Source organism: Humidesulfovibrio idahonensis (genome assembly GCF_054657715.1).
In genome coordinates this window covers 169,772-393,510 of record NZ_BAAHYE010000002.1, presented here as the reverse complement: position 1 = coordinate 393,510, position 223,739 = coordinate 169,772, and the positions used below count along the sequence as shown (strand labels likewise).

The 223,739-nt window shown below is 66.5% G+C and carries 213 protein-coding genes, 2 tRNA genes and 2 riboswitches (2 of these 217 running past the window's edge); of the genes, 94 read left to right on the top strand and 121 right to left on the bottom strand.

Translation table 11 applies throughout. The features are described 5' to 3' along the window. The 4 genes in view from ACYQ4W_RS02100 to cbiR are tightly spaced (at most 3 nt apart) and all read right to left on the bottom strand, a layout consistent with a single transcriptional unit that may run on beyond the window. Positions 1-2,448: the 5' portion of a DNA polymerase gene (locus ACYQ4W_RS02100; RefSeq protein WP_459852248.1), read on the bottom strand. The gene continues 570 nt to the left of window position 1, outside the view; the window shows 2,448 of its 3,018 coding nt (coding positions 1-2,448); it begins with the start codon at positions 2,446-2,448; its stop codon lies off the left edge, out of view. Between the two features lie 3 nt (positions 2,449-2,451). Further along, positions 2,452-3,447 (bottom strand): DHH family phosphoesterase, encoded by a 996-nt coding sequence (locus ACYQ4W_RS02095; RefSeq protein WP_459852246.1) that lies wholly within the window; start codon positions 3,445-3,447, stop codon positions 2,452-2,454. After that, positions 3,425-3,958: a bifunctional adenosylcobinamide kinase/adenosylcobinamide-phosphate guanylyltransferase gene (locus tag ACYQ4W_RS02090; protein WP_459852244.1), complete on the bottom strand. Its 534-nt coding sequence runs from the start codon at positions 3,956-3,958 to the stop codon at positions 3,425-3,427. The genes ACYQ4W_RS02095 and ACYQ4W_RS02090 overlap by 23 nt, the downstream gene beginning before the upstream one ends. Further along, entirely contained in the window at positions 3,955-4,722 is a 768-nt protein-coding gene (gene cbiR, locus ACYQ4W_RS02085) for a cobamide remodeling phosphodiesterase CbiR (RefSeq protein WP_459852242.1), read from the bottom strand. The genes ACYQ4W_RS02090 and cbiR overlap by 4 nt, the downstream gene beginning before the upstream one ends. 74 nt (positions 4,723-4,796) lie before the next feature. On the opposite strand from cbiR, the gene ACYQ4W_RS02080 reads away from it, so the two are divergent. The 4 genes from ACYQ4W_RS02080 (at position 4,797) to ACYQ4W_RS02065 (ending at position 8,118) form a co-directional block, all read left to right on the top strand. After that, positions 4,797-4,943 (top strand): hypothetical protein, encoded by a 147-nt coding sequence (locus ACYQ4W_RS02080; protein WP_459852240.1) that lies wholly within the window; start codon positions 4,797-4,799, stop codon positions 4,941-4,943. 303 nt (positions 4,944-5,246) lie between these two features. Further along, complete coding sequence (locus ACYQ4W_RS02075; protein ID WP_459852238.1) at positions 5,247-5,825, top strand: cysteine hydrolase family protein; 579 nt, start codon at positions 5,247-5,249, stop codon at positions 5,823-5,825. 60 nt (positions 5,826-5,885) lie between these two features. Further along, positions 5,886-7,817 (top strand): ATP-binding cassette domain-containing protein, encoded by a 1,932-nt coding sequence (locus ACYQ4W_RS02070; protein WP_459852236.1) that lies wholly within the window; start codon positions 5,886-5,888, stop codon positions 7,815-7,817. Positions 7,818-7,896: 79 nt separating this feature from the next. Next, on the top strand, positions 7,897-8,118 hold the full coding sequence (locus tag ACYQ4W_RS02065; RefSeq protein WP_459852234.1) for a TraR/DksA C4-type zinc finger protein: 222 nt from the start codon (positions 7,897-7,899) through the stop codon (positions 8,116-8,118). Between the two features lie 807 nt (positions 8,119-8,925). On the opposite strand, the gene ACYQ4W_RS02060 is transcribed toward ACYQ4W_RS02065, so the two are convergent. Next, positions 8,926-9,001, bottom strand: a tRNA-Ala gene (locus ACYQ4W_RS02060). Positions 9,002-9,048: 47 nt separating this feature from the next. Next, a complete protein-coding gene (locus ACYQ4W_RS02055; RefSeq protein ID WP_459852232.1) occupies positions 9,049-9,753 on the bottom strand; it encodes a hypothetical protein in 705 nt (234 codons plus the stop codon). Positions 9,754-9,903: 150 nt separating this feature from the next. On the opposite strand from ACYQ4W_RS02055, the gene ACYQ4W_RS02050 reads away from it, so the two are divergent. Together ACYQ4W_RS02050 and ACYQ4W_RS02045 are read left to right on the top strand one after the other, a co-directional pair. Further along, positions 9,904-10,218: a hypothetical protein gene (locus ACYQ4W_RS02050; RefSeq protein WP_459852230.1), complete on the top strand. Its 315-nt coding sequence runs from the start codon at positions 9,904-9,906 to the stop codon at positions 10,216-10,218. Between the two features lie 95 nt (positions 10,219-10,313). Next, entirely contained in the window at positions 10,314-13,043 is a 2,730-nt protein-coding gene (locus tag ACYQ4W_RS02045) for a TIGR03960 family B12-binding radical SAM protein (RefSeq protein ID WP_459852228.1), read from the top strand. A 9-nt stretch (positions 13,044-13,052) separates the two neighbouring features. On the opposite strand, the gene ACYQ4W_RS02040 is transcribed toward ACYQ4W_RS02045, so the two are convergent. The 4 genes from ACYQ4W_RS02040 to ACYQ4W_RS02025 form a co-directional block, all read right to left on the bottom strand. After that, entirely contained in the window at positions 13,053-13,742 is a 690-nt protein-coding gene (locus ACYQ4W_RS02040) for a DUF2939 domain-containing protein (RefSeq protein WP_459852226.1), read from the bottom strand. A gap of 33 nt (positions 13,743-13,775) precedes the next feature. Further along, a complete protein-coding gene (locus ACYQ4W_RS02035) occupies positions 13,776-14,981 on the bottom strand; it encodes a M48 family metallopeptidase (protein WP_459852224.1) in 1,206 nt (401 codons plus the stop codon). A 139-nt stretch (positions 14,982-15,120) separates the two neighbouring features. Continuing rightward, positions 15,121-16,200: a DUF362 domain-containing protein gene (locus ACYQ4W_RS02030; RefSeq protein WP_459852222.1), complete on the bottom strand. Its 1,080-nt coding sequence runs from the start codon at positions 16,198-16,200 to the stop codon at positions 15,121-15,123. Positions 16,201-16,227: 27 nt separating this feature from the next. Then, the gene (locus ACYQ4W_RS02025; RefSeq protein ID WP_459852220.1) at positions 16,228-16,998 is read right to left on the bottom strand and encodes a DUF4197 domain-containing protein; all 771 of its coding nucleotides are present in this window, start codon (positions 16,996-16,998) and stop codon (positions 16,228-16,230) included. 125 nt (positions 16,999-17,123) lie between these two features. Between ACYQ4W_RS02025 and ACYQ4W_RS02020 the strand changes: the two genes are divergently transcribed. Next, complete coding sequence (locus ACYQ4W_RS02020; RefSeq protein ID WP_459852218.1) at positions 17,124-17,774, top strand: EF-hand domain-containing protein; 651 nt, start codon at positions 17,124-17,126, stop codon at positions 17,772-17,774. 92 nt (positions 17,775-17,866) lie between these two features. Next, positions 17,867-18,055, top strand: a complete 189-nt coding sequence (gene uxx1 / locus ACYQ4W_RS02015) for a UXX-star selenoprotein family 1 (protein WP_459854428.1) — start codon at positions 17,867-17,869, stop codon at positions 18,053-18,055. A 36-nt stretch (positions 18,056-18,091) separates the two neighbouring features. On the opposite strand, the gene ACYQ4W_RS02010 is transcribed toward uxx1, so the two are convergent. The 4 genes from ACYQ4W_RS02010 to ACYQ4W_RS01995 all read right to left on the bottom strand — a co-directional run bounded on the left by ACYQ4W_RS02010 (position 18,092) and on the right by ACYQ4W_RS01995 (position 21,483). Next, positions 18,092-18,625 carry a DUF4337 domain-containing protein gene (locus ACYQ4W_RS02010; protein ID WP_459852216.1) on the bottom strand — a complete coding sequence of 178 codons (534 nt, stop codon included), beginning with the start codon at positions 18,623-18,625 and terminating at the stop codon, positions 18,092-18,094. Between the two features lie 523 nt (positions 18,626-19,148). Continuing rightward, positions 19,149-19,817 carry a (d)CMP kinase gene (gene cmk, locus ACYQ4W_RS02005; protein ID WP_459852214.1) on the bottom strand — a complete coding sequence of 223 codons (669 nt, stop codon included), beginning with the start codon at positions 19,815-19,817 and terminating at the stop codon, positions 19,149-19,151. After that, a complete protein-coding gene (hisC, locus tag ACYQ4W_RS02000; RefSeq protein ID WP_459852212.1) occupies positions 19,810-20,910 on the bottom strand; it encodes a histidinol-phosphate transaminase in 1,101 nt (366 codons plus the stop codon). Before hisC ends, cmk begins: the two co-directional genes overlap by 8 nt. 129 nt (positions 20,911-21,039) lie before the next feature. Continuing rightward, positions 21,040-21,483, bottom strand: coding sequence for a universal stress protein (locus tag ACYQ4W_RS01995; RefSeq protein WP_459852210.1), 444 nt, complete (start codon positions 21,481-21,483; stop codon positions 21,040-21,042). 347 nt (positions 21,484-21,830) lie between these two features. Here ACYQ4W_RS01995 and ACYQ4W_RS01990 point away from each other — a divergent pair, with 347 nt between their 5' ends. Next, positions 21,831-22,328 carry a hypothetical protein gene (locus ACYQ4W_RS01990; protein WP_459852208.1) on the top strand — a complete coding sequence of 166 codons (498 nt, stop codon included), beginning with the start codon at positions 21,831-21,833 and terminating at the stop codon, positions 22,326-22,328. On the opposite strand, the gene thpR is transcribed toward ACYQ4W_RS01990, so the two are convergent. Further along, entirely contained in the window at positions 22,325-22,969 is a 645-nt protein-coding gene (thpR, locus tag ACYQ4W_RS01985) for an RNA 2',3'-cyclic phosphodiesterase (protein ID WP_459852206.1), read from the bottom strand. The genes ACYQ4W_RS01990 and thpR overlap by 4 nt on opposite strands. Beyond that, on the bottom strand, positions 22,966-23,499 hold the full coding sequence (locus tag ACYQ4W_RS01980) for a CinA family protein (RefSeq protein WP_459852204.1): 534 nt from the start codon (positions 23,497-23,499) through the stop codon (positions 22,966-22,968). The genes thpR and ACYQ4W_RS01980 overlap by 4 nt, the downstream gene beginning before the upstream one ends. Positions 23,500-23,554: 55 nt before the next feature. On the opposite strand from ACYQ4W_RS01980, the gene ACYQ4W_RS01975 reads away from it, so the two are divergent. From ACYQ4W_RS01975 to ACYQ4W_RS01945, 7 genes are all read left to right on the top strand, one after another. After that, entirely contained in the window at positions 23,555-24,013 is a 459-nt protein-coding gene (locus ACYQ4W_RS01975; protein WP_459852202.1) for a hypothetical protein, read from the top strand. 98 nt (positions 24,014-24,111) lie between these two features. Further along, entirely contained in the window at positions 24,112-25,389 is a 1,278-nt protein-coding gene (gene serS, locus ACYQ4W_RS01970; protein WP_459852200.1) for a serine--tRNA ligase, read from the top strand. Between the two features lie 756 nt (positions 25,390-26,145). Continuing rightward, complete coding sequence (locus ACYQ4W_RS01965) at positions 26,146-27,582, top strand: putative sulfate exporter family transporter (protein ID WP_459852198.1); 1,437 nt, start codon at positions 26,146-26,148, stop codon at positions 27,580-27,582. A 37-nt stretch (positions 27,583-27,619) separates the two neighbouring features. Beyond that, positions 27,620-27,790: a hypothetical protein gene (locus tag ACYQ4W_RS01960; RefSeq protein ID WP_459852197.1), complete on the top strand. Its 171-nt coding sequence runs from the start codon at positions 27,620-27,622 to the stop codon at positions 27,788-27,790. Between the two features lie 99 nt (positions 27,791-27,889). Further along, positions 27,890-30,397 (top strand): c-type heme family protein, encoded by a 2,508-nt coding sequence (locus ACYQ4W_RS01955; protein ID WP_459852195.1) that lies wholly within the window; start codon positions 27,890-27,892, stop codon positions 30,395-30,397. Further along, positions 30,394-31,809, top strand: coding sequence for a sigma-54-dependent transcriptional regulator (locus tag ACYQ4W_RS01950; protein WP_459852193.1), 1,416 nt, complete (start codon positions 30,394-30,396; stop codon positions 31,807-31,809). The genes ACYQ4W_RS01955 and ACYQ4W_RS01950 overlap by 4 nt, the downstream gene beginning before the upstream one ends. Before the next feature lie 14 nt (positions 31,810-31,823). Next, positions 31,824-32,105: a hypothetical protein gene (locus ACYQ4W_RS01945; RefSeq protein ID WP_459852191.1), complete on the top strand. Its 282-nt coding sequence runs from the start codon at positions 31,824-31,826 to the stop codon at positions 32,103-32,105. Between the two features lie 505 nt (positions 32,106-32,610). On the opposite strand, the gene ACYQ4W_RS01940 is transcribed toward ACYQ4W_RS01945, so the two are convergent. From ACYQ4W_RS01940 to rimO, 3 genes are all read right to left on the bottom strand, one after another. Continuing rightward, the gene (locus ACYQ4W_RS01940) at positions 32,611-33,444 is read right to left on the bottom strand and encodes a split-Soret cytochrome c (RefSeq protein WP_459852189.1); all 834 of its coding nucleotides are present in this window, start codon (positions 33,442-33,444) and stop codon (positions 32,611-32,613) included. A 430-nt stretch (positions 33,445-33,874) separates the two neighbouring features. Then, complete coding sequence (locus ACYQ4W_RS01935; RefSeq protein WP_459852187.1) at positions 33,875-34,393, bottom strand: DUF1003 domain-containing protein; 519 nt, start codon at positions 34,391-34,393, stop codon at positions 33,875-33,877. A 121-nt stretch (positions 34,394-34,514) separates the two neighbouring features. Beyond that, a complete protein-coding gene (rimO, locus tag ACYQ4W_RS01930) occupies positions 34,515-35,819 on the bottom strand; it encodes a 30S ribosomal protein S12 methylthiotransferase RimO (RefSeq protein ID WP_459852185.1) in 1,305 nt (434 codons plus the stop codon). A 126-nt stretch (positions 35,820-35,945) separates the two neighbouring features. Between rimO and ACYQ4W_RS01925 the strand changes: the two genes are divergently transcribed. From ACYQ4W_RS01925 to ACYQ4W_RS01910, 4 genes are all read left to right on the top strand, one after another. Beyond that, positions 35,946-37,421 carry a two-component system sensor histidine kinase NtrB gene (locus ACYQ4W_RS01925; RefSeq protein ID WP_459852183.1) on the top strand — a complete coding sequence of 492 codons (1,476 nt, stop codon included), beginning with the start codon at positions 35,946-35,948 and terminating at the stop codon, positions 37,419-37,421. 10 nt (positions 37,422-37,431) lie between these two features. Then, a complete protein-coding gene (locus ACYQ4W_RS01920; protein ID WP_459852181.1) occupies positions 37,432-38,070 on the top strand; it encodes an XTP/dITP diphosphatase in 639 nt (212 codons plus the stop codon). 27 nt (positions 38,071-38,097) lie between these two features. Then, on the top strand, positions 38,098-39,924 hold the full coding sequence (gene glmS, locus ACYQ4W_RS01915; RefSeq protein ID WP_459852179.1) for a glutamine--fructose-6-phosphate transaminase (isomerizing): 1,827 nt from the start codon (positions 38,098-38,100) through the stop codon (positions 39,922-39,924). Between the two features lie 64 nt (positions 39,925-39,988). Further along, entirely contained in the window at positions 39,989-41,440 is a 1,452-nt protein-coding gene (locus tag ACYQ4W_RS01910; RefSeq protein WP_459852177.1) for a sensor domain-containing diguanylate cyclase, read from the top strand. On the opposite strand, the gene ACYQ4W_RS01905 is transcribed toward ACYQ4W_RS01910, so the two are convergent. From ACYQ4W_RS01905 to rpmB, 3 genes are all read right to left on the bottom strand, one after another. After that, positions 41,437-42,069 (bottom strand): LysE family translocator, encoded by a 633-nt coding sequence (locus ACYQ4W_RS01905; RefSeq protein ID WP_459852175.1) that lies wholly within the window; start codon positions 42,067-42,069, stop codon positions 41,437-41,439. The two genes, ACYQ4W_RS01910 and ACYQ4W_RS01905, sit on opposite strands and share 4 nt — an antisense overlap. Next, on the bottom strand, positions 42,066-43,184 hold the full coding sequence (locus tag ACYQ4W_RS01900; protein WP_459852173.1) for a C-GCAxxG-C-C family (seleno)protein: 1,119 nt from the start codon (positions 43,182-43,184) through the stop codon (positions 42,066-42,068). Before ACYQ4W_RS01900 ends, ACYQ4W_RS01905 begins: the two co-directional genes overlap by 4 nt. 216 nt (positions 43,185-43,400) lie before the next feature. Further along, positions 43,401-43,619, bottom strand: a complete 219-nt coding sequence (gene rpmB / locus ACYQ4W_RS01895) for a 50S ribosomal protein L28 (RefSeq protein WP_459852171.1) — start codon at positions 43,617-43,619, stop codon at positions 43,401-43,403. A 177-nt stretch (positions 43,620-43,796) separates the two neighbouring features. Here rpmB and ACYQ4W_RS01890 point away from each other — a divergent pair, with 177 nt between their 5' ends. From ACYQ4W_RS01890 to ACYQ4W_RS01840, 11 genes are all read left to right on the top strand, one after another. Further along, the gene (locus ACYQ4W_RS01890; RefSeq protein WP_459852169.1) at positions 43,797-44,318 is read left to right on the top strand and encodes a YceD family protein; all 522 of its coding nucleotides are present in this window, start codon (positions 43,797-43,799) and stop codon (positions 44,316-44,318) included. A 59-nt stretch (positions 44,319-44,377) separates the two neighbouring features. Then, the gene (gene rpmF / locus ACYQ4W_RS01885) at positions 44,378-44,557 is read left to right on the top strand and encodes a 50S ribosomal protein L32 (RefSeq protein ID WP_459852167.1); all 180 of its coding nucleotides are present in this window, start codon (positions 44,378-44,380) and stop codon (positions 44,555-44,557) included. After that, on the top strand, positions 44,550-45,611 hold the full coding sequence (gene plsX / locus ACYQ4W_RS01880) for a phosphate acyltransferase PlsX (protein WP_459852165.1): 1,062 nt from the start codon (positions 44,550-44,552) through the stop codon (positions 45,609-45,611). Before rpmF ends, plsX begins: the two co-directional genes overlap by 8 nt. 63 nt (positions 45,612-45,674) lie before the next feature. Further along, the gene (locus tag ACYQ4W_RS01875; protein ID WP_459852163.1) at positions 45,675-46,667 is read left to right on the top strand and encodes a beta-ketoacyl-ACP synthase III; all 993 of its coding nucleotides are present in this window, start codon (positions 45,675-45,677) and stop codon (positions 46,665-46,667) included. Positions 46,668-46,757: 90 nt separating this feature from the next. Continuing rightward, positions 46,758-47,501 carry a 3-oxoacyl-[acyl-carrier-protein] reductase gene (gene fabG, locus ACYQ4W_RS01870; protein WP_459852161.1) on the top strand — a complete coding sequence of 248 codons (744 nt, stop codon included), beginning with the start codon at positions 46,758-46,760 and terminating at the stop codon, positions 47,499-47,501. Between the two features lie 37 nt (positions 47,502-47,538). Further along, positions 47,539-47,769 (top strand): acyl carrier protein, encoded by a 231-nt coding sequence (gene acpP / locus ACYQ4W_RS01865; protein WP_459852159.1) that lies wholly within the window; start codon positions 47,539-47,541, stop codon positions 47,767-47,769. Positions 47,770-47,887: 118 nt separating this feature from the next. Then, the gene (gene fabF / locus ACYQ4W_RS01860) at positions 47,888-49,126 is read left to right on the top strand and encodes a beta-ketoacyl-ACP synthase II (protein ID WP_459852157.1); all 1,239 of its coding nucleotides are present in this window, start codon (positions 47,888-47,890) and stop codon (positions 49,124-49,126) included. A 55-nt stretch (positions 49,127-49,181) separates the two neighbouring features. After that, the gene (gene glyA, locus ACYQ4W_RS01855; RefSeq protein ID WP_459852155.1) at positions 49,182-50,420 is read left to right on the top strand and encodes a serine hydroxymethyltransferase; all 1,239 of its coding nucleotides are present in this window, start codon (positions 49,182-49,184) and stop codon (positions 50,418-50,420) included. A gap of 78 nt (positions 50,421-50,498) precedes the next feature. Beyond that, positions 50,499-50,963 (top strand): deoxycytidylate deaminase, encoded by a 465-nt coding sequence (locus ACYQ4W_RS01850; protein ID WP_459852153.1) that lies wholly within the window; start codon positions 50,499-50,501, stop codon positions 50,961-50,963. Further along, positions 50,929-52,092, top strand: a complete 1,164-nt coding sequence (gene ribD / locus ACYQ4W_RS01845; RefSeq protein ID WP_459852151.1) for a bifunctional diaminohydroxyphosphoribosylaminopyrimidine deaminase/5-amino-6-(5-phosphoribosylamino)uracil reductase RibD — start codon at positions 50,929-50,931, stop codon at positions 52,090-52,092. The genes ACYQ4W_RS01850 and ribD overlap by 35 nt, the downstream gene beginning before the upstream one ends. Continuing rightward, on the top strand, positions 52,092-52,757 hold the full coding sequence (locus ACYQ4W_RS01840; RefSeq protein WP_459852149.1) for a riboflavin synthase: 666 nt from the start codon (positions 52,092-52,094) through the stop codon (positions 52,755-52,757). The genes ribD and ACYQ4W_RS01840 overlap by 1 nt, the downstream gene beginning before the upstream one ends. Before the next feature lie 384 nt (positions 52,758-53,141). On the opposite strand, the gene ilvN is transcribed toward ACYQ4W_RS01840, so the two are convergent. The 5 genes from ilvN to ACYQ4W_RS01815 all read right to left on the bottom strand — a co-directional run bounded on the left by ilvN (position 53,142) and on the right by ACYQ4W_RS01815 (position 58,289). Next, a complete protein-coding gene (gene ilvN, locus ACYQ4W_RS01835) occupies positions 53,142-53,471 on the bottom strand; it encodes an acetolactate synthase small subunit (RefSeq protein ID WP_459852147.1) in 330 nt (109 codons plus the stop codon). Continuing rightward, positions 53,461-55,206: an acetolactate synthase large subunit gene (gene ilvB / locus ACYQ4W_RS01830; protein ID WP_459852145.1), complete on the bottom strand. Its 1,746-nt coding sequence runs from the start codon at positions 55,204-55,206 to the stop codon at positions 53,461-53,463. Before ilvB ends, ilvN begins: the two co-directional genes overlap by 11 nt. A gap of 321 nt (positions 55,207-55,527) precedes the next feature. Then, entirely contained in the window at positions 55,528-56,481 is a 954-nt protein-coding gene (locus ACYQ4W_RS01825; protein ID WP_459852143.1) for a chemotaxis protein, read from the bottom strand. 81 nt (positions 56,482-56,562) lie between these two features. Further along, a complete protein-coding gene (locus ACYQ4W_RS01820) occupies positions 56,563-57,672 on the bottom strand; it encodes an N-acetylneuraminate synthase family protein (protein ID WP_459852141.1) in 1,110 nt (369 codons plus the stop codon). A gap of 2 nt (positions 57,673-57,674) precedes the next feature. Next, positions 57,675-58,289, bottom strand: coding sequence for a winged helix-turn-helix transcriptional regulator (locus ACYQ4W_RS01815; protein WP_459852139.1), 615 nt, complete (start codon positions 58,287-58,289; stop codon positions 57,675-57,677). Positions 58,290-58,729: 440 nt separating this feature from the next. Here ACYQ4W_RS01815 and ACYQ4W_RS01810 point away from each other — a divergent pair, with 440 nt between their 5' ends. Together ACYQ4W_RS01810 and ACYQ4W_RS01805 are read left to right on the top strand one after the other, a co-directional pair. Beyond that, the gene (locus ACYQ4W_RS01810; protein WP_459852137.1) at positions 58,730-60,457 is read left to right on the top strand and encodes a long-chain-fatty-acid--CoA ligase; all 1,728 of its coding nucleotides are present in this window, start codon (positions 58,730-58,732) and stop codon (positions 60,455-60,457) included. A 185-nt stretch (positions 60,458-60,642) separates the two neighbouring features. Then, positions 60,643-61,014 (top strand): hypothetical protein, encoded by a 372-nt coding sequence (locus tag ACYQ4W_RS01805; RefSeq protein WP_459852135.1) that lies wholly within the window; start codon positions 60,643-60,645, stop codon positions 61,012-61,014. A 130-nt stretch (positions 61,015-61,144) separates the two neighbouring features. On the opposite strand, the gene ACYQ4W_RS01800 is transcribed toward ACYQ4W_RS01805, so the two are convergent. From ACYQ4W_RS01800 to dsrA, 5 genes are all read right to left on the bottom strand, one after another. Beyond that, a complete protein-coding gene (locus tag ACYQ4W_RS01800) occupies positions 61,145-61,735 on the bottom strand; it encodes a peptidylprolyl isomerase (RefSeq protein ID WP_459852133.1) in 591 nt (196 codons plus the stop codon). Positions 61,736-61,894: 159 nt separating this feature from the next. Then, positions 61,895-63,301, bottom strand: coding sequence for a cobyrinic acid a,c-diamide synthase CobB (locus ACYQ4W_RS01795; protein WP_459852131.1), 1,407 nt, complete (start codon positions 63,299-63,301; stop codon positions 61,895-61,897). A gap of 87 nt (positions 63,302-63,388) precedes the next feature. Next, the gene (locus ACYQ4W_RS01790) at positions 63,389-63,631 is read right to left on the bottom strand and encodes a dissimilatory sulfite reductase D family protein (RefSeq protein WP_459852130.1); all 243 of its coding nucleotides are present in this window, start codon (positions 63,629-63,631) and stop codon (positions 63,389-63,391) included. A 67-nt stretch (positions 63,632-63,698) separates the two neighbouring features. Then, on the bottom strand, positions 63,699-64,844 hold the full coding sequence (dsrB, locus tag ACYQ4W_RS01785; RefSeq protein ID WP_459852128.1) for a dissimilatory-type sulfite reductase subunit beta: 1,146 nt from the start codon (positions 64,842-64,844) through the stop codon (positions 63,699-63,701). A 20-nt stretch (positions 64,845-64,864) separates the two neighbouring features. Next, entirely contained in the window at positions 64,865-66,178 is a 1,314-nt protein-coding gene (dsrA, locus tag ACYQ4W_RS01780; RefSeq protein ID WP_459852126.1) for a dissimilatory-type sulfite reductase subunit alpha, read from the bottom strand. Between the two features lie 373 nt (positions 66,179-66,551). Between dsrA and ACYQ4W_RS01775 the strand changes: the two genes are divergently transcribed. The 5 genes from ACYQ4W_RS01775 (at position 66,552) to ACYQ4W_RS01755 (ending at position 69,951) form a co-directional block, all read left to right on the top strand. After that, entirely contained in the window at positions 66,552-67,247 is a 696-nt protein-coding gene (locus ACYQ4W_RS01775; RefSeq protein ID WP_459852124.1) for a YkgJ family cysteine cluster protein, read from the top strand. 24 nt (positions 67,248-67,271) lie between these two features. Continuing rightward, positions 67,272-67,529 (top strand): hypothetical protein, encoded by a 258-nt coding sequence (locus tag ACYQ4W_RS01770; protein ID WP_459852122.1) that lies wholly within the window; start codon positions 67,272-67,274, stop codon positions 67,527-67,529. 12 nt (positions 67,530-67,541) lie between these two features. After that, entirely contained in the window at positions 67,542-68,774 is a 1,233-nt protein-coding gene (locus ACYQ4W_RS01765) for a sodium:calcium antiporter (protein WP_459852120.1), read from the top strand. Between the two features lie 104 nt (positions 68,775-68,878). Next, positions 68,879-69,238, top strand: coding sequence for a CidA/LrgA family protein (locus ACYQ4W_RS01760; RefSeq protein WP_459852118.1), 360 nt, complete (start codon positions 68,879-68,881; stop codon positions 69,236-69,238). Beyond that, positions 69,238-69,951: an LrgB family protein gene (locus tag ACYQ4W_RS01755; protein WP_459852116.1), complete on the top strand. Its 714-nt coding sequence runs from the start codon at positions 69,238-69,240 to the stop codon at positions 69,949-69,951. Before ACYQ4W_RS01760 ends, ACYQ4W_RS01755 begins: the two co-directional genes overlap by 1 nt. A 5-nt stretch (positions 69,952-69,956) precedes the next feature. On the opposite strand, the gene ACYQ4W_RS01750 is transcribed toward ACYQ4W_RS01755, so the two are convergent. After that, a complete protein-coding gene (locus tag ACYQ4W_RS01750) occupies positions 69,957-70,322 on the bottom strand; it encodes a hypothetical protein (protein ID WP_459852114.1) in 366 nt (121 codons plus the stop codon). A gap of 14 nt (positions 70,323-70,336) precedes the next feature. Further along, entirely contained in the window at positions 70,337-72,319 is a 1,983-nt protein-coding gene (locus ACYQ4W_RS01745; protein WP_459852112.1) for a chloride channel protein, read from the bottom strand. Positions 72,320-72,741: 422 nt separating this feature from the next. Between ACYQ4W_RS01745 and ACYQ4W_RS01740 the strand changes: the two genes are divergently transcribed. After that, positions 72,742-73,737: a TerC family protein gene (locus ACYQ4W_RS01740; protein ID WP_459852110.1), complete on the top strand. Its 996-nt coding sequence runs from the start codon at positions 72,742-72,744 to the stop codon at positions 73,735-73,737. Between the two features lie 196 nt (positions 73,738-73,933). Continuing rightward, positions 73,934-74,776, top strand: coding sequence for a pirin family protein (locus ACYQ4W_RS01735; protein ID WP_459852108.1), 843 nt, complete (start codon positions 73,934-73,936; stop codon positions 74,774-74,776). Between the two features lie 148 nt (positions 74,777-74,924). On the opposite strand, the gene ACYQ4W_RS01730 is transcribed toward ACYQ4W_RS01735, so the two are convergent. From ACYQ4W_RS01730 to chrA, 3 genes are all read right to left on the bottom strand, one after another. After that, positions 74,925-75,392 (bottom strand): MauE/DoxX family redox-associated membrane protein, encoded by a 468-nt coding sequence (locus ACYQ4W_RS01730; RefSeq protein ID WP_459852106.1) that lies wholly within the window; start codon positions 75,390-75,392, stop codon positions 74,925-74,927. Beyond that, complete coding sequence (locus ACYQ4W_RS01725) at positions 75,368-75,898, bottom strand: rhodanese-like domain-containing protein (protein ID WP_459852104.1); 531 nt, start codon at positions 75,896-75,898, stop codon at positions 75,368-75,370. The genes ACYQ4W_RS01730 and ACYQ4W_RS01725 overlap by 25 nt, the downstream gene beginning before the upstream one ends. 112 nt (positions 75,899-76,010) lie before the next feature. After that, a complete protein-coding gene (gene chrA, locus ACYQ4W_RS01720) occupies positions 76,011-77,303 on the bottom strand; it encodes a chromate efflux transporter (protein ID WP_459852102.1) in 1,293 nt (430 codons plus the stop codon). A gap of 325 nt (positions 77,304-77,628) precedes the next feature. Here chrA and ACYQ4W_RS01715 point away from each other — a divergent pair, with 325 nt between their 5' ends. From ACYQ4W_RS01715 to ACYQ4W_RS01705, 3 genes are read left to right on the top strand one after another with little or no spacing between them, the layout of a single operon-like run. Continuing rightward, positions 77,629-78,858 carry an efflux RND transporter periplasmic adaptor subunit gene (locus ACYQ4W_RS01715; RefSeq protein WP_459852100.1) on the top strand — a complete coding sequence of 410 codons (1,230 nt, stop codon included), beginning with the start codon at positions 77,629-77,631 and terminating at the stop codon, positions 78,856-78,858. Between the two features lie 19 nt (positions 78,859-78,877). Continuing rightward, positions 78,878-79,648, top strand: a complete 771-nt coding sequence (locus tag ACYQ4W_RS01710; protein ID WP_459852098.1) for an ABC transporter ATP-binding protein — start codon at positions 78,878-78,880, stop codon at positions 79,646-79,648. Further along, positions 79,649-80,875, top strand: coding sequence for an ABC transporter permease (locus tag ACYQ4W_RS01705; RefSeq protein ID WP_459852096.1), 1,227 nt, complete (start codon positions 79,649-79,651; stop codon positions 80,873-80,875). Positions 80,876-81,023: 148 nt separating this feature from the next. On the opposite strand, the gene ACYQ4W_RS01700 is transcribed toward ACYQ4W_RS01705, so the two are convergent. The 3 genes from ACYQ4W_RS01700 to ACYQ4W_RS01690 form a co-directional block, all read right to left on the bottom strand. Then, the gene (locus ACYQ4W_RS01700; protein WP_459852094.1) at positions 81,024-82,163 is read right to left on the bottom strand and encodes a histidine kinase; all 1,140 of its coding nucleotides are present in this window, start codon (positions 82,161-82,163) and stop codon (positions 81,024-81,026) included. A 232-nt stretch (positions 82,164-82,395) separates the two neighbouring features. Continuing rightward, positions 82,396-84,000, bottom strand: coding sequence for a methyl-accepting chemotaxis protein (locus ACYQ4W_RS01695; RefSeq protein ID WP_459852092.1), 1,605 nt, complete (start codon positions 83,998-84,000; stop codon positions 82,396-82,398). A gap of 161 nt (positions 84,001-84,161) precedes the next feature. Next, complete coding sequence (locus ACYQ4W_RS01690; RefSeq protein WP_459852090.1) at positions 84,162-85,085, bottom strand: LysR substrate-binding domain-containing protein; 924 nt, start codon at positions 85,083-85,085, stop codon at positions 84,162-84,164. 196 nt (positions 85,086-85,281) lie between these two features. Between ACYQ4W_RS01690 and ACYQ4W_RS01685 the strand changes: the two genes are divergently transcribed. Beyond that, a complete protein-coding gene (locus tag ACYQ4W_RS01685; protein WP_459852088.1) occupies positions 85,282-86,058 on the top strand; it encodes a carboxymuconolactone decarboxylase family protein in 777 nt (258 codons plus the stop codon). Between the two features lie 319 nt (positions 86,059-86,377). On the opposite strand, the gene ACYQ4W_RS01680 is transcribed toward ACYQ4W_RS01685, so the two are convergent. The 5 genes from ACYQ4W_RS01680 to ACYQ4W_RS01660 all read right to left on the bottom strand — a co-directional run bounded on the left by ACYQ4W_RS01680 (position 86,378) and on the right by ACYQ4W_RS01660 (position 91,180). Further along, positions 86,378-87,112 carry an ABC transporter ATP-binding protein gene (locus ACYQ4W_RS01680; RefSeq protein ID WP_459852086.1) on the bottom strand — a complete coding sequence of 245 codons (735 nt, stop codon included), beginning with the start codon at positions 87,110-87,112 and terminating at the stop codon, positions 86,378-86,380. After that, the gene (locus tag ACYQ4W_RS01675; protein WP_459852084.1) at positions 87,109-87,876 is read right to left on the bottom strand and encodes an ABC transporter ATP-binding protein; all 768 of its coding nucleotides are present in this window, start codon (positions 87,874-87,876) and stop codon (positions 87,109-87,111) included. The genes ACYQ4W_RS01680 and ACYQ4W_RS01675 overlap by 4 nt, the downstream gene beginning before the upstream one ends. Positions 87,877-87,891: 15 nt before the next feature. Then, a complete protein-coding gene (locus tag ACYQ4W_RS01670; protein ID WP_459852082.1) occupies positions 87,892-88,905 on the bottom strand; it encodes a branched-chain amino acid ABC transporter permease in 1,014 nt (337 codons plus the stop codon). A gap of 13 nt (positions 88,906-88,918) precedes the next feature. Beyond that, positions 88,919-89,845 (bottom strand): branched-chain amino acid ABC transporter permease, encoded by a 927-nt coding sequence (locus ACYQ4W_RS01665; protein ID WP_459852080.1) that lies wholly within the window; start codon positions 89,843-89,845, stop codon positions 88,919-88,921. 150 nt (positions 89,846-89,995) lie between these two features. Further along, complete coding sequence (locus tag ACYQ4W_RS01660; RefSeq protein WP_459852078.1) at positions 89,996-91,180, bottom strand: ABC transporter substrate-binding protein; 1,185 nt, start codon at positions 91,178-91,180, stop codon at positions 89,996-89,998. Positions 91,181-91,409: 229 nt separating this feature from the next. Here ACYQ4W_RS01660 and ACYQ4W_RS01655 point away from each other — a divergent pair, with 229 nt between their 5' ends. The 3 genes from ACYQ4W_RS01655 to ACYQ4W_RS01645 are packed head-to-tail and all read left to right on the top strand — an operon-like array spanning position 91,410 to position 92,927. Then, complete coding sequence (locus tag ACYQ4W_RS01655; protein WP_459852076.1) at positions 91,410-92,015, top strand: D-sedoheptulose 7-phosphate isomerase; 606 nt, start codon at positions 91,410-91,412, stop codon at positions 92,013-92,015. A 4-nt stretch (positions 92,016-92,019) separates the two neighbouring features. Beyond that, positions 92,020-92,424: a response regulator gene (locus ACYQ4W_RS01650; RefSeq protein WP_459852074.1), complete on the top strand. Its 405-nt coding sequence runs from the start codon at positions 92,020-92,022 to the stop codon at positions 92,422-92,424. A gap of 8 nt (positions 92,425-92,432) precedes the next feature. Next, positions 92,433-92,927 (top strand): phosphatidylglycerophosphatase A family protein, encoded by a 495-nt coding sequence (locus ACYQ4W_RS01645; protein WP_459852072.1) that lies wholly within the window; start codon positions 92,433-92,435, stop codon positions 92,925-92,927. 704 nt (positions 92,928-93,631) lie between these two features. Here the strand turns inward: ACYQ4W_RS01645 and pal are convergent. The 14 genes from pal to ACYQ4W_RS01575 form a co-directional block, all read right to left on the bottom strand. After that, on the bottom strand, positions 93,632-94,174 hold the full coding sequence (pal, locus tag ACYQ4W_RS01640) for a peptidoglycan-associated lipoprotein Pal (protein ID WP_459852070.1): 543 nt from the start codon (positions 94,172-94,174) through the stop codon (positions 93,632-93,634). 141 nt (positions 94,175-94,315) lie between these two features. After that, complete coding sequence (locus tag ACYQ4W_RS01635; RefSeq protein WP_459852068.1) at positions 94,316-95,620, bottom strand: protein tolB; 1,305 nt, start codon at positions 95,618-95,620, stop codon at positions 94,316-94,318. Between the two features lie 21 nt (positions 95,621-95,641). Next, positions 95,642-96,562 (bottom strand): cell envelope integrity protein TolA, encoded by a 921-nt coding sequence (gene tolA, locus ACYQ4W_RS01630; RefSeq protein WP_459852067.1) that lies wholly within the window; start codon positions 96,560-96,562, stop codon positions 95,642-95,644. A gap of 23 nt (positions 96,563-96,585) precedes the next feature. Then, the gene (gene tolR / locus ACYQ4W_RS01625; protein WP_459852066.1) at positions 96,586-97,017 is read right to left on the bottom strand and encodes a protein TolR; all 432 of its coding nucleotides are present in this window, start codon (positions 97,015-97,017) and stop codon (positions 96,586-96,588) included. 18 nt (positions 97,018-97,035) lie between these two features. Then, the gene (locus tag ACYQ4W_RS01620; RefSeq protein WP_459852065.1) at positions 97,036-97,737 is read right to left on the bottom strand and encodes a MotA/TolQ/ExbB proton channel family protein; all 702 of its coding nucleotides are present in this window, start codon (positions 97,735-97,737) and stop codon (positions 97,036-97,038) included. A 132-nt stretch (positions 97,738-97,869) separates the two neighbouring features. Then, positions 97,870-98,529 (bottom strand): histidinol phosphate phosphatase domain-containing protein, encoded by a 660-nt coding sequence (locus ACYQ4W_RS01615; RefSeq protein WP_459852064.1) that lies wholly within the window; start codon positions 98,527-98,529, stop codon positions 97,870-97,872. A gap of 7 nt (positions 98,530-98,536) precedes the next feature. Beyond that, positions 98,537-99,034 carry a bifunctional nuclease family protein gene (locus ACYQ4W_RS01610; protein WP_459854426.1) on the bottom strand — a complete coding sequence of 166 codons (498 nt, stop codon included), beginning with the start codon at positions 99,032-99,034 and terminating at the stop codon, positions 98,537-98,539. Between the two features lie 2 nt (positions 99,035-99,036). Then, entirely contained in the window at positions 99,037-100,500 is a 1,464-nt protein-coding gene (gene miaB / locus ACYQ4W_RS01605) for a tRNA (N6-isopentenyl adenosine(37)-C2)-methylthiotransferase MiaB (protein WP_459852063.1), read from the bottom strand. Between the two features lie 131 nt (positions 100,501-100,631). Further along, on the bottom strand, positions 100,632-101,285 hold the full coding sequence (locus tag ACYQ4W_RS01600; protein WP_459852062.1) for a methyltransferase family protein: 654 nt from the start codon (positions 101,283-101,285) through the stop codon (positions 100,632-100,634). Continuing rightward, positions 101,282-101,938, bottom strand: coding sequence for an adenylyl-sulfate kinase (locus tag ACYQ4W_RS01595; RefSeq protein ID WP_459852061.1), 657 nt, complete (start codon positions 101,936-101,938; stop codon positions 101,282-101,284). The genes ACYQ4W_RS01600 and ACYQ4W_RS01595 overlap by 4 nt, the downstream gene beginning before the upstream one ends. Before the next feature lie 3 nt (positions 101,939-101,941). Continuing rightward, complete coding sequence (locus ACYQ4W_RS01590) at positions 101,942-103,048, bottom strand: phosphotransferase family protein (protein ID WP_459852060.1); 1,107 nt, start codon at positions 103,046-103,048, stop codon at positions 101,942-101,944. Between the two features lie 64 nt (positions 103,049-103,112). Continuing rightward, positions 103,113-104,048, bottom strand: a complete 936-nt coding sequence (locus ACYQ4W_RS01585) for a carbohydrate kinase family protein (protein WP_459852059.1) — start codon at positions 104,046-104,048, stop codon at positions 103,113-103,115. A gap of 45 nt (positions 104,049-104,093) precedes the next feature. Continuing rightward, the gene (gene cutA, locus ACYQ4W_RS01580; protein WP_459852058.1) at positions 104,094-104,405 is read right to left on the bottom strand and encodes a divalent-cation tolerance protein CutA; all 312 of its coding nucleotides are present in this window, start codon (positions 104,403-104,405) and stop codon (positions 104,094-104,096) included. 20 nt (positions 104,406-104,425) lie between these two features. After that, the gene (locus ACYQ4W_RS01575) at positions 104,426-104,734 is read right to left on the bottom strand and encodes a hypothetical protein (RefSeq protein WP_459852057.1); all 309 of its coding nucleotides are present in this window, start codon (positions 104,732-104,734) and stop codon (positions 104,426-104,428) included. A 250-nt stretch (positions 104,735-104,984) separates the two neighbouring features. Here ACYQ4W_RS01575 and nth point away from each other — a divergent pair, with 250 nt between their 5' ends. Together nth and tgt are read left to right on the top strand one after the other, a co-directional pair. Continuing rightward, a complete protein-coding gene (gene nth, locus ACYQ4W_RS01570) occupies positions 104,985-105,662 on the top strand; it encodes an endonuclease III (RefSeq protein ID WP_459852056.1) in 678 nt (225 codons plus the stop codon). Further along, the gene (tgt, locus tag ACYQ4W_RS01565) at positions 105,659-106,804 is read left to right on the top strand and encodes a tRNA guanosine(34) transglycosylase Tgt (protein WP_459852054.1); all 1,146 of its coding nucleotides are present in this window, start codon (positions 105,659-105,661) and stop codon (positions 106,802-106,804) included. The genes nth and tgt overlap by 4 nt, the downstream gene beginning before the upstream one ends. 205 nt (positions 106,805-107,009) lie before the next feature. On the opposite strand, the gene ACYQ4W_RS01560 is transcribed toward tgt, so the two are convergent. Beyond that, a complete protein-coding gene (locus tag ACYQ4W_RS01560) occupies positions 107,010-107,471 on the bottom strand; it encodes a Fur family transcriptional regulator (RefSeq protein WP_459852051.1) in 462 nt (153 codons plus the stop codon). Between the two features lie 145 nt (positions 107,472-107,616). Here ACYQ4W_RS01560 and ACYQ4W_RS01555 point away from each other — a divergent pair, with 145 nt between their 5' ends. After that, entirely contained in the window at positions 107,617-107,787 is a 171-nt protein-coding gene (locus ACYQ4W_RS01555) for a hypothetical protein (RefSeq protein WP_459852049.1), read from the top strand. A gap of 9 nt (positions 107,788-107,796) precedes the next feature. Here the strand turns inward: ACYQ4W_RS01555 and ACYQ4W_RS01550 are convergent, their stop codons facing one another. The 11 genes from ACYQ4W_RS01550 to lysS all read right to left on the bottom strand — a co-directional run bounded on the left by ACYQ4W_RS01550 (position 107,797) and on the right by lysS (position 122,656). Beyond that, positions 107,797-109,197: a YhjD/YihY/BrkB family envelope integrity protein gene (locus ACYQ4W_RS01550; RefSeq protein WP_459852047.1), complete on the bottom strand. Its 1,401-nt coding sequence runs from the start codon at positions 109,195-109,197 to the stop codon at positions 107,797-107,799. A gap of 103 nt (positions 109,198-109,300) precedes the next feature. Then, positions 109,301-112,528, bottom strand: a complete 3,228-nt coding sequence (locus ACYQ4W_RS01545) for an AsmA family protein (protein ID WP_459852045.1) — start codon at positions 112,526-112,528, stop codon at positions 109,301-109,303. 136 nt (positions 112,529-112,664) lie between these two features. Further along, complete coding sequence (locus ACYQ4W_RS01540) at positions 112,665-113,510, bottom strand: LpxI family protein (protein ID WP_459852043.1); 846 nt, start codon at positions 113,508-113,510, stop codon at positions 112,665-112,667. Positions 113,511-113,549: 39 nt separating this feature from the next. Continuing rightward, positions 113,550-114,362, bottom strand: a complete 813-nt coding sequence (lpxA, locus tag ACYQ4W_RS01535; protein WP_459852041.1) for an acyl-ACP--UDP-N-acetylglucosamine O-acyltransferase — start codon at positions 114,360-114,362, stop codon at positions 113,550-113,552. Beyond that, the gene (gene fabZ, locus ACYQ4W_RS01530; protein ID WP_459854423.1) at positions 114,362-114,808 is read right to left on the bottom strand and encodes a 3-hydroxyacyl-ACP dehydratase FabZ; all 447 of its coding nucleotides are present in this window, start codon (positions 114,806-114,808) and stop codon (positions 114,362-114,364) included. The genes lpxA and fabZ overlap by 1 nt, the downstream gene beginning before the upstream one ends. A 4-nt stretch (positions 114,809-114,812) precedes the next feature. Next, positions 114,813-115,835 (bottom strand): UDP-3-O-(3-hydroxymyristoyl)glucosamine N-acyltransferase, encoded by a 1,023-nt coding sequence (gene lpxD / locus ACYQ4W_RS01525; RefSeq protein WP_459852039.1) that lies wholly within the window; start codon positions 115,833-115,835, stop codon positions 114,813-114,815. A 14-nt stretch (positions 115,836-115,849) separates the two neighbouring features. Beyond that, entirely contained in the window at positions 115,850-116,380 is a 531-nt protein-coding gene (locus ACYQ4W_RS01520) for an OmpH/Skp family outer membrane protein (protein ID WP_459852037.1), read from the bottom strand. Between the two features lie 92 nt (positions 116,381-116,472). Continuing rightward, positions 116,473-119,208: an outer membrane protein assembly factor BamA gene (bamA, locus tag ACYQ4W_RS01515; protein ID WP_459852035.1), complete on the bottom strand. Its 2,736-nt coding sequence runs from the start codon at positions 119,206-119,208 to the stop codon at positions 116,473-116,475. Further along, positions 119,195-119,881 (bottom strand): ABC transporter ATP-binding protein, encoded by a 687-nt coding sequence (locus ACYQ4W_RS01510; protein ID WP_459852033.1) that lies wholly within the window; start codon positions 119,879-119,881, stop codon positions 119,195-119,197. Before ACYQ4W_RS01510 ends, bamA begins: the two co-directional genes overlap by 14 nt. Next, positions 119,874-121,103 carry a lipoprotein-releasing ABC transporter permease subunit gene (locus tag ACYQ4W_RS01505; protein WP_459852031.1) on the bottom strand — a complete coding sequence of 410 codons (1,230 nt, stop codon included), beginning with the start codon at positions 121,101-121,103 and terminating at the stop codon, positions 119,874-119,876. Before ACYQ4W_RS01505 ends, ACYQ4W_RS01510 begins: the two co-directional genes overlap by 8 nt. After that, positions 121,100-122,656 carry a lysine--tRNA ligase gene (gene lysS / locus ACYQ4W_RS01500; RefSeq protein ID WP_459854421.1) on the bottom strand — a complete coding sequence of 519 codons (1,557 nt, stop codon included), beginning with the start codon at positions 122,654-122,656 and terminating at the stop codon, positions 121,100-121,102. Before lysS ends, ACYQ4W_RS01505 begins: the two co-directional genes overlap by 4 nt. A gap of 317 nt (positions 122,657-122,973) precedes the next feature. Here lysS and ACYQ4W_RS01495 point away from each other — a divergent pair. The 7 genes from ACYQ4W_RS01495 (at position 122,974) to ACYQ4W_RS01465 (ending at position 131,348) form a co-directional block, all read left to right on the top strand. Next, positions 122,974-123,049: transfer RNA gene (locus ACYQ4W_RS01495), tRNA-Asn, on the top strand. 130 nt (positions 123,050-123,179) lie between these two features. Continuing rightward, positions 123,180-123,851: a site-2 protease family protein gene (locus ACYQ4W_RS01490; protein ID WP_459852029.1), complete on the top strand. Its 672-nt coding sequence runs from the start codon at positions 123,180-123,182 to the stop codon at positions 123,849-123,851. Positions 123,852-123,875: 24 nt separating this feature from the next. Then, positions 123,876-124,886: a tryptophan--tRNA ligase gene (gene trpS, locus ACYQ4W_RS01485; RefSeq protein ID WP_459852027.1), complete on the top strand. Its 1,011-nt coding sequence runs from the start codon at positions 123,876-123,878 to the stop codon at positions 124,884-124,886. A 136-nt stretch (positions 124,887-125,022) separates the two neighbouring features. After that, on the top strand, positions 125,023-126,144 hold the full coding sequence (locus tag ACYQ4W_RS01480; RefSeq protein ID WP_459854418.1) for a pyridoxal phosphate-dependent aminotransferase: 1,122 nt from the start codon (positions 125,023-125,025) through the stop codon (positions 126,142-126,144). 40 nt (positions 126,145-126,184) lie between these two features. Then, positions 126,185-126,745 carry a hypothetical protein gene (locus ACYQ4W_RS01475; protein WP_459852025.1) on the top strand — a complete coding sequence of 187 codons (561 nt, stop codon included), beginning with the start codon at positions 126,185-126,187 and terminating at the stop codon, positions 126,743-126,745. A gap of 24 nt (positions 126,746-126,769) precedes the next feature. After that, positions 126,770-128,032 (top strand): HD-GYP domain-containing protein, encoded by a 1,263-nt coding sequence (locus tag ACYQ4W_RS01470; RefSeq protein WP_459852023.1) that lies wholly within the window; start codon positions 126,770-126,772, stop codon positions 128,030-128,032. Positions 128,033-128,114: 82 nt separating this feature from the next. After that, positions 128,115-131,348: a UvrD-helicase domain-containing protein gene (locus tag ACYQ4W_RS01465; RefSeq protein ID WP_459852021.1), complete on the top strand. Its 3,234-nt coding sequence runs from the start codon at positions 128,115-128,117 to the stop codon at positions 131,346-131,348. A 69-nt stretch (positions 131,349-131,417) separates the two neighbouring features. On the opposite strand, the gene ACYQ4W_RS01460 is transcribed toward ACYQ4W_RS01465, so the two are convergent. Beyond that, positions 131,418-132,281, bottom strand: a complete 864-nt coding sequence (locus ACYQ4W_RS01460; RefSeq protein ID WP_459852019.1) for a M15 family metallopeptidase — start codon at positions 132,279-132,281, stop codon at positions 131,418-131,420. Between the two features lie 235 nt (positions 132,282-132,516). On the opposite strand from ACYQ4W_RS01460, the gene ACYQ4W_RS01455 reads away from it, so the two are divergent. The 3 genes from ACYQ4W_RS01455 (at position 132,517) to ACYQ4W_RS01445 (ending at position 137,370) form a co-directional block, all read left to right on the top strand. Then, on the top strand, positions 132,517-135,258 hold the full coding sequence (locus ACYQ4W_RS01455; protein ID WP_459852017.1) for a M16 family metallopeptidase: 2,742 nt from the start codon (positions 132,517-132,519) through the stop codon (positions 135,256-135,258). Between the two features lie 186 nt (positions 135,259-135,444). Next, positions 135,445-135,777, top strand: coding sequence for a hypothetical protein (locus ACYQ4W_RS01450; RefSeq protein WP_459852015.1), 333 nt, complete (start codon positions 135,445-135,447; stop codon positions 135,775-135,777). Between the two features lie 30 nt (positions 135,778-135,807). Continuing rightward, entirely contained in the window at positions 135,808-137,370 is a 1,563-nt protein-coding gene (locus tag ACYQ4W_RS01445) for a fused MFS/spermidine synthase (RefSeq protein WP_459852013.1), read from the top strand. 95 nt (positions 137,371-137,465) lie between these two features. Here ACYQ4W_RS01445 and cobT read toward each other — a convergent pair whose 3' ends face one another. Then, positions 137,466-138,533 carry a nicotinate-nucleotide--dimethylbenzimidazole phosphoribosyltransferase gene (gene cobT / locus ACYQ4W_RS01440; RefSeq protein ID WP_459852011.1) on the bottom strand — a complete coding sequence of 356 codons (1,068 nt, stop codon included), beginning with the start codon at positions 138,531-138,533 and terminating at the stop codon, positions 137,466-137,468. Positions 138,534-138,675: 142 nt separating this feature from the next. After that, positions 138,676-138,816, bottom strand: a riboswitch (cobalamin riboswitch). Positions 138,817-139,099: 283 nt separating this feature from the next. Between cobT and ACYQ4W_RS01435 the strand changes: the two genes are divergently transcribed. From ACYQ4W_RS01435 to ACYQ4W_RS01425, 3 genes are all read left to right on the top strand, one after another. Then, positions 139,100-139,921, top strand: coding sequence for a WcbI family polysaccharide biosynthesis putative acetyltransferase (locus ACYQ4W_RS01435; RefSeq protein ID WP_459852009.1), 822 nt, complete (start codon positions 139,100-139,102; stop codon positions 139,919-139,921). 3 nt (positions 139,922-139,924) lie between these two features. Further along, on the top strand, positions 139,925-140,923 hold the full coding sequence (locus tag ACYQ4W_RS01430; protein WP_459852007.1) for a glycosyltransferase family protein: 999 nt from the start codon (positions 139,925-139,927) through the stop codon (positions 140,921-140,923). Between the two features lie 123 nt (positions 140,924-141,046). Continuing rightward, a complete protein-coding gene (locus ACYQ4W_RS01425) occupies positions 141,047-142,273 on the top strand; it encodes a murein transglycosylase domain-containing protein (protein ID WP_459852004.1) in 1,227 nt (408 codons plus the stop codon). Positions 142,274-142,394: 121 nt separating this feature from the next. Here the strand turns inward: ACYQ4W_RS01425 and ACYQ4W_RS01420 are convergent, their stop codons facing one another. The 22 genes from ACYQ4W_RS01420 to ACYQ4W_RS01315 all read right to left on the bottom strand — a co-directional run bounded on the left by ACYQ4W_RS01420 (position 142,395) and on the right by ACYQ4W_RS01315 (position 166,517). After that, a complete protein-coding gene (locus ACYQ4W_RS01420; protein ID WP_459852002.1) occupies positions 142,395-143,459 on the bottom strand; it encodes an amidohydrolase family protein in 1,065 nt (354 codons plus the stop codon). A gap of 195 nt (positions 143,460-143,654) precedes the next feature. Then, entirely contained in the window at positions 143,655-144,134 is a 480-nt protein-coding gene (locus ACYQ4W_RS01415; RefSeq protein ID WP_459852000.1) for a metallophosphoesterase family protein, read from the bottom strand. 30 nt (positions 144,135-144,164) lie between these two features. Next, positions 144,165-145,028 carry an MlaA family lipoprotein gene (locus ACYQ4W_RS01410; protein WP_459851998.1) on the bottom strand — a complete coding sequence of 288 codons (864 nt, stop codon included), beginning with the start codon at positions 145,026-145,028 and terminating at the stop codon, positions 144,165-144,167. 10 nt (positions 145,029-145,038) lie between these two features. Next, positions 145,039-145,665: an MlaC/ttg2D family ABC transporter substrate-binding protein gene (locus tag ACYQ4W_RS01405; RefSeq protein ID WP_459851996.1), complete on the bottom strand. Its 627-nt coding sequence runs from the start codon at positions 145,663-145,665 to the stop codon at positions 145,039-145,041. Positions 145,666-145,703: 38 nt separating this feature from the next. Then, positions 145,704-146,147, bottom strand: coding sequence for an outer membrane lipid asymmetry maintenance protein MlaD (gene mlaD / locus ACYQ4W_RS01400; protein WP_459851994.1), 444 nt, complete (start codon positions 146,145-146,147; stop codon positions 145,704-145,706). A 60-nt stretch (positions 146,148-146,207) separates the two neighbouring features. Beyond that, entirely contained in the window at positions 146,208-147,044 is an 837-nt protein-coding gene (locus tag ACYQ4W_RS01395; protein WP_459851992.1) for an ABC transporter ATP-binding protein, read from the bottom strand. Positions 147,045-147,054: 10 nt separating this feature from the next. Next, positions 147,055-147,864 carry an MlaE family ABC transporter permease gene (locus ACYQ4W_RS01390; protein WP_459851990.1) on the bottom strand — a complete coding sequence of 270 codons (810 nt, stop codon included), beginning with the start codon at positions 147,862-147,864 and terminating at the stop codon, positions 147,055-147,057. A 194-nt stretch (positions 147,865-148,058) separates the two neighbouring features. After that, positions 148,059-148,730: an HD domain-containing protein gene (locus ACYQ4W_RS01385; protein WP_459851988.1), complete on the bottom strand. Its 672-nt coding sequence runs from the start codon at positions 148,728-148,730 to the stop codon at positions 148,059-148,061. Positions 148,731-148,933: 203 nt separating this feature from the next. Next, positions 148,934-150,118: a bifunctional glutamate N-acetyltransferase/amino-acid acetyltransferase ArgJ gene (argJ, locus tag ACYQ4W_RS01380; protein ID WP_459851986.1), complete on the bottom strand. Its 1,185-nt coding sequence runs from the start codon at positions 150,116-150,118 to the stop codon at positions 148,934-148,936. A 433-nt stretch (positions 150,119-150,551) separates the two neighbouring features. Further along, a complete protein-coding gene (locus tag ACYQ4W_RS01375; RefSeq protein ID WP_459851984.1) occupies positions 150,552-151,826 on the bottom strand; it encodes a diguanylate cyclase in 1,275 nt (424 codons plus the stop codon). A 144-nt stretch (positions 151,827-151,970) separates the two neighbouring features. Continuing rightward, entirely contained in the window at positions 151,971-154,520 is a 2,550-nt protein-coding gene (secA, locus tag ACYQ4W_RS01370) for a preprotein translocase subunit SecA (protein ID WP_459851982.1), read from the bottom strand. 250 nt (positions 154,521-154,770) lie between these two features. Next, a complete protein-coding gene (locus tag ACYQ4W_RS01365) occupies positions 154,771-155,964 on the bottom strand; it encodes a (Fe-S)-binding protein (RefSeq protein ID WP_459851980.1) in 1,194 nt (397 codons plus the stop codon). Then, positions 155,964-157,367 carry an FAD-binding oxidoreductase gene (locus ACYQ4W_RS01360; RefSeq protein WP_459851978.1) on the bottom strand — a complete coding sequence of 468 codons (1,404 nt, stop codon included), beginning with the start codon at positions 157,365-157,367 and terminating at the stop codon, positions 155,964-155,966. Before ACYQ4W_RS01360 ends, ACYQ4W_RS01365 begins: the two co-directional genes overlap by 1 nt. A 43-nt stretch (positions 157,368-157,410) precedes the next feature. Continuing rightward, positions 157,411-157,899, bottom strand: coding sequence for an SsrA-binding protein SmpB (gene smpB, locus ACYQ4W_RS01355; RefSeq protein ID WP_459851976.1), 489 nt, complete (start codon positions 157,897-157,899; stop codon positions 157,411-157,413). Positions 157,900-157,902: 3 nt separating this feature from the next. Next, on the bottom strand, positions 157,903-159,687 hold the full coding sequence (gene ptsP / locus ACYQ4W_RS01350; RefSeq protein ID WP_459851974.1) for a phosphoenolpyruvate--protein phosphotransferase: 1,785 nt from the start codon (positions 159,685-159,687) through the stop codon (positions 157,903-157,905). Further along, positions 159,687-159,992, bottom strand: coding sequence for an HPr family phosphocarrier protein (locus ACYQ4W_RS01345; RefSeq protein ID WP_459851972.1), 306 nt, complete (start codon positions 159,990-159,992; stop codon positions 159,687-159,689). The genes ptsP and ACYQ4W_RS01345 overlap by 1 nt, the downstream gene beginning before the upstream one ends. Positions 159,993-160,043: 51 nt before the next feature. Next, positions 160,044-160,832, bottom strand: a complete 789-nt coding sequence (locus ACYQ4W_RS01340; protein ID WP_459851970.1) for a PTS system mannose/fructose/sorbose family transporter subunit IID — start codon at positions 160,830-160,832, stop codon at positions 160,044-160,046. Positions 160,833-160,836: 4 nt separating this feature from the next. Further along, positions 160,837-162,000: a biotin synthase BioB gene (gene bioB, locus ACYQ4W_RS01335; RefSeq protein WP_459851968.1), complete on the bottom strand. Its 1,164-nt coding sequence runs from the start codon at positions 161,998-162,000 to the stop codon at positions 160,837-160,839. Next, a complete protein-coding gene (gene rsmI, locus ACYQ4W_RS01330) occupies positions 161,981-162,898 on the bottom strand; it encodes a 16S rRNA (cytidine(1402)-2'-O)-methyltransferase (protein WP_459851966.1) in 918 nt (305 codons plus the stop codon). The genes bioB and rsmI overlap by 20 nt, the downstream gene beginning before the upstream one ends. A 17-nt stretch (positions 162,899-162,915) precedes the next feature. Next, a complete protein-coding gene (locus ACYQ4W_RS01325) occupies positions 162,916-164,160 on the bottom strand; it encodes an HD domain-containing protein (RefSeq protein WP_459851964.1) in 1,245 nt (414 codons plus the stop codon). A 90-nt stretch (positions 164,161-164,250) separates the two neighbouring features. Further along, positions 164,251-165,756, bottom strand: a complete 1,506-nt coding sequence (gene rlmD, locus ACYQ4W_RS01320) for a 23S rRNA (uracil(1939)-C(5))-methyltransferase RlmD (RefSeq protein ID WP_459851962.1) — start codon at positions 165,754-165,756, stop codon at positions 164,251-164,253. Further along, entirely contained in the window at positions 165,753-166,517 is a 765-nt protein-coding gene (locus ACYQ4W_RS01315) for a DUF3108 domain-containing protein (protein WP_459851960.1), read from the bottom strand. The genes rlmD and ACYQ4W_RS01315 overlap by 4 nt, the downstream gene beginning before the upstream one ends. A 159-nt stretch (positions 166,518-166,676) precedes the next feature. Here ACYQ4W_RS01315 and ACYQ4W_RS01310 point away from each other — a divergent pair, with 159 nt between their 5' ends. After that, positions 166,677-167,174 carry a CBS domain-containing protein gene (locus ACYQ4W_RS01310; RefSeq protein WP_459851957.1) on the top strand — a complete coding sequence of 166 codons (498 nt, stop codon included), beginning with the start codon at positions 166,677-166,679 and terminating at the stop codon, positions 167,172-167,174. Between the two features lie 93 nt (positions 167,175-167,267). Here ACYQ4W_RS01310 and ACYQ4W_RS01305 read toward each other — a convergent pair whose 3' ends face one another. The 4 genes from ACYQ4W_RS01305 to ACYQ4W_RS01290 all read right to left on the bottom strand — a co-directional run bounded on the left by ACYQ4W_RS01305 (position 167,268) and on the right by ACYQ4W_RS01290 (position 170,734). Continuing rightward, positions 167,268-167,939 (bottom strand): energy-coupling factor ABC transporter ATP-binding protein, encoded by a 672-nt coding sequence (locus ACYQ4W_RS01305; protein ID WP_459851954.1) that lies wholly within the window; start codon positions 167,937-167,939, stop codon positions 167,268-167,270. Further along, the gene (locus ACYQ4W_RS01300; protein WP_459851952.1) at positions 167,936-168,631 is read right to left on the bottom strand and encodes an ABC transporter permease; all 696 of its coding nucleotides are present in this window, start codon (positions 168,629-168,631) and stop codon (positions 167,936-167,938) included. Before ACYQ4W_RS01300 ends, ACYQ4W_RS01305 begins: the two co-directional genes overlap by 4 nt. A 21-nt stretch (positions 168,632-168,652) precedes the next feature. Further along, positions 168,653-169,474: an ABC transporter substrate-binding protein gene (locus ACYQ4W_RS01295; RefSeq protein ID WP_459851950.1), complete on the bottom strand. Its 822-nt coding sequence runs from the start codon at positions 169,472-169,474 to the stop codon at positions 168,653-168,655. 285 nt (positions 169,475-169,759) lie between these two features. After that, complete coding sequence (locus ACYQ4W_RS01290) at positions 169,760-170,734, bottom strand: D-2-hydroxyacid dehydrogenase (protein ID WP_459851948.1); 975 nt, start codon at positions 170,732-170,734, stop codon at positions 169,760-169,762. 176 nt (positions 170,735-170,910) lie between these two features. On the opposite strand from ACYQ4W_RS01290, the gene ACYQ4W_RS01285 reads away from it, so the two are divergent. Next, entirely contained in the window at positions 170,911-171,054 is a 144-nt protein-coding gene (locus ACYQ4W_RS01285) for a hypothetical protein (RefSeq protein ID WP_459851945.1), read from the top strand. 664 nt (positions 171,055-171,718) lie between these two features. Here ACYQ4W_RS01285 and ACYQ4W_RS01280 read toward each other — a convergent pair. Continuing rightward, positions 171,719-172,309, bottom strand: coding sequence for a TrmH family RNA methyltransferase (locus tag ACYQ4W_RS01280; protein WP_459851943.1), 591 nt, complete (start codon positions 172,307-172,309; stop codon positions 171,719-171,721). Positions 172,310-172,448: 139 nt separating this feature from the next. Between ACYQ4W_RS01280 and ACYQ4W_RS01275 the strand changes: the two genes are divergently transcribed. From ACYQ4W_RS01275 to cobI, 8 genes are all read left to right on the top strand, one after another. Further along, positions 172,449-172,844 carry a response regulator gene (locus ACYQ4W_RS01275; RefSeq protein WP_459851941.1) on the top strand — a complete coding sequence of 132 codons (396 nt, stop codon included), beginning with the start codon at positions 172,449-172,451 and terminating at the stop codon, positions 172,842-172,844. A gap of 22 nt (positions 172,845-172,866) precedes the next feature. Then, on the top strand, positions 172,867-173,613 hold the full coding sequence (locus tag ACYQ4W_RS01270; RefSeq protein ID WP_459851938.1) for an Hpt domain-containing protein: 747 nt from the start codon (positions 172,867-172,869) through the stop codon (positions 173,611-173,613). Further along, positions 173,610-175,250, top strand: coding sequence for a chemotaxis protein CheA (locus ACYQ4W_RS01265; protein ID WP_459851936.1), 1,641 nt, complete (start codon positions 173,610-173,612; stop codon positions 175,248-175,250). Before ACYQ4W_RS01270 ends, ACYQ4W_RS01265 begins: the two co-directional genes overlap by 4 nt. A 231-nt stretch (positions 175,251-175,481) precedes the next feature. Next, a riboswitch (cobalamin riboswitch) is annotated at positions 175,482-175,670 on the top strand. Between the two features lie 133 nt (positions 175,671-175,803). Then, positions 175,804-176,700, top strand: a complete 897-nt coding sequence (locus tag ACYQ4W_RS01260; RefSeq protein WP_459851933.1) for a sirohydrochlorin cobaltochelatase — start codon at positions 175,804-175,806, stop codon at positions 176,698-176,700. Positions 176,701-176,791: 91 nt separating this feature from the next. Next, positions 176,792-177,847 carry a FecCD family ABC transporter permease gene (locus tag ACYQ4W_RS01255; protein ID WP_459851931.1) on the top strand — a complete coding sequence of 352 codons (1,056 nt, stop codon included), beginning with the start codon at positions 176,792-176,794 and terminating at the stop codon, positions 177,845-177,847. Further along, positions 177,844-178,713: an ABC transporter ATP-binding protein gene (locus ACYQ4W_RS01250; RefSeq protein WP_459851929.1), complete on the top strand. Its 870-nt coding sequence runs from the start codon at positions 177,844-177,846 to the stop codon at positions 178,711-178,713. The genes ACYQ4W_RS01255 and ACYQ4W_RS01250 overlap by 4 nt, the downstream gene beginning before the upstream one ends. Beyond that, a complete protein-coding gene (locus tag ACYQ4W_RS01245) occupies positions 178,604-179,590 on the top strand; it encodes an ABC transporter substrate-binding protein (RefSeq protein WP_459851927.1) in 987 nt (328 codons plus the stop codon). The genes ACYQ4W_RS01250 and ACYQ4W_RS01245 overlap by 110 nt, the downstream gene beginning before the upstream one ends. Next, positions 179,587-180,297 carry a precorrin-2 C(20)-methyltransferase gene (gene cobI, locus ACYQ4W_RS01240; RefSeq protein ID WP_459851925.1) on the top strand — a complete coding sequence of 237 codons (711 nt, stop codon included), beginning with the start codon at positions 179,587-179,589 and terminating at the stop codon, positions 180,295-180,297. Before ACYQ4W_RS01245 ends, cobI begins: the two co-directional genes overlap by 4 nt. A 121-nt stretch (positions 180,298-180,418) precedes the next feature. On the opposite strand, the gene ACYQ4W_RS01235 is transcribed toward cobI, so the two are convergent. Continuing rightward, entirely contained in the window at positions 180,419-181,795 is a 1,377-nt protein-coding gene (locus ACYQ4W_RS01235; RefSeq protein ID WP_459851923.1) for a glycerate kinase type-2 family protein, read from the bottom strand. 223 nt (positions 181,796-182,018) lie between these two features. Between ACYQ4W_RS01235 and ACYQ4W_RS01230 the strand changes: the two genes are divergently transcribed. Continuing rightward, complete coding sequence (locus tag ACYQ4W_RS01230; protein WP_459851921.1) at positions 182,019-183,239, top strand: iron-containing alcohol dehydrogenase; 1,221 nt, start codon at positions 182,019-182,021, stop codon at positions 183,237-183,239. Between the two features lie 89 nt (positions 183,240-183,328). On the opposite strand, the gene ACYQ4W_RS01225 is transcribed toward ACYQ4W_RS01230, so the two are convergent. Further along, a complete protein-coding gene (locus tag ACYQ4W_RS01225) occupies positions 183,329-184,390 on the bottom strand; it encodes a glycosyltransferase (RefSeq protein ID WP_459851919.1) in 1,062 nt (353 codons plus the stop codon). 135 nt (positions 184,391-184,525) lie between these two features. On the opposite strand from ACYQ4W_RS01225, the gene ACYQ4W_RS01220 reads away from it, so the two are divergent. After that, positions 184,526-185,002 carry a DUF134 domain-containing protein gene (locus ACYQ4W_RS01220; RefSeq protein WP_459851917.1) on the top strand — a complete coding sequence of 159 codons (477 nt, stop codon included), beginning with the start codon at positions 184,526-184,528 and terminating at the stop codon, positions 185,000-185,002. 18 nt (positions 185,003-185,020) lie between these two features. Continuing rightward, a complete protein-coding gene (locus tag ACYQ4W_RS01215; RefSeq protein WP_459851915.1) occupies positions 185,021-185,395 on the top strand; it encodes a NifB/NifX family molybdenum-iron cluster-binding protein in 375 nt (124 codons plus the stop codon). Between the two features lie 167 nt (positions 185,396-185,562). On the opposite strand, the gene ACYQ4W_RS01210 is transcribed toward ACYQ4W_RS01215, so the two are convergent. Beyond that, positions 185,563-186,429 (bottom strand): ABC transporter substrate-binding protein, encoded by an 867-nt coding sequence (locus tag ACYQ4W_RS01210; RefSeq protein WP_459851913.1) that lies wholly within the window; start codon positions 186,427-186,429, stop codon positions 185,563-185,565. Positions 186,430-186,601: 172 nt separating this feature from the next. On the opposite strand from ACYQ4W_RS01210, the gene ACYQ4W_RS01205 reads away from it, so the two are divergent. From ACYQ4W_RS01205 to ACYQ4W_RS01190, 4 genes are all read left to right on the top strand, one after another. Next, entirely contained in the window at positions 186,602-186,823 is a 222-nt protein-coding gene (locus tag ACYQ4W_RS01205; protein WP_459851911.1) for a NifU family protein, read from the top strand. A gap of 3 nt (positions 186,824-186,826) precedes the next feature. Then, positions 186,827-188,221, top strand: a complete 1,395-nt coding sequence (gene gltX, locus ACYQ4W_RS01200) for a glutamate--tRNA ligase (protein ID WP_459851908.1) — start codon at positions 186,827-186,829, stop codon at positions 188,219-188,221. A 13-nt stretch (positions 188,222-188,234) separates the two neighbouring features. Beyond that, positions 188,235-189,272 carry a threonine aldolase family protein gene (locus ACYQ4W_RS01195; RefSeq protein WP_459851906.1) on the top strand — a complete coding sequence of 346 codons (1,038 nt, stop codon included), beginning with the start codon at positions 188,235-188,237 and terminating at the stop codon, positions 189,270-189,272. A 617-nt stretch (positions 189,273-189,889) separates the two neighbouring features. Further along, entirely contained in the window at positions 189,890-190,798 is a 909-nt protein-coding gene (locus tag ACYQ4W_RS01190; protein WP_459851904.1) for an Lcl C-terminal domain-containing protein, read from the top strand. A gap of 31 nt (positions 190,799-190,829) precedes the next feature. On the opposite strand, the gene ACYQ4W_RS01185 is transcribed toward ACYQ4W_RS01190, so the two are convergent. The 3 genes from ACYQ4W_RS01185 to ACYQ4W_RS01175 form a co-directional block, all read right to left on the bottom strand. Then, the gene (locus ACYQ4W_RS01185; protein ID WP_459851902.1) at positions 190,830-191,819 is read right to left on the bottom strand and encodes a hypothetical protein; all 990 of its coding nucleotides are present in this window, start codon (positions 191,817-191,819) and stop codon (positions 190,830-190,832) included. 315 nt (positions 191,820-192,134) lie between these two features. Beyond that, positions 192,135-193,979: a methyl-accepting chemotaxis protein gene (locus ACYQ4W_RS01180; RefSeq protein WP_459851900.1), complete on the bottom strand. Its 1,845-nt coding sequence runs from the start codon at positions 193,977-193,979 to the stop codon at positions 192,135-192,137. A gap of 198 nt (positions 193,980-194,177) precedes the next feature. Then, positions 194,178-194,699 carry a helix-turn-helix domain-containing protein gene (locus tag ACYQ4W_RS01175; RefSeq protein ID WP_459851898.1) on the bottom strand — a complete coding sequence of 174 codons (522 nt, stop codon included), beginning with the start codon at positions 194,697-194,699 and terminating at the stop codon, positions 194,178-194,180. A 657-nt stretch (positions 194,700-195,356) separates the two neighbouring features. Here ACYQ4W_RS01175 and ACYQ4W_RS01170 point away from each other — a divergent pair. After that, complete coding sequence (locus ACYQ4W_RS01170) at positions 195,357-196,379, top strand: PAS domain-containing protein (RefSeq protein ID WP_459851895.1); 1,023 nt, start codon at positions 195,357-195,359, stop codon at positions 196,377-196,379. Here the strand turns inward: ACYQ4W_RS01170 and hemL are convergent. Then, positions 196,376-197,647 carry a glutamate-1-semialdehyde 2,1-aminomutase gene (gene hemL, locus ACYQ4W_RS01165; RefSeq protein WP_459851893.1) on the bottom strand — a complete coding sequence of 424 codons (1,272 nt, stop codon included), beginning with the start codon at positions 197,645-197,647 and terminating at the stop codon, positions 196,376-196,378. The genes ACYQ4W_RS01170 and hemL overlap by 4 nt on opposite strands. A 21-nt stretch (positions 197,648-197,668) precedes the next feature. Further along, positions 197,669-198,160, bottom strand: coding sequence for a siroheme decarboxylase subunit beta (gene ahbB / locus ACYQ4W_RS01160; RefSeq protein WP_459851890.1), 492 nt, complete (start codon positions 198,158-198,160; stop codon positions 197,669-197,671). 229 nt (positions 198,161-198,389) lie between these two features. On the opposite strand from ahbB, the gene ACYQ4W_RS01155 reads away from it, so the two are divergent. The 4 genes from ACYQ4W_RS01155 to ACYQ4W_RS01140 all read left to right on the top strand — a co-directional run bounded on the left by ACYQ4W_RS01155 (position 198,390) and on the right by ACYQ4W_RS01140 (position 204,000). Continuing rightward, positions 198,390-199,382 carry an NAD(P)H-dependent glycerol-3-phosphate dehydrogenase gene (locus ACYQ4W_RS01155; RefSeq protein WP_459851887.1) on the top strand — a complete coding sequence of 331 codons (993 nt, stop codon included), beginning with the start codon at positions 198,390-198,392 and terminating at the stop codon, positions 199,380-199,382. Between the two features lie 260 nt (positions 199,383-199,642). Continuing rightward, a complete protein-coding gene (locus tag ACYQ4W_RS01150) occupies positions 199,643-200,611 on the top strand; it encodes a phosphate/phosphite/phosphonate ABC transporter substrate-binding protein (RefSeq protein ID WP_459851885.1) in 969 nt (322 codons plus the stop codon). Then, positions 200,604-203,318, top strand: a complete 2,715-nt coding sequence (locus tag ACYQ4W_RS01145; RefSeq protein WP_459851882.1) for a response regulator — start codon at positions 200,604-200,606, stop codon at positions 203,316-203,318. Before ACYQ4W_RS01150 ends, ACYQ4W_RS01145 begins: the two co-directional genes overlap by 8 nt. A 235-nt stretch (positions 203,319-203,553) precedes the next feature. After that, a complete protein-coding gene (locus tag ACYQ4W_RS01140; RefSeq protein WP_459851879.1) occupies positions 203,554-204,000 on the top strand; it encodes a YXWGXW repeat-containing protein in 447 nt (148 codons plus the stop codon). Between the two features lie 55 nt (positions 204,001-204,055). Here the strand turns inward: ACYQ4W_RS01140 and mnmE are convergent, their stop codons facing one another. The 6 genes from mnmE to rpmH form a co-directional block, all read right to left on the bottom strand. Then, complete coding sequence (gene mnmE / locus ACYQ4W_RS01135; RefSeq protein WP_459851876.1) at positions 204,056-205,456, bottom strand: tRNA uridine-5-carboxymethylaminomethyl(34) synthesis GTPase MnmE; 1,401 nt, start codon at positions 205,454-205,456, stop codon at positions 204,056-204,058. Positions 205,457-205,539: 83 nt separating this feature from the next. Further along, positions 205,540-206,760 carry a Jag family protein gene (locus tag ACYQ4W_RS01130; RefSeq protein ID WP_459851873.1) on the bottom strand — a complete coding sequence of 407 codons (1,221 nt, stop codon included), beginning with the start codon at positions 206,758-206,760 and terminating at the stop codon, positions 205,540-205,542. Between the two features lie 39 nt (positions 206,761-206,799). Next, positions 206,800-208,416, bottom strand: a complete 1,617-nt coding sequence (yidC, locus tag ACYQ4W_RS01125) for a membrane protein insertase YidC (protein ID WP_459851871.1) — start codon at positions 208,414-208,416, stop codon at positions 206,800-206,802. 3 nt (positions 208,417-208,419) lie between these two features. Continuing rightward, the gene (yidD, locus tag ACYQ4W_RS01120) at positions 208,420-208,704 is read right to left on the bottom strand and encodes a membrane protein insertion efficiency factor YidD (RefSeq protein ID WP_459851869.1); all 285 of its coding nucleotides are present in this window, start codon (positions 208,702-208,704) and stop codon (positions 208,420-208,422) included. Then, positions 208,698-209,093, bottom strand: a complete 396-nt coding sequence (gene rnpA / locus ACYQ4W_RS01115) for a ribonuclease P protein component (RefSeq protein ID WP_459854416.1) — start codon at positions 209,091-209,093, stop codon at positions 208,698-208,700. The genes yidD and rnpA overlap by 7 nt, the downstream gene beginning before the upstream one ends. Next, entirely contained in the window at positions 209,081-209,218 is a 138-nt protein-coding gene (rpmH, locus tag ACYQ4W_RS01110; RefSeq protein WP_459851866.1) for a 50S ribosomal protein L34, read from the bottom strand. Before rpmH ends, rnpA begins: the two co-directional genes overlap by 13 nt. Positions 209,219-209,367: 149 nt before the next feature. Between rpmH and ACYQ4W_RS01105 the strand changes: the two genes are divergently transcribed. Then, the gene (locus ACYQ4W_RS01105; protein WP_459851864.1) at positions 209,368-210,123 is read left to right on the top strand and encodes a UPF0280 family protein; all 756 of its coding nucleotides are present in this window, start codon (positions 209,368-209,370) and stop codon (positions 210,121-210,123) included. Between the two features lie 75 nt (positions 210,124-210,198). Here the strand turns inward: ACYQ4W_RS01105 and ACYQ4W_RS01100 are convergent, their stop codons facing one another. The 6 genes from ACYQ4W_RS01100 to ACYQ4W_RS01075 form a co-directional block, all read right to left on the bottom strand. Continuing rightward, positions 210,199-210,678, bottom strand: a complete 480-nt coding sequence (locus tag ACYQ4W_RS01100) for a tetratricopeptide repeat protein (RefSeq protein WP_459851862.1) — start codon at positions 210,676-210,678, stop codon at positions 210,199-210,201. Continuing rightward, positions 210,675-211,313 carry a C39 family peptidase gene (locus ACYQ4W_RS01095; RefSeq protein ID WP_459851860.1) on the bottom strand — a complete coding sequence of 213 codons (639 nt, stop codon included), beginning with the start codon at positions 211,311-211,313 and terminating at the stop codon, positions 210,675-210,677. Before ACYQ4W_RS01095 ends, ACYQ4W_RS01100 begins: the two co-directional genes overlap by 4 nt. 29 nt (positions 211,314-211,342) lie before the next feature. Continuing rightward, the gene (locus ACYQ4W_RS01090) at positions 211,343-211,744 is read right to left on the bottom strand and encodes a PA2779 family protein (protein ID WP_459851858.1); all 402 of its coding nucleotides are present in this window, start codon (positions 211,742-211,744) and stop codon (positions 211,343-211,345) included. Between the two features lie 472 nt (positions 211,745-212,216). Then, positions 212,217-212,909: a cyclic nucleotide-binding domain-containing protein gene (locus ACYQ4W_RS01085; protein ID WP_459851856.1), complete on the bottom strand. Its 693-nt coding sequence runs from the start codon at positions 212,907-212,909 to the stop codon at positions 212,217-212,219. Positions 212,910-212,912: 3 nt separating this feature from the next. Beyond that, positions 212,913-213,422 carry a hypothetical protein gene (locus tag ACYQ4W_RS01080; protein WP_459851854.1) on the bottom strand — a complete coding sequence of 170 codons (510 nt, stop codon included), beginning with the start codon at positions 213,420-213,422 and terminating at the stop codon, positions 212,913-212,915. Positions 213,423-213,471: 49 nt separating this feature from the next. Then, the gene (locus ACYQ4W_RS01075; protein WP_459851852.1) at positions 213,472-215,145 is read right to left on the bottom strand and encodes a glycosyltransferase family 2 protein; all 1,674 of its coding nucleotides are present in this window, start codon (positions 215,143-215,145) and stop codon (positions 213,472-213,474) included. A 104-nt stretch (positions 215,146-215,249) separates the two neighbouring features. Between ACYQ4W_RS01075 and ACYQ4W_RS01070 the strand changes: the two genes are divergently transcribed. The 4 genes from ACYQ4W_RS01070 (at position 215,250) to ACYQ4W_RS01055 (ending at position 218,944) form a co-directional block, all read left to right on the top strand. Then, entirely contained in the window at positions 215,250-215,864 is a 615-nt protein-coding gene (locus tag ACYQ4W_RS01070; protein ID WP_459851850.1) for an L-threonylcarbamoyladenylate synthase, read from the top strand. Between the two features lie 768 nt (positions 215,865-216,632). Further along, positions 216,633-217,058, top strand: a complete 426-nt coding sequence (locus tag ACYQ4W_RS01065; RefSeq protein WP_459851848.1) for an NUDIX domain-containing protein — start codon at positions 216,633-216,635, stop codon at positions 217,056-217,058. 71 nt (positions 217,059-217,129) lie between these two features. Next, positions 217,130-218,584, top strand: coding sequence for a glycogen synthase GlgA (glgA, locus tag ACYQ4W_RS01060; RefSeq protein WP_459854413.1), 1,455 nt, complete (start codon positions 217,130-217,132; stop codon positions 218,582-218,584). 60 nt (positions 218,585-218,644) lie between these two features. Then, complete coding sequence (locus ACYQ4W_RS01055; RefSeq protein ID WP_459851846.1) at positions 218,645-218,944, top strand: isoamylase early set domain-containing protein; 300 nt, start codon at positions 218,645-218,647, stop codon at positions 218,942-218,944. A gap of 3 nt (positions 218,945-218,947) precedes the next feature. On the opposite strand, the gene ACYQ4W_RS01050 is transcribed toward ACYQ4W_RS01055, so the two are convergent. After that, positions 218,948-219,325 (bottom strand): hypothetical protein, encoded by a 378-nt coding sequence (locus ACYQ4W_RS01050; protein WP_459851844.1) that lies wholly within the window; start codon positions 219,323-219,325, stop codon positions 218,948-218,950. A gap of 251 nt (positions 219,326-219,576) precedes the next feature. Here ACYQ4W_RS01050 and malQ point away from each other — a divergent pair, with 251 nt between their 5' ends. The 4 genes from malQ to ACYQ4W_RS01030 all read left to right on the top strand — a co-directional run. Continuing rightward, positions 219,577-221,217, top strand: coding sequence for a 4-alpha-glucanotransferase (malQ, locus tag ACYQ4W_RS01045; protein WP_459851842.1), 1,641 nt, complete (start codon positions 219,577-219,579; stop codon positions 221,215-221,217). A 200-nt stretch (positions 221,218-221,417) separates the two neighbouring features. Beyond that, positions 221,418-221,708, top strand: coding sequence for a co-chaperone GroES (groES, locus tag ACYQ4W_RS01040; protein WP_459851840.1), 291 nt, complete (start codon positions 221,418-221,420; stop codon positions 221,706-221,708). Between the two features lie 149 nt (positions 221,709-221,857). Beyond that, positions 221,858-223,516 (top strand): chaperonin GroEL, encoded by a 1,659-nt coding sequence (gene groL, locus ACYQ4W_RS01035; protein WP_459854411.1) that lies wholly within the window; start codon positions 221,858-221,860, stop codon positions 223,514-223,516. A 168-nt stretch (positions 223,517-223,684) separates the two neighbouring features. Then, positions 223,685-223,739 carry the 5' end (the start) of a hybrid sensor histidine kinase/response regulator gene (locus ACYQ4W_RS01030; RefSeq protein ID WP_459851838.1) on the top strand. 1,877 nt of this gene lie beyond the right edge of the window, so the window shows 55 of its 1,932 coding nt (coding positions 1-55); its start codon is at positions 223,685-223,687; its stop codon lies beyond the right edge, outside the window.

Below are 223,739 nucleotides of genomic sequence, written 5' to 3'. Positions count from 1 at the left end.
CGCGGCCGTGCGGCTGTGGATGTCCTCGTCCTTCTGAAAGGCGTCGATGAGCGCGGGATCTTTGGAAAAGTGCGCCAGCACGCGCAGCTCCACCTGGGAGTAGTCCGCGCCGACGAAGAGCATGCCGGGCGAGGCCACGAAACAGGCCCGCATGCGCGCGCCCTGCGGCCCCCGGATGGGGATGTTCTGCAAATTCGGGCCGGAGCTGGAAAGCCGCCCGGTGGCCGTGGCCAGCTGGTTGAAGCGCGTGTGCAGGCGGCCGGAGGCATCGGCCAGGCGCGGCATGGGCTCCAGATACGTGGAGCGCAGCTTCTCTTGCACGCGGAAGGCCAGAATCTCCTCCACGATGGGATGCTGGCCCGCCAGCTTCTCCAGGGCCTCGCTGCCGGTGGAGAGCGCGCCGCCCGGCGTCTTGCCCGCGGGCTTGAGGCCGAGCTTCTTGAACAGCACCTCGGAGAGCTGCTGGCTGGAGCGCACGTTCACCGGTCCGCCCGCCAACTCCTGAATGCGCTTGGTGTGCGCCTCCACCTCGGTGGTCACCTCGGAAAGAAAGCTCTTGAAGGCCGCGAAGTCGATGCGCACGCCCCGGCGTTCCATGGCCGCCAGCACGGGGATGAGCGGGATCTCCAGGTCGCGCATGAGCGCGTCGAGCCCGGCGTCGTGCAAGCGGCGGGAGAGCATGCGGCGGCAGGCCAGGGCGGCCTGGGCCTGGGCGTCCGGGTGCGGCGCGGGTTCGGCGTTTGGCCCGGCGCCAGCGTCTGCATCCACGTCTTCCGGGTCGGCGAAGGGATCGGGCGCGATGAACAGCGCCAGGCGCAGGCGTTCAAAGGAATAATTGCGGTCTTCCGGATTCAGCAGATACGCGGCCAGCCCGAGGTCGAACCAGCGGTCCAGGGGCACGGCGTCCCAGGCGCGGCCGCGGCGCAGCAAATCCTGCAAACTCGGCGCGGCGATGGCCTCGGCCTGGGCCAAACGTCCGGCCAGGGCTTCGTCCGTGCCGGTGAACAGCATCTCGCCCGCAAGGACGTCGTCGCCCTCCAGGGCCAGACGGAAACCGCTCGGCTGTACTCCTGTCTGCGCTCCGGCAGGACCGGCATCGCCAAGGGGAACCAGGCCCACCACGCGGCCGGTGAAGTCCGGCAGCACCGAGGCGTCGGCGATGTGGCGCAGGGGCAGGGCCTCGGGCGCGGGCACCAGGGAAAGCAGGCTTGCGGCTGCCACGGGCGCCTTGGCGCCGGGCGCGGCCAATGCATCCGGCGCGGCTGACGCGGCTGGCGCGCCGAAAAGGGAAAGCTGTCCGACCGCCGCGGCCTTGGACTTGGCCTTCGACGAAGGCGCGCCAGGGCCAGACCCCGAAGCGCCGGCCCCAGCCGGGCCAAAGGCGGCAAAGGACGAAGTGGACGGCGCAATGGCGGGCGCAGACGGCTGCGCGGAAAACGGCTCGACATACGGCGCGGCCAGCGGACCGCCCTGCCCTTCCCAGGGCGCGGGGCCATTGTACCCGGCGGAGGTGGGCTGCGTCTCCAGCGCCTCTTCCTCCGGCGACTTCCGCGGCAGGGGAATCTCGCGCAGCAGGCTTTTGAACTCGTACGTGCGCAAAAACTCCGCCAGCTTGTCCACGTCCGGCGGCTGCACGGCCAGCCTGTCCAGGGTCAGGTCCGGGCAGCAGCCCAGGCGCAGCCGCGTGAGCTCGCGGTACAGGAACACGTCGTCCATGCGGCCCGCGAGCTTCTTGCGGAAGCTCTCCGGCAGGCGCTTGTCGCCGCGCTCTTCCGCCGCGCGCAGGTCCTCAAGGGTGGGAAAGTCGTGGATGACCTTGAGCGCGGTCTTGGGCCCCACGCCGGGCAGGCCGGGAATGTTGTCCGAGCTGTCGCCCATGAGGGCTTGCAAATCCGGCCACTGTGCGGGCGTTATGCCCAGCTCGGCCGTGAAGTCCGCCTCGCTCGTCACCTTTTCGGCCTTGCCCGCCGGGTCCCACAAGTACACGTTGGGCGAAAGGCACTGCTTCAGGTCCTTGTCCGAGGCCACGATGACCACGGGGCGCTCCTCGTGGTTGGCCGCGGCCAGGCTGGCGATGCAGTCGTCGGCCTCGATGCCGTCGGAAACCGTGAGGTTGAGGCCAAGGAGCTGCACGGCCTCGCGCAGGGGCTCTATCTGCACGGCCAGGTCCTCGGGCATTTTGGGCCGCTGGGCCTTGTAGGGCTCGAACATGCCGTGCCGGAAGGTCGGCCCCTTGCCGTCCATGAAGAAGCCGAGGTACTTGGGGCGGTCTTCCTTCAAGATGCGCAGCAAAATGCGCAGCACGATGAAGATGGCGTTGGTGGGCAGGCCGTCGGAGCGCTTGAGGTCCGGGTAGCCGTAAAAGCCGCGGTACAGAAAGCTCGTGCCGTCCACCAGAAACAGCGGATCGGCCTGGCCGGAAAGGTTGAGGCGGGCTTTGAGCGACATGCGTCAGATCCGCTGGAAGCCGGTGGTCTTGCCGCGCGAAAGCTTCTTCAGCACGTACATCTCCGGGTCCTTGCCATCCAGCGCCGCCAGAGGGATTTCGGCGCGGGCCGCGCCCTTGTGGCCGCCAGCGGAGCCTATCTCGCCGAAGAGCGAGGCCGCGAACTTGCCCATGTCCTTGCGGATGCCGTCGCCGCGGAAGATGACCACCAGATTGTCGCCGGAGATGCCGGAAACGGCGTCCCAGGAAATGGAGTGCACGCGCATGAAGAAATCGGCCACGACCACCAGGATGTCCGGGCTGCCCACCTTGCCCAGGTGCGCCGTGAGCCCGGTGCCTATGCGCCGCAGGTTGTAGAACGCGCGGGAGAAGTAGCGCATCCACTCCAGGTGGTACTCGCTGCGCACGATGCGCGTGATGAGCGTGTGGTCCGCGTACTTGGAAAGATACTTGAAGGCGTCGATGTCCGCGTCGATGAACTTGCGCTGGAAGTTCAGGGTGTCGGCCTTGATGCCGTACAACAGGGCCGAGGCCAGCAGCTTGGGCGGGCGAATCTTGAGGCGTTGCAGGTATTCCGTCATGAGCGAGCAGGTGGCGCCGAACTTGGGGCGTATGTCCACCAGGGGGGCGACGACGGGCTTGTCGGGCAAGATGGGGTGGTGGTCGATGACCACGGTGTACTCCAGCTTGCCCAGCTCCGGGTGGTGATGCGGCTGGCTGTCCACCAGGGCGAAGCGGTCGTACTGGGCGATGAGGTTCGGGATGAGCTTGCGCGTGGGCACGCGCAGGTAGCGGATCATGGCCAGGTTGTCCGGCCGGTTGATCTCGTTGATGTGCCCGATGCCGATATCGCGCACGCGGCGCGAAAGAATGGCCTTGAGCCCAAGGGCGGCGCCCATGGAGTCCGGGTCGGCGTTGATGACGATGAGCCAGCGTTCGTCCTTGTTGAGCAAGGGCAAAAGCGCCTGGATCTTTTCGTCAGTCAGCTTCGATACGCCCATGTTCCGCCTTTTTGAGCGCCAGCGGCAGCCCGGCGACAACGAGGTACGCCTCGTCGGCCAGGGCCGCCACGGCTTGATTGAGCCGCCCGAGTTTTTTCAGAAACGTCCTGGCCTCGCTCGATGCCGGCAACGGCGCGAAGCCAATCTCGCAGGAAACCAGGATGACGTTGCCTTCCCGGCAATGTCCGAGCGCGTCGAGGAAGGCCTCGACCACCTCATGGTCGCGGCACTCCTGTGAGCAAACGTACAGCCAGAAGTCCAGACTGTCCACCAGCACGGTCTGATATGCCGTCTTAGCCTCCAGCAGGGCGCGTGGCAAGTCCCAGCCCACCTCGACAACGGGCAGGGCCGGGTCGCGCCGCTCGCGGTGCGCGGCTATCTGGTTGCGGAACGACAAGTCCTTGGCCTTGCCCGTGGCCAAAAATAGCGCCGGGCCGGGCGCGGCTTCCAGCAGCCCCATGGCGTAGTCGGACTTGCCGGACTTGTTGCCGCCGATGACGAAGGTGATCACGCGTGCGCCTCCAGTTGCCCCTTGCGGCCGGCGAGGATCTCGTCCAGCACGGTCAGAGAATTGAACAATGCGTTCTCGTTGAACAATTCCAGCACCACCACGCCGCCCGGGGCAATCTGGTCGAGCAAACGCCCGCACAGCGCCCGTCCTGCGGCGTCCAGCGCCGAAAGGGCCGCGTGGTGCGAGGGCCGGGCCGGGTCCGGGGCGTTCAGGTGCAGCATGCGCGTGCGCGCGGCCAACCCCGGCAAGGCGAGAAATTCCTGCTGCCCATGCACCAGCATGTGCCCCAAATCCAGGCACACGCCAAGCCCAAAGGCCTCTATGACCGGCCAATGCAGGGCCAGGTCGCGGCCATTGATGTTCTCCACCAGCACTTGTCCGGGCGCGATGCCGCCGGCCTCCAGACGTTGCGCCAGCTCGGCCAGGGCTTGCGGCTCCCGCGGGGGGTGCAGCACAAAATGCCCGGGCGCAACATGGGCCGCCCGGTCCCGCAGACCGAGCACGGCCGCGGCCACGCCGCCCACGCCGGCGGCCCAGGGCAGGTCGAGGGGCAGGTGCATGTGCCAGCTCACGGGCAGTTGCGCAAGCTCGGCGGGAAATTCCTGCTCGGTGTAGGCCAGGCAGGCCTCGGTCTCGAAGAACGCCAAGGCGATTTCGTCAAATTCTTGAGCAAGAAACGCGCAGTTTTCGGCAATTCCGGCAGGCAGCACGCAGGAGGGCGCAGCCAGTGTCCAGGGGCGCTTTATGGCCGTATTCGGATTCATTCGCGATTTCACGACAGGCACGGCCTTTGCTTGAAAATGGCAAACACCCGTCCCCCGCCAAGGAGGGGGGCACCATGCACACTCTGCGCCGCCATCTGCAACATCTTCTGAATCCCCTGCACCTGTACTGCCGCCTGAAGGAAGCCGGAGTGACCGAGGCCATGGCCCGGCGTCTGAGCCAAGCCTACGAGCGCGCGCTGTACCGGCATCTGCTGGCCTAAACCAAGGCGGAAGCGGCGGCTGGCGAAAGTGCCCCGCCCCCTTTGCGGCACCACGCGCAATCTGCAACACTGCGCGCCCAAGCCGTCCGCGGGGCATGCACGGACCCTCCGCAGCAAAATCCCGGGCATCGGCGTCATGGCGCACCCCGCGCCATGTCCTTTCATACAGGACCCGCGCGCCGGGCGCAATCGTCCGCCAGCCCCTTTGCCGCGCCGCCGCAGTCAGCCCCCGCCCCTTGCCCACCATGCGCCCTCTGGGCTACACAGACGCCACCACACGACGCCGCCAGAAAGGAACACGCCATGCCCAGCCGCACCGCCCTCGTCATCATCGACATGCAGAACGACTTTGTGCTGCCAGGAGCCCCGGCCTGCGTGGCCGGCGCCCAGGCCACCCTGCCCGCCCTGCGCCAGCTGCGCGAGGCCGCGCGCAACCAGGGCTGGCGCATCATCCATGTGCTGCGCGAGCACCGGGCCGACGGCAGCGACGTGGAGCTCTTCCGGCGCGAATCCTTCGCCAAGGGCCGGGGCATCTGCGTCGCCGGCACCAAGGGTGCGGAGATCGTGGCCGAGCTGACGCCCCTGCCGGGCGAATACATCTTGAAGAAGCTGCGCTTCAGCGCCTTTTTGTTCACGGAGTTCGACGCGCTCCTGCGCCGCCTGGGCGTCTCCACCCTGCTCATCTGCGGCACGCAGTACCCAAATTGCGTGCGCGGCACCGCGGTGGACGCCATGTCGCGCGACTACCGCACCATCGTCGTCACCGACGCCTGCTCGGCCCAGAGCCCGGAGGTGGCGGCCGCCAACATCCGCGACCTGGCCAACATGGGCGTGGAATGCGTTGCCCTGAGCGGCCTGCCGGGAATTCTGCCCACGTTGTGAGCCCCAGGCGCAAAGCGCCGCAGCTTGACCAGAACCGCGCGCCAGCATACGAACTCCGGCATGGCACTTATCAGCGTAAACAACCTGTGTATGAGTTTCGGCGGCCCCAAGCTGCTCGACGGCATTTCCTTCCAGATCGAACCCGGGCAGCGCGTCTGCCTTGTGGGCCGCAACGGCGAGGGCAAGAGCACGCTCTTGCGCCTGCTCTCCGGCGACCTGACCCCGGACAGCGGCGAAATATCGCGCTCCGTGGGCCTGCGCGTGGCCCGGCTTTCGCAAAAGGTGCCCGAGGTGCTGACCGGCACCATCTATGAGGTGGTGACCCAGGGCCTGGGCGAGGTGGGCCGCGCCGTGGCCGAGCACCACCACGCCCAGACCATCGGCGACGACGCCCTGCTGGAGAAGGCCCAGTCGGACCTGACCGAGCTGAACGGCTGGGGCGCGCTTTCCGACGTGGACACGGCCGTGTCGCGTCTGGCGCTCAACCCGGACCAGCGCTTCGAGGACCTTTCCGGCGGGCTCAAGCGCCGGGCCCTGCTCGCCCGCGCCCTGGTGGGCGAGCCCGACGTGCTGCTCCTGGACGAGCCCACCAACCATCTGGACATCGATTCCATCGCCTGGCTGGAGGATTTTCTGCTCCGCCACGTGAAGACGCTCATCTTCATCACCCACGACCGCATGTTCCTCCGGCGCATCGCCACGCGCATCATCGAACTGGACCGCGGGCATTTGGCCGACTGGACCTGCGACTACGACACCTTTTTGGAGCGCAAGGAGGCCATGCTGGCCTCTGAGGAAAAGACCTGGGCCGAGTTCGACAAGAAGCTGGCGCGCGAGGAAGTCTGGGTGCGCCAAGGCATCAAGGCCCGCCGCACCAGGAACGAAGGCCGCGTGCGCGAGCTCAAGAAGCTGCGCGACGAGCGCGCAAAGCGGCGCGAGCGCTCGGGCAACGCCAAGATCATCGTGCAGGAGGCCGAGCGCTCCGGCCGGCTGGTCATCGAGGCCCAGGACATCAGCTTCCGCTGGAGCCCCGCGGCCGAGCCCGTGTTCAAGGACCTGGACCTGACCATCATGCGCGGCGACAAGCTGGGCTTCATCGGTCCCAACGGCGCGGGCAAAACCACGCTCATCCAGGTGCTGCTGGGCAAGCTCAAGCCCACCAGCGGCACCGTGCGCCTGGGCACCAACCTTGAGGTGGCCTACTTCGACCAGCACCGCGAGGAGCTGGACCCGAACCAGACCGTGCGCCAAAGCGTGGCCGAGGGCTCGGACCAGGTGACCATCGGCGGCCACACCCGGCACGTCATGGGCTATTTGAAGGATTTCCTCTTCTCCAGCGAACGCGCCAACAGCCCGGTGCGCATCCTCTCCGGCGGGGAGCGCAACAGGCTGCTCTTGGCGCGGCTGTTCACCCGGCCCTGCAACGTGCTGGTCATGGACGAACCCACCAACGACCTGGACGCAGAAACCCTGGAGCTGCTGGAGGACCGCCTGCTGGAGTACCCCGGCACGCTCATCCTGGTGAGCCACGACCGCGCGTTCTTGAACAACGTGGTCACCAGCACCCTGGCCTTTGAGGGCGACGGCGTGGTGCGCGAGTACGTGGGCGGCTTTGACGACTGGCTGCGCCAGCGGCCGGAGCCTGCGGAGCCGGCCACGGGCAAGGTCTCGGCCAAGCCCACGCTGGTGAAGCTGCCGGAGACGCCCGCGCCCGCGGAGGGCAAGCCGCGCAAGCTCTCCTTCAAGGAGCAGCGCGAGCTGAACGAGCTGCGCGAGGAACTGGCCGCGTTCCCCGCGCGCATAGAGGCCCTGGAACAGAGCATCGCCCAGACCACGGAGAGTCTGGCCAACCCGGAGCTGTACAAGAAGGCGCCCAAGGTTCTTGTCTCCGTGCGCAACGAGCTTTCGGCCATGGAAGCCGAGCTGGAGGCCGCCTTTGCCCGCTGGGAAGCGGCCGAGGCGCGTCAAAAGGAGCTCGCGGGCGAAGCCTAGGGCTTGCCGTCTTGGCGAAACTGCTTATCTATGACGAGAGTCCCGCGACGCACGCGGAACAAAGCCAGGAGGAAAGCCCATGAGTGATGCGGCAGACGAAGCCCAAGATTTTGAATCCAGCCGCCGGGCGGTGGCCCTTGCTGGCGCGGCTTCCGTCGATCGCGGCCCCGTGGCGCTGATGATCGACGGTGTGGCCCATTGCGCGGACTGCGAAGCCGTGATCCCCGAGGCCCGGCTCAAAGCCGTGCCCGGCTGCGGCCAATGCGTGGTCTGCGCCGAGGAACGGGAGGCGGAGCGCTAGCCCCGCCCGCGACCAGCCAAAGCAATACGAACAGCCCTTGCGACGACAAATCGCAGGGGCTTTTTGTTTGCGGCAAAAGCAAAGCGCAGTCCTGCGTGCGGTGGCGATTCCGAGGCGGAACCAGAGTTAACACTCTGAAAGGATAGCCTCTCGTTGCTGCAATCCCGACAACGCGGCGCGTCGGCCATGTCGGCGCATGCATGTAAATGATTTTCCTCATCCCTTGCCGGGATTATACAACTCCGACGGAACATACACGCAGCACTTCGCTAGCCGTCACGATACCGGCGAATTATGCGCACCCCTGGCCGCTGCAACAGAGAGCGACTCCCCTCCGCCAATGCCGAAGAAAATGCTCCCGCACGCCCCCGGGCGAGGCAAAAGGGCTCCTGCCGGAGGCGTTACAATTATGCGAGGGAAGCGTTAGCGAGGTGTGCCGAATTGCGCGCCGATCAGTGCCGAATTGCGCGCCGGCTTATGCGGGCCGGAAACTGAAAGCCCCGGGCGGGGCTGTACAAAAGGAAGCGTCGCCAGGGGCAAAAATAAAGGTCGCGCTACAGCTTCCTTGATCACTTCGCTTGGAGGTCCTCCACCGCTTAATGAACGTGGGGCAAAGTGGGACTCCATCTCTCTACAACGGAAAAGGCCTTACGAGGATTCTCGTAAGGCCCTGATCTTTCTGGTGCCGAGGGAGAGGACTGAACTCCCACACAAAAATTTTAGTCTCCTTTGCCCTCGACTGGTAGCAATAGGCGAGTAAAACGAAAAAGGGCTTGCGGCATTTCTGCTGCAAGCCCTTGATCTTCTTGGTGGAGATGAGGAGGATTGAACTCCTGGCCTATGCGTTGCGAACGCATCGCTCTCCCAGCTGAGCTACATCCCCAAGGAGTGTCCGGTTCGCCGGAACGGTTTGGTTCTTTAGCCCGTTTCTCAGTGGTGGGCAAGCTTTTTTTGCGCTTGCGAGCTTTGCGGCTCGGGAGCCCCGCTGGGAAAACGCAGCCGCATGAACGGGACCTGCGCCGTGTGGCCGTCGATGTGCCAGCGGTACGCGCCGTTGGGCGTCTTGGGCGCCGTTTGGGCGTTGTGCTCCAGCACCACTATGCCCTCGGCCAAGATGATGGAGAGGTCGCCGTCAAGATGCAGCCCAAGCGACGCGGTTTCGTGCACGGGCGCGGCGTCCTTCACCCGCACGCGCACGGTCCCGTCCTGGGCAATGGCATAGGTCAGCGGCTCGCCGAGCTCGCTGGATATCAAACGGTCGCGGTTCATGCGCCACTTGCCCAAGAGGCTGAAGCGCACCCGGCCGTCGCCGATGGAGTTGGCGGTCTCCACCTTGCCCTCGGCCTTGAGCTTGGCGATGTCCTTCAGCATGGGCTCCAGGGCCTCGGCCTGGCGTTTCTTCACATCTTCGGGCTTGAGCTTGCCGCTTTTGGACTCCGCGGCCACGCCGCGCATGGCGTGCATGGCGTCCGGATCGGCGGCGGTGCCCTCCAGGTACAGCTTATAGGAGCCGTCGCGCTCGATCTTGATGCGCCCGATGTAGGTCTCCGGCACCCAACACCCGGCCAGCGAGAACGCGGACAGCAGCAAAATCAGCGCGGGGGCGAAAATGCGGAAGGAAGAGGGACGCGTCATTTATTCTCCTGTGCGGCAAAGATACAGGGCATGTACCGCCGGCAGGGCCGGCTGGCAAGGCGCGGCCACGCGCACGTGGGGGAGCCGTCCCTTGACAGGCGCGGGTTGAGCCCCTACCTTCCGCCTCACCAAAACCAAGGAGTAACCCACATGTCTTACGATATCCGCCTGGTCAAGCTCATCAACGGCGAAACCGTCATCGGCAAGTGGAGCGAAGACGGCCAGAGCATCAACGATCCCGCCGTCATTCAGACCGTGCCCATGCAGCAGGGCGTGCAGATGATGCTTCTGCCCTTCGGCTACCCCTTCGAGCAGGAGATCACGGGCTCCATCTCCACCAAGCACGTGCTCTACGAATACACCAAAGCGCCCGAGGAGCTGAAGACCAAGTACCTGGAGGCCTCCAGCAACCTCACCCTTTCCGCTCCCGGCGCGGGCAACCTCTCCCAGCTCATCACAAAATAACCCAACATCCGCCTGTATCCACATGGGGGGCGGCGGGACGACCGGTCCTGCCGCCCCTGTTTTATTTCCGCGCACAAGCGTGAAGGAGCCCCCGCGTGAAGGAACTTCTGCCTCTGCTGCCCCGCCCCAGCCGCTACCTCGGCAACGAATGGGGCGTGACGCTCAAGGACCCGTCCCTGGTGCGGGGGCGCATCGCCCTGGCCTTCCCCGACATGTACGAGGTCGGCATGAGCTACCTGGGGCAAAAGATCCTCACCCAGGCCATAAACGACCGGCCGGACCTGCTGGCCGAGCGCGTGTACTCCCCCTGCCAGGACGCCGCGGCCATACTGCGCGCGCACAACACCCCGCTGGCCACCCTAGAGACCGACACCGAGCTGCGGCGCATGGACGCCGTGGGCTTCAGCCTCACGCACGAGCTGTGCTACACCAACGTGCTGTACATGCTCGACCTGGCGCAGATCCCCCTGCACGCCAAGGACCGCATGACCGGCGGGCCTGATTCGGAAAAGGGCGCCGAAAAAGGCGGTGGACAAAACGACGGCGCGGGCGCTCCCTGGCCCATCATCATGGCGGGCGGTGGCGCCTGCTACGACGCCGAGCCCCTGGCCGACTTCCTCGACCTCATGGTCCTGGGCGACGGCGAGGAAGTGATGCCCGAGCTGCTGAGCCGCATCGCCGACGCGCGCAAGGCGGGCACCCCGAGGCAGGAGCTGCTGCGCGACCTGGCGGGCCTGCCGGGCGTCTACGTGCCCGCGTTCTTCGCCTGGGACGGCCCTGGCAAGCCCGTGCGGCCCCTTGTGCCCGGCTACGAGCGCGTGGAAAAGGCCATCGTCACCGACCTTGCCGCCGCGCCCTTCCCGCTGTCCCCGTCCGTGCCCTTCGGCCAGGCCGTGCACGACCGCTACACCCTTGAGCTGGCGCGCGGCTGCACCCGCGGCTGCCGCTTCTGCCACGCGGGCATGGTCTACCGCCCCGTGCGCGAGAAAACGCCGGAGCAGCTGGGCGACATGCTCTCCAAGGCCGTGGCCGCCACGGGCTTCGAGGAAGTCTCGCTCTTGTCCCTCTCCACCGGCGACTATTCCGGGCTGGAGACGCTTTTCGACACGGTTTTCGACCGCTGCGCCGCGGAGCAGGTCTGCATCTCGCTGCCGTCCTTGCGCGTGGGCTCGCTCTCCGCGCACATCATGGAGCGCATGGCCACCATCCGCCGCACCGGGGCCACCATCGCACCGGAGGCGGGCAGCCAGCGCCTGCGCGACGTCATCAACAAGGGCGTCACCGAGGAAGGCCTGGTGGAGCACGTGCGCACGCTATTCGAAAACGGCTGGCAGCAGGTGAAGCTCTATTTCATGATCGGCCTGCCCACCGAGACCGACGCCGACCTGGACGCCATTGCCGACCTGTGCGTGAAGGTGCGCGACGCCGCGGGCCGCCACGTGAAGCGTTTGCAGGTGACGGCGGCCGTTTCGCCCTTTGTGCCCAAGACCCACACCCCGTTCCAGTGGGAGGCGCAGATCGGCATGGAGGAGATCCGCCGCCGCATCTATTACATCAAGGACGCGCTCAAGCCCTTCAAGCGCATCACCCTCAAGTACCACCAGCCGGAAATGAGCTTTCTTGAGGGCGTGTTCTCGCGCGGGGACCGCCGCCTGGGCCCGGTGCTGGAAACGGCCTACCGCAAGGGCGCGCTGTTCTCCAGCTGGCGCGACCACCTGCGCCTGGAGCCCTATCTGGAGGCCCTGGCCGAGCACGGCCTGAACGCCGAGGAGTTCCAGGGCGCTCGCGACGTGGACGCCCCCCTGCCCTGGGACCACCTGAGCTGCGGCGTGTCCAAAAAGTATTTGCTGACAGAGCGCAAGCGCGCCCTGGAGGAAAAGGGCACCGAGGACTGCCGCTACGGGGCCTGCCGCAATTGCGGCGTGTGCAACATGGAGGGCCGCGCCTCCGAGCTTTCCGCCCAGGCGGCCGTCAAGGACATCCGCCCCCGCGTGGTGTTCGCCCACCGCGACCAGGAGCCGGCCAACGCGGCAGAAACCGCCGCGGGCCGCGCCGAGGCGGGCCAGGCTCCGCCCGCCGATGCCGCGCCCACGCAGGAGATGTCCGCAGCGCCGGCCGCCTTCCTGAACCAGGGGGCCGAGAAGCGCACCAAGGCCGACGGCCCGCCGGTGCTGGGACTTTCCGACAAGCAGGCCCAGTACCGCATCTGGTACGAGAAGCGCGGCGAGGCCGCCTATTTGAGCCAGCTGGAATTGCAGAGCATTCTCGAACGGGCGCTCAGGCGCACGCGTTTTCCGCTGTCCTTCAGCGCGGGCTATCACCCCATGCCGCGCATCTCCTTTGGCCGGGCCCTGCCCGTTGGCGTGGAGAGCGTGAGCGAATGGTTCACCCTGACCCTGCGCGAGGCCCTGGGACCGGAGTACGTGCTCGACACCCTGGCTGCGCAGATGCCCGGGGGCTTGAACCCCATACGCATCGAAAGCCTGCCGGTGATGAAGCGCCCCGTGCAGGCCGTGCGCGAGCATTTCCTGGTGCGCTATTCCGGCAGCCCGGAGGACGTGGCGCGCTGGCAAAACGGCTGGGCCGCGTTCATGGAGCGCGATGTGGTGATGTTCGACCGCAAGAGCAAGAACGGGCCGAAGGCCACCAACCTGCGCGCCCTGGTGGCGAGCGCCACGCTCCAGCCGGACGGCGGCGTGGCCTTGAGCCTCGACTGGTCCAAGGACTACATGAGCCCGCAGGCGCTGGTGCTGGCCGTGGGCGCGCCCATCACGCCGCTGGCGGCGCATGTGCTCAAGGTGGGGCAGGAGTTTCCGGAAGAATAGTCGACAAGGCTAGTTGGGCAATTGCACGGCGCAGAGCTTCCAGCTGAAGACGCCGTCGCGCCGCAGCTCCAACACCAGCGGACCGGCGCCGGGCTTCTTGTCGCGCACGCGCACCACAAACCTGTTCATGCCCTCATACCCCATGCTGATGGCGGGCGCGCCGACGTTTGCGGACATCGCGTTCTGCTCCGCCTGCGGAGCAGGTTGCGAGGCTGGCTGCGGGCTCGGCTGCGGGCCTGGCTGTGGCGTGGACTGGGGCATGGACGGGGACGCGGACTGGTCGGCGGACTGGTTTGCCGGCTGGGCTGCCGCTTCGGACGCGGACGGCCCCTGGAAGGGGAACACTGCCGCAGGCCCCTGAGGAATGCGGCCCTGCATCAGCCGCACAAGGTTCTCCGGGGTGGTGAAGGCGTCGACCAGCTGGCTGACGATGCTTGCCCCGAACATGAGCCCGATGGCGGCAAGGGGATTTTTCGGGTCCTTGCGCAGCTCTTCGGTCAAGCGGCCGCTGAAGTCATCCTTGAGGCTTTGGCGCAGGGCCGGAAAATCCACATACTCCGAAAGCTTGGCCGCGTCCTGGGCCTGCGCCGCCTGGCGCATGCCGCGCACCGCGAGGTAGGGCGAGGCGAAGGCCAGCCCGCCAAGAGCCAGCAGCGCAAGCACCACTCCCGCAACTATGAACTTCGTCTTCCGCCGCATGGGCGCGCCTTCCTGTGCCGGGCGTGAGCCCGTCTAGTTCATTTCGGTCTGGGGCAGCGGATCCGGCTCCACAGGCTGGTCGCCGGGCTTGGCCGCTTCGGCCTTCTTCTCGTCGCCCTTCTTGTCATCGCCCTTCATGTCGGGCCGCAAATCCTTGCCCTCGGCGCGCTTCTTGTCAATCTCCGCCGCATCGGCCGCAAGGCCAACGTAGCGCTGGCTATGGCTCGGGTGGGTGGTGACGATGGAGATGCCCTTGGGATTCTCGATGGACATGCGCCGCCAAAGGTCCGCCACGTTGTGGATGTCGTACCCGGCGCGGGCGGTGTAATAGAGCCCCACATAGTCCGCCTCGGCCTCGTATTCCGGGCTGAAGGCGCTTGCGCCGATGCTCTGCCCCAGGCGGAGATTGTAGCCGGTGAGCAGGAGCACGGGCAGATCCACGAACATCTTGCCCAGCGCGGCGTTCACTTCCTTGCTGCGGCGGTGCTTCTGCGTGTTGTGGGCCATCTCGTGTCCGACAATGGCCGCAAGCTCGTCATCGGACTTCACGAACTTCATCATGCCCTGGCACACGATGATCTGGTCGCCGTCGGCAAAGGCGTTGAGCTCCGTGCTCGGGCTCAAAACCACAGGGTAGGCGCAGAGCCTGTCCGGCGTCAGGGTGAACTCCATCAGCACGCCGTCGCGCTCCACGTCCACCATGACCGGCTTGCCCGTTCTGACGATTTTCGCCAGGCTTTCGCGCGCCTGCTTCTTGTTCGCCACCTTTTCCTCGGCCACGGCCACGATGATGTCGCCGCGCCTGATCCCCGCCCGCTCGGCCGGGCCGTTCGGAACGGCCTGAAAAACAGTTGGCCGCCAGTGAATGCCCAGAACGCTCTTGACGGTCTCGCGCTTCTCCTTGGCGTAGTCGTCCAGCTCCAGGAGGTTGAGCCCCACGGAATAGCCCACGCGCTCGCCGCACAGGTCCGCGCTCTTGGCGCGGATGTTCCAGGCCACGCGGGTCAGGCGGTCCAGCGTTTCGACGGAGCTGCGCAAAACCAGCTCCTGCTGGATTTTGGCCTCGGCATCCACCTGCCCGGCCTCCAGCTGCGGCACCTTGGCCTGGGGCGCGCACGCGGCGAGAGCGCACAGGGCCGCAAGCGCGCACACGCGCGGCAGGGCGCGCAGACCCTGTGCCGAGCCGGATTTTGTGCTGAGCCGCCGTGCGGCGGGGGGTATGTTTCGCATGCTGACCATGTGTGGACTCCCTGCCTACGGCGGCGTTGGGGCGGCGTTGCGGCGACGTTACGGCGGCGGCCCTGCGCCAGGCCCGGGCTGCGCACCGAATTATGCGCGCCCTGATATCACGTCACCGCACCCCGGCACAAGCCTTGTTTCAAGCGGCGGAAAGGGAGATGGCCTTCTCCGGGCACATTTCCTGGCAGCAGAAACAGCCGATGCACAAGGCCTTGTCCACCACGGCGAGTCCGTCCGTTATGCTGAGCGCCTGGGCCGGGCACTGGGCCACGCAGGTGCCGCAGGCCGTGCAGCGTGCGGGGTCGGCCTTGGGCCGCATGGCGATGCGGTTCTCGAGGATGCCGAGCGTGGCCGCCTGGTGCGTGGCGCCGTCCTGCGGCGGCAGCCGGAAGCCCTCGATGGGCGTCAGGGTTCCCAGCAGCTCAATGCTCTCCGCCGCGAAGTCGCCCAGTCCCAGGGCCTTGGCCTTGCCCAGCAGCCGCAGCCGCGCCGGGTCCATGCCCATCATGCGGCAGATGACGCCGTCTACGGCCACGGCGTTTTCGCCCGCGAGGATGCGGCCCACCCAGCGCAGGTCCGTTGAGGCCGGGCCGTTGCCCTGCATGCCCAATATCGCGTCCACCAGGATGAAATCCGGCGGGCGCAGTCGGAACACGTCCACCACCACTTCCTGAAAGCGCTCCGGGCTGCCGGAAAGCTTGTGCAGATGCGCCTTTTGCGCGCCGGGCAGAATGCCGTAGCTGTTCTTTACCGCGCCGGTCATGACCGTGAGGCCGTGGGTTTTGAACTTGGGCAGGGAGATGAAGCAGTCCGCCTCCAGCACCGCGCGCGAGACGCTGACCTTGGACAGCACCGAGGTGTCGCCCAGCACCGAGAAGGGCACCTCCTCCGCGTCCAGGCCGATGTTCTCATAATGCCCAAGGCAGGCCTCGCGCAGGCCCGTGTGCTCGAAGCAGGCCTCGTTGGCTCCGTAGCCCATGACGCCGGGGTTGTCGCCCACGATGATCCGCCCCGCGCCCAGGTCGAGCAGGCACTCCACCACGGCCCGCAGCACGGCGGGATGTGTGGTCACGGCCTCCTCCGGCCGGGCCGCGCGCAGCACGTTGGGCTTCACCAGCACCTTTTTGCCGTGCACGGCGGGGGCGAAGGTCTTGAAGGCCTTCTCCACCGCCTGACGGCACGACTGATAGTCCGCGGGTTCGATGAGCACTTTCGACATGGGGGGGCTCCTTTGCGTTTGCCGGATCTACTTGCCGCCGAAGACCTTCTTGAGGATGGAGGTGGTGCGCTCCGCCGGATTGTTGCGGATGTCCTTCTCCTCCTTGGCGATCATGAGGAACAGGCCGTCCTGGGCCTTGGCATTCACGTAGGAGTCCAGGTCGAGGCCGTAGGCCTGTGCGGCGCTGGCGGCCAGAGGGTTCGCCGTAAGGCGCTTGTAGGCCTTGGCCACGCCCACGGACTCCATGCTCTTGCTGATGATTGGCTTCATCATCTCGCCGATCTTTTCGCCGCTGCTCTTGCGGAAGTACTGCGTGACCGAGTCCTCCCCGCCGGTGAGGATGCCCTTGGCGTCGGAGACGCTCATGCTCTTCACCGCGTCGCCCAGAATGTTCGCGGCCTGGGGCACGGCCTTTTCCGCCGCGCGGTTCATGGCCAGCACGAGGTCATCCACCAGCTGGCCCTGCCCGGCCATGCGCAGCGGGGCCTCCAGCTTCTTGAGCGAGTCGGGCAGCAGAATCTTCACGGCCTGGTTGGCGTAGTAGCCGTCGCTCTGGCCCAGGCTGTTCACGGCCGAGGTGGTTCCCTTGGCCAGGGCCTCCTTCAGGCCCTTGGTGATGTCGGTGTCGGAGAGGCCGGCGCCCAGGTTGGCGGCGCTATACGAGCCGGAGGAGGAACCGGAGGAGGCGGGCACCTGCTGCTGCACCTTGTCCAAAACATCGGCCCAGCCGGCCAAGGCCGGGGTGGCGAGCAGACAAAGCGCAAGGGCGGCGGGTGCGGTGGCAAAGGCGCGTTTCATGGCGGACTCCTGGCTGTGGTTGTTTGCGGATGTTTTCATGTACCCAAAGCTGGGGGCGGCGGCAAGAATGTCCTGTTCCGGCGGGTGGTCTGGATTATGCACATCCAGGCCAGGAGGAAAAAACGATGCGCATCAACCCCGCCCTCGCCAATCAGATGTACCTGAACTACATGGACAGCAGCGACTCCGACTCCAGCTCCAGCTCCAGCTCCAGCACCAGCTCGTCCATACTGCCCACCGGCACCTATACGAAGCTCGCTGCCGCCAAATATATCAAGGACAACGACAAGGACAACGACGGCAAGCTCACCAGCGACGAGGTGACGCTTTCGGCCGCGGCCTTTGCCGCCCTGGACAAGGACTCCGACGGCAGCATAACCAAGGCGGAGATGCAGAAGTCCCTTTCCGGCAAGGACAATGAAATTTTCTCGTATTATAAAAACGGTGGCGCAAAGTCCGGCAACGTGGACATCGTGGACTCCCTGCTGGATGGCAAGACCGCCAGCAACGCAACCATCAACACCTACGTGAAGATGGCCGCCAAGAGCTATATTTCCGCCTTCGACAAGAACGGCGACGGCGAACTGAGCAGCGCCGAGGTCTCCCTGGCCTCCAACGCCTTCAAGCAGATCGACACCAACTCTAACGGCTCGCTGACCCTTTCCGAGCTGCAGAACGCCCTGCGCGACGAGGGCGACAGCATCTACAAGTACTACAAGAACGGCGGCACCACCAAACTCAGCACGTTGACATCCAACCTGTTGGCGACCATTTAGAGGGCATGAGCCCTGCGGAAAAAGACTGCTGCACCCTGCCCGAGCGGCAGGCGGAAGAAACCCCGGCGCCCGACCAGGGCGAAGGCGCGCGCATCTACGGCAAAGAAACCTGCCCCCACACCAAGCGGGCGCGGGCCGCGTTGCCGCGGGCGCGGTTCATAGACGTGCTGGACGATCCGGCCGCCCTGGAGGAGATGCTCCGGCTCTCCGGCGGGGTGCGCCGCATTCCGGTCATCGTCCGGGGCGGCGAGGTCGCCATAGGCTACAAGCGCGGGGCCTGACACCTCTGAACCGCGGGGCCGTGCGCCCTGCCCCGACTAGAAAAACAGAAAGAATCCGTTGGCGAAGAACACCAGCCCGACGACGCCCACGGCCATGCCGCCCATCCACACGGGCTTGAGCTTCATGAGGGCGGACACCGAGCACAGCAAGATGGCTATCTGCAAAAAGATGATGGCCATGCCGAACGCGCCGGAATGGGCCTGGGCCTCGGCGATGGCCGCGTCATAGGCTTCGGCCTGCTTCTTGATCTCCTCCTTCTGCGTCTCGTACTTGGCGATCTTGGCCGCGTAGGCCTCCTCCTTGCTCCGCGCTGCCTTGGCGTAGTCGCCCTCGGCCTTGCCCGCGTTCAAAAGCGCCAGGTCCAGGCTGTCCTTCTGCAGCTCGTGCAGATACTGCTTCATGTCCTTGGCCTGGTAGTAGGCCCACTGGTTGGTGGCCTTGGACTGGGAAAGCACCGCGCGCGTGGAGTGCTGTCCTCCTTTGAAGGTGGACAAGGTGGCGCACACGGCGAACACGATGGTCGTCACCGCCACATAGCCGAGCCAGCTCTCTTTTTTCTCTTCCGCCATGCAAAAACCTCAGGTTCCGGCAAAATGTTCAGCACCGCAGATCGCCGCGCAGACGCCGCCGTCTGTGCGTATGGCTTGAATAACAGCCTTGCCCGCCGCCCCGCAAGCCCCTGCGGAGCCCTTTTGCCAGAACATTCCCATGATATCGGACGCGACGCTACATGCGGCCGCCTGGGCACGGCGTCCTGGGATGCGCTTGCGCACGGGCAGGACTACGCGGAGGCGAAGGATGTAGGGCGAAGGCTGTGGGGCGAAGGCTGTGGTCGCGCGATGTGAATGCGGGGGCGCGGGCTTCGCAGCGAGGAGGGCCCGGACAACGCGGAGCAAGGGCGCAAAAAAAGCCGGCAGGCTGTTCTGTCGGCTCTTCCTGTCGGCTCTTCCTGTCGGCTCTTTTTGTCCGCGACTCTGGCCCGCGACTCCTGTCGGCGACTCTGGTCGTCTGTCCTTTCGGCTTTCTTTTGGCGCTCTTCCACACGGGCGCATGCGGCCCGGGCCACGCGCGCTTGTTTGGCGGTGCCTCGCCTCAGCCCTTCACGTAGCCCAGCACCTTGGCCAGCACCTCGTCCTCGCCCAGGCTCGTGGTGTCGACCACGATGGCGTCGGGCGCGGGCTTGAGCGGCGCGATGCTGCGGTTGCGGTCCTGGTCGTCGCGCTGGCGGATGCTCTCGGCGATGGCCTTGAGGTCGGCGGGCTTGCCCTGGGCCTCCAGCTGGCGGCAACGCCTGCGGGCGCGCTCCTCCGGGTCGGCGTCGAGGAAGAACTTGTGCCGCGCGCCGGGGAACACCACCGTGCCCATGTCGCGGCCCTCCGCCACCAGCGCCGTGGTCTGGCCCAAAAAGATCTGCGCCATCTTCATGTAGGCCCGCACCGAGGGCACGATGGCGAGCTGCGAGGCCCAACGGCCGGTCTCCTCGCTGCGGATGGCCTGGGGCAGGGGCTGGCCGTTCAACAAAAGCCGCGTGTCCGTGCCGCTGCCGGCAAGGGAGAACTCGAAGTCGCCCAGCTTCTGCTGCAAAATGCCCTGGGGCCAGTCCCAGGCGCCCTCGCCCAGGGTATAGGCCGCGGCGCGGAACATGGCCCCGGTGTCCAGAAAGGCCACGCCGAGCGCACCGGCCAGGCGTGCGGCCAGGGTGCTCTTGCCCACTCCGGCGGGTCCGTCCAGGGTGACGATGAGCGGATCGGCGTTAGCCATTGAGAATCTCCTCAAGGGCCTTCAGGAAAGCCTCTGTTTCATCCTTTGTGCCCACGTTGACGCGGATGTTGTCCGGCAGGCCGAAGCTCTTGAGATGCCGCACGATGATGCCGCGCTTGAGCAGCTCCTCGCACACGTCGCCGGCCGGATACGGCGGCCGGAACATGACGAAGTTGGCCTGCGAGGGCCAGACCTCGCAGCCCAGCTGCGGCAGGCGGGCCAGCAGCCGCTCCCGTCCTTTGAACATCACCTCGAGGGTGGTGCTGTAATAATCGTCGTCGCCCAGGGCGGCCAGGGCCGCGGCCTCGGCAAGCAGATTCACGGTGAAGGGCGGGCGCGCGCGGCGGACATGATCGGCCAGCCAAAGGGGCATGGCCCCGTAGCCCAGGCGCAGCCCGGCAAGGCCGTACACCTTGGAGAAGGTGCGCAGCACCACCAGGTTTTCCAGCTCGCCCACCATGTGCATGACGGAATATTCTTCCGGCGGCCAGGTGAAGTCCATGTAGGCTTCGTCCACCACCAAAAGCGTTCCGGCCGGCAGCACGCCGGAGAGCACCATGATCTCCTCGGCCCGGGCGGCCTGGCCAGTGGGGTTGTCCGGGTTGGTGACGAAGACCATGGCCGTGTTCTTGTCCACGGCCTCGGCCAGAGACTCCAGCGGCAGGCGGTAGCCGTCGCCCCTGGGAACCTCGCGGTACTCCACGCCGCACAGCCGCGCGGTGAGGCCGTACATGCTGAAGCAGTGCTCGTAGCAGATGACGTTGTCCTTGCCGGGGCGGGCCACCACGCGCATGAGCAGGTCGATGACTTCATCGGAGCCGTTGCCGGCCACGATGCACTGCGCGGGCACGCCCATGGCCTTGCCCAGGGCCTCGGCCAGACGCGGGCTGTGGTTCTGGGGGTAGCGGTGCGCCTCGGTCGCCGCCTTGGCGATGGCCTCGGTCACCAGAGGCGAGACGCCCAGGGGATTCTCGTTGCTGGCGAGCTTGATGATGTGCTCAAGGCCGTACTTGGCCTTGATCTCCTCCACGGAAAGCCCGGGTACGTAGGGCTTGAAGTCGAGGATCTCGGGCCGGACGCGCTGGCTGGACATGGGTGCTCCTGTACGTTGGCGCAATCTGCGCGCAAGAGAAAAACGGCGCAGAGGCGACCCGGCGGGCCGCCCCTTCAAGCGCCTTCATATACGTAAACCCGCCCGGCCGTCCAGGCGTACGAATGGGCTCTAGTGCTCGGGCCGGATGGTCATGACCGGGCACTTGGCGCCCTTGACCACCTTCTCGGCCACGGAGCCGAACAGGATGCGGTCGATGCCCTTGCGGCCGTGGGTGCCCATGATGATGAGGTCGGCGTTTTCCTTGGCCGAAATGCCGAAGATCTCCTCGGCCGCGTAACCGGTGACCACATGGCCCTCGGCCTCGACGCCCTGGAAGTTCTCGCTCAAGAAGGCGCTCATGGTGGCCTCGGCGCCGGTGACGATCTCGCCCACGAAATTCTCGATGGAGCTGGGCGGAACATGGAAGCCCACGTACTGGGAAAGAGACGGGGCGACATACAGGCAGATGATCTTGGCCCCCAGGCCCTGTGCCAGAATCCGGGCGTACTCCGCAACGGCGGGGCTGTGCTCGGAAAAGTCCACTGCGCAAAGAATCGTCTTGATTTGGGCCATGACGCTCTCCCTTGGTAAGTCGTTTTGCCTCCCTTCTTAGAGGGAAGGAGACGGGAACAATGTGAAAATAATCACCAGACTCCGGTAATGCAAGCACAAAAAGCGCCGATAAGGATTGCGCGCGGCCGAAGCGGCCGGTGAAGCCCCGCGTCCGCAAGCGTGCAGAATGGACAAGGGCGGCGGCATTCTGTATCTTGAAACAGCGCTGGAGCAAGGGCCACGGGCTCCGGGGGCAAGATTTTCCGCCCCTGCGAAAACAAAAAGTTGCGCAATTTCAAGCCAATCGAAACACTACGCCTTGGCATGGTCTCTGCACATCAAAAGCAAACCATAGGTGAGGAGTTGCCATGAAGATCCTTCCTGACCAGTTGGAGAGCGTCCGCCTGGACCAGACCAGCCAGACGGCCCGCGGCACACAATCCAGCACCGCCTTTGGCGACATCTTGAGCGGCGAGGTCGCCAAGACGAGCACGCAGAGCACCAGCAGCACAGCATCCCTGCCTCCTCCGGGCGGGCTCGGCACGCTTTCGGCCCTTGTCGGGGTCCAGGACGTCGAGGCCACGAGCGAGGTAACCCAGTCGGGGAGTGCGATTATGGACAAGGTGGACAGCGTGCTCGACAAGTGGGACCAGTACGCCCAGAACCTGCAGACCACCTCCAGCGGCTCCAGCCTGAAGGCGGCCTACGGCGTGCTCGACGACATCGACAGCGCCGTGCAGGACATCAAGAGCGCCAATCCCAATCTCGCCCAGAGCCACCCCGCCCTTCAGGGCGTGGTCTCCGAGCTTGAAGCCATGACGGTGACGGAGCGTATCAAGTTCAACCGGGGGGACTACACCGCCTAGGCGGTGCCCTCCGCCGGACCCGCACCCTGCCCGCGGGCCGGAAAACATTCCAGGGCGACGTACTTGGGCTCCCCCGGCCCAAGTATGCTCCGCCAAAGCACAATATCCTCCACCCGCGCCGGCGCGAACACCTCTGCGCCAAGCTCGCGGTCCACAAGCCCCCAGTCCTCGTCCGCGGCGGCGGCCTTCACCCGGCCAAGGGTCACGTGCGGACGAAAGCCGCGCCCGCCCGAGGCAAAGCCGCAGGGGGCCAAAGCCGCCTCCACCCGCGCCGCAAGCGCGGTCACGGCCTCGTCGCCCTGGGCCAGCGCGGCCCACAGGGTTCTGGGCGCGCGCAAGGGACCAGAGGCGGAGAACGCCCCGGCCCCGCCAAGACGCAGTTCCAGAGGCGAAAAAACGATGGCCCGCAGCGCCGCGGAAATCTCCGGCAGACGCGCGCACTCCACCTCGCCCAGAAATTTCAGCGTGATGTGCCAGTTGTCCGGCGCGGTCCAGGCGATGCGCGAGGAAAAACGGGCGGCCAGGCGGCCGGCCACGCGGGAGAGCGCCGCGCGCCAGTCTTCCGGCAGGGGCAGGCCCGCAAAGCAGCGAACGGTCGTTGCCTTGGGCGCGGCCTTGGCGCTCACGGCCTTGGCGCTCATTTGATGAAGGTCATCATGCCGAACAGCGCCCCGGCCACGCTTTGGGCCTTGACCGCCGTGCGCGCCCCCCGGAACAAAAAGGCCTCGGCCCTGCTGCCGCCCGGCCAGGCCCAGGCCACCCACACCGTGCCCACGGGCTTTTCCCGGGTGCCGCCGGTGGGGCCGGCAATGCCCGAAACCGCCACGGAGCAGCCCCTATCCGCGGGCATGCCCGGCAAGAGCAGCGCGCCCTTGGCCATGGCCAGCACCACGGCCTCGCTCACTGCGCCGTGCGCCTCTATGAGTTCCGGCGGCACGCCGAGCAGGCCGCTCTTGAGCGCGTTGGAATAGGCCACCACCCCGCCGTGGAACCAGGCCGAGCTGCCGGGAAGGTTGGTCAGCGTGCTGGCCAGAAGCCCGCCCGTGCAGGACTCCGCCGTGGCCATGAGCCAGCCGTTCTGCGAAACCAGCCGCCCGGCCTCCGAGGCCAGACGCGACAGCCGGTACTGGCCCTCTTGCGCCAAAAGGTCATATTGCTCCGTCTTTTTCATCTCGGCCCCCTGGCCCTTGTTTACAGAAGCGGGCCGCGCGTGGCAATTGGAAGCCATGGAAAGCGGCACCCTGATTCCCCTGCTCTTGCAGCGCGTGCACAACGTGGCGCAAAAGCTGCGCCTGCGCCGCCGCGAGCCCTGGAACTGGCTGGTGCAGACCGCGAGCCTCGCGCTGCTGCCGCCGGGCCTGGTCTTCCACAGCTGGGCCGTTGTCGCGCTTTCGCTGCTGGGAATCGGCGCGGGGTGCTTGGCCCTGCCGCTGCCGCCCATGGAGCACACGGAGCTGCGCCGCCTGCTGCCCTCCATAGAGCGGCTCATCGGCATGGAGAGCGCCTGGCTGGCCAAGCCGCTGGACCGCCGCAAAAAGTGGCAGCTCTGGCTCTTGTGCGCGGGCGGGCCCGCCGCCCTGCTGCTGCTCTGGCTGCAGGACCTGGGGCCCATCGGCCTGACCATCGCCGTGCTGTACCTGCTGCACGTGCGGCGCAAGAACATCGAGCAAGGCATCGACCCGTAGACGCCCGCCCCCAATTTCCCCCTTTATTCCCGGCCCGGCTTTGGGTACACGGCGGGGAGCGGAAAAACGCCCGCGCCTTTATTTCAAGGAGAACGACCATGCTTGACCTCAAATTCGTGCAAAGGAACCTGGACGCAGTGAGCCAGAGCCTGAAAAAACGCTGCAAGACCGAACCCGACGTGGCCGAGTTCGCCCGCCTGGACGAGAAGCGCAAGGCGCTCATCGGCGAAAGCGAAGGCCTGAAGGCCGAGCGCAACCAGGGCTCCGCCGAGGTGGCGAAGCTCATGCGCGCGGGACAGGACGCCGCCGAGCTCATGGCCGCGCTGGCCAAGATGGGCGAGCGCATCAAGGAGCTGGACGTCGAGCTGACCGACATCGAGGCCAAGGAGTCCGACTGGCTGCTCAAGGTTCCGAACATCCCGCACGAATCCACGCCCGAGGGCGCGGGCGAGGAGGACAACCCGGTGCTGCGCCACTGGGGCGTCAAGCCCTCCTTCGGCTTCGCGCCCAAGGAGCACTGGGAACTGGGCCAGGCCCTGGGCGGGCTCGACTTCGAGCGCGCGGGCAAGCTCACCGGCTCGCGCTTCTGCGTCAGCTTCGGCTGGGCCGCCAAGCTGGAGCGCGCCCTGGGCGCCTTCATGCTCGATTGCGCGGCGGAAAACGGCTACACCGAAGTGCTGCCGCCCTTCATGGTCAACAAGCAGACCATGACCGGAACCGGCCAGCTGCCCAAGTTCGAGGAGGATCTCTTCAAGATCCAGGGGCAGGAGTACTATCTCATCCCCACGGCCGAGGTGCCGGTGACGAACCTGCACGCGGGCGAGGTGCTGGAGGAAGACCAGCTGCCCACGGCCTACTGCGCCCTCACGCCGTGCTTCCGCAGCGAGGCAGGCAGCTACGGCAAGGACACCAAGGGCCTCATCCGCCAGCACCAGTTCCACAAGGTGGAGCTCGTGCGCTTCGCCCGGCCGGACAAGTCCTTTGAGGACCTGGAGCTGTTGACCGGCCACGCCGAGATGGTGCTGCAGCGCCTGGGGCTGCACTACCGCGTCATCGCGCTGTGCGGCGGCGACCTGGGCTTCTCCTCCTGCAAGACCTACGACATCGAAGTCTGGCTGCCCGGCCAGGACAAGTACCGCGAGATATCGAGCTGCTCGAATTTCCAGGACTTCCAGGCCCGGCGCGCGAATATCCGCTTCAAGGCCAAGGGCGCGAAGAAGAGCGAGTTCCTGCACACGCTGAACGGCTCCGGCCTGGCCGTGGGCCGCACCCTGGTGGCCGTGCTCGAAAACGGGCAGCAGGCCGACGGCACCATCATCCTGCCCGAGGCCCTGCGGCCCTACATGGGCGGACTGGAAAGAATCACGGGAAGATAGCGCGAACCGGGCACGGCCTCCGATCCTCGCCACGGGAACACTTCCGCTCCCCATTGTGCCGGGTCCGGGGGCGGCCAGCCCCCGGCCGCCGGAGGCATCCCACGACGTCCCCCCTCGGCGTCGCCTCCTCGCCATCGCCAGGGAGAGCCAAGGGGCGCCTCCCCGCTCCCCGCCGGGTGGTAGGATTTCTCCCTGCCCCCCTTGAGAAAAACACCAAAGGCCTGGACCGCACGAAACGCGGCTCGGGCCTTTGCCTTTTCGACAAACCGCAGCGGGCCGAGATGACGCAACGCCGGCCCGGGCGGAGAAGCGGACTCTTTTCGACTAATTCTAAAATTATTCTGGAAAATATTGCCGGGTGTGCGCTTTCCCGCTCCGGCAACATGTTCCGCCGCGCATCCATTCCTCCTCCTGCGTTCGCCACGGCAAAATTCTTTCACCGCCCGTGCCGCGCCGCACTCGTCCGCACCCTGCCTCCCGCCGGACGCAGCATGTAAACGCAAGTTGGCGGCAACCCCCCCCAAGCGAAAATAAATAGTCCTTACAAAACAGGTAATTATCCATCCAATAAAAATGGCCCCGGACTTGCTTAGTCTGAAATCCAGATGAGGAAGGGGGGCCGCCCGTGCCGGAGCACACGCTTTGGGCTGGGCTGGGAGTGGGTCCCGAACCCCTGGTCCACAAGCGTCCGGTTCGGCGCGCCAGCTGCGGCCGCCGCGAATAACGACATCGAACATGCGTGCTAAGGAGGTTCACATGGCGGAAAAGAGATGGCTAACCGAGGATAAGCTCGCCCTGATTATGGGGCTTTTCCTCTTTGCCCTGGGAATGCTCAACTTCGCGGGGATTGACGCCCTGGGATGGAGCGTGAAGACAAGCGTTTGGACCAGCGCGGACAAGGTGTTCTCCGCTGCGACCGGCGGCTACAAGGGGGTTCCCGGCTATGCGGCCCTGATCTTCACCTACGTTTTCATCACCGCGTTCTTGAGCGTAGGCGTGAAGTTCCTGGGCGGCAGCGTGCCCCGGTTCGTCAAGTCCTTCTCCATCGTCTTCGTCATCAGCATGGCCTGCTGGGCCGCCGGGCACTTCGCCCAGATTGCCGCCACGCCTGACCAGCTGGCCAAGTACCACCTGGAGTGGTCCCTGGGCCTCACCGGCGAGGCGGGCTTCATCCTGGCCCTTCTGGCCGGCATCTTCATCGGCAACTTCATTCCCGGCCTGGCCGAGGAGCTGAAGGAAGCCCTGCGCCCTGAAATGTACATCAAGATCGCCATCGTCATTCTGGGCGCGGAACTCGGCGTCAAGGCCGTCGACGCCCTGGGCCTGGCCTCCTCGGTCATTTTCCGAGGCCTGTGCGCCATCGTCGAAGCCTACCTCATCTACTGGGCGCTCGTGTACTTCGTCGCCCGCAAGTACTTCAAGTTCAGCAAGGAGTGGTCCGCGCCCCTGGCCTCCGGCATCTCCATCTGCGGCGTCTCCGCCGCAATCGCCACCGGCGGCGCCATCCGCGCGCGGCCCATCGTGCCCATCATGGTCTCCTCCCTGGTGGTCGTGTTCACCTGCATCGAAATGCTCATTCTGCCCTTTGCCGCCCAGTGGGGCCTGTGGAACGAGCCCATGGTCGCCGGCGCCTGGATGGGCCTGGCGGTGAAGAGCGACGGCGGCGCCATCGCCTCCGGCGCCATCGCCGACGCGCTGATCCGCGCCAAGGTCCTGGCCGAAACCGGCGTCCAGTATCAGGAAGGCTGGGTCACCATGGCCGCCACCACCATCAAGATCTTCATCGACGTGTTCATCGGCATCTGGTCCTTCGTTCTGGCCATGGTGTGGTGCACGTTCATCGACTGCAAGCCCGGCGAGCGCATGAAGTTCAGCGCCGTGCTGGACCGCTTCCCCCGCTTCGTCATGGGCTACGTCATCACCTTCCTGGTCATGCTGGCCATTTGCGCCATGGGCCCGGACATGGTGAAGCTCGGCAAGGGCGCCATCGCCGGCACCGGCATCTTCCGCGGCATCTTCTTCGTGCTCACCTTCTTCACCATCGGCGTCGTGTCGAACTTCAAGAAGCTCTGGGCCGAGGGCATCGGCAAGCTGGCGGCGGTGTATGTCGTCTGCCTGTTCGGATTCATCATCTGGATCGGCCTGTTCATCTCCTGGCTGTTCTTCCACGGCGTGAAGCCGCCCATCGCCTAACAGCGCCCCGCCGCGCATCTACATAAGGAGCACAACCATGCAGCTCGAAGAAGACAAGATCGCAGAAGAAATGCAAAAGATGGAGTATGAGCCCCTCGAGCCCATCGAGATCAAGCTCATCACCTGGAGCATCACCATCGGGGTCGTCTCCCTGGTCGTCCTCTACTGGGTCAGCTCCACCTTCTTCCCCGCCGCCCACGGCGTGTAGACCGTCGCCACGCCCGGACCGGGCGCCCATTGCTCCCGGTCCGGGCCATGCCCGCCGCGCCCCGGCCCCGGCGCGGCGGGCTCAAACAGGACCTTCAGCATGATGCATCCCCTCCTCGGCAAGATTCAAAGCAAATTTCTGCTGGGCCTGGCGGGCATCTTCCTCCTGCTCGGAGGCATCTTTCTCTTCTCCCTCAACATGCACCTGCGCGAGATGCTGCACATCGAGGCCGAGGCCAAGGCCGAGCTCGTGTTCTCGCACCTGGCCTCCGTGCAGGACTACGTGCGCAACACCCTGCGCCCCACCGTGCGCCAGGCCCTGCCGCCGGACCAGTTCCTCATGGAGGCCATGAGCACCTCGTTCGTCACGCGCAAGGTGCTGGTGGACCTGAACACCCAACGCGACCAGTATCTGTACCGGCGCGTGGCCCTTTCGCCCCGCAACCCGGCCTCCGAGGCCAACGAGATGGAACGCGGGCTCATCCGCCATTTCCAGGCCGAGCCCGAGGCCACCAGCTACCGGGGCTACAGGGTCATCGACGGCATCGAGCACTTCGTCATGGCGCGGCCCGTGCATTTCGAGCACGAGTGCCTGACCTGCCACGGCGACCCCAAGGACGCGCCCCGCGTGCTCGTAGAGCGCTACGGCGACAAGCGGGGCTTCGGCCGCAAGGACGGCGAACTGGCCGGGCTGGACTTCGTGGGCATGCCCGTGGACAAGAGCGTCAAGCACATCCGGCAGTCCATCACGCTTTTCGGCGGCTCGTTCTTCGCCGTGGCCGCGGGGGTGTTCCTGCTCATCGTCCTCTTCTTCAACCGCCTGGTGGTGACGAACCTGCGGCGGCTTTCGGCCATCTTCCGCGAGAACTTCCAAAGCCCCAAGGACCAGAGCATTCTGGATCGGCTGGACGAGGGCGATGAGATCCACTCGCTCATGGAGGCCTTCGGGGCCTTCGCCTCGCACCTGCGCGCGGCCAGAAGCCAGCTGGAGGACTACGCCGCCAACCTGGAGGACAAGGTCCGCCGCCGCACGGCCGACCTGAGCATGGAAGCGGCCGAGCACAAGACAGACGTGCGGCTGTTCGTGGAGCTTTTGGGCGACCTGAACCGCAGCCAGGACCACGCGGAGCTGCTGCAGACCGCGCTGCCGCGCATAGCCGAGCGCTTCGGCGCCACGCGGGCGGCCTACCTGTGCGCGCCCCTGGGCCGCCCGCAGTACGCCTGGCCCGGCCCGGACTGCGAAGCGCTGATGCCCAAGGACTGGGTGACGGTGGTGAGCGCCGGGCAGGTGCGCATGGAGGCCGACCGCGTCTTCGTGCCCGTGAGCACCTCCGACTTCAACCGGGGCCTCATGGGCCTGTTCTGGGAGCACGGCCCCCGGCCCGAGGTGGCGCCAGAGGTGCTTTTGGCCCTGGGCCAGCAGCTCGGCATCGCCATCGAGAACCTGGAGGCCATTGACGCGCTGCTGCGCCAAAACCGCTTGCTAGAACTCATCTTCGAGGGCATTTCCGATCCCCTGCTGCTGGTGGACGAAAGCGGCTCCGTGGTGCTGGCCAATTCCTCGGCCCGCGCCCTGGCCCAGGGCATCCGCCCCGGCTCGCGCATCCAGACCTGGTTCGCCAGCATCTCCGCCCCGGCGGTGAAGGACGGCACCCTTGCCGCGGCCATCGCCGGAGCCGCGCCCTCCAGCCTGGAGTTCGAGCTGGCCGGGCCGCGCACCCTGGCCGTCAGCGTGTACCCCCTGCGCGACGGCGGCGGCGTGGGCCGGGCCGTGGTGTACATCCGCGAGACCACCGCGGAAAAGCGCCTGCGCGCCCAGATGCAGCAGAGCGAGAAGCTGGCCGCCCTGGGCAGGCTGGCCGCCGGCCTCGCGCATGAGATCAACAACCCCCTCGGCGTCATCAGCTGCTACGCCCAGCTGTTGCAAAAGAGCCAGCAGGGCAGCCAGGCCCAGGAGGATCTCGAGGTCATTGTGCGCCACACCAAGAAGGCGCAAAAGGTGCTGCAGGACCTGCTCGGCCTGGCGCGGGGCAACAAGGCCGCCACCGGCCCCACAGATTTGAACGCCGTGGTGCGCGCCCTGGCGCAGATATTCCGCGTGCAGGTGGACAAGACCGGCGTGGAGCTGACCCTCGACCTGGCCGAGGGCCTGCCCTTCGTCCAGGCAGACGCCTCCACCCTGGAGCAGATTTTGACCAACTTGCTGGTGAACGCCTTTGACGCCGTGCCCCCGGACACGGGCTGCATCGTCGTGGGCACGGAGCCCGGCGCGGGCGGCAAAACCGTGCGCCTGCGCGTGGCCGACAACGGCCCGGGCATTCTGCCCGAAAACCTGCGGCAGATCTTCGACCCCTTCTTCACCACCAAGGAGATCGGCAAAGGCACGGGGCTTGGGCTCACCGTGGTGCACGAGCTGATGCGCGAGCTGGGCGGCGAGGTGGAGGTCGAGGGAGCGGGCGGCGCCACATTCTACTTGACCTTGCCGGCCGCGCCCCAGGAAGATGCGGGGAATGAAAGCCATGCAAGCAGGGACGCCGCGGACGACGGCTGCAACAATGGGTCTGCCGGGCCGCAGGGGAGCGATGACATGAGCGGAGGCCAGGCATGAACAGCCAAACGCCCGCGCCCAGCGGAGCCGCCCTGCTGGTCGACGACCAGCGCGACTTCGCCGTGGGGCTCTCGCGCCTGCTTGGCGGGCAGTTTCCCGGCTGGACCTTCGCGGTGCGCACCTCCGGCGATGAGGCCCTGGCCGAGCTGGAGCGCGGCGACTACAGCCTGCTCATAACCGACCTGCGCATGCCCGGAATCTCCGGCCAGAGCCTGCTCACCGCGGCCCTGGCGCGCGACCCCGCGCTCACGGTCATCATGCTCACGGCGTACGGATCGGTGGAGACCGCCGTGGCCGCCCTCAAGGAAGGGGCCTACGACTTCCTCACCAAGCCCATCGACCAGGAGAATCTGTTCCGCGTGGTGGGCAAGGCCATGGAGCGCGGCCTGCTCCTGCGCGAGAACATGCGCCTGCGCGAAAAGGCCGCCGACAGCGAGCTCGGCCCCATGCTCATCGGCGAAAGCCCGGCCATGCGGCGGCTGCGCAAGTCCATTCTGGCCGTGGCCGCCTCGGACTACACGGTGCTCATCCGGGGCGAGTCCGGCACGGGCAAGGAGCTGGTGGCGCGGTCCATACAGGCGCTGGGGCACCGCTCCGGCGCGCCCTTCATCACCGTGAACTGCCCGGCCATTCCCGACTCCCTGCTGGAAAGCGAACTCTTCGGCCACGCCAAGGGCGCCTTCACCGGGGCGGACAAGAGCCGCAAGGGGCTCTTCATGGCGGCCAACCTGGGCACCATCTTGCTGGACGAAATAGGCGACATCCCCTCGGCCGTGCAGACCAAGCTCCTGCGCGTCATCCAGGAGGGCGAGGTGCGGCCCGTGGGCACCAACGAGGCCCTCACGGTCAACGTGCGCATCCTGGCCTCCACCAACCAGAACCTGGAGGCCAAGATCGCCGACCAGAGCTTCCGCGAGGACCTCTACTTCCGCCTCAACGTGCTGGCCATCCACGTGCCGCCCCTGCGCGAGCGCACGGAGGACATCCCCAGCATCGCCAGCCATTTTCTGCTCACGGTCTGCCGCGAGCTCGGCGTGCCGCAAAAAGAGCTCTCCAATGAGGCCGTCTCGTACCTCACCTGCCGGGCCTGGCCGGGCAACGTGCGCGAGCTTCTGAACCTGGTGCGGCGGCTGGCCGTGTTCTGCCCCGGCGAGCGCATAGAGGTGGCGCACGTGCGCCAGGTGGAGTGCGGCGCGGGGCTGGGCAAAGAGGCGCCCGGCGCGTTTTCGCCCTACAAGGAGACCAAGCAGATGGTGCTGGACGAGTTCACCCGCACCTATGTGCACCGCCTGCTGGAGCACACCCAGGGCAATATTTCAGAGGCGGCCAGGTTGAGCGGCGTGGAGCGCTTTTCTTTGCAGAAGATACTCAAGCGCCTGCGCATGAACACCGGCGACTACCGGAAAAGCTAGCAACAGGGAGAATTATGGAACGCGAAACGCTTCTTGCGAAGCTGTTGGACATGTTGCGCGAGGACGAGCGTCCCGCGATGGAGACGAAGATTGCCCAGGCCCTGGCCGAGCACACCAAGGGCGCGGCGAACGCGGACGAGGCCGAGGCGCTCTCCCTGCGCTTCCTCAAGGACCTGGACATCTTCGTCAACTGGCGCGGGGCCGATTTCATGTATTCGCGCGGCATCGCCGAAACCTTGCGCGTGGGCGAGGACATCTGGGAGCTGGCCTACCAGTTCAAGAAGGCCATGTGCTGAGCCACGCGCAGGACTGAGCGTATCAGCCGGATCGGGCTGGCCGAAACGGGCCGGTCTGAAAGCGCCGTCGAAACGTCCGGATTTAAGGTACTCATCAGCGGTGTGGAGCAAGCGCGCGGATCGTAACGTTTCCGGTCCCGCCCGCCGCTGCGCACGTGCCGGTCTATCGGGGCTCAAGACCTTTGAGTGGGCGGCATGTGCGGATTTTGTGGCGATGAAGCGCTGCGCCAGAAAATGCGGGGAGGGCGTGCGGACCCTCCCCCATTCTTGCCCGCGGAGGCGACGCGCAGGAATGCTGTGAAATTCCAGGCTGATCCGATCGTCCGGCCCAGCTGGCCCCTTTGGAGCACGGCCCCGGCCTGCGCCCAGAGCCGGACGCGGCAATCCTGCGGAAGAGCGGGAAGGGCGTCCTCCCAAACGTCCTTCCCTTTCCAAACGGTGGCTGTGGCTCGTGTGGCTTGAAAATCCATCCTGCCGCCTTGACGCCGCCGGTTGCGGACGCCCGCTACGGGTGGTTGCGGAACTTGTCCTGCACATGCGCGCTGCCGCCATGGCAGGGCGTGCAGTCCATGCGGCCCTTCAAAATGGGCGAAACCTTGCCCTTGCCGTGGCACTCGCCGCAGGCGGCCTCGGCCTTGGATTTGAAGACCGACGCAAAGCTTCCGTTCAGCTTGGCGTTCATGATCTCGATGGCCTTGGTGGCCACATCGGCGGTGACGCGGGCGCAACGCTCGCCGCGCTTGGGGCTTGAGGCGTCGATGCCAGTGGCGAAGCACCAGGTGCTCACCGACTGGTGGCACAGCACGGAGCCGGACACATGGGTGGGCAGCGGCCCCACCGCGCCCTGCCCGGCCGGACCCGGATCGTAGATGGGCAGGGCGGTCTTCTCGTACCAGCGGAACAGCTCGGTCACCATGGGGTCGCGCTCCTTGCGGCCCCAGAACAGGGCGTAGGCGCTGGCCGCGCCAAGCAGCGCGCCGCAGATGGTGCCCCACTCGGAAATACCGCTCTTGCCCACCTCCATCATGTGGAAGGGAAACTGGTCGTAGGGCGCGCCGTACTTCTTGGCCATGGCGCCGATCATGGCGTGGAACACCCCGTAGCAGCAGCCCAGGCCGTCCTCCCAATACCCGGCGTGGGCCACGGGCGCGCACTGGGCCGCATCCAACGGGTGCGCCACCCAGGCCGGAGCCTTGGGCGCTTCCTTGAGGCCCGGCTTGCCCTTGGCCGCGAAGCCGTCCCGCGCCGTCGCCACCACGCCGCCCACGCCCGCCAGCACGCCGCCAAGGGTCGCGCCGCCAAGCCAACCAAGAACGTCCCGTCTGCTCACATCCGTCATATCTCCACCCCTCTCTTGAATATTGTATTGTGCTGGCGCACGCCGCACGCAGGGGGCAAAGCAAGGCCCATGCCGCTCAGACACTCAAATAATATCTTTTGTTTTTAGCATATTACCAATCCAAGCCGGCGCGATATCGCCAACCGGAAGAGGCAGTGCGTCTGCCTGGGGTGGCAGGCAAAGGCCGCAAGGAACGCCCCAAGCGGTCCGAGAAGGCCCGCGGCGGCCAAGGGTGACGAGGAGCGGCGCAAGAAAAAGGCCGGACCAGGAATCGCCCGGCCCGGCCTCAGGCCGCGTGAATGAGGAAATGCGCGGAAGGGAAAACAATCCCGTTGAATGCGAAGGCCAACACGAAAAGATCAAAAAGGAGCGGATGCTTGATCTTGTCATTATCGAAAGCGCGGGCCTGCTTGCCGCGCAGGTCTCCCGCCTAGCCCGCGCGCCCCGCGCCGTCCGCACGGCCGTGCGCCTGGTCCGCCTTGTCCAGCCGGGCCAGAATCTCCAGCATGAGCTCGTCCTGGTGCGCCAGATGCTCCATGATGACCTTGATCTCTTCCTCGGCGGTGACGTTGATGCGGTAGTCGTGCTCGGCCCGGAGCCGGTCGTTCTCCGACTGCCTGTTCTGGCTCATCATGATGATCGGTCCGGCGTAGGCGGATTCAAAGCTCAGCACCAGATTGAGCAGGATGTACGGATACGGATCCCAGGCGTCGAAATAGCCCGGGGTGTTCTTGTACTGGTAGGCCAGGTAGGCGTTGACGCCTATCCAGACCAGGATGATGGCGCTCTGGATGAAGATGAACGGCCAGCCGCCCACCACGCGCGCCACGGCGTCGGCCACGCGCTGGCCCAGGGTCAGCGATTCCTGCGCGACGACATTGACGTTGGGCACGACATGCGTGCTGTGGCAATATGTCGCCGCCGGTCCGGGCTCCCTGCGCTGCTGCATGGCCAACCATCCTTCACGGCGCGCGCCGCGTGCTTCAATCCGCCGCTGTCAGGCGGAGCTTGGGAAATCCCGGCGCCTCGTGGGCAAGGCCCGCCGCGACATCCCCACAGCCAGGGCCGGCTTAGGCCAGCGCCACCAGGTCGTAGCTCTTGGCCTGCTCTATGTCGGCCATGACCATGCGGCCGGGCTTGACCTTGGGACCGCTGACATAGGTCACGCCGTCCACCTCCGGGGCCTGGAACCACACGCGGCCCACGTGCAGGCCCGGCCATTCCGGGCTCTCCTCCTCCACCAACACCTCCTGCCGGGTGCCGATGAGCGCCTCCAGGCGTTCGCGGCTGATCTCCTCCTGCAGCTTCATAAGGGCGTTGCGGCGGCGGGTCTTGGTGCCCTGCGGCACCTGGCCCGGCAGGTCCGCGGCCTTGGTGCCCTCCTCCTGATGATACGGGAACACGCCCATGTTGGCGAACTTCGAGCGCGCGACGAACTCCTTGAGCGCCTTGAAGTGCTTGTCCGTCTCGCCGGGGAAGCCCACGATGAGGCTGGTGCGCAGGGCGGCCTCCGGGAAGTGCGCGCGCACGCGGTCGATGACCAGCGAGGGGTCCTGGGCAAAGGGGCGGCCCATGGCGGAGAGGATCTCCGGGTGGGCGTGCTGCAGGGGAATGTCGAAATACGGCAGCAGCGGCTTGCCCAGCCCGGCCAGGTGCTTGAGCAGCCCGTCGGTGAGTCCGGCCGGATACAGATACATGAGCCGCAGCCATTGGAGGCCCTTGATGGGCATGAGGCGGTCGAGCAGACGCTTGAGCCCGTCCTTCATGTCCAGGTCGCGGCCATAGCTGGTCACGTCCTGCCCCACCAGCACCAGCTCCGGCACTCCGCCCTGCTCCACCAGCAGCCGCGCCTCGCGCTCCAGGTCGTCCAGCGAGCGGCTCACGTGCTTGCCGCGGATGCTGGGGATGGTGCAGAAGGCGCACTTGTGCGAGCAGCCCTCGCTGATCTTGAGATAGGCGTAGCCCGGCGCGGTGCTCAAGCGGCGCGGGCCCATGGCGTCCAGATTCTTTTTGCCCAGCGCCGCGCCCACCAGGGCGGGCCAGTGGTCCAGCTCCCGCGTGGAGAGCCACAGGTCCACCTCGGGCAGGTCGGCGGCCAGGTCCGCCTCGCCGTAGCGGCTCACCATGCAGCCGGTGACGGCGATGACGGGCTTTTTCGCCGCGGCCTCGGCCTCGCGGATCACGGCGAGTATGGTGTCCACGCTCTCCTCCACGGCCGGGCGGATGAAGCCGCAGGTGTTCACCAGCACGAGATCGGACTCGGCCACGGTCTCGGCCGGAACAAGCCCCCGGCCAAGAACGCCGAGCATGCGCTCCGTGTCCACGCGGTTCTTCGGGCAGCCCAGGCTGATGGTATGGACATGAATCGGCGGCATTATAGTCTCCTCAACAGGTGTGGGAATATTTGGTGCAGAATGTTGCGCTTTAATCAGAGTCGTGTAGGATGATTCCTCAGCGTATCCTCATGGCGCGTCACCCCTCGGCGCGGAAGGAGGCCCTGCATGGTGGAATCCCTGCGGGCGATGAAGCAATACCGCATTGGGCTCATAGGCGACAAGTCATCACTTGTGCCTTTCTGGGAGCTTTTCGCCTCGCTCGGCAACGAGCGGGTTCTGGGTCAGCTGGGTTTGCAGGCCCTGGCCCTGCACGACGGCGTGACCGGCGACGGCGACGCGCCCGGCGGCGATCTGCCCGTGTACCCCGGCTGGCGCGAAATGCTCGCAGCCCATCCGGACATCACCCTGGTCATTGAAACCACCGGCCACGCGGGCATATTGGCCGACCTGCGCCAGAACCTTTCCGTGAACATCGCCCTGGTGGAGCGCGCCGCGGCCAGCTTTTTCGTGCGCCTGCTCTCCACCGACCAGATGTGGGTGGCCTGCAAGCTCGACCTGTTGCAAAGCCAAAGCCTGGTCAAGGGCATCATCGACCAGCTGCGCGAGGAAATAGCCCTGATGGACGGCCAGGGCCTGGTGCTCGACTGCAACAAGGCCGTGCTCACCGCCCAGAACCTGGCCAAGCACGAAATCATGGGCCGCCCCCTGCGCCAGTTCTTCCGCCTGCCCGAGGGCCTGAACGGCAACGCCGAGGCCCTGCATCCCATAGAACACGCGCTGGCCACGGGCCAGGGCTCCGAGTCCACACTGGCCCACGTGGACGCCGAAGGCCGGCTGCACTACACGCGCGAGTACGTCTACCCCATCCAGGACGACACAGGCTCGCCCGCCAGCTTTCTGTGCATACGCCGCGACATAACCAGCCGCACCCAGATGGAGCACCGCCTCCAGCAGTCCGAGCGCCTGGCCTCCATCGGCGAGATGAGCACCTACATCGCGCACGAGATAAGAAACCCGCTCTTCGCCATCGGCGGCTTCGCCAACCAGCTTTTGCGCACCGTGAGCGAGCCCGCCGCGCGCGAAAAGATCGAAATCATCATCGAGGAGTCCAAGCGCCTCGACAGCATCCTGAAAAGCATCCTCACCTTCGCCCGGCCGGTTGAGCCCGGCAACGGCCTGACGGACCTGAACAAGATCGTGCGCGACACCATGGAGCTCATGGGCCTGGCGTGCGAAAGCCAGAACATCCAGTCCGTGCTGGGCCTGACCGAGGACCTGCCGCTCATCAAGGCCGACCCGGAGCTCATCAAGCAGTGTCTCATCAATCTGGTCAAAAACGCCCTGGAGGCCATGCCCGAGGGCGGCATTCTGGCCGTGCGCACCGGCATGAACCAGACCCAGGTCATCCTCGAGGTGGAGGACACCGGCCAGGGCATCGCCCCGGAAATACGCGACAAGGTCTTCAGCCCCTTCTTCAGCACCAAGGGCAAGGGCTCCGGCCTGGGTCTGGCCATGATCAAGAAAATCATGGACGACCTGGGCGGCGCCGTGGACCTGGCCAGCGTGCCGGGCGAGGGCACCCGCGTGACGCTGCGCCTGTCCCCGCAACTGGCGGTTGCGAAACCGGCCCCGGACAGGTAGACTGCCCCGCATGAGTGAAGCCGCAGCCCCCCTGGAAAAACGCATCGTCCTGGCCACCCGCAACGCGGGCAAGATCAAGGAACTCAACGACCTTCTGGCCGGATACGGCCTCACCGTGCTGGGTCTGACGGACTTCCCCGAGATCGGGGAAATCGAGGAGACCGGCGCGACCTTTGCCGAGAACGCGGCGCTCAAGGCGCGCACCGTGGCCCAGGCCACCGGCCTTGTGGCCCTGGCCGACGACTCCGGCCTGGTGGTCGACGCCCTTGGCGGCGCGCCCGGCGTCTACTCCGCCCGCTATTCCGACCCCGGCGCCACGGACGCGCGCAACAACGAAAAGCTTTTGGACGTCATGAAGGACGTGCCCGAGGCCAAGCGCGGCTGCCGCTTCGTCAGCCTTGTTGCGGCCATTGCCCCCAATGGCGAAGAAATTTTGGCCGAGGGCCGCTGGGAAGGCCGCGTGCTTTCCGCCCCGCGCGGCAACGGCGGCTTCGGCTACGACCCCCTGTTCCTCGACCCGGAGCTGAACCAGAGCGCGGCCGAGCTCTCCCGCGAGGACAAGAACGCGCGCTCCCACCGGGGCCGCGCCCTGCGGGCGCTTTTGCAGGGCTGGTCCGAGTTCTGGGCCCGCGCCTCCCAAAATGCATAACCCCCCTTTCCCCTGCGGAGGAATTCCATGTGCGGAATCATAGGCTACTGCGGTCACCGGCCGGCCGTCCCCCTTGTGGTGGAGGGCCTGCGCCGTCTTGAATATCGCGGCTACGACTCGGCCGGCGTGAGCTACGTCCAGGGCGGCGCGCTCTCGGTCATCCGGGCCGAGGGCAAGCTGGGAAACCTGGAAAAGAAGCTGGAGAGCCAGAACGTGTTCTCCGCCACCGCGGGCATGGGCCACACCCGCTGGGCCACCCACGGCCCCCCGGTGGAAAAGAACGCCCACCCGCACACCGACCACACCGGGCGGCTGGCCATCATCCATAACGGCATCATCGAGAACTACCAGGAGATCAAGGCCGAGCTCTCGGCCAAGGGCATCGTCTTCCGGTCCGACACGGACTCCGAGGTGCTGATCAACCTCATCGCCGAATGCCTGAAGGACACCGCCGGCGACGTGACCAAGGCCATTTCCAAGGCCCTTTCCCGCGTGGACGGCGCGTACGCCATCGTGGTCATGAGCGCGGACCACCCCGGCACCCTGTGGGCCACCCGCGTGGCCAGCCCGCTGGTCATGGGCGTGGGCACGGGCGAAAACTTCTTCGGCTCCGACATCCCGGCCTTTCTTCCCTACACCCGCGACGTGGTGTTTCTGGAGGACGGCGAACTGGTCAAGATCACGGCCGGCACCTGGGAGGTCATGGAGACCGCGACCCTCACGCCCATTGAGAAAAAGGTCGCGCACATCAACTGGGACGTGCAGGCCGCCGAGAAGGGCGGGTTCAAGCACTTCATGCTCAAGGAGATCTTCGAGCAGCCCAAGGTCATCCGCGACTGCCTGCTGGGGCGCATAGACGCCGCCACCAGCCAGGTGCGCCTGCCCGAGCTGGACAAGCTGCCCACGCCGGAGCGCCTGCACATAGTGGCCTGCGGCACCAGCTACCACGCCGGGCTGTGGGGCATGTACCTGCTGGAGAAATACGCCAAGATTCCGGTGCAGGTGGAGATCGCCTCCGAGTTCCGCTACCGCGACCCCATCCTGCCCAAGAACAGCGTTGTGCTGGCCATCAGCCAAAGCGGCGAGACCATGGACACCATGGCCGGCATCAAGCTGGCCAAAAGCCGCGGCCTGCCGGTCATCGGCCTGTGCAACGTGGTCGGCTCCAGCATCTCGCGCGAGGCCGACTACGTGATGTACAGCCAGGCCGGGCCGGAAATCAGCGTGGCCTCCACCAAGGCCATGTGCAGCCAGCTCACCGCGCTTTTGCTGCTCACCCTCTACTGGGGGCGCCGCACCGGCGCCATGACCGAGGCCGACTGCGCCGCCATGGTGCGCGAGCTGACCCACCTGCCCCAGGTGCTGGAAGGCGCCCTGCCGGGGCTGCGCACCACGGCCCAGCAACTGGCTCGCCATTACTCCGAGGCCACGAGCTTCCTGTACCTGGGCCGCGGCCCAAGCTTCCCCCTGGCCCTGGAAGGCGCGCTCAAGCTCAAGGAAATTAGCTACATTCACGCCGAGGGCTATGCCGCCGGCGAAATGAAGCACGGCCCCATCGCCCTCATCGACCCGCACTTCCCCACCTTCGCCATCGCCCTTGATGACGAATTCTTCCCCAAGGTGAAGTCCAATCTGGTGGAGGTGCAGGCGCGCGCGGGCGAAATCATCGCCCTGACCAACGAGGGCCTGGACCTGACCGTGGAGCGCCCCTGGGTGCTGCCGCGGGCCACGGGGCCGCTTTCGGCCTTTGTCATTCTGCCCGCGCTGCAGCTCTTCGCCTACGAAATGGCCGACTACCTCGGCAAGGACGTGGACCAGCCGCGCAATTTGGCCAAAAGCGTGACCGTTGAATAATGCCGTCTCCGGTCCGGCCGCCCCGCAGCGGCCGGACCGAAACAGACGGGAAGGCGGATTCGCCATGTCCCGCATCGCCCTGCCGCAAAAACGCCCGGTCCTCCTCTTGGTGACGCTGTTCCTCGTGCTCGGTTTTCTGAGCACCACCATCGTCAGCTACCAGGTCTCGCGCAACGCCATCCGCGACTCCATCCTGACCCAGGAGCTGCCGCTGACCTCGGACACGGTCTATTCCGAGATTCTGAAGGATCTGGTGCGGCCGGTGTACGTGGCCTCCATGATGGCCAGCGACACCTTCCTGCGCGACTGGACCCTGAACGGCGAGCGCGACCAGGCCCAGATGACCCGCTTCCTGCGCGAAATCATGGCGCGCTATGGCGCCTTCACCAGCTTTTTCGTCTCCGACACAACACGCAACTACTACCACCCCTCGGGCCTGCTCAAGAAGGTCAACGAGCTGGAAAGCCGCGACGCGTGGTACTTCCGCGTGCGCGACATGCGCGACCCCTACGAGATCAACGTCGACCCCGACATGGCCAACCGCGATCTCTTGACCATCTTCATCAACTACCGCGTGAACGACTACAAGGGCCGCTACCTCGGCGTGGCCGGGGTTGGCCTCACGGTCGAGGCCGTGCGCAAGGCCATCGCCCAGTACCAGCAGCGCTTCGACCGGCGCATCGCCTTTGTCGACGCCCAGGGGCGCATCCTGCTCTCCGCCGACCATGGACGGACCGAGACCAACATCCACTTCATCGAGGGCCTGCGCGACCAGGCCGACGCCATACTGGCGCTCCGCACCGGCTCCTTCGAGTATGTGGGCGGCGGCAAAACGCATCTGCTGAACGTGCGCTACATTCCGGAACTCAAGTGGTATCTGTTTGTCGAAAAGACGGAGGAAGGCGCGCTGGCGGGCATTCGGCGCACGCTGTACGTGAATTTGGCCGTGTGCCTGGCCGTGACCCTGCTGGTGGTGTTCATCACCGGCGTGGCCCTCACGCGCTATCAGAACCGCGTGGAGGAAATGGCCACCACGGACAAGCTCACCGGGCTTTTGAACAGGCAGACCCTCGACGCGCTCTTCCAGCAGGCCATCAGCCTGGTGCGCCGCGGCGACAAGCCCCTGGCCGTGGTCCTGGCGGACATCGACCATTTCAAGGCCATCAACGACCGCCACGGGCACCTGGTGGGCGACGAGGTGCTCAAGCGCCTGGCCGTCTGCCTGCGCCAAAGCCTGCGCACCTCCGACACGGTGTGCCGCTGGGGCGGAGAGGAATTTCTGATGATTCTGAAGGGCTGCGACGCGCAAGCCGGCGTGACCCTGGCGGAGAAGCTGCGCTTAGCCGTGGAGGCCGACCCGGAGCTGCGCACCCTGGTGCCCAGCGGCGTCACGGCGAGCTTCGGCGTGGCCCAGCTGACCCTGGACGAAAGCGTGGAGAGCCTTGTGGGCCGGGCGGACAAGGCCCTCTACGAGGCCAAGCTCACCGGCCGCAACTGCGTGCGCGTGGCGGCCTAGCGGTCCTCGCAGGCCAGGGCCAGGCCCAGGCTCACCAGCACCCCGCCCAAAACGCGGTTGGCCGCCCGCTCGAACGAGGAATTGCCGCGCAGCCGCCGCATGATGCGCCCGGCGCAAAAGGCCAGCCCCACATCCCACAGCAGTCCCATGACCAGCACGATGGCCCCGAGGCCAAGGAACGCGCCGACCTTGTCCTGGGCCTGCGGCGAAATGAACTGCGGCAAAAAGGCCAGGAAGAACAGCGCCACCTTGGGATTCAGCACGTCCGTGAGCACGCCTTGCAGAAAGAGCGTGCGGTCCTGGCGCTTCACCACAGTACGGGCCGCCGTGGCCGCAAGGCTGCCCGTGTTGCGAAAGCTCTGCACGCCGAGATAGATCAGGTACGCCGCGCCGATGTACTTGAGCACCAGGAAGGCCTCGGCCGAGGCCGCCAGAAAGGCCGAGAGTCCAAGGGCCGCGGCCAGCACATGCACGCTCGCCCCAGCGGTTATGCCCAGGGCGCTGACCACGCCCGCGCGGCGCCCCTGGGCCATGGTGCGGCCGATGACATACATGCAGTCCGGGCCGGGCATGGCGCACAAGGCCAGGGCGGCCAGCAAAAACGCCGGGAAGTTGAGAATCGCGCTCACCGCTGCTGCTCCTTCAAAATCCGTATGACCTGCGCCGCTGTTTCTTCCAGCAAGGGCGCGCAGAAGGTCGTTTTGAGCCCGGCCTCGCGGTAGGCCATGTGGCCTTCGTGCGTGCCCAGGTCATGTCCGATGAGCGTGCGGCACTCCAGCGCGCCGTACCGCTCCAAAAAGAACTCGCGGAACTCCTGCACCGGGCTGTAGGTCTCGTCGAGATCGTCCCGGCCGGAGTCGCGCCCCAGGGCCATCCCGAGGGCCATGACTCCGGCGGAGAAGGCGCCGCAGGGCCCGCAGCAGCGCGAAAGCCCGCTGCAAAAGCCCGTGGCCATGCGCGGGATGAGCGGCGAACGCACGCCAAGGCCCCGCGCCACGGCCGAAAGCACGGACTCCGCGCAGAGCAGCGGCCTGGCGTTGCTCCAAAACTCCCGCGCATACCCGGCCACGGCGTCGGGGTCCGCGTCGGCCAGGCGCACACCCAGCACGGGCCGCCTGGCGCTGGCCGCAAAGATGGAGATGCGCGCCGAATCCGAACCGTCGCACGCATCCGCGCAGCAATTCTCGCCGCAGCAGTCCACGGCCGCATCCGCAAGCCCGGCGCGCTGCAGCCAGGCCGAGACATCGGCGCGGGCAAAGCCAGGCCAGCGGTCGTGGTGCTCGGTAAGCAGAAAGCCATGGCTGTGGCTGTCCAGGTCGGTGATGACCAGACGGCCGCCGGGACGCAGGATGCGCGCCATCTCGGCGATGGCCCCTTGCGGGTCGTCCACATGGTGCAGGAACATGTTGGCGAAGACGAAATCCACGGATGCGTCCGGCAGGGGCAGACGCCCGGCCTCGCCCTCAAGGACGGTGAGACGCCCGGCAGCGCCGAAGCGTTTGCGCAGTTCGGCCAGCATCTCCGGCGACTGGTCCACGGCGAAGACGGCGAGCCCGGCCCCAAGCAGGGCCTGGGTGACGAAGCCAGCGCCGGCGCCCAGATCGGCGGCGGTCAGCCCGGGGCCGTTGCCCGCGCCGATTCCGGCCAGGGCCAGGGCCTTCTCGCGCACGGACTCGGGAAAAAAGCCGGAACGCAACGCGTCCCATTGCTCCGCAACCTTGGCGAAATACTCGCGGCTGGACATGGACAAACTCCTGAAAGAGGTCTTGGGCCGGGAGTTCCCGGCCGCGCAACACCGGTTTGCCAGAACTCGCGGCCGCGGTCCAATGGCAATGGCTGAAGCGGTCCTTCAGGAATGCTGATGGCTGAGGGCTTCCTTGACAGGAGCCCCAAAAAAAGCGCACGAAAAAAGCCCCGGCAAGCCGGGGCTTTCTCGTTTCGTCAATGGCTGTGGGCGGTGTTAGGCCGCGACAACCGCAGGGCGGACGGCGGGCTTCACCACGGAGCCGCTGCGGATGCAACGGGTGCAGGCGTGGATGTAGCGCACTTCGCCAGAGGCCAGAACGGTCTTGACGCGCTGCAGGTTGGGCAGAAAACGACGCCGGGTGCGGTTGTTGGCGTGGCTCACGTTGTTACCGGAGCTGGGGTGCTTGCCGCAGATATCGCACGTCTTGGACATGGGAAACCTCCTGAAACATTATCTTTATGCGGACACGGCCAACGCCGCGCTTCGACTCGATGCCGGGCTCCCGGCGTCAAGGAAGAGGACTTGTAGCTCCGGGGACAGAAAAAGGCAAGAGCTTTTTTCTTGACAAACAAAAAGCCGCCCGTATAGAGATGCGGCCTGCGAGGCAGCATGACCGAACTCTGGATTTCTCTACAGGACATCCCGGCTGAAGGCCGGGAATTTTCATTCACGGACCAGTCCATATGGACAGGGCCCATGAAGGAGTTTGGCGTGCCCGGCAAAGTGGGCACTCCATTTGCGGCCTCCATGCGCATAACCCCGCAGGATGACGGATTTCTCGTGACCGGCAGCTTTGCCGGTTCGGTCATTCAGCCCTGCGGACGCTGCGCCGAGGAATTCGAGCTTGCCCTCAAGGGCGACTTCGACAGCTTCGAGGAGCCCGGCGTTGCGGAGGATGAGCTGGAGGACGCCAGCCGCGTCCGCGTGGTCAAGGGCGTTGCGGAATTCGACGCCGCGGGTTTTCTGTGGGAGCAGTTTCTGCTGGCCCTGCCGGAAAAGCCGCTCTGCGCCGAGGATTGCAAGGGCCTGTGCCCCACGTGCGGCAGCAACAGGAACCAAGGCTCCTGCGCCTGCGTCGAGGATAAAGGCGATCCAAGGCTTGCGGTCCTGCGCAACTTGAAGTTACAATAACCTGAGCAGGCCGGGTTTTCGCGCCCGGCGTGTTTACTAGAACCTTAAGGAGAGCCATCATGGCCTTACCGAAGAAGAAGACCTCCAAGTCCCGCAAGAACATGCGCCGTTCCCACGACCACGTCGCCACCCCCAATGTCGTGCTGTGCAAGTGCGGCGAGCCCGTGCTTTCGCACTGCGCCTGCTCCGCCTGCGGCAACTACAAAGACCGTCAGGCCCTGACCCCCGCGAATGCCTGATAAGCCGACCCGCATCGCCGTTGACGCCATGGGCGGCGACATCGGCCCCCGGGTCAACGTTCCTGCAGCCGTGCAGGTCGCCCGCGAAGGCGTCCACATCACTCTCGTGGGTGATGCGGATGTCTTGCGCGCGGAGCTTGCCCGGCACGAGGGAGCGGACGCCCTGCCCATCGCCATCCACCACGCCTCCCAGGTGGTGGACATGGACGAAAAGCCCTCCGAGGCCCTGCGCCGCAAGAAGGACTCGTCCATCCAGGTGGCCTGCCAGCTGGTGAAGGACGGCCAGGCCGACGGCGTGGTCAGCGCGGGCAACTCCGGAGCCTCCGTGGCCTGCGGCATGTTCGTGCTGGGCCGCATCAAGGGCGTGGAGCGCCCGGCCCTGGCCAGCATTCTGCCCACGGAAAAAGACCCCGTGGTGCTCATAGACGTGGGCGCCAACGTGGACTCCAAGCCCTTCCACCTTGCCCAGTTCGGCATCATGGGCGACGTGCTCGCCCGCGACGTGCTGGGCGTGGAGCGTCCGCGCGTGGGCCTTTTGTCCATCGGCGAGGAAGAGGGCAAGGGCAACGTCATGGTGAAGGAGGCCTTCGACCTCCTGAAGCAGACCTCGCTCAACTTCGTGGGCAACGTGGAAGGACGCGACATCTTCACCGGCGACCTCGACGTGGCCGTGTGCGACGGCTTTGTGGGCAACATCTGCCTCAAGCTGTCCGAGGGCCTCGCCAGATCCTTCGGCCGGGTGCTGAAGCGCGAACTCAAGCGCCACATGCTCTCGCGCATGGGCGCGGCCCTTTCCATGGGGTCGCTCAAGAACTTCGCCCGCATGATGGACTACGCCGAATACGGCGGAGCGCCGCTTCTGGGCCTCAAGAGCATCCTCATCGTGTGCCACGGCGCCAGCAACCAAAAGGCCGTTACCAACGCCATCCGCATGGCCGCGACCTATGTGGACAAGAAGGCCCACGAGCACCTGGCCGTTGAGCTGACCGCCCACAAGGAGCTGGGACAGTTCAGCCGCCACAAGGCTCCAGAAGAGATGAGCGCGCCGGCTTAAGCCCGGGCGCACAACCAACCCGTCGGCTTCCGCCGGCACTAGCCCACATTTATGAGCGTGCCAATGAACACATCCTGCATCATCCGCGGAATGGGCCACTGCGTGCCGGACACCAAGCTCACCAACGCCGACTTCGAGCGCATGGTCGAGACCAACGACGAGTGGATCGTCTCGCGCACGGGCATCCGCGAGCGCCACGTGGCCCTGAACGGCGAGACCTGCGTGGACCTGTGCCACGGCGCATCGCTGAAGGCCCTTGAAAGCGCGGGCATGGAAGCGGCCGAGCTGACCCACGTGCTGGTGGCCACCTTCTCCGCCGATGCGATCATCCCCTCGGCCGCGTGCATGCTTTCGCACCGGCTGGGCATTGCCGGACGCATGTCCCTTGATATCTCGGCCGCGTGCTCCGGCTTTCTGTACGCCCTGGAGACCGCCCGCGCCCTGGTGACCCTGCACCCGCAGGCCAAGATCCTGGTGGCCGCGTGCGACATCGTCTCCTCCCGCGTGGATTACACGGACCGCAGCACCTGCATACTCTTCGGCGACGGCGCCGGCGCCATCGTGGTCACGGCCGACTCCCCGGAGTTCAAGGGCGGCCGCGTGCAGGACGTGCTGGTGGCCTCCGACGGCGCCATGGGCGACCTTTTGACCATCAAGGGCGGCGGCTCGGGCACCCCGTACAAGCTGGGCGACGTTGTGCGCCGCGACTTCTTTGTGGAGATGAACGGCCGCGAGGTCTACAAGCACGCCGTGCGCGCCATGAGCGGCGTGTGCGAGGAACTGATGACCCGCCACGGCTACACCTGCGCCGACGTGGACGTGTTCATCCCGCACCAGGCCAATCTGCGCATTGTGGAGGCCGTGGGCAAGCGCCTGGGCATGCCCGAGGAAAAGGTCTTCACCAATCTGCAGAATTACGGCAACACCTCCGCCGCCTCCGTGCCCCTGGCCCTTTCCGAGGCCCACGCCGAGGGCGTCATCAAGCCGGGGAACCTCGTTCTTTTGGGAACCTTCGGCGGCGGCTTCACCTGGGGCTCGGCCCTGGTCAGGTTCTAAAAGCCCAAGTGCGGGTTTGCAGTCCGGCGGATTTTCGGATAACAGGCGCGTAGCACACCGGCGGCAAACCCGCCGGAAGAGAGGGACCACATGAGCGATTTGCCCAAGGTTGCACTGGTGACCGGCGGTTCGCGCGGCATCGGCAGAGCCTGCGCGGAAAAGCTGGCCAAGGACGGCTTCGAGGTCTACGTGACCTACGTGAGCAAGCCCGAGGAGGCCCAGAAGACCGTCAGCGCCATCACCGACGCCGGCGGCGAGGCCAAGGCCTTCTGCCTCGACGCGAGCAACCGCCAAGCCGTCTCCGCATTTTTCACCGACGAGATCAAGGACAAGGTGAGCCTTGAGGTGCTGGTCAACAACGCCGGCATCACCAAAGACGGCCTCATCATCCGCATGAAGGACGAGGACTGGGACCGGGTCATCCAGGTCAACCTGACGGGCGCCTTCGCCTGCCTGCGCGAGGCCTCCAAGATCATGGTCAAGCAGCGCTCGGGCCGCATCATCAACATCGCCTCGGTCGTGGGGCAGATGGGCAACGCGGGCCAGGCCAACTACGTCGCCGCCAAGGCCGGGCTCATCGGGCTCACCAAGAGCGCCGCGCGCGAGCTGGCGGGCAGAGGCATCACCGTGAACGCAGTCACCCCCGGCTTCATTCAGACCGACATGACCGCGGTTCTGCCGGAAGCCATTGTGTCAAAAATGCTTGAGAGCATTCCCCTTGGCCGCCTGGGCGCGCCCGAGGACATCGCCAACGCCGTCTCGTTTCTCGCGGGACCCGGCGCAGGCTATGTCACCGGACAGGTTCTGGCCGTCAACGGCGGAATGTACATGTAACTGAAACGTCACGTCAAAAACACCTTTTGGAGGGAATATGTCCGTAGCCGAGAAAGTTAAAGGCATCGTCGTGGAGCAGTTGGGCGTTTCCGCCGATGAAGTGAAGCCCGAGGCCTCTTTTGTCGAGGATCTGGGCGCCGATTCGCTGGACCTGACCGAGCTGATCATGGCCATGGAAGAAGCCTTTGACATCGAGATCGACGACGAGGACGCGCAGAAGATCCTCAAGGTCAAGGACGCCATTGAGTACATCGAGAAGCACAAATAGCATCGGCCAAAAGGCCCTGCTTTAGTTGGATATTCGGAGCGCCCTGCCTGCATCGGGCTGCGGGGCGCTCCGCCTTTTCCTCCGCACGGGCTGCCCCCGCAAAAACGGATAGTGCTGCATGAACAGGGTTGTCGTTACGGCTTTGGCCGCCATCACCCCCCTTGGAAACGATCTCGAGTCGAGCTGGGACAATCTGCTCGCCGGCAAGTCCGGCATCGCGCCCGTCACCACCTTCGACGCCACCGGCTTCGACACCACCATCGCCGGCGAGGTCAAGGGATTTGATCCGACCAAGTACATCAACGCCAAGGCAGCGCGGCGTATGGAAAAGTTTGCCCAGTACGCTGTCGCCGCCTCCAAAATGCTCATGGAGCAGGCCAACTACGCCATTCCGCCCGAGGAAGCCCACCGCGCAGGCGTCATCATCGGCGTCGGCCTGGGCGGGCTCGACGGCATCGAGCACCAGCACCAGAAGCTCATGGACTCCGGCCCCGGCCGCATCAGCCCATTTTTCATCCCCACCATCATCGCCAACATGGCGGCGGGCATGGTCTCCATCGAGCACGGCGCGCGCGGAGCCAACATCTGCACCACCACGGCCTGCGCCTCCGGTACGCACGGCATCGGCGCGGCCTTCTCCGAGATCAAGCTCGGCCGCAACGACGTCATGATCTGCGGCGGCACGGAATCGACCATCACGCCCCTGGCCTTCTCCGGCTTCAACGCCATGAAGGCCATGAGCACCCGCAACGACGACCCCGAGCACGCCATGCGCCCCTTCGACAAGGACCGCGACGGCTTTGTCATGGGCGAGGGCTGCGGCCTTTTGCTGCTGGAGAGCCTGGACCACGCGAAAAAGCGCGGCGCCAAGATCCTGGCCGAGGTCGTGGGCTTCGGCGCCTCCGGCGACGCCTACCACATGACCGCCCCGCCCGAGGACGGCTCCGGTGCGGCCATCGCCATGCAGAAAGCCGTCGAGGAAGCGGGCATCGCCCCGTCCGCGGTGGACCACATCAACGCCCACGGCACCTCCACCTACCTGAACGACCTGTGCGAGACCCGGGCCATCAGGACGGTGTTCGGCGCGCATGCGAAAAACATCGCCATTTGCAGCAACAAGGGCCAAATCGGCCACCTGCTGGGCGCGGCCGGCGGCGTCGAGGCCTGCTTCAGCGTCATGGCGCTCACCACCGGCATCGTCCCCGGCACCGTGAACCAGATCACCCCGGACCCGGAGTGCGACCTGGACTACGTGGCCGACGGCCCGCGCAAAAAGCAGGTCGAGTACGCCCTGTCGAACTCCTTCGGCTTCGGCGGCACCAACGGCTGCATGCTCTTCAAGCGTTTCACGGACTAGCGGACGGCACAGCCGCCGTACCCCACGGCATCAATACAGCACACGAGGACGCATCATGGAAGAACTCTTCATCCAGGACCCGGAGATCGCCGCCTCCATCGCGAACGAGATCGACCGGCAAGTCAGCAAACTTGAACTCATCGCCTCGGAGAACTTCACCTCCACCGCGGTGCGCCAGGCCATGGGCAGCGTCCTCACCCACAAATACGCCGAAGGCTACCCCGGCAAGCGCTACTACGGCGGCTGCGAATTCGTCGACCAGGTCGAAGAGCTCGCCCGCGACCGCGCCAAACAGCTCTTCGGCGCGGGCTACGCCAACGTGCAGCCCCACTCCGGCTCGCAGGCCAACATGGCCGTGTACTTCGCCGCGTGCAAGCCCGGCGACACCGTGCTCGGCATGAACCTGGCCCACGGCGGCCACCTGACCCACGGCAGCCCGGTGAACTTCTCCGGCAAGCTGTTCAACATCGTCTCCTACGGCGTCTCCCCGGACACCCAGACCATCGACTACGAGGCCCTGGAGAAGACCGCCAAGGAATGCAAGCCCAAGATGATCGTGGCGGGCGCCAGCGCCTATCCGCGCGTCATCGACTTCGCGCGCTTCCGCAAGATCGCCGACGAAGTGGGCGCGGTGCTCATGGTCGACATGGCGCACATCGCCGGCCTCATCGCCGCCGAGCTGCACCCCAGCTGCATCGAGCACGCGCACTTCACCACCACCACCACGCACAAGACCCTGCGCGGCCCCCGCGGCGGCATGATCCTCTCCTCCGAGGACCAGACCAAGCTGCTCAATTCGCAGATCTTCCCCGGCATCCAGGGCGGACCGCTCATGCACGTCATCGCGGCCAAGGCCGTGGCCTTCGGCGAAGCGCTGCAGCCGGGCTTCAAGCAGTACCAGGAGCAGGTTGTGCAGAACGCCGGTGCGCTGGCCGGCTACCTCAAGGACGCCGGGTTCGACCTGGTTTCTGGCGGCACGGACAACCACCTCATGCTGGTTGACCTGACCAAGAAGAACATCACCGGCAAGGACGCGGAGATCGCACTCGACAAGGCGGGCATCACCGTGAACAAGAACGGCATCCCGTTCGACACCAAGCCGCCCACCGTCACCTCCGGCATCCGCATCGGCACCCCGGCCCTCACCACCCGCGGCATGATCGAAGAAGACATGCTGGCCGTGGCCGAGGCCATCACCGCCGCGCTGGAGAACATGGACAACGAGTCCGTGCTCGACGAAATCCGCCTCGAGGTGGAGGACTTCGCCCGCGAGTTCCCGCTCTACGCCTGGTAAATCGTTTCCAAGGCCGCCCGGACCAGCAATGAAGCCAGGTCCGGGCGGCCCTATCCAAAGGCTTCGGGAGGCCTCAACATGAGCGACCGCGTCCCCTGGCCCACCTATTTCATGCGCATCGCCCATCTCGTGGCCGAACGCTCCACCTGCATACGCCGCCGTGTCGGGGCCGTGGCCGTGCGCGACAAGCGCATGATCGCCACCGGCTACAACGGCACCCCGACCAACGTTCCCCACTGCGGCGAGGTGGGCTGCATCCGCGAGCGCCTGGGCATCCCCTCCGGCCAGCGGCACGAGCTGTGCCGGGGTCTGCACGCCGAGCAGAACGTCATCATCCAGTGCGCGCTGCACGGCCTTTCCCTCGCCGGGGCAGAAATTTACTGCACCACGGAACCCTGTCTCATCTGCACCAAAATGCTCATCAACTGCCAGGTGCGCGCCATTTATTTCGCGGAGCAATACCCGGATGAACTGGCGAACGCCATGCTCAAGGAAGCGGGGGTGGACTATGCCCATATGCCTGGAGACTACCGGTCCTCTTGATCTTTTCATGCGCCGCGCGGCCGAGCTGGCCCTGCGCGGCCGCGGGGCCACGGCCCCGAACCCCTGCGTGGGCGCTGTGCTCGTCAAGGAGGGCCGCGTGGTGGCCGAGGGCTGGCACAAGGTCTGCGGCGGCCCACATGCGGAGGTCGAATGCCTGGCCGACGCCAAGGCCAAGGGCGTGAACCCGGCCGAATGCACTCTTTTCGTCACCCTTGAGCCCTGCAACCACCAGGGCAAGACCCCGCCCTGCACCAAGGCCATCCTCGCGGCAAAGGTGCCGCGAGTCGTTGTGGGCTGCGGCGACCCCAACCAGGACGTGACCGGCGGCGGCGTGGAAGCCCTGCGCGCGGCCGGTGTCGAGGTCACCGTCGGCGTCGAGGAAGCCCTCTGCCGCGACCTCATCGACGAGTTCATCACCTGGAAGACCACCGGGCGCACCTTCAACGTGCTCAAAATGGCCAGCACCCTGGACGGCAAGATCGCCGCGCGCGGCGGCCGCCCCCAGGCCGTCAGCGGGCCCAAGTCCCAGCAGGACGTGCACCGCCTGCGCTCGCAGTCCCAGGCCGTCATCGTGGGCGGCAACACCTTCTACGGCGACAACCCGCAGCTCACCTGCCGCCTGGAGGACGCCCCGCTGCCCCCGGACTTCCGCCAGCCGTACGCGGTCATCGTCACCGGCAAACTGCCCAAGGCCTACTCCACATTCAATATTTTGCGCCAGCGGCCGCAGCAGGCCGTGTTCTGGACCACGGAATATTCCGCCAAAACGCCCCTGGCCGACGAACTGCGCGAGCGCGGCACGCACATTTGGGGCCTGCCGGAACTGGCCGGTCCCACGGGCGACGGGCTCAACTTCGCGCCGGCCTTTGCGCGCCTGCGCGAGGAGCTGGGCTGCCACCTGACCCTGTGCGAGGGCGGCGGCCACCTGGCCTTGAGCCTGTGCCGCCAGGATCTGGTGGACGAGTTCGTGCTCTATCTTGCGCCGCGCGTGCTGGGCGACGACGAAGGCAAAAGCCTGTTCGCGGGCGAGGCCGTGCAGAGCATGGACCAGGCCCTGCCCTTCCGCCTGGCGCACACCACCTCCTGCGGGGAGGATTTGAAACTCACCTACAAGCCAAGGAGAGCTTGATGTTCACGGGACTTGTCCAGGGCATGGGTCGCATAGAGGCCGTGGAGGCCAAGGGCGGCGAGTCGCGGTTCAAGATCCGCGCCCTGTTCGACTTGCAGAATATCGTCGAGGGCGAATCCATCGCCGTCAACGGGGCATGCCTCACGGTGGAGACCTTCGGCGCGGGCTGGTACACGGCCTACGCCAGCGGCGAAACATTGCGCCTCACCAACCTGGGCGCGCTCAAGACCGGCAGCGTGGTGAACCTGGAGCGGGCCCTGGCCCTGGGCGACCGCCTGGGCGGGCATCTGGTGAGCGGCCACGTGGACTGCCTGGCCACGGTGGCGGACGTGAAGCCCGCGGGCGAAAGCCGCGTCTACACCCTCACCTTCCCGGCCGAACACGGCCCCTTCGTCATCTGGAAGGGCTCCGTCACCCTGGACGGCATCAGCCTGACGGTGAACGACTGCGGCGCGGACCACCTCTCCGTGAACATCATCCCCTCCACCCAGCGGGAAACGACCATCGCCAGTTGGAAGCCCGGCGTGAAGGTGAACATGGAGACGGACCTGATCGGCAAATACGTGCGCAACATGCTCAGGCCCTGGAAGGGCGAAGGCCCGGCCGAGGACGCGCAGCCCGCGTCCAAGCTGAGCATGGACTTCTTGAAGGAGCACGGTTTCTAGTCGGCCTGTTCCGCTCCTGCGGCCAAGTGCCTTAGCATGGGAAGCGGGGGAAAGGCGCTTTCCGTCCCCCCCTCGGCCAGCCCTCTCAGTCAGAGCCGTAACGGCTGCCGAGCCCAAAGCCAGCAGCTCCAGCCAAGCCCCTGCCCTGGTTTGCGACGCAATGTCATTGTTGCCGAAATGGTCTGGGGAGCTTGCCGCGACCAACCGAGCCGCAGCGCAATCATCCGACACCTGCCACGGCGAAACCGCAGGCGGCTTGCCGCGCAATGAGCGCGCCAGCCAATCGTCACGCAAAAGCGGACGGGGGAGAACGCCTCCCCCGTCCGTTTTTTTACGCCCAGCGGCGGGCATGCAACCGGACGGCTGGCTGAATCGACGATTCGGCTACGCCACCTCGGCGCAGGGGCCCGCGGCCTCCCACCCGGCCATGCAGGCGTCCATGCGCGCCAGAGCGGTGCCGTCCGCCTCGTAGGCCAGCACCTCCAGCACGTCGTTCAGCTTGCGCACCTGGCGGATCATCTGCCCCAGGCGGTCGTCGGCCTGCACCACGAGCCAGATGCGGCTGGTGCCGCCCCCCTCCTGCGGGGTCACCATGATGCCCTCCACGTTGAAGGCGCGCCGGGCGAAAAGCCCGCACACATGGGTCATGACGCCGGGATGATTGTTCACAGTGAGCCGCAGGGCCATGAGCGGCGTTTCGTTGTTATGCGGCATGAGATTTTCCTCCCTTCAAGGACTGGGCCTCTGGCGCGTCCTCGCAGATCATGGTCGTATTGGCCGCGCCCGGGGGCACCATGGGGTACACGTTGTCCTGGGCCTGCACCTGCACGCGCACCAGGCAGGGGCCTTCGCGCTTAAGGGCCCGCTCCAGGTCCGCCATGGGCGTCCTGCTCTCGGAGATGTCGATGGCGCGCACGCCGAAGCCTTCGGCGATCTTGATGAAATCCACGCGGTGCCGATAGTCGGAGGCGAAGATGCGGCGACTATAAAACAGGTCCTGCTGCTGCTGCACCAGGCCCAGCCCGCCGTTGTCCGCCAGGACGATGGTGACGTTGGCCCCGGTTTCCGCGGCCGTGGCCAGCTCCTGAATGTTCATCTGCAACGAGCCGTCGCCCGTGAAGCAGACCACGGGCCGCGCCGGGTTGGCCAGGGCCGCGCCGATGGCCGTGGGCAGGCCGAAGCCCATGGTGCCCAAGCCGCCGGAAGTCAGCCAGGCCCGGGGCTCCAGGTCCGGGTAGGCCTGGGCGGCGCGCATCTGGTGCTGGCCCACGTCCGTGGCCACGATGGCGTCGGCGCCAAGCAGGTTGCCGGTGCAGCGCACCAGGCCGTAAGGCGTCAGCGGATCATCCAGGCCGGGCAGGTCCTGCGGGTTCTCGGCCTTGCAGGCGGCCACGCGGTCAAGCCACGCAACGCGTTCGCCCCCGGTGGCGGCCCCTTCCGTCCCCGCCGCAAGCATGGGCAGCAGCGCGGCCAGGGTCTCGCCCACATCGCCGGTGATGGCCAGATGCGTTTGCTTGAGCTTGTCCAGCTCGCTCTGGTCGATGTCCACGTGGATGAGCTTGGCCTCGGGGCAGAACTCCTCCAGACGGCCCGTGGCGCGGTCGTCCAGGCGCGCGCCCGCAACCAGAAGCAGGTCGCACTCGCTCATGAGGATGTTGGCCGCGCGGGTGCCGTGCATGCCGAGCAGCCCCAGGTTCAGCGGGTGGGCATCGGGCACGATGCCAAGGCCCAGGAGCGTCATGGTCACGGGCATCTGCGCGGCTTCGGCCAATGTGCGGGCCACGGCCCCCGCGCCGGAGGCGGCCACGCCGCCGCCCGCCATGAGGATGGGGCGTTTGGCCTGGGCCAGCATGCGCGCCGCCTGGGAGAGGGCCTCGTGGTCCGGAGCCTCCACCGGGTCGACAGCGCCGGGCTCCGGCCATTCGGCGATGTCGATGCGCCCGGTCTGCACGTCCTTGGGGATGTCGATGAGCACCGGGCCGGGCCGGCCCGAGGCGGCGATGCGGAAGGCCTCCGGGATGACGCGCAGAAGCTCCTCCACGCTGTGCACCAGGAAGTTGTGCTTGGTCACGGGAATGGACATGCCGTAGATGTCCACCTCCTGGAAGGCGTCGGTGCCGATCATGGCGCGGGGCACCTGCCCGGTGATGCAGATGACCGGCACGGAGTCGAGCTTGGCGTCGGCTATGGCGGTGAGGGTGTTGGTGGCGCCGGGACCGGAGGTGGCGAAGAACACGGCGGGCTTGCCCGTGGTGCGGGCCATGCCCTGGGCCATGAAGCCCGCGCCCTGCTCGTGGCGGGCCAGCACGTGCCGGATGACGGTGCTGTGGGAGAGGGCGTCGTACAGGGGCAGGTTGGCCCCGCCGGGTATGCCGGGGATGATGGTGATACCCTGCCGCTCCAACAGGCGGATGGTGAGTTCCGCGCCCGTCATGGTCGTTCTCTGCATGAGACACCTCCAAGTGGGTGCCCCGGGACGCTGTCGGCTTGGCTTGGTTCCCGCCTGGTGTGGCCGGAAAGAAAAACCCCCGCCGACTTGCGCCGACGGGGGTTTGGGTTCGCTACGAAAAAACCTGCCCGCTACGACGCGTTGTCGCCTACGACACCTACTACGACCAATACGTTGAAACGCAGGGCGGCGCGGGCGTCCAGGGCGGCTAGAGCCAGGGCGGAGCAGGCGGCGGTGCGGTTCATGTCGGTTCAGCTCGAAGGTTGCGGGTTTGTTGACTGTTGAAAGGCTTACGCCGAAGTCCGGGAAAAGGTCAAGCCCCTAACCGGCCCGGCGGCTCAAAATCATTTCGCGCACCTGGGTGGTCAGGCCGCCGAAGGCCGGCTTGGTGATCTGCGCGTCCGCGCCGACGCTTTGGCCCTTGTGCAGCAGATTGGGCGAGATGAGCGACGAGAACAGAACCACGGGCAGCACGCCCAGCTCCTTGTCGCTCTTCACGTGCTTGGTCAGGGTGTAGCCGTCCATGCGCGGCATCTCCACATCGGAAATCACGGCGTCCAGCAGGCTCGACACCGGCACCCGGCGCTCCGCGGCCTCGGCCTTGAGGGTCACCAGATAGTTCCAGGCATCCTCGCCGTTGTTCTTGGCCTCGACCGTGAACCCGGCGTTCTCAAAATTGCGTTTGAGCAGAAAGCGCACCGAGGTGGAGTCGTCGACCAGCAGCACGTGCAGAGGCGTTTCGGCCTCGGGCACGTCCACGTGTTCGGACTCCTTCACGTCCAGGGCGTTCAACTCCACCAGGGCGCGCTCCAGGTCGAGCAGCAGCGCGAAGTGGTCGTCCAGGCGGACCGTGCCGGTGATGCAGTTGCCCGGCAGGTCGGAAAGATAGCGGCTGGGCGGTTCCACCTCGCTCCAGCTCACGCGGTGGATCATGGTCACGCCGGACACGAGGAAGCCCGTGCGCACGCCGTTGAACTCCGTCACCAGGATGGGCTCGTGGCTGTTGGGCACGCGCGCAACGTTCAGCCACACGGCCAAATCGACCACGGGCAGGACCATGTCGCGCAGGGGAATGACCCCGAGATAGCTGGGATGCTCCGCCGAGGGAGAGGGCTCAAGGGTCGGCGGCGACTCGATGATCTCGAGCACCTTGGCCACGTTGACGCCGAAATAGGAATTCACGCTCTGGCCATCTGCGCCGGCCTCCGTGAGGTACAGCTCGATGATCTCCAGCTCGTTGGTGCCGCTCTCCAGGAGGATGTTCGTCTGGTTCATGCCCGACCGTCCTTTCCTGGTCCATACGCGAGCGCGGGCCGCATGGCTAGCCCCCTTTCGGGAGCGGCAAAGCCTATGGCCCTACCCGCGCGTGGAAAGCGAGGCCGCCGAGGCAGCACGGGCCTGCGGCTCGGAAAGGGCGAAAAACTCCCACTGCAAGGGTTCCTCGTGCTTCACGGAGCGCAAAAGCGCCGCGCCCAGCACCTCGTCCCAGTGCACGGGCGAAATGCCGTCCAAGGGGCTTCTGGTGGTCAGGTCGGCGGAGGTCAGCACGTGCCCGGCGGGCAAATCGCGCGAGAAGACCATGCACTTGCGCAGCTTCTTGGCCGCGGCCTGCTCCTCGGGGAAGACCTTCTTGCCCTTCAGGATCATGCAGGACTCCACCTCGCGGATCATGCGCACCAGCAGCGCCAGCTCAGCAGGTTCGAGGCTGGCCTTGTGGTCCGTGCCCACCTGGCTCTTGTCCAGGGTGAAGTGGCGCTCCACGACGCAGGCGCCCAGGGCCACAGAGGCCACGCTGGGGGCCAGGCCGCGCTCGTGCCCGGAATAGCCCACGGGAAGATTGTAGCGCTCGCGCAGGGCGTCCATCACCGGCAGGCCGATCTGTTCCTCGGCGCAGGGGTAGGAGCTGTTGCAGTGCAGCAGCACGAGCTTGTCGTGGCGGGCGCGGATGACGGCCACGGCCGCGTCCACTTCCTCCAGGCTGCTCATGCCCGTGCTCATGATGACGGGCAGGCCGCTTTCGGCCACCTTGCGCACCAGGGGCAGGTTGGTCACGTCGGCGGAGCAGATCTTGATGACCGGCATGTCGAGGCCAAGCATCTCGTCAAGGCTCACCTCGTCCCAGGCGGAGGCGAAGAACACCAGCCCCAGGGATTCGGAAAGCTCCTTCAGCTCGGCCATCTGCGCGGCGGAAAGCTCCAGCGCCATGCGGTGCGCGCCGTAGGTGGGTCCAAAGCTGTTGGCCCCGGTATAGGGGGCCTCGCGTCCGGCGCGGGTCAGCAAAGACTCCATGTGCCGCTTTTGAAACTTGACGGCCTGAACTCCGGCCTTGGCCGCTTCCTCGACCATGCGTCGGGCCTGGTCCATGTCGCCCTGGTGGTTGTTGCCCACCTCGGCCACGATGAAACAGGGGCACCCTTGGCCAATTCTCTGGCCGGTGGGAAGCGTAATGGAGGTGACGTGCGCCATGCTCACAACCTCACGGTCTCGAGCCCTCTCCTGACGGAGACGGGCTGCAGTTGCTGGAAAATTTCGTCCTGGCGGCCAAACGAAGTTATGACCACGGCCTGGCAATCCACGTGTTCCAGCACCACGGGCGACGAAATGACATAGCCGTGGAACAAAGCGCCGTGCTTCTCCACGTCGTTATCCACAACGACGACCACCTGGAAGGCGGTGTCGCGCAGGGCGGAAAGCACGACCTCGCACGTTTCGGAGGCGCCGAAAAGCGCGATCTTCTTGCTCCCGCGAAGCTCCAGGCTGCGCAGCTTGGAGAGAATGAAATCCTTGATGTTGGTATAAAGCCGGATGGTCTCGCTCGAGTAGTCGCTGAACATCTGGCGGCGGCTTTTTTCGCCGCCGCTGGTGAGCACGTAGCGGTAGCTCTTGCCGTTCACCGGGCGGAACTCGATGAGGTCTTTCTCCTGCAACAGCTTGAGGTATTGGTTGACCATGGCGCCGCTGAGCTTGAGCCGGCGGCCCAATTCGAACTGCGACAGCGCCGAGTCCTGCGACAGGGAGTCCAGAATGGCGAGCACTCTGGTTTCCTTGCTGGGCTTGATGTATTTTCCGTCTGCGAGCAGCATGTTCATTCACCCGGTGGTTGGTGCCTGGTCCAAAAATCTTTCGTGGCCGCGCATCCGCAAGGCGGAAGCGTCTGCCGCCTCAAGATCCTGCGTGACTTTATGCAAATTACGGGCAAACCATCCCCGAATCGTTCACTTGGTCAATGATATTTTTTCACACCTTGTGTGCAATCAAGTCTCATATAATCCCAGAAAACATGGACTGTCAACGTTTCTACCGTATTTTCGGCATAAACGAAAAAGTTCTTTAGCCTGTAATTAAAACGCCAAATCATTCATAGATGCAATAAATCATCACCGCCACAAATATGACGTTCCGTCGTGCCGCGCCATTTTTCCGCGCGGATTCCCCCAAGCGTTTTCCCCTTGCCACCTTTCGTGCGCCAAACTATAGTCCCCCGGCCTTTCATGCCCCACGACTGCCCCCGCGAGGATGGACCATGCCCGAGATTGACCGCCCCTGGCTCAAGCATTACGACCAAAATGTTCCGCATTCACCGCAGCTTGCTCTGAAGCCTGTGCACGAGCTGCTTTTCGAGGCAGCCGACCGCTGGCCGGAGCGGCCCGCCGTCGTGTTCCAGAACACCAGCATCACCTACTCCAAGCTGCGCAAACTTGCGGGTCTTGTGGCCGCCAACCTCCGCAAGCACGGGCTCAAGCGCGGCGACCGCGTGGCCGTCATGCTGCCCAACACCCCGCAGACCATCATCGCTTACTGGGGCGTGCTGCGCGCGGGCGGCACGGTCGTCTTCACCAATCCGCTGTACATGGAGACGGAGATCGTCCACCAGTTTTCCGACTCGGGCGCGCGCTTCCTCATCACCCTCGATTTGCTGTGGAACAAGATCGAGCCCCTGCGCGCACAGCTGCCCATCGAGAAATATTTCGTCACCAGCATCGCCGACAGCCTGCGCTTTCCCATGAACATGCTCTACAAGCTGCGCGCCTGGCGCGAGGGCCACAACCGCAAGGTGCCCTTTGACAGCCACACCGTGTTCACCTGGGGCGCGCTCATGGGCGGCATGTCCACCTACACGGCCGAGGGGCTCATTCCGCAAAAGGACCTGGCGCTTCTGCAATACACCGGCGGCACCACGGGCCTGGCCAAGGGCTGCATGATCACCCACGCCAACCTCTGCGCCAACGTGCAGCAGTGCACGGCCATGCTGCCCGGCATGGGCGCCGACCGCGAGACCTTCCTCGGCGTGCTGCCCTACTTCCACATCTACGGCCTCACGGTTTCGCTCAACCTGTGCACCGCCGTGGGAGCCACGCAGATTCCCTTCCCGCGCTATGTTCCCGGCGATGTGCTGAAGACCATCCACAAGGACAAGCCCACGGTGTTCCCGGGCGCGCCCTCGGTGTACATTTCGCTTTTGCAGCAAAAGAACGTCGGCTCCTACGACCTCTCGTCCATCCGCTACTGCGTGTCCGGCTCAGCCCCCATGCCGGTGGAATGGTTCGACCAGTTCCGCAAGGCGACCGGCGCGCGCATCTGCGAAGGCTACGGCCTTTCCGAAGCCTCGCCCGTGACGCACATCAACCCCCTGCACGGCGAAGCCAAGCACGGGGCCATCGGTCTGCCCGTACCCGGCACCGAGGCCAAGATCGTGGACATGGACCTGGGCGGTCCGCCCCTGCCTCCGGGCAAACTGGGCGAGCTGGCCGTGCGCGGTCCGCAGGTCATGGCCGGATATTACGGCCGCCCGGACGAGACCGCCGACGTGCTCAGAAACGGCTGGCTCTACACCGGCGACATCGCCTACATGGACGAGGAAGGCTACTTCTTCATCGTCGACCGCAAGAAGGACCTCATCATCAGCGCGGGCTACAACATCTACCCGCGCGAGATCGACGAGATTCTGCACCAGCACCCCAAGGTGCAGGAGGCCGTGGCCGTGGGCATTCCATGCGACGCGCGCGGCGAGGTGGTGAAAGTCTTTGTGGTGCCCAAGGCGGGTGAAAAGCCCACCAAGTCCGAAATCATCGCCTTTTGCCGGCAAAAGCTGGCCGGCTACAAGGTGCCGCGGCACGTGGAGTTCCGCGAGAGCCTGCCCAAGACCATGGTGGGCAAGGTGCTGCGCCGGGCCTTGCGCGCCGAGGAAGCCGAACGCGCCCGCGCCTGCGGGGTGCCGCCCGTGCAGGACAACGCCAGCGGCGGCGCCTGAGCCCTCCGCCCTTTGCAGCAAAAAGCCCCGCCGCGAGACGGGGCTTTTTTTATTGCCCCACGCAACGGTAACAGCCTCGTCTTTCTCACGTCACCACGGCCTGGCAGTGTCTCATCCGGTGCGGGCGACGGACCCCTGCCCCCCACCTGTTCGCCCCTGCACACATCACACAGGAGGACACGGCCATGCTCCGACTGCTGCCCCAACCCAATGCCGCCACGCAACAGAGAAAGCTCTCCCTCGTCTCCCGGTGCGTGGCCGCGCCCGCACCGGAAACCGTCACAACCGCGATTCCGGCGGCTGGCCCGGCGGCCCTGCTCTACACCCTGCTGCGCCACGGCCGCGCGCTGCCCCGGCAGGAAGCCGAAAGTCGTCTGCGCGAATCATTAAGCGACATTCTGGAGAGGCCTCTTGACGGCGCCGCAGGGAAGGCGTCCGGCAATCGGATCACCGAATCTTCCGGCAATACGGCCGCCCAACGATCCGACACGCTTTCCCGCGCGCTGCTCCGCGAGGATGTCGCCGAACCCTTCGGCGGACCGTTCCAGGCGGCCTGAACCACCCGCCCCGGACGAGACAGTCCGAACCGGACAGCCTGAGCCGCTGCCCCCCCCGGGCGCAGGGCGCAAAAAAGGCGGCCCTCCGCCACTGCGAAAGGCCGCCCCAAGGGTGCGTAAAACGCTTGCGCTACTGCGAAACGATGCTGGCCTTCTTGATGACCACGGGCTGCAGGGGCACGTCGTCGAACATGCCGCGGCGTCCGGTCTGCACGCCCTTGATGGCGTCCACCACGCGCTTGCCGTCCACCACCTCGCCGAACACGGCGTAGCCCCAGCCTTCCTCGGTGCGGGAGCGGAAGTCCAGGGAGCGGTTGTTCTTCACGTTGATGAAGAACTGGGCCGAGGCGGACTGCGGGTCGGAGGTGCGGGCCATGGCGATGGTGTAAAGCTCGTTCTTGAGCCCGTTGTCGGCCTCGTTCTTGATGGTCTTGCCCGTGGGCTTCTCCTTCATGCTCAGGTCGAAGCCGCCGCCCTGGATCATGAAGCCGTTGATGACGCGGTGGAAGATGGTGCCGTCGTAGTGGCCACTCTTCACGTAGCGCAGAAAGTTGGCAACGGTCACCGGGGCTTTGTCCTTGTTGAGTTCGAGCACGATGTCGCCCTGGGTGGTTTCAAGCTTCACCAGGACCTTGCCGGGCGTGGCGCTCTGGGCCAGGCAGGGCGCGGCCAGGGCGAACACAAGGGCGGTCGCCAGGATCAAGCGAAAAAAGCGCTGCATCTTCGAATCTCCTTGGTTGCGTGTGGTTGCGTGAGTTGCGTGATTCATTGCGGGGGTTGCTTTCGTGATGGAGAAAAATGGCGTGCCGTGCGCCAACGCATCCGGCTTTAGCAGACGCGCCCGCCCAGGGCAATGCGCCTGCAAGCGGACGCGACGCGCTTAGCGTCCCTGGCGGAAGGCCTGCGCCGCGCGCACGAACGCGGGCGCCCAGTGCGGCGTGCCCAAGGCGTGGATGTGCGAATACGCGGCAAAGGTGCACCCCGCGAGCAGGCCGTCCTGTCCATCCATCATGCCGTGGCCGCGCAGCATCTTGAGGGCGAAGGCGGGCATGGACGCGGGGTGGCTGGGCTCGGTGCAGGCCGAGTAGTGGAATTCGTGCCCGGTGATGTGCGCGCCGAGGGGATGGAAGGGATTTTCCGCCAGCACCTCCGCCTCGATGTACCCCAGCCCCTGGGGCCGGGCGCACAGCCGCGTGGACACCGGGAACACCCCGGCCAGCGGATGCCACTGGTCAACGCCCTTAACGGTCAGGTGCAGGCCCTCGCACAGGTACATGAACCCGCCGCACTCCGCGTAGATGGGCGTGCCCTCGGCCGCGAGGCTGCGCACGCGCGCGCGCGCGGCCACATTGGCGGAAAGCTGCGCCGCCTGCGTTTCCGGGAAGCCGCCGCCCAGGTACAGGGCGTCGAGCTTGGGCCAGGGTTCATCGCTCAGCAGCGACAGCCGTTCGAGCCGCGCTCCGGCGCGCTCCAGGGCTTCCAGATTCTCCGGGTAGTAGAACCAGAGGGCGGCGTCGAAAACATAGCCGATGACCGGCCCCTCGCCTTCGACCGCGCGCGGCGGCCAGGGCACTGCGCCGGCGGGCGAAAGCTCCGGCGCGTCCTTGGCCACGGCGGCGATGCGCTCCACGTCCAGCCAGCGCTCCACCACCTCGGCAATGGCGTCCAGGGCGGCCTCGCGCCCGGCGTGCTCCTGGTCGGAAACCAGGCCCATGTGCCGCTCGGGGATGGGATTGTCGGTCATTTTGGGCAGGCAGCCCAGCACGGGCACGCCGGCCAGGCCTTCGATGCAGTCCTTGAGGATGTGGCGGTGGCGCTCGCCCGCGGTGCGATTCAGAATCACTCCGGCCAGGTTCATGCCCGGCTCGAAGGAGCGGCACCCGGCCACGATGGCGGCAGCGGTGCGCGTCATCTTGGTGGCGTCGAGCACGAGAATGACCGGGGCGTCCAGCTGGCGCGCCAATTCCGCCGTGGAGCAGGTGCCTTCGCGGTCCTTGCCGTCAAACAGGCCGCGGTTGCCTTCGATGATGGAAATATCGGCCTCGAGGGCCTTTTCCTGAAACAGCGCGGCGATGGTCTCGCGCGGGAGGAGGAAGGGGTCGAGGTTGCAGGCCGTGTGGCGGGCGGCGTGGCAGAGCCAGGACGCGTCGATGTAGTCCGGGCCCTTCTTGAAGGGGGCAACGGCGAGGCCCCGGCGGGACATGGCCCTGCAAAGGCCGACGGAGACGAAGGTCTTGCCGGAGCCGCCGGAGAGTCCGGCCAGGATGATGCGGGGGAAATGGGTCATGGGTACGGCGTCACTTTCCACCCGAAACGAGAAAAGCCCTGCCCATGCTGGGCAAGGCCCTCTCGAAACAATCGGGAAACGAAGGGTTTAGTCTTCGCCCTCGGCGTGCTTGCCGGCGCCGGTCAGGCCGTACATGGAGGTACTGCCGCTGGACCAGAAAACCAGCACTTCTTCATTGATCATCTGGGTCAAGATCTTCTTCACGTCGCGGCCCTTCTCGTCCGGGAACAGGGCGGTGAAGTCGTTGAAGTAGAACTTGCTCTTGCTCTTGGCCTTGGAGTTGATGAACTCAACAATTTTGGCTTTGGCTTCTTCGTAAACGAGCGCCATGTTGATGCCCCTTTTTGTTGTGAGGGGCGCGAAGGTTGCCCTCCGCGCCCCGTTGTAAGCCTAATGCTTAGAACTTGAACTGGGTGGTCTGGCGCCAGGTGTAGTACGCCGGATCACGGAAGTCGTCGATCAAGTGGTGCGAGAACTCAAGGTCGCACTTCTCGAAGAAACGCTCCCAGCCGATGCGGTTGGCCCAGTCGCCAAGGCGCTCGTACTTGTGGGCGTCGCCGGCGTAGGCATCAAGAATTTTCTTGATGACCTTGGTCATGGTCGGCCAGCGGGGCGGCTCGTTGGGGATGAAGGGCACCACGACCTTCGAGAACGAAGGCTTGGTGACGCGGTTGCTGATCTTGCCGCCGACCATGAGGGCGATGCCGTCACCGTCCTTGTCGGACAGGGGCATGGCCGGGCACATGGTGTAGCAGTTGCCGCAGAACATGCAGCGCTCGTTTTTCACGGCAACGGTGTTAACCTGCTTGCCCTGGAACTCGATTTTGGTCGGACGGATGGCGCCCGTGGGGCAAGCGGCGACGGCCAGGGGCACTTCGCACACGTTGTCCAGGGTCTCGTGGTCGATGATCGGGGGCTTGCGGTGAATGCCCAGGATGGCGATGTCGGAGCAGTGCACCGCGCCGCACATGTTCAGGCAGCAAGCCATGGAGATGCGCACGGGGGCGGGCAGACGCATGTTGGTGAACTCTTCGAACACCACGTCCATGGTCGCCTTCACGGTGCCGGAGGCGTCCGTGGCGGGCGTGTGGCAGTGGACCCAGCCCTGGGTGTGCACGATGTTGGTGACGCCGGCGCCGGTGCCGCCAACGGGGAACTTGTGGGAGCCGCCGGCGAACTTGCGGCCGTTCAGGTCGGCCTTAAGGGCTTTGGCTTCCTCAAGGGTGCCGACCATGAACTCGATGTTGTTGCGGGTGGTGAAGCGCAGGTGACCGCCGCAGTACTTGTCGGCGATGTCGCAGATCTCGCGGATGTTGGTCACGGACATGAGGCGCGCGCCGCCGCAGCGAACGGTGAAGACCTTGTCGCCGGAGAGGCCGACGTGCATCAGCATGCCGGGTTCGATGATCTCGTGGTAGTCCCAGGCGCCTTTGTTTTTGGCGATGACCGGGGGCAGGAACTCGGAGAAGTGCTGGGGACCGATATCAGTGATACGGTCCTGCATCGGTTTAGCAGGATTATATCCGGAAGAAATGAAGGCCATTTTTTGCGTCCTCCTTCAGGTTAGCGCTGGTGCTTGGAGCGGTAATCGGAGATCTCACGCTGCCAGCCGCCCTTCACGTCTTCTTCCTTCCAGAAGATGTACGGATTGTGGCGGGGTTCCTGCACGTGGCGAGGATCGGCGGTGGTGCCGGTCACTTCGAGCAGGCGCGCGAAGCCAAGGCGCTTCAGGGTCTCACCGATGCGCTCACGGTTCTTGCCTTCTTCCATCCACCAGTCCCAAACGGACTCGATGAACTCTTTGATCTCATCATAGGGCTCTTCGACCTTGATGAAGGGGATGGTCAGCGAACCCATCTGCGGGCCGTCGAGAATCGGGGCCTTGGCGCCGATCAGGATGGAGCAGCCGCGGTCGTTGCCGATCTTGAGGGCGCGGGGCATGACGCAGATGCAGTGCATGCAGCGCACGCACTCTTTGTTGTTGATCTCGAGCTTGCCGCCCTCGTAGCGGATGCAGCCGGACGGGCACAGGTCGACGACTTCTTTCTGGATGTCGAACTTGCCCCAGTCGCGGCCGGCGTGGGCGCCGGCGTTGGGGGCGATTTCGCCACCGACGTAAGCGGCCACAACTTTCTGGTCGACGCGGATGTCGTCACGCCAGGTGCCGATGAAGCTCATGTCGGAACGGGCGATGGACGCCACGCAGCCGAGAGAGCAGCCGTCGAACTTGAACTTGAACTTGTAGGGGAAGGCGGGGCGGTGCAGTTCGTCCTGGTACTCCTGGGTCAGCTGATAGCACAGCTCCTGGGAATCGTAGCAGGCGTACTCGCAGCGGCTCTCGCCGAGGCAGCAGGCCGGGGTGCGCAGGTTGGAACCGGAGCCGCCCAGGTCGTTGTTCAGCTTGTGGGTCAGTTCGAAGAAGATTTCCTCGAGCTGCGGGGTGCTGGTGCCGATGAGCACGATGTCGCCGGTGGCGCCGTGCATGTTGGTCAGACCGGAGCCGCGCAGTTCCCAAAGGTCGCAGATGGAGCGCAGGAAGTCGGTCTTGTAGAACATGCCGGAGGGCTGGGCCACGCGCACGGTGTGGAAGTGGGCCACGCCGGGGTATTTCTGGGGCTGGTCGCAGTAACGGCCGATGACGCCGCCGCCGTAACCGAACACGCCCACGATGCCGCCGTGCTTCCAGTGGGTTTCGCCGTCCACATAGGAGAGCTCAAGCAGACCGAGCAGGTCGTCCGGGCACTCGGCGGGAACCTGGAAGTCGATCCCCTTGGGGTTCGCGTACCGATGCTCGATCTCCTGCTTAATGTCGGACACAAAGCTGGGCCATGGGCCGCTTTCCAGCTGGTCCAACAAGGGGGTTTTGTGTTTCGCCATTCCCTTAACCTCCGTTGTTTGAAGTAAGATGTTGCCACACTCGATAAACTATCCGGCATGCGCCCGCTGGCGCGCGGGCCGTCGCCGGATGTCTTTCCTCCATCTGGCGAGGCGCTTGTGAACCGATGAACGCGGGACCACCCGATTCCTCTAATTCCAGCGCATGATTCCTCATCTGTTACGGAAATTCCACCGTCTCTGTCAACATAAATCCGGTTCCACGCACTACTACGCGGAACAAAGCCATACCTTGCGCACGCCGTTTTGCCAAGGTTGCTTTCCGGGCCGGGCCAGGGTATTTGCCTGTGCCTGTAACGGCATCTTTAAACGTACCTAAGGTAGCGCAAACCGACCACCACAGGCAATCACTATCTTGAAAACCGACACCGACAAATCCCCCGAATGCCGCCGCTGCGGCGAGTGCTGCCGCCGAGGAGGCCCGGCCCTGCACGCGCAGGACAAGGCCCTTTTCGAAGGCGCCGACGCCCTCGACCTCTCCCTTGTCGTCACCCTGCGCGCGGGCGAACCGGCCTTCGACCAGGTGCGTGGCCATGTGCTTCCCCTCACAAGCGAACTCTTGAAGCTCAAGGGGACGGAAGGAAGCTGGACCTGCGCCCTCTACGACCCGGCACAGCGCGCCTGCGGCCTGTATGGCCGCCGCCCGGCAGAGTGCCGCGCCCTCTTCTGCCAGGACACGGCCGAGCTGGCCGCCATGTACGAAAAGGACCGCCTGACCCGGCGCGACCTGTTGCCCAAGGGGCATGGGGTGCTGGCCGTCATGGCCGAGCACGAGGCCCTGGTGCCTCCGGCGCGCATCGGCGAGCTTTCCGTGCTGTTGCGCGCGGGCGGCCAAGAAGCGCTGGACGCCGAGCAGGAGCTTGCGCACATGGCCCTGGCCGACCGGGCCTTCCGCAAAAGCCTTTCGGAGCGCGCGGGCATTACACCGGAATACCACGAATTCTTCTTCGGACGCGGCATCGACGCCCTGTTCGCCGCCGTGGGCCTTTGCCTGCGAGCGGACGTGCGCCAGGGCGTGCGCGTGCAGCCCGACCCCCTCTGGCGCGAATAGCGCCGCACCATACTGGAGTCATTCATGAAAGATCAGCTTGGCGTGTATTACTTCCCCGCTCCGCAGCACCCGGAGGCGCGCATGTACGTGCGCCGCTACGCGGGCCGCGTGGAGTTCCGCATGTGGCACCAGAGCGACCCAAGCGTGTGGGAAAAGCACAAGTGGCTGCCCTACGACGTCATCGAGCAGGCCGCGGCCATGTTCAAGGCCCGCGGCAAGGAAACCGACCCCACCAGCCTGTACGACCTCGCCGTGGCCGAGCGCCTGCTCACAGACGAGTAGCCGGGGCCGGCCATGAGAAAAGCCCTGCCGCTCATTCTTGCGGCGCTCATCACCGTGCCGGGCCTGTGGCTCAAGCTTTCCGGCGTGCATTTGCCCCCGCCGCCGGCCGCGCTGCTTTCCGGCCTGGCCATCCTGGGCGCCTCGTTCCTTTTGCTGTGGGCCTGCGACGTGGCCCAGATGGACATTCCGCAGACCCTGGCCCTGGCGGTGGTGGCGCTCATAGCCGTGCTGCCGGAATACGCCGTGGACATGTACTTCACCTGGCAGGCGGGCAAGCACCCGGAATCGGACTACGCCCACTACGCCATCGCCAACATGACCGGCGCCAACAGGCTGCTCATCGGCGTGGCCTGGAGCTCGCTTGCGGCCATCCACTGGTTCAAGACCCGGCGGCGCATCAGCCTCGACGTGGAGCAGCGCACCGAGATCCTGTTCTTGGGCATGGCCACGGCCTACGCCTTCTTCATTCCCATCAAGGGCAGCCTGGCCTGGTACGACGGCATCGTGTTCCTGGCCATCTACGCCTGGTACATCCGCCTGGCCAGCCAGCGGCCCTGCCAGGACTGCGAGCTGGAAGGCCCGGCCGAGCTCATCGGCGCGCTGTCCAAGGCCCGCCGCCGCGCGGCCACGATCGGTCTGTTCGTCTTCGCCGCCGGGGTCATTCTAGCCAACGCCGAGCTGTTCAGCGAAAACCTGGTCGCCTCGGGCAAGGTCTACGGCATCAACGAATTCGTGCTGGTGCAGTGGCTTGCGCCCATCGCCAGCGAGGCCCCGGAATTCATCGTGGCCATCATGTTCGTGCTGCGCGGGCAGGCCGCCACGGCCATGGGCAGCCTGCTGTCCAGCAAGCTCAACCAGTGGACGCTGCTCGTGGGCATGATTCCCGGCGTGTACGGCATGTCCAGCGGCACCTTCGAGCACCCCCTGCCCCTGGGACCCTACCAGCTGCACGAGATCTTCCTCACCGCGGCGCAGTCGCTGCTGGCCGTGGCGCTCCTGGCCTCGCTGACCCTTGGCCCGGGCGCGGCGCTGCTGCTCTTCCTCATGTTCACGGGCCAGCTCGTCAGCCCGTATGTGGTCCAGGGCCTGAACCTGCCCGCCCTGCCCTGGGGCAACGGCACCGATGGCCTGCACCAGCTCTTCAGCGCGGGCTATGTGGCCTTGTTCCTGGCCGTGGCCTGGATGAAGCGGAGCGATGTGTGGGCGCTGCGCACCGGCACCAGCGTGGAGCAGCGGATCTTTTAGCAAACGCGCCCGGACGGCCGTTCCAGCCGCCGCCGTCCGCCAGCCCCCCGGCCCGCCGCACCGCCGTCTCTGGCGGCAAGCGGGTCCCACAACAGGAGGCCCGCATGACGCAGACGATAAAGGCCCTTGGCCAACTGGCCCTGCTCTGGCTCATCTACTGGGCCTGCGACTGGTTCGTCACCACCACCGGCCTGCCCGTGCCGGCCACGGTTCTGGGCGTGGTGGTGCTCTTTCTGCTGCTGCTCGCGGGGGTGGTGAAGCTGCGCCACGTGCAGGACGCGGCCGACCTTCTGCTCAAGCATCTCGTGTTCTTCTTCATCCCCGTGGCCGTGGGGCTCATGGAATGGGGCGGCGTGTTCTACGAGCACGGCCTCGTCTTGCTTGCGGCCATCCTCGTCAGCACCATAGTGCCCATCGTCGCCGTGGGCCTGGCGTCCCAGCGCATGCAGCAAAGGCGCGGCTGATGCAGGCCCTGGGACCAACCGCCACGACCCTGCTGTGCATCGGCATCACCGTGCCGACCTATGTTCTGGTGCGCGCGCTGTACCTGCGCTACAAGCATCCGCTGCTGAACGTCGTCGCCCTGGGCGCCGCGCTCATCATCACGGTCCTTGTGCTCTGCGGCCTGACCTACAAGGACTACACCCCGGCCAAGAACATCATGACCGCGCTGCTTGGCCCGGCCACTGTGGGCCTGGCCGTGCCCCTGTACCGCTACCGCCTGCTTTTGGCCCGCAACGGCGCGGCCATCTTGGGCAGCGTGGCCCTGGGCTCGTTTCTGGCCATGCTGCTGGCGGCGGTTCTCACGCGCCTGGGCGGCCTGCCGGACGAGGTGGTCATGTCCATTCTGCCCAAGAGCGTGTCCATCCCCTTTGCCGTGGAGATAGCCAAAATCTACAACGGCGTGCCCCCGCTGGCCGCGGCCTTCGTGGTGGCCACGGGCACGTCGGGCTCGCTTTTGGGGGGCTGGCTGCTCAACCTCGCGCGCGTGGGCGACCCCACGGCCCGGGGTCTGGCCTTCGGCACCGTGTCCCACGGGCAGGGCACGGCCACGGCGCTCATGGAGGGCGAGCAGCAAGGCGCCATGGCCGGGCTGGCCATGATTCTGTCGGGCATCCTCACCGCGGGCTTTGCGCCCGTGGTGGTGTGGCTGCTGGGATTTGTGCCGGCGCTTTAGCGGGGCTACAGGTTCTTGTCGCCCAGATCCAGGTGGAACCGGTGCAGAAACCGGTGGTAGAAGGGCGTGAACAACACGCCGCAAAAGGTGAGGAAGCTGACGCCGCTAAACACGGCGTAGAACGAGGCGAAGATCTTCGCCGCATCGCTCTCCAGCCGGTCCACCGGGCCCATGCCGGTCAGGATCATGGAGGCGTTCAAAAAGGCGTCCACCCAGCCAAGCCCGGCCAGCGCGTGGTATCCCACAACGCCGATGCCCAGGCTCACGGCCAAAAACAGCAGGTCGAACAGCGCGTACCAGGCCACGCGGCCCCAGAACGCCCGGTGCGGCAACAGCTCCGAATTCTTGTGCTCCAGACGCAGCCGACGCATCGTGCCCTCCCCTCTTACGGTTTGCATGCGCCGGAAGCCCCGGCGGACGTTTGCGCCACAGACTCGTCCTGGTCCTGCAGCGCGCGCACGTGGCGCATGCCCTCGGCGTAGGCCTCGAACACGGCCCGGCGGTCCAGCATGCCCAGCAGCTCCGCCGCTCCAGCCGCCATGCCTTCACCCGGCAGCGAGGCCTTTGGCGCTCCGGCCGTCGCCCCGCCGTCCTCAGCCAGGGTGGCCGTCTGCCCCAGCTTCCGGTCCAGCGCCGTTGCCGGAGCAAAGACCGGCAGCTGGGCGTAGCCGCTCTCCACAAACTTGAGCAGCGCGGAATACAAATCCTCGTCCGGCGTGACAAAGGCCAGCGGCCCCATGATCTCGCCCGCCACCACAAGGTCGAAGAGCGGCTCCTCGAACACCAGCCCGCGCACGCGGTGGATGTCCACCAGACCGCAGATGCGCCCGCAGGCGTCGCGCACGGGGAAGCTTCTGCCCTCGCTGTGGCGCATCAAGTCGGCAATGACGCCCAGGGTCGAATAGGCCTCCAGCACGGGCGGCGTGCCCGGGGTGTAGCGCCCGGCCACGGTGTGGTCCTCCAGCACGTTCAGGGTGGCGTCGGCCGCGTGGGCCGGGGAGTCGAACTTGGTCTCCACCTGGTTGTCGTACAGCGAGATTTTGCGGCACAGGGCGATGCACAGGGCCGAGGCCAGCATGAGCGGGGCCAGCAGGCCGTACCCGCGCGAAAGCTCGCACACCATGACCAGCGGGCCTATGGGCGCCTTGGCGATGCCGGAGAAGAAGGCCGCCATGCCCACCAGCACGTAGCTGCCGGGCTGCGGCGCGATGGAAGGCCACAGGTCGTGGGCCACGTTGCCCACCACGCCGCCGGAAAGCCCGCCCACGAACAGCGCCGGAGCGAACATGCCGCCGCTCATGCCGGAGCCGATGGTCATGCTCGTGGAAAGGGTTTTGCCCAGCACCATGGCGATGAGCATGAGCGTGGGCACCTGGCCCAAAATGGCCATTTCGAGCCAGCCGTACCCGCCGGAGAGCGTTTGGGGGAACAGCGCGCCGATGCCGCCCGCCAGCAGCCCGCCCAGGCCCAGGGTCCACATGATGCCCAGCCGCGCGCGCACCGGAGCGAAGAGCCGCGTCTTGCAGGCGCGGAAGGTGCCGATGAACAGATACGCCGCGGCCGAGCAGACCAGGGCCAGCACGGCGTAGAAGATCAGCTCGCGCGGGTCCGTGAACTGGAAGGCCGGGGCGGCCAGGATGTGCTCCGTGCCGAAGAAGAAGGTGAACACGCTGTAGGCCGTCACCGAACTCATGACCGCGGGCAGGATGGCCTCGGCCTCGAAGTCCTCGCGGTAGATGACCTCCACCGCCGTGAGCGCGCCGCCCAGGGGGGCGCGGAAGATGGCGCCCATGCCGCCCGCCGCGCCGGCGAGCAGAAGCAGCCGCCGCTCCCTGGCGCTGAGCTTGAGCCGTTGCGCCAGCCAGGAGCCGATGCCGCCGCCGACCTGGGCGATGGGCCCCTCGCGTCCGGCGCTGCCGCCGCTGGCGATGGTGAGGATGGAGGCCAGCCCCCGGATGATGGGCACGCGCGGCGGCACCAGCCCCCCGGCGCGGTGGAAGGCCCGGGTGGTGGCGTCGGTGCCGTCGGTGCCGCCGGTGACCGTCTCCGGCACATAGCGCTGGATGAAGAACCCGGTAAGGAGCCCGGCGAGGGAGGTGAACACCGGCACAAGCCAGGGCCGGTACGCGCCGGGGTCCATGTCGAAGAGATGCTCGCCCGCCGGGTTCGGCAGGCTGAAGCCCGCCACGTGGCGCAGCAGAAAGGTTTGCAGCCACTCCACGCTGACGAAATACGCGCTGGCGGCCAGGCCCGCGGCCGCGCCCACGATGATGCCGTAACTGAGCCAGCGCCAGGAATGGGCGCGGCGCAGGGCGGCAAGGGCTTGGGCCAGGCCTTTGGCCATTCTTTTCGCGGCGGCGAGGGGCATGGCCCTGGCTACGCTCCGGGGCGGGCCGCGTCAATGCCGTGGAACTTGCGCGGCGGAAGCTTGGCCTGCTTCCGGCCATGCCGCTGGCAACGGTTGCGGCGCGACGGACGGCGGGACGCTTGCGCGGTTGCAAGGTTGGACCGCCTGACCGTTGGACTGCCGCCTCGGCGGACCAGGCCAGCGGACCGGGCCAGCGGGCCGGGCAGGAGAACCAGACAGAGGGATACGGCCAAGGGACCAGACATGCGGACCGGGCCGCCCCTCTCCGCATGCCCAAGAGCACGGACAGCCCCCGGCCGGGAACAAGGTCCAAGGGCGGCAGCGCCCCCATGACCGAGGCCGGGAATAGTGCTTGTGGCCGTGCCCGCCTCCCGGTATAGCGTTGCAAGCTGGGACTGCCGACCAGCACAAAGGAGCGCTTCATGACAACCTGGTGGCATTGGCTGGGCTTCAACCTGTTCGTTCTGCTCCTGCTGGCCTTCGACCTCGGCGTGCTGCACAAAAACCACCGCGAGGTGGGCGTCAAGGAATCCCTGTGGCTGAGCTTCGGCTACTTCATCCTGGCCCTGTGCTTTTCCGGGGTCATCTTCTTCTTTGAGGGCAAGCAGGCCGGGGTCGAGTTCCTCACCGGCTATCTCATCGAAAAGAGCCTGAGCATCGACAACATCTTCGTGTTCGTGCTCATCTTCACCCATTTCCAGGTGGCGAAGAAATCGCAGCACACGGTGCTCTTCTGGGGCATTCTGGGGGCGCTGGTCATGCGCGCCGGGCTCATCCTGGCGGGCGCGGCGGTCATCTCGACCTTCCACTGGATCATCTACGTGTTCGGGGCCTTCCTCATCGTCACGGGCATCAAGATGCTCCTGACCGTCAACGACGTGCCGGACCTCTCCGGCAACCGCCTCACGCTCTTCATGCGCCGGCACTTCCGCGTTACGGACGACTACGTGGGCGAGCGCTTCATGGTGCGCCAGAACGGCGTGCGCTTCATCACCCCGCTGCTCATCGTGCTGGCCCTGGTGGAGTTCTCCGACGTGGTCTTCGCCCTGGACTCCATCCCGGCCATCTTCGCCATCACCAAGGACCCGTTCTTGGTCTACACCTCCAACGTCTTCGCCATCATGGGCCTGCGCGCGCTGTTCTTCGCCCTGTCCGGCATCATCCACCGCTTCCACTACCTCAAGTACGGCCTGTCCATAGTGCTCGTGGTTGTTGGCGGCAAAATGGTCGTCAACGCCGCGCTCGGCCCGGTCATCCCCACGGAATGGGCGCTTTTGGCCACCCTGGGCATCATCGGCGGCAGCGTGGGGCTTTCCATGTACCGCACGCGGAGCCTGCCCGAGCAGGCCGCGGCCACGGAGCTTCCGCGCGGCTGGGTGCCCGGCAGCCCGGTAAAGGAAAACACGCCGGACAAATAGCCGGCGCCACAGCGGCAATGAAAGGCCCCGGACATCCTGCGATCTTCGGGGCTTTTCATTGCCGGTTTGCCTTCGCGGCGCTGCGCTCCGCCTCCCGGTTCCCGGCCGCCAGCCGTGTTGACTTCCCGCTCCGGCAATCCTACTTCGATCATGACGGCATTTCCGCCGCCCGGCACACCCTTTCAAGGAGATCGCCATGCGCCGCGCAACCAAAGCCATCCTCACGGGCGAACCGGTCACCGAGGGCGCGGGCGTGCGCCTGCGCAGGGTCTTCGGCTTCGACGAAGTCCCGGCCCTCGACCCCTTCCTGCTGCTCGACGACTTCCGCTCCGACACGCCCGCGCATTTTCTCAAAGGCTTTCCCTGGCATCCGCACCGGGGCATAGAGACCATAACCTATGTGTTGCGCGGCGATGTGGAGCATGGCGACAGCATGGGCAACCGGGGCGTCATCTCCTCCGGCGACGTGCAGTGGATGACCGCCGGCAGCGGCATCATCCACCAGGAGATGCCCAAGGGCGACTCCCAGGGCTCCATGCACGGCTTTCAGCTTTGGGCCAACCTGCCCGCCCGGCAAAAAATGATGCCCCCGCGCTACCGTGGCATCACCGCCGCGCAGATTCCAGAGGTGGAACTGCCCGGCGGCGTGCGCGTCAAGATCATCGCCGGGGAGCTGAACGGCGTGCGCGGGCCCATGGAGGAGATAGTCATCGACCCGGAGTACCTGGACTGCGCGGTGCCGCCGGGGGTGGAGTTCGTCCACCCCACGCGCCCGGGCTACACGGCCTTCATCTATGTCATCGACGGCGCGGGCGTGGTGAACGGCGACGCGGTGCAGAACCGCACCCTCGTGCTGTTCGGCGAGGGCGACGAGCTTGCGGCCCGGGCGGGCGGCCAGGGCCTGCGTTTTCTGCTGCTCACGGGCAAGCCCCTGGGCGAACCCGTGGCCTGGCGCGGCCCCATCGTCATGAACACCGACGAGGAGCTCAGGCAGGCCTTCCTCGAATTCCAGCAAGGCACCTTTGTGAAAAACGGCTAAGACGCGGTCCAAAGCACAGGCGGCTCCCAACAGCCGGCCCACGCCCTGACATCAAGGCCACGCGGCCAGAGGCGAGCGCGAAAAAGGCCCCGGATATCCTGCGACGTCCGGGGCCTTTCATTGCCTGTCGATGCGGGATTCAGCCCCGCTATGCCGCCTCGCCCGCGCGGCGGCGGGCCTCGACGGTGAAGAGCGCCAGGGCCAGCAGCAGCGCGTCGCGGCCCATGTACCAGATCATGGGCGCGCTTTCCTCCGGGCTGGAGGAGAAGCAGCCGCAGGCCACGTTGATGCCCCGGAAGTAGTCCACCACAAGGGTGATCCAAAAGGCCGCGAGCAGCCCCGTGGCCAGGGTCAGCGCGCCGTCGCGCAAAAAGCCCGTGAACAGGCACACGCCCAGCACCAGTTCAAGCCACGGCAGCCACAGGGCGGTGAGGTACACCAGCGGATCGGGCAGGACGTGGTAGCTCTTGACGATGGAGGCGAAGTCCTGGGGATGCAGGATCTTGTCCGCGCAGGCGTAAAGGAAGATTCCGGCCAGCGCCAGACGCAGGGTCCACTCCACCGCGTCCCAGGGAACCAGGGCCGCGAGACCTACTTGTTCTCGCAGTCTCTGCATATGCCCCCCTGTGCGGCCTTGGGCAACGGGGCGGAGCCCTTGGCGATGGGCAGCTTCTCGGCCTGCCACAGGGTCCAGCCGTTCACCATCACATAGACGTTCTTCATGCCCGCGTCGCGCAGGTGCTTGGCCAGGGCGTGGCTCAAGGGGCAGCGGTCGCCGTCGCAATAGGCGATGACGGCCTCTTTGCCCGCCAGCAGCGGCTTGATGTCCTGGTACTGGGAGGCGAACTCGCGCGGGGGCAGGGAGATGGCGCCCTGCACGTGGCCCTGCTGAAATTCATACTGGGAGCGCGCGTCCAAGAACACGGCGCGGCCGGTGATGAACAACAAAGCGGCGTCCTTGACGCCTATCTCGCCGCCGGACTTGTCCAGCTGCACCGCGCTCTGGGCGGCCAGCACAGGGGCCGGGCCGTCCGGGCGCACGGCATTGACGCCCAGGGCCAGCACGGCGGAAATGGCGAGGATCGAGAAAGACTGGACGAGAAGTCTTGGTACAAGGCGCATTGCTTTCTCCGCTGGTTGAACCCACCCACCCCGCGCGCGGCGGGGCCGTTGCCGAACAGGGCGCACCCTAGTCCAAGCGCGGGCGGAAAGCAATTTGCGTCAGCGCCGGACCCTACCCCAGCAGGGTCCAGACCGCGCCCACGGCGGCGCTGGCCAGCACCAAAAGGTGCACCCCGGTGTTGAAGCGCCACAGGGCCAGGCCAGCGCCCACTGCAACGGCGAGGGCAAAGGGGTCCAGCCCGGCGCCGAGGCCCTGCCCCAGGCCGCGCGGCCAGAAGGTGGCCGTGGCGAACACAACGCCCAGCTTCAAAATCACCCCCACCACAGCGGCGGTGATGCCCGTGAGGGCCGAGCGCAGGCGCGGGTTGGCCGTCAGCGACTCGATGTACGGCGCCCCGGCGAAGACCAGGAAAAAGCTTGGCAGAAACATGCCGAAGGTCGTCAAAAGCCCGCCGAGAACGCCCGCCGTCAGCGGTTCCAGCGCGCCGGGGTGGTTCCAGGCCGTCAGAAACCCCACGAACTGCGTGACCATGATGAGCGGCCCCGGCGTGGTCTCGGCCAGGCCCAGGCCCAGCACCAGCTGGTCCTGCCCCACCCAGCCCAGGCGCATGGCCATGTCCGACACATAGGACAGCACCGCGTAGGCTCCGCCAAAGGTCACAAAGCTGGCCTTGGAGTAGAAGCTCAGAATCTTCGGCAGCATGGAGCCCGGCTCCGCCAGCAGATACACCGGCAGGCCCACCACGAGCCAAAGGCCCGCAAAGGCGGCGGCCACGCGGCCCACGTGCCGCCAGGCCGAACCGGCGGGCGGCGGCGTCTCTTCCTCGTCCGGGGCGCACACGCCGCCGGGGCAAAAGAGATCCGGCCGCACCTGGCCCAGCCACAGGGCCATGAGGCCCGCGGCCACCACGATGCCCGGGAACTTGAGTTTGAGGGCGTAGCCCATGAGAAAGCTTGCGGCGGCAAAGCCGTAGAACACGGGGTGCACGAGGGCCTTTTTGGCAATGCGCCACACGGCCTGGGCCACAATGGCCACCACCGCCCCGGCGATGCCCCGGAACACCCCCGCGACCACGGGCACCGTGCCGTGGGCCGCGGCCAGCCAGCTCAGGGCCAGCATGAGCAGCACGGACGGCAGCAAAAAGAAGAGCCCGGCCACCGCGCCGCCCCGCATGCCGAAAAGCCGCCAGCCAAGGTACACGGCCAGTTGGTGCGCCTCCGGCCCGGGCAACAGCATGCAGAAGTTCAGCGCGCGCAAGAACAGCTTGTCCGTGACCCAGCCGCGCGCGGCCACCAAATCCTTGTGCATCATGGCGATCTGCCCGGCCGGGCCGCCAAAGTTGACGAAGCCCAGGCGCAGCCAGTAGCGGAAAAACTCGCGGAATGTCGGCGTTTCGGTGTTCATAGGAATAATTATCGCAACTTCCGCCCCGCTTGTCGACCCCTGGCGTTGTTCTTTTGGGGAGGGGAGCGCTTGTCGGACCGCCATCCCTGCGCTGAGTGCCAAATTTTGCACACAAAATATGCATTGAATTGCACTTGCCTGTCCCGCGCCTGTAACCAACCCTTGCAGGGGGCCGTCTTTCACGCTGGCATGATACTGGCAAACATGCGTTTGACCCGCACGGAGCGTTGGGGCAACGTGCCCCGCGTCCACGGAACCACCAGGCTCATGCTCTCGCCAGGGCCGGACCATCCCCCTGACATATCCCCGCAGGCAGGAGACACGCTTGAAACTCTCGACCATTCTCACCGGCAAAACCCGTCTGGCGCTCATTGCGGCCGTGCTGCTGCTTGCGGCCGGCGGCGCATACCTCGCCCTTCGCGGCTCAAGGACCGAAACCGCCTACCGCACGGAAAAGGCCGTGCGCGGCGACATCACCTCCACCGTCACTTCTTCGGGCAGCATCGCCCCGCTGGTCACCGTCACCGTGGGCACGCCCGTCTCCGGCATCATCAAGTCCCTCTCCGCGGACTACAACTCCCAGGTGAAGAAGGGCCAGGTCATTGCGCAGATAGACCCCGCCACCTACAGCGCCCTGGTGGAGCAGAGCCGCGGCAGCTATTTGAACGCCGTGGCCAACCTGGCCAAGGCCAAGGTGACCCTGGTGGACGCCAACCGCACCCTCAAGCGCTATCAGGATCTGGTCAAGGACGGCTCCGTGGCGGTGAGCGACTACGACACCTACGCCACGGCCGCAGCTGCGGCCAAGGCCGCCCTGGACGCTGCCGCGGGCAGCGTGGCCCAGGCCAAGGGCTCGTACGACCAGGCCAAGACCAACCTCAACTACACCACCATCGTCTCGCCGGTGGACGGCATCGTCATCTCCCGCGCGGTGGAGGTGGGCCAGACCGTCACCGCCAGCATGTCCACCCCGACCTTGTTCACCATCGCCCAGGACCTGACCAAGATGCAGATCAACGCCACGGTGGACGAGTCGGACATCGCCAAGGTGCACGAGGGCGGCAACGCCAGCTTCAGCGTCGACGCCTACCCGGAGGAGCCCTTCAAGGGCGTGGTGACCCAGGTGCGCAACGCCGCCACCACCACCTCCAACGTCGTCACCTACAGCGTCATTTTGTCCGTGGACAACTCCGATTTGAAGCTGCGCCCCGGCATGACCGCCAACGTGACCTTCACCACGGCCACCAGGGCCAACACCCTCAAGATTCCCACCTCGGCCCTGCGCTACCGCCCCAAGGCGGCCACCGGGCAAAAGCAGGAGGTCCAGCCCAAGCTCGAGCCCGGGCAGAAGCGCATTTACGTGCTGCAAAACGGCCGGCCCACGCCCGTGGTCATCACCGTCGGCATCGGCAACGACAAGGAGACCGAGGTGCTGCAGGGCAACCTGCCCGAGGGCGCGGATGTGATTCTGGAGGAGCAGGCCGGGGTCAAGTCGGCCTCCGGCTCCAACCCCTTCAGCTCGCGCAGCGGTCCCGGCATGGGGCCCCCGCGGTAGGGTTGCGGAGAGGCACGCCATGAACAAGACCATCCGCGACCAAGGCACCCACGACCAAGGCACCCGCAGCGAAGTCGTCCGCATTGAGGACCTGACCAAGGTCTACCAGATGGGAGAGGAGCGCGTGCACGCCCTGCGCGGCGTGTCGCTCACGGTCGGCCAGGGGGAGTTCGTGGCCATCATGGGCTCCAGCGGCTCGGGCAAATCCACGTGCATGCACATTCTGGGCTGCCTGGACCGCCCCACCAGCGGCAGATACATGCTGGACGGGGTCGCCGTGGAGAACATGGGCAAGAACCAGCTGGCCGAGATACGCAACAAGAAGCTGGGCTTCGTGTTCCAGGGCTTCAACCTGCTGGCGCGCACCACGGCCATCGAGAACGTCGAGCTGCCGCTGGTGTATGGCCGCATGGAGACCAAAGAGCGGCACCAGCGCGCCCTGGCGGCCCTGGCCATGGTGGGCCTGGGCGAACGCGGCGGGCACCTCTCCAATCAGCTCTCCGGCGGGCAGCAGCAGCGCGTGGCCATTGCCCGCGCCCTGGCGGGCGACCCGGCGCTCATATTGGCCGACGAACCGACAGGCAACCTGGACTCGCTCATGAGCGAGGAGATCATGGATATCTTCAAGCGCTTGAACGCCCAGGGCAAGACCATCATCATGGTCACCCACGAACCGGACATAGCCGCGCACGCGGGCCGGCGCATCACCTTCAAGGACGGCGTCATCGTCGACGACACGGGCCCGGCGCCGCTCTCGGCGCGCCCCGACCCGGCGCGGGCGGAGGCCTAAGTGGACATCCTGCTGCCGCTCAAAATCGCGGCGCGCGCCCTGCGCGTCAATCTCATGCGCTCGTTCCTCACCATGCTGGGCATCATGATCGGCATCGGCGCGGTCATCATCATGGTGGCCGTGGGCACCGGCGCAACCAAGCAGATCTCCGACCAGATCGCCACCATGGGCTCCAACCTCCTGCTCATTCTGCCGGGCAGCACCACCAGCGGCGGCATACGGGGCGGCATGGGCTCCCAGCCCACCCTCACCATAGAGGACATCAAGGCCATACGCGCCGAATGCCCGGCCGTGCTGCGCGTGGCGCCGGAGCTGCGCGGCACCGCGCAGATGGTGGCCGGCAACATGAACTGGTCCACGGAGCTCATGGGCACCACGCCGGACCTTTTGGAAATCCGCGAATGGAAGCTCGCCAGCGGACGCGACATGACCGCGGCCGACGTGGACACGGGGCAGAAGGTCTGCATCGTGGGCCAGACCGTGGCCACGAATCTCTTCGGCGACGAGGACCCCACGGGCAAGCAGGTGCGCATCAAGGGCGTGCCCTTCCAGATCATCGGCCTGTTGACGGCCAAGGGCCGCAGCGCCCAGGGCTCGGACCAGGACGACGTGGTCTTCATGCCCTTCAGCACCGCCCAGCGGAAGATTCTGGGCAACGCCTTCCCGGGCACCGTCGGGCCCACCCTGGTGCAGGCCGCCAGCCAGGACAAGCTGGCCCAGGCCGAGGCGGAGATAAACGCCCTGCTCGACCAGCGCCACCGCATGAGCGCAACCAAGGAGCGCGACTTCAACGTGCGCAACCTCTCGGAGCTGCTCGCCGTCTCGCAGCAATCGGCCAAGACCATGTCCATGCTGCTTGGCGCGGTGGCCTCCATCTCGCTGCTTGTCGGCGGCATCGGCATCATGAACATCATGCTGGTCAGCGTCACGGAGCGCACGCGCGAAATAGGCATCCGCATGGCCATAGGCGCCAAGGAGCGCGACATCCTGCTGCAGTTCCTGGCCGAGGCCGTGCTGTTGACCATGCTCGGCGGACTCATCGGCATTCTGCTCGGCGTGGGCGGCGCGTTCCTCATTTCGCAATTCCTGGGCTGGGCCACGCTCATCTCCAGCCAGTCCATCGTGCTGGCCGTGGTGTTCTCCAGCGCCATCGGCATCTTCTTCGGCTTCTATCCCGCGCGCAAGGCAGCGGCGCTCAATCCCATCGACGCCCTGCGCTACGAATAGGCGGGACCGGCGGATTGAACGCAGCCCAGGCTGCGGACGCAAAAAAAGGCGGGAACGACCCGCCTTTTTCTTTGGCCAAGGGAAAAGTGACATCCGGCGCCGCGCAGAACCGCGGGTACTCCGCGGGAGGGGCTGCCGTGGGCCGGTGCTAGTCTTCGCCGAGCCCGCAGGTGTTCGGGTCGAGGTCCAGCACTTCCTCGCCGCGGATGTAGTGCATGAGCCGCGGGTTATCCACGGCCGAAAGCAGGTTGGCGATGGCACCGCGCAGGCGCTCCACTCCGCCCAGGGCGCAGCCGATGAGCTCCACCTCGCGCGCCAGGTCGAACACGCCGGCGAGCTTGCGCAGGTCCTGGGGCGAGCCGGACTTCACGGCGAGCTCCATGTCCTCCTTCACCAGCTCCAGACAGTTTTTGATGACCGAAAGGGCGTTGTTGCCCACGTGCGCCATGCCGCCGGCGGCCTTGGCCAGGGCGTCGCGCCCCACCTCCAGGCGCGAGCCCACGGTGAGGGAGACGATGCGCGAGCAGTCGGACAAAAAGCTGTGGTCGTAGTGGCTGAAGTAGTTCTCCACGCGCGAGTAGAGCATGATGAGGCCGAAGGGCTTGGTGTCGTGCCCGCGCAGGATGAAGGCCAGGCGCGAGCGGTAGCCCTCCTGGAAGGCCACGCAGTCGTAGGACTCGCCGCCGCGCTCCGAGCTCATGAGATTGTTCGAGAGCACGTAGCTCCACGGCTTCTCGGCCACGGCCTGCATGACCGGGTGGCCGGGAATGCTCTCCTCCATGGCGCGCACCAGAATGGGCGTGCTGGTGCCGTGCAGGGTGTTGGCGGCCACGTTGATCCACTCGCCGCTGGCGTCGCGCAGGCGGCACACGAAAAGATCGGCTTCCAGAAATTCGATGAGCACCTCGGCGCTCTGCTCCAGCACTTCCTCGGAGGTTTGGAACTCGCCGCCCACGTTGATGAGGGCGTAGAGGATCTGCATGGTCAGGGCCTGTTCCTCATGCGAGCGGCGCAGGGTGGTGAACTGCTGGTCCATCTGGGCCAGGGCTTGCCGGGCCTGGCTGCGGCGGCGCAGGCGCGTGGCGATGAGCTGGTCGAGCTTCAGGCGCACGTCGGAGAGCATGGGCAAAAGCGAGCGCCAGTCGTACACGCGCGCGCCGGCGTCCACAAAGCTCGGCGTCTTGCCCGCGGCCTCCAGCCCGGCCTTGATGGAGCGCATGAGGTCGCACATGGCGTGGCGCGCGGCGGGCGGGGCGGCCGCCAGGATGTCGAGGAGCTCCTGGCGCATGGGCCGGGGTGGGACGGGACAAACCTGAGGCTGTGAACGGCGTGGCATGATGGACGTCTCTCGAATGGTTCTGGGTTGCGCAAACAGCGATGCCGCGGGGGCACCGCCACGGGTTGCAGCCAGTATACCCCCAGCCGCGTGTTTGGCAAGCCTTGTGCGCAAAGGAACAAGGCGGGCCGTGGCTCAGCCCGCCTTAGGCGATACCCCGGACGCTGCCCCGCGTTGCGGCCCGTTACGCTTTTCTGCCCGCGGGCAGCATTTTCACGGCCTTGCGCCGGGGCGCGCCGTCTTGCGCGGCGAAGAAGCTCATGGTTTCCTGCAGGCGCTCCGCCTGGCCGGAAAGCGCGTCCGAGGTGGCGGCCATTTCCTCTGAGGCGGCCGCGTTCTGCTGAATGACGTTGTCCAGCTGCTGGATGGCGGTGTTGATCTGCTCCGCGCCGATGCTCTGCTCGCGGCTCGCGGCCGAGATCTCCTGCACCAGCTCCGCCGTGTTGCGAATGGTCGGCACCAGTCCCTTGAGCATCTGCCCGGCCTGGTCGGCGATCTTGACGCTGGACACGGCCAGGGCGCTGATCTCCGATGCGGCATGGCCGCTGCGCTCGGCCAGCTTGCGCACCTCCGCCGCCACCACGGCGAAGCCCTTGCCGTGCTCGCCCGCGCGCGCCGCCTCGATGGCCGCGTTGAGCGCCAGCAGGTTGGTCTGGCGGGCAATGTCCTCCACGATGCCGATCTTCTCGGAGATCTGGCGCATGGCCGCCACGGTCTGGCCCACGGCCTCGCCGCTTTCGCCCGCCTTGCGCGCGGCCTGCTGGGCCAGCGCGTCGGTTTTGAGCGCGTTTTCCGCGCTGTGCGAGATGTTCGAGGTCATCTCTTCCATGGACGAGGAGATCTCCTCCACGGCCGCGGCCTGCGAAACCGCTCCGGCGGAGATGGAGCGCGAGGTGGACGAAAGCTCCGCGCTGCTGGCCGCAACGCCGCCCGCTCCTTGCATCACCTGGCCGATGATTTCCGAAAGCCGCCCGATCATGGCGCCGAAGGCTCCGGCCATGGCGCCCATTTCGGCCTGAAAACGGCCCTCGATGCGACCCGTAAGGTCGCCGCCGGCCGCCTTTTCGGCAAAGGCGCGTATTTGCGCAAGCGGCGTGACGATGCCACGCTGCAGCAGCACCCAGGCCAGGGCAAACACGCAGGCCAGCACCAGCGCGCTCCAGCCCAGCACATGCATGGCGGCCTTGCGCTGCTCGGCCTTGGCCGCGGCGTGTGAGGTGATGATCTCAAAGGCCCCGTGCACCTCGCCCACCTTCCAGCCCTCCAGCACGCCGCCGGTGGGATCCTTGGCCCCCTTGGGGTCGCCGTGGCAGTACAGGCATTCCTTGGTCAAACGGATGGCCCGGAAGTAGCGGGTCTGGTCCGGCTCCTTGACCACAAGCTCCGTCAGGTTCTTGGACTCCAGCTCCTCCAGCACCTTGCGTTCCTGGGGCGTGGGCTCGTTTTCCGGGTTGCGCGGGGCGATTTTGGGCACGCGGAACTGATATCCCCCGCGTTCGGCGTTTTCACGCGCCATTTTGATGGCCGTGACCACGGGAACGGCGCCCACGACCTTGTCCGGCGGCAGCTCGTTCAAGGGGCGCATGATGCCCGCCTCCAGCTTGGCGCTCATTTCGTTGCGGGCGCTTTCAGCCATGAGCACGATGGCCCGGCTCTTGTCCAAGAGCCCCGCTTCGGAGAATTCGCTGATGGCGCTGACGAGCAGCGCGCCCATGACGCAGGACACGACCACGGGCCCGGCAAGGGCGATGGCCAGAAGCCGCCATTTGATGCTGAGATTCGCCAACATGGGCCACGCTCCAGGGAACAGAATCGCGCCGCGCCGCAGGCGGAGGGCACTATTTATCCACTATAGCATGGCCGGAGGATTCTGCGCAATGGGTTGCAAGGCATGTTGCCCTCCCAGATGACCAGGCCGGAGGGACGATGGCCCAGGAGTGCTGGAAAGACTCAGTCCGCGGCGAGGTCCACCAGGGCCCGGGCGGCCGGGTGCTCCGCGCCCGCGCGCCAGGCCGCGGCCATTTCCACCACGGGCAGCCCGGCCGTGACAGGCCGCAGCACAACGCCCTTGCGCAGCCAGTCGCGCGCGGAGGCGGGCACAAGGCACACGCCGAAACCCGCCGCCACCAGCGCCAGGGAGGCGTGCTTGCCCGGCGCCTCCTGCAGCACATGGGGCTCGGCCCCGGCGGCGCGCAAAGCCCCCAACATGGCCTCGTGCAGCGCGGGCATGGAGGCGCGCGGAAAGAGAATCAGCGGCTCGTTGCCCGCCGCGCCAAGGGGCACCTCGTCCAAGGCGGCCAGCCTGTGCCCTTCCGGCAGGGCCAGCACATAGGGCTCCCGCGCCACCACCCGGGTCTGCAGGCCGGTCAGATCCTGCCCGCGCGGCCCTTTGCCCTGGGGCGCGCGTCCGGCCTGCTCCTGCGCATGCACCAGGCGGATGAAGCCCAGGTCCAAGCGCCCGGCGCGCAGTTCCTCCAATTGCGCGGAGGTCGGCAGCTCGCGCAGGCGCAGGTCCACCTGGGGGCGCGCCACGCGGAAAGCGGCCAAGGCCCGGCACAGCACCGCGTCCATGGCCGGGTTCATGTAGCCCACAACCAGCTCTCCGGCTTCGCCCTGCTGGATGCGCCGGGCCAGACGGCCGGCCTCGTCCACTCTGGCGAGCACCGCGCGGGCCCCGGCCAGATAGGCCTGCCCGGCGGGCGTGAGGCTGACGCTGCGGCTGGTGCGGGCAAAGAGCCGCGCCCCAAGCTCGTCCTCCAGGGCGCGTATTTGCTGGCTCAAGGGCGGCTGGGCCATGTGCAGGCGCACGGCCGCATGGCCGAAGTGCAGTTCTTCGGCCACGGCGATGAAATAACGCAGGTGTCGCAGTTCCATAATCAAGACGTATTGCATCTCAATCAAGCATGCAAGATATATTTCACATACTATTCAACGCGCCGTACTCTCGGGCCAGACAAAAGGAGGGACCATGCGCCACGTTCATTTCATTTGCCTTGCCCTGGCGATGCTGGTGTACTCGCACGCGCCGGTCCTGGCCGCATCGCCCAACCCGCCAACACTTGGAGGAGCTATGGAATCCCAACGCATGACCACGGGCCGCGAACAACTGGCGCGGCTCAACCCCAAGGCCGAGGCCGCCCTGCACGCCGCCTTGGACGACATCGCCCCGGACATGGTGGAGATGGTGGTGGCCTTCGGCTACGGCGACATCCACGCCCGACCCGGCCTGGCCGCGCAGGACCGGCAGGTGGCGACCATCGCCGCCCTTGCGGCCCTGGGCAACGCCGAGCCCCAGCTGTACTTCCACATCGACGGCGGCCTGACCGCGGGCCTTTCGCCCCAGGAGATAGTGGAAACGCTCTACGTCACCACGGTGTTCGCGGGCTTTCCCGCCGGGCTGAACGCCCTGGCCGTGGCCCGGCGCGTGTTCGAGGCGCGGGGCGTGCGCCCGGACATTCCGGCGCCGCGCACCGGTGACCGCAGAGCGCGCGGCCTTGCCGCCGTGGAAATCTCCAGCAAGGGCGTGGGGCAAAAGGTGCTGGACAGCCTGGCCGACATCGCGCCGGACATGGCCGGGTTCATTCTGGACTTCTCTTACGGCGACGTCATTTCCCGGCCCGGGCTTTCGGCCCGGCGCAAGGAGATCGCCATGGTGGCGGCGGCCATGGCGCGCGGCACCATGCGGCCGCAGCTCAAGGTCCATGCCCATGCGGGCCTGCATGTGGGTCTCAGCCGCCAGGAGCTGACGGAAGTGGCCATGCAGATGGCCGGTTACGCGGGCTTTCCCGCCAGCCTGAACGCCCTGGCCGCCCTGCGCGAGGTCTTTGCCGAGGCGGACGCCAAGTAATTGGTGAGCCTGGCACGACACTGTGCCGCCTGATCCAACGCGTTGGCTTCCTGACAGGGAGCGCAGCGTAGCGTTTGAACGGGGACCACTTCCCACGGCCATGCAACGCCCACAGGACCACGCACCCGGGCAAGGTTTCGGCGACCCGACCGGGCGCTTGCGGCCAAGGCTCCCGGCAGGGAGCGCATAGAGGCGGCGACGGGGCCGCCCCCTACCCTCTTTAACAGGCCCCATTGCCGCCAGGGCCACGGCGCACAAAAAAGGGGCGGACCACCTTGCCGATGGTCCGCCCCTGTGGCGTCTTTGCAGGTCTGCCGGGCTAGCCGCCCAGGTAGGCCTTCTTCACTTCCGGATCGGCGAGGAGCTCCTCGCTGGTGCCGTGGGCCACGATCTCGCCCGTGTCCAGCACGTAGCCGCGATGGGCGAAGCGCAACGCCAGGTTGGCGTTCTGCTCGATGAGCAGAATGGTCAGCCCCTCCTGGTTCAGCTGCTTCAGGGTGCGGAACATGTCGTACATGAGCAGCGGGGCCAGGCCCATGCTGGGTTCGTCCAGCATGAGGAAGCCGCACTTGGTCATGATGGCGCGGCCAAGGGCCAGCATCTGCTGCTCGCCGCCGGAAAGCGACTCGCTGCGCTGCTTGCGGCGTTCGGCCAGGCGCGGGAAAAGCTGGTACACGCGCTCGTAGTCGCGGGTGATGACCTCGTGCCCGTCGGTGCGGGCGTAGGTGGCCAGCTTCAGGTTCTCCTCAACCGTCAGGTTGCCGAAGATATGGCGTCCTTCGGGCACCAGGGCCATGTCCAGGTCGCTCACGATCTTGTGCGGCTGCATGTCCAGCAGGCTCTGGCCCTTGAAGAGGATGTCGCCGTCCGTGATGCGCGGGGCCTCCGGTGGTGGCAGGCGGCAAATGGACATGAGCGTGGTGGACTTGCCGGCGCCGTTCGCGCCGATCAAGGTGACGATCTCGCCCTCCTGCACGTTGAAGGAGATGCCGTGCAGGGCCTCGATGTTGCCGTAGCGGACCTTCAGGTTTTTGACTTCCAGGAGCGTGTTCAAATCGTATCGTCTCCGAGGTAGGCTTTGATGACCGTGTGGTTCTTCTGAATCTCTTCAGGGCTGCCGTCGGCGATGGTGGTGCCGAAGTCCACGACCTTGATGCGCGAACACAGGCTCATGACCACCTTCATCTGGTGCTCGATCATCCAGATGGTCACCGGGTAGTTGTCGTAAATCCAGCGCACCAGCTTGATGAGACCCTCGACGTCGGCGGAGTTGAGGCCGGCCGCGGGCTCGTCGAGCAGCAAAAGCGACGGCTTGACGGACATGGCCCGGGCGATCTCCACCCGGCGCTGCACGCCGTAAGGCAGGTTGCGCGGCAGCTCGTAGGCGCAGTCCTTCAGGTCCATGGCCTCCAGCAGCTCCCAGGCGATGTCGTCGATGGCCTTTTCGCGCAGGGTGTAGTTCTTGGTGCGCAGAAAGCAGTCCAAGAGGCTGTAGCCCAGGCGATAGTGCTGGGCGATGCGGATGTTGTCGAGCACGTGCATTTCGCCCCAGAGCCGAATGCCCTGGAAGGTGCGCGCCACGCCGAGCGCCGTGACCTGATGCGGACGCAGCCCCTTGGTGTCCTTGCCCTTCAGGCGGATATACCCCTCGCTCGGCTGATAAAAGCCGGAGATGAGGTTGAACACCGTGGTTTTGCCCGCGCCATTGGGGCCGATAAGCGCCACAAGCTCGTGTTCGCCAAGCTCAATATTGAAGTCGTTCACCGCGATGAGGCCGCCGAAGCGACGGGTGAGTCCGTTGATCTCAAGAAGCGACATGCTGTCTCCGGCTCGCTATTTGAAAGAATAGTACTTGCGCAGTTTGGGGAACAGATCCGACAGCTCCTTGTTGCCCATGAGGCCCTCTGGCCTGAACTGCATGAGCAGGATGAGGAGCAGCGGAATGACCACCCATTTCCACACGTCGAGGAAGCGCAGGGCCTCCATGAGAACCGTGAACAAGATGGCCGCAAGCGCCGCGCCCGAAAGCGAGCCCATGCCGCCCAGGTACACCATGACCATGACCTCGGTGGAGCGCATGATGTCGAAGCTCTGCGGGTTCACGTAGCCCAGCACCTGGGCGTACAGCCCGCCGGCCAGACCGGCCAGGCCGGAGGACAGCATGAAGGCGATGAGCTTCATGCGGTTGGTGTCCACGCTCATGATCTCGGCCGCGATCTCGTCCTGGCAGATGGCGGGAACGCCCTTGCCGAGGGTGGAGGAGACGAAGCGCCGCAGAATCCACACGGTGAACACCGTGCCCAAAAGCACGAAGATGAGCACCCAGGGGATGTTCAGCATGTCCTGCATGGCGCGCTCGGTGGCGCTCATGCCCATGAAGCCGCGCGGGCCGCCGATGATCTCCATGTTGTTGATGGCCGAGATGACGATGTAGTTGGCCGCCAGGGTGATGATGGCCAGGTAGTCGCCGCGTGTCTTGAAGGAGGGCACCGCCACCACGAGCCCGGCGACGGCAGCGGCCGCGGAGCCGGCCATGAGCGCCAGGGGGAAGCCGACGAAGGCGAACTGCGGCGGCAGAAGCGGCGCGCCCAGGATCTGGTTCTTGCTGAACATGAGCACCGTGCACAGGGAGGACACATAGGCCCCCACGCACATGAAGCCGCCGTGCCCGCACGAGAACTCGCCCATGTAGCCGTTCACCAGATTGAGGCTGGAGGCCAGGATGACGTTGACGCCCATGAACATGAGCACGGAGATGTAATAGCGGTCGAGGACGCTGAACTGGGCCAGCACCACGAGCAGGACCATGAAGGCGAAAAGGACGATTGTGGCGGTGTATTTCTGCATTGTGTCCGTCCGCCTAGATCTTCGTGGTTTGGGCCACGCCGTAAATGCCGGTGGGCTTGAGCCAGAGGATGATCAGGAGCACCGAGAAGGCGAACAGGTCGCGCAGGGTGCTGGGGAACACGGCCACGACGCCGATTTCAATGAAGCCCAGCATGAAGCCGCCCACGATGGCGCCGCGGATGTCGCCGATGCCGCCGACAACCGCCGCGATGAAGGCCTTCCAGCCGATGAGCGCGCCCATGTATGGTTCAAGGATGGGGTAGCTCATGGCGAACAGGATGCCGGCCAGTCCGGCCATGCCGGAGCCCAGCACGAAGGTCACCACGATGATGGTGTCGAGCGGGATGCCCATGAGCGGAATGGCAAATTTGTCATAACTGATGCCGCGCATGGCCATGCCGATCTTGGTGCGGGTGACGATGAACTGCAGCAGCATAAACACGGCGATGGCCGCCACGATGACGATGACCTTGAGGTTCGTCACGGAAACGCCGCCGCCCAGGTTCCACACCACCTTGTCGATCATGTCCGGGAAGCGCTTGCGGCTGGCGCCGAGCAGGGCCAGGTTGCCGTTCTCCAGCACAAGGCCGGCCATAAGCGCGGTAATGACCACGTAGAGGCGGTCGGCGCCCTTGCGGCGCAGGGGCCGGTAGGCCGTGCGCTCAAGCGTCACGCCCACAAGGGCGGTCAGGATCATGGTGACGGGAACGGTGATGGCCAGCGCCAGGGCAGGATCTATGTGCATGCCGAGGTTCAACCCGCCAATGCCCAGAAGCGTGACGGCGATGAAGTAGGCCAGGTACGCGCCCACCATGAAGATGTCGCCGTGGGCGAAGTTGATGAGCCGGAGCACGCCGTACACAAGCGTGTAGCCCAGGGCGATGAGGGCGTAGAAACTGCCGAACTGCAACGCGTTCAGGATATGCTGAAAAATTTCCACCAGGGGCACCTTGGCTTTTAAGTGAAGCTTGCGCGCGCCGGTCCGCAGGGTCCGCCTGCCGGCGGGAGCGGGGGCGGCCCGGGCCGCGGCGCAAAACAAAACGGGCGGGGACCTTGTTGGGGCCCCCGCCCGCGATCATGCCAGTCGCGTCTACTCGGGGCAGACGGTTTCCTTGAACTCGAACTTGCCTTCGGGGCTGATCTGGACAACCACGGCGCACTTGTTCGGGTCGCCGGTGCCGGCGAACTTCATGTTGCCGGTGATGCCGGCGAATTCCTTGATGTTGGCCAGGGCGTCGCGGACGAGCTTGCGCTCGGCCTTGATGTCCTTCTCAACCTTGCCGGCGCTCTGAATGGCCTGCAGCACCAGACGGGTGGCGTCCCAGGTCAGGGCGGCAACGTCGTCGGGCACGTACTTGTACTTGGTGTTGAAGCGGTCGATGAACTCCTTGGTGGCGCCCTGCGCGCCGGCCGCGGCGTAGTGGGTGCTGAAGAACTGGCCGATGCAGTCCTTGCCGCAAAGGGTCATGAGCTCAGCAGAGCCCCAGGCGTCGGAACCCATGAAGGGGCCCTTGTAGCCCAGGTCGTGGGCCTGCTTCACAATCAGGGCAACCTGATTGTAGTTGTCGGGCACGAAGATGAAGTCAGGCTTGGCGGCGATGATCTTGGTCAGCTGGGCGGAGAAGTCCTGGTCCTTGGTGCCGTGGGACTCGAAGCCAACCACGGTGCCGGCGCCGCTCTTCTTCTCCCACTCGGCCTTGAAAATCTCGGCCAGGCCCTTGGAGTAGTCGTTGGCGATGTCGAAGATGACCGCGGCGGTTTTGGCGCCGAACTGCTTGGAGGCGAAGTTGGCCGCCACCGGACCCTGGAAGGGGTCGAGGAAGCAGGCGCGGAACACCCAAGGACGGTCCTTGGTGGTGTCGGGGTTGGTGGACCACGGGGTCACCATGGTGACCTGCGCGTCGTTGCAGGTGGCGCCGGCCGGAATGGCCTGCTTGGAGGAGTTCGGGCCGACGATGGCGACCACGTTGTCCTGGTTGATCAGCTTGAGCGCGGCGTTGACGGCGCTTTCAGCCTTGGCCTCGTTGTCCTGGTAGACGAACTCGAGTTTGTACTTCTTGCCGCCCACTTCGAGGCCGCCCTTGGAATTGATGTCTTCCTTGAGCATCTCGGCCGCGAACTTGGAAGCCTCGCCCACCTTCGGAATGTCGCCGGTGAGTTCAAGGTTGAAGCCAACCTTGATGGTGTCGCTGTCCTTGCCGCAGCCCGAAAGCGCAAAAACGCCCAGGGAAAGGGCCAGAACCGCAAACAGAATCTTGACGGTCATCCTTTTCATCCGATCCTCCTACGAAATTTGTAAAAAACCGTGCAACCCAACTCGTATAGCTGCCTTTACCTCAAACCCACCCGGAGTTCAAAGGGTTTTTTGCCTTGTCCGGCTCGTGGCAAAAATCACCGAATAATATTCTGCACGCCTAATACCCCAGGGCGCGTTGCTTCTGCCGGTGCTTTCGTGTATTTTGCACAGCGGCTGACGAAATTTTCTGCCGCACTATGGAGCCCCCATGTCAGAGAAAGCTATACGCAAAGTTCTGGAGCATGCCCGCGAAGGCCTGCGCGTCCGTGAGACGTTTTTTGAAGAAAACGCGCAAAACCTCGTGGACATCGCCCGCATCATGGCCCTCACCCTCACCGAGGGCGGCAAGGTCATGTTCTGCGGCAACGGCGGCAGCGCGGCCGACTCGCAGCACCTGGCCGCGGAGTTCGTGAACCGCTTCCGCCTGGAGCGCCCGCCTCTGCCGGCCATCGCGCTCACCACGGACACCTCCATCCTCACCGCCATCGGCAACGACTACGGCTTCGACCTGGTCTTCGTGAAGCAGGTGCAGGCCCTGGGCCTCGCCGGCGACATTCTGATCGGCATCAGCACCTCCGGCACCAGCCGCAACGTGCTGGCCGCCCTGCGCGAGGCCAAAAGCCGCGGGCTCGTCACCATCGGCATGTGCGGCGCCATGACCGGCGAGATGGAACCCGTGTGCGACCACCTCATCAGCGTGGGCAGCAAGGACACGGCCCTGATCCAGGAAGTGCACATCGCGGCCGGGCACATGCTCTGCCACGTGGTGGACCACTTCCTCTTCGAATCCGTCATGGAGCTTGGCCAAGGGTAAGCGCGTGCTCAACATTCTCATCATCGAAGACGCGCGCGTGAACCAGGAGTTCCTCATCCTGGCGCTGAAGCCCTATGCGCAGTGCAAGGCCGTGCTCACGGGCGAGGCCGGACTGCAGGAGCACAAGCGCTCGCTGGAGCATGGCGTTCCCTTCGACGTGGTGTTTCTCGACATCAACCTGCCCGGCATCGACGGCCTCAAGACCCTGGAGCTCATGCGCGCGGCCGAGGACCAGTACGAGGTGCCCGACTCGCGGCGCGCCCGCGTCATCGTGACCACGGTGCTGGACGACGACCGCACCGCCTCGCGCGCCTTCATCAGCGGCCAGGCCGTGTCGTACATGACCAAGCCGTTCCGTGCGCGGCAGATCGCCGAGGAACTCCGCAAGCTGGGACTGCTCGAGCCCTAGGAGCCGCCGTGTCCGAACCCGTTGTGCCCTTCCTCGACCGCGCGGCCCTGTTCCTGGCCACCCTGGGCCCCATGGGCCGCATGCCCAAGGCCCCCGGCACGTGGGGTTCCGGCGCAGCGCTCGTCATTGCGCCCTGGTGCTTCATGCCGCTGCCGCTGTGTGCCCGCGCCGCGGCGCTCTGCCTCATTTTCGTCGTCGGCGCCTGGGCCGCTGGCCGCGCCGAGAAGCTGCTGGGCCGCAAGGATCCCGGCTGCGTTGTCGTGGACGAGCTGCTGGGCCAGTGGGCGGCCTTCGCGCCGTTTCATCTGGCGGGCTGGGACCAGGCCATGCCCCTTGATCTGCTGGCGCTGTTCGCGCTGTTCCGCTTCTTCGACATCCTGAAGCCCTGGCCCATACGCGCCGTGGACCGCGGCGTTTCCGGCGGTCTGGGCGTCATGCTCGACGACCTGCTGGCCGGGCTCTTCGCCGCCGGCGCCTTCGCCCTCATCCGCCTGTTCTTCTAGTCTCCGGGATCCTGCGACATCCCGCGCTCACCAGCTTTCTTCGGCGTTCTTCGGCGCGCCGCCGCGTGGCCGTGCGCCTGAAAATCTCGCCCGCGGACATCTTTCCAATACGCACCGAGGTCTCCCGCGCCAGCCAATGTCCCGGTCCGCCCCATGCTTCTCTCCCGCCCTCGCGCACGGCCCGCCACGGCCTGCCCCAAACGAGGCCAACACATCCGCGCCCTCAGGCAATGCGCCGCCCCCCGCGCGACAGCCCCGGCAATCGCAGGCAGCCCGCAGCCATCACGCTGGGATCGCCGGCCACAGCAGCCTGGCCAGCGGCATCCACCACTCAGACGCAAACTCGCAGCGGCCAGTTCGCGGCGCAATCAGGCGCGCATCGACACGGCTTGCGACGACCAAACGGGAATGTTCAGACAACCCAGAGCTGCCGGCGCAGAGCAACCGGCATGGGGCAGTCGGCGCAGGGCAACCGGCGCAGAGGCCAGCGCGAGACAAACGGCGTCTAGCAAGCATCACGCGGACATCAGGCGGACGGCTGGCGGCAGCATGAAGGGCGACGCCTCCGCCCGGCTCTCCTCGCTGCGGCAAGGCGCGCCGGGCGGAACGCGCGCGCGTGAACGATTTCCCGCACGCAGGACGAAAAAAACCGCCGCTGCCCAAAGGCAACGGCGGTCGTCATGCAACGGAGTCGGAAGGCGGAATTAGTTCTGGATCTTGAACTCGTCGCGACGGTTCTTGGACCAGGCGGCTTCGCCCTTGCCCTGCTCCAGGGGACGCTCCTTGCCGTAGCTCACGATGGTGATGCGGTTGTCCGCAATGCCGAGCTGGTTCAGGAACTGCTGCGCGGCCTTGGCGCGGCGCTCGCCCAGGGCGAGGTTGTACTCGCTGGTGCCGCGCTCGTCGCAGTGGCCTTCAACAATGATGTTGAACAGGGAGTACTTCTTCAGGGCGTCGGCCTTGGAGGTCAGCACGGTGCGGCTTTCCGGGGTCAACTCAAACGAGTCGAAGGCGAAGAAAATCATGTTGCCCACGGCCTGCTGGGCCTCGGCACGCTGAGCCGCGCGCAGTTCGTCCTCGGAGAGGCTGCGGGGAGCGGGAGTGCTCTGCAGATTGGTGTCCTTGTCGGTGATGGTGACCGGCTGGGCGGCGGGCATGGCATCGGTGGTCTTCTTGGCGCAACCGGCCGCGAAGACAACCATCGAGCACACAACCATGGCGCTCATCATAAGACGTTTGGCGTTCATGAAACCTCCTAAAAATTTCGTTGCGCAAGAAGCGCGAGTTATATGGGCTGCCAGGAAAAAATTCCCCGGTGTGGCCTCACGTTTGATACGCGGGTATTTTCCGCCTGTTTTTTACGAATTGCAAGACCCTTTTTTGACCAATCAGTCGAGAGCCGGAGCCACGCCCCAGGCCGGGGCCATGGCATCGCCGGCGCCCGTTGGAATCTGCTTGGCCGCGTCGCCGTAGCGGGTGGTGACGAAGATCTTTGTGCCGCCGTTTCTGCTGGAGGCGAAGGACACGAAATAGCCGTCCGGGTCGAAGCTGGGATCTTCGTCGTTGCCGGGGCCGAAGGTGATCTGGCGCTCCTGGTTGGCCACAAGGTCGCGGATGAAGATGCGCTGGCCGTCGCCCGTGAGCCGCGCAAAGACCACGAAGCGGCCGTCCGGGCTCAGCGAGGGCCGCGTGTTGTATGTGCCCTCGTAGGTGATGCGCTGCACGCTGCCGCCGTCGCGGTTCAGAAGGAAGATCTGCGGCCCGCCGAGGCGACCGGAGCAGAACACCATCTTGCGGCCGGAGAGGTCGAAACTGGGCGAGACGCTGATGCCCCAGCTGGGCGCCATGGCCGGGCCGGGGTTCATGTTGGCGTCGAGCATGTAGATGTCGGCGTGGCCGTTGAGCGAAAGCGACACGGCGATGCGGCCGTCCGGGGCGAAGGTGGGGCTGATGGCCACGTTGCCGGGGAACTTGCGCAGCTGCGAATTGCGGTGCGCGCGGCTCCAAATGCCCAGTCTGTGGCCTTTGTCGGAGATGTTGGTGTAGGCGATGCGGCTGCCGTCCTTGGACCAGGAGGGGCTGACGTTGAAGCCGCCGTCGCGGGTGATCTGCGTGAGCCCGCGGCCCAGGGCCGAGGACGTGAACAGCTCCTTGCCGCCGTTGACGCGCTTGGAGAAGGCCAGGGTGGAGTCGAAGAAGCCGCTCTTGCCGGTGAGCACGCGCATGAGCTGCGCGCAGAAGCGGTCGGCCACGTGGGGCACGCCGGACTCGTCCACCTGGCTGTAGGCCTTGCCCACAAGCAGCTTGCGCGAATAGGTCTCGTAGACGCGCGCCTCGATCTCCTGGCCGCGCCCGCCGATGGTCACCACGAAGTCGATGCGGCCGAGCTGCAGGGGCTTGAAGTCGATGTCGTCGGCCTTGAGGCCCTTGCTCGGGTCGCCGCCGAGGATCTCGTTCATGTAGGCCAAGTGCATGAAGGGCAGGTAGCCGATGTCGTTCTGCACCTGGTTGCTGAAGCTGGTGGCGAGGGCGCTGGTGCCGGGGCCTCCCGGTCCGCGCGCGGGCAGAACGAGGATGTTCACCTTGTTCTGGGCGGGACCGAAGATGTCGAAGCTCATGATGTCGGCCGCGCCCGCATCGGCGGTGAACAGCAGCAGCAAGAGACAGGTCAGAATCCAAGTTTTGCGTTTCATATCTCTCTCAGGACTGAAAGGTTACTTCAGCATATCCTGCAAGTTGAAATTCAGATGCAGCGTTCCCAGCGTCTTGTTGACCGGTGGCGGCAGGTTCTGCGTCTCCATCGCCGCGCGCACGGTCGAGGCGTCGAAGATCTGGTTGCCAGAGGACTTCACCACATGGGCCCCGGTGATCTTGCCCTGGGGATCGATGTTGATCTCCAGCGTGGCCACGAGATTGCTCTCCCGGCCAAAGGTGCTGTTGCGCCAATGGCTCTTGATGATCTGCGTCACGATGCCGCCGTAGGAGCTCATGAGCCCGGAGCCGTGCCCGCCGGCGCCCGTGCCCTTGCCGCCGCCGGCGCCGCCGGGGCCTGTGCCGCCGGCAGTGAAAATATTGCCCCCGCGCGACTTGCGCAAAGCGGCCAGCTCGCCCGCGACAGCGTCCTTGCCGCCATCCGCGGCCTTGGCCGTGGGCTTGGCGTTCTTGGACTTGTCCTTCACGTCCTTCTGCACGTCCTGTAGGGCCTGCTTCAGCAGCTCCTCTTTCGAGGGCTTCTTCTCCGCGGGCTGCGGCGGCGCGGGCGGGGTCTTCTCTTCCTTCTTCTCCGGCTTCTTCTTCTCCTCAACCTTCTTTTCGCTGATGAGCTTCGAGTCGTCGCGCTTGGGCTCGGGCACGGGCTTGGCGCTGGGCGCGGGCGGCGGCGGAACCGGCGTCGCGGCGGCGGCCTTTTCCTCAGGCTGGCCCTCGGCCAAAGTGGGCGGACCGCCCGCCGCCTCGCCCGTCTCCCCTTCGGCGGGGTCCTCGGACGGGTTCAGCGAAACGAGATCGACGGAGTACATGGGCTTGTCCATGTCCACCGAGCGGGTGAAGCTGAAGTTCAACACCCCAGCCGTCACAAGCAATGCGTGCAGCACCAGGGAGAGAATGAACCCTGTGCCACGCCGTGAGTCCTCCACGAAAATAACCCCTTGAAGCCCGGTTAGTTCTGGGGCTTCTTGGCCTTGTCGGCATCGCTCGACTCGGCCACTATGCCCAGCTTCTCGATGCCGACGCTCTTGATCTCGCCCATGACCTTGACCACGATGCCGTAGGGAACTTCCTTGTCGGCGCGCAGATACAGCTGCTTGTTCTGGTTCACCACCAGGTTCGTCAGGTGCTGCTGCAGGTCCTCAAAGGGCACGTTGTATTCGTCGAGAAAGATGCCGCCGTCCTTGTTGATGGTCAGCACCAGGTGGTCGCTGCCGGTGGGCAGGGTGCGCACGCTGCGGGTCTTCGGCAGGTCCACGTCCACGCCTTGGGTCAGCATGGGCGCGGTGACCATGAAGATGATGAGCAGCACGAGCATCACGTCCACAAAGGGCGTGACGTTGATCTCGGCCATATAGCCGCGAGAGCCTTTCTGCAGGGACATGCCCACGATGAGACCCTCCTACTGGTTCCGCGAGGAACCGGAAGCCCAGGAGACCTCGCGCTCGATGCGGTTCAAAAACGCGCCGGCGAAGTTCACCAGCTCCGTCTCCACCTCGCCCAGCATGGCCAGCAGGTAGTTGTAGGCGATGGTGGCAGGAATGGCGACCACAAGGCCGATGGCCGTGGTGACGAGGGCCTCGGAGATGCCGGGGGCCACGGTGGCCAGCGCGGCGGACTGCGAAAGGCCGATGCTGTGGAAGGCGTGCATGATGCCCCACACCGTGCCGAACAGGCCGATGAACGGGGCGGCGTTGGCGCAGGTGGCCAAGAACGAAAGCGAGCTGGACAGGCGCTTCATTTCCTCGCTCACGCCCTGGCGCAGCACGCGGCGAAGGGTGTCCTTCACCAGCATGCGCTTGCGGTCGCGCTCAATGTCGGCCTTTTCCAGCTTGCGGAACTCGCCCACGGCGAGCAGGCCCACCTTGCTGAGCGGCGAGCCTTCGTCGCGGCTCACGGCCTGCAGGCCCTCGGAAAGGTCCGCGGCGTCGTTGAACAGGGCGTAGCCCCGGCTCACCTGGGCTTTGGTGCGCCTGTAAAGAATGAGCTTGTGGAAGATGATGGTCCAGCTCCACAGGCTCATGCAGGCCAAAAAGAACAGCACGGCCTGCACGCCAAAGGTGGCGCCCAGGATCATGCCCAGAAATCCGCTCTCGGGAATCATGCTTGGTGTCCTCCTCAAAACCAGGCGGGGCAGGTCTTTTCGACCCGGCGCCTCCGCCCAACTGTGCGCCGTGCCCTTCGCGGACGCGGTCGCAGTGGTCCCCGGCCCGGCGGCCAGGGATTGGTTGCATTGCTACGAACGTCTGCCCCGGCAGCGTTCGATGATCTCCCAGGCGTTGGCTCCGGCCTGGGCGATGTCCTCGGAGGTCAGCCCCGCGCCCATGCCCACTTTCTGGCGCAGGTCGCGGCCGACCAAATCGCCGGGGGCGTGGGCGTCGTTGTCGATGACCAGCTTGGCCCCGAAGCGCTTGGCCAGGGTGGCCACATGCCCGTTGGAGTAGCTGTGGCCGCGCCGGGTGGTTATTTCCAGGGCCACGCCGTACTCGGCCGCCAGCTTCACCTCCACCTCGGTGATGAGGCCCGGGTGGGCCAGCACATCGACGCGCGCCTCGATGGCCGCAAGGTTGGTTCCCTGGGCCACGGGCTCCACCACGGTCTCGCCGTGGCACACCACTATCTGCGCGCCCGCGTCGCGCGCCATTTGCACAAAGTCGCCCATGAGGGCCGAGGGCACGTGGGTCAGCTCCACCCCGGCCAGCACCTCCATGTCGAAGTAGTGGGCGTAGGCGTCGGTCAGGCGGCGCACATTGTCGACGATGAGGGAGATGTTGCTGGCGTCGGCGTGGTCGGTGATGGCGATGGCGCGGTACCCCGCCACCTTGGCCCTGCGGATGAGCTCCGCCGGGATGAGTTCGCCGTCGCTGAAGGTGGTGTGGGTATGCAGATCGATCATCGCCGCCTCACATCTTGTATTTGAGTTCGTCGGGCGAAAGATTTTCCAACTCGTCCGTCCACTTGTCGCGCTCGGCATCGGCGAATTCGGCCTTGGCCCCGGCCAGGGTGCGGGTGCCCGCCTCGGCCAGCACGCTCTCGGCCACCAGGATGCGCACGCCCGCGCGCGCGGCGATGGCCACGGCGTCGGAGGGGCGGCAGTCGATGCGCATGAGCTCCTCCTTGCCCTCGGCCCGGCGCATGAGCACCAGCTCGGCGTAGAAGGTTCCCTCGCGCAGGGCCACTATCTCCACCGCGGAAAGGGTGGCGGAAAGGGACGCAGCCACGCGGGTCACAAGGTCGTGGGTCATGGGCCGCGGGGTCTCCACGGCGTTGATGGCGAGCGAGATGGCCATGGCCTCCACCGGACCGACCCATATGGGCAACGCCAAATCCCGGGCTTCATCCTTGAGGATGAGCACCGGCGACTGGGCTTTCTCGTCCACGGCGAGGCCGAAGATCTTCATCTCTACCACGGCTGGCCCACCTTCTCTCCCAGAAGGGAGTGGTTCTTGGCCTCCACAATGCGCGCGCGCACCAGAAGCCCCGCCAACGCAAGCCCGGCGCCTTCAGACGCCGGCGCCTCCGGCCCGGCCGCCGCAATGTCGTCCAGGCGCAGGTTCACCACACGCCCGGCCTCGTCGCGGCCGCGCCAAAAGCACGGGCCGTCGTCCTGCTTGCGGCTCTTGGCCTCCAGCAGCACAATGGCCTCATGGCCCTCAAGGCTTTTTAGACTTTCTTTAGTAATGCTATTTTGTAAAGACTGCAAGCGCAAGAGCCGCGCCTTGGACACGCGCTCCTCCACCTTGGGCGTCATGCGCGCGCTGGCCACGCCGGGCCTGTCGGAATAGCAGAAGGAGAAGCTCGACTCGAAGCGCACGCGCTCCATCATCTCCAGGGTGGCGGCAAAGTCGTCCTCGGTCTCGCCGGGGAAGCCGACGATGAGGTCCGTGGTGAGCGAAAGCTCCGGCCGCGCGGCACGCAGCGCGCGCACGATGTCCAGATAGCGGGCGCGGTCGTACTTGCGGCCCATGCGCCGCAGCACCGCGTCGCTGCCCGCCTGCAAGGGCAGGTGCAGGGACGGGCACAGGTTCGGCAGCTCGCCAAAGGCGCGTATCACCGCCGGATCGATGTCCTTGGGATGCGAGGTGGTGAAGCGCAGGCGCAGCAGGCCGGGAATGGCCGCCACCTGGCGCAGCAGCTCGGCAAAGCCCATGCCCGCGCCGCCGCCCTGGCGCGAGGGGTCCAGGCCGTAGCTGTTGACGTTCTGCCCCAGCAGGGTGATTTCGCGCGCGCCCTGCTCCACGCGCTGACGGCATTCGGCCAGCACGGCCTCCGGCTGGCGCGACTTCTGCCTGCCGCGCGTGTAGGGCACGATGCAGTAGGCGCAGAAGTTGTCGCAGCCCTGCATGATGTTCACAAAGGCCTGGGCCGGACCGGCGTCGGGCTCGCCCTGGTCGGCGTCGAAGGCCGGGACGGCGGCGACGGGCAGCCCGCCTTTCAATACGCCCGTCAAAACATCCTCGCGCTCCGGGTAGACGGAGAGAAAATCAAGCAGGGCGATGCGCGCGGACGGGTCCTCGGCAAGGGTCTCCAGGGCGTCGGGCGCTCCGGCCACGCCGTCGGACCCGAACACCAGGCGCACAAAAGGGAAGCGCTCGAAAAAGCCCCGGCCGATCTGCTGAGCCACGCAGCCGCCCACGGCCGCGGTAAGGCCCGGCTTGCCGCGCTGATGGGTCAAAAGACGCCCCAGCTCGCTGTAGACCTTCTGCTCCGGCTTGTCGCGCACGCTGCAGGTGTTGACAACGAAGAACCAGGCGTCCTGCTCGTCCACCTGCCGCCACCCGCGCGCAATGAGGGCGCGGGCCAGCCAGTCCGAGTCGCCCACGTTCATTTGGCAGCCAAAGGTCACTATATGAAAGGTCTTGTCCAAGCAGAGCTCCGAAAAGGATTTCGCCGCAACGCAGGGTGCATCGCGAAGCGGGCATAGACTCCTTCGCGTTTCAGGTCAACGTTCGGCCCTGGGCCGAATTCCCTGCGGCGGCGAGGCATGGCGAAAAACATTCATTTTTGGCGTTTTGCCAAATTTGGAACAAACATCGGCACGCGCCGGACATAGTCAGCCCACACGCTTCCGAGGTCCTGGGAGAGGCGGCGTTCCTCGATGAGCGTGCCGAGGATCATGTATGCGCAGCCGAACACGGCGAACACCAGCCCGCCCAAAGTCTGCCGGGGGGCGGCCAAAAGAAACAGCATGCCCCCGGAATGCATGGGGTGGCGCACCAAGGAATAGGCCCCGCGCGTGCTGAAATCCTTGCGGATGTCGGCCTCGTCCGGCACGCGGCCGCGCACGGCGCTGAAAAATTGCGGCAGGCCGAGGAGCTTGAGCCCGCTCATGGAGAACCCGGCCCAGGCCAAAAGCGCCAGTCCCGCACCTTGGGCCAGGTACAGAAGAATCTTCGGCGCGCCTTCCAGGGCCCATAAAACTTGCGGCAGGTCCGGTTCCTTCACCAGCACAAGCCAAAAGGTCCACAGGCTGATGACGGTGTAGCCCAGGGGGTACAGGGCGTAACGCGGGCCAAGGACCAGCTCGCAGGCCGCCTTGACCCGGCGCGCGGCCAGCACGCTGTGCAAAAGCCCCCAGCCGGTCCACAACCCCAGGGCGTACGAAGCGTCGGCAATGGCCTCCGGGGTCAGTCCCCCGGAATCCGGGGTCACGCGGCGTCCTCGGTGTCGGGCGGCAGGCCGGGCAGCCAGGCGTCGAGGAAATTCAGCACGCGTCCGGCGTTCTCCTCCACCGGGCGCAGCGCGTCGAGCACGCACTCGGCCTCGGGGTTCTCCTCATAGGCCACGTCCACGCCCACCACCTGGCCCAGGCCCGGCACGGCGATGCCTGTGTGGCGGCGTTCCAGGGCCTTTTGGTACATGCCGGGCATGACGTAGCCCTTGTGGTGCGCCGCCAGGGTCTGCTGGCCCGAGCGCACGGCCTCGCGGCGCATGGCCTCGGCCAGGGGGCAGCGCACCAGCACCTCGGCAAAGCGCGGAATGAGCGCGCGCGCCTCTTGGCGCATGGCCAGCCGGTACGCCGTGGCGTCGAGGATGACGTTATGCCCCGCGGCGGTCATGTCCGCCGCCTCGCGGGCGAAGAGCGTGTAGGACTTTGCGCGTTCCTCGGCGCTGTAGTCCGGGGTGTGGAAGTAGCTCTTGCGGCGTTCGTCCATGCTGAGCAGCGTGGCCGCAACCCCGCGGGCGGAAAGCTCGTCGCGCACGGCGCGGGCGATGGTGCTCTTGCCGCAGCCGGGCAGACCCGTGAACCACAAGGCCCAGCCGGCTTGGCCGTCGGGGGCGGCGGTCGTCGTATCTTGCGGCATGGCTTACTCCAGCAGACGATTGACGTTGACCCAGTCGAAGGCGTCGTCATCCAGCACGCGGAACAGAAAACGCACCAATGCGCGCCGCACGGCGGGCGGATGATTGGGATACCATTCCGGCGACACGATGACCAGCGCCCGGAACACGAAGAACGGCGCCATGACTTCGAGCACTTCGGCGTCGCCGCTCTTGGCCAGGTATTCGCGGAACAGCGTGTTCCAAAGCTCCGCAAAGGGGCCTTCCAGGCGCGGTGCTTCCGGGTTCTGCAGCAGGCCGAAGAGCAGGTAGTTGGCCGCAAGCGAGGCCAGGTCGCTGGCCGGCTCGCCCCACTCGCCCCGGCTGCGGTCCAGCACGGAGAATCCGCCGCGTCCGTCGGCCAGGATGTTCCAGGGGTGCACGTCGCCGTGGACCACGGCCAGCCGGTGGGCATAGCCGCGCAGCTTCCAGCGCCAGTCGATAAGGCGCTTCTCCAGGGCGATGAAGTCCGCGTCGGGCAAAAAATCGCAGGGGTGGGGGAAGGCCTCGTCGATGAGGCCCATGATGCACTCGCTGGCGCCCAGCAGGTTGCGCACGTGGCGGTAGTAAAGGTCCGGGTCGGCCTTCTTGTCCGCGTGGATGTCCGCCAGCCAGTGCGCCAGGCTGCGGGCCAGGGCCGTGTCGCCGGGGCGGAAGTCGCCGCCCTGGCCGGCAGAGCCGGAGATGCGCTCCAGGTCCTGGAAGTAGTCGTAGCCCTCGAGCTTTTCGTTGAGGATGAAGAATTCCTGGGGCTGGGCAACGGGGATGAGGCGGCTCTGGGCGTCCACGTAGCCCAGGCCCATGGGCCGCACGTGGCGCGGCAGGCGGGCGCTGGTCTCGAACTGGAACATGAGGATGGCCGCGCGGTCCCAGTAGAACTGGTGGCCGTACTTGTCGCCGCGCATCACCGAGAGCACGCCCTCGCGCTCGCGGCCGCCCGCGGTGAAGCGCACCAGCAGCGGCTTGCCGTAGCCGAAGCGCTTGATGCCCTGCTTGTCCAGGGTGCCGATGGCCCCAAGGTCCACGAGCCGCGCGTCAGGCCCGTAGGCCTGGCGCAGGTACTCGGCGACGCTCTCCGGCTTCAGGTCGATCACGAGACCCTCCTTGAGAACCGGTTGCCGCCCGGCTGGAGATCAGCGGCGGCCTGTGGCGGCCAGCCTAGATGGTCTGGCCGAAGTTCGCGTTCAGCTTGGCGTTGAAGGCGTCCATGGTGAAGCTGTGCTCCTGGGTGCCCTTCTTCTCCACGCAGAAGGCCGCGCACACGCTGCCCAGGGCCGCGGCGTCGGCCAGGCTCTTGCCCAGGCTCAGGCCCTTCAGCAGCCCGGCGCGGTAGGCGTCGCCCGCGCCCGTGGGGTCAAGGGCCTTGTCCACCTTCACGGCGGCAACCTTGGTCTCCTTGGCGCCCTCCGCAATGAGGCTGCCCTGGTCGCCCAGGGTGGTGACGAGCGCGCCGGTGCGCTTCAAGAGCTCCGCGCGGGAAAGGCCGGTGGCCTTCATCACCATCTCCAGCTCGTAGTCGTTGGTGCACAGGGCGAAGGAGCCCTCGATGGCGCTGGCCATCTGCGCGCCGGAAAGCGCCGTGATCTGCTGGCCCGGATCGAAGATGTATGGAATGCCGGCCTTCTTGAAATACTCCGGCAGCTCGATCATGTCGTTCACGTTGCCCGGAGAGATGATGGCCATGGTCTTGCCGTCGTGCTTTTCCGGGAACTTGTAGCCGCAACGCTCGCGCATGGCGCCGGGGTTGAAGCCGGTGATCTGGTTGTCGGTCTCGTCCGTGGTGATGTACGCCCCGGCGGTGAACTGCTCGGCCACGGTGCGTATGCCCGCCAGCGAAAGGCCGAAGCCCTCCAGGCGTTTGGCATAGGGCGCAAAGTCCTTGCCCGCGGCGGCGAGGATCAGCGGCTTTTCGCCCAGCATGGCCAGATTGTAGGCGATGTTGCCCGCGGTGCCGCCAAAATACTCGTTCATGCCGTCCACCAGGAAGCAGACGTTCAGGATGTGGATTTTGTCCGGCAGGATGTGGTCGGCGAACTTGCCGGGAAAGTTCATGATGCGGTCGAGTGCGACGGAACCGGCGACGTAAAGCTGCATGAATCCTCCAGATATGGCGGAAAAACCGCCGGGTGATGTGTCGTTTCAGCGCGGCGCGGTTTCGTCCTCGATCCAGCGCAAAAAATCCGGGTTGCCGGCGGCGATGGGCAGGGCGACCACGCAGGGGCAGTCGTAGCTGTGCGCGCGGGTCAGGGCCTCGGTGAGGGCCGGGACCAGCGCCTCGGTGGTCTTGAGGATGAGCACGACCTCGTCGGCCTGCTCCAGCCTGCCCTGCCACCAGTACAGCGAGCGCATGCCCGGCAGGATGTTGGCGCAGGCGGCCAGGCGGCCCTCCACGGCCAAGTGCGCAAGGCTTTCGGCCTCGGCCCGGCTGGGCGCGGTGACGTAAACCATCATGTGCGCGCCCACGGGGATGCCTACTTTGCGGGCTTGACGCCGGACTTGGCGCACAGCGGCTTGGCGCCCGCCTTGGCCGTGCCCAGGTATTCCGCAACGGTCTGCGCTTCGTCGTCCGTCAGCTTGGCGCCGTTGCCGCGCATGCGCTCCACGGTCTGCTGCCAGACCTCCGGCGTGCGGCTGCCCAGCCTGTCGCAGATGCGCGCCGTGTCGTGACAGGCGGAGCAACGCTCCGCAGTCAGCTTGCCCGCGCTCACCTGGGCGAACACCAGGGAGACGACCATGAGCAAGGAGTAGGAACCGACCGCAAAAATAACTAGCTTTTTCAACGTGCTGCCCTCGTAGCGAGAAACTGTCCGCGGGTCGAGCCATGCGGCCTCGCTCCACGGTTTCAATCACACTTCAGCACTCCTGGCAACTTGAAATGCGCGCACGGTCAAAATCTATTCATCCATTTGTTTTTGCAGTTCATTTGTCGCACAGCCGTGCTGCGTGCAATCCGGCCCTTGCCTCCCGCCACGGCGGATGCTACCCACGCCGGAATCGCCGCCCCTCGCGGGCGGCAACGGAGGACACGCCATGCCCGCAAAAACCGCCGCGCCAGGGCCCCAGGACAAAGCCCGGGCCCAGGCCATCTTCGCCATTCTGGCCGCGCGCTACCCCGCGCCCGCGCCCATGCTGGACTACACCGACGCCTGGGGCCTGCTTGTGGCCACGGTGCTGGCCGCCCAGTGCACGGACGCCCGCGTGAACAAGGTGACGCCGGAGTTCTTTCGCCGCTGGCCCGGCATCGCGGACCTGGCCAAGGCCGAGGTGGCGGAGATTGAGGAAGTGGTGCGCTCCACCGGGTTTTATCACAACAAGGCCAAGAACCTGAAGGCCGCGGCCCAGCGCGTCATGACCGTGTACGGCGGCGCGGTGCCCCGCACCATGGCCGAGCTCGTCACCCTGGGCGGCGTGGCCCGCAAAACCGCCAACATCGTGCTCGGCAGCGCCTTCGGCATCAACGAGGGCATCGCCGTGGACACGCACGTCACGCGCCTGTCATTCCGTCTCGGGCTCACCCAAAGCGTGGACCCCAAAATCATCGAAAAGGACCTCATGCCGCTCTTTGAGCGCGAACAATGGGCCGACATCAACCACTTCCTCGTGTTCTTCGGCCGCGAGGTCTGCGACGCCCGCAAACCCAAATGCGCCGACGCCGGCAACGGGCCCTGCCCCCTGGCCGCGCTCTGCCCCCGCAAAGGACTCAAATGACCGACACAGCATCCACCCTCGGCCAGTTCACCATCAAGGCCACCGAGGGCCAGGCCCGGCGCGGCAGCCTCGTCACCAGCCACGGCGTCATCGAAACGCCCATCTTCATGCCCGTGGGCACCCAGGGCAGCGTGAAGGCCCTGGCCCCGCAGGACCTGGAGGACGCGGGCTCCCAGATCATCTTGGGCAACACCTACCACCTATACCTGCGCCCCGGCGACGAGCTTTTGGCGCGCATGGGCGGCCTGCACCGCTTCGCTAGCTGGAAAAAGCCCATTTTGACCGACAGCGGCGGCTTCCAGGTCTTCAGCCTCAAGGAGATCCGCAAACTCTCCGAGGAAGGCGTGGAGTTCCGCTCGCACATCGACGGCAGCAAGCATTTCTTCTCGCCCGAGAAAGTCATGAGCATTCAGAACAACATCGGCTCGGACATCATGATGGTGCTGGACGAGTGCGTGGCCTACGGCGCGGACTACGACTACACGGCCAAGTCCCTGGAGCTGACCACGCGCTGGGCAAAGCGCTGCCGCGCCGCGCACCCCAAGCACAAGAACGGGCAGCTCTTGTTCGGCATCGTGCAGGGCGGATTCTTCAAGGACCTGCGCGAGCGCAGCCTGGAGCAGCTGGCCGAGGTCGACTTCGACGGCTTCGCCATCGGCGGGCTTTCCGTGGGCGAAAGCATCCCCGAGATGTACGACATGCTGGGGCACATAGCCCCCATGCTGCCCGCGGCCACCCCGCGCTACCTCATGGGCGTGGGCACCCCGCTGGACATCCTGACCGGCATCGAGTGCGGCGTGGACATGTTCGACTGCGTGCTGCCCACGCGAAACGCCCGCAACGGCACGCTCTACACCAGCCGAGGCAAGGTGAACATCCGCCGGGCCGAGTACCGCGAGGACGCCTCGCCGCTCGATCCCGACTGCCAGTGCTACACCTGCCGCAACTTCAGCAAGGCCTACCTGCGCCACCTGTACGTGGCCCAGGAGATATTGAGCTACCGGCTCAATTCGCTGCACAACATAACCTTCTTCCTCACGCTGGTGCGCCAGGCCAGAAAGGCCATCGAGGAAGGACGCTTCGCCGCGCTCAAGGCGCATTACGTGGAGGTCTTCGCCGGGGGCGACGGGGCGGGCAAATAGCGGGCGCCGCTTTCCGGTCCGGGCGCCAGGGCTCGGAGCGCAGCGTCGTCATCAAGCCGGCGAGGTTTCTGTTCTGCTGCCGGGGCACGCCGTTCCGCTCGGCCCACAAGGCGGCCGGCGCGCCGCATGTGTCGGACGTGTCGGATGCTCCGGGCGCTTCAGGTGCGGACGCGGCAAAAGCGGGAGGGCACGGGGCTGGACGAATCTAGGCCTTGTTCTGGCAGGCCGGGCACACCCCGTACAGATCCATCTTGTGGCGCTCCAGGCGGAAGCCGTACTTGGCGGCAAGCTCTTCCTGGCGGCTTTCGATGACCGGGTCCATGATCTCGATGTTGCGGCCGCAGGTCTCGCAGATGAGATGGTCGTGGTGCTCCGCGCCGAAGTGCGGCTCGTAGCGGGTGATGCCGTCGGCGAAGCTCACGGCCTCGGCCAAACCGCAGCCGGCCAGCAGCTTGAGGGTGCGGTACACGGTTGCCTGGCCGATGGAGCCGTCGCGGCGCTTCACCTTGGCGTAAAGCTCCTCGCTGGAGACATGGCCGGGCTCGAGCAGAAAGATGTCCAGAATCAGCCGGCGTTGCGGGGTTATCTTCAGGCGGTGCTCCTGAAGATAGGCGGTGAACGCCTGGTGCGGTGTCTGCCAGTCCGAGGAATCATTTTTTGCGCGCATGTGGTGCCTCTTATGGAATGCCCGGCATTTCTGTCAATGCGGGAATGCAAAACCCTGTCGGTTTACGAAGCTTGACAGACCACCATGCCTGGGGTGTATTGGGCCAGCGTGCGCGTCTTTACCGTTGCGCGCAAGAAGGATGAACATGCTGGAACTTTCCCTTTGGGTCCTCGGTGGCGTGTTTGTGCTGGGCCTTGTGTCCTTCCGCTTGGCGCGCAAGCCCAGAAAGCAGCACGACATGGAACTGTTGGAATTCGATTTCGACAAGAGCAAATGCTACGAGAAAGACGGACGCAAATTCCCGTTTTCTTATTAATTTACTCCACTATCCCACATTCTTGGCGCGTATGCGCTCCAGTTCCTGCGCCCGGGCCGCCTCGGTGCGCAGGGCTTCGGCTTCGCTTTGCGCATACTCGGCCAGGCTCACGTTGGCCGGGCTTTGGCGCACGGCCTCGGCAAAGGCCGCAAACAGCGGATCAACGCTCGACTCCAGCACCGTGCTGCAGCTCAGGCCGTCGCCGCAGTTCTCGATGACCGCGACGACATCGGCCAGGCGGATGTTCTGCGCCGCCACGGCCAGGCCGTAGCCTCGCTCGTCCTCCTCGCCCAGGGGCACGGTCAGCCCCACCTCGGCCAGGGCCGCCAGGGTCTCCATGACCACATCCTCCGGCAGGTGCAGCGCGCGGGCAAGCTCCGCCCCGGACAGGGGCGAAAGCCCGGCGGCGAACCGCGCCTCGATGTGCGTGAGCGCCGCCACGGCCACCTTCTGGCGCGAGAGCGGGCTCATGTTCTCCGAAAGCCCCCGGCGCACAAAGGCGCCCAGGTGCTGCACCGCGTAGGAGACCTCCGCGCCCACGAGCACGATGATCCAGCTGATGTACAGCCAGACCAGGAACAGGGGCAACTGCGCGAAACTGCCGTAAATGGCGTTGTATTTCGTGAAGCCGATCTGCCAGTGGATGTAGAACCACTGGGCCGACTGCCACATGGTGCCGGCCACGATGCCGCCCGCCACGGCGGACCTGAGCTTGACCTTGGTGTTGGGCACGAAGGCGTACACAAAGGTGAAGCCCACCCACACCAGGGCCAGGGAGATGACCTTGAGGATGAACTTTTCCAGGCCGTCGTAGCCGGGATTGCTGACGAACTCGTGCACGAGATCGAGCTTTTGCACGGCCACGGTGAAGCTGGCCGCCACCAGGACGATGATGGGGCAGATGACGATGATGGAGAAGAAGTCCGTGAACTTGCGCCAGCTCGTGCGGCCTTTTTTCACGCCCCATATGGAGTTGAAGGCGCGCTCCACATTGCCCACGGTGGTGAACACCGTGACGAGCAGCGTGCCCACGCCGATCCAGCCCAGGGTTTTGACGTTGGTGTTGCCGATGTACTGCAGGATCTTGTCCACCACCTCCGCGCGCCCGGCCGAAACGCCCATGAGGAAGTCGCGGAAGAAATCGGCGTTCTGCAGGCCAAAGCCCTTGGAAATGGAGAAGGCCACGGCCAAAAGCGGCACGATGGACAAGATGGTGATGAAGGTGAGCGCCGAGGCCCGGATGATGCAGTGGTCGGCCAGAAAGCCCGTGGAGACCATGTAGATGAGCCGCGACAGGGCGAAGACGCCCCTGTGCGCGCCGCTCGCCTGGTCGGAATCCTTGGCCCAGATGTTCTGCCGGAAGTGGCGCTCCAGCGCCCCCCGCACACCCTTGAAACCTTGCTTCGCCATGTCTGCACCCGCCTGTGATTATGCGCCTGCCCTGCTGTGTCCGACGCGCTGAAACGTCTGCGCCGAGCTCTGCGAAGAGCCCGCTGCGCTGCGACCGCTGCGCTTAGAACAGCAGATCCTTGAAGAACTTTATGGGCTTGAGGGGTATGCCCAAAATCTCCTTGATGGTATTGCCGATGAGCGCGCCCGTGGAGATCTCCATCTCCGGGTCCTTGAGCCGGCCGAACACCCGCATGGGCACGTCCGGCATGCCGGGCATGTTGGCCGTCAGGCTCACGTTGATGGTGTCCTCGGCCGGGCTGAAGCGGCCCTTGCCCGTGACGACCATGTTCGGGCCGTCCATGCGGAAGTCATCGCTGGCGAACACGCCCTGCTTCACCTTGAGCCGCGCCGAGGCCTGGGAGAACTGCGAGCCCGGTCGCTTTTGCGCAACGTGCTGGGGCGCCAGGCTGACGCCGTGCTTGCCTGTGGGCGGCGCGCTGGGCGGGGCGGCGGCTGCGGCGGCCTCTGCGCTGGATGATGTCGTCACATAGGAGCCGTTGAGGACCTTGAAGGAGCCGAGCCCCTCAAGGGTGCGCAGAATGTCCGTGTCCGTGGCGCCCACGCCGGTCAGGTCGAAGAACAGGTCGGCCTTGCCCGTGGCGACCTCCTTGCCCGCCCAGCCCAGCATGAAGGGCCCGAGCTGAAAGTCCTTGGCCGCCAGGGCCAGCCGGGTTTGCATGCCGCCCGCCACCACCTGGGCCGAGAACTCGCCGGAGAGTGTGCCCCCGTAGAAGTTGCCGCCCAGGGGCTTCATCAGCAGCGAGCCGCCATGCGCGCTCATGGTGGTCTTGAAGTCGCGCGTGGTGAGCCCGCGGTACTTGAAGCTGCGCAGGGCGAAGTTGCCGTCCATGTTCAGCTCGCGCAGCGCCTCCACGGGCAGCGCCTCCGGGGCCGGGCGCTCCGGCTTCACGCCGCGCTTGGGCGTTTCCGGCGCGGGCAGGTAGCGGTCCAGGTCGAAGTTGCCGCCCGCAAGCGAAACCGTGTGCCGGGGCGCGTCGAAATTCTGCATGGAGTATGAGCCGCGCAGGGGCATGTCGTCCAGCTGCGCCGCAATGTTCGTCAGGTTGAGCCCCTTGGCCGTCAGGGTCATGTCCGCCTCGCCGCTCACGCGCTGCAGCGCGCGCTTGTCCGAGGACTTGGGCACCTTGACTTCCAGGGCCGTGAGCACGCGCTTGGGGTCGCCGTCCGGGCAGCGTATGCGCCCGGCGAGGGAATAGTTCGCGCCCAGCACCTTTGTGCCCGTCAGCGGTCCGGAAAGGGTGAGGCCGCAGGTCTGCACCGTGGCCGCGCTGAGGTTGAGGCTCTGGGAGGCGAAGTCCATGCTGCCCTTGCCGGAGAAGCTGGCCTCGTTCTCGCGTTTGGGCAAAAACCAGCCCTTGAGGCGGCCGCTGGCCGCGGCGCCGGTCAAGGTCACGCGGCCCTGCTGGCTGCGCGCAAGACCGGAAACCTTGGCGTCCAGATTGAGCAGCGGCTTGGTGCCCACGGCGGAGAACCCGCCGTCCAGCTGCACGGCCCATTCGGCATCGCCCGCTGGGGCCGGGGCAAAGCGCCCCTGGGCCGAGAGCGAGGAGAACAGCATGCGCCGGGGCGCGGTCTTGGGCTGGCCCGCATCGGGAGAGATGTCGAGCTGCGAGGCCCCGAGGGTGGCCGAGACTTCGCCCGCGGCGCGGCGCGCCACGACGCCGAGCTTGGCCGTTGCGGGCGCAGGCGCGGGCTTGGCCTCGGCCCTGGCGCGCAGGTCCATGCGGCCGCTGGTGGCCACCCCGGCCTTGTTGAGCCAGGACACCTGCCGCGCGTCCACGCCGTCCATGCGCAAATTGCCGGACCAGCCGAGCACCGTGGGCCCGGGCAGTTCCGCCGTGGGCCGCAGGGCGGGCTTGCCCGGGGCGAAGCTGGCCGAAATGTCCGCGGCGATGGCGCCGCCCTGGGCCTTCAACTGCTTGAGCTGCGCCTTGTGCGTGCCGCCGCCGGCCTGCCAGGCGATCTCCGCGCCCTGCCCGGTCACCCCGGCGAGCTTCAGCACCTCCGCCTTGATGCGGCCCTCGCCCTTGACGCGGCACAGGTAGGTCAGGGGCAGGTCGCCCACAACAACGGGCGTGCTGGTGGCGTTTGACGTGAAGGCCGCAATGTCCGCGTCCACGTCGAGCTTGTCCGCGCTCAGGTCGAAGCTCAGCCCGGAAACGGCGTCGTCCTCGAACCCCATGCGCACCTTGCCCTTGAAGTGCGCGTTGTCCGCGCTCAGGCCTGGCGTCTCGAACACCAGCTGGTTCACGTCGGCGTTGATGTTCAGCGGCCCCTCCGCCGTGGTCATGGCGCCGACGTGATCGTGGGCGATGGTGCCGGGCCAGTAGGCGTTGATGACCAAACGCGGGCTGAAGCGGCCGATCTTGAGCTTGGCGCCCAGGCGGAACATCTCGGTGACGTCGAAGAAGGTGATATCGCCGCTCACGTCCGCGCCGATGAGCCGCAAACGCACGTCCGAGAGCACAAGATCCTTGCCGCCGCCCTCAAGGGTGAGCACGGTGGAAATGGCGGCCTTGGGCGCGCTCTTGGGCAGCCAGGGCCCGCTGATCTCGCCCTTGACCTGGGTCTCGGTGAACAACGGTTCCGGGTCGGCCTTGCTCCAGTGCAGCTTGCCCGTGCCCTCAAGGTGGGCGGAAAGCTCCGGCCGCGGCCAGAAGAAATCCGTGGAGACGGTGAAGGGCAGCGCCTTGCCGGATTCGATGTGCCCGGTGCGCAGGGTGAGCCCGGTGGTGATGTAGCTGTGGTTGTGCTTCAGGTCGTCGAGCCGGGCCTGGCTGTTGACGAGGCGGATGCCGCGCAGGGTGATCTTGTGGAAGAAGCTGTCGGCGCGCTCGCTGGCGTTTTCCTGGGCGCTCAGGTGTTCCACCAGACCTTCCCAGTTGCCCCGGCCCTCATGGTCCATGGTCAGCACCAGGGCGGCCTCGCCCAACTCCACCGTGTCGAACACGAGATGTTTTTTGAACAGCGGCAGCACCTTGATGTGCGCGCTGAGGGTTTCCGCAGTGAGCAGCGGCGTTTCGCCGAAGGCCGGGTCGTTGCCCAGGCTCACGCCATCGGCCCTGAGGCCGAACCAGGGAAACACGCTGATGGTGAGGTCGCCCGCAAGCCGCACTTCACGGCCGGTGGCCTCGTGGATCATCTGCGCCAGTTCGTGCCGGAACTCCGGCGTGCGCATGTAGCTGGAGGCCCACCAAACGGCGGAGCCGGCGGCCAAGGCGAAAACGCCCAGGCAGCACAGCAGGATGAGGAGAAGTCTCTTGCGCATGGGCCTCATTGCGGTGTGCGTCGGCTGCGGGAAATTCCGGTCCGGCCGCAGGGCCCGTTTTGTTCCGGCGCCCGGGTAAGGCATAGCGACTTTAGCGTGGCCCGGCAAGCGGCACCGGCGCTATGACGCAGGGAGGTTACCCGCCGAGGTCGTCCTTTGTAAGCCCGACGATGGCCACGCCATAGCGGTCGGCAATCTCAAGCGTGGTCTCCATGTCGAAGAAAAGACTCTTGCCGGCCTCCACGCCAAGGCACACGCCCTTGCCCTTGGAAAGCACGCGCACAGTGTCCGGGCCCACGCTCGGCAGATCCACGCGCTCCTCCTGGCCGGGCTTCATGACCTTCACGGCCACGCACCCCGCCCCGCCCAGCTCGCAGCCCCTGCGGATGGCCGCGTCCGTGCCCTCCAGGGCCTCCACCGCGGCCACTATGCCCTCGCGCAGCACAACGCACTGGCCGATGTCCAGCCGGCCCATTTCGCGCGCCAGGCGGGCTCCTGCGCGCAAATCGGCCCACTCGCGCTCGTCCGGGGCGCGGCGCGTCAGCACGCCCGCGGGCGTCAGCAGCCCCTGGGCGTAGCTCTGGGGAGGCACAAGCTCCATGCCTTCCTCCTCCAGCACGCCGGAGACGGCGCGCAGGATGGCGTCGTCGCCCTTGGCCTTGAGGGAGAAGAGGATCTTGACCGCGCGCGCGTCGAAGTGGCGGATGTCCATGACGCCGGGCTTGTGGATGGTGCCGGCCATGACGACCTGCTCCACCTTGTTCTCTTTCAGAAAGTCGAGGAGCTTGGCCAACTGGCCCAGCTTGAGCTCGCGCCAGGCGTCGGCCAGGGGGTAGACTTCGGGATTGGTGTGCCCGGTGAACCCGGCCACGATGAGGCGGTGGCCCTGCGCCTTGACGCCCTGGGCCACGAGCACGGGGAACTGACGCCCCCCGGCGATGAGTCCGATGACCTTGGTGCGGTGCTCCAGTGCTGCGTTCATGGTGTGCGCCGTCCCGCCGCCTTGGGACGCAAGGCGGTGCTAGTCCTCGCCACCGGACGAGCTGCGCCCGGCATCGGTGGTGATGCCGCGCACGGTGCTGCGGATGAACTCCACCAGGCGGATGACCTCGGGCACGTCGGGCAGGTCGGCCAGGGCCTTCTGCAAGGCTTCCTCGCGCATGAGTCCGGAGCGGAAGATGATGCGGTAGGCTTTTTTGATGGCCCCGATGCTGGCGCTGGAAAAGCCCCGGCGCTTGAGCCCGATGAGATTCGGGCCATAGAGCTTGCCGCGGGTGCCCTGGGCCAGCATGTAGGGCGGCACGTCGTTGCTGTAGCCCGAAAGGCCGCCCAGGAAGGCGTATTCGCCGATGCGCGCGAACTGCTGCACCGCCGCCATGCCGGAGACGATGGCGAAGTCGCCGATCTCGACATGTCCGGCCATGCTCACGGCGTTGGCCACGGTGACGTTGTTGCCGATGATGCAGTCGTGCGCCACGTGGGCATAGGCCATGAACAGGCAGTGCGAGCCGATGCGCGTCTCCAGGTGGCCCTGGGGGGTGCCCCGGTGCACGGTGACGAATTCGCGGAAATGGTTCTGCTCGCCGATGCGCACCCAGGTCTCCTCGCCCTTGAAGCCGAGGTGCTGGGGCTCGTCGCCCAGGCAGGCATAGGAATGGATGTGGTTGCCCGCGCCCATGGTGGTGTAGTTCTTGACCTGCGAGAACGCGTCAAGAATCGAGCCGTCGCCGATCTCGACCTTTTCTTCGATGACGCAGTAAGCGCCGACCCGCACGTCCGCGCCGAGCTTGGCGCCCGGATGCACGACGGCGGTAGGATGGATCGTGGTCGTCACTACATTTTCCCCTTGTCCACAACAGCGGCGGAGAACACGCCCTCGGCCGCGACCTGGCCGTCGACCGTGGCGATGCCCTGCATTTTCCAAATGTTCATTTTACGGCGCAGCACTTTGGCTTCAAGCATCAGCTGGTCGCCGGGCACCACGGGACGGCGGAACTTCGCCTCCTGTATTCCGGCGAACAAAAAGAGCTTTTCTCCAGCGTCGATACCGAGGCTCTGCACCACGAAGATGCCGCCGGCCTGGGCCAGGGCCTCCATGATGAGCACGCCGGGCATGATGGGCTGGCCGGGGAAGTGCCCCTGGAAGAAATTCTCGTTGAAGGTGACGTTCTTGTAAGCCTTGATGCTCACGCCGGGCTCGAGTTCGAGCACGCGGTCCACCAAAAGAAAGGGGTAGCGGTGGGGCAGCATGCCCAGAATGCGCTGGATGTCGAGGGGCATCTCATTACTCACGGCCAGTCTCCTCCGAGGCCTCGGCGGCCTTTTCCAGCCGCTTCACGCGGCGCATGAGTTCGGGCAGCTTGGGCAGGGAGAGCGACACCTTGAGGTAGGTGCCCGCGTCCATGCTGGGCGAACCGCCGGCGATGGAGCCCGGCGGCAGGTCGTGGCCCACGCCGCTCTGCGCGGCCACCTGCACGCCATCGCCAAGGGAAATATTGTCGCGCAGGCCAGCCTGACCGGCCAGCACAACGCCGTTGCCCAGCTTGGTGCTGCCCGCTATGCCCACCTGCGAGATGATGAGGCAATGCTTGCCCGTCTCCACATTGTGGGCGATCTGCACGAGGTTGTCGATCTTGGTGCCGTCGCCCACTTTGGTGGACTCCAGCGCCGCGCGGTCTATGGCCGTGTTGGCCCCGATCTCGACATCATCGCCGATGACCACGTTGCCCACCTGCGGCACCTTGACGTGGCCCGCCGGAGACTGGGCGTAGCCGTAGCCGTCGCTGCCGAGCACGGCGCCCGCGTGGATGGTGACGCCCTGCCCCAAAACCGTGCCCGCCATGAGCACGCAGTTCGGATACAGCGTCGCGCCCGGGCCGACTTCGCAGTCCTCGCCCACATACACGCCGGGAAACAGCGTGGACCCGGCGCCGACTTTGGCCCGCGCACCCACAAAGGCGAAGGGATACACGGTGACGCCCTCGGCGAGCTGGGCCTCCGGGTGGATGAAGGCCTGGGGGCTCACGCCCGTCAGGCAACCCTGCGGCTTGGCGAAAAGCGCCACAACCCGCGCCCAGTCGAGCTTGGGATTGGTGGCGATGAGGCAGGAACGGCCTTCCGGCGCGTGGGCGGCCTCGCACAAGACGGCCCCGGCCTGGGTCTCGCCAAGCTGGGGCAGGTACTTGCGGGAAAGCAGCGGGGCGATGTCGCCCGCGCCCGCGCGCACAAGGGTGTTCACCCCGCGCACTTCAATGTCGTGGCCGGAAAAGGTCAAACCGACCTTTCCGGCCACTTCGGACAAACGCATAAAATGAGGCTCCCCTACTTCTTCTTGCGCGACTTCCAGGCCCGGTTCAATTCGGAGGTCACGGCCTTGGTGATGTCGCAGGCGGGGTCGGTGTAGTAGATAATGCCCTGGGTCTTGGCCATGACGATGGTGTAGCCGTTCTTGCCGGAGTAGTCGGAGACGGCCTCGTTCAGGACCTTGAGGATCTCGTTCAGCTTGATGCTCTTCTCGCGGTTGGCGGCGTTCTGGAACATGCGCACGGCCTCGGAGAGTTCGAACTCCTTGCGGCGCAGTTCACGCTCTTTGTCCTGGCGGGCTTCCGGGGCCAGGGCGAAAGCCTGCTTCTGGAAGTCCTCCTGCATTTTGAGGAAGTCCTTCTGCTGCTTTTCGATGCGCTCGCTGTCGGGCTTCATCTTGGCTTCAAACTGCTTGATGGCCTCCTGGCCGGGCTCGGAAGTGCGCAGGACTTCCTCGGGGTCGAAGATGCCGACCTTGGCCGGACCGGCGGCCAGGGCGACGGACTGCAGGAGCAGGAGGAACAGGGCGACTGCCAGGAACTTACGCATGTGAATATCTCCTTTCAACGTGTGTTGAAGCCGTTTTGTGCGTGCGGGGGTCGGCCGCGGAATGCCGGACCGGGATCGCCCGGACCGTGGGACTAGAAGGTCTGCCCCATGTTGAACTCGACCTTGTTGTTGCTGCCGTCATAAAGATTGTCCAGACCATGGCCGTATTCGATCTTGAGCGGTCCCATGGGCGAGTACCACATGAGCCCGACACCGACGCTCTTATACAACCCGATCGAAGGCGCTGCAATGCCGCCGCGCTTCGGATTGCTGAACCACATCTCGCCTTCCTTCCACGTATTACCGGCGTCAAAGAAGGTCGATCCGTAAATGCCCATCTTCTTGCTCAAAGGATAGAGCAGCTCCAGGTTGGTGAAGGCTTCCTTGTCGCCGTAGACCGCAGCCCCCGTGCTATCAAGAGGCGTGATCTTACGCGTGGAGTAGCCGCGGATGGTGCCGTTGCCGCCAAGGGCGAAACGCTCGGCCACGGGGATGGAGTCGCCGCTGCTGTTCTGCCCGACCCAACCGGCCTGTCCGCGCCAGTGGAAGACGAGGTCGCCCACGACGGGATGATACCAGCCGGAGTCGAAAATGGTCTTGATGAAATGGTCGCTGCCGCCGAGGACGCCGCCGCCGTACATGACCGTGAAGGTGTTCACCGTGCCGTCGGTGGGCACCTTGGCGGAGCCGCCGTTGGTGGTGTCGCGCACGATGCTGCCGCCGAGAACGCTCGCCAGGTGGGTGCCCATGGCGTCGATGACCAGCTGCGAAGCGCTCGACGTGTCGACGTCGTAGATCTTGTAGTTTTCCAGGCGGTAGTTCCACAGCAGGCTGGTGTACTCTCCCAACGGGTAGGAGAAGTTCATGATGCCGCCCATGGAGTCGCGGTTGAAGGTGACGTAGTCTTCCTTCTTGTCAAAGAGCTGCATGCCGACGCCGAGGTTGCTGTCGTCCCAGCGGGGGTTCATGGCCGTGAAGGTATAAGCCGTCTTCTTGGCGCCCCACTGCCCGTGCAGGCCGGTGGACCAGCCCTTGCCGAACAGGTTGGATTCGTCGATGGACGCGGCCAGGTACACGGAGTCGTATGTGGAGTAGCCCACGCCGCCGCCGACCTTGCCGGTGTCCTTGTCCTTGACCTTGATCTTCAGGTCCATCTCGTCCGGGCTGCCCGTGGGCACGGGCTCGATGTCCACATTCGAGAAGTACCCGAGCTTGTCCAGACGTTCGCTGGAGCGTTTCAGCTTCTCGCCGTTGAACAGGTCGCCGTCGCCCAGGCGCATTTCGCGCAGGATGACGTTGTCGCGGGTCTTGGTGTTGCCCTCGACCAGCACGCGGCGGATGTGCACGCGCTGCAGTTTGCGCATCACGTAGGTGATGTCCAGGGTCTTTTCCTGCGGATGGTCGTTGATGCGCACGTTGGCTTCCGCGTAGGCGTAGCCGAAGTTGTTGTAGTAGTCGGTGAGGGCCTTGATGTCCTCGCGCACCAGCGAGCGGTCCAGGTAGTCCTTCTTGGCCGCGGCCTCATTCATCTTGGTCAGGGCGAGCAGCTTGGGCGGATCGGCTATGAGGTCGCCCTCGATGTGCACGGACTCGACGCGGAAGCGCTCGCCCTCCTGCACGTTGAAGGTGACGACGATGCCGTCTTCCTGAACGGTGACCTCGGGCGCGCTCACCTTGGCGTCGATGAAGCCGCGGTTGTTGTAATACGCGGCCAGGGCGGAGCTGTCGCGCTCGAGCAGTTCCTCTTTCAGCACGCCGCCCTGGGTGATCCAGGAGAACATGCCGCGCTCCTTGATGGAGAGCTCGTCCTTGAGTTCGCCCTCGGGCAGCTGCTTGGCGCCCTGGATGACGATCTTCTTGATGTAGAGCTTCTTGCCCTCGTCGATGACGAAGTTGAGCCGCGCCTGGCCCTGCCCGGCGCTCTCGATCTCGTGGGTGATCTTGGCGTTGTAGTAGCCGTCCTTGCGGTACATCTCGCGGATGGCGGCGATGTCCTCGGCCAGGACCTTGGGGTTCAGCACCGCGCCCTTCTTGGAGTTGGCCACCTTGAGGATGTCCTCGGACTTGTACTCCTTGGCGCCTTTGACGCCGAGAGCCAGGATGCGCGGCTTCTCCACGACCTTGATGATCATCTTCTTGCCGCCGGAGCCGCTGCGCAGAACGGCCTTCACGTCGTCGAAGTATCCCAGGTCGAAGACGGCCTTCACGTCGGTGTCGATGGCCTTGAGGTCGATGGGATCGCCCTTCTTGGTCGTCAGGCGCATGAGCACCACTTCGCGGTCAAGGGCGACGGTGCCCTCCACGTCGATGTCGGTGATGCGGTCGAGCCCCAGCAGGTCGCCCTTCATCTTGCCCACCAGTTCGTCCACGGCGGGCATGAGGTTGATGAGGCCGTCCTTGCTGACGGACACGGGCACGGGCGGCTTGAGGCCGAAAGGATCGATGACGCGGGTGTCCAGGGACAGGGTTTCGCCCAACTGGCTGAAGCTGCCCGTAATGACGTAGGTGGCGCTCGTCAAAAGCGCTGCTTCCTTGGCGGCGCGGGGATCGGAGGCCTTGAGCCCCTTGGAGGCCAGCGCCTTGTCCAGCGCCTCGCGCGAGACCACGGAGAAACCGGCGTCGCGCAGGCGGTCGGACAGCATGTCCTGCAAGCCCTGGCGCAGATATTTCAGGTCGTCGCCGGCGTTCACCTCGAACGGCAGCACCAAGACCGTCACTTCGCGCGGCGAGGTGACGGCGGCCTGAAAGGACCGGGGCGCGGCGAAAACAGCCAGCGCGACGGCGCATGCCGCCAAAGCGAGAAATTTGATCTTCCTACCCCTGGGCATAGAGTACTCCCGAACGCAACTCCAGCCGCCGTCCCATGACGCCCGCCAGTTCCATGTTATGCGTTACGACCACGAATGTCATCCCCAAGTCCCTGTTCAGAGACACCAGGAGTTCGCCAATCATCTTTCCCGTCTTTTCGTCCAGGTTTCCGGTGGGCTCGTCGGCCAAGAGGGCCTTGGGCCGCAGGAGGATGGCTCTTGCGATGGCCGCCCGCTGGCGTTCGCCGCCGGAAAGGGTCGTCACCGTGAACTCCATCCGTTTGCCAAGCCCCACCATCATCAAGGCCTCGCGGGCCAGCTCCAGGGATTCCTCCCGGGACTTCCCGGCCACAAGGCCGGGCATGGCGACGTTCTCCAGGGTCGTGAACTCCGACAACAGGTGGTGGAACTGGAAGACGAACCCGATGTCCTTGTTGCGGAGCGCGGCCCTGCGCCTGTTGTCGAACTTGCCTATGTCCTGCCCCATGAAGAAGATGTTGCCGCTCGTGGGGGAGTCCAAGGTGCCGAGCAGATGCAGCAGGGTCGTCTTGCCCGAACCCGAAGTGCCGCAAATGGCGATGGATTCGCCGGGCATGACGGTCAGGTCTATCCCTGCCAGCACGGTAAGGCGCTCAGCGGGTCCAGCAAATTCCTTGCCAACCTTGTTCAGGAGATATAGCGGCTCTTTACTCATAACGCAAGGCGTCCGATGGTTTGAGGGACGCGGCTCTTCTGGCCGGGTACAAGGTGGACAGGAAACACAGGGCGAGGGCGGCCACGCCGATGAGCGTCAGGTCCAGGGCCTCCAGCCGCACGGGCAGGTAGTCCACCGGGTACACATCGCTAGGCAGCTTGATGAATTGATATTTTTTGAGCAGCAGGGCCACGGGCACGCCGATGCCGTAGCCCAGGGCCGTGCCCACCACGCCGATGAAGCTGCCCTGGTACATGAAGATGCGGCGGACCATGTTCTCGTCCGCGCCAAGGCTCATGAGCACGGCGATGTCCTTGGTCTTCTGCATCACCAGCATGACGAGCATGGTGACTATGCTGAAGGAGCCCACCAGCACGATCATCGTCAAAATAATGAACAGGGCGGTTTTTTCCAGCTCCAGCGCGGCAAAGAGGTTGGCGTTCATCTCCTGCCAGTTGCGCACGTAGACCGGGTACTCGTGCAGCTTGGAGCGCAGAAGCTCGCTCACCTCGCCCGCCTTGTACACGTCGGCCAGGCGGATCTCCAGCCCGGTGACGATGTCGTCCTTGAAGCCCAGCAGGTTGCGCGCCGCGTCCACGGTCACGTAGCCCAGGGTGGCGTCGTACTCGAACATGCCGGTGCGGAAGATGCCCGCCACGCGGAACACGCGGATCTTGGGCGTGAACCCGACGGAGCTCTGCGTGCCCGTGGGCGAAAGCAGGTTCACCATGCCGCCCACGGTGAGGCCGAGGCGCTTGGCCATCTCCGCGCCGATGACCACGCCGGGCAGGCCGTCCTTCTCGGCCAGGTCGGCCACGCTGCCGGCGACCATGTCCTTGGAGAGGCTCAGCACCTGCTCGGAGGTGCCGGGGTCGATGCCGCGCAGCACCACGCCCTTCACGCCGCCGTTGGTGGAGAGCATGACCTCGGAGTAGACGAAGGGCGTGACGCCCTTGACCCCGGGCACGGTGCGGCAAATGTCGGAGACCTTCTGGTAGTCGCGGATGCCGCCGGTGAAGGCGCTGACGATGACATGGGCGTTGACGCCCAGGATCTTGTCGCGCAGGTCCTTGGTGAAGCCGTTCATGACGCCGATGACCACGATGAGCGCGGCCACGCCGAGGGCCACGCCGCACACGGCGAAGAGCGAGATCACCCCGATGAACGACTGCTTGCGCAGCGCGAAGATATAGCGCAGGGCGACGAAGAATTCGAAGTTCATGCAGGACCGGCGGCCGGTGCGGCCACGGCTGTGTTGCCCGCGTTCTGGGCCGTCTCGGGCCGCAGCAGCGGGAACAGGATGACCTCGCGGATGGAGGCGGAATCGGTCAAAAGCATGACGAGCCGGTCGATGCCGACGCCCTGGCCCGCGGCCGGGGGCATGCCGTATTCAAGGGCGCGCACGTAGTCCTCGTCCATGAAATGCGCCTCGTCGTCGCCGGCGGCCTTCTCCTTCACCTGCTCCTCGAAGCGGCCGCGCTGGTCCACGGGGTCGTTCAATTCGCTGAAGGCGTTGCCAAGCTCGCGGCCGACCATGAAGAGCTCGAAGCGGTCGGTGATGTCCGGGTTCTCTTCGTTGCGGCGCGACAAGGGCGAAATGTCCGTGGGGTAATGATAAATGAAGTGCGGCTGGATGAGCTTGGGCTCCACCAGGATGTCGAACAGCTTGGCCTGAAGCTTGCCCAGCTTCTCGCCCTTGATGACCTTTTCTCCGCTCTTGCGCACGATGGCGGCGCAGCGGTCATAGTCGTTGTAGTCTTCCGGGGAGACGCCGCCGATCTTCTCAATGGAGTCGTGGAAGCTCAGGCGCGTCCACTTGCCCGGCGTCAGGTCGATCTCGTTGCCCTGGTAGGGCACCACTGTCGTGCCGCACACATCGCGGGCGATGGTGGAGATCATGTCCTCGGTCAGGTCCATCAGGTCGCGGAAGTCCGCATAGGCCCAGTAGAACTCAAGCATCGTGAACTCGGGGTTGTGCCGGGTGCTGATGCCCTCGTTGCGGAAGTTGCGGTTGATCTCGTAGACCTTCTCGAAACCGCCCACGAGAAGACGCTTGAGGTACAGCTCCGGGGCGATGCGCATGTACAGCTTCATGTCCAGCGCGTTGTGGTGCGTCTCGAACGGCTTGGCCGTGGCGCCGCCGGGAATGGGCTGCATCATGGGCGTTTCGACTTCCATGAAGCCCTTGGAGTCGAGGTAGTTGCGCAGGCCGCGCACGATCATGGTGCGCTTGCGGAAAATCTCGCTGGTCTTCGGCGTCACGATGAGGTCCACGTAGCGCTGGCGGTAGCGCATCTCCATGTCCTTCAAGCCGTGGTACTTCTCCGGCAGGGGGCGCATGGACTTGGTGACCAGGCTGACGGCCTTGGCGCGCAGGGTAAGCTCGCCGGTCTTGGTGCGGAACAGGTCGCCCTCGACGCCGATGATGTCGCCGATGTCGAGTTTTTTGAAGAGCTGGTAGGCTTCCTGGCCCAGTTCGTCGCGGGCGACGAAAACCTGCATGGATTCCGAGGCGTCCAACATCTTAATGAAGGTCACCTTGCCGAAGGACCGCAGGGAGGTCATGCGGCCAGCCACGAGGAACACCTTGCCGACCTCGGCCAGGGCGGCCTCGTCCAAGTCGGAGTATGCCGAAAGGATGTCGCCGATGTGCGTGTCCTTGCGGAAGGTGTTCGGATACAGTTGCTGGTCCGCGTCGAGCAGGGCGCAAGCCTTGTCGATGCGGTTTCGCAGGACGTCGTTATACTCGTCGCGGGCGGCGAGCGCGTCGGCCAGGGGCTTGAAGCGCCCGGCGTGCTGCGACCCGGCGCCGTACTTCGCCGCGCCGTTGTCGTTTGCGTTATCGGCCAAAACGGATGTCTCCCTGGGCTGTGCGGGCTCTAAAAAATGTCTCGAACTTGACGCATGGATACGCTGACTGCCTATGCCATACGCTCCGGGCAGTCAAGGGCGGGAGATACTCCCGGCGATAAATGAAGTCAAAGCCAAAGATTCGGGCGCAATTTTCACCGCCTTCGCATTTCCTCGCAAAAAATCCTTGACCTCGCGAGTCCGTTCGGCGTAATGAGTCCTCCGCCGCATGAAGCGGCAATTCCCCGGTAGCTCAATCGGCAGAGCGGGTGACTGTTAATCACTAGGTTCGCGGTTCAAGTCCGTGCCGGGGAGCCAGAGAGCTCGAGGCCCGGAAGGCGAAAGTCTTCCGGGCCTTTTTGCGTGCCGCGGCGCAGGGGCCTGCCGGGCCGGCCGCCCCCCTTTCCCCTTGCCCGCGCGGGCGCTTCGTGCTAGCCGCCTTACCCATATGTCCGATCTCGCCCAATACATCCGCGAACTCACGACACTTCTGGTGCCGCTCTTGCTGACCATAACCTGCCACGAGGCGGCGCATGGTTTGGTGGCCTTTTGGCTGGGCGACCCCACGGCCAAGCTTGCCGGGCGCATCACGCTCAATCCCGCGCGGCACCTGGACCCCTTCGGCTTTCTCATCATGCTCGTGCCGCCGCACATCGGCTGGGCCCGGCCCGTGCCGGTGGACTCCCGCTACTTCAAGAACCCGCGCACGGGCATGCTCCTTGTCTCCCTGGCGGGGCCGGCGGCCAACGCCCTGGTGGCGGTGCTTTGCGCCGGGCTGTTCCACGGCCTGCTCAGCCTGCCGGTGGAGGACCCAGAAGGCCTTGCCGTGCGCGTGCTCGTGCCGCTCATCACCATGGCCCAGGCCGGGGTGTTCGTCAGCCTGCTCATCGGCGCGTTCAACCTGCTGCCCATTCCCCCGCTGGACGGCAGCAACATACTGGCCTGGCTGATGCCCGAGGATCTGGCCTGGCGCTACCTCAACCTGGGCCGCTACGGCGTGCTGGTCATCATCGCCATTCTGCTCATCGGCAATTTCGCGGGCGTCAGCCTGTTCGGCACCGTGCTCTTTCCCGTGGTGGACGCCGCCGCGGGGCTTCTGGGCATGGATTCCATCTTCTAAGACCTCTAACAAAAAGACACTGCCATGACCGCCAACAGAGAATGCATCGTTTCCGGCATGCGGCCCACCGGACCGCTCCACCTTGGCCACCACTTCGGCGTTTTGGCCAACTGGCTGGCCCTGCAAGAGAAGCACGACTGCCTGTTCTTCGTGGCCGACTGGCACGCCCTGACCACCGAGTACGCCGAGCCCAGGAAGGTCAAGGGCTTCGTGCCCGGCCTGGTCATCGACTGGATAGCCGCGGGCCTGGACCCGGAAAAGTGCATCATCTTCCAGCAGTCGCAGGTGAAGGAGCACGCGGAACTGCACCTGCTGCTGTCCATGCTCACCCCCGTGAGCTGGCTTGAGCGCAACCCCACTTACAAGGACGTGGCCACGGAACTGGCCGGCCAGAAGGACCTCGCCACCTACGGCTTCCTGGGCTACCCGGTGCTCATGGCGGCGGACATCATCCTCTACCGCTCCACGGCCGTGCCCGTCGGCCAGGACCAGCTGCCGCACCTGGAGCTGACGCGGGAGATCGCCCGGCGCTTCAACTTCCTCTACTGCGCCGAGGACAAGCCCTTCTTCCCCGAGCCCAAGGCCATGCTCACCGAGGAAGCCAAGCTGCCCGGCCTGGACGGCCGCAAGATGAGCAAGAGCTACGGCAACTCCATCTCTCTGGGCGAGCCGTTGGAAAACCTCGCGCCCAAGATCAAGGGCATGCTGACCGACAAGAACCGCCTGCGCAGAAGCGACGCGGGCGACCCGGCCGTGTGCAACCTCTACCCCTACCACAAGCTGTTGACCGACCCCGAAAAGTGCGCGGAGATCCGCGAGGGCTGCGTCAACGCCAGCTGGGGCTGCGTGGACTGCAAGAAGGTGCTCATGGAGTCGCTGACGCGGTTCCTGACGCCCATCCACGAGCGCAGACAGGCCCTGGAGGCCGACCCCGACCGCCTGTGGCACATTCTGGAGCAGGGCAACGCCAAGGCGCGCACGCGCGCGGCGGAAAGCATGGAAGCCGTGCGCAAGGCCCTCAACTTCGATTTTTAGCCCGAATCTTCCGGGGCCGGAGCCGGGCAAAAAGCCTGGTTCCGGCCCTTTTTCCGTTTAAGAAACAGGAGAGGCGAAAGTGAACGAGAACGTCTGTGTTTCCAAACGCGCCAGCGAAATCACCCCGTTTCTGGTCATGGACATCCTGGAGGCCGCGCACAAGCTGGAGGCGCAGGGCCACAGGGTCATCCACCTGGAGATAGGCGAGCCGGACTTCGACACGCCCGAGTGCATCAAGGAAGCGGCGAAAAAGGCCCTGGCCGACGGCGAGACGCACTACACCCACAGCCTGGGCCTGCTGCAATTGCGAGAGGCCCTGTGCGAAGACGTTTTCGCCCGCTACGGCGTCTCCATCGACCCCGGCCAGATCATCGTCACCCAGGGCACCTCGCCCGCCATGCTGCTGCTCTTCTCCACCCTTTTGGAGGCGGGCGACCCGGTGATCCTCTCCGACCCGACCTACGCCTGCTACGAGAACTTCATCCGCTTCGCCGGAGCCTGCCCGGTGCGCGTGCCCGTCACCGAGGACGACAAGTTCCAGTACCGGCCAGAGGCCATCGAGGCCGCCATGGCCGACGGCGCCAAGGCCATCCTGCTCAACTCGCCCGCCAACCCCACGGGCACCCTGCTCTCGGCCGAGCGCATGGACGCCATCGCCCGCCTGGCCGACGCGCGCGGCGCGCACATCATCAGCGACGAGATCTACCACGGCCTGGTGTACGGCGAAAAGGAGCACAGCGCCCTGGAATACAGCCCGCGCGCCTTCGTGCTCAACGGCTTCTCCAAGCTCTACGCCATGACCGGCTGGCGGCTGGGCTATCTCATCGCGCCCAAGGAATACATCCGCCCCATGCAGAAGCTCTGTCAGAACTTCTTCATCTCCGCCAACTCCGTGGCCCAGCATGCGGGCATCGCCGCCCTCAAGGAGGCCGCGCCCGACGTGGCGCGCATGAAGGCCACCTACGACGAGCGCCGCAAATTCCTGCTGCCCCGGCTCAAGGCCCTGGGCCTGGGCGTGGCCAACGACCCCACCGGCGCCTTCTACGTATTGGCCAACGCCCGGCACTGGGCGAAGAAATTCGGCGGCAGCTCCCTCAAGCTGGCCTACGACATCCTTGAGAAAACCCACGTCGGCGTCACGCCCGGCATCGACTTCGGCCAGGGCGCGGAGGGCTTTTTGCGCTTCTCCTACGCAAACTCTCTGGAAAACCTCGAAGACGCCATGCAGAGGCTTGAGAAGTATGCGGAGCAGGCGTAAAGCCTGTTAGGTGGACAATCGGCAGGGCCGGGGAAACGCCATGAAACGTACGTATCAACTCCTTCTTTGCTGCCTGCTGGCCGGCGGGCTGCTCGCGGCGCCCGGGCCGAAAGCCGCGTGCGCCCAGGACGGCCCCGCCCCACAGCAAAAAACCGGGGCAAAGGCCGCGTCGAGCAACGCGCCCAAGCAGACAGCCAAAACGGCGGCCAAGACGAAAAAAGCCCGCGCCGCGGACAAGGCCGCCAAGGCCAGGCCGAAAGCGGCCAAGGAAAAGCCGGGCAGGGAAAAGCCGAAGCTGACCAAAGAGGAGCTGCTCTCCCCCTACTCGGCCTCGAACAACCCGCAGGACCCGCAGAACGCCACCCGCTGGCAGTTCGAGCCGTCGACGGTTCCCTCGTCCCTCGCGCAGCCGAATAACGACAGCGCGCTCAACCTGCGCCTGGGCCAGGACAAGATCGTCGACCCCATCACCGGACAGGAGAAGAAGACCCGCGTGGATCCGAACGGAGCCAAAGAAAGCATCAAGAACATGGACCTCAAGGGCGCCATGGACAAGGTCGGCGGCAAGGCCGAGGTCCAGGTGGAGATTCTGAAGTTCTAACCCGGCAGCAGAAGGGCACAGCACATGGCCGTCCGCCTGTTTGACTTTCTCTCCAGCCTGTCTGGCGCGCTGGACCTCATGAGCCCCGAGGTCGTGGGCCACCACAAACGCGTGGCCTACCTCGCCGCCCGCCTGGGCAAGCTGCTTGGCGCCACCCGCGCCGAGCGCACCGAGCTCTTCATGGCCGCCCTGCTGCACGATGTGGGCGGCTTCTCGCGTCAAAGCAGGCTGGCCGCGCTCTCCTTCGAGACCGACGGCGGCCGCCACGCGGAGCTGGGCTACCGGCTTTTGCGCACCAACCCCCTGCTGGAGAGCGCCGCGCTCATCGTGCGCCACCACCACACGCCGCACACAAGCTTCAGCTCCCTCGACGAGCCCGCGCGCAAGCTCTTTCTGGCCAGCGTGCTCAATCTGGCCGACCGCGTGGACGTGCTCACCTTCCGGCAGGAGAAGATCAATCCGGCCTGGGTCATGGAGCGTCTGCGCACCCGCTCCGGCGGGCACTTCGACCCCAAGGTCATGGAGGCCCTGGGCACCCTCGCCGGCGCCCCGGAATTCTGGGATCCGCTGCGTTCCGCCAATCCCACGGAAGCCCTCTGCGCCGATACGGAGCAGTTCCAGGCGCGCGGCATGTCGCGCGCCCAGCTCATGCAGGCCTCCACGGCCTTCTCGCAGATCATCGACTTCCGGAGCCGCTTCACGGCCACGCACTCGCGCGGGGTGGCGGAAAGCGCCGTGTGCCTGTCCGAAAAGGCGGGCATGACCCCGGCCGACCAGACGGCCATGCGCCTGGCGGGCGACCTGCACGACCTGGGCAAGCTGGCCGTGCCCACGGAGATCATCGACAAGCCAGGCCCCCTGGACGAGGCGGAGAAAGCCGTCATGCGCCGCCACCCGGAGCTCAGCGAGGCCATCCTGGCCAGCGTGCCCGGCCTGGGCAAGGTCACGGCCTGGGCCTCGCAGCACCACGAGCAGCCAGGCGGCCAGGGCTACCCGCACCATATTTCCGGCGCGGCGCTGCCCTTCGGCTCGCGCATCATGAACGTGGCCGACGTGTTCACCGCCCTGCGGGAGGACCGCCCCTACCGCCCCGGGCTCAGCAACGTCCGGGTGCTCGGCATTCTGAAGGAAATGGCCGAGGAACAAGCCCTGGACCCGGAGATAGTGGCCCTGGCCAGCAAAAATCTGGAAGAGCTCGACCAGCGCCGCGAGCAGGCGCAGGCCCGGGCCGCGGTGGACTTCCACCAGTTCTACACCGGCCTGCCCCTTCAGGAGCCCGCGCAATAGCGCCGCTCCCCCGCAGGGTTGCCAACCGCCGCCCGCGTGGCGTACATCGGCTCCTATCGCGGCCACCAAAAGGACTTCACGAATGACCAGCTTCGCGGCGGATCTGCACATCCACTCGCGCTTTTCGCGCGCCACCAGCAAGGGCCTCACCGTCCGCAACCTCGCGGCCTGGGCCGAGGCCAAGGGCATCGGCGTGCTGGGCACGGGCGACTTGACCCACCCCGGCTGGCTCACGGAGATTGAGCGCGAGCTCAAGGAGGACGGCTCCGGTCTGTTGCGCCTGCGCGACCCGGCCAGCCTCGACGGCCAGATTCCCGGCCTGCCGCTCAAGCTGGCGGGCGGCGCGCGCTTCATGCTCCAGGGCGAAATCAGCTCCATCTACAAACGCGGCGGCAAGGTGCGCAAGGTGCACAACCTCGTGTACATGCCCACCCTGGAGGCCGCCAAGCACCTCAACGCCAAGCTCTCCCAGGTGGGCAACCTGGCCTCGGACGGGCGGCCCATCCTCGGGCTGGACAGCCGCAACCTGCTGGAGATGGTGCTGGAGACGCATCCCGAGGCCTTCCTCGTGCCCGCGCACATCTGGACGCCCTGGTTCTCGCTCTTCGGCTCCATGAGCGGCTTCGACTCCGTGGAGGAGTGCTACGGCGACCTCTCCGAGCACATCTTCGCCATGGAGACGGGCCTTTCGAGCGACCCGGGCATGAACTGGACCCTCTCCGCCCTGGACCGCTACCGCATGATCTCCAACTCCGACGCGCACTCCGGCGAGAAGCTGGCGCGCGAGGCGAATCTCTTCAAGGGCGAGGCCTCCTTCCCCGGCATCCGCGAGGCATTGCGCGCGCATCTCACGGGCGCGCAGGGCGATTGCGAATTCCAGGGCACGGTGGAGTTCTTCCCCGAGGAAGGCAAATATCACCTGGACGGCCACCGCAAATGCGGCTGGAGCATGGAGCCCGGCGAGACCCTGGCCCACAAGGGCCTGTGCCCCGTGTGCGGCAAGCCAGCCACCCTGGGCGTTCTGCACCGCGTGCTGGCCCTGGCCGACAGACCCGAGCCCGTGCAGCCGCAGAACCAGCCCGGCTACCATTCGCTCATCCCCCTGCGCGAGGTGCTCTCCGAGCTGCTGGACGTGGGCGCGGGCAGCAAGGCCGTCACCGCCGAATACTACCGCCTGCTGGAACGCCTGGGCCCGGAGCTGTTCATCCTGCGCGAGGCCCCGCTGCCCGACATTGGCCGCGTCTCCCCCGTGCTGGCCGAGGCCGTGGAGCGCATGCGCGCGGGCAAGGTGCTGCGCAGCTCCGGCTACGACGGCGAGTTCGGCGTCATCACCGTGTTCACGCCCGAGGAGCGCGCCGAGATGCGCCGCGGCCGCATGCTCGCCGGCATGCCCGCCCGTCGGGGCCGCCGCCCGGCAGGCGCCGCCACTCCGGCCGCCGATCCCGACGGCGAGGCCGACCCCGAGCCCGCACCCCGGGAACAAGCCCCCGCTCCCGCCAGGCTGAACCCGGCCCAGGAGGCCGCCGTGTGCGCGGGCCTGGGCCCGGCCACGGCCCCGGTGCTGGTGCTGGCCGGTCCCGGCACGGGCAAGACCCACACCCTGCTCGCCCGCGTGCTGCGCCTGCTCGAAGCCGGCGCGCCGCCGCAGTCGCTGGTGGTGGTCACCTTCACCCGCCGCGCGGCCGATGAGCTGCACGAACGCCTGGAGAGCCGCCTGGGTCCGGAGGCCACCCTGCCCGTGGCCGACACCCTGCACGCCCTGGCCCTGGACCTGTGGACCTCGCGCAAGGGCCAGCCCCCGGTGCTGCTCTCCGAGGACGCGGCCCGGCGCATGTTCCTTGAGGCCCTGCCCCAGCACCTGTCCAAGGCCGAGCGTCTGGCCCTGTTCCGCAGGCACGCCCTGGCGCGGGAGACCCTCGCCCCCCTCGCCGGACCCGAGGCCGACCTCGTCACCGCCGCGGCGGCGCAGACGGCGGAGATGAAGGCCCTGCGCAACCAAGCGGACTTCACGGACCTGCTGGAATTTCTGCTCGCCCTGGTGCGCGACCCGGAGTTCATTCCGCCCTTCGCCCATGTGCTGGTGGACGAGGTGCAGGACCTCTCCGCCCTGCAGTTGGAGGCGGTGCTGGGTCTTGCGGGCGCCACGCACGCCGACGGCGGGGATGGCGCCGGCGGCAGGGGCTTCTTCGCCATCGGCGACCCGGACCAGAGCATTTACGGCTTCCGGGGCGCGGCGGGCAACGTGCGCGAGAGGCTGGCCGCCCGCTGGCCGGACCTGCAGGTGGTGAGCCTGGCCGAGAACTACCGCAGCGGCCAGGGCATACTGGACCTGAGCGGGGCGCTGCTGCCAGCGCATCCGCGCCTGCGCGCCCGCAGCGCACGCGATTGGGACATCGAACTTCTGGAAACGCCGGACGCCCGGCACGAGGCCAGCCTTGTGGCCGCGCGCATCGCCAAGCTGCTGGGCGGCACAAGCTCCACCCTTTTGGATGCCGGGGGCGCAAACCTGGCTCCGGGCGACGTGGCCGTGCTGGTACGCTTCCGCGCGCTCATCGGCCCGTACAAGACCGCCCTTGAGCTGGCCGGGGTGCCCTGCTCCGCGCCGGAGGCCGAGGTGTTTTGGGAGGAGCCGCGCGTGGCCGCGATTCTGCGCGTGGCCGAGAGGCTTTTCGGCCTGCCGCCCACCGAGTGGACAGGGGGCGAGGACGCGGAGCCCAGCGTGGAGCCCGGTTCCGAGCCAGGGGCCGCGAACATGGTGGACGCAGACCTGCCGGAGTTCCTGCTGCTGCAAGGCCCGCGCGTGCTGCCCAGCGCCCTGCGCGAAACCCCGCCCTTTGACCGCTATTTCTGGGACGGCCCGGCCTTCCGCGATCTGTGCCACGCCTTCGACGCCCAGGGGGGATGGGTGGGGCTGCTCGACTGGGTGCGCCTGGAGACGGATTTCGCCAGCATCCGGCAGGTCGCGCAGAAGGTACGCATCATGACCCTGCACGCGGCCAAGGGCCTGGAGTTCGAGGCCGTGTTCCTGCCCGCGCTGGAGGCGGGCATACTGCCCTTTTCCGGCTTCGGCGGCGAGGCTCCGAGCCCGGAGGCCCTGGCCGAGGAGGGCCGCCTGCTCTACGTGGGCCTGACCCGCGCCAAGAGCCGCCTGTGCCTCTCCTACGCGCGGGAGCGCACCCTCTACGGCAAGACGCGCTCCTGCGAGCCCTCGCCCTTCCTGGCCGCCTTGCAGACCAGCCTGCCGCAGGAGCTTATGCGGCGCACGGTGCTCGCGCCCAAGACCCAGACCCGCCAGACCCAGCTCAACCTGTTTTGAGAACGCCCCGAAGCGGCAACGTCTTTGCCCCTGCGCGCAGCGCGTCGCCGCGGCAAGGACGGCGGGCGGCTACTGCGGCAGCGCGGCCTCGCCCCGCAGCACCTTGGCCTTGAGGATCAGCTCCGGCCGGTACTCGAAGTGCATGACGTCGAACTCCGCCCACTTGCCGCCCCACACGAAACCCTCGGCCTCAAAGGCCGCCACGATCTCCTTGGGAAAGGCCAGCACCTGCGCCGGCACCTTCTCCGGGTGGCGCTCCCACAGCCAGTAGGGCAGTTTCGGGTTCAGGTCCACCGCCGCGCCGAAGCTGTGCACGCTCAACCTGCTTGTGGAGGCGATGGTCCGCCAGCACAGGGTGCCGCCAAAGGGCCGCAGCACCGGCTTCCACTCCGGGTGGGCGGGCAGCTGGGGCTCCAGGCGCGCCCACACGCGGCCCAGGGCGTCGGCCGCGCCGTTGCGCGTGCTGAACACCGCGCCATGCCCGTCGAAGCGCACGGCGCGGGTGTTTTTGCGCACCTCGGCCTCGGTGTGGCCGTAAAGGGCCAAGAAGAACTGCTGCACGCGCCGCCTGCCCGGATCGAAGTGCGCGGCCGGATGCGCGCTGGCCTCGTCCGCCGGGCCGAGGGGATACACCTGGGCCAGCATGGTGCGCACGTCGGGCGATTCCTCGGCCTCCTTGACGGTGCGGGCGCGGCCGTCGTCGTAAGCCAGCCGCGAGCCGTCGGCCAGCAGCAGCTCCAAATGCCCGGACGGGCCGCGCTCCATGCCCAGCACCACGCCGGGGTAGGCCTGGCGCAGCACGCCCAGATCCAGGGCGGCCTCGGGCGTCAGGGCCGTGTCCGGCTTGGCCGCCAGGGCGCAACCGGCGCTCACGGCGGTGATGAATAGCGACAGGGCCAAGACCAGCAGCGCGCAGGCGCGGGATTGTTTCATGCCCGTGCACTACCCCCGGCCCGCGCAGGGCGTCAACAACGGGCCATAAACGCGGCATGTCGCGCCCCGGCCGCGCGCCACAGGCCCGGCGGAGACCGGCACGCGCCCCTTGCCCCGGCAGCCCTGCGGGCTTATCTATGCGGCCGTGACACCAACGCGCAAACACCGACGCGCGGACCGCAAAGGCCATGCCCAGCGGACCACGTCCCTTTTCACAAAACGCCAAGGAGTTTTCATGCGCCGCATCCTGTCCTGGCTTCTCGTCACCCTTATCGTCTTTTCCTCCGCCAGCGCCCTGGCGGCCAAAAAACGCGTGGCCAAAGACACGCGCCAAGTGCCCGCCGTTTCCGTTGCCACCGCGCCCGTCCATGTGGAGGCGCCCCAGGCCGACACCGAGCCCATGCCCGACAGCCACATCGACGGCGTGACCTTCATCCGCCTGAAAAACGGCTTGCAGGTGCTGGTGAAGGAGGACGACCGCTTCCCCCTGGCGCACATCCGCATGTTCGTGCATGCGGGCTCCGCCTACGAGACGCGCGCCCAGGCGGGCATAAGCCACGTGCTGGAGCACATGGTCTTCAAGGGCGCGGGCGACATGAAGCCCGGCGAGGTGGCCCGCCGCATCGAGGACGTGGGCGGCAGCCTCAACGCCGCCACAAGCTTCGACGACACCGTGTACCACGTGGAGGTGCCCGACGCCTCGTGGCGGCTCGGCCTTTCCGTGGTGGCCGACATGACCTTCAAGCCCGCGCTCATTCCCGCGCAGCTCACCAGCGAAAAAGAGGTGGTCCTGGCCGAGCTGAAGCGCGGCGAGGACACCCCGGGCAGCATGCTCTTTGAGACCCTGCAGGGCATGGTCTTCAAGGGCACCAGCTACGAGTGGCCCATCATCGGCTTCCGCGACACCGTGCGCGCCACCACCAGCCAGTCCATGCGCCAGTACATAGCGCCCCTGTACCAGCCCCAGAACATGCTGCTGTGCGTGGTGGGCAAGGTGAAGGCGGCGGAAGTGCTGGCCGAGGCCGAGCGTTTGCTTGGCGGCATCCAGAACACAGCGCGCATCACCCCGCCCACGCCCTTCGACCTGCAGAAGAACGCCGGACCGCGGCTCACCGTTGTGCCGGGCATGTGGAACAAGGTGCACCTGGGCCTGGCCCTGCCCGCGCCGGACTTCCTCTCCGGCAAGATGCCCGGGCTCGACATGCTGGCCCAGATCATGGGCGGCGACGAGACCTCCCGTCTGTACCGCAAGTTCAAGTACGAGCTGCGCCTGGTCGACTCCGTGAGCATGGGCATGAGCAACCTGGAGCGCGGCGGCATCATCATGATCTCCGCCACCCTCGACGCGGACAAGCTGCCCGCCTTCTGGGACGCGCTGACCAAGGAGCTGGCCCACTTCGACCCGAACAGCATCACCGATCTGGAGCTGAAGCGCGCCCGCACCAACATCGAGGCCGGCCTGTTCCTCTCGCGTGAGACCATCGGCGGCCTGGCCTCCAAGCTGGCGCACCAGTATGCCTTTGAGGGCGGCCAGCAGGGCGAGGCCAACTACCTTGCGGCCATCGCCACCATGAGCCGCGGCGAGCTCACCGCCCTGTACCGCGAGTTCATCCGGCCCGAGGCCCTGAGCGCCGCCATCTTGAGCCCCAAGGACGTGACCATCGACCAGGCCCCGCTGCTGGCCACGCTGAAGCGCAACTGGCCCGCGGCCAAAACCGCCGCGGCCAAGGCCGAGGCCAAGACCGGCGCGGCCGTGCGCCAGATCAGCCTTCCCGGCGGCAGCACCCTGGTGCTTCTGCCCGACGCCACCCTGCCCTACACCGCCGTGAGCCTGGCCTGGACCGGCGGCGACGGCCTGCTTGAACCCTCGGAGCAGGGCCTGGGCGCGCTCACGGCCTCGCTCATCACGCGGGGCACCAAGACCCGCACGGCCAACCAGGTGGAGGACTTCCTCTCCGACCGCGCGGCCAGCCTCATGGCCGGCACCGGGACCGAGACCTTCAACCTCAGCGCCAAGTTCCCCAGCCGCTTCACCCCGGACATGCTGGGCCTGCTGCGCGAGACCCTGACCAGCCCGGCCTTTGCCGACGCGGAGCTGGCCCGGACCAAGGAAGACCAGCTGAGCGCCATCAAGCGCACCGAGGACCAGCCCATCGGCCTGGCCTTCCGCAACATGCCGGGGCTGCTGTTCGCCTCGGCCCCGTACAACTACCTGCGCCTGGGCGAGCCCAAGCAGGTGGAGGGCTTCACCCGCGGGCAGGCCCAGGCCTATTGGAAGCGGCAAATGGCCCGGCCCTTCGTGCTCTCCGTGTGCGGCCAGTTCGACGAGGCCGCCCTCACCGCCTTTGCCCTGGGCCTGACCCAGGAGCTGGGCTTGGCCGACAAAAGCGCCGCGGCCAGCCCGGCCGGTCCGCAGTGGAAGCCCAAGGCCAAGGCCGAACTGCACCTGCCCGGCCGCAACCAGTCGCACCTGTTCGTGGTCTTCAAGGCCCCGGGACGCGAGAACCTGGACGAAAGCGCCCGGCTCTCCGTGCTGCGCGCGGCCCTGGCCGGGCAAAGCGGCCTGCTCTTCCGCGACATGCGCGACAAGCAGGGCCTGGGCTACACGGTCACGGCCTTCCTCTCGCAGTACAAGAACGCGGGCTTCCTGGCCTTCTACATCGGCTCCGACCCGGACAAGCTGCCCCAAGCGCTGGAGGGCTTCCGCAAGGCCGCGGCCGATCTGGTGGCCAAGCCCCTGCCCCAGGACGAGATCGTGCGCGCCAAGAACATCCTCTCCGGCGACTACTATCAGGACCGGCAGGGGCTCATGTCGCGCAGCCGCGAGGCCGCCGGAGCCGTGGTGCAGGGCTTTGACCGCGACGCCGAGCTGAAGCTTGTGGAGAAGGCGCAGACCCTGAGCCCGGAGGACGTGCGCCAGGCCGCCGCCCGCGTGCTCAAGTGGGAGGAGGCCTCCGTGCTGGAGGTCGCGCCCTAGGTTCGCGCCCTAGGTCTGCACCAAGGGTGAGCTTCAGGGCAGCCGGCCATCCGCCCAAGGGAGGCCTTGCCTGAAAGGCCGCCCATGGGCTAGAGACGATGGACGGCGAACCACAGGCTACGAACAGCGCCCGGCGCGTCCTTGCGGCGCGCCAAGCGGCGACGACAGAGACCACAAGGAGAGCGCATGGCCATATTCAAGGGAACCAAGACCAAGCCAGTGGAGGAGGACGCCAAACCCGACGCCCGCGTGACCCTGGCCAAAGACGTCTACATGGCCGGGCGCTTCAAGATCGTCACCCTGGACTCCATCCACGGACGCGAGGTGCTGGGCACCTTCGGCCTCATCGTGTGCCGCAGCTACACCTTCGACAACGCCTTCTACGGGCTCATCGCCCAGGCGCTTGAGGTCAACGCCGACGCCATCTTGGGCTACCGCGAGAGCGTGGCCTTCCACCCCGAGGGCGAGAAGTACTACTCCTGCTACGGCACGGCCGTGCGCCTCAAGCCCATCAAATAGTCCCAGCAACGCCAAAGGCCCGGATGCGCTATGCTCCGGGCCTTTTTTCGCGCCTTGGGCCAGGGCGCGGGCCTGGACAAGGCCGCGTGCCGCGTGCGAATGTTCCCCATGCTCGAAATAGCCGTATTCCTCTGCGGAGCCGTGGTCATGGTGCTGGAGCTCGCGGGCTCGCGCGTGTTGGCGCCCTTCCTCGGCACCTCCATCATCGTGTGGACAAGCCTCATCGGCGTGGTGCTGGGCTCCCTGAGCCTGGGCTACTGGTGGGGCGGCCGCGTGGCCGACAGACGCCCCCAGGCCAAGGTGCTGGCGCGCATCATCCTGCTGGCCGCGGTGGCCACCCTGCTTTTGGCCGGGCTCAAGGGCTTCATCCTCACCTTTCTGCAAAACCGCGCCAGCCTGTCCGTCTCCACCCTGGCGGCGACCGTGGCGCTCTTCGCCCCGGTCTCGGTGCTGCTCGGCATGGTTTCGCCCTTTGCCGCGCGCCTGCGCATGAACGACGCCAAGCACTCCGGCCGCACCGTGGGCAACCTGTACGCCCTGTCCACAGTGGGCAGCATCGCGGGCACCTTTGCCGCGGGCTTCTGGCTCACGGCCGCTGTGGGCACCACGAACCTCGTGCTGCTCATGGCCGGCGTGCTGATCATCGCCGCCGCCCTCGTGCACCGGGGCGACTGGAAGCCCAAGCTGGCGGCAGGCGCGCTCATCGTTCTGGCAACCGTGGCCCTGGGCCTTTTCGACACCGAACTGCGCGCGGCGAACATCCTCGACCTGGACACCCCGTACCAGCGCGTGCTGGTGTACAACGCCCGCAACTCCGAAACGGGCGAGCGCCTGCGCATGCTCTCCACCGGGCCGGAGGGCAGCCAGTCCGCCGTGGACCTGGCCGACGCCACGCGCCTGGCCCTGCCCTACACGCGCTACTACCGCCTGTCCGCGCACTTCCGGCCGGACGCCCAGCGCATGCTCATGCTGGGCGGCGGCGGGTATTCCTTTCCCAAATACGTGCTGAGCCACCGGGGCGAGTTCGGCGGCGCGCCGCACATGGACGTGGTGGAGATCGACCCCGGCATCACGGCCATAGCCGAGGACCACTTCATGCTGCGGCCCTTTCCCGGCCTCGCGGTGCACCACGACGACGCCCGGCGCTTTCTGAACCAGTGCGCGCCCGCCGCCTACCAAGTGGCCCTGGTGGACGTGTTCACCAGCCACCTTTCCGTGCCCTTCCACCTGGCCACGCAAGAGACCGCCCAGGCCCTTTCCCGCGCGCTGGACGAAAACGGCGTGGTGCTGGTGAACTGCATCAGCGCGGCCGAGGGGCCGAAAAGCCGCTTCTACCGGGCGCTTTTGGCCACCTACCGCTCGGTGTTCCCCCGCGTGGAGAGCTTTCTGCTGGAGCCGGAGGACCCGAAGGACCTGCAGAACATCATCCTGGTGGCGTTCAAGTCCCCGGCCGCGCCCATTTTCACCAGCGCCGACCCGGACTACGCGCCCCTGCTGGCCCACCGCTACCTGCCCCCGGCGCGCCTGCCGGGCGACCCGCCCGCCCTCACCGACGACTTCGCCCCGGTGGACCACTATCTGCTGAACCTTTAGCGCAAAAAAGGGCCGCCCGCGTCCGCGCAGGCGACCCCCCATTCGAGTGTTGTTCCGACACGCCGGAGACCGTCCGGGCGTGCGCGGTTTTGCGCCTAGGCCCCGGTGCTGACCCCGGCCGAGGCGAAGGAGGCCATGTCGTTGTACATGGCGCAGGCGCTGCGCAGCAGGAACATGGCCAGGGCCGCGCCCGTGCCCTCGCCCAGGCGGAAGCCCAGGTCGAGCAGGGGCTTCTTGCCCATCTGCTTCACGGCGTACTGGTGGCCCGGCTCGGCCGAGGCGTGGGAAAGCACGGTGTAGTCCGCCGTGGCCGGACAGAGCTTCCAGGCCGCAACCGCGGCCGCGGTGGAGATGAAGCCGTCCACGCAGACCAGCTGGCGGTTCTTGGCTCCGCCCAAGATGAGCCCGGCCAGGGCCGCGATCTCAAGCCCGCCCAGGGCCGTCAGAATCTCCAGCGCATCGCCCCCGGCCACCGCGCCGCCGTTGACCTTGAGCCCCTGGCGGATGACCTCCACCTTGCGGCTCACGCCGGTCTTGTCCAGACCCGTGCCGGGGCCGGTCATGTCCGCCGGGTCCAGGCCCAGGTAGGCGCAGTAGAGCGCGGTGGAGGGCGTGGTGTTGCCTATGCCCATGTCGCCGGTGCCCAGCACGCGCACGCCCTCGGCATTGGCGCGGTCGGCCAGATCCACGCCCAGCAGCAGCGCTTGCAGGCACTGCTCCGTGGTCATGGCCGGGCCCTTGGCCAAGTTTGCCGTGCCTTCCGCCACCTTGCCCCGAATGAGGCTAGGGTGCGCGTCGAAGTCCGGGCCCTTGCAGCCCGCGTCCACCACGTAGAGCTGCACCCCGGCGGTTTTGGCCAGCACGTTGATGCCCGCGCCGCCGTTCAGGAAGTTCAGCACCATCTGGCGCGAGACCTCCTGGGGAAATAGGCTCACGCCCTCCTCCACCACGCCGTGGTCGCCCGCGATGGTGTACACGCGGGCGGGGTCGGCCTGGGGCGCCTTGCCCTCCTGAACCAGATACAGTTGCAGGGCCAGCTCCTCCAAACGTCCCAGGCTGCCCTGGGGCTTGGTCAGGTTGTCCAGGTGGGCCTGGCCGGCCGGGGCCAGGGACAGATCCACCGGTGAAATGGACGAGAGGACGGCTTCGAGTTTGGCGCGCATGGGGGCTCCTTGGTTTACAGATGCCGGCAGGGGTGCCGGGTCGGCCTCGCCGGGCGGGCGGCAAAAAAAGGCCCGGCGGGCGCAAAAACGCCTACCGGAACCTTTTTCCATCAAGTTCCTAAAATATGACCACCGCGGACAGGTCTTCCGGCTTCCGGATCAATCTGGTGGAGACGGCCTTCCCGCCGGGCGATGCCCGTGCAGTGGCTGGGCGCTTCAAGCCCCGCGTCTCCCCAGTCCCCGGTTACGGCGATGGGATCGCCACGGAATCGCACCGTGTTCCGGGATGTCCGCCCGGTGGCTCTTTGCTACCGCAAGCCAAGCCGCTTTTCAAGGTCTTTGCGGGCTGGCCGTCAAGACAGAGGGGCAAGTCAAAGAGACAGGCCAGGCGGGCGAATGCCAGCCAAGCCAGGCCGCAGCGCTTTTCTCAGGTCGAGCCACTCGGGCACGGCCGCTCTGCCGCGCCGGGCAAGCCAAGAGGAAGGAGACAGGGTGCGATCCGCACAAGAGGCCCGTCTTCTCCTTGCGGCCGGGCTATGCGGCACGTTGATTGCAATCCTTTTCGCGTGGACAAACGCCTCGCCATACTGCACGCCAACTGCCAGGGCGAACCCCTGGCCGAGGCCTTGCGCGCCAGCCCGGAATTCGATCGGCGCTTCACCCCGCGCGTGCATTTGAACTACACCCGCGAGCCCATACCACAGACCGAGCTCGATGCCTGCGGCCTGTTCCTGTACCAGCACCTGGGCCAGGAATGGGGCGGGCTGGCCTCGACCGAACTGCTCAAGCGCCTGCCCACGGGGTGCCGCAGCCTGTGCATTCCCAACATGTTCTTCCGCGGACCCTGGCCCTTGTGGTCCGGCGCGCCGGGCTTCGACTACCGCGATGTGTTCCTCGACCACCTGCTGGACCTCGGGCTGCCCCGGCGCGACATCCTGCACCTGTATCTGCACACGCCCCTGGCCGCCAAGTACGACCTCGCGGCCCTGCTTGAGGAGACCATCGGCACGGAGCGCGCCCGCCAGGCCCACACTCCGGTGCCGTACCTGGACTATGTGCTCGAAAATTTCCATGCGCGGCCCTTGTTCCACACCATCAATCACCCAAGCGCGGAGCTGCTGGCCCACGCGGCAACGGGCATTCTCCGGCTGCTCGGCCTGGAGCCCCCGGACCAGGAGCGGCTGAAGCTGCTGCGCACCGGCTACGAGGATTTCACCCTGCCCATCCATCCCCAGGCGGCCGCATTCTATGGGCTGCGCTACGCCGACGCGCACACGCGCTACCCGGTCTACGGCAGGCAGAGAACCTTCGACGAATACGCCGCGGCCTATGTGGACTGCCGCCTGGCCGGCATCGACACCTTCATCGGCTATCTGCAGGTGGCGTGACCCATGACGCAGCCAACGCGCACCATCGCCTGGGTCGGCGGGCAGTTCTTCCAGCCGCACATGGAGGCCGAGGGCTTCCGCGCCGTGCACATCCCCATGGCCCGGCCCCAGGTCTTCGCCTGGGAGGACATGGTGCAGCGCTGCGCGGGCGCGCCGGACGCCGTGGTCTACTGCGACCGCAGCCTGCCGCCGCCCCTGCCCGGCGTGGAGCGTTTTCCCTGCCTCACGGCCTTCTACTGCATCGACTCGCACATCCACGGCTGGTACCCGCTGTACGCCGGGGCCTTCGACCTCTGCGCCGTGAGCCTGCGCGACCATGTTGCGCGCTTCGAGGCCGAGCTCCCGCCCGGCCGGGTCATCTGGCTGCCGCCCTTTGCCGAGGACAGGTACCGGCCCGCCAAGGCCGAAAAGACCTTCGACCTGCTGTTCGCCGGCACGGTGAACCCGGAGACCACGCCGCAGCGGCACGAGTTTTTGGCCCGGCTGGCCGCCCTGTTCCCCAGCCTTGCCGTGCGCCAGGGAGACTTCAACCAGCTGCTGCCCCAGGCGCGGGTGGTGCTGAACATCGCCGAGCGCGGCGACCTGAATTTCCGGGTGTTCGAGGCCCTGGCCTGCGGCTCCTGCCTGCTCACCCCGGCCATCGCCAACGGGCAACCTGAGCTGTTCCGCGCTGGCGAGCACTTCATCACCTATGCCCCCAACGATCCGGCCGACGCGGCGGACAAGGCCCGCGCCCTGCTGGCCGACCACGCCCGGCGCGACGCCCTGGCCCAGGCCGGGCGCGCCCTTGTGGACGCCAAGCACCGGCCCGCGCACCGGGCCAAGACCCTGGCCGCGTTGCTGCGCCAAGGTTTTGACGACAAGCTCGCGGCCCGGCGTCTTGCCCAGCCGGATGCGGCGCTGCGCAAACGCCTGCGCCTCATGTATCTGCACTGGGCCGAGCAAGGCGGCGAGCCCGGCCTTTGCGCCCGCTACCTGGCCGAGGCCCGCGCCCTGGCCTGAGCCTTTGCGCTGGCATGAAATCTGCTTTCCTGGCAGCATGATGCCGCGCCAGAGTGCGCCCGGCCAACCGCTGCCCAGCGCGCAGCCACGCCAAAGCCGCGCACCCGGCGCAAGGAGTAGCGCATGCCCCCCTGTCCACGCACCCATGTTCCAAAAACTCCGGTCCCGCGCCGCAGGAGCGCTCCTGTTCTGCGCGCCTGCGGCCTGGCCCTGGCCGGGTGCTTGCTGCTGGCCTCCTGCTCCGCCTCGGACGCGGTGAGCATTGCCCGCGTGGCCAGCGGCGACACCAACGCCGCAGTGGGCATGGCGCGCAACAAGGCCATCCGCTACGCCACCAACCCCAGCGCCATCACGGCCGACTACAAGCGCTTCAAGAACCTGCTGGCGACCTTCCGCCGGGCCGTGGGCGGCACCTGGGGCCAGGGCGACGCCAAGGAGGCCAAGCCCAAGGAGTACGTGAAGTACACCAACAACTATCTTTCCCGCGCCAGCGTCGATTTCGAGGAAGGCCGCATCACGGTTGAGACCCTGGACCAGAACGCGCCGCACAAGAGCCTGCGCGAGGCCATCGTCACCACGCTTTTGACGCCCTACGATCCGCGCGCCGTGGACATGTACTCCAGCGGCCCGGTGAAGCTCGGCGGCACGCCGTTCCTGCTGGGCGAGGTGAAGGACCAGCGCGGCCAGAACATCAAGACCGAGGAGCAGGCCGAGGCCTTTGCCCGCGCCATCATGGAGAACGGCGTGCGCGAGCGCCCCGGAGACATCCCCGGCAAGACCGTGAGCTACGTGGTCATCCCCATGGCCACCGACCACATGTACGTGCGCGCCGCCAAGTTCAAGCCCATGGTCGAGGATGCCTCCCGCCGCTTCAACGTGCCGCGCAACCTCATCTACGCCATCATCCGCGTGGAGAGCGACTTCAACCCCTACGCCATCAACGGCGTGCCCGCGGTGGGCCTCATGCAGATAGTGCCGCAAACCGCCGGGGCCGAGGTGCAGCAATACCTGACCAAGAAGCGCGGCGAGCCCAGCAAGGCCTATCTCTTCGATCCCGAGAACAACATCATGTTCGGCGCCGCGTACCTAAGCCTGCTGGACACCCGGCACCTTGCCGGCGTGGGCAACCCTGTGAGCCGCGAGTACTGCGTCATCGCCTCGTACAACGGCGGCAGCGGCGCGCTGCTCAAGACCTTCAACCGCGCCGACCGCGCCAAGGCCCTGGACGTCATCAACAGCCGGTCGCCCCTGGCCGTGTACGAGACCATCACCCAAAGCCACGCGGCCGAGGAAACGCGCATGTACCTGAAGAAGGTGCTGGCGGCGAAGAAGCAGTTCGTGGGCATGTAGCGGAAGTGCAAATCGTGCGGCCGCGAAGGCGGGTTCGCGGGCCGTTACGTGCGCGGCGCAGGCAGAGCCTCTCGGTCCCCTGGGATCTGCGGCAAAGGCTTCGCGCCGGAGTGGCGCGCTCCTACCGCCAGTCCCGGCCGCTCATGAGCTTCCAGGCGTTCTGATAGGCGATCTTGGCCCCGGCCTCGGGGCTCAGGCTGCGCAAAATGAGCCGGCGGAAGTTGCCGGTCACGCGCTCGTAATTGTCCCAGCGCCCGGTGTTCACGTCCGAGCCGAATACGAAGCGGTCGGCGTGCTCCTCAAACAGCGCCCGCCACTGGCTGTTCAGCCTGGCGTCGGGCTGGTCCTTGCCCTTGTCCGGGTTGATGTTGTCGTACAGCACGGCGTCCACCTGCCGGGTGCCCCTGTGGGTACTGCCCGGCGGCGACTGGTTCAGATCGAAGTACAGGTTCGGATGGCGCGCAAGCATGGCGCGCACGCCCTCCGGCGTGGGCAGCACGGTCCAGGTGGCGCGGTTGCGGTTGCGGCCCACGTGGCACCAAATGACCTTGGCCCTGGGATGCCGGACCAGCATGCGCTCCAGCTCCGGCAAAAGCGCATCCTCGGCCTCGTGATGCAGCAGAAACGGCAGCCCGCTCGCCTCGGCCAGGCGAAACACGGCCTCGAAACTCTCGGAATCCACGGGCAGATGCACGTCGCGGTCGTTGGTGCTGGAGACATAGTGCCGGGCCTCGAACTCGCCCATGGCGAAGTAGCGCCCGGTGGCGACATCCGCCGCCAGTTCGGTCAGCAAAGACGGGTCGCGTCCGTGCCACCGCGGGCCGTCGCCGTGGATGGTCGTGGGCACCAGCCGCGCGGGATGCGCCGCCGCGTCGGCCAGGGCGTGGGCGCTGCCGTTGCGCTCGTTCTGGCCGAGCCAGGTAAGCGCCACCCCGGCCTTGTCCATCTTCTCAATCAGCGTGGCCAGGGGCAGCTTGCCACCCCAGTGGTGCTCCACGTCGATGAGCGGTGTTTGCCCGCGCGCCTGCACGGCGCGGAGTTCCGCCGCATAGCCGTCAAGCAGGGCCGTGCGGTCGGACGCTGACGACTGGACGGTGGCGCTCCCGCCCTGCCCTTCGGCACGGCTTGGACTCGGATGAACGACAACGAATGGGAGTGCCAGCAGCACCAGCAGGAGCGCAGGCAAGGGGATATGCGGCGAAGGACGGCGGGAAGGCAAGGCACGGCGTTTCGCCACGTTTCGCGTCATGTCGCCTCCGGCCCGGCTGGGCGCTTCAGGTTTGACGGAAAGGCCGGCGGCCGCGCAGGGTCGATGCGGTTGTCCGCCGACCAGGACGAGCCGCGTCAAGTACGGCGAAAAGGCATGCGGCTCCGGCTGCGGCTAAAGATCCACGAAGGTGCAGCCCATGGCGCCGTCGTCCGCGATGTCGAGCAGGGCGAAGGAGCCCTCGGCCAGGCTGCCGGGGTTCAGGATGCGCGCGCCCTTGTGCTCCGCGAAGTGGCGGCGGTGGGTGTGGCCGAAGCAGACCAGATCGTGCTTGGGGAACAGCTCGGCCACGCGCAGCCAGACCGTGCTGCGTTCGCCCCAGCCGTGGGCCATGCCGAAGGTGATTTCGCCGCCCGGCAGGGCCAGGGTGCGGCTCAAGGTCTGGGGCACGTCGTGGTCGAGGATGAAGTGGTCGCAGTTGCCGCGCACGCAATAAAAGCGAGGGTGCCGGCACAGGTAGTGATAAAGAGCGGCGCCCACCATGTCGCCGCAGTGAAGCAGGACATCGGCGGGCGCGAAATGCTCTTCGTAGAGGGCGCAGAATCGTTCGTCAGGACCGCTTAAGTGCGTGTCGGAAATGACGGCCAGACGCATGGAGTTTACCTGGAGGCGAAACCGACCGCCCTAGTCGTTCATCTTCTTGAAGCGCAGGCGCAGGTAGGCGTCGCGCACGGCCTCGTACGGGTCGACGGAGGCTTCCTTCAAGGTCTCGTAGTCGCCAAGGCGCAGCGAAGTCTCGTTGACCTTGTCGTAGCCCTTGGTGGCCATGGACCAGTACCAGGGGTTGATGTAGCTCGTCGGGGTCAGGAAGTAGTCGCCCGCGTAGCCCAGGGTGTCGCGGCCGGTGGAGGGGCCGAGGAAGGGCCACACCAGATAGAAGCCGTTGCCGGCGCCCCAGTAGCCGAAGGTCAGGCCCAGGTCCTGCTCGGTGGAGCCGATGGGCTTGTAGGTCTTGCTGTCCGAGGTGATGTCCGCGAAGCCACCCAGGCCGAAGGCCGTGTTGCCGATGAAGCGCGAGGTCTCCACCGCGGCGGCGTCGAACTTGGCCTGCAGCATGAGGCTGGTGAAGCGCACCGGGTACATGAGGTTGTGGAAGAAGTTGTGCACCCACAGGCGCGGGCGTTCGGGCACGGCGTACGAATAGCCCTGGGCCACGGGCTTGAGGGCCCAGAAGTAGAGCTTGTCGTTGAAACCGAACCACATGCGGTTCCAGCCCTCGAGCGGGTCCGGTGTGCCGGCGGCCTGGTCGGCCATGCTCATGTTCTGCGGCGCGCCGACTGTGCGCTTGATGATCTTGCCGTTCTCGTCCCAGATGTCGTCGTCGCCGTAGGCCAGCAAAACCGGCCCGGAGGCGAGCAACGCAGGGGCCTTCTCGGCCACGGGCTTGTCCGCGGCCAAGGCCGTGCCGACGCACACCACTGTCAGAGCCGCGGCAGCGAGCAAATGCTGCAGCCAGCCGCGTCCGAGAACTTCTTTGCGCACGCTCATGGACTTCCCCCTACTTGCCGACGACATCATCAACGTTCTTGCCTTCATCCAAGGCCTTGATCTTGTCCTTGATGCGCTGGATGAGCTGGTCCGGGGTCTCCCGCGACAGAATCTTGGAGAACTGCGTGCGGTAGTTCTTCACCAGGCTCACGCCCTCGATGACCACGTCATAGACCATCCACTGGTCGTGCTTGATCATGACGTAGTTGATGGGCACGTTCTTGTCCTTCATCAGCACTTGGGTGTTGATGAAGGCGTGGGTGCCGTCAACCTGCTCCTTGAGGTATTCAACCTTCTCGTTGTTGAATTTCTCAAGCTTGCGGATGTAAGTCTTTTCCAGCAGCTCGGAGAAGCTGGCCACGAACTCGTCCTGCTGCTTGGGCGTATATTTGTTCCACGACTCGGCCAGGGCGCGGCGGGAAAGCTCACGCCAGTCGAAGAAGCTGTCGGCCACGACGCGCATTTTGCGCTGGCGCTCGACACGCTTGGCCGGTCCCTTCAAGGCCGGGTCGGAAAGAATCGCAATCACTTTGTCGATGCCTATCTTCAGGCGGTTCTGGGGCTCTCCGGCAAAGGCCATGGACGAGACGGCCAGGACAAGAATCAATATACTAAGAACACAGGATATTTTTTTCATCGGTGCGTAACCTACCATAGTGTGCATAGACGGAATCTTTAAACGCCGCCAAAAACATACTTACTGATTAATTCCTCAAGGTCAATAGAGGATTCCGTGTCGCGCAGAACAGCGCCCGCCTTGAGGGGCTCGCCGCCGCCGCGCGAAATCTTGATGTACTTATCGCCAATAAGACCGCTGGTTTTCACCGAGGCAATGGTGTCGTCCGTCAGCTTCACGTCCTTGCGGATCTTGAGCGTCACAACACTCATGCCGGAGTCCTGGTCGATGCCGATGCTTTCGACAAAGCCCATTTCCACGCCGTACATCTGCACGGGCGCGTTCACCTTGAGTCCGGTCACGTCGTTGAACATGGCCTTGACCGCGTAGTCGTTGTCCGAAAACAAATGCACGTTGCCCAGCTTGACGCTCATGTAGGCGATGGCCAGAAAGCCCACCAGCACGAACAGGCCGACCTGCGTTTCCTTGGAGTATTTCTTCATTCCTCACCTCGTTTGTGTGGCCCTGTTGCTTGCGCCAGGGCCGCTCGGCAGCGGCTTCGGCTACTGTTCTTCGTCCAAATATCCGGAGCAGTCGCGCTTCATCAGCTTGAAATCAAGGGGCGGCATGGTCAGCCGCGGCGTAGTGCGCTCCGCGGCCTGGCGGTCCAGGAAGCGGCGCAGGTATTCGTCCTGCGTGGCCTCAAGCTCCGCAAGGGAGCCCTGAAAGAGCACGCGGGCGTCGCCCAGCACCAGCACATGGTCGGCAATGGTGCGCATGCTGTCCAGGTCGTGGCTCACCACCACCAGGGTCATGTCGGAGCGGCGCTTGAGCTCCAGCAGCAGCTGGTCAAGCTCCGCCGCGGTCACGGGGTCCAAGCCGCTTGTGGGCTCGTCGCAAAAAAGCAGGGGCGGGTCCATGACCATGGCCCGGGCCAGCCCGGCGCGCTTGCGCATGCCGCCGGAAAGCTCGTTGGGGAAATAGTCGTGGAAGTCGGCCAGGCCCACCAGGCCGAGCTTGGCCAGAACGCGCTCATGCACGTCCTTTTCGCTCAGGCGCGTGTGCTCGCGCAGGGGCAGGGCCACGTTGTCGCCCAGGGTCAGCGATCCCAGCAGCGCGCCGTCCTGAAACAGCACGCCCATGCGCTGGCGCAGGCAGTGCATGCCCCGGCGGTCCAGCTTGGCCAGGTCGTGCCCGCCGATGACGATGCGTCCGGACAGCGCGGGGTGCAGCTTCAAAATGTGCTTGAGCAGGGTGGACTTGCCGCAGCCCGAGCCGCCCAGGATGACCGAAATTTTCCCGCCGGGCAGCGTCGCGTCGATGTTGCTCACCACGGCATGCTCGCCGTAGCCGATGGTGAGTCCCTCCAAGAGGATGTCCGGTGTGGTCTGCTGGGTCACGTCCATACTCCTAGAACAATATCGAGGTCAGCACGTAGTCGGCCAGCAGGATGAGCACGCAGGAGGTCACCACGCCAGCGGTGGTGGCCTGGCTCACGCCCTCGGGGCCGACGGCGTCGCGCCGCAGGTGCGTGTAATAGCCCATGTAGCAGCAAACCGTGCACACCACCACGCCGAACACCAGCGACTTGATGAACCCGCCGGTGATGTCGTTCATCTTGAGGTAGGCGCTGACGCGGTACCAGTAGACGCCGGAGTTGCCGCCAAGCAGCAGCACGCCGGTGAGGTAGCCGCCCACGATGCCCACGAGGTCGAAAAACGCCGTGAGGATGGGGAAGCAGATGATGGAGGCGGCCAGCTTGGGGCTCACCAGATAGCCGATGGGATTGATGTCCATGACGCGCAGGGCGTCGACCTGCTCGGAAATGCGCATGACGCCGATCTCGGCGGTCATGGAGGAGCCGGCGCGGCCGGTGATCATGATGGCCGTGAGCACGGGGCCGAGCTCGCGCACCAGGGAGAGCGCCACGGCCGAGCCGAGGAAGCCGTCGGCGCCGAACTTGGCCAGGGCGTAGTACATCTGCAGGCCTATGACCATGCCCGTGAACAGGCTGATGAGCGTGATGACGCTGACGCTTTTGACGCCGATGAAATAGATTTGGCGGACGGTTTTGGCGAACTGGCCCCAGGACCGGAAGATGCGGCCGAAGGATTCGAGCAGGAACAGGAACATGGCGCCCATGTCGCCCACAAGGCGCAGGGCGGAGTCGCCCAACTGAGCGATGGGCGAGAGGTGCGCACGGCGTGTTCCCTGAATCATCGGTGGCGGCTCCCTTCTGGCTGCGGCGCTTGGCCGCGGGCCATGCGTGCGCCCGGATTAAAAAATCTTTTTTACTTACCCGGGCAACGCAGTCTGACTAGCACATGCGCGGGCCTCCCGCAAGGCTTGGCCCCTACGCCGGCGGCATTTTAAACACGCGCAAAACCGGAGAAAAGAGGTCGGAAAACAGGAGCCTATTGCCCGTCCTCGTTTTCCGCCTCATCAGCCTTGACGTTTGAAACGTCATTGCGCGGCGAATTGTCGCGCGAGCCGTTCTTGCGCTCCCACCAGGCCTGGTCCGGTCCCAAGAACCACCAGTCCGTGTGGTCGGTCTCCAGAATCACGCGGCCCAGCTCCTGGCCCTCGGACGTGCGCAGGCGCAGCTTGGCCGCGGCCAGCCACTTGTCCGCGTAGCGGTTGCCCAGGTCCGATTCTTCCTTCAGGTTCAGCATCAGGTCCAGCTGGTCGGCATCGTGCGCCAGCAGGGCCTCGGGCGTTGCGGTCTCCTCCAGCTCGGTCCACAGGGGCAGCACGTCGCCCTCAAGCCCGGTGCCGGAGAGAGAGTCCTCCAGCGCCTGGGTGCCGGAGCTGGAGTTGTACAGCTTGTTCACGTAGTTGAAGTCGCCGGTGCGGGCCTCGTGCAGGTCGTGGAACAGGCACATCATGGCCGTGCGCTCCTTGTTCGCCCCGGCCATTTGCGCCAGCACGAAACCGATGACCGCGGTGCGGAAGCTGTGCTCGGCCACGTTCTCCTTCCCGGAACCCAGGAACTGGTAGCCGGAGCGCGGCGTTTTGCGCAGCATGCCGCATTCGAACAAAAAATCCGCCAGGCGGGTCATGCGGGAACGGGAATCGAGTCGCGACATGGGTGAGTGAGCCTCCGCGGGTGGGCGGCGTCCAGAAAGGGGCGCCCCCCTTGCCATCCCCGCCAGGAGGATTTCATCCCCCTGGACCCCGATGGGGATTGGGTGAACATGGTGCAATCGCCTGCTCCGCAGCCTTGGACGGGAAACAGCCCATCGGCCCATCACGCACGGCGAAGTTGCAAAACGCTTTGCAAAACCATTCGTTACGTGCGGTAGTCCGCGTTGATCTCGATGTAGCGCTTGGTCAGGTCCGAGGCGAGCAAGGTGAAGGAGCCGCGCCCGGCGTGCAGGTCGAGCTCGATCGCCACGTCCTGGTGGCGCATGCAGGGCGCCAGCAGCGCGTCCAGGTCCTCGGGCGAGGGCTGTCCCTTCTCGAACACGAGGATGCCCCCGATTTTGAGCACCACGGCTTCCGGCTCATAGTCCGCGCCGCTTCTGCCCAGGGCGGCGATGATGCGCCCCCAGTTGGGGTCGCACCCGAAGAGCGCGGTTTTGACCAGGGGCGAATTGCCGATGGTGCGCGCGGCCAGCTCGGCCTGGGCGGCGCTTTTGGCCCCGGTGACCGTGATGTGCGCCACCTTGGTGCCGCCCTCGGCGTCCTGCACGATGCGGTAGGAAAGCTCCTGGCACACGGCGGTGACGCAGTCGCGCAGCAGCTTGAGCGCCTTGGCGTCCCCGACGGCCACGCCGGAGGCGCCGTTGGCCAGGGCCAGCACGGTGTCGTTGGTGCTGGTGTCGCCGTCCACGGTGAGGGCGTTGAAGGAGCGGTTTGCGGCGTGGACGAGGATATCCTTCCAGGCGGCGGCTTCAACGTCCGCGTCGGTGAGCACGAAGCCGAGCATGGTCGCCATGTTGGGCGAAATCATGCCCGCGCCCTTGCACATGCCGAGCACGCGGATTTCGCCGCCGGGCAGGGTCACGCTCTTGGCGATGAGCTTGGGGAAGGTGTCCGTGGTCATCATGGCCTTGGCCACATCGACCGCCGTGGCCTTGCCCAGGCTTTGCCCCAGTTGGGGCGCGGCGGCGGCCCACTTGTCCATCTTGAGCTGCGCGCCGATGACGCCGGTGGAGGTGGGCAGCACCTCGGCCGCGGCGATGCCGGCCTGGGCGGCCACAAGCTCCAGGGTGGCGCGGCAGTTGGCCAGGCCCTCGTCGCCGGTGCAGGCGTTGGCCTGGCCGGAGTTCACGAGCAGGGCGCGGGCCTGGGGGCGCTGGCCCAAAAGATCTTTGCACACCAGCACGGGCGCGGCCTGGAAGCGATTCTTGGTGAACACGCCCGCGGCGACGGCGGGCGTCTCGCTCACGATGAGCCCCAGATCGTTGCGGTCCGGTCTTTTGAAGCCGGCGGCGGCGACGGCGAAGCGGTATCCCTTGGGCGGCATGGTCATGGGCGAACCTCACGTGTGGATTCGGCGCTGGCGGCAGGTGCGGCCGCGCGCGGGAGCGAAGCCTAGCACAGGCCGCAACGGGTTTCAAAGGGTCTTTGGCGGGTCTGGCCGGGCGGTCTGCCCTGTGCGGCACGTGGTCGCGCCGGGTTGATGCTGTGCATGCTCGCCGTGCCTGGCCTGCGGCCGTTGCGAAAAGCTGCGCCCCTGGGCGTGCAGGTCCCGGCCCTGATGTCGGCCATGCGCGCCGGACATCCTGATTTCATGCCGTGGTTGTGGAAGCAGTGGATCACCAAACTCGGGCCGTTCGGGTCGCTGTGCGCTGTTGGCGTGCGCTGTTGGCGTGCGCGGTTGCGGCGGGAAGCAAACCAGCGCCCGGCCAGCGATGAACGGTGAAGCGCGGCAGGCCGAAGAACGGCAGAAGCGGCTCCGGGGATCAGGCCAGCCCGGTGGGTTCGTCCTCGGCCCGGTACAAGGTCACGCGGTTGCGGCCCGCGCTCTTGGACCGGTACAGCATGCGGTCGGCCTCGCGCAGCATGCCGTCCAGGCTCAGCCCCAGCTCGCAGCACAGGCCGATGCTCACGGTGTAGGAGACCACGTCCTCGCCGAAGCGCACGGGCGTCGATTCGAACACCTTGCGCAGATCCTCGAACAGCAGCACAGCCTGGTCCGCGGCGATGTCCGAGGCGAGCACGCAGAATTCCTCGCCCCCCAGGCGCGCCACGATGTCCGAGGTGCGGAAGCGCGAGGCCAGCAGCTGGGCCATTTGCCGCAGCACGGCGTCGCCCGCCTCGTGGCCCAGGGTGTCGTTGACGTTCTTGAAGTGGTCGATGTCGAGCATGGCCACGGTGACGGGCTGGCCCCTGCGGGTCAGCAGGGCGTGCAGCTGGTTGCCGGCGGAGAAGAAATAGCGGCGGTTGTACACGCGGGTCAGGTAGTCGCGTTCGGCCATGTCGCGCACCTGGGCGATGTGGTCGAGCATCTCCAGGTTCTGGGTGATGCGCGTGTAGAATTCTTCCACCAGAAAGGGCTTGTGCAGGTAGTCGTTGGCGCCGCTCTTGATGAAGCGCGGGGAGAGCCTGGCGCCGCCCTCGGCCGAGACGCCCACTATGGCCAGCATGTCCTTGCCGAAGTTGCGGCGTATTTCGCGCGTCAGGGCAAAGCCGTCCATGCCGGGCATGTTGTAGTCCACCAGCACCAGGCGCGTGTCCGGGTGCTCGCCCAGCACGGCCAGGGCTTCCTCGCCGCTGCCCGCCTCCAGCACGTGGTAGCGGTGGGTGGTCAAAAGCCGGCCCACGGCGTGGCGGTAGCTGCGGGAATCGTCGACGATGAGGATCTTGGTCTGCGGATTTTTCGCCAGCCGCGCCAGCAGGGCCACCACGTAGTCCACGTTCTCGATGCTGTCCTTGAGCACGTAGTCGACGATGTGGCGGTTCCAAAAGCTTTCGCGCAGGGTGTCGGAGAGTTCGCCGGTGAAGACGATGGCCGGAATCTTGTAGGAAATGGCGAGGTCCACGGATTCGCCGTGGGGTGCGTCGGGCAGGTTGATGTCCAGAAGCGCGGCGAGATAGTCCGTGCCCTGGTCGAGAATGCCCTTGGCCGCGGCCAGGCTGGACGCGACCACGACATCGAAGCCGAGATCCTGCCGGATGTGCTTGGACACCAGCGCGGCGAAGGAGCGGCTGTCTTCAACGACGAGCACTTTGGTCATGCAGCTTTCTCCGAAAACCGGATGCGTGTCAGCCGCCTGGGGCGGTACGGGCCCCGAAAGCGGTCGGGGGGACATGGCAGCAGCGTGCGTACCATAGCCCCCCGCGCGTATCAAGCTGTTCTATACGTGCATCGGAATCATATATTATTTGCCGCAGCAGTTCTTGTGCTTCTTGCCGGAGCCGCACGGGCACGGATCGTTGCGCCCCACCTTGGCCGCGGCGCGCTTCACCGGCTGCTTCTTCTTGGCCTCGGCGTCCACCGCGGGGCCCTGGTACTCCAGGTCGGCGGCGGTCTCCTTGTGCTGGAACTCCTCTTCCTTCACCTCTTTCTGAATGCGCAGGCGGCAGATGAGGCTCATGGACTTTTCCGCGATGGTGTAGAGCATGGCGCGGAAGAGGTCGAAGCCCTCGCGCTTGTACTCCTGCTTCGGGTCCTTCTGGCCGTAGCCGCGCAGGCCTATGCCGTCGCGCAGGTGGTCCATGGAGAGCAGGTGGTCCTTCCAGTTGCGGTCGAGCGTCTCCAGAATGAAGTAGCGCAGGATCTCCTGGAAGTTGTCCGGCGCGGAGGCGTGCAGCCCGTCCAGAATCTCCTTGATCCAGGCCTCGGACTGCTCGCGGCTGGGCAGCGCGGAGGAGAAGCCGGGGAAGCGCGAGAGGTCGAACACTTCGTCCAGGCGGGAGGAGACGATGCCTTCGGTCTCCTCGTCCAGGGAGCCCTTGGCGTCCTCCACCAGGGTGTAGATGTCGGTCAGAAGCTCGTCGATGTACTCCTCGACGATGTCGTCCAGGGTCTCGGCGTACATGATCTCGCGGCGGCGGGCGTAAATGACCTCGCGCTGCTGGTTCATGACGTTGTCGTAGTCGAGCAGCTGCTTTCTGATTTCGAAGTTGTGCGCCTCGACGCGCTTCTGGCTGCCCTCGATGGCGCGGCTGACCATGCGGTTCTCGATGGCCTCGCCGTCCTCCAGGCCCAGGGTGTTCATCAGCCCCGCGATGCGGTCGCTGCCGAACAGGCGCATGAGGTCGTCGTCGAGCGCCAGGTAGAAGCGCGAGCTGCCGGGGTCGCCCTGACGGCCGGAACGGCCGCGCAGCTGGTTGTCGATGCGCCGCGACTCGTGGCGCTCCGTGCCGAGAATGTGCAGGCCGCCCAGCTCCTTCACGCCCTCGCCCAGCACGATGTCCGTGCCGCGGCCGGCCATGTTGGTGGCGATGGTGACCTTGCCCTTCTGTCCGGCCTCGGCCACGATCTGGGCCTCCAGCTCGTGCTGCTTGGCGTTCAAGACGTTGTGCGGCACGCCGCGCTTTTTCAGCATGGTCGAAACGAGCTCGCTCTTCTCGATGCTGACCGTGCCCACCAGCACAGGCTGGCCGGTCTTGTGGCATTCGGCGATCTCGTCGGCGATGGCGTGGAACTTCTCGGCCTGGGTCTTGAAGATCATGTCCGCGTAGTCGATGCGCACCATGTCGCGGTTGGTGGGAATGACCGAGACGTCGAGGTTGTAGATCTCCTTGAACTCCACGGCCTCGGTGTCGGCCGTGCCGGTCATGCCGGAGAGCTTCTCGTACATGCGGAAGTAGTTCTGGAAGGTGATGCTGGCGAGCGTCTGGTTCTCGGCCTCCACCTTCACGTTTTCCTTGGCCTCCAGGGCCTGGTGCAAACCGTCGGAGAAGCGGCGGCCGGGCATGAGGCGGCCCGTGAACTCGTCGACGATGATGACCTGGTCGTCCTTGACGATGTACTCGACATCGCGGCGGTACAGGTGGTGGGCCTTCAAGCCCTGGAGCACGTGGTGCTGCAGGGTGGCGTTGGCCGGGTCGTACAGGTTCTCCACGCCGAGCAGCTTCTCGCACTTGGTGACGCCGCGCTCGGTCATGGCGATGCTGCGCGCCTTCTCGTCCACCTCGAAGTCGCCCGTGGGCTCGACGCCCTCCTCTTTGGACTTCTCGCCGCGCACCAGCATGGGAATGATGCCGTCGACCTTGCGGTAGAGCTGGGTGGATTCCTCGGCCGCGCCGCTGATGATGAGCGGGGTGCGCGCCTCGTCGATGAGGATGGAGTCGACTTCGTCCACGATGGCGTAGTTCAGGGGCCGCTGCACCAGCGACTCCTTGTAGAACTTCATGTTGTCGCGCAGGTAGTCGAAGCCGAACTCGTTGTTGGTGCCGTAGGTGATGTCGGCCCCGTAGCCCACCTGGCGCTCTTCGTCGGTGAGGCCGTGGACGATGACGCCCACGCTGAGGCCCAGGAAATTATAGAGCTTGCCCATCCAGGCGGCGTCGCGCTTGGCCAGGTAGTCGTTCACGGTGACCAGGTGCACGCCCTTGCCGGAAAGCGCGTTCAGCACCACGGGCAGCGTGGCCACCAGGGTTTTGCCTTCACCGGTCTTCATTTCGGCTATGCGCCCCTGGTGCAGCACCATGCCGCCCACCATCTGCACGTCGTAGTGGCGCATGCCAAGGGCTCTTTGCCCGGCCTCGCGCACCAGGGCGAAGCACTCGGGCAGCAGGTCGTCCAGGCTGCGGCCGCCCGCGACTTCTTCCTTCCAGGCAGCGATCTTGGCCGGAAAATCCTCGTCGGAAAGGGCCTGCATTTGCGGTTCAAGCGCGGCGATGCGGGCCACCAGGGGCTCCAGCTTCCTCAAATAGCGCTCGTTGCTCGAACCGATGATCTTCTTCAAAATGGAGGTGAACATGGGCGAAGGCTCCTCATCCGGCGGCGGTAAGACCCCGGCCGTAAATTTTCTTCATGTCAATACGGACCCTTGAGGGAAAAACCTCCGGGTCCATGCTCCACGCGTCGGGCCTGCGGCCCTGATCGCGCGCGCTCGGTGTTCTCGGACATTTCCGGGGCCGCGTCAAATATTCGTGTCCAGATAACCCCGGCTGGGGATTCGTCAACCCGCAAAAGCGCCTTTTCTCGCCCAGCGGGATGATTCCATGTGCTCAATTTCGCCGCACAATCTCCAGCCAGTGGCCGACCCGAGCGCCTTTTGGGGCCGTTGCGGCAAGCTGCATAACGCAGCCGCTGCACCCGGTGAGCACATAGGCTGGCGTCACCTCCGGCGCGGCGCTAAAGCCAAGCGTGGCGTCCAGATTGGCCCAGCAGCCCTGCCCCACCTTTGTGGAAAGCTCCGGCGCGCCCAGCTGCAAAATGCCGCCGAAGCCGCAGCAGCCGCCCTTGGCCGGGGTGCGCAGCCGCGCGCCCAGCAGGCCGGAAAGCAGCTTGAAGTCGGCGTCGCCCGCATCCGCGTGGCACGGCCGGTGATAGCCCACCACGGCGGGCGCGCCGCGGCCGACCTTGGCCACGGTCCCGGCCAGCAGCGCGGCAAGTGGCGTCACCGCCCCGCTCCACTGCGCGGCCTCGGCCTCGTCGGCGAAAAGCCCGCCCGCCACGCCGCCCTCGGCATATTCCGCCAGGCCCTTGCGGCAGGTGGCGCAGTAGGTGACGACGAGCGGCCGCCCGGCCTTGCGCCAGGCCGCGATGTTCTCGCGACGCACATCGGCCTGGGCCTCGGGCAGCCCGGCCACGCCCAGGGTGGAGCCGCAGCAGGAGAAGTCCGTCTCGACCATGTCCGCGCCCAGGCCGCGCAGCAGATGCCGCGCCGTTTCGCCCCAGGCCGCGCGCGGGCCCTTGCCCACGCAGCCGTCAAAAAGCGTCGCGCCCCTGCCGGCGTATTGCGCGGCAAAGGCCTCCGCCGGCAGTTTGGTGATGGCGAGCCAGGGCGCCAGGCCCTTGCCGGGCCGCAGCCCTTTGAGCCCCTTCAGGGCCAGGCTGAGCGAGGCCGGGACAAAGGCCTCGGGCGTCAGCGCCGCGCCGCGCGCGGCAAGCGACCAGAACGGCCCGAGCTTGGTGATCCACTGCTTCCACAGCCACTGCTTGAAATCAGGATGCCCGGCGCGCATGGCCGACATCAGGGCCGGGACCTTCACGCCCTGGGGGCAAAGCTTTTCGCAGCGGCCGCAGGCCAGGCACAACCCGGTCAGGGCGGCCACGGCGTCCTGGGGCAATTCGCCCGCGTCCCACTTGGACGGCCCGGCCAAGAGAGCCTTGGCGCGGGGAGAAAGCTCCTCGCGTCCGGTGGCGGCGAGCAAGGGGCAGCCCTCAAGGCAGCAGCCGCACAGAACGCAATCGCCCATTACACCCACCCCTTGCCGGGATTCAAAATGCCGCTGGGGTCGAACACGTTCTTGATGCCCGCCATGACGGCGCGCTCGTTCTCGCCCAATTGCCAGGAGACATACGGCCCCTTGGTGATGCCCGTGCCGTGCTCGCCGGAGAGCGTGCCGCCGAGCGACAGCGTGAGCCGGAACACGGCCTCCTTGCACTTCTTGGCGCGCGCCACCTGGTCCGGGTCCTTGGCGTCGTACACGATGTTCACGTGGGTGTTGCCGTCGCCCAAATGGCCATAGCACACCACGTGGATGCCGTTCTCCTGGCCGATGGCCTGGAAGCCCTCCACGGCCTGCACGGTCTTGCCGCGCGGCACGGCCACGTCCTCGCCCAACTTGTCCGGCCCGAGGTGGAAGCTGGCCGGGCTGACCAGGCGGCGCATCTCCCACAGGGGCTCTTCCTCCTGCGCGCCCAGGCCCTTGTACAGGCACAGCGGGTTCGAGGGCTTGAGGGCCTCTTCCAGGCGCGAGAGCTCCGCCGCCAGCGCGGCCTTGCTGCCGTCCACCTTGAGCACCAGCACGGCCTGGGTGACGTCCTTGGGCCAGGGCACGTCCTTGATCTGGCTGATGCCCCAGCAGGCCTTGGCGTCCATGAACTCCATGGCCGTGGGCAGAATGCCCGCCCGGAACACGCCGCGCGCGCCCTCCAGGGCGCCCTTGAGCGAACCGAAGGCCGCCAGCACCGTGGCCGAGCTTTCCGGCAGGGGCAAAAGCTTGAGCGTGAGCCTGGTGAACAGGCCCAGGGTGCCGCAGGAGCCCACGAAAAGCCGCGTCAGGTCGAGGCCCACCACGTTCTTGTGCGTGCGGCCGCCCGCGTTGACGATGCGGCCGCCGGGCAGCACGGCGCGCACGCCCAGCACGTATTCGCGCGTCACGCCGTATTTGACCGCGCGCATGCCGCCCGCGCAGGTGGCCACGTTGCCGCCCAGGGTGGACATCTTGAGGCTGGCCGGGTCCGGCGGATAGAAAAGCTTCTGCTTCTGCACCAGGGCCTGGAACTCCGCCGTGATGACGCCGGGCTCCACATCGGCCGCGAAGTCGTCGGCGTCCACGTCGAGCACGCGGTTGAGCCACAGGCAGGAGACCACGACGCCGCCGAAGGCGGGCACCGCGCCGCCGCTCATGCCGGTGCCGCGGGCGCGGGGCACCAGGGGCACGCGCTCGGCCTCGGCCCATTTCATGAGCTCCACGATCTGGTCCTCGGTCCTTGGCCGCGCCACGGCCCAGGGCATGGCCGAGCGGCGGCTGGAGTCCGCGCCGTACACGGCCATCTCCGCCGGGGCGGTGACCAGCTGCTCGCCGGGGAACAGGCCTTCGAGGAAGCGCAGGTGCGCCGGGGAAAGTGCGCCGACAAGAGGAGTGCTGGTCATGCGGATGTTCCGGGTCTGGCCCGCCGCGTGGAAGGGGCGGGGTTTAGGAGCGTTTGTAGTCCGCCAATTGCCGGGCGGTGTCGCGGTTCAGGTCGCGCTCTTTGAGGTCGTCGCGGCGGTCGTGGACGTTTTTGCCCTTGCCCAGGGCGATTTCGAGCTTCACGCGGCCGTTTTTGAAGTACAGGCGCACGGGAATGACGGTGAGGCCCTTCTGCGCGGCCAGGGCCTGCAGCTTGTCGATCTCGCGGTGGTGCAAAAGCAGCTTGCGCTCGCGCACGGGGTCGTGCGGGTCCATGCCCGCGTTGGCGTAGGGCGCAATGTGCACCCCGGTGAGCCAGGCCTCGTCCTTGCTGAAGCGCACATAGCCGTCCATGAAGTTGACGCGGCCCTCGCGCAGGCTCTTGAGCTCCGAGCCCATGAGCACGAGCCCGGCCTCCATGACCTCCAGAAACTCGTAGAGGCGGCGCGCCTGCTTGTTGGTGGCGATGAGTTTTTCGCCCGCGTGGCGATTGGGAACAGTGTTGGCGCTCATGTGCTAGCCGCCAAGATCGTCGTTGTCCAAGAGTGAAGCAAAGAAGTTCAGCTCCTCAGGATACTTGTGGAAGATCGTGTCGCGCACCAGGCGGTTGATCTTGTTCACCGTGCGGCAGGCCAGCACATCGCGCAAGAGCGCCTTGCACTCGCTCATGCGGGCTTGGCGGATGATCCGCTTGATGCCGGGAATGGCCTGGGGCGAAAGGGAGATGCAGTCGATCTGCATCCCCATGAGAATGGGCACGCAGAAGGGGTCGCTCGCCACCTCGCCGCAGAGGCTGGCCTCGATGCCGGCCTGGTGGGCGGCGTCGACCACGTGCTTGATGCTGCGCAGCACCGCCGGATGCAGCGGCTGGTACAGGTAGCTCACGTGGGCGTTGGTGCGGTCGATGCCCAGGCTGTACTGGATGAGGTCGTTGGTGCCGATGCTGAAGAAGTCCACTTCCTCGGCCAGCATGCTGGCCATCATCACGGCCGCGGGCAGCTCGATCATGATGCCCACGGGCATGTCCGGATTGAAGCGCTTGCCCTCGGCGCGCAGCTCCTCCTGGGCCTCCCTCAGTTTGGCCTTGGCCCGGCGCACCTCGCGCAGGCCGGAGATCATGGGGAACATGAGCGACACGTTGCCGTAGGCGCTGGCCCGGGCAATGGCCTTGAGCTGCGTCTTGAACAGCTCCGGGTGCTGCATGCAGAAGCGTATGGCGCGCAGGCCCATGGCCGGGTTGGCCTCGTCGAGCGCGCCGAAGCTGGCGATGAATTTGTCCGCGCCAAGATCAAGGGTGCGGAAGATGACCTTGCGCGGGCTCATGATGGCCGCAAGGTCGGCGTACTTGTCCGCAAGCTCGTCCTCGCCGGGCAGGTCCGTGCGGTTCAGGTAGCTGTATTCCGTGCGGTAGAGGCCTATGCCCTCGCCGCCGTTGTCGAGCACCGCCGCCACTTCCTCGATGAGTTCGATGTTGGCCAGCACCTGCACGCGGTAGCCGTCGATGGTCTCGGCGGGGAGCTGGCAGCCCCGGTAAATGCGGCGCTGGTAGTCCTCGAACTGGTCGGCCAGCTCGTTGAACTCGGCCAGTTCGTCCTCGTCGGGGTCCACCAGCACGCGGCCGCCCACGCCGTCGATGATGACCAGGTCGCCGTCGCCCACCAGCTCTTCCAGCTCGCCCGCGCCCACCAGGGCGGGAATGCCCAGGGTACGGGCCATGATGCCGGTGTGCGAGGTTTTGCCGCCCTGGGCCGTGGCGAAGCCCATGATCTTGCCCACCTCAAGCATCACCGTGTCGGCCGGGGTCAGGTCGTGGGCCATGATGATGACCCGGCCCTCCACGGCCAGAAATTCGCGCACAGTGCCCAAAAGCCGTGCCATGACGCGGTCGCTCATGACGCGCACGTCTTGCAGGCGCTCGCGGATGTACAGGTCGTCCAGCAGGCCGAAGGCCTTCTCCAGCTCGGCCACGGCCTTTTCCAGCGCCCACTCGGCGTTGACGCCAAGCTCGCGGATGTGCTTGGCCGCCGCGCCGCTGAGCTTGGGGTCCTTCAGAATCATCAGGTGCGATTCAAGGATGTGCCGGTGCTCGGCCAGCTCGGCGGGAATGCGGTCGCGCGCGCTTGCAAGGTCGGCCTCCACAAGGCTGAAGGCCTGGCGCAGGCGTTCCTCCTCGGCCTCCACAAGGGCGGGGCCGATGGACTGGCGCGGCACCTCCGCGTTGTGCCTGCGGTTGACGAACACGGCCTTGCCGATGGCGAAGCCCGTGGACACCGAAATACCGCGAACAATGGCTCTGGCCACTATTTCTCCCCGAACCTTGCGGCGAACAGTTGCGAAATCCGCTCCACCGCCGCCTCGGCGTCGTTGCCGCTGGCGCGTATTTCAATGGTGCTGCCCGGGCCGGCGGCCAGGGTCAACACGTCCAAAATGCTCTTGGCGTCCACGGTTTGCCCCTGGCCCACCAGGCTGATGCTGGCGGAAAAGCCCTGGGCCTCCCGGGCTATCTGGCTGGCGGGCCGTGCGTGCAGGCCAAGCTGGTTCGCCACCAGCACCTGCCGCACGCAATCCTCTCCGGCGCTGGCCTCGGACCCGGATGTGCCGCTCATCTCAGTCATGCTCCAAACCGCTCGCTTTGTCCTTCACGCATGGTACCCGCCTCACGGCATGCCCACCGGGGGCAGACCGCTGGCTCGCTGCATCAGCCAGGGAATGGCCGTCAACACGGCCAGAACGACCCCCGCCACCACCCAGCGCGGCAGTACGGGCCGTATGGAAAGAAGCCCGGCAAGGGCCAGCGCGCCCATGCCCCAGCCCCACGACGCGGCGTCTCCCATGGGAAACAGCAGCGCCCACAGGCACAGCAAAAGGGCGGCGTTCACAAACTTGATGCGCCGACCCCAGTTGATGAGATCCCAGCGCTTCAGCTCTGAAAGAAAGCTGAAGCCTCTACGGACGCCACCAAGAAAAGTGTACACGCGGAAAGCCTGCAATCCAAGAAAAAAGAAAAGCCCCATGGTGAACGGCAGCGCCCGCTGGCCCAGCAGCAGCAGGCAGGTGGTGGCCAGCGCCCAGAAGATGAGCAGGCTGCCCGCGAACACCGAATCGCCGATGGCCGAAAGGGTGTAGCTCGTGGTGTTCTTGACCTTTTCCAGCGCCTCCGGCGGGAGCCTGCGCCCGGCGATGTCCGCCTCCACGGCCAGAAAGATGCCCACCAGGCACGGCACCCAGAAGGGATGCGAGCTGAAGTGCCGGGCATAGCGCTTGAGCGCCTGCTCGCGCGCCTTGGGCTCGTGGTGGATGATCCACAGCCCCGGCTGCATGGCGTACAAGAGGCCGATGCTCATGAGCCCGCGCGGGTTCATGGACGCCCCCACAAGATACGTGCGCAAAAAACAACGCAGATAGGCCTTGCCCCGCTCGCTCCAGAATTTTTCCCGAAGCGTCATGGAGCTAGGCCTCCGTTTCCGAAAGCGAAAAGCCCATGTCGCGGGCCAGCTCCAGGTCGGCCTCGGGCGGCGCGCCCGCAATGGTCAGGTAGTCGCCGATCATGAGCCCGCTGGCGCCGGAATCGAACAGCGCGCGCTGGCCCGCGCCGCCGGACGGGCCGAACACCGTGCCCCGGCCGCCGCAGATGCGCAGCTGCGCCGTGGGCAGCATGAGCCGGAAAAGCGCCACGGTGTGCAGGGCCTCGGCCGGGGAAAGCACCGGCCGGTGCGCCATGCGCGTGCCGAGAATGGGGATGAGAAAATTCATGGGCACGTTGCCCACGCCCAGCTCGCGCAGGGTGGCCGCAAGCTCGGCGCGCTGGGCGACGCTCTCGCCCAGGCCGAAGATGCCGCCGGAGCACACGAAGAGCCCCTCGGCCAGGGCCAGGCGCACGGCCTCGACGTCGTCCTCGTAGGAATGCGTGGTGCAGATCTGCGGGAAAAAGCTGCGCGCCACCTCCAGGTTGTGGTGCACGCCGGCGAGCCCGGCCTCCTTGAGGCGCAGGAGCCGCTCGCGCGTCAGCACGCCCACGGAGACATCCGCCGCGAGGCCCGCCGCGCGCACAAGGCCCACGGCCCGCAGGAGCTTCTCGAACTCGGCTCCGGTGGGGGTCAGGCCGCTGGCCACGATGCCGAAGCGGTGCGCGCCCCGGGCCTTCATGGCCGCCGCGGCGCGGCCTATCTCCTCGGGGGCGAGGAAGCCGTGGCGCGGGCTGTCGGTCTTGTGCCGGGAGGACTGGGCGCAGAAGGCGCAGTCCTCGGTGCAGGCGCCGCTCTTGGCGTTGACGATGGCGCAGAGGGAAAGCTTTTGGCCAAGGTGCTTGCGGCGCACGGCGCGCGCGCCCTCCAGCAGCTGCGGCAACAGGCGCGACTGGTCGGCCTCCGCGCATGCGCACACGGCCCGCACGGCGTCGGCGTCCAGGGCGCGGTTCTCCAGCGCCAGGGCAATGGCCCGGTCCAACGAGCTGGCCAGCCGACCGTCCTGCCGACCGTCCTGCGGAGCAGTCGACGAGCCTGCCGACGGAGCTGCCTGCGGAGCAACCGACGGGGTGACCGACGGAGTGACCGACGGGGTGACCGCCAAATCGGCAGGCCGGGTGCGGGTGGGCTTATCGCTTGAGCAGCTCATACACATCCTTCACACAAAGTCCGGGCATGCGCCCGGCCATACGCTCCACCACGCGCCGGGCCACCTCGCGGGGCTTGCCGCCGCGCTCGCGCTCCTCGGCCAGGGCTTGCTGCAGCAGGGCTTCCGCGCTCAATTCTTCGCCTTCGCCGTCCGCGCAGGGGAGCATTCCGCCGCCCAGCGCCTCCGGCCCGATGACCACGGTGACCTCGCCCAGCACGTCCAGATTGACCGCGCCGAGCGCGCCCAGGCGGCCAAGAATAAACTCCTCGTATTGCTTGGTCAATTCCCGGCAGATGGCGAACTCGCGGTCGCCCAGCACACCCGCGGCCAGGGCCAGGGTGGCGGCCAGACGGTCCTTGCGCTCAAAAAAGATCAGGCTCGCCCCCGTGGCCGCATGGCGGGAGAGCAGCCGCTGCGCCTGGCCCTTCTGCCGGGGCAGAAAGCCCAGAAAGGTCATGGGCGAGGGCGGCAGGCCGCAGGCGGAAAGCGCCACGGCAGGGGCGAAGGGCCCCGGCAGCGAGGTGACGAAAAGCCCGCCCTGGCGGCAGGCGCGCACCAGCCGGTAGCCGGGGTCGGAGAGCACCGGGGTGCCCGCGTCGCTGATGAGCGCCACGGCCTGGCCCTGCGCTATCATCTCCATGACTTGCGGAATGCGCCCGGCCTCGTTGTGCTCGTGCAGGCTGAAGAAGCCGCTGCGGCCCTGGGCGCGCGCAAGTCCCTGGCGGTGGAAGAACAGTCCGGCCCGGCGCGTGTCCTCGGCCAGCACCACGTGGGCGCGGCACAAAACATCCGCCGCGCGCGGCGAAAGATCGCCCGCGTTGCCTATGGGCGTGGGCACCACGTACAGGCCCGGGGCCAGCGAAGGGGCCGGGGAAAGCGTTTCGTCCTGCTGCTGCATGGCGCTCTGTGGGTTCCCTAGTCGAAGTCCGCCAGGAGCGCGCCCACCTGGATGCCCATGACCTCGGGCCTGTTCTCGTACATCTGGCGGATGCGCCAGCGGGCCTGATGCAGCTGCTCGTTGTTGATGCCGTTGCGCAGGGCCGTGTCGGCCTCGATGAACGCGGCCAGACGGTCGCACATCTTGAGCAGCGGGCCGTCCTTGGGGTCGAGCTCGTCGCGGTTCATGTGGCCTCGCAGGTCGGCCTCGGTAACATTGCGCACCTCGCCGTCCTCGCGCACGGTGGCGATGAACTCCGATCCGACCTCCAGCCCCAGCAGGTACGACAGGCGCTCGGCCAGATCCTCGCACTTGCCGTTCTTGAGCGGGCCGAGGATCTTGCGCTCCAGCTCCTGGTTCTCATACTGCTTGATGAGCTCGCCGATGGAGGCGTCCGCGCTTTTCACCGGCGAGATGATGTCGCGGGTGAGCAGCTCCGGCAGGTCGTGGAACAGGCCGGTGAAGAAGTTGTTCTGCCGCCTTGCCTGGCAGGCGCCCGCCTCCACGCTGAAAAACCAGGAGTAGGTGGCGACCAGGAACATGTGCCCCAGCACGGTGGTTTCCGGTACGCGGGGCGTTTGCGACCAGCGCTTCTGGAAGCGCAGCTGGCCCGCGCGCGCGGCGAAGCGGCTGAACTCGTTGGTGCCGGCCAAGAGATCGGCCACGCCGGGGATGTCCGTAAGCCCGTTGAGCCGCGTGCGGAAGCTCTCCTCGATCTCCGGCATCTCCTCGTCCTGCGGGTTCAGGGGCTTGAGCACCCGGAACTCGGAGTACGAGGCGTACAGGTGCGCGGCCATGAGGATGCGCCGGGCCAGGGTCTTCTCCTCCGGCTCCATCAGCGCCTCGGTCATGCGCTCCCAAAAGGCCGCGCCCAGGGGGGCCAGCCGGGGCTTCAGCTGCGGCAAAACCCACTGGGTGAGCTTCTGGTAGTCCTCGCGGTTGGCCTTTATCTTGTAGAATACCGGCGGCTTGATGTCGGTGATGACCAGGCGGTAGAAGTAGTCGAAGATGCCGCCCTCGACGACCTCCTCCACCAGGGCCAGGCGCTCGTCCATGTCCATGTGCGCGGTGATGCGGGTGAGCAGCATCCAGGCCACGATCATCTTGTGGGCCTGCTTGTCCACCTCCATGAGCTCCATGGGGCGCAGGCGGTCGTTCCAGCGCTTCATAAAAGCGCCGGAAAAAACCAATTGCAGCAGGCTCTTGCGGATTATGGCCGCCATGTTCCATCCCTCCGGGGGTAATAACTACAGCTGAAGCCTAGCGCGCTTCCGCCCAGGCGGCAAGGGGGGCAAGCACGCCCCCGCACCATGCTATTTGGGCTGGAACAGGGCCACGCACTCGGCATGGGCCGTGTGCGGGAACAGGTCCACGGCGCGCACGGCGGCCAGGGTGTAGCCCTCGGCCAAGAGCCCGGCGTCGCGCGCAAGGGTGGCCGGATTGCAGGAGACATACACCAGCCGCGAGGGCCGCACGCGGTTGAGCCAGGCCGCCACGCCGGCGTCCAGCCCCTCGCGCGGGGGGTCCACCACGACCACGTCCGGCTTGGCGAAGCCCTCGGGCAGGCGCTCCGGCACGGCGCTTTCGCCGGTCAGGTCCGCGCGCAGAAAGCGGCAGTTGGACACGCTGTTGCGCTTGGCGTTGGCCTCGGCGTCGGCCACGGCAGAGGGATTCATCTCCAGCCCCAGCACGCGCGCGCAGGCGGGCGCGAGGAAGAGCGCGATGCCGCCGCCGCCGCAGTACAGGTCGAACACCACGTCCTTGGGATCAAGGTCGGCCAGCTCGCGCGCGGCGGAATACAGGGCCAGCGCCCCGCCGGTGCTGGTCTGGAAAAAGGCGTCGGCGCTGATGGAATAGCGCGCGTCCTCAAGGGTCTCGATGAGGGCGCTTTCGCCCAGGGCCAAGAGGGTGCGCTCGGACTGGGCCAGGCCGTCGGCCTTGGCGCGCTGCGCGTGGACAAAGCCGGACAGGCGGGGAAAGCGCTTCAGCAGCGCGTCGCCCATGGCCAGAATGGCCAGCGCCGGGGCGCTGTCCGCGGGCACGGGCGCGGTAATGAGCTGCGCCAGATACTTGTCCTGGTGCACGCTGTGGCGCAGCACCAGATGGCGCAGCAAACCCTGGCCCGTGCGGCGCTCGTAGGCCGAAAGCCCGGCCTCGCGGCAGGCCGCGCGCACGGCGTCCAAAATCTCGTAGCCGCCGGCGGGGAAGATCGGGCAGGCCTCCAGGTCGAACACGCGGCCGGTGTCGGCCTTGCTGTACAGCCCCAGACGCAGGGAAGCGCCCAAGCCCTGGAAGGCGAACTCCATCTTGTTGCGGAAGGCCGTGGTGCTGGGCGCGGCCACGGCCGGCAGCACCGTTCCAGGCTCCACCCGGCCGATGCGCTTGAGCGCGTCCACGATCTGGCGTTCTTTCCAGTACAGCTGGCGCGCGGGCGCAAGGCTTTGCAGCGTGCACCCGCCGCAAACGCCGAAATGCGGGCAGAACGGCGTCACGGCGTCGGGCGAGGGGGTGACGACGGCCACGGCCTGGGCCTCGGCGTGGCGGCGGTGCATTTTGGTGATGCGCGCCGTGACCGTGGAGCCGGGCAGGCCGCCCGCGACGAACACGGTCATGCCCGCGCCGCCCTCCAGGCCGCAATCGCCGGTGAGCCGCGCCACGCCTGCGCCGCCAAGGGCCAGGGTCTCTATGGCCAGATCGAGGGTCTTGCCCTCCAGCGGGTGCGCCTCGCGCACGGGCTTGGGCGCCTGCCGCGCGGGACGGTGCGGACGGGAACCGGGATGAGCTGCCTTGGTGGACTTGCCGTTGCGAGAATTTTTCAATGCGCCGCCTTGTTTTTCGGGGGTTCATACCCCGTGAGTTCCATGGAGAAGTGGCCCACCACGACCTTGCTCTTCACGCGCACGGGAATGCGCCGGGAGTCGTTGGTGATCCAGACCTGAAGGGTCGCGTCCGGGCTTTTGCGGAACACGCCGCCGATGTTGCGCACGTCGGGTTCCACAAGCAGGGTGTCGAACTCGCCCGCCTTTGTTTTGATTGTTTCGCGCCGCACCACCTTGGCCGTGCCGGTGATGCTCTTTTCGCCGTCCGTCACGGGCGCGGCGAACTCCATGCCCACGTGCAGCTCCTTGGTGCGGAACAAGAAGAGCATGGAGAGCGGGTCGAAGGTGCCGTAGGGGATCGTCACCGCATTCTTGAGCGCGCCCTTGCTGTAGCGGTAGGCCACGTTGCCGTTCTTGTCGAAGCGCACAAGATAGTGCCGCACGTAGTCGCCCTCGCTCTGGTCTTTCTTGTACAGCAGGGCCCTGGTCACGCCGGGGTCCACCCAGCTCTCGATGGAGTCGCGCACCTTGTAGAACTTGTCCACAAAGGGCGTGCTTTGCGCCAGGGCGCGAAAATGCGTGGCAGGATGGCCCTCCACGGGCTCCGCGGCCAAGGTCTCCAGCGTGGCGCTGCCCGCCAGGATGAAGGTCCAATAGAGATCGTAGCTGAGCTTCTCGCCGGGTCCGAAGGGAATCTCGGCCCGGAGGGGCGCGGCGGCGAAAACGAGCAGCAGGACCGCAAGGGTCAGAACGCGCTTCATGGTCCGCAGAGTGCGGTCTGGCAAGGTGATTGTCAAGGCCCGGCGCGCTCGGGCCCGCGGGCGCGTCCCGCTTGCCTCGGCCCCGCCGGACGGGCTATAGGGAATAACCGCCCGGCGTTGATCTCTCAATTGGGCGGAAGATACCATCAGGAGTGCCGCATGCTGTTTCGCAAAAGGGCTTGGGATTTGATGCGCGAGGACTTTGCCAGCGTGGACGAGAACGCCAGTCTGGCCCAGGCCGTGCGCGCGCTGCGCGAGAGCCAGAAAAAGACGCCGGAGAACAACGTGGTGCTCGTGCTGGGCAAGTCCGGCAGCCGCGAGGGCGCGCTCAAGGGCGCCATTTCCGTATGGAACGTGCTGGCCGCGCTGGACGAATGCGTGCTGCGCGACTCCGAGCTCAAGGTGGCCAAAGAGGGAGACTTCGACAAGACCTTTGCCCGGGCCAGCGCCGCGTGCACCCACACGGAGCTCGCCAGCCACATGGAGCCCGACGTGCCCGTGCTGAAGCCCACAGACCCCCTGCCCGTGGTGCTGGAGCTTTTTCTGCGCAAGAAGCGCGGCTGGGCCGTCGTGGCCGAAAACGGCAAGGTCCTGGGCATCGTGCTGGTGGCCGATGTGTACCGCGCCATTTCCGACGACATGGTGGCCGCGTTTTAGCAGCGGCCGGCTTCCCGCGGCCTTGAGGCCGCTGGCGAATGTGCGCGGGCAGGGCTGGGCAGGCAGCGCCTGGGCGTCTTTCCGCAGGCGGGCTTACAAGCCGCCGATGATGCGGCCCTCTTCCAGGGTCAGCACCCTGTCCGCGCAGGACGAAAGCCAGGCCATGTCGTGGCTGACGATGACCAGCGTGGCGCCGTGGTTCGCGCGCGCGCTCAAGACGGCGCGCTTCACGTGCTCCGTGCTGGCGCGGTCCAGGCCGGTGGTGGGCTCGTCGAGCAAGAGCGCCAGGGGATCAAGGATCAGCCGGGCAGCCAGGGCCACGCGCCGGGCCTCGCCGCCGGAAAGCCGCATCCAGGGCCGTCCGCCGTACTGGGCGAAATCGAGCCCCACCAGGGCCAGCGCCTGGGCGATGCGCTGCCTGGGCGCGGGCTGGCCGCGCAGCTTGAGGCCATAGGCCACGTTGGCGGCCACGCTGCGCTTGAGCAGGCAGGTGTCCTGCCCCAGCAGCACGGCCTTGCGCCGCAGCAAATGCCCGGAGCGCAGGGCCGCATGATCCACAAGCCCGCCATCGAAAACCATGCTGCCCGCACGGGCGTTCATCAAAAATCCCAGCAGCTTGAGCAGCGTGCTTTTGCCGCTGCCGTTGTGGCCGGCCAGGCCCAGAATCTCGCCGCGCGCAATGTCGAGCCCGGGCACGTGGAGCACGCTTTGCTCCCCGGCGTAGGCGGCCTCGACGCCGCGCAGCTGATACAGCGGCGCGCTCATGCCCCGGCCCTCCGGCGCAGCAGCGCCACCAGCAAATTCACCACCAGCGCCACCAGCATGAGCACGATGCCCAGCGCAATGCCCGTGGCGAACTCGCCCTTGCCGGTCTCCAGCGCAATGGCCGTGGTGATGGTGCGCGTGTGCCATTTGATGTTGCCGCCGACCATCATGGCGATGCCGACCTCGGAGACGATGCGGCCAAAGGCCGAGGCCGCGGCGAGCGCCATGGCGAAGCGCGCCTCGGAAAGCGTGGCGAAGAGCAGCTGCATCCTGTCCGCGCCGAGGGAGAGCACGGTCTCGGTCAGGCGCACGTCCGTGGACTCCACAGCCGTGGCGGTCATGGCGATGATGATGGGCAGGCCGAGCAGCGTGAGGCCGATGCCCATGCCCTGTACGGTGAACAGCAGCCCCCACTCGCCCAGCGGCCCGCGCGTGGTGAACAGGGCGTAGACGATGAGCCCGATGACCACCGTGGGCAGCGAGAGCATCCAGTCCACGAACAGCCGCGCCACGCGGCGGCCGGGAAAGCGGAAATGCCCCAGGGCGAAACCCAGGGGCAGTCCGATGGTCAGGCTTGCGGCGAGCGCCAGGGCCGTCACCGCCGCCGTGGCCCACACCGCGGAGAATGTCTCCGGGTCCAGGCTCAACAGCAGTTCGACGGCCCTGGCGAAGCCTTCGCTGAAGTAGTCCACTGCCGCGCGCTTCCGCCCGGCCTATTTGGCCGCGCCGGCCGCGTTGGGCGTGAAGAGCTGCTTGCCCTCGACCTTGAAGTCGGCGATGGCCTTCTGCCCGGTCTTGGAGACGAACCAGGCCTGCAGCTTCTTGGCGGCCTCGTGCTTGATCTTGGAGCACTTGGGCGGCAGCAGGATGATGCTGTACTGGTTGCGCAGGGCCATGTCGCCCTCGGAAACGACGACCAGGCCGGAGTGGTGCTCCTTGGCCTCAAAGGCGATCCAGGTGCCGCGGTCGGTGATGGTGTAGGCGCCGCGCTCGGCCGCCATGCGCAGGGTGACGAGCATGCCCTGGCCCACCTGGATGTACCAGGACTCCTTGTCCGGGGCGAGGCCGGCGTTCTTCCACAGGCTCTTCTCCAGCTTGTCCGTGCCGGAGTCGTCGCCGCGGCTGGCGAAGGAGGCCTTGGCCGCCGCGATGGTCTTCAGCGCATCGGCCGCGCTCTTGCCCTTGATCTTGGCGGGGTCCTTGGCCGGGCCCACCAGCACGAAGTCGTTGTACATGAACTCCGTGCGGCTCACGCCGTTGCCGTCGGCGATGAATTTCTTCTCCGCGCCCGGGGCGTGCACCATGAGGATGTCCACGTCGCAGTTCTTGCCGTGCTCCAGGGCCTTGCCCGTGCCCACGGCGATCCAGCGCATGTCGAGGCCGGTGTCTTTCAAAATCTTCGGCGCCAGGTAGTCGAGCAGGCCGGTGTCGGCGGTGCTGGTGGTGGTGCCCACCAGGATGGCTTCCGCGGCGGCGGCGTTGCCAGCAAAGGCCAGCATGGCCACAAGGCCGAGAACAAAGGAAAATTTACGCATGGCGTTCCTCCGGGTTGGTCAAAAGGGACAGAGGTCGAAGAGACAGGTTTGGGAATTGTCAGATGTCACGAATGACACAGCTTCCGTGTCGCTGTAAAGTCATGGGGCGGCTCTTGCGACCCGGCACCGGGCTCTTGCCTTGGCCGCCCTGCCCGCCCGCTAGCCATGATATCCACGGACCATGATATCCACGGACGTTGTGTGCTGCGCCGTTGATTTGGCTCACCGGCGCAGCCCCTGCAGCGCCAAGTGACCGCGGTGGGCGTTGTATTCATGGAGCCCCCGCTAGCCCACGCCGTTCACCACGTTTTGCGGCGTGCCGCGCAAAAACGCGCCCAGGTTCTGGGCGACGATGCGCAAAAGCCGCCCGCGCGCCTCGCGGCTGGCCCAGGCCACATGCGGGGTGATGAGGCAGTTCGGGGCGGAAAGCAGCGGGTTCTCTGGCTGGATGGGCTCCTGGCGCACCACGTCGAGGGCGGCCCCGGCGAGCTTGCCGGCCGAAAGCGCGGCGGCGAGCGCGGCCTCGTCCACCAGCGGCCCGCGCGCGGTGTTCACCAGGTAGGCTGTGGGCTTCATGAGCGAAAGCAGGCGCGCGTCGACCATGTTCTCGTTCTCGGCGGTCAGCGGGCAGTGCAGGCTCACCACGTCGGACTCCTCGAAAAGCGCGTCCAGCGAGACGAAGTCGAAGGGGCCGTAGGGCGGCAGCTCCTTGGGGCGCGGCACGTGGGCCAGCACGCGCATGCCGAAGGCGTTGGCCAGCTCGGCCACGCGGTTGCCGATGGCCCCGAAGCCCACCACGCCGAAGGTCTTGCCCGCCAGCTCCACAATGGGCTCGTCCCACACGCAGAAGTCCGGCTGCGAGCTCCAGCGGCCGTCGCGCACGGCGCGGGCGTGCAGCGAAACATGGGTGAACAGCTCCAGCACCACGGCCATGACGTGCTGCGCCACGGCGGGCGGCGAATAGCCCGGCGCGTTGCACACGGGAATGCCCCGCGCCGCCGCGGCCGCAAGGTCGATGACGTTGTAGCCCGTGGCCAGCACGCAGATGCATTGCAGGTCCGGCAGGGCCTCTATGGCGGCGCGGTCCAGCACGGTCTTGTTGGTGAGCAGCACCTGCGCGCCCTTGGCCCGCTCCAAAAGCTGCGCGGGCTGGGTGCGGTCGTACAGGTGCAGTTCGCCCTGGCTGGCTATGCCCTCCCAGGAGACGTCCTGGCCCATGGTGAACGCGTCGAGCACGACAATGCGGGGTTTTTCGGTCATGTGCGCCTCCGTGGCGAAAATTCTGTCGGACCACAGTAACGCGCCCGGCGTCTCGCTGGCAAGGGGCTTCGCCTTTAGCCAAGCCGGAGACCCCCCTTGACATTTCCCGGCGATCGCGTGAAATAGGCGCGCCTTGGCTTGCAAAGGCCAGGTAAGAAAATCCGGAGGATTGATCCATGCTCGGCGAACTTTTGAAAGACATGGCCCACAGCACCAGCCAGGGAACCGTCGGCGTTTCCCTCATCTTCATCTATCTGGCCTGGATCATCACCGTGGCCTTCATCCGCATCCAGCAGGGCAAGAAAGAAGGCCACCACTAGGCCCTTGGGCCGGGTTCGCCCGGCAGCCTTGATGTTTGCAGAATGACCGTCCGGACCGCCCCGCCGATTGCGTGGGGTGGTTCGGTCGGTTTTCTTTTATGCGGCGCCTGGCGCTGCGGCAAAACGCCCATCCAGCCGCCCTCGGCCACGGGTTCTTCGCCTCTCCGCTCACAATCATGCCGGCGCGACGCCATACGCGCGCGTGCCCACGCGGGTCCCTTGCCCAGGTGGCCCAGGCGTTCCCGCGCCCGCCCACCGGCGTCCCCCGCCGCGCCGAGCCAGCCCCGCCGAGCCAGCCCGCCAGACATCCCGCACAGGCGAATGCCTGCCGCGCCCCTGCCGGGACCCGTTCCTGCGCGGCAAAGCCCGTGAACGGCACCGCACACGCCGGGCGCGCCCGCTGTCGCCGTCCTGCCGGAAGTCATGGCGTGGCCCCACCCCGTGCGCTTCCTGCGCAAAGCCGGCCGAGTTTGCGCGGATTCCGCAAGCCGCAAAAAAACGGCCCGGAATCGCTTCCAGGCCGTTCATGCTTTTTCGTCCGCCGCGCACGTGCGCAGCCTCTTTCCATATGGAGCTTTCCGGAACCCTGGGCCGAAGGCGACCCGGCGGGCCAACCGCCGAAAGCCAAAGGCGCCGGCGGTTCAGGCATCGCAGCGCCTCGGCGCTACTTGTCGCTCCACTCCAGGGCCAAAGCCTCCAATTCCTCCGGGGACAGGGCCGGAGTGTCCAGGAGCCCCGCGCGCCGGCGCTGGGAGAACATCTCGTACAGAATGACCGCCGCGGCCACGGAAACATTGAGGCTTTGCACCATTCCCTGCATGGGAATGTAAAGCTCCTCGGCCACCTGGTCGATGAGTTCCGGTGACGCGCCGCGATGCTCGTTGCTCAGGATCACGGCCGTGGGCTTGGTGAAGTCGAAGTCGTAAAGAGGCTTTGCGGTTTCGGAAAAGCCGGTGCGGATGACCTGCATGCCCGCCTGCTTGAGGCCGGAGAGCATTTCCGGGGCGGACTCGTGGCCCACGCGCTCAATCCACTTTTTGGCCGAGGCCGAGGACTTGGTGCCCATCTCCGGCCATTTTTCCGTGGTGTAATACAAATGGATGCGGAACAGCCCGAAGGCGTCGCAACTGCGCAAAATGGCGGAGACATTGTGCGGATTCCAAATGTTGTCCATGACCAGCGTGACGTCGGTCTGACGGCGGGAGAGCACGCCGTGAATACGCGCCGCGCGTTCGGGTGAGATGAAGCCTCGCATGAGCGCGCTTGTACTCACAACACTGCCCCCGCGCAAGTGCGCAGAACATGAGCCTTGCACTATCTGTTGTTGACTTTTTCGGTGGTTGCGCGAATACATTACACACACCAAGCGGCCTGTCCGCCGTGGGAGGAAGGGTATGCGAGCGCTTATAGCCGAAGACGAATTTCTGGGCCGGAAGGTGCTTTCCGTGTTTTTGAACACCCTGTTCGAGGTGGACGTGGTGGTCAACGGCGTCGAAGCGCTGGAGGCCTTCAAACTTGCGCATGCCGAGGGTCGGCCGTACGAACTCCTGCTCATGGACATCATGATGCCGGAGATGGACGGCCTTGAGGCCCTGCAGAAAATACGCGACTACGAGCAGACCCTGCCCGGCAAGCCGAGCGTGAAGGTGCTCATGACCACGGCCCTCGACGACCCCAAGACCGTCATACGCTCGTTCCACGATGGCGTGGCCTCCGGCTACATCGTGAAGCCCGTGCGCAAGGACAAGCTCTTCGAAGAACTCCAGAAACTCGGTTTCATCGTGGCGTAAGCCCGTCAAAAAGGATTTTCTTTTGAGCGACGCCCTGTCCGAGGAATTCTTCGCCGAAGTCGGCGACAAGTATTATCCCCAGGTGCTGGAAGGCCTGGAGCTTCTTGGCGCCGGCGAAGTGGCCGCGGGCATAGAGGTGCTGGCCCGGCCCCTGCACACCATCAAGGGCGTCACCGGCTTCATGCCCGGGTTCGAGGCCGCGAGCGCCTTCACCCACAAGGTGGAGAGCTTCCTCAAAAAATTGCAGGCGGGCACCCTGGAGCACAGCGCCGACAACATTTCCCTGGCCGCGCACGGCGTCAACTCCGTGTTCGCGGTCATCGAGCAGATACGCGACCTTGGCGCGCCGGACCAGTCCGAGATAGACGCCGTGTGCGAGGTGCTTGCCGCCGCCGCGGGCGAGGGCGGCAAAACGGCCAAGGCCAGCAGCGACCATTGCCTCGCCGTGGAGCAGGAGCCTGGGGCCACAGTGCTGCGCCTGAGCTGCCCGCGCATCCACAAGAAGTCTCAGGCCGATGAGATCGTGGGCGCCATCCTCGGCCTGCCGCAAACCACGCCCGTGGTCCTGGATGTCGCGGCGGTGAAGAGCTTCGGCTCCGGCGTGTGGGAGGACATCGCGGCCCTGGCCGGCATGTGGACCATCCGCGTGCGCGGGCTGTGCGGCGCCTGCCGCGAAAATTTCTACGCCTGGGACTTCGACGCCGTCATCCAGCCCGTGGCCAAAGCCGGGGATGTCGAATGCGGCCTGCCCGAGGGGAGCGTCCAGTGAGGGACCACATCCGCCAGTGCATCGCCCCCCTGGAGGAGAAGATCCTTCTGCTGGAGGACGGCCGGCCCACAGCCAACGACGTGTCCCATGTGCTGGAGGCCCTGGGCCTTTCGCACCTCAAGCTGGCCTCGGCCCAGGTCATTTCGCTTTTAGACATGCTGGCCGACGGCATAACCCCGGTCAACGAGCCCATCGTCACCGCGCTGTTGCGCCTGTGCGAGGCGCACAAGAAGTTCCTGTACGCCCTGGCGGGCGTGCTCGACCAGCCGAAAACCGCCACAGCGCCGCCGGTGCTGGAATCGCGGGCCGCCGAAGCGAGCGCTCCCCTGGCCGTTGCGGAACCCGAAGCCGCAGCCTCCCCTGCCGCCGAGCCCCCTGCCGAGGACGCGGACAAGCACGCCGAAAAGGCCCTGGCCGCCAGCAAGCAGGGCATCACCAGCATCCGCGTGCCCACCGAACGCCTGGACAGCCTGATCGAGCTGGTGGGCAAGCTCATGGTCACCTTTGCGGTGCTCTCCCAAAGCGGCATGCGCGGGGCCACCCTCTCCGCCTCCACCCTGGCCGAGCTCGACACGGTCATCACCGGCCTGCAGACCCAGGTGGACGCCATCCGCCTGGTGCCGCTGAAGCAGATCTTTTTGCCCATGAACCGCCTGGTGCAGAGCCTGAGCCAGAAGATGCAGAAGAAGGTGCGCTTCACCATCACCGGCGATGAACTGGCCCTGGACAAGACCATTGTGGAAAGCCTGAACGAACCCCTGGTGCACCTGTTGCGCAACGCCCTGGACCACGGGCTGGAGACGCCCGAGGAACGCGCCGCCGCGGGCAAGGACGAGACCGGCGCGGTCAACCTGACGGCCTACCGCAAGGGCGACACGGCCTATGTGGAGGTGAGCGACGACGGCCGGGGCCTGAACGCCGCGAAAATTTTGAAGAAAGCCCAAGAGCGCGGCCTGGTGGAGCCCGGCCAGGAACTCTCCGACCAGGAGGTCATCCAGTTCATCCTCTCCTCCGGCTTCTCCACGGCGGAGAAAGTCACCGACGTTTCCGGCCGGGGCGTGGGCATGGACGCCGTGGCCAACGCCGTGCGCACCACCCTCGGCGGCGACATCAAGATCGAGAACCTGCCCGCCGCCGGCTCGCGCTTCACCCTGTCCATTCCGCTTTCGCGCTCGGTGAACGAGGGCATTGTGGACGCGCTTGTGTGCCGCGTGGGACCGGAGACGCTCATCGTGCCCTCGCGCGACGTGCTGGAGATATACGCGCCCCAGGCCGAAGACCTGGTGTCCCTGCCCGACGGCAGCGAGGCCGTGAGCGTGCGCGGCCAGATCTTCCACCTGCTGCGCCTGTGCCGGCACCTGGGCCTGGGCGACTCCTGCCCGGGCATCGAGCGCGGACTCATCATCACCGTGCGCATGGGCGAGGCCGGCGCGGCCCTGCTGGTGGACGAGGTGCTGCGCCAACAGCAGGTGGTGGTCACCGGCTTCACGGTGCCCGTGCAGGACATTTACACCCTGCCCATTCTGGGCTTCGGCATGATGGGCGAAAGCGACGCCCTGGTGCTCGACATCGAAAAGCTGCTGGCCGAGGTCAGCGCGCCCGTGGCCGCGCCTGTCGAGGCGCCCGCACCCCGCTGATGCGGCTCATTGGCGCACGCCGCCCGTAGCTGACGCCCTGCGACGATGCCTCCGCTTGCCGCCCCATCCATTGATGCACATCCTTTAAGCTCATCCATTGACGCTCATCCATTGACGCCCTTGCTTTGCACGCCCCGCAAGCGCCCATTGCCGACACCCTTCGTGGCCGCGCCCCGCTGATGCGGCTCATTGGCGCACGCCCGCGCCGCTTGACACCCCTTCCCCGACCGACTAACCACTATTGTGTCCGGTGCCCCGCAACTGCGGGGTGAAGAGGGAATCCCGTGTGAATCGGGAGCGGACCCGCCGCCGTGAGCCCCGCAAACGATCGGTCCCCTAGCGCGCCACTGGGAGAAAACTCCTGGGAAGGCCGGGGCCGATGGGGTGAGTCGGAAGACCTGCCGGATACTGTGTCATGGCTTCTCGTCGGCAACGAGGGCTTTTGTCCGACGGGACATGCTAAGGGACGAATACGGGAATCCCTTTCCGCACCATTTCTGCGGGAAGGGATTTTTTGTTGTCCCCCACCCGCCCTCCATCGTGGAGGTTCCGCATGCGTCAAACCGCATTGGCCGCGCTCTTGCGCGCCGTTCTCTCGCTGACTCTTTGCCTGGCCCTGGGCCAGACCGCCCTTGCGGGCGAAGACAAAAAACACGCCGAGCCCAAGCACGGCATCCTGCTGGTGGCCTTCGGCACCAGCGTGCCCGAGGCCGTGGCCGCCATCGACTCGCTGAAGCAGCAGGCCGAGGCCGCCTTCCCGGGCGTGCCCGTGCGCCTGGCCTATTCCTCCAAGATCATCCGCGACAAGATCGCGGGCGAAGGCATACACAAGCGCTCCCCGGCCCAGGCCCTGGCCGACATGGCCGCCGAGGGCTTCACCCACGTGGCCGTGCAGTCCCTGCAATCCATACCCGGCCGCGAATACAACGACATCAAGGCCACGGCCGAGGCCTTCCAGGCCATGCCCAAGGGCATCAAGCACGTGAGCGTGGGCCGCCCGCTGCTGTATGGGCCGGAGGACATCGACGCCACGGCCAAGGCCATTCTGCCCTCCCTGCCGCAGCACAAGAAGGGCGAGGCCGTGGTGCTCATGGGCCACGGCACCGAACATCCGGCCAACGCCGCCTACTCCGCCCTGCAGCTCGCCCTGTGGAAGCTCGACCCCGGCGTCTACGTGGCCACGGTGGAAAGCGCGCCCACAATCGACGACACCATCCAGACCCTGAAGCGCCACGGCGTGCGCACCGCGTACCTCGTGCCCCTCATGAGCGTCGCGGGCGACCACGCCCACAACGACATGGCGGGCAAGGAGGACGACTCCTGGGCCAGCAAGCTCTCCGCCGCGGGCATTGCGCCCAAGCCGGTGCTGGTGGGGCTGGGCAGCCGCCCGGCCGTGTCCCGGCTCTGGATTGAGCACCTGAAGGACGCGGATAAGGAACTGGGCCTCTAGCATGGCGGCGGAGGCCAGAACCGGGGGCAGGGGCGAAGACGCAAAAACGGACGTCCTCGCTTCAGAAAGGCGGCGGTCCATCCGTTCCGCCGTGCTTGCCCTGGCGCTCTTGGCCTCCGCCGTGCTGGCCTCCGTGCTGCTGGCCTGCTGCGTGGGCAGTTTTCCCGCAACGCCGGGCCAGGCCCTGGGAGCGCTGCTGCAGGCCGCGGGCTTCGCTTACGGCGCGCCCGTGGACCCAAGCCTGTCCGTGGTCATTGTGGACATCCGCCTGGCCCGCGTCGTGCTGGCGGGCATCACCGGGGCCGCGCTGGCCATTGCGGGGGCGGCCTTCCAGGGGGTGCTGCGCAATCCCCTGGCCGATGCCTTCACCCTGGGCGTTTCCGGCGGGGCGGCCTTCGGGGCCTCGCTGGCCATTTTGAGCGGCCTTGCCGGGGCCGCAGCGCTTTCCGGCGACGACCGCGCCCTGCCCGCCTGCGCCCTGGCGGGCGCGCTGGCCGCCCTTGGGCTGGTGCTGGGCCTCTCCCGCGCGGGGGGCGGGCCGCTCTCCAGCCTGCGGCGCGAGACGCTGGTTCTGGCGGGCATCGTGATCTCCACCTTTCTCTCCGCCCTTATTTCGCTCTTGAAGAGCCTGGACGAGGAAAGCGTGTCCAGCATCGTGTTCTGGATCATGGGCAGCTTTCAGGGCCGGGGCTTCGAGCATGCGCAGCTGGCCTGGCCGTACATGCTGCTGGGCGCGCTGCTCGTGTTCTGGCGCGCGGGCGAGCTGGACGTGCTCTCCCTGGGCGAGACCCAGGCGCGCATGCTGGGGCTCGATGCCGGGCGTTCGCGGCTGTGGCTGCTTTTCGGCGCAAGCCTGCTCTCCGGCGCGGCCGTGGCCGTATCCGGCGTCATCGGCTTCGTGGGGCTGGTGGTGCCGCATCTGGTGCGGCTGGTGCTGGGCGCGGGGCACCGCAGGCTGTTGCCTGCCTCCGCGCTGTTGGGCGCGCTGCTGCTCATCTGGTCCGATGTGCTGGCGCGCAGCGTGCTGCCCGGCGGGGCCGAGCTGCCCGTGGGCGTGGTCACGGCGCTGGTGGGCGGACCGTTCTTCTGCCTGCTGCTGGCGCGCAAGGGCCTCGCCTCCGGCAAAAACGGCGGAGGCCGGGCATGATCCGCGCGCGCAACCTCACCTGCGGCTATGCGGGCCGGGCGGTGCTGCACGGCGTCAGCCTGCATCTCGCTCCCGGCGAATTCGCCGCCCTGCTGGGACCCAACGGCTCCGGCAAGACCACCCTGCTGCTGGCCCTGGCCGGACTTCTGCCCGCCATGACCGGCAAAGCGGGGGCCCATTGTGCGGGGTCCGGCGGCGCAGGCTCCGACGGCGCAGGCTCCGGCGGTGTGGAGATCGCCGGCCGCGACCTGGCCACTCTCCCCGTGCGCGAGCGCGCCCGGCTCATCTCCTGCGTGCCCCAGGGCGCCACGCCGCCCCAGGGCTACACCGTGCGCGAGCTGGTGCGCATGGGCCGCTTCGCCAGCTCCGGCTTCTGGGGCGGCTACGGCCCGCAGGACGAGGCCGCGACCCAGGCCGCCCTGGCCGACGCCCATTGCCTGGACCTGGCCGAGCGCCAGGCCGGAGAGCTTTCCGGCGGCGAATTCCAGCGCGTGCTGCTGGCCCGCGCCCTGTGCCAGGGCCGCGGCGCCCTGCTCCTGGACGAGGCCACCAGCGCCCTGGACCTGGCCCGACGCGTGGAGGCCTTTGATCTGCTGGCCGCGCAGAACCGCCAGGGCAGCACCGTGCTCACCGCCGTGCACGACCTCAACCTGGCCGCGCTCTACTGCCCGCGTCTGATCTTCCTCAAGGCCGGACGCATCGCCCTCGACGGCCCGACCACGGACGTATTCACCGAAGCGAACCTGAAGGACATCTATGAAACGGACATCCGCGTGGCGCCGCATCCCGTCACCGGCGCGCCCCAGGCGCACCTGGTGCCTGGCGCTCAGCCTCGTTCCGGCCCTGCTGCTGCTCTTCTCGGCTAGGGCGCAGGCAGGCGTCAGCATCACCGACGACGCGGGCCAGACCATAGCGCTCGAGCGACCCGCCGGACGCGTCATCGCGCTGTACGGCGCGTTCAACGAGATCCTCGACGGCCTGGGCCGGGCCGAGGCCATCGTCGCGCGCACCGACGCCGACCGGCTGCCCGCGCGCATCGCCAGGCTCCCGGTCATCGGCACGCACATGCGTCCCAACGTGGAGGCCGTGCTGGCCCAGCGGCCGGACCTCGTGCTCCAGATGGCGGGCCGCAAGGAGGCCTCGCTCCCGGTGGAGGCGCTGAAGAAGCGCGGCCTGCGCGTGGCCGTGTTCCATGCGTCGAGCTTCGCCGAACTCTTTTCCGTCATCCGCCGCGTGGGCGTGCTGACCGGCAGCGACGCGCGGGCCGAGGACATGGTGCGGAGCATGGAGGCGCGGCTGGCCGCGTTGGACGCCCGTGTGGCCGCCGCCAAGGACCGGCCGCGCGTGTTCTACGAGGTGCGCTCGCCCAACATGCTGGCCGCCGGAGGCTCCGGGCTCGTGGCCGAGATCATCCGCCGCGCCGGGGGCGTCAACTGCGTGGAGGACAAGGCCAAGTTCGCCCGCGTGAGCGAGGAGGAGATCATCCGCCTGGCGCCGGAGGCGTATCTCATCCAGCGCGGCCCCATGAACCCGGCCCCGCTGCCTTTGAACAGACGCCCGCGCCTGCGCACCATCCCCGCCGCCACAAGCGGCCGGGCCTGGTTCGTGGACGAGCAGAAGTATGCGCGGCCAGGCCCGCAGAGCATCGGCGCCGCCGAGGAACTGGCCGGCCTGCTGCATCCGGAGCTCAAGACGCTGAACACGCGGCCCGCCAAGACCGCAAAGCATAAGGACAAAAAATGACCCGCTACGGCACTCTTTACGGCATAGGCGTCGGCCCCGGCGACCCGGACCTCATCACCCTCAAGGCGGTCAAGACGCTGCAACGGGTCGACGTGGTGCTGGCCGCGGCCTCCACCAAGAACGAGGCCTCCCTCGCCCTCAGCATCGCCAGCCCGCACCTGCGGCCCGACGCGCAAGTGGTGCGCCTGAACTTCCCCATGACCCGGGACCAGGCCGTGCTGGACCAGGCCTGGCGCGAGAACGCGGCCACGGTGGCGGGCATTCTGGGCGCGGGCAAGAGCGCCGCCTTTCTGACCCTGGGCGACCCGCTGACGTACAGCACCTTCGGCTATCTGCTGCGCACCCTCAACGGCCTGCTGGCCGAGATCCCGGTCCAGGTCATCCCCGGCATCACCAGCTACCAGGCTGCGGCGGCCTTTACCGGCCGCGTGCTGGTGGAAAGCGGCGAAAACCTGGCCGTGGTTTCCGGCGTGGCCGGTGAGGAGGAGCTGACGCGGGCGCTGGAAAACTCACAGTGCGCGGTGATCCTGAAGGCCTACAAGAACATGCCCGTCATCCGCCGGGTGCTGCAAAAGCTTGGCCTCGGCGACTCCAGCGTGTTCGTCACCCGCCTGGGGCACGAGGGCCAGGAGGTCATCACCGGCATGGACAACGTGCCTGAAAAACCGAGCTACTTCTCGCTGATACTGGTGCGCAAAGGGGCCTAGGGCCGCATCGGGCGCGGCAGCCCTGGCCGGTAGGCCCCGTCAAGCGGACCTGTCGAGCAAAGCCAGGCAACGGCTCCCACGGCTGACCGCGACGGCGCGAGGTCAGCCCGCGCAGGGGCCCTTACTCCACCAGCAGCATGTGCAGGTCACACACGTTGGTGCGCGTGGGCCCGGTCTTGTACAGCCCGCCGATGGCCTCGAAGAAGTGATAGGAGTCGTTGGCCTTGAGGGCTCCGGAAAGGGACAGGCCCGCCGCGCGCGCGCGCCGCAGCATGGCTGGCGAGGCGTAGGCTCCGGCCGCGTCCGTGGGGCCGTCCGTGCCGTCGGTGGAGGCGGACAAAAACGCGATGCCCCGGCCCTGCTCCGGGTCGCGCTCCATCTCGGCCAAAAAAGCCAGTGCCATTTCCTGGTTGCGTCCGCCCTTGCCGTCGCCGGTCAGGGTCACCACGGTCTCCCCGCCCACAATGACGCAGGCCGGCCGCGCCACCAGCATGCCCGTGCGCCGCACATCCTGCCCGATGCCCGACAAAAACCGCGCCACCTCCCGCGCCTCTCCCGTGAGCTGGCAGGTCAGGGGCGCGACGTTGTAGCCCAACTCGCGCGCCTTTTCGCACGCGGCCATGAGCGCGGCGTGGTTGGTGCCGATGAGCAGGTTCGTGGCCAGCGCAAGGGCCGCGTCGCCGGGCTTGGGCGTTTCGGCTATGGCTCCGGCCGCGCCCAGCTCCAGGGCGCGCAGCACCTCGGCCGGAATGGCCCGCTCAATGCCGTAGCCGCGCACAATGTCGAGCGCCTGGGCGTAGGTGCTCTCGTCCGCGCTGGTGATGCCCGAGGCGATGGTGTCCAGCCGGTCGCCCACCACGTCTGACAAAATGAGCGACAGGCTCGTGGCCGGGGCCAGCAGACGCAAAAAGCGCCCGCCCTTGAGTTCGGAAAGATGCTTGCGCACGCAGTTGATCTCGCGGATGTCCGCCCCGCAGGCGAGCAGCGCGCGGGTCACGGCCTGCTTGTGCTCCAGGGTGAGCCGCACCTGGCGGCCGCCGTCCATGTACGTCATGGGCGCGGGCAGCAGGGCCGAGCCCCCGCCGGAGATGAGGTTGATGACCAGGGTGTCCTCGTCCGCCCCGCGCGCCAGCTCCGCAATGTGCGCCGCAGCCGCCACGCCCGCCTCGTCGGGCACCGGATGGGCGGCCTCGGCCTGCTCGATGCGCGAGAGGACCTCCGTGTGCCCGTACTTGGTGCACACCAGCCCGCCGGAAACGCGCGCGCCCAGAATCTCCTCCACGGCCTTGGCCATGCGCGCGGAAGCCTTGCCGCAACCCAGGACCAAGACGCGGGAAAAGCGCGAAAGATCCGTCTCGAAGCGCTCGGCCTCCAGCTCCACAATGAGGCGCTGGCCCTCAAGCCGCATGCGCTGTTTGATCATGCCGTAGGGGTCGATGCGCGTGAGCGCGGCCTCGAAAACGCTCCTCAGGATCTTGAACTGCGCTTCGCTCTGCATGGGGCCTCCGGGGGGTGACGTTTGTCCAGGCTAGGCGTTTTGCTCATGGGATTCAAGCTCAAGGCTTCGCATGGGCCGAAGCCACACTCAAAATAATACCGCCCGTGGCGGTGTTGACGCATCCCCCTGCGAGGACTAGTTTGTGATTGTCTTCACAAGAAAGCGCTGTCCGATCAGCGACACCTGAAACAAATGCAGCAACGCAATATTGAAGGAGCCTCACATGTGGGACACGACAATAGATCTGTACGCGGTCAAGGAAGTCAGGACTCGGACAACAACATATCTTGGCGTCGGCGCTGTTGCGAAGATGCAGGAGATCGCCGCAGCTCTCAAGTCCCGCGGAATACAGAGCGTGCTTTGCGTCACCGGAGGCCATTCCTATAAGCTTACAGGAGCCTGGGACCATGTTGTGTCCGCCTGCGAGAAGCAGGGCATCCGCATCACCCTGTACGACCGCGTGACGCCCAACCCCACCACGGACGCCATTGACGAAGCCGCGCGCATGGGCGCGGAGGCCGGGGCCCAGGCGGTCATCGCCATCGGCGGCGGCAGCCCCATCGACGCGGGCAAGAGCGCGGCCATCCTGCTGGCCAATCCCGGCAGGACCGCGCGAGAGATTTACAGCTTCACCTTCATCCCGGAAAAGGCAGTGCCCGTCGTGGTCATCAACCTGACCCACGGCACCGGCAGCGAGGTGAACCGCTTCGCCGTGGCCACCATAACCGACCTGAACCACAAGCCGGCCATCGCCTACGATTGCATCTACCCCATCTTCTCCATCGACGACCCGGCGCTGATGGTCAAGCTCTCGCCCTCGCAGACGCGCTTCGTCTCCATCGACGCCGTGAACCACGTCATCGAGGCGGCAACGTCCGTCACGGCCAATCCGCTCTCCGTGCTCTTGGCCGAGGAGACCATCCGCCTGGTGGCCAAGTACCTGCCCCTGGCCATCGCCAAGCCCGACGACCTGCGCGCGCGCTACTGCCTGGCCTATGCGGCCATGATCGCGGGAACGGCCTTCGACAACGGGCTTTTGCACTTCACCCACGCGCTGGAGCACCCTTTGAGCGCGGTGAAGCCGGAACTGGCCCACGGCCTGGGGCTCTCCATGCTGCTGCCCGCCGTCATCCACCAGTGCTACCCGGCCCAGCCCGTGGTGCTGGCCCAGATTCTGCGGCCCATCGTGCCCGGCCTGCAAGGCCTTGCGGGCGAGGCCATGACCGCGGCGCGCGGCGTGGAGGCCTGGCTGGCCAGCGTCGGCGTGGCGCAAAAGCTCACGGATGAGGGCTTCGGCGGCGCGGACATCGACCGCCTATGCGACCTGGTGGAGAACACTCCATCCCTCGGCCTGCTGCTCTCCGTGGCGCCGGTGCCCGGCACCCGCGACCGCGTGGCCGCCATCTACCGCGAATCCCTGACCACGCTGCCCAAGACGGCCTAAGGCCACCAGGCATCCACACCAAACGACAAACAAGGGCGGAAGGGAGCAATCCCCTCCGCCCTTGCGCGTTGTCGGTCTCGGCGTCCGCCTCAGTGTTGCCGGCGCTCCATCCACTGGGCGAAGCGCGCGGCCTGGTCCGGCAGGTTGAAGCTGGCGCGCGCGTGCTCCCAGGCGGCGCGGCGCAGGGCCAGGCGCTCCTGCTCCGGCAGGGTGAGCAGCACGCGCAGGGCCTGCTCCAGCCCTTCGGGTCCGGGGTCGGGCGGAGCCAAAAACGCGCGGCAGGCGGGCGGCCAGATCTCCGGCACGCCGCCGCTGGCCCGAGCCACAGGCGCAAGCCCCGCGGCCATGGCCTCCTCAAGGGCTATGCCCAGGGGCTCGATGAACGTGGGCAGCACGAACACGTCGCCGCGCGCCAGCAGCGCGGGCACGTCGGTCGTGAACCCGGCCCACTCCACGCTCTCCGCCAGGCCAAGGGCCTCCGCCCTGTCCTTCAGCTCCTGCTCCAGGCTTCCCCTGCCCGCAATGACCGCGCGGAAGGCCACGCCGTCGTCCTTGAGCCGCGCCAGGGCGGTCAGCAGGTCCGCATGGTGCTTGTCCGCATTGAGCTGGCTGGTGGCGACGACCACGGGCGGAGTGTGCGCGGCCAAGGCCGGAACCGGCGGCACGCGCACGCCGGGGTGCAGGGCGTGGGTCTCCTGGCCCTGCATGCTCGGCACATGGATGAGGATGCGCTCGCCCACATACCGGCTGCAGCACAACAGCCGGGGCCGCAGCAGGCGGTGCACCAGGCGCACCATGGGAATGTCTTCAAAGTCGCCGCCGCTGCCCACGTGCTGCACGATCTGCAGACCCAGAAGCCGGGCTGCCACGCCCGCCGTGCGCAGGTCCCTGGCGATGTTCACCACCACCACGTCCACGCGGCGGGTGAGGAAGAAATAGAAGAAGTAGGCGATGGCCAAGGGGTTGAAGTCGAAGCCGAAGTTCACCGCGCGCGCGGCCACGCCCTGCAACGCCGCCTTGTCCACAAACTCGCCGCCACGGCCGAAGATCCACACGGCGTGCCCCTGCGCTTGCAGCGCGGTGGCCATGTCCAGGCACCAGGTCTTCACCCCGCCCCATTTTCTCGTGGCGTTGACAAAGGCTATTCTCATCGGCGTTGGTTCCCCCCGCGCTCATCTTGGCGCGCAATAGCATGCGGGCAATCAAGCGTCTAGAACGGGAAATTCCGCCCCCTCCCCTTGACATAACGGGCATATGCCCATAACTACACCGTCACGGAGGAACACATGCCCAGACCACGCTGCTGCCGACGCATCGCAGGCGCGCCCTGCGCCCGCCTGTTCAAGCCCGCGGGGCAGCCCGCCTCCACCTTGGAGGAAGTGACGCTGACCCTGGAGGAATACGAGGCCATCCGCCTGGCGGACTTCGAGGCCCTGTACCAGGAGGACGCGGCCAAGCGGATGGGCGTCTCGCGGCAAACCTTCGGCCGGACCATAGCCCAGGCCAGGGGCAAGGTGGCGCGCGCGCTGGTGCTGGGCTGCGTGCTGCGCATAGAGGTCACCGAGGCCGAGGCGGAAGCCCTGAGCGCCAAGCCGGACATGCGCGATTTTCTCTGCAAGGCCTGCGGGCACACCTGGCAGGAGCCCTTCGGCACCGGCAGGCCCGCGGCCTGCCCCGCCTGCAAGGGCGGCGATTTTCATCGCAAGGGCTGCACCGGGAGCGGTTCCTCCTGCGGCCACTCGGAATCAGCCGAAAAACCATAAATCCCTTTGGAGGGAACCATGACCAAGATCGCAGTCCCCACACGCGGCGGCAAAGTGGACGAGCACTTCGGCCACTGCGAGTCGTTCACCATCTTCACCATCGACGACGCCAAAACCGTGGCCGCGAAAGACGGCTTCACCCCGCCCCCGGCCTGCGGCTGCAAGTCCAATCTCGTGGGCACCCTGGTGGAGATGGGCGTTTCCGTGCTCATCGCGGGCAACATGGGCGAGGGCGCGGTGCAGAAGCTCGGCCAGGCGGGCATCAAGGTGTTCCGCGGCGTTGGCGGCGATGTGGACGAGGCCGTGCAGGCCTTCCTCGAAGGCAAGATCAAGGACAGCAACATTCTTTGCGCCGCCCACGCCCACGGGCACGACTGCTCCCACGGGCACTAGGCCGGCTTCCGCTTCCGGGCGACGACCCGCCGGACCAAGGTGTCGCGCAAGCGCACGCCACAAAGACAACGAAAGGCCAGCCGCGCAACACGGCTGGCCTTTTTCATGGGCACACGCTGCAAAATAGCGAGGAAAACCGCCGGGCCCTCCGCCCGGCAGCCCTGCCGCTAGTCGTCGTACTTCTTGGCGTACGCGGCGTCGTCGTACAACGCCTCGCCGATGGTCTTTCTGCCGTAGTTGCGGATGATCTCCTGCCCGGCGTCCGAGGCCACGAACTCGATGAACTTCGCGGCTGTGGCCGCGCCCGGCGTGGCTCCGGCGGGCTGGGCCAGGGCGTGATAGGTGTTCACCAGATACTTGTCGCCCCGGAAGAGGATCTTGAGCTTGGGCAGGGCCTTCTTTTCCGCCGCCCAGGTGCTGGAGTCGGTCATGAAGTAGCCGCCCTCGTCGTTGGCGCGCAAGAGCGTCGCGGTCATGAAGGCCTTGGTGACCACATACCACGCGCCCGCGGGCTGCACGCCCGCCTGCTTCCACACGCTCAGCTCCTTGCGGTGCGTGCCGGAGTCGTCCCCGCGCGAAAAGAACTTCGCCTGGGCGGCGGCAATGGCCCGGTACGCCTCGGCCGCCGTCTTGGCCTGGGCGATCTTCGCCGGATCGGCCGCAGGGCCCACGATGTAGAATTCGTTCGATCCGATGAGCACGCGGCCATTGGCCCAGCCGTCGGCCACGGCCTTCTTCTCCGCCGCGGGCGCGTGGACCATGATCATGTCCACGGCCTTGGACTTCAAGAGGTCCAGGGACTCGCCGCTGCCCGCCTTGACCCAGTCGAGCCGGGCGTCGCTTTTGGCGGCAAAGGCCTCGCCCAGCTCGCGCAGCAGGCCCAGCTCGCCCGGGCTGCCCGTGGCCAGGCTGAACACGTTTTTGCCCTTGCCGTACGATTCCGTCACCTTGGCTCCCGGCTCCGCCTGGGCGGCGCCCACAAAGACAAGCGTCCACAACGCCAGTACGGCGAGAATTTGAACCTGTTTGCGCATGCTGTCCTCCCAGTCACGTTTTGTATCGGATTAGACACAGCACTAGCCGAGGGAACCAAAGGCGTCAACAGCCGCACCCGGCTTCGTTGACAGCCCAGGCCAAACGCCGTAGTTCTGCGCCAGTTTTCCCCGCTGCTTCGGCGGGGCATTTTTTCCTTTGGAGGCACGACCCATGCGCGAGAAAGTTGAGGCCGCTCTGGCCAAGGTGCGGCCCATGCTGCAGGCCGATGGCGGCGATGTGGAGCTGGTTGAGGTGACGGAGAACGGCATCGTCAAGGTGCGGCTGACCGGCCGCTGCCAGGGCTGCCCCATGTCCAAGGCGACCCTCAAGAACGGCGTGGAGCGCATCGTGCTGAAGGAAGTTCCCCAGGTCAAAGCCGTCGAGGAAGCCTGAGCCATGAGCATCACCACCCGCTTCGCCCCCTCGCCCACGGGCTACCTGCACATCGGCGGCGCGCGCACCGCGCTCTTCAGTTGGCTGCTCGCCAAGAACAAGGGCGGCCATTTCCTGCTGCGCGTGGAGGACACCGACCGCGAGCGCAGCACCAAGGAAGCCACCGACGCCATCATCCAGGCCATGGCCTGGCTCGACCTGGCCGCCGAAGGCACCGCCGTGTTCCAGAGCGACCGCTTCGACATCTACAACAGCTACATCGACAAGCTGCTGGCCACCGGCCACGCCTACTGGTGCGAGTGCACGCCGGAGGAAGTGGAGGCCATGCGCGAGAAGGCGCGGGCCGAGGGCAAGAAGCCCAAGTACGATGGCCGCTGCCGCGAGCGCGCCCTGGGCCCCGGCGCGGGCCGCGTCGTCCGCTTCAAGACCCCGCAGGACGGCGTCACCGCCTTCCACGACATGGTGAAAGGCCCCACGGCCGTGCAGAACGCCGAGATGGACGACATGATTCTGCGCCGCAGCGACGGCTCGCCCACGTACAACCTCGCCGTGGTGGTGGACGACCACGAAATGGGCGTGACCCACGTTTTGCGCGGCGACGACCACGTGGCCAACACCCCGCGCCAGGTCCTGCTGTACCAGGCCTTCGGCTGGGACGTGCCCAATTTCGGCCATGTGCCCATGATCCTGGGCCCGGACAAGGCCAAGCTCTCCAAGCGCCACGGCGCCCTTTCGGTCATGGAGTACAAGGTCATGGGCTACCTGCCCGAGGCCCTCGTCAACTATCTGGCCCGGCTGGGCTGGAGCCACGGCGACCAGGAGATCTTCAGCCGCGAGGAGCTCATCAATCTCTTCTCCACCGGCAACCTGGGCAACTCGCCGTCGGTCTTCGACATCAAGAAGCTGGAGTGGCTGAACGCCCACTACATCAAGGAGTCCGCGCCGGAGCGCCTGGCCGCGCTCCTGCCGGACTTCATCGCCGAGCCCGAGGGCCTGAACCTCGACCCGGCCTATCTGGCGAGCATTGTGCCGCTGCTACAGCCGCGCGCCAAAACCCTGGTGGAAATGGCCGACATGGCCCGGTTCTTCCTGCTGCCCACGGACCGCGTGGTCTATGAGGAGAAGGCCGTGGCCGACCAGCTGAAGCCGGAGTCGCGCGCGCTGCTGGCCGAGCTTTTGCCCATCTACGAGGCCGCCGCCGACTACACCGACCACAAGGCCCTGGAGGCCGCCACCCAGGCCTTCCTCGACGCCCGCGAGCTGAAGTTCAAGGCCGTGGCCCAGCCCCTGCGCGTGGCCCTCACCGGCAAGACCGCCAGCCCCGGCCTGTTCGAGACCATGTGCGTGCTCGGCAAGACCGAATCCCTGGCGCGCATCAAACGGGCCTTGGCCCTGTAGCCGGGCGGCGATCATGTCACACGAACCCTGTTTCGCCAGCGACAACTACGCGGGCGTGCATCCGCGCGTCATGGAGGCCCTGGCCAAGGCCAACGAAGGCCCGGCCAAGGCTTATGGAGCCGATCCGCTGACCGAGGCGGCCCGCACGCGCATCCAGCATGTGCTGGGCCACCACGCCGAGCCCTTCTTCGTGTTCCTGGGCACGGCGGCCAACGTGCTGGCGCTTACGGCCATGACGCGGCCGCACCACGCCGTGCTCTGCGCGGAGTCCGCCCACATCAACGTGGACGAGGGCGGCGCGCCGGAGCGGCACCTGGGCTGCAAGCTTCTGAGCGTGCCCACGCCCGACGGCAAGCTGACCCCGGAGCTCTTGCGCCCGCAGCTGGCGCACCTGGGCAACGAGCACCACAACCAGCCCCGCGTGGTCTCCATCGCCCAGGCCACGGAGCTGGGCACCCTGTACACCCCGCTTGAAATCCGCGACCTGGCGGACTTTGCCCACCAGCACGGCCTGTACCTGCACATGGACGGCGCGCGGCTGGGCAACGCGGCCGCGGCCATGGGCCTGACCCTGCGCGAGACCTCCTCCAACCTCGGCGTGGACGCGCTCTCCTTCGGCGGCACCAAAAACGGCCTCATGTTCGGCGAGGCCGTGGTCTTCTTCCGCCCGGAGCTGGCGCGCGACTTCGCCTTCATCCGCAAGCAGGGCATGCAGCTCTGCTCCAAGATGCGCTTCATCGCCGCGCAGTTTCTGGCCCTGCTCGAAAACGACCTCTGGCGCGAAAACGCCAGCCACGCCAACGCCATGGCCCAGTATCTGGCAGACAAGCTCGCCGGCGCGCCGGGCGTGGTCATCGCCCAAAAGCCGCAGACCAACGCGGTGTTCGCCGAGCTGGCCCCGGCGGTCATCACCCGCCTGCAGGAGCGCTTCGCCTTCTACACCTGGGACTATGAGCGCAACCTCGTGCGCTTCATGACCTCCTTCGCCACCACCGAGGCCGAGGTGGAGACCTTCGCCGCCGCCGTGCGCCAGGAGGCCCTGGCGGGCTGATGCTGACGGCTGATGCCGCCTGTCTGGTGCCGCCTGTCTGGTGCTGACGGCTGGTGCTGACGGCTGGTGCAGCCCGCCTGATGCGGGCGTTGTCCCTCGATCCTGCGGCGGCACGCGGTCTTCACCTGACCAGCCGCTGGAATCAGCGCTGAAATCAAGCCCCCAGGGGAGTTCCCCGCCACTCGGGCGCTCCCACCACAACACCTCGCAAAGGCCTCCCGAAACGCTTCGGGAGGCCTTTTGTTTCTTCCCCCGGCTGGCTGCCGCCGCAGCTTCGGCATTGGGAGCAAAGGCGATGCGAAGCGGCTCCGCCCTGGGGAACGCCGCCTGGCATGCTTTCGGCGCGAGCGCCGGACGAATGGCCGACGAAGTAGGCGTGACGGCGCGCGACGGGCATGTGACTGGCGTGTGATGAGCGCGCGACGGGGCGTACTGTCGGCGTACAGTAAGCCCACTGTAGGCGCACGGTGGGCGCACTTTTGACGTCCGGACCCCGCGCGAGCGCCGCGTGGAGGATTCGCGCCTGGCCGGTGCGCGCCCTTGCGGGCGTTCCGCCTCTGCGTGTAGGCTTTGGCCAGCGCCGCCGCCATGACCATGCGGCGCGGAAGCGAGGTCCCATGCCGCGACACATTCTGCCCCCCACCCAAAGCGCCGCGAAGCCGCGCTTCATCCTCCACGGCCCGGACCTGGCGGAGGACGCCGCCACCGGGCTGTTCTGGCCGCGCTCGGCCAACATCCTCGGCTACGGGCTGCCCTGGAATGAGGCGCTCGCCGCGGTGGCAGGGCTGAATCGCGAGAACCATCTGGGCCATGCGGATTGGCGCATGCCCAACCGCCGCGAGCTGCGCTCCCTCGTCGACCACGGCAACAAGCAGCCCGCCCTGCCCGCCGGGCACCCCTTCCGCGAGGTCTTTCTCGGCTGGTACTGGACGAGCACCACCAAGGCCGGACAGCCCGCCTACGCCTGGAACGTGCATTTCGAGGGCGGCCGCATGTTCTACAGCCGCAAGGACGAGTTCCGCCTGCTCTGGCCCGTGCGCGGCGCAAGCGCGCTGCTGCCGCAAACCGGACAGCTGTCCTGCTACGACGCCGAGGGCCTTGCCCTGCCCTGCTCCGGCAGCGGCCAGGATGGCGCACTGCGCGCGGGCGCGCCCTGGCCTGCGCCCCGCTTCGAGCCCGTGGCGGAGGGCATGCTCGACCAGCTGACCGGCCTGTGCTGGCAACACCCGGCCGCACTCGACGCGCGCAACCTGACCTGGGAGCAGGCCCTGGCCCTGGGCGGACACGGCTGGCGGCTGCCCGACATCAATGAATTGGAATCGCTTGTGGATGCGCAGCGCGCCGAACCGGCCCTGCCGGCGGCGCTGGAACGGGCGGAGGCCTGGCCTGAGGGCTTCTGGTCCGCCACCACAAGCGGCTTCGACCCGGCCTGGGCCTTCGTGCTCTATGCGCGCAAGGGCGCGGTGGGCGTGGGGTTCAAGACCGGCGGCGACTTCGCGGCCTGGCTGGTGCGCGAGGCGGGTTGAAGACGCGTCCGCGGATAGTGCGCGGCGGCGGCTAGCGCACCTGCTCGTCCAGCAGCGGCAGGTCGGCCTGGGCCTTGCGGATGCGCGCCAAGGCCTCGGTGATCTCCGGCACGGGCTTCACGGCCCGCTTGTCCGCCAGCTCGTAGTCGCTGCGGGCCTTATCCAAATCCCCGGCATATTCCGCGCACACGCCGTTCAAATACGGCAGGGCATAGCCCGCCCGGTGCGCGTCCGAAGCGCCGAGCCACAGGGAGCAGGCCTTGTCCATGCGCCTGCCTTTGGCATAGGCCACGCCGTTTTCAATGCTCGCCTTGAGCGGCGCGGGAATGCCGGAGTCGTCGTCGGTCAGCAGGCGTATCTCCACCTGGACGAAGTGCGGCGCAATCTGGTTGCGGAAGCGCTGCACAGCCCTTTTGCGCGCGTCCGCCACAAGGGTCATGCCGTTGGTCAGGGGCTCGTCGTCCACGCCGTGGCAGGCCTTGCTCACTTCGCTTTCCGCAAATTCGGCGCTGGTGATGATTTCGCCCGTGGCCGCGCTGACGACCTTGGGCGTGAAGGCGAAGACGCCGGTGCGCCGCACGCAGCGGACAGGACGCATGGCGGTCTTGCGACAGGAGCCGTTCTCGCGCCAGGCCACGCAGACCGAGCGCTGCTCCGTTTCGTAGGCGTCGCGCCAGTCGCTCTGCGACACGGTGCCGAGCACGACGGCCTCGGCCCCGGCCACCTTGCCCTGGCGGCGCAGCCGGGCCAGATCGCCGGCATCGTCGCCGATGCCCCGCAAGGCGCGGGCGTCCACAAGGGTGAAGTAGGGCTTTTGCCCAAAAGACACGGCCGCCAGGGAGTTCTCCACCGCCGCGGTGGCGACCCCGCCAGCGTCGTTGCGGAACTGCGTCACGGCGAGGCGGCGCAGTTTCGTGGTTTCCTGCACCTGCGCGGGCTCCATGGTCTCCAGGGTTATGCTCGGCGCGGCGCACCCGCCAAGAATAAAGGCCAGCAGCGCCACACAGCAATACGCTCGCATCAGGATGCTCCTTGTCGCCGGGTATGCGCGCCAGGCGATTCGCCCAGCCCCGCACCAGCCGCATACCCCAGGGGAAGTCTCCCGGCAAGCGCTGGAGCCTCCGGCGCACTCGCGCAGGCAGGGTTCAAGCACGGGGGCGGCACAAAAAAAGCCGACGCGGTGTTTTCACGCCGCGCCGGACCTTTGGCCTCGTTTCGAGTCAGGGGAAAGCGCCCCCATCACCGGGGCCGCACCCATGGAATGCTTCGCCTCTGCGGAGCCCAGGACGGACCATCGCCGTTCGATCGTCCGTCTGGCGGCTTGGGCTGCCGCCGCCTACACGGCCTTCTTCTGCAGTTCGCCGATGAGCTGGCGCAGGGCCACGGTCTGCCCGGCCAGCCCGGTGATGGCCTGGCTGGCCTGCTGGGCCAGGGCGTTGTTGTCCTTGGCCACGGAGTCGATGCGCCCCAGGCTGCGGGTGATCTCCTCGCTGGCGGCGGACTGCTCCTCCGCGGCGGTGGCGATGGAGGCCACCTGCCCGGCGGCGCGGTCGGCCATGGTCATGATCTCGACCAAGCGCTGGCCGGATTCCGTGGAGCGGTCCTCGGCCTGCTGCATGGCCTGCATGGCGTTGTCCATGCTGTCCACGTTGGTGCTTGTCAGGGTCTGTATGCCCTGGATGGTCTCGCCCACTTCCTTGGTGGCGTGCATGGTCTTCTCGGCCAGCTTGCGCACCTCGTCGGCCACCACGGCGAAGCCGCGCCCGGCGTCGCCCGCGCGGGCGGCCTCGATGGCGGCGTTAAGCGCCAGCAGGTTGGTCTGATCGGCAATGTCGTTGATGACGCCCATGACCTGGCCGATGGCCACGGACTGGTCGCCCAGGCGCTGCATGTTGGCGCGCAGCTCCTCGGACATGGTGCGCAGGGTCCGCATGGCCTCCACCGTGGCGCGCACGGCCTGCTCGCCCTCGTGGGCCTTCCCGCGCGAGGCGTCGGTCTGCTCCGCCGCCTGGCCCGCGTTGCGCGCCACTTCGAGCACTGTGGCGTTCATCTCCTCCATGGCCGTGGCGGTTTCGGCCACGCGGGCCATCTGGTCGTCCGCGCCGGTGGTGATGTTGCCGGAAAGCTGCGAGAGCCCCTCGGACGCCTGGGCCAGCTCGCGCACAACGAGCTCCAGCTTGGCGGCGGCGGCCACCATGCCCTGTTGCGAGGCCTGGGCCTCTTGGGCCAGGGCGTCGGCGCGCTTGGCCTCCTCAAGGGCGGCCTGGGCCTGCTCGTGGGACTCGGCCTCCTTGGCGGTTATGCTCTCCATGTTGGCGCGCAGGGTGTCCACCATGCGCAGGAGGTCGCCCTGCAGAGCGGCTATCTCGTCCTTGCCGGTCACTTCGATGCGCACGTTGAGGGAGCCGCCGGCGATTTCCTGGGCCGTGGCGATGGCCTGACGCAGGGGCCGGACGATGGATCCGCCCAGGGCCATGCACAGGGGCAGCACGGCGAAAAGCAGCAGGGCCGCGGCCACGCCGAGGGTTATGCCCACGCGGGTGTTGGTCATGGAGTTCAGCGTGGCGGTTATCTTGGCCTCGGCCGCGGCCACGTTGTCGATGTAGATGCCGGTGCCGATCCAGTACGGCGTGTTGGGAATGGCCTCGGCATAGCCCAGCTTGGGCTGCTGGCCCTTGCCGGGCTTGTCGAACACGAAGGAAATGAAGCCGCCGCCTTTTTGCGCGGCCTCGAACAACTGGCGCACGTAGACCACGCCGTTGGCGTCCTTGGTCTCGCCCAGGTCCTTGCCGATGAGCTGCTTCTGGGTGGGGTGGGCGGCGTTCACCGTGCCTTTGTAGACGAAGAAATAGCCGGAGCCGTCGGATTCGAAGCGCACGTGGTCCACGGCCTTGGCGATGAGCTCGATCTTGGCGGCGTCGTCCGGCATCCCGGCGGCCAAATCGCCAAGCGCCTGGGCCTGGGCATGGGTGAGGGCCTTGATGCGTCCCTGCTCTCCTTCCATCATCAGATTCTTGGTGACGCCGACACTGGTGCCGCTGATGCTTTGCGCGGTGAGATAGAACGCCGCAAGCAATCCGGCGACGAACAGGGCCATGATGGCGAACAAGGAGTATATGCGCGTTGAAATGGAGTAATTCCTCAGCACAAAAGCCTCGCGGTTGTTGACTTCACTGGACAAGGCTCCGCCCTTGCGGCGGAGCGCGACAATAAAAAAGCCCCATGTGCGCCGCAGGGGGCTGCGACGGACCGGGGCATTCTGGGAAGAGTGATAACCGTTGTCAAGGAAAGAACATTAATCCGATAGGAATTAGAGGAAAGCACCCAACCTGTCTATACATCGGGCCGGAGCACACCGTCGGCAGGGCAGGGAAAAGGTTCAGCCCTTGGCGGAATCTCCTGTCTCCACAGCCGGAAGCGCGGCCACGGAGGCGGCCAATTCCTGCAAGGCGCGAACGTCCGCAAGCTCCTCGACCTGGGTCAAGGACGCTGCTCCCGCGCTGGCGCCACGGGCGCGCTCCAGCTTGGCCAGCTCGCCCTCCAGCATGGCCCGCACCGAGAGCAGGATCTGACCTTCCTCGGCCCCGGACTCGCGCATGCTGCCCACGACCACGGCAACGCGCTGCACCACGGGATCAAGGGTGGCGTTCCGGGTCTGCTCAAGCATGATGGGCCCCTCGCCCGTGAGCAGCCAATTGGCGTTGATGCCCAGGCGGAACACCCAGTTGGCCAGGACGGCGGCCGAAGGCAGCCTGCCCGTGTGCAGATAGCCGGAGAACGTCTGTTTGGTGATGCTGCCCTGCATGGCGATTCTGGCGCCTGTCAGGCCGGTGGCCGTGCGGATTTGGCGCAAACGCTCGGCAAAGGCGTCGGGGGAAAAGTCATGTGTTTCAGCGCTCAAAATCTGTTGCCCCCTGTCCGTGTCTAAGGTATGTAAGCAGATTTACGTTCGGTCCAAGGTTACTGGATATTTCCGGCTTCGCCAAGACCCCGGGAGGCAGGTTTTCCCGCTGGGTGAAAATTGTTCCTATTTCGCGGGAATACGCTTCCCCCATGGTCTTTTCGGCGCTGTTTCCGCAATGCCCCGGCTTGGCCTCCACACCGGATTCATGGGGCGTCAATCTCCGGCAATCGCAATAATGCGCCGCTTTTTTGCGCAACACGGAATATTGTGATTACTCGCTCACAGCATTGCCTCATGGTGCTCTTGCGCCGCATTGACGCATATCGCGCTCCTGCAATCCAGGACATATGCTCAAAATTCGATGCGACGCGCGAGGCATACAGTGGCGGCAACATCCCCCCAAACGGAACTGTGGGCATTACCTGTCGAGCCGCTGGGCAGTGTAACCAAGCTAGAGGGCACGCCCACGGCGCAATTGTCACACACACCACGAGTGCATGCCCCACAGCAAGGCCGGCAACCATGTTGTGTTTTCTCCAGCATGAAGATACAGGAGTCGGAACAACTTTCACCACAAGGACATGGCACAGTGCGCAAAATCACAGCCATCGCTCCTGGTTGCATTCCGATGGACGGACCGCGGCCGGAGCGGCGATGAGCAAGGCCCTCTCGCCCCAACGGCAGGCCAGCGGCGGCCGCAAACGCAAACACACCTGCGCATGGCGCCCGGAGGACGCGGCCCTGGGCGAAGCCTGCCCCAGGCTGACGCGGTGCCTTCAGGATCTGCATCCTTTCGGCCCCTGCGCGCTCATACGTTTCCACCTCCGCTCCGACGGCTGCGCCACCCTGCCCTTCGCCACCTCGAACTACGAGGCCGTGCAGCTCCTGCCCTTTGAAACCGTCCGTCACGATGCCCACACGGTGTTCCCTCTGCTGCACCCGGAGGACTTCGACCGCGTGACCATCTCCATGACCCAGGCGGCGCGCGAAATCCGCCCCTGGCTTTCCGAATACCGCATTCTGCACCCGCAAACGGGCGAGGTGCGCTGGCTGCGCAGCTGCCTTGTGCCGTACCGGGGCGCGCAGGACGACCTCGTGGGCTACGGCCTGCAGGCCAATGTCACCGGGGAAAAGCAGTTTTACGCCGCGGTGCTCGATCTCTGCCGGCGCACGTCCGTGGGCGTGTTCCGCACCACGATGCAGGGCCGCTATCTTTCGGTGAACCAGCAGTTCGCAAACATCTGCGGCTACGACTCCCCGGAGGATCTCCTGGGCGCCAGCGTCGACATCTCCACCCAGTTCTACATGCACCCGGGCGAGCGCAAGGTGCTCATCGACCTGCTCAAGACCCACGGCTCCATACAGCGCTATGCGCTGGAGACGCGCACCAAACGCGGCGGCAGCCGCTGGGTTTCGCTCAACATGCGCGTGGTGAAGAACGCCAAGGGCCACATCGACTGCTGCGAGGGCAGCTGCGCCGACATCACCGAGGAAGTGCGCCACGGCCTGGCCCAGGGCCGCTTTGCGGAGCTGACGCACACCAGCTTCGGCGAAGGCGGGCCCGCCCCGCAGGAAACGGAAAAGCCCGCCGGAAACGCTCCCGACGGGCTCTGCCATCTCTTGACCTATGTGCGCGACGCCATCCTGTGGCGCCTGAGCCTTTCCGAACTCCGCTAGAACACGACCTTGCGCGCTGCGGCCAAGGCCAGCTCAAAGTCCGCGTCCGTGTGGGCGAAGGACGTGAACCCGCACTCGTAGCCCGAGGGCGCGAGGTTGACGCCGAAGGCGCGCATCTGCCGGTAGAACGAGCCGTAAGCGGCCGTGTCCTGGGTCTTGGCCGTGGCGTAGTCCGTCACCGGGGTCTTGGTGAAGAAGAGCGTGAACAGCGAGGCCGCCTGGTTCAGCACGATGCTCTGCCCCTTGGAGCGCAGGATGTCGGCCAGGGCTTCGGCAAAGACCTTGGTGCGCGCCGCGAGCCCGGCGTAGTCGCACGTGGCCAGCTGCCGCAGGGTGGCTATGCCCGCGGCCATGGCCACGGGATTGCCCGAAAGCGTGCCCGCCTGGTACACCGGCCCGCTGGGCGCTATGTGGGCCATGATCTCGCGCTTGCCGCCGTAGCAGCCCACGGGGAACCCGCCGCCGATGATCTTGCCCAGGGTGGTCAGGTCGGGCGTGACGCCGTAATGCTCCTGCGCGCCGCCCAGGGCCGCGCGGAAGCCGCTGATGACCTCGTCGAAGATGAGCAGCGCGCCGTATTTGGTGCACACCGCGCGCAGGCCCTGCAAAAATCCCTTGGCCGGCTCGATGAGCCCCACGTTGCCCGCCACGGGCTCCACGATGACGCAGGCGATGTCTGCGCCGTGGGCCGCGAACTGGGCCTCAACGGCCGCAAGGTCGTTGTACGGGGCGAGCAGCGTCAGGTTGGCGATGGGGTCGGGCACGCCGGGCGTGCCGGGAATGGACAGGGTGGCCACGCCGGAGCCCGCCGCCACCAGAAAGCCGTCGCTGTGGCCGTGGTAGCAGCCGTCGAACTTGAGCACCTTGGCGCGGTTGGTGTAGCCGCGCGCCAGGCGCACCGCGCTCATGGTGGCCTCGGTGCCGCTTGAGACCATGCGCACCATCTCCATGCCGGGCATGATCTCGCGGATCAGCTCGCCAAGCTCCACCTCGGCCGGGCAGGGCGCGCCGAAGCTGGCGCCTTTCTTCAGCGCGGCCGTGGCCGCCTCTTCCACCGCGGGGTTGGCGTGGCCCAAAAGCATCGGCCCCCAGCTCATGACGAAGTCGATGAGCTCCTGGCCGTCCACGGTCCACATGCGGCAGCCCGCGGCGCGGTCGATGAACACGGGCTCGCAGCCGACGCTCTTGCAGGCGCGCACGGGGCTGTTGACCCCGCCGGGCATGATCTTTTGGGCGCGGGCGAAATAGGTTTCGGATGTGCTCGGCATGGATCTGTCTCCTTCAGAATTTCAGAAATAGCGCATGGAGGTTTTCTTCAGTTCGCGCAAAGAAGCCAGCACCTGGTGATCCGTCACGCCGGTTTCGCTCTTGATGGCCTCCACCACCTGGGCGCAGTCGCCGGGGTTCTTGCCGTGGATCATGGTGTAGAGGTTGTACTTCCACTGCGGATAGGTGCGGCGCACGTAGCAGTGGCTTATCTCCGGCCGGGCGGCCATCATCTCGCCCAGGCGCAGGGCCTCGTCCGGGTCGTCCACGCGCCAGGCCACCATGGCGTTGTGGCCGTAGCCAGCCTTCTGGTGGCGCAGCGTGGCGCCGAAACGGCGGATGACGCGGTCTTCCTTCAGCCGGGAGAGCAGCCCGATCACCTCGGCCTCGGTGCAGCCGGCTTCTTCCGCAATGGCGGCAAAGGGCGTGGGCGAGTCGGGCAGGTCGGCTCCGGCCAGGGCCAGAACGCGCTTTTCCGTATCGGTGAACACCGGAGGGGCAGATTTCTTGTGCATGGCTTTCTCGCTTGTTTGCAGGGCGCGCGTGTTGCCCCCGGCGGCCAACCGGCGCTGCGGGGACGGGACGGGTTCTTGTATCCGAGGCGGCGGCCGCTGGCAACACGGCCCGCAACCGCCGCCGGCCGTGGCCAAAGGCCGGGGCTTGCCTCGCCTATCGGCTCAGAGTATGAAGGGCCACGCCGTGCGCCTCCGCGCCGGCGGCAACCCTCGCAAAGGAGCGCAGTTCATGAAGATCGCCGTCATCGGCGCGGGCAGCTGGGGCACCACCCTGGCCGACCTTTTGGCCCGCAAAGGCGTTCCCACCACCCTTTGGGTGCGCGAACCGGAACTCTTGGCCGAGATCAAGGAAAAGGGCCGCAACACCTGGTTCATGCCCGACCTGGAGCTTTCGCCGGAGTTGCAGCTGCATTCCAATCCGGCCCGGGCCTTTGCCGGGGCCAAGGTGTACCTGCTTGTGGTTCCCAGCCAATTCATGCGCGCCAGCCTCGAAAGCTTCCGCGACATTTTGCCCAAAAAGCCCATCATGGTCTGCGCCAGCAAGGGCATTGAGAACGGCACCCTGGCGCCCATGTCGCAGGTGGTGGCCGAGACCCTCGACGCCATCGGCCCGCGCTACGCCGCCCTTTCCGGTCCCAGCTTCGCCAAAGAGGTGAGCATGGGCATGCCCACCACCGTGAGCCTGGGCTGCGCGGACAAGAAGCTCGGCCGCGAGCTGCAGGCCCTGTTCTCCACCGAGAGCTTCCGCGTGTACACCAACGAGGACTTCCTCGGCGTGGAGCTTGGCGGCGCGCTCAAGAACGTCATGGCCATAGGCGCCGGCATCGCCGACGGCCTGGGCTTCGGACACGACGCCCGCGCGGCGCTCATCACCCGCGGCCTGGCCGAAATGAGCCGCCTGGGCAAGGTCATGGGCGCCAAGCCCAAGACCTTCATGGGCCTCTCCGGCATGGGCGACCTGGTGCTCACCTGCACGGGCGACCTCTCGCGCAACCGCACCGTGGGCAAGAAGCTCGGCCAGGGGCAGAAGCTCGCGGCCATTTTGGCCGAGACCAAGACCGTGGCCGAGGGCGTGCGCACCACCCAGAGCGTGTACCAGCTGGCCCACAAGCTGGGCGTGGAGCTGCCCCTCACCGAGCAGGTGTACCGCATTTTGTACGAGGACAAGGACCCGGCCCAGGCCGTGCGCGACCTCATGACCCGCGACCTCAAGGGCGAATAGCCCGCCATCCGCGCCAACACAGGGGCTCCCGGTCCGTCCGGGAGCCCCATGCCGCGCCCCGAAAGTACCCAATAAATGCTAAGCATTTTCCTAATTTGAAGAAATACCATTGACTCACGCCGGGAAGGGAAATACGTAGAGTGCAGGTGCGCCCGTGGCGGACCTCTTTTCCCTAGCGGTTCTGCATGCATTTGACGTTCATTGGCCGAAAGCGCCTGTACGCGCTCCGGCAACAATCGACTCCCCGGCGCGAGGCCAGCGTGAACGAACGGATTGTGTTGCCAGGCGGGCCAGTCGCCAGCAAAGCAGCGAACCTTCGGGCCACATTCGTTCTGTGCTGCCTGTGCTTCCTGTTCTGGGCCTGCGGCAACGCGGACCAGCCGGCCTATGCGCCCAAATATTCCGCCGAGCCCACGGTGCGCGTCACCCAGTACATCTTCGCGCCGCATCCGCTCATGAGCCCCCAGAAGCTGGCCGAAATCTACGGCGCCCTGCTCGACATGGTGAACAAGCGCCTGGCGTCCGAGCATGTGGAGCTCAAGCTCGAAACATCGCTCACCTATGCGGCGTTCAACGAAAAACTCGCCGCCGGCAAGGTGCACTTCGCCCTGCCCAACCCCTACCAGACGGTCCTTTCGCTGGAACACGGGTACGCGGTCTTCGGCAAGATGAGCCGCGACGAGGACTTCCGGGGCATCATCCTGCTGCGCAAAAACTCGCCCATCACCACCCTGGCCGGGCTCAAGGGCGCCAGCGTCTCCTTCCCGGCGCCCACTGCCCTGGCCGCCACCATGATGCCCGAGCTGTTTCTGCGGGAGCACGGCATCGATCCGGCCAAGGACATTGTGCAGCGCTTTGTGGGCACCCACGACTCGGCCATGCTGAACGTCTGCCTCGACGTCACCCAGGCCGCCTGCACCAGTCCGCGCGCCTGGCAGGTGTTTCAAAAGGAGCGCCCGGCCCAGGCCCGGCTCATCGCGGTGCGCTGGCAAACCCCCGCGCTGCCGAACAACGGGCTTGTGGCGCTGCAATCCGTGCCGGCGCAGGTGCGCGACAAAGTGGCCCAGGCCCTGTTCCACATCCATGAAACCCCGGAAGGCCGGCGCGTGCTGAACATGGCCGGGGTGGAGCGCTTTGAGCCCGCGAACGACGCCACTTTCGCCCCTGTGCGCGACTTCATAGCCCGCTACACGAACGCCGTGCGCGAGCCGAAGGGGCTCAATGAATAGCGCCCTCAGCCGTCTGCGCGGTCTGTGGAACCGCTCCGTGCGGCACCAGTTGGTCATCGGCGTGGCCGTGGTGCACGCGCTGCTCATGACCGTGTTCGTCATCGACATGGTGGGCCGCCAGCAGGATTTTTTGCGCAACGAGGCCCTGGCCAAGGCCGACGCCCTGGCCCGCACCCTGGCTGTCGCCAGCGCCTCCGCCGTGCTCTCCCGCGACATCGGCGGGCTGGAGGAGATCATCGGGGCCACGCGCAACATGCCGGGCCTCACCTACGCAAGCGTCATCGACCCAGCAGGCCGCGTGCTGGCGCACACCCGGCCCGAGCTGGAGGGCAAGTACGTTTCCGACCCCTTGAGCCTTTCGCTTCTGGAGCGCACCCCGCGGCTGCAATACCTCGTCATCACCAAGGACCAGATCGACCTGGCCATGCCCATCGTCACCGGCTCGCGCATGCTGGGCTGGGCGCGCATAGGCCTGGCCCAAAGCGCGCAGCAAAAGAACCTGGACCGCGTGGTGGAAGACGGCATGTCGTATGCCGTCATCGCCATCGTCATGGGCGGGCTCTTCGCCCTGTACATCGGGGCCAGGCTCTCCAGCGGGCTGGACAAGCTGGTGACGGCGGTGGACGCCGTGCGCGCGGGCGACCGCGGCTTCAAGGCCGAGGAAGGCGCGGACGAGATCGGGCGGCTCGGCAGCGGCTTCAACGCCATGCTCGAGGCCGTGCGCGCGGGCGAGGAAAAGTTCCGCACCGTGGCCGACTTCACCTATGACTGGGAATACTGGCGCGCGCCGGATGGCCAGCTCATCTGGATGTCGCCCTCGTGCGAGCTCTATACCGGCTACACGGCGGAGGCCTTCATGCAGGACCCCGGCCTGCTCGCAAGCATCGTCCACCCGGAGGACCGGCACCTGTACGACGCCCATATGCACGAGGTGGAGTCCGGCAGCATCGAACCCGGCGAACTGGACTTCCGCGTGCTGCACAGCTCCGGGCAAATCGTCTGGGTCGACCACCATTGCGTGGACATCACCCGGCCCGACGGCACGCTGCTGGGCCGCCGCGCCAGCAACCGCGACATAACCCTGCGCAAGCAGGCCGAGGACAGCCTGGGCCGCTGGGCGCAGCTCTTCAAGAACGCCTCCTGGGGCATCGCCATCTGCTCGCCCAGCACCCAGCGGCTGCAGGCCATGAACCCGGCCTTTGCGCGCATGCACGGCTACACAGAGGCGGAGCTGGCCGACCAGCCCGGCGACTGCGTGTACCCGGAAGAGCTGCGGGCCACGGTGCAGGCCAACCTGCTGCTCTCCGGCCCCACGGGCCACCACACCTTCGAGGCCGAGCACCTGCGCAAGGACGGCAGCCGCTTCCCGGCGCAAATGGACGTCACCACGGTGAAGGACGCCCGGGGCGCCGTACTCTATCATGTGGTCAACGTGCAGGACATCACCGAGCGCCGCCGCGCCCAGGACGAGATCATCCGCGCGCGCGACGCGGCCGAGGCCGCCAGCAAAGCCAAGGGCGACTTTTTGGCCGTCATGAACCACGAGCTGCGCACGCCGCTGAACGGCATAAAAGGCATGCTCCAGGTGCTGCGCCAGGACAACCTGAACGCGGACGAGCGGGCGGACTACCTCGACCATGCCCTGGCCGCCAGCGACAACCTCGCGCTCATCCTGAACGACCTGCTGGATGTCACGCGCCTGGAATCGGGCAAGATGCCCCTCCTGGAAGAGCCCTTCCACGTGGAAGACGTGGCCGGGCCGGTGTGCGCCGGAGTGGAGCCCGCCGCCAAGGCCAAGGGCCTGCGCATAATGCTCTCCATCGCCCCAGGCCTTGACGGTCCGCTCTTGGGCGATCCAGGGCGCATCCGCCAGATTCTGCTCAGCCTGCTGGGCAACGCCGTGAAATTCTCCAACGGCGGGCAGGCCAGCCTGGAGATCTACCCCATTCAAGGTCCCCGCGCCCTGCGGGCCGACGGCCGCCTGCCCGTGCACTTCGTGGTGCGCGACACGGGCATCGGCATCGCCCACGAGCACCTGCTGAACATTTTCGAACCCTTCACCCAGGTGGAGTCGCCCTATACGAGGATGCACGGCGGCATCGGCCTGGGGCTGGCCCTGGTGAAGCGTCTCACCGCGCTCATGGGCGGACGCCTGGAAGCCTACAGCGAACCCGGCCACGGCACAGAGGTCCACCTCACCCTGCCCCTGCGCCGCGCGGAGGCCAGCACCGAGCCGGCCCTGTTCCGCGACAAGGCCTTCTTGGAGCAGGCCGAGCGCGACCTGGCCGCGCATCCCGTGAAGCCGCGGGTGCTGGTGGTGGAAGACGACCCCCTGAACCAGATAACCACACTGAAGTACCTGGAGATACTCGGCTGCGAAGGCGCGGTGGCGGCCAACGGAAACGAGGCCCTGCACGCCCTTGCGGACGAGTACTACGACGCGGTGCTCATGGACATCCAGATGCCCGGCATGGACGGGGTGGAGACCACGCGGCGCATCCGCGAGTCCGACGGCAAGGACTACGACCCCGCCATTCCCATCGTGGCCGTGACCGCCCACGCCATGGCCAGCGACCGCGAACGCTTTCTTGGCGCGGGCATGGACGGCTACGTGGCCAAGCCCTGCTCGCCCGATTCGCTGTGGGCGGAGCTGCAACGCGCCCTTGCCCGCAACCAGGAGCGCCTGCCGCCCCCTGCCGATGGATGACCGGCAGCCCGTAAGCGCGCCAATTTTCAACCAACACTGCGCAGATTTTGCGCCACGGCACAATCAACGGATATTATTCCCCGCAATTTCAAAGCTGTATCTTTTGGCACGGCTTCTGCTATGTTTACAGCGTATCCTGGGTGAAGGTACCCGCCTGGCCCAGTCCAACGAACTTGAACCGAACGCTGAACACAATCCCACGCCGCCCCAACGCCGGCGGGCAAGGAGACCGGAAATGAACCGCAAGAAGCTCAAGATCATGTTCGCCACCGTTTTGTGCCTGGGCGCAATGGCCGCTCCCGCCATGGCGCAGGTCAACATCAGCATCGACCTGGGCATTGCGCCGCCGCCGCCCAGGGTCGAGGTCATCCACGAGGGCCGCCCCGGGTTCGTGTGGATTGAGGGCTTCTGGTACTGGGACGGCCACAAGCACCGCTGGTCCAAAGGCCACTGGGAGCACGAGCGTCCCGGCCACCACTGGGTGGCTCCCCGCTGGGAACCCAGAGGCGACCGCCACCACTATGAGCCGGGCCGCTGGGAGCCTGACCTTCGCGACCGCGACGACCGCGACGACCACCGCGGCCCGGGCAACCATGGACGCGGCAACGCCTACGGCCATGACCGCGACGACCGCGACGACGATCGCGGCGGCGACCAGGGGCACGGCCGCGGCCACCGCTAGACAGCCGGCAGCATGAATGAAAAGGCCCGGAAGCGATTCCGGGCCTTTTTTGCGCTCATTTGCCGATGCAGAATTTGGAGAAGATGGCTTCCAGAACCTGGTCCGGCGCTATTTCGCCGGTGATCTCCGCCAGGGCGCGGCAGGCGGCGTCCAGGCGCAGACCCAAAATGTCATAGGGCAGCCCGGCCTCGACCTCGGCCGCAAGCGCGGCGAGCTCGTCCCCGGCCTGGCGGATGTTCGCGGCCTGGCGCGCGTTGGGCGCAGTTTCATCGGGGTCCGGCTCGCCGGCCCCGCCCAGCAGCTTCCCGCGCAGGCGTGCGCAGAACTCCTCCAACCCTTGGCCGGTCTTGGCGGAAACACGCACCCATTCCAGCCCCAGCCCGGCGACGCCTTCCTCCGCCGCGGCCCCGCCGCCCGGCAGGTCGCACTTGTTCAGCACCACCAACGCCCGAGCAGGGTCGAGGCCGTCCAGGGCCTCACGATCCTCCGGGGTCAGCGGCTGCGAGGCGTCGAGCACATAGAGCACGGCCTCGGCGCGGGCCATGAACTCCCGCGTCAGGTCCTGCCCCGCCGCCTCCACGGCCTCCACTCCCTGGGCGCCATGCCCATGCCGCAGGCCCGCCGTATCCACCAGCCGCGTGAGCAGGCCGGAGAGGTCCAGCATCTCCTCCAGATAATCGCGGGTGGTGCCCGGCGTTGCGGAGACGATGGCCCGCGCGCGGCCCACCAGGGCGTTCATCAGGCTCGACTTGCCCGCGTTGACGCGCCCGGCCAGAACGGCCAGCACGCCCTCGCGCCAGGCCCGCGTCCGCTCCACCCCGGCCAGCAACGCGGCCAGATCGTCGGCCACGGACAAGGCCTCAGTCCGCAGGGCGCCTGGCGGCAGGCACTCCACGTCTTCATCGGGGAAATCCACGGCCAGGCAGAGCTGGGCGCGCAGGGCCTCCAGCCGGGCGCGCAGGGCGCCTATGCGCTCCGAAAGCGCGCCGGAGAGCTTCATCTGGGCCAGGTGCAGCGCGGCGCGCGTGGGCGCGGCGATGGTCTCGGCAATGGCCTCGGCCTGGGCCAGGTCCAGCTTGCCGTTCTTAAAGGCGCGGTACGAGTACTCGCCGGGCCGGGCCAGGCGCGCCCCGCGCGCGAGCAGTTCGTCCAGAACCGCGCGCAGCACGGCCTGCCCGCCGTGGCAGAACAGCTCCACCACGTCCTCGCCCGTGAAGGAGCCGGGGCCGGGCATGTAGGCGGCCAGGACCTCGTCGAGCGCGCGGCCCTGGGCGTCGGCCAGGGTGCCGTGGTGCAGAAGATAGGGCTTGAACCCGCTAAAGCGCGGGCGCGAGGAATGGAACAGGGCGGCGGCCAGGGCGCTGGCTTGCGGACCGCTCAGGCGGACGATGCCCACAGCGCCGGCCCCCGCGGCCGTGGCGATGGCGGCGATGGTGTCCTTGTCCGCGTCGGCCATGGGCGCTCCTTCAAATGCAGCGCCGCCGGGGCGGAAGGACAAGCTCCCGGCCCCGGCGGCGTTGGCGTTATGCAAGCCGGGGCTTATTCCCCGGCGGATTCGTCGTAGTCCTGGGCGGCGTTGCCGTTCTCGGCTCCCGTGGGCTCCAGCAGCTCGCCGTCCTTGCCCTTGCGCTTGCTCATGATGAGCACGCGCTTCATGGAGCCCTCGCCCTTGCTGCGGGTGAAGACGAACTCGTCGTCCTGCAGGGTCAGGTGGACCACGCGGCGGTGGTAGCTGCTCATGGGCCGGGTGCTCTGGGTGCGGCCGGTGGCCGTGGCCTTGTCCGCCAGGTGGCGGGCGATCTGGCGCAGCCTCTCATCTTGATTCTCTCGATAGTCCCCGGCGTCGATCTGCACGCGCACGGAGGCGTCCATGCGTTTGCTGACCAACCGGTTCACAAGATACTGAATGGAGGCCAGGGTCTGTCCCTCGCGGCCGATGAGCAGCCCGGTGTTGTCCGGGTCCTCGATCTTCACGCACACGCGGTCGGTCAAAAGCTCCACGCTCACCTGGGCGTTCTCCACCAGGGGCATGAGCAGCTTCTGGGTCACCTCGCGGGCGACCTCCTCCAGCTTGGCCTGATCCAAATGCCCGATGCCCTGGGGCGCGCCGCTGTCCTCGTCGTCCGTGCGGCCGGCGGCCTGGGGCTCGCGGCGGGGCGGACGCTGCTGGTCGGCCTCGCGGCGCGGGCGCTCGCGGCGGCGCGGCTGCGGGGCGCGGTTGCCGTCGCGGTCGGCCTGGGCTTCGCCAGACCTCTCGGCCGGGCGGTCGGCGGATTTCTCGGCAGGCCTTTCGCCGCCGCGTTCGCCGCTGCGTTCGCCACGGCCGCGGCCACGGCCACGGCGGCTGCGCTCGGAACGGCGGGGCTGGTCGCCCTGCTGCTCCTGGCCTTCGGCCTGGGGCGTGGCGAAAGCCGCTTCAGCCTGGGCCTGCGCCTCGGAAGGCACGGCGTTTCCGCTCGTCTGAACCGGGGCATCGGCCTCGGGCTCGCGGCGCGGGCGTTCCTGGCGTTCAGGGCGCTCCGACCGCTCGGGGCGGCGCTCCTGGCGTTCCGCCGGGGCGGGCTCGGCCACGGTCTTGAAGCTGCCGCGGGGCTTGGCGCGCACCACGGCCTTCTTCACGCCCATGAGGCCGAAGATGCCGGAGGAGCCGCCGGAGATGATCTCGATCTCCAGCTTGTCGCGTTTCAGGTCATAATGCTTGCAGGCGGCCTCGATGGCCTCGTCCAGGTTCTTTCCCTGGAATTCTTTGCTATCGCTCACAGGTATCCTCCCAGCAGCTGTTTCACCACCATGCGTCCCTTACGCCTTCTTGGCGCGCATCATCCACCACTGCTGGGTGATGGAGAGGACGTTGTTCACCAGCCAGTAGACCACGAGCCCGGCGGGGAAGTTGAGGAACATGAAGGTGAACACCACCGGCATAAGCAGCATGATCTTGGCCTGGGTGGGGTCGCCTCCGGTCGGGGTCATCTTCTGCTGAATGAACATGGTGGCCCCCATGATGAGGGGCGTGACGTAGTAGGGGTCCTTGGCCGAAAGGTCGGCCAGCCAGACAAGGTTGGGGAAGAACGGCACATGGGTGATGAAGGCCGCGTGCCGAAGCTCGATGCTGCCCAGAAGCGCCTTGTACAAGCCAAAGAACACGGGAATCTGCACGATCATGGGCAGGCAGCCGCCCGCCGGATTCACCTTATAGGTCTTGTAGAGCGCCATGATTTCCTGATTCATGCGCTCCTTGTCGTCGGCATACTTCTCGCGCAGCTTCTGGATCATGGGCTGAATGCGCTTCATCTGGTCCATGCTCTTGTAGCTCTTGTGCGAAAGGGGCCAGAAGATGAGCTTGATGAGCACGGTGAGCAGGATGACGGCCACGCCGTAGTTGTGCACGTACTGGTAGAACCAGTTCAAAATGGCCAGCAGCGGCACGGCGATGAGGTGGAACCAGCCGAAGTCGATGGCCTGATCCAGCTTGTTCGGCATGTGCGCCAAAATGGCGCGGTCGGCCGGGCCCATGTAGTAGCTGGTCTTCAGCGTCTTGGCCTGGCCGGCCTCGAAGGTGGCCGGGTGGCTGGCGGCGATGTGGAACACGCCGTCCTTCATGCGGCCCTGGCCCAGGGTGTCGGCGGTTTCGGGCATGACGGCGAAAAGGAAGAAGTTGCTCTCGATGGCCGACCAGTTGACCACGCCTTCCGAGGACGCGCCCTTCTTCTCCAGGTCGCCGTGGTCGGTGTGCTCCTCAAACCCGCCCTTGACGCGGCCAAAGGCCACGCGCGTGGCGTTGTACTTGTCGTCCTTGGGGGAAAGCCCGGCCGAGGCGATGGTGTAGGCCACGCGGCCGGTGACCGGCGCCGTGCCCGCGTTGGTGAAGGTGGTCTCCTCGGTGACGAGGTAGGAATCGGCGCTCACGGTGAGGCGGCGCTCGATCTTGAGGCCCGCGGCCTCGCCGGTAAAGACGAGGGTCTTCTTCTCCGCGCCGGAAAGTTCGGCGTCAGCGGCGTCGCTGGTCCAACCGGGGGTGTTCCAGGTGTGCACCTCGGCCCCGGCGGGCAGAATCATCAGCCCCAGGGCGGCCTGGTTGCGGGCGTTGGGTCCCACGATGTCGATGCGGTCGGATTCGGGGGCGATGGTCTCGTGATAATTATTGAGCACGAAGCTTTCGAGCACGCCGCCCTGGGTGTTGAACCGGGCGGAGAACAGCGGGGTCTTGATGGTCACGGGGCGGCCCAGGGCGGACTCGGCGGTGACGGCTGCGTCTGCTGCTGCTGCGGCGGCGGGCTTGGCGCCCTGTTCGATCTTGGATTCTGGCTGCGCGGCGATGGGCGGCGTTTTGGCCGGTTCGGAGGGGAACAGGTAGCCCCAGCCGATGAGGACGATGAGGGAGAGGGCCAGGGCTGCGATGAGGCGTTTGGTATCCATGTATCAGCTCGCGTGGGTGTCTGGGATGTTGGGGGAGAAGCTGACGGGCACGGGATCAAACCCGCCCCGACACAGGGGCTGACAGCGCAGGACGCGCCACAGGGCCAAGAGGCTGCCACGCAGGGGACCGTGCAGAATCACGGCCTGCCTGGCGTACTCGGAGCAGGAGGGCTCAAAGCGGCAGGAGCCCACGAAGATGGGGGACAAAAGTCTCTGGTAGAGCCAAATGAGCGCCAGCAGAACGGACTCGGCGCCTAGGCGCTTTGTCCCGTGCGTGCCTCTCAGCATGGAGACCTCGTGTCGGTGACTCCCGCCCCGTTCTCCCGGCCAAGCCGGGAAAGCACGGGAAGGAACTCCTGTTCCACCAGGGCCATGTCGATGCTCTTCGGATCCAGGCTCCGCTTCGGAACAACGACGATGTCCAGAGCCTTGTCGATCATGGCCTGGTGCAGCCTGAAAAATTCGCGCACCACGCGTCGCACGCGATTGCGCAAGACCGCCTTCCCGACCTTCCGGCTCACGGTCATGCCGAGCCGAAATCCCTCCGCCACGTCCTCCCGTCCGAGGACGAAGAGGACAAAGTGGCGGGTGTAGACCTTGCGGCCCTGGTCGTAGCAAACGCCGAAGCGCTTGCTCTGAAGCAGGCGGCGGCTTTTGGGCCAGTCTAGAGGGCTAATCTCTTGCGCCCTTTCTGGCGGCGGCGGCGAAGGACGGCCTGGCCGCCCTTGGTGCGGGAACGCACGAGGAAACCGATGGTGCGTTTACGTCTGATTTTGCTGGGCTGATAGGTGCGTTTGCTCATATGTGCTCTCCTGGGAGGATAATTTCTTTTCCGTCGGTGCGGAACCAAGCCGTATAGCCGCAAGCGAGACGTCCGTCAAGCTCCGGTTTATCGCTCGGCCCGCAATCCGGCCCTTTTCGCTTCTGCTCCGTTCTGGTACGCTTTAAACCATGACGAAGCAAGTATTCCTTTCGCCCGCCCGGAGCTACCGCGAGACCGTGCGGCCGCAGCGCGGCGAGACCACCTTTCAGGTGGTGCTGGAGCAGACGGACCTCTTCATCACCGCGGAGCAGGATCTCTCGCAGCCCATGCTCGACCACGTGCGCGAGCTGCGCGGAGAGCTGAAGAACTTCATGCTCCTCACCCCCGGCTTTCGCGAAAGCCTGGTGCCCGTGCCCGCGCCCCAGGGCGCGCCCGCCATCGCGCGGGAGATGGCCCGCGCGGCCGCCAGCGTCGGCGTCGGCCCCATGGCCGCCGTGGCCGGAACCTTCGCCCAGATGGTGGCCGACCGCTTCGCGCCGTCAAGCCCCAATCTCATCGTGGAGAACGGGGGCGACATCTACATGCACTCCACCAAGGACCGCGTGGTGGCGCTCTTGGGCGACCCGGAAAGCGGCGCGCGCCTTGGGCTCAAGCTCGGCAAGTGCGACTTCCCGGTGAGCCTCTGCGCGTCCTCGGCCACCATCGGGCCATCATTGAGCCTGGGCAAAGGCGAGCTGGTGGTGGTGCGCTCCAAAAGCGGCGCCTTTGCCGACGCAGCGGCCACGGCCCTGGCCAATCTCATCGATACCGGCGACGACCTGGACCTGGTGCTGGCGCGCGCACGGCAGTATGCGCCGCTGGGGCTCGAGGGCGTGTTCGCCCAGGCGGGCGGCAGGCTTGGCGTGTGGGGAAAGATGGAGCTGGTGGCGCTGGAGGAAGGCTGAGCGCCTATTTCTTCAACGGCTGGCCGGTGCCGCGCTGTCCAGGGACTTGAACACGTCCAGAAACTTCGGGAGCGCCTATTTCCTCAACGGCTGGACGGTGCCGCGCAGGGTCCGGATGGCCTTGAGCGTATCCGCGAAAGCTCCGCGCTTGGGCTCCAGGCTCACGGCCCGGGCGGCCAAGGACTCGGCCTCGGCCAGATTCCTTTTGCGCGTGTAGAGCAGCCAGGCCAGGTTGTTCAGCACTTCCGCGTTGTCCGGCAATTGCTTCATTGCGCCGCGGTATTCATCCTCGGCATCGCTCAGCTTGCCCATGCCGAACAGCACATTGCCCAGATAGAGCTTGGCCACGGGCACCTTGCGCCCGGCCAGACGGTATTCCGCGGCGGCGCGTTCGGGCTCCTTGTCGGCCTCATAGGCCATGCCCAGCTTCAGATGCTCCTCGGCCGAGAGCGGATCGTCGTGCACCACGATCTGCGGCACGGCGCAGCCCGCGCACAGCAGGGCCGCCAGCAGCAGGGCCGCCGCCAGCGAAGTCAGGCGGGCCGCCGCCTTCATTTGCGCTCCCCGCGCCGCGCGGCCGGGCCGGGCTCCACAAAAAGTGTCCAGCGGTCCGAGCCTTCCCAGCCGGACAAAAAGTCTTGCCAGGAGATGCGCTGCGCCTGGTTGCGGCCGGAATTGACCCGCACGCCCTCAGGATCGTAGCCGGTGACGACCATGTAATGGAAGAGATGCACGCCGGTGAACCCGTTGTCCATCATGACCAGCACGGGCCGCCCCGCGTCCACGGAGGCCATGACCTCCGCCGGGGAGCCGCGCAGGAAGCGGGTGTGAAAGCCGCGCCCGCGCGGATACAGGGCCAGGTCCAGGCTCACCGTGCCGCGCAGGTCCTTGCGGAAGATCGCCTTGGCGATGTCCTCCGGGCTGACGGGATCGCCGAGGAAGTTCAGCACCGTGGCCAGGGAGGCCGGGCCGCACTGATACTCCTCCTGCGGGTGGAAGGGCACGGCCTCAAGATAGCGCCGCCCCTGGGGCGCGCTGAAGTCCGGCGGCAGAGGCCGGGCGCAGGCCGCAACGCCCAGGCAAAGCGCCAGCAGGCCGGCAGTGAGAAGCCGGAGGAACGCCCGGCGGGAGGAAGTCGGGAAGACCGCCCCGTGCGCCAGCGAGGCGTCGGAACGGCCTTCCCGTTTCATGCGCGTGTTGAGCAAGGAATCCTGAGCCGTTAGCGGATGGTGATGGTCTTGTCGCTGATCTTGACGATGACCACGACCAAGAGCGCGATGACCAGGATGCCGATGATGAACCCGATGCCGTCGCCGCCGGCGTCAAGGGCGTTCATCTGCGTGGCCAGCTTGTGCAGCTCCGCGTCGGAGACCATGGACAGCTTGGCCGAGATCTCGGCGTCGGTGTAGCCCAGGGCGGAAAGACGGGCCTTGACCGCCTTGTTCTCCAGCACCTTCTGCACGGAGGCGAGGTCCTGGGCGCGCGCCTCGGAAACCATGCTGAGGGACGTGGGCACGAAGGCGGCCTCGGCGCGGGGCGTAAAGGTCACCAGGGTGGACATGGTCAGGATCAGAAAAAGGGCGGTGTTCCGCATCAGGTGTGCGCCAAAGAGCGAGTGCATACGGTTCTCCTGTGGCTGTTGATTCGTGAGGGTTTGCCAAATCTGCGCGCCGCGCCTGGATGCGGAGCACAGCCGTTTCGCGGCGGCCATGTCTCCCTTGCGCTCCATGATCCCTTTGCGCGCCATGCGGCGGCGGCACGCGCAACACAGGCGTGCTGGCGGATTTTTATAGACCTCGAAGCCGGAGTGTCAAGCTTTGGCGCGTGCCCACACAAAATATCGGCGCCGGCGACTCTCGGCGCAGGGCGCTAAAAGCGGCGCGGCCAAGGGGCTGAGACCCGCAGGCCCCCAACTCGCGCATGGACTCTTCCGGTTGGCGCTGGCGAACGTCCGGCGGGGCGGCGTGGGGGGGAAATAAAACTTGGGGGAATCCTTCCGGGAGAGGCCGCCGCCAACGGAGGTCTTGAAAACAAAAGGCCCGGGCAAGCGGCTCGTCCAGGCCTTATGCCCCGGGGAGCATGGGAACGGTCGCCTACTCCGCCTTCTCGAGCTTGCCGCCCTGCAGAACGGTTTGCAGCAGGTGCGGGGTCTTGATGCGCAGCACGCGCCGGCCCGAAGCGGCCGGTCCGCTGGCGCCGCTGGCGTCGATGACGATATGCCCCTGATTGGCCAGACCCTGCAGATACCCCTCCACCGTGCTGGGGCTGCACACAAAGATGTCGGACAGCTGCCGCACGGCAAAGTCGTAATGCAGCTCGGTCTTGCCGTTGGACTCGAACAGGTCGAGCACGCGGACGATGCCCATGGGCACGTTGGGCGCGCGCAGGGCCTTTTGGGTGGTGTTCTTGAGACGGGAGACAAGGACGTTGAGCATGGCCTGTATGGCGGGCGGCGCGGTGGCGATGTAGCCGTCCAGGTCGTCGCTGTTCAGCACCACGACCTTGGAGTCCTCAAGGGCGATGGCGGTGGCGGTGCGGGCGTGGCTGTCGAGGAACAGGGCCATTTCGCCGAACATGGCCACGGGCTGCAGCACGGCGAAGACCTTCTTGCGGCCGTCCACGGAGCCGGAGATCTCCATCTTGCCTTCGGTGAGGATGTAGGCCTCGTCGCCCTTGCTGCCCTCGGTGAAGAGCACGTTGTGCTTGAGCACGGTGCGCTGCAGGAACGAACCTTGGCTCACGCGCTTCATGACCACGGAGCTGTCCCGGCTTCCTGGCAGCGGCATACATTACCTCGTTATGGCGTCTTCGCTGGCGAAGAAGGGTTCGCGGCCGCCCGGCGCGTCGCGGCCCTCGGTGAGGACCAGGCGGTAGCCGAAGGCGATGAACAGGGGCCGCTTGCCCCACGCTTCCGGCCGCAGGGTGAACTCGAAGCCGATGCCCTCGTCCGCGCTGGCCTCGCGCGGGAGGAAGGTCCGCGTGTCCTCGGCTATCACATGGCCGTCCGGGTCGCACAAATAGGCGGTGAAGCCGACGGACTCGACCCACTTGGCCCAGCCGGGCAATTTCTTGGTGTCCAGGTAGGCCCAGCCCTTGATGCCGGCGGCGTCTCCCACGGGCAGCACCTGGTAGTCGAAGCGCATGAAGTTGGTTTGCAGCGAGTGCGGTTCCTCAAGGGACCAGGGGTCGCGCTTCAGGTGGCCCACGGTCATGGGCGGGTGCGCGCAACCGGCAAGAAGCGCCGTCACCAGCAGAAGCACGGCGCATAACGCAGTGGGGAGGCTCTTCCTTTTATTCATGACTACCACTTATCATAATCAAGGGAAGATGCAAATAATTCCTGCAAAGCTAGCCCTGGCCGAGCACGCCCCACTTGCTCCCCAGATCTTGCCAAAGGGCGGCCAGCCCGGCGCGGAACACGGCGTCCATCTGCTCCCGCGTGTGCTTGCCCTCCAGCTTGATCTTGTTGCCCAGCACCTGGCCCGTGGCGGCCGGGCCCTTGGCCTTGGCCAGGCTGGAGTGCTGCACGTGGGCGATGGCCACGTCTCCGGCATAGGCGGCCGGATGCCCGGCCACGGCGCTGCGCAGGTCGCGGTCCAGGTCGTCGAACTGCGTGGGGCTGAAGCGGATGTCGAACCCGCCCAGTTCCGCCAGGACGGACACGCGCAGGGCGTGGCAGCAGCCCGAAACGTGCGTGGCGGGCCGGGCGTAGGTGAAGAGCCCGTAATCCAGCGCGCCCGCGCAGTTGTCGAACACGTTCACGTTCTCCGGCATGTCGCGGAAGGTTCTGGCCTCGCCCGTGGGGGCGAAGAGCTGGTAGTCGGCCGATTGCAGACAGGGCGGCGGCGAGGCCGAGACGATGCGGTAGCCCGCGGCGCCAAGCTCCGGCCGGGCCAGGGCCGCGCCCAGCAGGCGGCGCAGCCAGCGCTCCGGCAGCAGCACGTCGTCGTCCAGAAACACGGCGAACTCGGCCTGGCGCGCCTCGGGCTGGGCCAGCAGCCAGTTGCGCGCGGCGGGCGCGCCGATGTTCACAGGCAGGCGCAGCACGCGCAGGGCTCCGGCCGGGAACAGGGCCGCGCAGGCCTCCATGACCTCGCCGGTCCCATCCGTCGAGCCGTTGTCCAGGGCCAGAATGCGCGCGCCGCCGTAATCCGTGCGCGCCAGGCTCTCCAGGGTCTGCCGGGTGAGCTCGGCCTTGTTCCATGAATAGACGAGGATCACGGCGCTGGCGGTTTCGTCCTGCGCGGCCACGGGCGGCGCAAGCACGAGGTCGTGCAGCTTGAGGCCCAGGTGCGTGTGCCAGGGCATGGCGGCGAAAAGCCCGGCCAGACCGGCGCGCCCGGCCCCGGCGTCGCCCAGGCGCAGCAGCAGCTCGGCCCGCAGATACCCGCCATAGGCGGCGAAAAGACCCGCGGCGTCCACGGCCGCAAGTTCGTCCAGGGCGGCCAGGGCCGCGTCAGGCCCCTCGTACAAAAAGCTGGCCTCCGCCGCCAGGCGCGCGCGCAGGGGCCCAAGCCCCCCGGGCCAGCAGCAGGCGGAAAGCGCCGCCTGGGCCAAATCCGCGCTGCCCAGGCGCAGCAGGCCGTCCCAGGCCGGAGCCAGCCAGGCCAGACCCGTCGCCGCATCGCGCAGGCGCGGCAAGAGCACGCGCACCAGCAGCGCCGTGTCGCCGCAGGCCAAGAGCGCGGCCATGTCGTCCGCATCCGGCCCGCCGCCCTGAGGCGGATGCAGGCGCGGAGCCAGGGCCGCGGCGAACAGCGCCGCCGGTGTTCCGGGCAGGGCATGGGTCAAAAGCTCCGCGCGGGCGGGGTCCAGCGGGGCGCGCTGCCACGACCAAAAGGCCAGGCCCGCGCCGCAGGCGGCCACATCCGCGTCGCCCGCGCCCAGGGCCGCCAGGGACAGATACCGGGCCAGACCGGGCTCCTCCAGCCCCATGGCCCACTGGGGCAAGAGCGGGCGCAGCTTGTCAGCCAGGGCCTGGGGCGCTATGGACAGGGCCGGGAAGCCGGACAGTTGCGGCATGGTTCCTCGCTTGGGCTTGAGGTGGCTGCGGTGGCGCTTCAAGAACGGAGCCACACTAGAATATGTGCCGGCGGATGAAAAGCGCGGAAGGCGCCGGGGGAGACATGACCACGGACAACGAACTGGACACGACGGCGGCGGCGCTTTTGCGCGGCGGGGTGGCCGTGTACCCCACGGAGACGCTGTACGCCCTGGGCTGCGCCGCCCACGAGGCCGAAGCCTGCGCGCGCATCGCCGCACTCAAGGGCCGCCCCGAGGCCAAGCCTTTTCCGCTCATGGTGGCGGATATGGACGGCCTGGCCGCCATCGCCCTGGAGCTGCCGCCGGACCTGCTTCTGCTGGCCGAGCGCTTCTGGCCCGGGCCGCTCTCCGTGCTGGTGCGCACCAAAGAGCACCTGCCGCGCCACGTGCGCGATGCAAGCGGCTTCTCCTCCGTGCGCATCAGCCCGCACGCCACGGCCCGCGAGCTGTGCCGCCGCGCCGGACCGGCGCTGGTGGCCACCAGCGCCAACAAGAGCGGCCGCCCGGCCACGGCCGATCCGCAAGAGCTGGACCCGGACCTGGTGCGCGGGGCCGATGCCGCGCTTCTTTGCCCGCCGCTGCCGCACGGCGGCGCGCCCTCCACGCTCATCCGCCTGCTGGGCGCGGGCCGGGTGAGCGTTCTGCGCGCCGGGGCCGTGCCGCAAGAAATCTTGTCGCAAGTTTTTACAGTAATTTAATACAGTAACGCCATTTCATTCGCCCACCGCCTTCTTTTTCAAGCCGGGGCCAAAACCGCCGTCAGGGCCTTGTAAAAATCCTTGAACCCCCGCAGGGCCTCAATCCGGTATATGCGGGTTCCAAGTATAATTTCTTAAACCATTTTTCAGGGTCCAAGGGCCAAAACCGGGCTGGCGGCGAAACCATGCAAACAAACAACATATTGGTATGATTCATTTTTAATTTTTGTTTCGCGGTTCTTCAAACTTTGGCCCGGCTCTTGCTCTATCCTGTTTATCCTTCCTTCTTTTGCTGAAACCGGCTTCCCTGGGGTGGTCCCACGGGAAGCCGATTTCGTTTCAGGACCCAGCGTTTTTTCTTCGCCCCGCCTCTCCGCCTCGCGTTATCTCAACCATCAAGAATCACACGCTATTGACGAACAGCTTCTGCCGATGCGCGCCCCTTGCGGCTGCGCAGCGGCGTGCTGCGTCCCGGGGCCGAAGCCGTTTTTGCCCGCCTCGGCGCTGCGCCATGCCGCGCTGCGGCGCTTTGCCTGGGTGCAAGGACTTATACCGCCCCGGGAGCGCCCCCACATCCGCGTCGTCGATGTGCCCTCTGGCCCCCTCCTCCTTCGGCCGCCAGCCTCGTCCGCAACGCGCCGCGACACGGAAAAATTCACAAGCGTGGCACACTTTTGTGCTTGTCACTTGCGCTCAAATATCCTACTTCAGAAATGCTCAATGCATCCGCAGCATTCGTGTTTTGTTTCAATCCAAGAGGAAATTACAATGGCCGCAGCCACGCACCCACGCAACCCAAGCCCCACGGTGGATGTCGTCATCCATGTGGCCGGGCGCGGCATTGTGCTGGTGGAGCGCAAGAACCCGCCGCCGGGCTGGGCCTTGCCGGGGGGCTTTGTGGACTACGGCGAGACCTGCGAGAACGCCGCCGTGCGCGAGGCCAAGGAAGAAACCGGCCTCGACGTGGTGCTCACCGGACTGCTCGGCGTCTACTCCGACCCTGCCCGCGACCCGCGCGGCCACACCATGAGCGTGGTCTACACGGCGCAAGCCCTTGATCTGGACAGGCTCGCCGCGGGCGACGACGCCGGCAAAACAGCTCTTTTCGCCCTGGACGCCCTGCCTCCCCTGGCCTTCGACCACGGACGCATCGTGCAGGACTTCATCGCCGGGCTTACGCGGCTGCGTCCCTAGACGCGCCGGGGCTCAGCCTTGCCCGCGCCGGATATTGCTTCCGGGCGGTTTATTCGAGGGAACGCATGGGCATCAAGCCGCTTGTCCTGTTCATGACCTCGGAGATGTACCCCTTCTCCAAGACCGGCGGTCTGGCCGACGTTCTGGGCGCGCTCCCGCTGACCCTGTTCCGCATGGGCGTGAACACCGCCGTTGTCACCCCGCTGTATGGCCGCATCAACACCGCGGGCTTCGGCCTGCGCCTGCTGACCGAGCGCTGCCCCGTGGGCTATCCCTGGGCGCCCATCACCGCGGAGATCTACCAGGCCGACTACTACGGCATGCCCGTGTACTTCGTGGGCCGGGGCGAATACTTCGACCGCCGGAACCTCTACAACACCCACGCGGGCGACTACTTCGACAACTGCGAGCGCTTCAATTTCTTCTGCCGCGCCACGCTGGAATGGGCCCGCAGGCTCGACTGGGCCCCGGCGGTCATCCACGCCCACGACTGGCAAAGCGCCCTGGTGCCCGCCTACCTGCACTTTTGGCGCAGGACAGACCCCTACTGGAAGGACACCAAGACCGTCCTGACCATCCACAACCTGGCCTTCCAGGGCCGCTTCGCCTCGCGCCTGTTCTTCGAGTCCGGCCTGCCGCCGGAGGCCTGGAACATGGACGGGGCCGAGTTCTACGGCGACTTCAATCTGCTCAAGACCGGCATCGCCTACGCCGATTCCGTGACCACGGTAAGCCCGAGCTACGCCGAGGAGATTCTGACGCCGGAGTTCGGCTGCGGGCTTGAGGGGGTGCTGGGCAAGCGCCGCGGCGTGCTGCGCGGCATTTTGAACGGCGCGGACTACTCCGTGTGGGACCCGCAGGACGACAAGTACCTGCCCTGCATCTACAAGCCCGGCTGCGCCGAGGGCAAGCAGGACTGCAAGAACGCGCTCTTGAAGGAAATGCACCTGCCCGACCAGCTGGAGGACAAGCCGGTGCTGAGCTTCATCGGCCGCTTCCGCGGGCAGAAGGGCGTGGATCTTTTGATCGACATCATCCCCAGGCTCATGGAGCAGGAGGTGGGGCTCATCGTGCTGGGCGAGGGCAAGCTGGAGCACGAGGCCCGGCTGCAGGAGCTGGCCGAGGAGCACCACGACCGCCTGCGCGTCCTGGTGGGCTACTCCGAGGACCTGGCGCACCGCATCCAGGCGGGCTCGGACATCTTCCTCATGCCCTCGCGCTACGAGCCCTGCGGGCTCACGCAGATGTACGCCCTGCGCTTCGGCACGCCGCCTGTGGCCACGGCCGTGGGCGGCCTCAAGGACACCATCGTGCCCTACCCGGACCCGCGCGCCACGGGCTTCACCTTCTCGCGCACCGACGCCGAGGGCTTTTACGCCGCCATCTGCCAGGCGCTTGATTTGTGGAGAACGAACAAGAAGTACTGGAAGGGCATGGTGGACCGGGCCATGTCCCAGGACTTCAGCTGGGAGCATTCCGCCGCGCAGTACATCGAACTCTACCGGTCGCTGGGAGCCCGCGTGTAGCTCCCGGAGCACGCGTCAGAATGCACGCCGCCACGCCGAAACCAAGAGGGGGATGCACCGATGCCGCTGACCAAGAAGCTTTCCAAGGACAAGACCGTGTGCAAGGTGGGATTTTCGCTGCCGGCCGAGATCGCAGGCGGAGCGCAAAAGCTCTCCCTGGCCGGGGAGTTCAACGGCTGGAAGCCCGCGCCCATGCGCAAGGCCAAGGGCGTGTTCAGCATGAGCGTCGAGCTGCCCACAGGGGCGAACTACCAGTACCGCTTCGTCACCGAGACGGGCCAGTGGATCAACGACACCGACGCGGACTGCTACGTCTACAGCCCCTTTGCCGGCGCGGACAACTCCGTGGTGGTCCTCTAAAAACTACTGCGCCCGGCCGGAGCGCTGCCGCAGGCCCCACAGGCCCTTGGGCACAGGCAGGCAAAAGCTCTCGTTGGGGAAGTCCGCGCAGAGGATGAGCCCCCCGTTGCTTTCGTCCCAGAACACCTGGTCCAGAAACAGGGCCAGGGCGCGCGCCAGGGGAACGTGGACGTCCTCCACGCTGGAGAACCGGCGCAGCACGGTCAGTGCGGCCTGGCGCACCAGCCGCATGCCCTCGACGGTCAGGGCCAGGTCCTCGTAATCCAGTTCGTGCAGGGTCGCGCCGTCGGTCCCCAGGGCCGCAAGCATGCGCTGCCGGGGAGCAAGGGCTGGGGTGGGGGCATACGGCGTCCGGGCGGACTGGCGTGTCTGGTTCTGCATGGCTGTCACCTCGTTGCGGCCGGTCAGGGCCTGTTCTCGGATTCCATGAAATCTTGCACCATGCGTGCCAGCGGCCAAAACCCCGCTTGCGCAAAGCCCTTTGCCCGCGTTACGGAGAAGGCGGATGCCCCCCGCAACGGGCCAGCGGCCGGTTTCATGACAGGCCTTGCAGTAGCTTGCGGGGCCGCGCAACGGCATCGACACCACGCGATCCGCGCCGTGAACGGCGCCCAACGCCGAAGGAGACCACCATGCCCGACACCTGGCGCACCAGCGGCGTGCTCATGCACCTCACCTCCCTGCCCTCGGCCTGCGGCATTGGCGACCTTGGACCGGAGGCCTTGCGCTTCGGCGAATTCCTGGCCCTGGCCGGGCAAAGCCGCTGGCAAATGCTGCCCCTGGGCCCCACGGCCGCAAGCCTCGGCAGCTCGCCCTACTCCTGCTTCTCCGCCTTCGCGGGCAACACCCTGTGCATCAGCCCGGAGCAGCTCTGCCAAGACGGGCTCATGAGCCGCAAGGAGCTTGCCGCCTGGATCATGCCCGTGCTGGAGCATGTGGACTTTCCCGCCGTTGAGCGCGCCCGCGCCGCAATGCTGCGTCAAATCTTCGACCGCCTCATGCCCGCAACCGCGGCGGGCGGCGCCCTTGAGGACGACGCGGGCTTCGCCGCCTTCCGGGGCGACAACGCCAGCTGGCTGCCGGACTTCGCGCTGTTCATGGCCCTCAAGGACCACTTCGGCGGCGCGGCCTGGACCGGCTGGCCCGAGGACATCCGCGACCGGCGGGAGCCCGCCCTGCGACGATACGGCGAGAGCCTGCACCGCGAAATCACCTTCCACCAGTTCTGCCAGTGGCTGTTCTTCCGCCAGTGGGGCCGGCTCAAGTGGGAGCTCGGCAAGCTCGACGTGGAGCTGGTGGGCGACGTGCCCATCTATGTGACCCACGACTCCGCCGACGTCTGGGCCAACCGGGGCCTGTTCAAGCTGGACCAGGCCGGGCAGCCCGTCTGCGTGGCCGGGGTGCCGCCCGACTACTTCAGCAAGACCGGCCAGCGCTGGGGCAACCCGGTGTACGACTGGGAGGCGGTCAAGGCCACGGGCTTCGCATGGTGGATCAGCCGCCTGCGGCACAACTTCGGGCTTTTCGACGTGGTGCGCCTGGACCACTTCCGGGGCTTTGCCGCGTATTGGGAAATCGACGCGGCAGAGAAGACCGCGGTCAAGGGCCAGTGGACGCCCGCCCCCGGCGCGGCGTTGCTCGCCGCCCTGCGCGAGGCCCACGGCTCGCTGCCGCTCATCGCCGAGGATCTGGGCGTCATCACCCCGGACGTGGTGGCTTTGAAGGAACGCTTCGGGCTGCCGGGCATGAAGATCCTGCAGTTCGCCTTCGGTCCGCACACGCCCACCAGCCCGGACGCGCCGCACAACCACGAGAAGAACTGCGTGGTCTACACCGGCACCCACGACAACAACACTACGCGCGGCTGGTTTGAAGCCGAGACGGACGTCTCCGTGCGCCGGGTGCTGCACCGCTACCTGGGCCGCAAGCCCACGGGCGAGAACATCGTGCGCGAGCTGACCCGCCTGGCCCTGGCAAGCACGGCCCAGCACGCCGTGCTGCCCGCGCAGGACCTGCTGGAGCTGGGCGCGGGCGCGCGCATGAACACTCCGGGCCGGGCCAAGGGCAATTGGACCTGGCGCGTTCCGCAGGACAGCCTGTGCCTGTGCGGCCCCACGGGAAAGACGGGACAGGCTGGCCTGGGCGGCCGCGCCCTGGCCGAGCTGCTGCGCGCCCAGTGCGAGCTGTTTGGCCGCACTCCGGCAGGCGATGCGCAGGACAAGGCCGCGGACACGACGGAAAGCCCCGCGCGGAAGAACGTGGGCGTGGACTGAATCGCCTCGATTTTTTGCCCCGCCCGTGTTGACACGGGCCCGCGCATGTTTATGTAAGCTGTGCAGACAACGCCCCGCGCCTCGTCGCGGGGTTTTTCACGCAAATCGGGGCCGCGTCCCTCCCTCGCCGTCTTCCCGAACAGGGATCCAGGCGCGGGTCGCGGCTTGAAGACAAACTACACCCTTGGAGGAGACACAAGATGAAGTTGAAGCCCCTCAATGACCGTGTTTTGGTGAAACGCCTGGAGTCCGAGGAAGTGACCGCCGGCGGCATCATCATCCCCGACAGCGCGAAAGAGAAGCCCCAGCGCGGCAAGGTCGTGGCCGCTGGCCCCGGCAAGCTCGACGACAAGGGCTCCCTGGTCAAGATGGCCGTCAAGGCCGGCGACATGGTGCTGTTCACCAAGTACGCCGGAACCGAGATCAAGATCGACGGCGAAGAGCACCTGGTCCTGCGCGAGGAAGACATCCTCGCCATTGTCGAGAAGTAAGGCCGGACAATAACGGCGAGAATTTCCGGCGAGAGAGGCGGCGCAAGCCAGGGGCGCAACGCCCGGGCGGGAGCCGCATGGGGCCGACGGCGAAAAGCCGCGCCCAACCCCGACAAAAACGCCAAACGGCATAAATTTCAAGGAGTCCAATCATGGCCAAAGAGATCATTTTCGACGCCAAAGCGCGCGAGAAGCTGAAGATCGGTGTGGACAAGCTGGCCAACGCCGTGAAGGTCACCCTGGGACCCAAGGGCCGCAACGTGGTCATCGACCGCAGCTTCGGCTCCCCGCTCATCACCAAGGACGGCGTCACCGTCGCCAAGGAGATCGAGCTTGAGGACAAGTTCGAGAACATGGGCGCCCAGATGGTCAAGGAAGTCGCTTCCAAGACCTCCGACGTCGCCGGCGACGGCACCACCACCGCCACCATTCTGGCCCAGGGCATCTTCGCCGAGGGCGTGAAGCTTGTGGCCGCCGGCCGCAACCCCATGGCCATCAAGCGCGGCATCGACAAGGCCGTCGAGGCCATTGTCGCCGAGCTGGGCAAAATGACCAAGCCCACCCGCGACCAGAAAGAGATCGCCCAGGTCGGCACCATCTCCGCCAACAACGACGCCACCATCGGCGGCATCATCGCCGAGGCCATGAGCAAGGTCGGCAAAGAGGGCGTCATCACCGTTGAGGAAGCCAAGGGTCTGGAGACCATGCTCGACGTCGTCGAGGGCATGCAGTTCGACCGCGGCTACCTCTCCCCCTACTTCGTCACCAATCCCGAGAAGATGACCTGCGAGATGGCCGATCCGCTGATCCTCATCTGCGAGAAGAAAATCTCCTCCATGAAGGACATGCTGCCCGTTCTTGAGCAGGTGGCCAAGATGAGCAAGCCGCTCGTCATCATCTCCGAGGACATCGAGGGCGAGGCCCTGGCCACCCTGGTGGTGAACAAGCTGCGCGGCACCCTGAACGTCGCCGCCGTCAAGGCGCCCGGCTTCGGCGACCGCCGCAAGGCCATGCTCCAGGACATCGCCATCCTCACCGGCGGCGTCTGCGTGTCCGAGGACATGGGCATCAAGCTCGAGTCCATCACCGTGAACGAGCTGGGCCAGGCCAAGCGCGTCGTCATCGACAAGGAATCCTGCACCATCGTGGACGGCAAGGGCAAAAAGGCCGACATCACCGCCCGCGTGAAGCAGATCCGCGCCGAAGTGGCCGAGACCACCTCCAGCTACGATCAGGAAAAGCTCCAGGAGCGCCTGGCCAAGATCGTGGGCGGCGTCGCCGTCATTCACGTTGGCGCGGCCACCGAGACCGAGATGAAGGAAAAGAAAGCCCGCGTGGAAGACGCCCTGAACGCCACCCGCGCGGCTGTTGAGGAAGGCATCGTGCCCGGCGGCGGCGTGGCCCTGGTCCGCAGCCAGAAGGTGCTTGACGCCGTGAAGGCCCTGGACGACGACGAGCAGGCCGGCATCGACATCATCCGCCGCGCCATCGAAGTGCCCCTGCGCTCCATCTCCGCCAACGCGGGCTTCGAAGGCTCCATCGTGGTCGAGAAGGTCAAGGGCGGCAAGGACGGCTACGGCTTCAACGCCGGCACCGGCGTCTACGAAGACCTCATCAAGGCCGGCGTCATCGATCCCAAGAAGGTGACCCGCATCGCCCTGCAGAACGCCGCTTCCGTGGCGGGCCTGCTTCTGACCACCGAGTGCGCCATCGCCGACAAGCCGGAGCCCAAGGGCGCCGGCGCTCCGGCCATGCCCGGCGGCATGGGCGGCATGGGTGGCATGGGCGGCATGGGCGGCATGTACTAGCCCCCGTTCACCATTCCCGCTTCCACAGAGGCCGGGGTCCGCAAGGGCTCCGGCCTTTTTTTGCGCCCCATGTTGTGCAACAGCCGATAAACATGTATTGTTCATATCCCCCCATTTCCGCGGTTCACCTCCGCACGTCCAATGCTCCGCTCTGAGAGGGCCACCGCCATGATTCTGCAGCGCCATCCTATCGTTCTCGCCAGTTTGGCCTGGTCTATTTTAG

Bases quoted from the DNA above. Each gene is read 5' to 3' on its own strand.
- ACYQ4W_RS02095 (WP_459852246.1), bottom strand. From the start codon at position 3,447: ATGGGCGTATCGAAGCTGACTGACGAAAAGATCCAGGCGCTTTTGCCC.
- cbiR (WP_459852242.1), bottom strand. From the start codon at position 4,722: ATGAATCCGAATACGGCCATAAAGCGCCCCTGGACACTGGCTGCGCCC.
- ACYQ4W_RS02080 (WP_459852240.1), top strand. From the start codon at position 4,797: ATGCACACTCTGCGCCGCCATCTGCAACATCTTCTGAATCCCCTGCAC.
- ACYQ4W_RS02075 (WP_459852238.1), top strand. From the start codon at position 5,247: ATGCCCAGCCGCACCGCCCTCGTCATCATCGACATGCAGAACGACTTT.
- ACYQ4W_RS02070 (WP_459852236.1), top strand. From the start codon at position 5,886: ATGGCACTTATCAGCGTAAACAACCTGTGTATGAGTTTCGGCGGCCCC.
- ACYQ4W_RS02065 (WP_459852234.1), top strand. From the start codon at position 7,897: ATGAGTGATGCGGCAGACGAAGCCCAAGATTTTGAATCCAGCCGCCGG.
- ACYQ4W_RS02055 (WP_459852232.1), bottom strand. From the start codon at position 9,753: ATGACGCGTCCCTCTTCCTTCCGCATTTTCGCCCCCGCGCTGATTTTG.
- ACYQ4W_RS02050 (WP_459852230.1), top strand. From the start codon at position 9,904: ATGTCTTACGATATCCGCCTGGTCAAGCTCATCAACGGCGAAACCGTC.
- ACYQ4W_RS02040 (WP_459852226.1), bottom strand. From the start codon at position 13,742: ATGCGGCGGAAGACGAAGTTCATAGTTGCGGGAGTGGTGCTTGCGCTG.
- ACYQ4W_RS02035 (WP_459852224.1), bottom strand. From the start codon at position 14,981: ATGGTCAGCATGCGAAACATACCCCCCGCCGCACGGCGGCTCAGCACA.
- ACYQ4W_RS02030 (WP_459852222.1), bottom strand. From the start codon at position 16,200: ATGTCGAAAGTGCTCATCGAACCCGCGGACTATCAGTCGTGCCGTCAG.
- ACYQ4W_RS02025 (WP_459852220.1), bottom strand. From the start codon at position 16,998: ATGAAACGCGCCTTTGCCACCGCACCCGCCGCCCTTGCGCTTTGTCTG.
- ACYQ4W_RS02020 (WP_459852218.1), top strand. From the start codon at position 17,124: ATGCGCATCAACCCCGCCCTCGCCAATCAGATGTACCTGAACTACATG.
- ACYQ4W_RS02010 (WP_459852216.1), bottom strand. From the start codon at position 18,625: ATGGCGGAAGAGAAAAAAGAGAGCTGGCTCGGCTATGTGGCGGTGACG.
- cmk (WP_459852214.1), bottom strand. From the start codon at position 19,817: ATGGCTAACGCCGATCCGCTCATCGTCACCCTGGACGGACCCGCCGGA.
- hisC (WP_459852212.1), bottom strand. From the start codon at position 20,910: ATGTCCAGCCAGCGCGTCCGGCCCGAGATCCTCGACTTCAAGCCCTAC.
- ACYQ4W_RS01995 (WP_459852210.1), bottom strand. From the start codon at position 21,483: ATGGCCCAAATCAAGACGATTCTTTGCGCAGTGGACTTTTCCGAGCAC.
- ACYQ4W_RS01990 (WP_459852208.1), top strand. From the start codon at position 21,831: ATGAAGATCCTTCCTGACCAGTTGGAGAGCGTCCGCCTGGACCAGACC.
- thpR (WP_459852206.1), bottom strand. From the start codon at position 22,969: ATGAGCGCCAAGGCCGTGAGCGCCAAGGCCGCGCCCAAGGCAACGACC.
- ACYQ4W_RS01980 (WP_459852204.1), bottom strand. From the start codon at position 23,499: ATGAAAAAGACGGAGCAATATGACCTTTTGGCGCAAGAGGGCCAGTAC.
- ACYQ4W_RS01975 (WP_459852202.1), top strand. From the start codon at position 23,555: ATGGAAAGCGGCACCCTGATTCCCCTGCTCTTGCAGCGCGTGCACAAC.
- serS (WP_459852200.1), top strand. From the start codon at position 24,112: ATGCTTGACCTCAAATTCGTGCAAAGGAACCTGGACGCAGTGAGCCAG.
- ACYQ4W_RS01965 (WP_459852198.1), top strand. From the start codon at position 26,146: ATGGCGGAAAAGAGATGGCTAACCGAGGATAAGCTCGCCCTGATTATG.
- ACYQ4W_RS01960 (WP_459852197.1), top strand. From the start codon at position 27,620: ATGCAGCTCGAAGAAGACAAGATCGCAGAAGAAATGCAAAAGATGGAG.
- ACYQ4W_RS01955 (WP_459852195.1), top strand. From the start codon at position 27,890: ATGATGCATCCCCTCCTCGGCAAGATTCAAAGCAAATTTCTGCTGGGC.
- ACYQ4W_RS01950 (WP_459852193.1), top strand. From the start codon at position 30,394: ATGAACAGCCAAACGCCCGCGCCCAGCGGAGCCGCCCTGCTGGTCGAC.
- ACYQ4W_RS01945 (WP_459852191.1), top strand. From the start codon at position 31,824: ATGGAACGCGAAACGCTTCTTGCGAAGCTGTTGGACATGTTGCGCGAG.
- ACYQ4W_RS01940 (WP_459852189.1), bottom strand. From the start codon at position 33,444: ATGACGGATGTGAGCAGACGGGACGTTCTTGGTTGGCTTGGCGGCGCG.
- ACYQ4W_RS01935 (WP_459852187.1), bottom strand. From the start codon at position 34,393: ATGCAGCAGCGCAGGGAGCCCGGACCGGCGGCGACATATTGCCACAGC.
- rimO (WP_459852185.1), bottom strand. From the start codon at position 35,819: ATGCCGCCGATTCATGTCCATACCATCAGCCTGGGCTGCCCGAAGAAC.
- ACYQ4W_RS01925 (WP_459852183.1), top strand. From the start codon at position 35,946: ATGGTGGAATCCCTGCGGGCGATGAAGCAATACCGCATTGGGCTCATA.
- ACYQ4W_RS01920 (WP_459852181.1), top strand. From the start codon at position 37,432: ATGAGTGAAGCCGCAGCCCCCCTGGAAAAACGCATCGTCCTGGCCACC.
- glmS (WP_459852179.1), top strand. From the start codon at position 38,098: ATGTGCGGAATCATAGGCTACTGCGGTCACCGGCCGGCCGTCCCCCTT.
- ACYQ4W_RS01910 (WP_459852177.1), top strand. From the start codon at position 39,989: ATGTCCCGCATCGCCCTGCCGCAAAAACGCCCGGTCCTCCTCTTGGTG.
- ACYQ4W_RS01900 (WP_459852173.1), bottom strand. From the start codon at position 43,184: ATGTCCAGCCGCGAGTATTTCGCCAAGGTTGCGGAGCAATGGGACGCG.
- rpmB (WP_459852171.1), bottom strand. From the start codon at position 43,619: ATGTCCAAGACGTGCGATATCTGCGGCAAGCACCCCAGCTCCGGTAAC.
- ACYQ4W_RS01890 (WP_459852169.1), top strand. From the start codon at position 43,797: ATGACCGAACTCTGGATTTCTCTACAGGACATCCCGGCTGAAGGCCGG.
- rpmF (WP_459852167.1), top strand. From the start codon at position 44,378: ATGGCCTTACCGAAGAAGAAGACCTCCAAGTCCCGCAAGAACATGCGC.
- plsX (WP_459852165.1), top strand. From the start codon at position 44,550: ATGCCTGATAAGCCGACCCGCATCGCCGTTGACGCCATGGGCGGCGAC.
- ACYQ4W_RS01875 (WP_459852163.1), top strand. From the start codon at position 45,675: ATGAACACATCCTGCATCATCCGCGGAATGGGCCACTGCGTGCCGGAC.
- fabG (WP_459852161.1), top strand. From the start codon at position 46,758: ATGAGCGATTTGCCCAAGGTTGCACTGGTGACCGGCGGTTCGCGCGGC.
- acpP (WP_459852159.1), top strand. From the start codon at position 47,539: ATGTCCGTAGCCGAGAAAGTTAAAGGCATCGTCGTGGAGCAGTTGGGC.
- fabF (WP_459852157.1), top strand. From the start codon at position 47,888: ATGAACAGGGTTGTCGTTACGGCTTTGGCCGCCATCACCCCCCTTGGA.
- glyA (WP_459852155.1), top strand. From the start codon at position 49,182: ATGGAAGAACTCTTCATCCAGGACCCGGAGATCGCCGCCTCCATCGCG.
- ACYQ4W_RS01850 (WP_459852153.1), top strand. From the start codon at position 50,499: ATGAGCGACCGCGTCCCCTGGCCCACCTATTTCATGCGCATCGCCCAT.
- ribD (WP_459852151.1), top strand. From the start codon at position 50,929: ATGCCCATATGCCTGGAGACTACCGGTCCTCTTGATCTTTTCATGCGC.
- ACYQ4W_RS01840 (WP_459852149.1), top strand. From the start codon at position 52,092: ATGTTCACGGGACTTGTCCAGGGCATGGGTCGCATAGAGGCCGTGGAG.
- ilvN (WP_459852147.1), bottom strand. From the start codon at position 53,471: ATGCCGCATAACAACGAAACGCCGCTCATGGCCCTGCGGCTCACTGTG.
- ilvB (WP_459852145.1), bottom strand. From the start codon at position 55,206: ATGCAGAGAACGACCATGACGGGCGCGGAACTCACCATCCGCCTGTTG.
- ACYQ4W_RS01825 (WP_459852143.1), bottom strand. From the start codon at position 56,481: ATGAACCAGACGAACATCCTCCTGGAGAGCGGCACCAACGAGCTGGAG.
- ACYQ4W_RS01820 (WP_459852141.1), bottom strand. From the start codon at position 57,672: ATGGCGCACGTCACCTCCATTACGCTTCCCACCGGCCAGAGAATTGGC.
- ACYQ4W_RS01815 (WP_459852139.1), bottom strand. From the start codon at position 58,289: ATGCTGCTCGCAGACGGAAAATACATCAAGCCCAGCAAGGAAACCAGA.
- ACYQ4W_RS01810 (WP_459852137.1), top strand. From the start codon at position 58,730: ATGCCCGAGATTGACCGCCCCTGGCTCAAGCATTACGACCAAAATGTT.
- ACYQ4W_RS01805 (WP_459852135.1), top strand. From the start codon at position 60,643: ATGCTCCGACTGCTGCCCCAACCCAATGCCGCCACGCAACAGAGAAAG.
- ACYQ4W_RS01800 (WP_459852133.1), bottom strand. From the start codon at position 61,735: ATGCAGCGCTTTTTTCGCTTGATCCTGGCGACCGCCCTTGTGTTCGCC.
- ACYQ4W_RS01795 (WP_459852131.1), bottom strand. From the start codon at position 63,301: ATGACCCATTTCCCCCGCATCATCCTGGCCGGACTCTCCGGCGGCTCC.
- ACYQ4W_RS01790 (WP_459852130.1), bottom strand. From the start codon at position 63,631: ATGGCGCTCGTTTACGAAGAAGCCAAAGCCAAAATTGTTGAGTTCATC.
- dsrB (WP_459852128.1), bottom strand. From the start codon at position 64,844: ATGGCCTTCATTTCTTCCGGATATAATCCTGCTAAACCGATGCAGGAC.
- dsrA (WP_459852126.1), bottom strand. From the start codon at position 66,178: ATGGCGAAACACAAAACCCCCTTGTTGGACCAGCTGGAAAGCGGCCCA.
- ACYQ4W_RS01770 (WP_459852122.1), top strand. From the start codon at position 67,272: ATGAAAGATCAGCTTGGCGTGTATTACTTCCCCGCTCCGCAGCACCCG.
- ACYQ4W_RS01765 (WP_459852120.1), top strand. From the start codon at position 67,542: ATGAGAAAAGCCCTGCCGCTCATTCTTGCGGCGCTCATCACCGTGCCG.
- ACYQ4W_RS01760 (WP_459852118.1), top strand. From the start codon at position 68,879: ATGACGCAGACGATAAAGGCCCTTGGCCAACTGGCCCTGCTCTGGCTC.
- ACYQ4W_RS01755 (WP_459852116.1), top strand. From the start codon at position 69,238: ATGCAGGCCCTGGGACCAACCGCCACGACCCTGCTGTGCATCGGCATC.
- ACYQ4W_RS01750 (WP_459852114.1), bottom strand. From the start codon at position 70,322: ATGCGTCGGCTGCGTCTGGAGCACAAGAATTCGGAGCTGTTGCCGCAC.
- ACYQ4W_RS01745 (WP_459852112.1), bottom strand. From the start codon at position 72,319: ATGCCCCTCGCCGCCGCGAAAAGAATGGCCAAAGGCCTGGCCCAAGCC.
- ACYQ4W_RS01740 (WP_459852110.1), top strand. From the start codon at position 72,742: ATGACAACCTGGTGGCATTGGCTGGGCTTCAACCTGTTCGTTCTGCTC.
- ACYQ4W_RS01735 (WP_459852108.1), top strand. From the start codon at position 73,934: ATGCGCCGCGCAACCAAAGCCATCCTCACGGGCGAACCGGTCACCGAG.
- ACYQ4W_RS01730 (WP_459852106.1), bottom strand. From the start codon at position 75,392: ATGCAGAGACTGCGAGAACAAGTAGGTCTCGCGGCCCTGGTTCCCTGG.
- ACYQ4W_RS01725 (WP_459852104.1), bottom strand. From the start codon at position 75,898: ATGCGCCTTGTACCAAGACTTCTCGTCCAGTCTTTCTCGATCCTCGCC.
- chrA (WP_459852102.1), bottom strand. From the start codon at position 77,303: ATGAACACCGAAACGCCGACATTCCGCGAGTTTTTCCGCTACTGGCTG.
- ACYQ4W_RS01710 (WP_459852098.1), top strand. From the start codon at position 78,878: ATGAACAAGACCATCCGCGACCAAGGCACCCACGACCAAGGCACCCGC.
- ACYQ4W_RS01700 (WP_459852094.1), bottom strand. From the start codon at position 82,163: ATGCGCCAGGAGCTCCTCGACATCCTGGCGGCCGCCCCGCCCGCCGCG.
- ACYQ4W_RS01695 (WP_459852092.1), bottom strand. From the start codon at position 84,000: ATGTTGGCGAATCTCAGCATCAAATGGCGGCTTCTGGCCATCGCCCTT.
- ACYQ4W_RS01690 (WP_459852090.1), bottom strand. From the start codon at position 85,085: ATGGAACTGCGACACCTGCGTTATTTCATCGCCGTGGCCGAAGAACTG.
- ACYQ4W_RS01685 (WP_459852088.1), top strand. From the start codon at position 85,282: ATGGAATCCCAACGCATGACCACGGGCCGCGAACAACTGGCGCGGCTC.
- ACYQ4W_RS01675 (WP_459852084.1), bottom strand. From the start codon at position 87,876: ATGTCGCTTCTTGAGATCAACGGACTCACCCGTCGCTTCGGCGGCCTC.
- ACYQ4W_RS01670 (WP_459852082.1), bottom strand. From the start codon at position 88,905: ATGCAGAAATACACCGCCACAATCGTCCTTTTCGCCTTCATGGTCCTG.
- ACYQ4W_RS01660 (WP_459852078.1), bottom strand. From the start codon at position 91,180: ATGAAAAGGATGACCGTCAAGATTCTGTTTGCGGTTCTGGCCCTTTCC.
- ACYQ4W_RS01655 (WP_459852076.1), top strand. From the start codon at position 91,410: ATGTCAGAGAAAGCTATACGCAAAGTTCTGGAGCATGCCCGCGAAGGC.
- pal (WP_459852070.1), bottom strand. From the start codon at position 94,174: ATGAACGCCAAACGTCTTATGATGAGCGCCATGGTTGTGTGCTCGATG.
- ACYQ4W_RS01635 (WP_459852068.1), bottom strand. From the start codon at position 95,620: ATGAAACGCAAAACTTGGATTCTGACCTGTCTCTTGCTGCTGCTGTTC.
- tolR (WP_459852066.1), bottom strand. From the start codon at position 97,017: ATGTCCCTGCAGAAAGGCTCTCGCGGCTATATGGCCGAGATCAACGTC.
- ACYQ4W_RS01620 (WP_459852065.1), bottom strand. From the start codon at position 97,737: ATGATTCCCGAGAGCGGATTTCTGGGCATGATCCTGGGCGCCACCTTT.
- ACYQ4W_RS01615 (WP_459852064.1), bottom strand. From the start codon at position 98,529: ATGATCGATCTGCATACCCACACCACCTTCAGCGACGGCGAACTCATC.
- ACYQ4W_RS01610 (WP_459854426.1), bottom strand. From the start codon at position 99,034: ATGAAGATCTTCGGCCTCGCCGTGGACGAGAAAGCCCAGTCGCCGGTG.
- ACYQ4W_RS01595 (WP_459852061.1), bottom strand. From the start codon at position 101,938: ATGCCGCAAGATACGACGACCGCCGCCCCCGACGGCCAAGCCGGCTGG.
- ACYQ4W_RS01585 (WP_459852059.1), bottom strand. From the start codon at position 104,048: ATGCAGCTTTACGTCGCCGGTTCCGTCGCACTCGACCGCATCATGAAC.
- cutA (WP_459852058.1), bottom strand. From the start codon at position 104,405: ATGATGGTTTACGTCACCGCGCCCAGCCGGGCCGAGGCCGAAAGCCTT.
- nth (WP_459852056.1), top strand. From the start codon at position 104,985: ATGCCCGCAAAAACCGCCGCGCCAGGGCCCCAGGACAAAGCCCGGGCC.
- tgt (WP_459852054.1), top strand. From the start codon at position 105,659: ATGACCGACACAGCATCCACCCTCGGCCAGTTCACCATCAAGGCCACC.
- ACYQ4W_RS01560 (WP_459852051.1), bottom strand. From the start codon at position 107,471: ATGCGCGCAAAAAATGATTCCTCGGACTGGCAGACACCGCACCAGGCG.
- ACYQ4W_RS01555 (WP_459852049.1), top strand. From the start codon at position 107,617: ATGCTGGAACTTTCCCTTTGGGTCCTCGGTGGCGTGTTTGTGCTGGGC.
- ACYQ4W_RS01550 (WP_459852047.1), bottom strand. From the start codon at position 109,197: ATGGCGAAGCAAGGTTTCAAGGGTGTGCGGGGGGCGCTGGAGCGCCAC.
- ACYQ4W_RS01545 (WP_459852045.1), bottom strand. From the start codon at position 112,528: ATGCGCAAGAGACTTCTCCTCATCCTGCTGTGCTGCCTGGGCGTTTTC.
- ACYQ4W_RS01540 (WP_459852043.1), bottom strand. From the start codon at position 113,510: ATGAACGCAGCACTGGAGCACCGCACCAAGGTCATCGGACTCATCGCC.
- fabZ (WP_459854423.1), bottom strand. From the start codon at position 114,808: ATGCCCCTCGACATCCAGCGCATTCTGGGCATGCTGCCCCACCGCTAC.
- lpxD (WP_459852039.1), bottom strand. From the start codon at position 115,835: ATGCGTTTGTCCGAAGTGGCCGGAAAGGTCGGTTTGACCTTTTCCGGC.
- ACYQ4W_RS01520 (WP_459852037.1), bottom strand. From the start codon at position 116,380: ATGCGTAAGTTCCTGGCAGTCGCCCTGTTCCTCCTGCTCCTGCAGTCC.
- bamA (WP_459852035.1), bottom strand. From the start codon at position 119,208: ATGCCCAGGGGTAGGAAGATCAAATTTCTCGCTTTGGCGGCATGCGCC.
- ACYQ4W_RS01510 (WP_459852033.1), bottom strand. From the start codon at position 119,881: ATGAGTAAAGAGCCGCTATATCTCCTGAACAAGGTTGGCAAGGAATTT.
- ACYQ4W_RS01505 (WP_459852031.1), bottom strand. From the start codon at position 121,103: ATGAACTTCGAATTCTTCGTCGCCCTGCGCTATATCTTCGCGCTGCGC.
- ACYQ4W_RS01490 (WP_459852029.1), top strand. From the start codon at position 123,180: ATGTCCGATCTCGCCCAATACATCCGCGAACTCACGACACTTCTGGTG.
- trpS (WP_459852027.1), top strand. From the start codon at position 123,876: ATGACCGCCAACAGAGAATGCATCGTTTCCGGCATGCGGCCCACCGGA.
- ACYQ4W_RS01480 (WP_459854418.1), top strand. From the start codon at position 125,023: ATGGACATCCTGGAGGCCGCGCACAAGCTGGAGGCGCAGGGCCACAGG.
- ACYQ4W_RS01475 (WP_459852025.1), top strand. From the start codon at position 126,185: ATGAAACGTACGTATCAACTCCTTCTTTGCTGCCTGCTGGCCGGCGGG.
- ACYQ4W_RS01470 (WP_459852023.1), top strand. From the start codon at position 126,770: ATGGCCGTCCGCCTGTTTGACTTTCTCTCCAGCCTGTCTGGCGCGCTG.
- ACYQ4W_RS01465 (WP_459852021.1), top strand. From the start codon at position 128,115: ATGACCAGCTTCGCGGCGGATCTGCACATCCACTCGCGCTTTTCGCGC.
- ACYQ4W_RS01460 (WP_459852019.1), bottom strand. From the start codon at position 132,281: ATGAAACAATCCCGCGCCTGCGCGCTGCTGGTCTTGGCCCTGTCGCTA.
- ACYQ4W_RS01455 (WP_459852017.1), top strand. From the start codon at position 132,517: ATGCGCCGCATCCTGTCCTGGCTTCTCGTCACCCTTATCGTCTTTTCC.
- ACYQ4W_RS01450 (WP_459852015.1), top strand. From the start codon at position 135,445: ATGGCCATATTCAAGGGAACCAAGACCAAGCCAGTGGAGGAGGACGCC.
- ACYQ4W_RS01445 (WP_459852013.1), top strand. From the start codon at position 135,808: ATGCTCCGGGCCTTTTTTCGCGCCTTGGGCCAGGGCGCGGGCCTGGAC.
- cobT (WP_459852011.1), bottom strand. From the start codon at position 138,533: ATGCGCGCCAAACTCGAAGCCGTCCTCTCGTCCATTTCACCGGTGGAT.
- ACYQ4W_RS01430 (WP_459852007.1), top strand. From the start codon at position 139,925: ATGACGCAGCCAACGCGCACCATCGCCTGGGTCGGCGGGCAGTTCTTC.
- ACYQ4W_RS01425 (WP_459852004.1), top strand. From the start codon at position 141,047: ATGCCCCCCTGTCCACGCACCCATGTTCCAAAAACTCCGGTCCCGCGC.
- ACYQ4W_RS01415 (WP_459852000.1), bottom strand. From the start codon at position 144,134: ATGCGTCTGGCCGTCATTTCCGACACGCACTTAAGCGGTCCTGACGAA.
- ACYQ4W_RS01410 (WP_459851998.1), bottom strand. From the start codon at position 145,028: ATGAGCGTGCGCAAAGAAGTTCTCGGACGCGGCTGGCTGCAGCATTTG.
- ACYQ4W_RS01405 (WP_459851996.1), bottom strand. From the start codon at position 145,665: ATGAAAAAAATATCCTGTGTTCTTAGTATATTGATTCTTGTCCTGGCC.
- mlaD (WP_459851994.1), bottom strand. From the start codon at position 146,147: ATGAAGAAATACTCCAAGGAAACGCAGGTCGGCCTGTTCGTGCTGGTG.
- ACYQ4W_RS01390 (WP_459851990.1), bottom strand. From the start codon at position 147,864: ATGATTCAGGGAACACGCCGTGCGCACCTCTCGCCCATCGCTCAGTTG.
- ACYQ4W_RS01385 (WP_459851988.1), bottom strand. From the start codon at position 148,730: ATGTCGCGACTCGATTCCCGTTCCCGCATGACCCGCCTGGCGGATTTT.
- argJ (WP_459851986.1), bottom strand. From the start codon at position 150,118: ATGACCATGCCGCCCAAGGGATACCGCTTCGCCGTCGCCGCCGCCGGC.
- ACYQ4W_RS01375 (WP_459851984.1), bottom strand. From the start codon at position 151,826: ATGACCAAAGTGCTCGTCGTTGAAGACAGCCGCTCCTTCGCCGCGCTG.
- secA (WP_459851982.1), bottom strand. From the start codon at position 154,520: ATGTTCACCTCCATTTTGAAGAAGATCATCGGTTCGAGCAACGAGCGC.
- ACYQ4W_RS01365 (WP_459851980.1), bottom strand. From the start codon at position 155,964: ATGGGCGATTGCGTTCTGTGCGGCTGCTGCCTTGAGGGCTGCCCCTTG.
- ACYQ4W_RS01360 (WP_459851978.1), bottom strand. From the start codon at position 157,367: ATGACCAGCACTCCTCTTGTCGGCGCACTTTCCCCGGCGCACCTGCGC.
- smpB (WP_459851976.1), bottom strand. From the start codon at position 157,899: ATGAGCGCCAACACTGTTCCCAATCGCCACGCGGGCGAAAAACTCATC.
- ACYQ4W_RS01345 (WP_459851972.1), bottom strand. From the start codon at position 159,992: ATGAGCGGCACATCCGGGTCCGAGGCCAGCGCCGGAGAGGATTGCGTG.
- ACYQ4W_RS01340 (WP_459851970.1), bottom strand. From the start codon at position 160,832: ATGACGCTTCGGGAAAAATTCTGGAGCGAGCGGGGCAAGGCCTATCTG.
- bioB (WP_459851968.1), bottom strand. From the start codon at position 162,000: ATGAGCTGCTCAAGCGATAAGCCCACCCGCACCCGGCCTGCCGATTTG.
- rsmI (WP_459851966.1), bottom strand. From the start codon at position 162,898: ATGCAGCAGCAGGACGAAACGCTTTCCCCGGCCCCTTCGCTGGCCCCG.
- ACYQ4W_RS01325 (WP_459851964.1), bottom strand. From the start codon at position 164,160: ATGGCGGCCATAATCCGCAAGAGCCTGCTGCAATTGGTTTTTTCCGGC.
- ACYQ4W_RS01315 (WP_459851960.1), bottom strand. From the start codon at position 166,517: ATGAAGCGCGTTCTGACCCTTGCGGTCCTGCTGCTCGTTTTCGCCGCC.
- ACYQ4W_RS01310 (WP_459851957.1), top strand. From the start codon at position 166,677: ATGCTGTTTCGCAAAAGGGCTTGGGATTTGATGCGCGAGGACTTTGCC.
- ACYQ4W_RS01305 (WP_459851954.1), bottom strand. From the start codon at position 167,939: ATGAGCGCGCCGCTGTATCAGCTGCGCGGCGTCGAGGCCGCCTACGCC.
- ACYQ4W_RS01295 (WP_459851950.1), bottom strand. From the start codon at position 169,474: ATGCGTAAATTTTCCTTTGTTCTCGGCCTTGTGGCCATGCTGGCCTTT.
- ACYQ4W_RS01290 (WP_459851948.1), bottom strand. From the start codon at position 170,734: ATGACCGAAAAACCCCGCATTGTCGTGCTCGACGCGTTCACCATGGGC.
- ACYQ4W_RS01285 (WP_459851945.1), top strand. From the start codon at position 170,911: ATGCTCGGCGAACTTTTGAAAGACATGGCCCACAGCACCAGCCAGGGA.
- ACYQ4W_RS01280 (WP_459851943.1), bottom strand. From the start codon at position 172,309: ATGCGAGGCTTCATCTCACCCGAACGCGCGGCGCGTATTCACGGCGTG.
- ACYQ4W_RS01275 (WP_459851941.1), top strand. From the start codon at position 172,449: ATGCGAGCGCTTATAGCCGAAGACGAATTTCTGGGCCGGAAGGTGCTT.
- ACYQ4W_RS01260 (WP_459851933.1), top strand. From the start codon at position 175,804: ATGCGTCAAACCGCATTGGCCGCGCTCTTGCGCGCCGTTCTCTCGCTG.
- ACYQ4W_RS01250 (WP_459851929.1), top strand. From the start codon at position 177,844: ATGATCCGCGCGCGCAACCTCACCTGCGGCTATGCGGGCCGGGCGGTG.
- ACYQ4W_RS01245 (WP_459851927.1), top strand. From the start codon at position 178,604: ATGAAACGGACATCCGCGTGGCGCCGCATCCCGTCACCGGCGCGCCCC.
- cobI (WP_459851925.1), top strand. From the start codon at position 179,587: ATGACCCGCTACGGCACTCTTTACGGCATAGGCGTCGGCCCCGGCGAC.
- ACYQ4W_RS01235 (WP_459851923.1), bottom strand. From the start codon at position 181,795: ATGCAGAGCGAAGCGCAGTTCAAGATCCTGAGGAGCGTTTTCGAGGCC.
- ACYQ4W_RS01230 (WP_459851921.1), top strand. From the start codon at position 182,019: ATGTGGGACACGACAATAGATCTGTACGCGGTCAAGGAAGTCAGGACT.
- ACYQ4W_RS01225 (WP_459851919.1), bottom strand. From the start codon at position 184,390: ATGAGAATAGCCTTTGTCAACGCCACGAGAAAATGGGGCGGGGTGAAG.
- ACYQ4W_RS01220 (WP_459851917.1), top strand. From the start codon at position 184,526: ATGCCCAGACCACGCTGCTGCCGACGCATCGCAGGCGCGCCCTGCGCC.
- ACYQ4W_RS01215 (WP_459851915.1), top strand. From the start codon at position 185,021: ATGACCAAGATCGCAGTCCCCACACGCGGCGGCAAAGTGGACGAGCAC.
- ACYQ4W_RS01210 (WP_459851913.1), bottom strand. From the start codon at position 186,429: ATGCGCAAACAGGTTCAAATTCTCGCCGTACTGGCGTTGTGGACGCTT.
- ACYQ4W_RS01205 (WP_459851911.1), top strand. From the start codon at position 186,602: ATGCGCGAGAAAGTTGAGGCCGCTCTGGCCAAGGTGCGGCCCATGCTG.
- gltX (WP_459851908.1), top strand. From the start codon at position 186,827: ATGAGCATCACCACCCGCTTCGCCCCCTCGCCCACGGGCTACCTGCAC.
- ACYQ4W_RS01195 (WP_459851906.1), top strand. From the start codon at position 188,235: ATGTCACACGAACCCTGTTTCGCCAGCGACAACTACGCGGGCGTGCAT.
- ACYQ4W_RS01190 (WP_459851904.1), top strand. From the start codon at position 189,890: ATGCCGCGACACATTCTGCCCCCCACCCAAAGCGCCGCGAAGCCGCGC.
- ACYQ4W_RS01185 (WP_459851902.1), bottom strand. From the start codon at position 191,819: ATGCGAGCGTATTGCTGTGTGGCGCTGCTGGCCTTTATTCTTGGCGGG.
- ACYQ4W_RS01170 (WP_459851895.1), top strand. From the start codon at position 195,357: ATGAGCAAGGCCCTCTCGCCCCAACGGCAGGCCAGCGGCGGCCGCAAA.
- hemL (WP_459851893.1), bottom strand. From the start codon at position 197,647: ATGCCGAGCACATCCGAAACCTATTTCGCCCGCGCCCAAAAGATCATG.
- ahbB (WP_459851890.1), bottom strand. From the start codon at position 198,160: ATGCACAAGAAATCTGCCCCTCCGGTGTTCACCGATACGGAAAAGCGC.
- ACYQ4W_RS01155 (WP_459851887.1), top strand. From the start codon at position 198,390: ATGAAGATCGCCGTCATCGGCGCGGGCAGCTGGGGCACCACCCTGGCC.
- ACYQ4W_RS01145 (WP_459851882.1), top strand. From the start codon at position 200,604: ATGAATAGCGCCCTCAGCCGTCTGCGCGGTCTGTGGAACCGCTCCGTG.
- ACYQ4W_RS01140 (WP_459851879.1), top strand. From the start codon at position 203,554: ATGAACCGCAAGAAGCTCAAGATCATGTTCGCCACCGTTTTGTGCCTG.
- mnmE (WP_459851876.1), bottom strand. From the start codon at position 205,456: ATGGCCGACGCGGACAAGGACACCATCGCCGCCATCGCCACGGCCGCG.
- yidC (WP_459851871.1), bottom strand. From the start codon at position 208,416: ATGGATACCAAACGCCTCATCGCAGCCCTGGCCCTCTCCCTCATCGTC.
- yidD (WP_459851869.1), bottom strand. From the start codon at position 208,704: ATGCTGAGAGGCACGCACGGGACAAAGCGCCTAGGCGCCGAGTCCGTT.
- rpmH (WP_459851866.1), bottom strand. From the start codon at position 209,218: ATGAGCAAACGCACCTATCAGCCCAGCAAAATCAGACGTAAACGCACC.
- ACYQ4W_RS01105 (WP_459851864.1), top strand. From the start codon at position 209,368: ATGACGAAGCAAGTATTCCTTTCGCCCGCCCGGAGCTACCGCGAGACC.
- ACYQ4W_RS01100 (WP_459851862.1), bottom strand. From the start codon at position 210,678: ATGAAGGCGGCGGCCCGCCTGACTTCGCTGGCGGCGGCCCTGCTGCTG.
- ACYQ4W_RS01095 (WP_459851860.1), bottom strand. From the start codon at position 211,313: ATGAAACGGGAAGGCCGTTCCGACGCCTCGCTGGCGCACGGGGCGGTC.
- ACYQ4W_RS01090 (WP_459851858.1), bottom strand. From the start codon at position 211,744: ATGCACTCGCTCTTTGGCGCACACCTGATGCGGAACACCGCCCTTTTT.
- ACYQ4W_RS01085 (WP_459851856.1), bottom strand. From the start codon at position 212,909: ATGCCGCTGCCAGGAAGCCGGGACAGCTCCGTGGTCATGAAGCGCGTG.
- ACYQ4W_RS01080 (WP_459851854.1), bottom strand. From the start codon at position 213,422: ATGAATAAAAGGAAGAGCCTCCCCACTGCGTTATGCGCCGTGCTTCTG.
- ACYQ4W_RS01075 (WP_459851852.1), bottom strand. From the start codon at position 215,145: ATGCCGCAACTGTCCGGCTTCCCGGCCCTGTCCATAGCGCCCCAGGCC.
- ACYQ4W_RS01070 (WP_459851850.1), top strand. From the start codon at position 215,250: ATGACCACGGACAACGAACTGGACACGACGGCGGCGGCGCTTTTGCGC.
- ACYQ4W_RS01065 (WP_459851848.1), top strand. From the start codon at position 216,633: ATGGCCGCAGCCACGCACCCACGCAACCCAAGCCCCACGGTGGATGTC.
- ACYQ4W_RS01055 (WP_459851846.1), top strand. From the start codon at position 218,645: ATGCCGCTGACCAAGAAGCTTTCCAAGGACAAGACCGTGTGCAAGGTG.
- ACYQ4W_RS01050 (WP_459851844.1), bottom strand. From the start codon at position 219,325: ATGCAGAACCAGACACGCCAGTCCGCCCGGACGCCGTATGCCCCCACC.
- malQ (WP_459851842.1), top strand. From the start codon at position 219,577: ATGCCCGACACCTGGCGCACCAGCGGCGTGCTCATGCACCTCACCTCC.
- groES (WP_459851840.1), top strand. From the start codon at position 221,418: ATGAAGTTGAAGCCCCTCAATGACCGTGTTTTGGTGAAACGCCTGGAG.